This window comes from Streptomyces sp. NPDC018947 (genome assembly GCF_044390505.1).
Lineage (GTDB): Bacteria > Actinomycetota > Actinomycetes > Streptomycetales > Streptomycetaceae > Streptomyces.
Genome location: NZ_JBIRZD010000018.1, coordinates 1 through 182,671, shown reverse-complemented (window position 1 = coordinate 182,671; position 182,671 = coordinate 1). Strand labels below are relative to the sequence as shown.

155 protein-coding genes, 2 tRNA genes, 1 other RNA gene, 1 pseudogene and 1 riboswitch are annotated in these 182,671 nt (G+C 72.5%); of the genes and pseudogenes, 101 read left to right on the top strand and 58 right to left on the bottom strand.

Annotated elements, in window-relative coordinates; genetic code table 11:
* Positions 1–132: 132 nt before the first annotated feature.
* Genes ACH499_RS29680 through ACH499_RS29660 form a run of 5 tightly spaced genes read right to left on the bottom strand, consistent with a single transcriptional unit; the run spans position 133 to position 5,719 of the window.
* The gene (locus ACH499_RS29680) at positions 133–1,443 is read right to left on the bottom strand and encodes a DUF58 domain-containing protein (protein ID WP_399019598.1); all 1,311 of its coding nucleotides are present in this window, start codon (positions 1,441–1,443) and stop codon (positions 133–135) included.
* Positions 1,443–2,432, bottom strand: coding sequence for a MoxR family ATPase (locus ACH499_RS29675; RefSeq protein ID WP_356207170.1), 990 nt, complete (start codon positions 2,430–2,432; stop codon positions 1,443–1,445). The genes ACH499_RS29680 and ACH499_RS29675 overlap by 1 nt, the downstream gene beginning before the upstream one ends.
* Positions 2,432–3,646, bottom strand: coding sequence for a DUF4350 domain-containing protein (locus ACH499_RS29670; RefSeq protein ID WP_399019596.1), 1,215 nt, complete (start codon positions 3,644–3,646; stop codon positions 2,432–2,434). The genes ACH499_RS29675 and ACH499_RS29670 overlap by 1 nt, the downstream gene beginning before the upstream one ends.
* A complete protein-coding gene (locus ACH499_RS29665) occupies positions 3,643–4,401 on the bottom strand; it encodes a DUF4129 domain-containing protein (RefSeq protein ID WP_399019594.1) in 759 nt (252 codons plus the stop codon). Before ACH499_RS29665 ends, ACH499_RS29670 begins: the two co-directional genes overlap by 4 nt.
* A gap of 4 nt (positions 4,402–4,405) precedes the next feature.
* Positions 4,406–5,719 (bottom strand): glycerophosphoryl diester phosphodiesterase membrane domain-containing protein, encoded by a 1,314-nt coding sequence (locus ACH499_RS29660; protein WP_399019592.1) that lies wholly within the window; start codon positions 5,717–5,719, stop codon positions 4,406–4,408.
* A gap of 140 nt (positions 5,720–5,859) precedes the next feature.
* On the opposite strand from ACH499_RS29660, the gene mtnA reads away from it, so the two are divergent.
* The 7 genes from mtnA to ACH499_RS29625 all read left to right on the top strand — a co-directional run bounded on the left by mtnA (position 5,860) and on the right by ACH499_RS29625 (position 14,790).
* Positions 5,860–7,002, top strand: a complete 1,143-nt coding sequence (mtnA, locus tag ACH499_RS29655; protein ID WP_356207180.1) for an S-methyl-5-thioribose-1-phosphate isomerase — start codon at positions 5,860–5,862, stop codon at positions 7,000–7,002.
* Between the two features lie 205 nt (positions 7,003–7,207).
* Complete coding sequence (gene mtrA, locus ACH499_RS29650; RefSeq protein WP_003975799.1) at positions 7,208–7,897, top strand: two-component system response regulator MtrA; 690 nt, start codon at positions 7,208–7,210, stop codon at positions 7,895–7,897.
* A gap of 1 nt (position 7,898) precedes the next feature.
* Positions 7,899–9,962, top strand: a complete 2,064-nt coding sequence (gene mtrB, locus ACH499_RS29645) for an MtrAB system histidine kinase MtrB (protein ID WP_399019590.1) — start codon at positions 7,899–7,901, stop codon at positions 9,960–9,962.
* Positions 9,952–11,793: an LpqB family beta-propeller domain-containing protein gene (locus ACH499_RS29640; protein WP_399019588.1), complete on the top strand. Its 1,842-nt coding sequence runs from the start codon at positions 9,952–9,954 to the stop codon at positions 11,791–11,793. The genes mtrB and ACH499_RS29640 overlap by 11 nt, the downstream gene beginning before the upstream one ends.
* A 137-nt stretch (positions 11,794–11,930) precedes the next feature.
* The gene (locus tag ACH499_RS29635) at positions 11,931–12,812 is read left to right on the top strand and encodes a ComF family protein (RefSeq protein WP_399019586.1); all 882 of its coding nucleotides are present in this window, start codon (positions 11,931–11,933) and stop codon (positions 12,810–12,812) included.
* A 313-nt stretch (positions 12,813–13,125) separates the two neighbouring features.
* A complete protein-coding gene (gene hpf / locus ACH499_RS29630; protein WP_356207191.1) occupies positions 13,126–13,818 on the top strand; it encodes a ribosome hibernation-promoting factor, HPF/YfiA family in 693 nt (230 codons plus the stop codon).
* Positions 13,819–14,043: 225 nt separating this feature from the next.
* Positions 14,044–14,790 carry a response regulator transcription factor gene (locus ACH499_RS29625; RefSeq protein WP_356207194.1) on the top strand — a complete coding sequence of 249 codons (747 nt, stop codon included), beginning with the start codon at positions 14,044–14,046 and terminating at the stop codon, positions 14,788–14,790.
* 17 nt (positions 14,791–14,807) lie between these two features.
* On the opposite strand, the gene ACH499_RS29620 is transcribed toward ACH499_RS29625, so the two are convergent.
* Positions 14,808–15,965: a DNA glycosylase AlkZ-like family protein gene (locus ACH499_RS29620; protein ID WP_356207198.1), complete on the bottom strand. Its 1,158-nt coding sequence runs from the start codon at positions 15,963–15,965 to the stop codon at positions 14,808–14,810.
* A 93-nt stretch (positions 15,966–16,058) separates the two neighbouring features.
* Complete coding sequence (locus tag ACH499_RS29615) at positions 16,059–16,628, bottom strand: GNAT family N-acetyltransferase (protein WP_399019583.1); 570 nt, start codon at positions 16,626–16,628, stop codon at positions 16,059–16,061.
* Positions 16,629–16,903: 275 nt separating this feature from the next.
* On the opposite strand from ACH499_RS29615, the gene secA reads away from it, so the two are divergent.
* Positions 16,904–19,750: a preprotein translocase subunit SecA gene (gene secA, locus ACH499_RS29610; protein ID WP_356207203.1), complete on the top strand. Its 2,847-nt coding sequence runs from the start codon at positions 16,904–16,906 to the stop codon at positions 19,748–19,750.
* A gap of 76 nt (positions 19,751–19,826) precedes the next feature.
* Here secA and ACH499_RS29605 read toward each other — a convergent pair whose 3' ends face one another.
* Positions 19,827–20,645: an Rv3235 family protein gene (locus ACH499_RS29605; protein ID WP_399019580.1), complete on the bottom strand. Its 819-nt coding sequence runs from the start codon at positions 20,643–20,645 to the stop codon at positions 19,827–19,829.
* Positions 20,646–20,967: 322 nt separating this feature from the next.
* Between ACH499_RS29605 and ACH499_RS29600 the strand changes: the two genes are divergently transcribed.
* The 4 genes from ACH499_RS29600 (at position 20,968) to ACH499_RS29585 (ending at position 29,422) form a co-directional block, all read left to right on the top strand.
* Positions 20,968–21,483 carry a DUF6912 family protein gene (locus tag ACH499_RS29600; RefSeq protein WP_399019578.1) on the top strand — a complete coding sequence of 172 codons (516 nt, stop codon included), beginning with the start codon at positions 20,968–20,970 and terminating at the stop codon, positions 21,481–21,483.
* A 66-nt stretch (positions 21,484–21,549) separates the two neighbouring features.
* Positions 21,550–22,224 (top strand): HAD family hydrolase, encoded by a 675-nt coding sequence (locus ACH499_RS29595; protein WP_356196062.1) that lies wholly within the window; start codon positions 21,550–21,552, stop codon positions 22,222–22,224.
* A 610-nt stretch (positions 22,225–22,834) separates the two neighbouring features.
* Positions 22,835–27,778: an NAD-glutamate dehydrogenase gene (locus tag ACH499_RS29590; RefSeq protein WP_399019576.1), complete on the top strand. Its 4,944-nt coding sequence runs from the start codon at positions 22,835–22,837 to the stop codon at positions 27,776–27,778.
* Between the two features lie 174 nt (positions 27,779–27,952).
* Positions 27,953–29,422, top strand: coding sequence for a hypothetical protein (locus ACH499_RS29585; protein WP_399019604.1), 1,470 nt, complete (start codon positions 27,953–27,955; stop codon positions 29,420–29,422).
* A gap of 108 nt (positions 29,423–29,530) precedes the next feature.
* Here ACH499_RS29585 and ACH499_RS29580 read toward each other — a convergent pair whose 3' ends face one another.
* The 4 genes from ACH499_RS29580 to ACH499_RS29565 all read right to left on the bottom strand — a co-directional run bounded on the left by ACH499_RS29580 (position 29,531) and on the right by ACH499_RS29565 (position 35,330).
* On the bottom strand, positions 29,531–31,204 hold the full coding sequence (locus tag ACH499_RS29580) for a glycosyltransferase family 2 protein (RefSeq protein ID WP_399019574.1): 1,674 nt from the start codon (positions 31,202–31,204) through the stop codon (positions 29,531–29,533).
* A complete protein-coding gene (locus ACH499_RS29575) occupies positions 31,201–33,402 on the bottom strand; it encodes a CDP-glycerol glycerophosphotransferase family protein (RefSeq protein ID WP_399019572.1) in 2,202 nt (733 codons plus the stop codon). The genes ACH499_RS29580 and ACH499_RS29575 overlap by 4 nt, the downstream gene beginning before the upstream one ends.
* Positions 33,403–33,574: 172 nt before the next feature.
* Entirely contained in the window at positions 33,575–34,402 is an 828-nt protein-coding gene (locus ACH499_RS29570) for an ABC transporter ATP-binding protein (protein WP_356196068.1), read from the bottom strand.
* Positions 34,395–35,330 carry an ABC transporter permease gene (locus tag ACH499_RS29565; RefSeq protein ID WP_399019570.1) on the bottom strand — a complete coding sequence of 312 codons (936 nt, stop codon included), beginning with the start codon at positions 35,328–35,330 and terminating at the stop codon, positions 34,395–34,397. Before ACH499_RS29565 ends, ACH499_RS29570 begins: the two co-directional genes overlap by 8 nt.
* A 163-nt stretch (positions 35,331–35,493) precedes the next feature.
* On the opposite strand from ACH499_RS29565, the gene ACH499_RS29560 reads away from it, so the two are divergent.
* Complete coding sequence (locus tag ACH499_RS29560) at positions 35,494–36,126, top strand: TetR/AcrR family transcriptional regulator (RefSeq protein WP_399019568.1); 633 nt, start codon at positions 35,494–35,496, stop codon at positions 36,124–36,126.
* Positions 36,127–36,246: 120 nt separating this feature from the next.
* Here the strand turns inward: ACH499_RS29560 and galE are convergent, their stop codons facing one another.
* Both galE and ACH499_RS29550 read right to left on the bottom strand, forming a co-directional pair.
* The gene (gene galE, locus ACH499_RS29555; protein ID WP_399019566.1) at positions 36,247–37,224 is read right to left on the bottom strand and encodes a UDP-glucose 4-epimerase GalE; all 978 of its coding nucleotides are present in this window, start codon (positions 37,222–37,224) and stop codon (positions 36,247–36,249) included.
* Between the two features lie 95 nt (positions 37,225–37,319).
* Entirely contained in the window at positions 37,320–37,808 is a 489-nt protein-coding gene (locus ACH499_RS29550; RefSeq protein ID WP_399019564.1) for a MarR family winged helix-turn-helix transcriptional regulator, read from the bottom strand.
* Between the two features lie 101 nt (positions 37,809–37,909).
* Here ACH499_RS29550 and ACH499_RS29545 point away from each other — a divergent pair, with 101 nt between their 5' ends.
* Positions 37,910–38,323, top strand: a complete 414-nt coding sequence (locus tag ACH499_RS29545; RefSeq protein ID WP_356196075.1) for an organic hydroperoxide resistance protein — start codon at positions 37,910–37,912, stop codon at positions 38,321–38,323.
* 21 nt (positions 38,324–38,344) lie between these two features.
* Here ACH499_RS29545 and ACH499_RS29540 read toward each other — a convergent pair whose 3' ends face one another.
* The 9 genes from ACH499_RS29540 to ACH499_RS29500 form a co-directional block, all read right to left on the bottom strand.
* Positions 38,345–39,901 carry a hypothetical protein gene (locus tag ACH499_RS29540; protein ID WP_399019561.1) on the bottom strand — a complete coding sequence of 519 codons (1,557 nt, stop codon included), beginning with the start codon at positions 39,899–39,901 and terminating at the stop codon, positions 38,345–38,347.
* 119 nt (positions 39,902–40,020) lie between these two features.
* A complete protein-coding gene (locus ACH499_RS29535; RefSeq protein ID WP_399019559.1) occupies positions 40,021–41,298 on the bottom strand; it encodes a hypothetical protein in 1,278 nt (425 codons plus the stop codon).
* Positions 41,295–43,520, bottom strand: a complete 2,226-nt coding sequence (locus ACH499_RS29530) for a CDP-glycerol glycerophosphotransferase family protein (protein ID WP_399019557.1) — start codon at positions 43,518–43,520, stop codon at positions 41,295–41,297. The genes ACH499_RS29535 and ACH499_RS29530 overlap by 4 nt, the downstream gene beginning before the upstream one ends.
* A 7-nt stretch (positions 43,521–43,527) precedes the next feature.
* Complete coding sequence (locus tag ACH499_RS29525; protein ID WP_399019555.1) at positions 43,528–45,735, bottom strand: CDP-glycerol glycerophosphotransferase family protein; 2,208 nt, start codon at positions 45,733–45,735, stop codon at positions 43,528–43,530.
* Positions 45,736–45,893: 158 nt separating this feature from the next.
* Positions 45,894–46,964: a CDP-glycerol glycerophosphotransferase family protein gene (locus tag ACH499_RS29520; protein WP_399019553.1), complete on the bottom strand. Its 1,071-nt coding sequence runs from the start codon at positions 46,962–46,964 to the stop codon at positions 45,894–45,896.
* A 152-nt stretch (positions 46,965–47,116) separates the two neighbouring features.
* Positions 47,117–48,034: a carbohydrate ABC transporter permease gene (locus ACH499_RS29515; RefSeq protein WP_399019551.1), complete on the bottom strand. Its 918-nt coding sequence runs from the start codon at positions 48,032–48,034 to the stop codon at positions 47,117–47,119.
* The gene (locus tag ACH499_RS29510; RefSeq protein ID WP_399019548.1) at positions 48,031–49,377 is read right to left on the bottom strand and encodes a carbohydrate ABC transporter permease; all 1,347 of its coding nucleotides are present in this window, start codon (positions 49,375–49,377) and stop codon (positions 48,031–48,033) included. Before ACH499_RS29510 ends, ACH499_RS29515 begins: the two co-directional genes overlap by 4 nt.
* A gap of 4 nt (positions 49,378–49,381) precedes the next feature.
* The gene (locus ACH499_RS29505; RefSeq protein ID WP_399019546.1) at positions 49,382–50,776 is read right to left on the bottom strand and encodes an ABC transporter substrate-binding protein; all 1,395 of its coding nucleotides are present in this window, start codon (positions 50,774–50,776) and stop codon (positions 49,382–49,384) included.
* A 225-nt stretch (positions 50,777–51,001) separates the two neighbouring features.
* Entirely contained in the window at positions 51,002–54,514 is a 3,513-nt protein-coding gene (locus tag ACH499_RS29500; RefSeq protein WP_399019544.1) for an FHA domain-containing protein, read from the bottom strand.
* 430 nt (positions 54,515–54,944) lie between these two features.
* On the opposite strand from ACH499_RS29500, the gene ACH499_RS29495 reads away from it, so the two are divergent.
* From ACH499_RS29495 to ACH499_RS29480, 4 genes are all read left to right on the top strand, one after another.
* Positions 54,945–56,636: a serine/threonine-protein kinase gene (locus ACH499_RS29495; protein WP_399019542.1), complete on the top strand. Its 1,692-nt coding sequence runs from the start codon at positions 54,945–54,947 to the stop codon at positions 56,634–56,636.
* A gap of 130 nt (positions 56,637–56,766) precedes the next feature.
* The gene (locus ACH499_RS29490; protein WP_356196092.1) at positions 56,767–58,011 is read left to right on the top strand and encodes a serine/threonine-protein kinase; all 1,245 of its coding nucleotides are present in this window, start codon (positions 56,767–56,769) and stop codon (positions 58,009–58,011) included.
* 45 nt (positions 58,012–58,056) lie between these two features.
* Positions 58,057–59,163 carry a peptide chain release factor 2 gene (gene prfB, locus ACH499_RS29485; RefSeq protein ID WP_356196093.1) on the top strand — a complete coding sequence of 369 codons (1,107 nt, stop codon included), beginning with the start codon at positions 58,057–58,059 and terminating at the stop codon, positions 59,161–59,163.
* Between the two features lie 311 nt (positions 59,164–59,474).
* A complete protein-coding gene (locus ACH499_RS29480; protein WP_399019539.1) occupies positions 59,475–60,251 on the top strand; it encodes a hypothetical protein in 777 nt (258 codons plus the stop codon).
* Between the two features lie 82 nt (positions 60,252–60,333).
* Here ACH499_RS29480 and ACH499_RS29475 read toward each other — a convergent pair whose 3' ends face one another.
* Positions 60,334–60,525: a hypothetical protein gene (locus ACH499_RS29475; protein ID WP_356196095.1), complete on the bottom strand. Its 192-nt coding sequence runs from the start codon at positions 60,523–60,525 to the stop codon at positions 60,334–60,336.
* Between the two features lie 226 nt (positions 60,526–60,751).
* Here ACH499_RS29475 and ftsE point away from each other — a divergent pair, with 226 nt between their 5' ends.
* The 5 genes from ftsE (at position 60,752) to ssrA (ending at position 64,731) form a co-directional block, all read left to right on the top strand.
* A complete protein-coding gene (gene ftsE, locus ACH499_RS29470) occupies positions 60,752–61,441 on the top strand; it encodes a cell division ATP-binding protein FtsE (protein WP_225638029.1) in 690 nt (229 codons plus the stop codon).
* A gap of 46 nt (positions 61,442–61,487) precedes the next feature.
* Entirely contained in the window at positions 61,488–62,405 is a 918-nt protein-coding gene (gene ftsX / locus ACH499_RS29465; RefSeq protein ID WP_356196097.1) for a permease-like cell division protein FtsX, read from the top strand.
* 68 nt (positions 62,406–62,473) lie between these two features.
* Positions 62,474–63,646, top strand: coding sequence for a S41 family peptidase (locus ACH499_RS29460; RefSeq protein WP_399019536.1), 1,173 nt, complete (start codon positions 62,474–62,476; stop codon positions 63,644–63,646).
* Positions 63,647–63,724: 78 nt separating this feature from the next.
* A complete protein-coding gene (smpB, locus tag ACH499_RS29455; protein WP_356196099.1) occupies positions 63,725–64,204 on the top strand; it encodes an SsrA-binding protein SmpB in 480 nt (159 codons plus the stop codon).
* A 126-nt stretch (positions 64,205–64,330) separates the two neighbouring features.
* Positions 64,331–64,731, top strand: a transfer-messenger RNA (tmRNA) gene (gene ssrA / locus ACH499_RS29450).
* A 48-nt stretch (positions 64,732–64,779) separates the two neighbouring features.
* Here the strand turns inward: ssrA and ACH499_RS29445 are convergent.
* Positions 64,780–66,105, bottom strand: a complete 1,326-nt coding sequence (locus ACH499_RS29445; protein WP_399019534.1) for an MFS transporter — start codon at positions 66,103–66,105, stop codon at positions 64,780–64,782.
* A gap of 83 nt (positions 66,106–66,188) precedes the next feature.
* On the opposite strand from ACH499_RS29445, the gene ACH499_RS29440 reads away from it, so the two are divergent.
* The 13 genes from ACH499_RS29440 (at position 66,189) to ACH499_RS29380 (ending at position 83,315) form a co-directional block, all read left to right on the top strand.
* Positions 66,189–67,157, top strand: coding sequence for a LysR family transcriptional regulator (locus tag ACH499_RS29440; RefSeq protein ID WP_399019532.1), 969 nt, complete (start codon positions 66,189–66,191; stop codon positions 67,155–67,157).
* 202 nt (positions 67,158–67,359) lie between these two features.
* Positions 67,360–68,913 carry a hypothetical protein gene (locus tag ACH499_RS29435; protein ID WP_399019530.1) on the top strand — a complete coding sequence of 518 codons (1,554 nt, stop codon included), beginning with the start codon at positions 67,360–67,362 and terminating at the stop codon, positions 68,911–68,913.
* A complete protein-coding gene (locus ACH499_RS29430; protein ID WP_399019528.1) occupies positions 68,913–71,114 on the top strand; it encodes a glycosyltransferase in 2,202 nt (733 codons plus the stop codon). Before ACH499_RS29435 ends, ACH499_RS29430 begins: the two co-directional genes overlap by 1 nt.
* Positions 71,115–71,206: 92 nt before the next feature.
* On the top strand, positions 71,207–72,436 hold the full coding sequence (locus ACH499_RS29425) for an acyltransferase (RefSeq protein WP_399019526.1): 1,230 nt from the start codon (positions 71,207–71,209) through the stop codon (positions 72,434–72,436).
* Positions 72,437–72,518: 82 nt separating this feature from the next.
* On the top strand, positions 72,519–73,364 hold the full coding sequence (locus tag ACH499_RS29420; RefSeq protein ID WP_399019524.1) for a hypothetical protein: 846 nt from the start codon (positions 72,519–72,521) through the stop codon (positions 73,362–73,364).
* Between the two features lie 130 nt (positions 73,365–73,494).
* On the top strand, positions 73,495–74,865 hold the full coding sequence (locus tag ACH499_RS29415) for a nitrate/nitrite transporter (RefSeq protein ID WP_399019522.1): 1,371 nt from the start codon (positions 73,495–73,497) through the stop codon (positions 74,863–74,865).
* Positions 74,866–74,960: 95 nt separating this feature from the next.
* A complete protein-coding gene (locus ACH499_RS29410; RefSeq protein WP_399019520.1) occupies positions 74,961–76,112 on the top strand; it encodes a uroporphyrinogen-III synthase in 1,152 nt (383 codons plus the stop codon).
* A gap of 125 nt (positions 76,113–76,237) precedes the next feature.
* On the top strand, positions 76,238–76,846 hold the full coding sequence (locus tag ACH499_RS29405) for an ABATE domain-containing protein (RefSeq protein ID WP_356196112.1): 609 nt from the start codon (positions 76,238–76,240) through the stop codon (positions 76,844–76,846).
* A gap of 168 nt (positions 76,847–77,014) precedes the next feature.
* Positions 77,015–77,596, top strand: a complete 582-nt coding sequence (locus tag ACH499_RS29400) for a sigma-70 family RNA polymerase sigma factor (protein WP_399019518.1) — start codon at positions 77,015–77,017, stop codon at positions 77,594–77,596.
* A complete protein-coding gene (locus ACH499_RS29395; RefSeq protein ID WP_399019516.1) occupies positions 77,596–78,426 on the top strand; it encodes a zf-HC2 domain-containing protein in 831 nt (276 codons plus the stop codon). The genes ACH499_RS29400 and ACH499_RS29395 overlap by 1 nt, the downstream gene beginning before the upstream one ends.
* 114 nt (positions 78,427–78,540) lie before the next feature.
* On the top strand, positions 78,541–80,838 hold the full coding sequence (locus ACH499_RS29390) for a UvrD-helicase domain-containing protein (RefSeq protein ID WP_356196115.1): 2,298 nt from the start codon (positions 78,541–78,543) through the stop codon (positions 80,836–80,838).
* Between the two features lie 422 nt (positions 80,839–81,260).
* Positions 81,261–82,676 (top strand): NAD-dependent malic enzyme, encoded by a 1,416-nt coding sequence (locus tag ACH499_RS29385; protein ID WP_356196117.1) that lies wholly within the window; start codon positions 81,261–81,263, stop codon positions 82,674–82,676.
* A 357-nt stretch (positions 82,677–83,033) separates the two neighbouring features.
* Positions 83,034–83,315 carry an HU family DNA-binding protein gene (locus ACH499_RS29380; protein ID WP_003950507.1) on the top strand — a complete coding sequence of 94 codons (282 nt, stop codon included), beginning with the start codon at positions 83,034–83,036 and terminating at the stop codon, positions 83,313–83,315.
* 185 nt (positions 83,316–83,500) lie between these two features.
* Here the strand turns inward: ACH499_RS29380 and murA are convergent, their stop codons facing one another.
* Complete coding sequence (gene murA, locus ACH499_RS29375; protein ID WP_356196119.1) at positions 83,501–84,847, bottom strand: UDP-N-acetylglucosamine 1-carboxyvinyltransferase; 1,347 nt, start codon at positions 84,845–84,847, stop codon at positions 83,501–83,503.
* A gap of 233 nt (positions 84,848–85,080) precedes the next feature.
* Here murA and ACH499_RS29370 point away from each other — a divergent pair, with 233 nt between their 5' ends.
* From ACH499_RS29370 to ACH499_RS29325, 10 genes are all read left to right on the top strand, one after another.
* Positions 85,081–85,653, top strand: a complete 573-nt coding sequence (locus ACH499_RS29370; protein ID WP_356196120.1) for a YqgE/AlgH family protein — start codon at positions 85,081–85,083, stop codon at positions 85,651–85,653.
* 81 nt (positions 85,654–85,734) lie between these two features.
* Entirely contained in the window at positions 85,735–86,019 is a 285-nt protein-coding gene (locus tag ACH499_RS29365) for a DUF3039 domain-containing protein (RefSeq protein ID WP_188181815.1), read from the top strand.
* Positions 86,020–86,206: 187 nt separating this feature from the next.
* Complete coding sequence (locus ACH499_RS29360; RefSeq protein WP_356196122.1) at positions 86,207–87,505, top strand: extracellular solute-binding protein; 1,299 nt, start codon at positions 86,207–86,209, stop codon at positions 87,503–87,505.
* Entirely contained in the window at positions 87,502–88,464 is a 963-nt protein-coding gene (locus ACH499_RS29355; protein ID WP_399019511.1) for a carbohydrate ABC transporter permease, read from the top strand. The genes ACH499_RS29360 and ACH499_RS29355 overlap by 4 nt, the downstream gene beginning before the upstream one ends.
* Positions 88,461–89,318, top strand: a complete 858-nt coding sequence (locus ACH499_RS29350) for a carbohydrate ABC transporter permease (RefSeq protein ID WP_399019509.1) — start codon at positions 88,461–88,463, stop codon at positions 89,316–89,318. The genes ACH499_RS29355 and ACH499_RS29350 overlap by 4 nt, the downstream gene beginning before the upstream one ends.
* Before the next feature lies 1 nt (position 89,319).
* Entirely contained in the window at positions 89,320–90,945 is a 1,626-nt protein-coding gene (locus ACH499_RS29345; RefSeq protein ID WP_399019507.1) for a beta-N-acetylhexosaminidase, read from the top strand.
* 233 nt (positions 90,946–91,178) lie between these two features.
* Positions 91,179–92,072: an FAD binding domain-containing protein gene (locus ACH499_RS29340; RefSeq protein WP_356196128.1), complete on the top strand. Its 894-nt coding sequence runs from the start codon at positions 91,179–91,181 to the stop codon at positions 92,070–92,072.
* A complete protein-coding gene (locus tag ACH499_RS29335; protein ID WP_399019505.1) occupies positions 92,069–94,423 on the top strand; it encodes a 2Fe-2S iron-sulfur cluster-binding protein in 2,355 nt (784 codons plus the stop codon). The genes ACH499_RS29340 and ACH499_RS29335 overlap by 4 nt, the downstream gene beginning before the upstream one ends.
* Positions 94,420–96,732: a xanthine dehydrogenase family protein molybdopterin-binding subunit gene (locus tag ACH499_RS29330; protein ID WP_399019503.1), complete on the top strand. Its 2,313-nt coding sequence runs from the start codon at positions 94,420–94,422 to the stop codon at positions 96,730–96,732. Before ACH499_RS29335 ends, ACH499_RS29330 begins: the two co-directional genes overlap by 4 nt.
* A 137-nt stretch (positions 96,733–96,869) precedes the next feature.
* Positions 96,870–98,030: an SUKH-4 family immunity protein gene (locus ACH499_RS29325; RefSeq protein ID WP_399019501.1), complete on the top strand. Its 1,161-nt coding sequence runs from the start codon at positions 96,870–96,872 to the stop codon at positions 98,028–98,030.
* Between the two features lie 236 nt (positions 98,031–98,266).
* On the opposite strand, the gene ACH499_RS29320 is transcribed toward ACH499_RS29325, so the two are convergent.
* On the bottom strand, positions 98,267–99,034 hold the full coding sequence (locus tag ACH499_RS29320; protein ID WP_399019499.1) for an endonuclease domain-containing protein: 768 nt from the start codon (positions 99,032–99,034) through the stop codon (positions 98,267–98,269).
* 214 nt (positions 99,035–99,248) lie between these two features.
* On the opposite strand from ACH499_RS29320, the gene ACH499_RS29315 reads away from it, so the two are divergent.
* The 4 genes and pseudogenes from ACH499_RS29315 to ACH499_RS29300 all read left to right on the top strand — a co-directional run bounded on the left by ACH499_RS29315 (position 99,249) and on the right by ACH499_RS29300 (position 103,401).
* Entirely contained in the window at positions 99,249–100,139 is an 891-nt protein-coding gene (locus ACH499_RS29315; protein WP_399019497.1) for a hypothetical protein, read from the top strand.
* A 13-nt stretch (positions 100,140–100,152) separates the two neighbouring features.
* Complete coding sequence (locus ACH499_RS29310; protein WP_399019495.1) at positions 100,153–100,635, top strand: GntR family transcriptional regulator; 483 nt, start codon at positions 100,153–100,155, stop codon at positions 100,633–100,635.
* A pseudogene (locus ACH499_RS29305) lies at positions 100,631–101,620 on the top strand (tyrosine-type recombinase/integrase); the annotation flags it as partial. The gene ACH499_RS29310 and the pseudogene ACH499_RS29305, both read left to right, overlap by 5 nt.
* Before the next feature lie 17 nt (positions 101,621–101,637).
* Positions 101,638–103,401 (top strand): hypothetical protein, encoded by a 1,764-nt coding sequence (locus ACH499_RS29300; RefSeq protein WP_399019493.1) that lies wholly within the window; start codon positions 101,638–101,640, stop codon positions 103,399–103,401.
* A 176-nt stretch (positions 103,402–103,577) separates the two neighbouring features.
* On the opposite strand, the gene ACH499_RS29295 is transcribed toward ACH499_RS29300, so the two are convergent.
* Positions 103,578–103,649: transfer RNA gene (locus ACH499_RS29295), tRNA-Cys, on the bottom strand.
* A gap of 220 nt (positions 103,650–103,869) precedes the next feature.
* Between ACH499_RS29295 and ACH499_RS29290 the strand changes: the two genes are divergently transcribed.
* From ACH499_RS29290 to ACH499_RS29275, 4 genes are all read left to right on the top strand, one after another.
* Entirely contained in the window at positions 103,870–105,345 is a 1,476-nt protein-coding gene (locus ACH499_RS29290) for an MFS transporter (protein ID WP_356196135.1), read from the top strand.
* Between the two features lie 140 nt (positions 105,346–105,485).
* Positions 105,486–107,282 (top strand): DEAD/DEAH box helicase, encoded by a 1,797-nt coding sequence (locus ACH499_RS29285; protein ID WP_356196137.1) that lies wholly within the window; start codon positions 105,486–105,488, stop codon positions 107,280–107,282.
* A 302-nt stretch (positions 107,283–107,584) separates the two neighbouring features.
* Complete coding sequence (locus ACH499_RS29280; RefSeq protein ID WP_356196139.1) at positions 107,585–108,235, top strand: helix-turn-helix domain-containing protein; 651 nt, start codon at positions 107,585–107,587, stop codon at positions 108,233–108,235.
* Positions 108,236–108,291: 56 nt separating this feature from the next.
* Positions 108,292–109,083: a S16 family serine protease gene (locus ACH499_RS29275; protein ID WP_399019490.1), complete on the top strand. Its 792-nt coding sequence runs from the start codon at positions 108,292–108,294 to the stop codon at positions 109,081–109,083.
* An 8-nt stretch (positions 109,084–109,091) separates the two neighbouring features.
* Here the strand turns inward: ACH499_RS29275 and ACH499_RS29270 are convergent, their stop codons facing one another.
* The 5 genes from ACH499_RS29270 to ACH499_RS29250 are packed head-to-tail and all read right to left on the bottom strand — an operon-like array spanning position 109,092 to position 113,336.
* Positions 109,092–110,066 (bottom strand): glycine betaine ABC transporter substrate-binding protein, encoded by a 975-nt coding sequence (locus tag ACH499_RS29270; RefSeq protein ID WP_356196142.1) that lies wholly within the window; start codon positions 110,064–110,066, stop codon positions 109,092–109,094.
* Entirely contained in the window at positions 110,063–110,914 is an 852-nt protein-coding gene (locus ACH499_RS29265; protein ID WP_399019488.1) for an ABC transporter permease, read from the bottom strand. Before ACH499_RS29265 ends, ACH499_RS29270 begins: the two co-directional genes overlap by 4 nt.
* Positions 110,911–112,182 carry a betaine/proline/choline family ABC transporter ATP-binding protein gene (locus ACH499_RS29260; protein ID WP_399019486.1) on the bottom strand — a complete coding sequence of 424 codons (1,272 nt, stop codon included), beginning with the start codon at positions 112,180–112,182 and terminating at the stop codon, positions 110,911–110,913. Before ACH499_RS29260 ends, ACH499_RS29265 begins: the two co-directional genes overlap by 4 nt.
* Positions 112,175–112,822 (bottom strand): ABC transporter permease, encoded by a 648-nt coding sequence (locus ACH499_RS29255; protein WP_356196146.1) that lies wholly within the window; start codon positions 112,820–112,822, stop codon positions 112,175–112,177. The genes ACH499_RS29260 and ACH499_RS29255 overlap by 8 nt, the downstream gene beginning before the upstream one ends.
* 28 nt (positions 112,823–112,850) lie before the next feature.
* On the bottom strand, positions 112,851–113,336 hold the full coding sequence (locus ACH499_RS29250; protein ID WP_356196147.1) for an Lrp/AsnC family transcriptional regulator: 486 nt from the start codon (positions 113,334–113,336) through the stop codon (positions 112,851–112,853).
* Between the two features lie 122 nt (positions 113,337–113,458).
* On the opposite strand from ACH499_RS29250, the gene hppD reads away from it, so the two are divergent.
* Positions 113,459–114,604: a 4-hydroxyphenylpyruvate dioxygenase gene (hppD, locus tag ACH499_RS29245; protein WP_399019483.1), complete on the top strand. Its 1,146-nt coding sequence runs from the start codon at positions 113,459–113,461 to the stop codon at positions 114,602–114,604.
* Between the two features lie 61 nt (positions 114,605–114,665).
* Here hppD and ACH499_RS29240 read toward each other — a convergent pair whose 3' ends face one another.
* On the bottom strand, positions 114,666–116,087 hold the full coding sequence (locus ACH499_RS29240; protein WP_399019481.1) for a tetratricopeptide repeat protein: 1,422 nt from the start codon (positions 116,085–116,087) through the stop codon (positions 114,666–114,668).
* A gap of 92 nt (positions 116,088–116,179) precedes the next feature.
* On the opposite strand from ACH499_RS29240, the gene ACH499_RS29235 reads away from it, so the two are divergent.
* Positions 116,180–117,604: an FAD-binding oxidoreductase gene (locus ACH499_RS29235; RefSeq protein WP_399019479.1), complete on the top strand. Its 1,425-nt coding sequence runs from the start codon at positions 116,180–116,182 to the stop codon at positions 117,602–117,604.
* Positions 117,605–117,617: 13 nt separating this feature from the next.
* Here ACH499_RS29235 and ACH499_RS29230 read toward each other — a convergent pair whose 3' ends face one another.
* Positions 117,618–118,031 carry an SsgA family sporulation/cell division regulator gene (locus tag ACH499_RS29230; protein WP_356196155.1) on the bottom strand — a complete coding sequence of 138 codons (414 nt, stop codon included), beginning with the start codon at positions 118,029–118,031 and terminating at the stop codon, positions 117,618–117,620.
* A 274-nt stretch (positions 118,032–118,305) separates the two neighbouring features.
* On the opposite strand from ACH499_RS29230, the gene ACH499_RS29225 reads away from it, so the two are divergent.
* Both ACH499_RS29225 and ACH499_RS29220 read left to right on the top strand, forming a co-directional pair.
* Entirely contained in the window at positions 118,306–119,937 is a 1,632-nt protein-coding gene (locus ACH499_RS29225) for an RDD family protein (protein WP_399019477.1), read from the top strand.
* 69 nt (positions 119,938–120,006) lie between these two features.
* Positions 120,007–120,750: an RDD family protein gene (locus ACH499_RS29220; RefSeq protein WP_356196158.1), complete on the top strand. Its 744-nt coding sequence runs from the start codon at positions 120,007–120,009 to the stop codon at positions 120,748–120,750.
* A gap of 12 nt (positions 120,751–120,762) precedes the next feature.
* On the opposite strand, the gene ACH499_RS29215 is transcribed toward ACH499_RS29220, so the two are convergent.
* Entirely contained in the window at positions 120,763–121,041 is a 279-nt protein-coding gene (locus tag ACH499_RS29215) for a hypothetical protein (RefSeq protein ID WP_356196160.1), read from the bottom strand.
* Positions 121,042–121,445: 404 nt separating this feature from the next.
* Here ACH499_RS29215 and ACH499_RS29210 point away from each other — a divergent pair, with 404 nt between their 5' ends.
* Positions 121,446–123,791, top strand: coding sequence for an immune inhibitor A domain-containing protein (locus tag ACH499_RS29210; protein WP_399019474.1), 2,346 nt, complete (start codon positions 121,446–121,448; stop codon positions 123,789–123,791).
* A gap of 134 nt (positions 123,792–123,925) precedes the next feature.
* Complete coding sequence (locus ACH499_RS29205) at positions 123,926–124,252, top strand: hypothetical protein (protein WP_399019472.1); 327 nt, start codon at positions 123,926–123,928, stop codon at positions 124,250–124,252.
* A gap of 29 nt (positions 124,253–124,281) precedes the next feature.
* Here ACH499_RS29205 and ACH499_RS29200 read toward each other — a convergent pair whose 3' ends face one another.
* A complete protein-coding gene (locus ACH499_RS29200; RefSeq protein WP_356196166.1) occupies positions 124,282–124,869 on the bottom strand; it encodes a nicotinamidase in 588 nt (195 codons plus the stop codon).
* 94 nt (positions 124,870–124,963) lie between these two features.
* Positions 124,964–126,310, bottom strand: coding sequence for a nicotinate phosphoribosyltransferase (locus tag ACH499_RS29195; RefSeq protein WP_399019470.1), 1,347 nt, complete (start codon positions 126,308–126,310; stop codon positions 124,964–124,966).
* A gap of 169 nt (positions 126,311–126,479) precedes the next feature.
* Here ACH499_RS29195 and clpS point away from each other — a divergent pair, with 169 nt between their 5' ends.
* The 7 genes from clpS to ACH499_RS29160 all read left to right on the top strand — a co-directional run bounded on the left by clpS (position 126,480) and on the right by ACH499_RS29160 (position 131,320).
* Positions 126,480–126,797 (top strand): ATP-dependent Clp protease adapter ClpS, encoded by a 318-nt coding sequence (gene clpS, locus ACH499_RS29190; protein ID WP_043372525.1) that lies wholly within the window; start codon positions 126,480–126,482, stop codon positions 126,795–126,797.
* A gap of 38 nt (positions 126,798–126,835) precedes the next feature.
* The gene (locus ACH499_RS29185; protein ID WP_356196171.1) at positions 126,836–127,450 is read left to right on the top strand and encodes a DUF2017 domain-containing protein; all 615 of its coding nucleotides are present in this window, start codon (positions 126,836–126,838) and stop codon (positions 127,448–127,450) included.
* 352 nt (positions 127,451–127,802) lie between these two features.
* Entirely contained in the window at positions 127,803–129,230 is a 1,428-nt protein-coding gene (locus tag ACH499_RS29180; RefSeq protein ID WP_356196173.1) for an amino acid permease, read from the top strand.
* Between the two features lie 160 nt (positions 129,231–129,390).
* Positions 129,391–129,813, top strand: coding sequence for a Mov34/MPN/PAD-1 family protein (locus tag ACH499_RS29175; protein WP_399019467.1), 423 nt, complete (start codon positions 129,391–129,393; stop codon positions 129,811–129,813).
* A 79-nt stretch (positions 129,814–129,892) separates the two neighbouring features.
* Positions 129,893–129,988, top strand: a complete 96-nt coding sequence (locus tag ACH499_RS29170) for a putative leader peptide (RefSeq protein WP_310873142.1) — start codon at positions 129,893–129,895, stop codon at positions 129,986–129,988.
* A gap of 97 nt (positions 129,989–130,085) precedes the next feature.
* Positions 130,086–130,364 carry a MoaD/ThiS family protein gene (locus ACH499_RS29165; protein WP_356196179.1) on the top strand — a complete coding sequence of 93 codons (279 nt, stop codon included), beginning with the start codon at positions 130,086–130,088 and terminating at the stop codon, positions 130,362–130,364.
* Between the two features lie 5 nt (positions 130,365–130,369).
* Positions 130,370–131,320: a cysteine synthase gene (locus ACH499_RS29160; RefSeq protein WP_356196181.1), complete on the top strand. Its 951-nt coding sequence runs from the start codon at positions 130,370–130,372 to the stop codon at positions 131,318–131,320.
* A 4-nt stretch (positions 131,321–131,324) separates the two neighbouring features.
* Here the strand turns inward: ACH499_RS29160 and ACH499_RS29155 are convergent, their stop codons facing one another.
* Positions 131,325–131,774, bottom strand: a complete 450-nt coding sequence (locus ACH499_RS29155) for a type II toxin-antitoxin system PemK/MazF family toxin (protein WP_399019464.1) — start codon at positions 131,772–131,774, stop codon at positions 131,325–131,327.
* A 204-nt stretch (positions 131,775–131,978) separates the two neighbouring features.
* Between ACH499_RS29155 and ACH499_RS29150 the strand changes: the two genes are divergently transcribed.
* Complete coding sequence (locus tag ACH499_RS29150) at positions 131,979–132,731, top strand: MBL fold metallo-hydrolase (protein WP_399019462.1); 753 nt, start codon at positions 131,979–131,981, stop codon at positions 132,729–132,731.
* A 67-nt stretch (positions 132,732–132,798) separates the two neighbouring features.
* Here ACH499_RS29150 and ACH499_RS29145 read toward each other — a convergent pair whose 3' ends face one another.
* Both ACH499_RS29145 and ACH499_RS29140 read right to left on the bottom strand, forming a co-directional pair.
* Positions 132,799–134,049, bottom strand: a complete 1,251-nt coding sequence (locus ACH499_RS29145; protein WP_356196189.1) for a PTS transporter subunit EIIC — start codon at positions 134,047–134,049, stop codon at positions 132,799–132,801.
* Between the two features lie 238 nt (positions 134,050–134,287).
* A complete protein-coding gene (locus ACH499_RS29140) occupies positions 134,288–135,583 on the bottom strand; it encodes a PTS transporter subunit EIIC (RefSeq protein ID WP_399019460.1) in 1,296 nt (431 codons plus the stop codon).
* A 195-nt stretch (positions 135,584–135,778) separates the two neighbouring features.
* On the opposite strand from ACH499_RS29140, the gene ACH499_RS29135 reads away from it, so the two are divergent.
* From ACH499_RS29135 to rdgB, 4 genes are all read left to right on the top strand, one after another.
* Entirely contained in the window at positions 135,779–136,012 is a 234-nt protein-coding gene (locus ACH499_RS29135; RefSeq protein ID WP_356196196.1) for a PTS glucose/sucrose transporter subunit IIB, read from the top strand.
* Between the two features lie 120 nt (positions 136,013–136,132).
* The gene (rph, locus tag ACH499_RS29130; RefSeq protein WP_356196198.1) at positions 136,133–136,870 is read left to right on the top strand and encodes a ribonuclease PH; all 738 of its coding nucleotides are present in this window, start codon (positions 136,133–136,135) and stop codon (positions 136,868–136,870) included.
* Between the two features lie 152 nt (positions 136,871–137,022).
* Positions 137,023–137,430: a hypothetical protein gene (locus tag ACH499_RS29125; RefSeq protein WP_356196200.1), complete on the top strand. Its 408-nt coding sequence runs from the start codon at positions 137,023–137,025 to the stop codon at positions 137,428–137,430.
* Positions 137,431–137,473: 43 nt separating this feature from the next.
* Entirely contained in the window at positions 137,474–138,085 is a 612-nt protein-coding gene (gene rdgB, locus ACH499_RS29120) for an RdgB/HAM1 family non-canonical purine NTP pyrophosphatase (protein ID WP_356196201.1), read from the top strand.
* A 6-nt stretch (positions 138,086–138,091) separates the two neighbouring features.
* Here the strand turns inward: rdgB and ACH499_RS29115 are convergent.
* Positions 138,092–138,178 (bottom strand) — tRNA-Leu (locus tag ACH499_RS29115).
* 41 nt (positions 138,179–138,219) lie between these two features.
* Complete coding sequence (gene bcp, locus ACH499_RS29110) at positions 138,220–138,687, bottom strand: thioredoxin-dependent thiol peroxidase (RefSeq protein WP_356196204.1); 468 nt, start codon at positions 138,685–138,687, stop codon at positions 138,220–138,222.
* 93 nt (positions 138,688–138,780) lie between these two features.
* Between bcp and ACH499_RS29105 the strand changes: the two genes are divergently transcribed.
* From ACH499_RS29105 to ACH499_RS29095, 3 genes are all read left to right on the top strand, one after another.
* Positions 138,781–139,110 (top strand): DUF3618 domain-containing protein, encoded by a 330-nt coding sequence (locus ACH499_RS29105; RefSeq protein ID WP_356196206.1) that lies wholly within the window; start codon positions 138,781–138,783, stop codon positions 139,108–139,110.
* Positions 139,111–139,133: 23 nt separating this feature from the next.
* Complete coding sequence (locus tag ACH499_RS29100; protein WP_356196209.1) at positions 139,134–139,490, top strand: co-chaperone GroES; 357 nt, start codon at positions 139,134–139,136, stop codon at positions 139,488–139,490.
* A 45-nt stretch (positions 139,491–139,535) separates the two neighbouring features.
* A riboswitch (guanidine-III (ykkC-III) riboswitch) is annotated at positions 139,536–139,608 on the top strand.
* 32 nt (positions 139,609–139,640) lie between these two features.
* Positions 139,641–139,961 (top strand): multidrug efflux SMR transporter, encoded by a 321-nt coding sequence (locus ACH499_RS29095; RefSeq protein ID WP_239766353.1) that lies wholly within the window; start codon positions 139,641–139,643, stop codon positions 139,959–139,961.
* A 9-nt stretch (positions 139,962–139,970) separates the two neighbouring features.
* Here the strand turns inward: ACH499_RS29095 and ACH499_RS29090 are convergent, their stop codons facing one another.
* Entirely contained in the window at positions 139,971–142,337 is a 2,367-nt protein-coding gene (locus tag ACH499_RS29090) for a transglycosylase domain-containing protein (RefSeq protein WP_399019456.1), read from the bottom strand.
* Positions 142,338–142,580: 243 nt separating this feature from the next.
* On the opposite strand from ACH499_RS29090, the gene ACH499_RS29085 reads away from it, so the two are divergent.
* From ACH499_RS29085 to ACH499_RS29070, 4 genes are read left to right on the top strand one after another with little or no spacing between them, the layout of a single operon-like run.
* The gene (locus ACH499_RS29085; RefSeq protein WP_399019454.1) at positions 142,581–143,381 is read left to right on the top strand and encodes an ABC transporter permease; all 801 of its coding nucleotides are present in this window, start codon (positions 142,581–142,583) and stop codon (positions 143,379–143,381) included.
* On the top strand, positions 143,374–144,216 hold the full coding sequence (locus tag ACH499_RS29080; RefSeq protein WP_399019452.1) for an ABC transporter permease: 843 nt from the start codon (positions 143,374–143,376) through the stop codon (positions 144,214–144,216). Before ACH499_RS29085 ends, ACH499_RS29080 begins: the two co-directional genes overlap by 8 nt.
* Positions 144,217–144,221: 5 nt before the next feature.
* On the top strand, positions 144,222–145,208 hold the full coding sequence (locus tag ACH499_RS29075; protein ID WP_399019450.1) for an ATP-binding cassette domain-containing protein: 987 nt from the start codon (positions 144,222–144,224) through the stop codon (positions 145,206–145,208).
* Between the two features lie 33 nt (positions 145,209–145,241).
* Positions 145,242–146,072, top strand: a complete 831-nt coding sequence (locus tag ACH499_RS29070) for a DUF1707 domain-containing protein (RefSeq protein ID WP_356196218.1) — start codon at positions 145,242–145,244, stop codon at positions 146,070–146,072.
* 183 nt (positions 146,073–146,255) lie between these two features.
* Here ACH499_RS29070 and ACH499_RS29065 read toward each other — a convergent pair whose 3' ends face one another.
* The gene (locus tag ACH499_RS29065; RefSeq protein WP_399019448.1) at positions 146,256–147,626 is read right to left on the bottom strand and encodes an SGNH/GDSL hydrolase family protein; all 1,371 of its coding nucleotides are present in this window, start codon (positions 147,624–147,626) and stop codon (positions 146,256–146,258) included.
* Between the two features lie 196 nt (positions 147,627–147,822).
* Here ACH499_RS29065 and ACH499_RS29060 point away from each other — a divergent pair, with 196 nt between their 5' ends.
* The 3 genes from ACH499_RS29060 to ACH499_RS29050 all read left to right on the top strand — a co-directional run bounded on the left by ACH499_RS29060 (position 147,823) and on the right by ACH499_RS29050 (position 151,212).
* A complete protein-coding gene (locus ACH499_RS29060) occupies positions 147,823–149,187 on the top strand; it encodes a DUF445 domain-containing protein (protein WP_399019447.1) in 1,365 nt (454 codons plus the stop codon).
* A 96-nt stretch (positions 149,188–149,283) separates the two neighbouring features.
* Positions 149,284–150,807, top strand: a complete 1,524-nt coding sequence (locus ACH499_RS29055) for an MFS transporter (protein ID WP_399019444.1) — start codon at positions 149,284–149,286, stop codon at positions 150,805–150,807.
* Between the two features lie 45 nt (positions 150,808–150,852).
* The gene (locus tag ACH499_RS29050) at positions 150,853–151,212 is read left to right on the top strand and encodes a VOC family protein (RefSeq protein ID WP_356196228.1); all 360 of its coding nucleotides are present in this window, start codon (positions 150,853–150,855) and stop codon (positions 151,210–151,212) included.
* A 26-nt stretch (positions 151,213–151,238) separates the two neighbouring features.
* Here ACH499_RS29050 and ACH499_RS29045 read toward each other — a convergent pair whose 3' ends face one another.
* Positions 151,239–151,541 (bottom strand): hypothetical protein, encoded by a 303-nt coding sequence (locus tag ACH499_RS29045; protein WP_365592806.1) that lies wholly within the window; start codon positions 151,539–151,541, stop codon positions 151,239–151,241.
* Between the two features lie 208 nt (positions 151,542–151,749).
* Between ACH499_RS29045 and ACH499_RS29040 the strand changes: the two genes are divergently transcribed.
* The gene (locus ACH499_RS29040) at positions 151,750–152,223 is read left to right on the top strand and encodes a carboxymuconolactone decarboxylase family protein (protein ID WP_356196232.1); all 474 of its coding nucleotides are present in this window, start codon (positions 151,750–151,752) and stop codon (positions 152,221–152,223) included.
* A gap of 65 nt (positions 152,224–152,288) precedes the next feature.
* On the opposite strand, the gene ACH499_RS29035 is transcribed toward ACH499_RS29040, so the two are convergent.
* From ACH499_RS29035 to ACH499_RS29010, 6 genes are read right to left on the bottom strand one after another with little or no spacing between them, the layout of a single operon-like run.
* On the bottom strand, positions 152,289–153,512 hold the full coding sequence (locus tag ACH499_RS29035; RefSeq protein ID WP_399019441.1) for a cytochrome P450: 1,224 nt from the start codon (positions 153,510–153,512) through the stop codon (positions 152,289–152,291).
* A 10-nt stretch (positions 153,513–153,522) separates the two neighbouring features.
* The gene (locus tag ACH499_RS29030) at positions 153,523–154,743 is read right to left on the bottom strand and encodes a cytochrome P450 (protein ID WP_365592797.1); all 1,221 of its coding nucleotides are present in this window, start codon (positions 154,741–154,743) and stop codon (positions 153,523–153,525) included.
* A complete protein-coding gene (locus tag ACH499_RS29025) occupies positions 154,740–155,360 on the bottom strand; it encodes an ATP/GTP-binding protein (RefSeq protein WP_356196239.1) in 621 nt (206 codons plus the stop codon). The genes ACH499_RS29030 and ACH499_RS29025 overlap by 4 nt, the downstream gene beginning before the upstream one ends.
* On the bottom strand, positions 155,338–155,691 hold the full coding sequence (locus ACH499_RS29020) for a DUF742 domain-containing protein (protein ID WP_356196241.1): 354 nt from the start codon (positions 155,689–155,691) through the stop codon (positions 155,338–155,340). Before ACH499_RS29020 ends, ACH499_RS29025 begins: the two co-directional genes overlap by 23 nt.
* Complete coding sequence (locus ACH499_RS29015) at positions 155,688–156,110, bottom strand: roadblock/LC7 domain-containing protein (protein ID WP_356196243.1); 423 nt, start codon at positions 156,108–156,110, stop codon at positions 155,688–155,690. Before ACH499_RS29015 ends, ACH499_RS29020 begins: the two co-directional genes overlap by 4 nt.
* Positions 156,111–156,112: 2 nt before the next feature.
* Positions 156,113–157,690 (bottom strand): ATP-binding protein, encoded by a 1,578-nt coding sequence (locus tag ACH499_RS29010; protein WP_399019437.1) that lies wholly within the window; start codon positions 157,688–157,690, stop codon positions 156,113–156,115.
* A gap of 762 nt (positions 157,691–158,452) precedes the next feature.
* Between ACH499_RS29010 and ACH499_RS29005 the strand changes: the two genes are divergently transcribed.
* Entirely contained in the window at positions 158,453–158,896 is a 444-nt protein-coding gene (locus tag ACH499_RS29005) for a cytidine deaminase family protein (protein ID WP_399019602.1), read from the top strand.
* Positions 158,897–158,915: 19 nt separating this feature from the next.
* Here ACH499_RS29005 and ACH499_RS29000 read toward each other — a convergent pair whose 3' ends face one another.
* The 3 genes from ACH499_RS29000 to ACH499_RS28990 form a co-directional block, all read right to left on the bottom strand.
* Entirely contained in the window at positions 158,916–162,056 is a 3,141-nt protein-coding gene (locus ACH499_RS29000) for a DUF3427 domain-containing protein (RefSeq protein WP_399019436.1), read from the bottom strand.
* A gap of 101 nt (positions 162,057–162,157) precedes the next feature.
* Positions 162,158–163,174 (bottom strand): SEC-C metal-binding domain-containing protein, encoded by a 1,017-nt coding sequence (locus tag ACH499_RS28995; RefSeq protein WP_399019434.1) that lies wholly within the window; start codon positions 163,172–163,174, stop codon positions 162,158–162,160.
* A gap of 98 nt (positions 163,175–163,272) precedes the next feature.
* Positions 163,273–164,688 (bottom strand): MFS transporter, encoded by a 1,416-nt coding sequence (locus tag ACH499_RS28990; protein WP_399019432.1) that lies wholly within the window; start codon positions 164,686–164,688, stop codon positions 163,273–163,275.
* 137 nt (positions 164,689–164,825) lie between these two features.
* On the opposite strand from ACH499_RS28990, the gene ACH499_RS28985 reads away from it, so the two are divergent.
* The 4 genes from ACH499_RS28985 (at position 164,826) to ACH499_RS28970 (ending at position 167,602) form a co-directional block, all read left to right on the top strand.
* Positions 164,826–165,371, top strand: coding sequence for a helix-turn-helix domain-containing protein (locus ACH499_RS28985; protein ID WP_356196263.1), 546 nt, complete (start codon positions 164,826–164,828; stop codon positions 165,369–165,371).
* Between the two features lie 85 nt (positions 165,372–165,456).
* Positions 165,457–165,768 carry a DUF6412 domain-containing protein gene (locus tag ACH499_RS28980; protein WP_399019429.1) on the top strand — a complete coding sequence of 104 codons (312 nt, stop codon included), beginning with the start codon at positions 165,457–165,459 and terminating at the stop codon, positions 165,766–165,768.
* A 109-nt stretch (positions 165,769–165,877) separates the two neighbouring features.
* Positions 165,878–166,594: a YidC/Oxa1 family membrane protein insertase gene (locus ACH499_RS28975; protein WP_356196269.1), complete on the top strand. Its 717-nt coding sequence runs from the start codon at positions 165,878–165,880 to the stop codon at positions 166,592–166,594.
* Positions 166,595–166,744: 150 nt separating this feature from the next.
* A complete protein-coding gene (locus ACH499_RS28970; protein WP_356196271.1) occupies positions 166,745–167,602 on the top strand; it encodes a fumarylacetoacetate hydrolase family protein in 858 nt (285 codons plus the stop codon).
* Between the two features lie 78 nt (positions 167,603–167,680).
* Here the strand turns inward: ACH499_RS28970 and ACH499_RS28965 are convergent, their stop codons facing one another.
* The 3 genes from ACH499_RS28965 to ACH499_RS28955 form a co-directional block, all read right to left on the bottom strand.
* The gene (locus ACH499_RS28965) at positions 167,681–168,556 is read right to left on the bottom strand and encodes an LLM class F420-dependent oxidoreductase (RefSeq protein ID WP_399019426.1); all 876 of its coding nucleotides are present in this window, start codon (positions 168,554–168,556) and stop codon (positions 167,681–167,683) included.
* Positions 168,557–168,652: 96 nt separating this feature from the next.
* A complete protein-coding gene (locus ACH499_RS28960; protein WP_356196273.1) occupies positions 168,653–169,132 on the bottom strand; it encodes a heme-degrading domain-containing protein in 480 nt (159 codons plus the stop codon).
* On the bottom strand, positions 169,129–170,208 hold the full coding sequence (locus tag ACH499_RS28955; protein ID WP_399019424.1) for a Gfo/Idh/MocA family oxidoreductase: 1,080 nt from the start codon (positions 170,206–170,208) through the stop codon (positions 169,129–169,131). Before ACH499_RS28955 ends, ACH499_RS28960 begins: the two co-directional genes overlap by 4 nt.
* A 154-nt stretch (positions 170,209–170,362) precedes the next feature.
* Here ACH499_RS28955 and ACH499_RS28950 point away from each other — a divergent pair, with 154 nt between their 5' ends.
* From ACH499_RS28950 to ACH499_RS28890, 13 genes are all read left to right on the top strand, one after another.
* Positions 170,363–171,571: an ROK family protein gene (locus ACH499_RS28950; protein WP_399019600.1), complete on the top strand. Its 1,209-nt coding sequence runs from the start codon at positions 170,363–170,365 to the stop codon at positions 171,569–171,571.
* A gap of 215 nt (positions 171,572–171,786) precedes the next feature.
* Entirely contained in the window at positions 171,787–172,611 is an 825-nt protein-coding gene (locus tag ACH499_RS28945; RefSeq protein WP_399019422.1) for a hypothetical protein, read from the top strand.
* Between the two features lie 61 nt (positions 172,612–172,672).
* Positions 172,673–173,428: a GntR family transcriptional regulator gene (locus tag ACH499_RS28940; RefSeq protein WP_356196280.1), complete on the top strand. Its 756-nt coding sequence runs from the start codon at positions 172,673–172,675 to the stop codon at positions 173,426–173,428.
* Between the two features lie 152 nt (positions 173,429–173,580).
* Positions 173,581–174,705 carry a TIGR03364 family FAD-dependent oxidoreductase gene (locus ACH499_RS28935; protein ID WP_399019420.1) on the top strand — a complete coding sequence of 375 codons (1,125 nt, stop codon included), beginning with the start codon at positions 173,581–173,583 and terminating at the stop codon, positions 174,703–174,705.
* Positions 174,706–174,713: 8 nt separating this feature from the next.
* Positions 174,714–175,418: an HAD family hydrolase gene (locus tag ACH499_RS28930; protein WP_399019418.1), complete on the top strand. Its 705-nt coding sequence runs from the start codon at positions 174,714–174,716 to the stop codon at positions 175,416–175,418.
* On the top strand, positions 175,418–176,473 hold the full coding sequence (locus tag ACH499_RS28925) for an ABC transporter ATP-binding protein (RefSeq protein WP_399019416.1): 1,056 nt from the start codon (positions 175,418–175,420) through the stop codon (positions 176,471–176,473). Before ACH499_RS28930 ends, ACH499_RS28925 begins: the two co-directional genes overlap by 1 nt.
* The gene (locus tag ACH499_RS28920) at positions 176,466–177,347 is read left to right on the top strand and encodes a 2-aminoethylphosphonate ABC transporter permease subunit (RefSeq protein WP_356196287.1); all 882 of its coding nucleotides are present in this window, start codon (positions 176,466–176,468) and stop codon (positions 177,345–177,347) included. Before ACH499_RS28925 ends, ACH499_RS28920 begins: the two co-directional genes overlap by 8 nt.
* Positions 177,334–178,131 carry an ABC transporter permease subunit gene (locus ACH499_RS28915; protein ID WP_356196290.1) on the top strand — a complete coding sequence of 266 codons (798 nt, stop codon included), beginning with the start codon at positions 177,334–177,336 and terminating at the stop codon, positions 178,129–178,131. The genes ACH499_RS28920 and ACH499_RS28915 overlap by 14 nt, the downstream gene beginning before the upstream one ends.
* 69 nt (positions 178,132–178,200) lie before the next feature.
* On the top strand, positions 178,201–179,256 hold the full coding sequence (locus ACH499_RS28910) for a 2-aminoethylphosphonate ABC transporter substrate-binding protein (protein ID WP_356196293.1): 1,056 nt from the start codon (positions 178,201–178,203) through the stop codon (positions 179,254–179,256).
* 77 nt (positions 179,257–179,333) lie between these two features.
* The gene (locus tag ACH499_RS28905) at positions 179,334–180,113 is read left to right on the top strand and encodes an HAD-IIA family hydrolase (protein WP_356196295.1); all 780 of its coding nucleotides are present in this window, start codon (positions 179,334–179,336) and stop codon (positions 180,111–180,113) included.
* A gap of 103 nt (positions 180,114–180,216) precedes the next feature.
* The gene (locus ACH499_RS28900) at positions 180,217–180,783 is read left to right on the top strand and encodes a hypothetical protein (protein WP_356196297.1); all 567 of its coding nucleotides are present in this window, start codon (positions 180,217–180,219) and stop codon (positions 180,781–180,783) included.
* Positions 180,784–180,785: 2 nt separating this feature from the next.
* Entirely contained in the window at positions 180,786–181,475 is a 690-nt protein-coding gene (locus ACH499_RS28895) for a class F sortase (RefSeq protein ID WP_399019413.1), read from the top strand.
* Positions 181,476–181,553: 78 nt separating this feature from the next.
* On the top strand, positions 181,554–182,573 hold the full coding sequence (locus ACH499_RS28890) for a glycoside hydrolase family 6 protein (protein ID WP_399019411.1): 1,020 nt from the start codon (positions 181,554–181,556) through the stop codon (positions 182,571–182,573).
* Positions 182,574–182,671: the final 98 nt, after the last annotated feature.

Here is a 182,671-nt window from a genome sequence, read left to right as displayed (position 1 = left end):
AGGGGGGACCCTGTGGGAGAGTAGGACGCCGCCGAACAAATATTGAGGGAAAACCCCCGCATCGGAAGATGCGGGGGTTTTCTGCGTTCAGGGACTTTCGTGCGGCGGGGCGACATCATTGCGCCCCGCCATTCACAGACGTCCCGCTGCTTTCAGTTCGAGATAGGCGTCGGCCAGTGCCGGCGGCAGTTCTTCCGGTGTCGCGTCGACGACCGTCACACCGTGGCGGCGGAGCTGGTCCGCGGTGCGGCGGCGTTCCGCCTGGGCCTGCGCTGCCGCCGCGGCCTCGTAGACGCCCTCGGTGGTTCCGCGGGCTCGCGCCATGCGCGAGATATAAGGGTCCGCCACCGAGGCCACGAGGACCGTGTGCCGCTGAGTCAGCAGCGGAAGGACAGGGAGCAGGCCTTCCTCGACCGGTGCCGCGTCGAGCGTCGTGAACAACACGATGAGGGAACGCCGAGGTGCTGAACGGAGTGCCGTGGCCGCGAGACCGCGCCCGTCCGTTTCCAGGAGCTCCGGCTCCAGGTTCGCCATCCCGTTGACCAAGGCCGGCAGAAGGTCTCCCGCCGTTCTGCCCTGGACCAGGGCGCGTACCCGGCGGTCGTAGGCGAGGAGGTCGACGCGGTCGCCGGCGCGGGAGGCCAGGGCGGCCAGGAGCAGCGCGGCGTCCATCGACGCGTCGAGGCGCGGGGCGTCGCCCACGCGGCCCGCGGACGTCCGGCCGGTGTCGAGGACGAGCAGGATGTGCCGATCGCGTTCGGGACGCCAGGTGCGTACGGCCACGGACGACTGGCGGGCTGTCGCGCGCCAGTCGATGGAACGGGTGTCGTCACCGGGAACGTACTCGCGCAGGCTGTCGAACTCCGTGCCCTCTCCGCGGGTCAGCACGCTGGTCCGGCCGTCGAGTTCGCGCAGGCGCGACAGCTTGGACGGGAGGTGCTTGCGGCTGGTGAACGGGGGCAGGACGCGTACGGTCCAGGGCACCTGGTGCGTGCCCTGACGGGCGAAGAGGCCCAGCGGACCGTAGGAGCGGATGGTGACGCGGTCCGCCCGGCGGTCGCCGCGGCGAGTGGGCCGCAGGCGTGTCGTCACGCGGCGGCGCTCACCGGCCGGCACCGTCAGACGGTGCCGGGACGCCTCCGTCTCCGTTCCCCGCTGCCAACTGCTCGGAGGCCACGCGTCCCGCAGGTGTGCGCGGAGCGGCCGCCGGGACGGGTTGGTGACCGTCAGGGTGACGTCCGCGGTGTCGCCCAGGCGCGTGGAGGTGTCGCCGGAGCGGGACAGGAGCAGACGCCGCACCGGGGCGGCCAGGGCGAAGTCGCAGGCGCAGGCCGCCGCCAGCGGGGCGTTGACCGCGAGGATGCCCGTCCAGCTCGGCTCCCAGATGCCGACGGGGACGGAGCCCAGGGCCGCGATGAGCGCGGCGCGTCCGGTGAGTGCCATCAGCGCGGGACGGGGACGTGGGCGAGGATCGCGTTGATGACGGAGTCGGCGGTCACGCCCTCCATCTCGGCCTCCGGACGGAGCTGGACGCGATGGCGGAGGGTGGGAAGGGCGAGGGCCTTCACGTCGTCGGGGGTGACGTAGTCGCGGCCGGTCAGCCAGGCCCACGCACGTGACGTCGACAGCAGGGCCGTGGCGCCGCGCGGGGAGACGCCGAGGGTGAGGGACGGCGAGTCGCGGGTGGCCCGGCAGATGTCCACCACGTAGGCCGTGATCTCCGGGTGCACCGTCGTCCTGGCGACCTCGGCGCGGGCCGCTTCCAGGTCGGCGGCGCTCGCCACGGGGCGTACACCGGCGGCGCGCAGGTCGCGCGGGTCGAAGCCCGCGGCGTGGCGGGACAGGACGTCGATCTCGTCCTGGCGGGAGGGGAGCGGGACGGTGAGCTTGAGGAGGAAGCGGTCCAACTGGGCCTCGGGCAGGGGGTAGGTGCCCTCGTACTCGACCGGGTTCTGGGTGGCCGCGACCAGGAAGGGCTCGGGGAGCGGCCGCGGGGTGCCGTCGACCGTGACCTGGCGTTCCTCCATGGCCTCCAGGAGGGACGACTGGGTCTTCGGGGGCGTGCGGTTGATCTCGTCGGCGAGGAGCAGGTTGGTGAAGACGGGGCCGGGCTGGAAGGAGAACTCGGCGGTGCGGGCGTCGTAGACGAGGGAGCCGGTCACGTCGCTCGGCATCAGGTCGGGGGTGAACTGGACGCGCTTGGTGTCCAGCTCCGTGGCCGCGGCGAGGGAGCGGACGAGGAGGGTTTTGGCGACTCCGGGGACGCCTTCGAGGAGGACGTGGCCGCGGCACAGGAGCGCTACGACGAGGCCGGTGACGGCGGCGTCCTGGCCGACCACGGCCTTGGCGATCTCGGCGCGCAGGGCCTCCAGGGAGGCGCGGGCGTTGCCCGGGTCCCCGGTCCGCCCGGCGTTGTCAGTGGTCGGGTCCATCATGGACGGCGTACCTCTCTTTCGAGGGCGTCGAGGTGGTCGGCGAGGGCGATGAGTGCCGCGTCGTCGCCGGGCGGCGGGCCGAAGAGGAGGGCGTGCAGGGGCTGTCCGTCGCCGTGGAGGTGGGCGGAGAGCGCAGGGAGGAGGGCCTCGGGCGCGTGCGCCTGGGCGACGGGGACGCCTACGAGGGGGGCGAGGCGGGTGCGGGTGGCGGAGCGAAGAGCGGCGGCCGCGCGGTCACGGGCGTCGGCCTTGCGGTAGAGGCGGGCGCGGCCCTCGGTGGTCTCGGAGGCGCGGATCGCGACGGGGAGTGCCTCGGGCACCAGGGGGCCGAGCCGGCGTGCCCGCCACAGGGCGGCGAGCGCCGCGGCGACGAAGAGCTGGAGCGTGCCCCAGAGCCAGCCGGAGGGGAGCAGGTCGAAGAAGCCGCGTTCCTCGTCCGGGGCGACGGCGTCGTCGGACAGGGAGGGGAGGTACCAGACCAGGTGGGGGCGGGAGCCGAGGAGTTGCAGGGCGAGCGAGGCGTTGCCGTGCTCGCTGAGGCGGTTGTTGGCGAGGATGTCGGGCGAGCCGAGGACGATCGTGTCACCGGAGGCCGCTTCGCCGGGCGTTCGCGTGGCCTGCTCGGGGACGCGGAGCAGGGTGGCCAGGCGCCGGCTCGGGTAGCAGGCGTCGGCCCGCGGGTCGCTGCTGCTGTAGCGCAGGCCTCCCGTGTCGGCGTCGCCCGCGCGGAGGGCGGTGGGGAAGTCGCAGGCGGGGGACAGTGTCGAGTCGCGGCCGCGGACGGGGTCGACGGTGACGCCGGGGGCGAGTCGTTCCACGGAGGAGTCGCCGGGGGCCACGAGGACGGTGCGTCCGCCGGAGCCGGCGGTGGCGGCGCGCAGTTCGGTCTGCCGGCGCTCGGTCAGCAGGTCGGGGACGGCGACCAGGAGGGTGGTGTCCGGGCCGGTCGAGGCGCGGGCGTCGGCCAGGGTGGTGACCACGCGGGTGGACACGCCGTGGTCGGCGAGGAGTTCGGCGACGGCGCGGCTGCCGTAGGGGTCGGCGGAGCGCGGGTCGAGCGCGCCGTGCCGGGCGTCGGAGCGGACGACGGCGATCGCCACGGCGCCGGCGAGCAGCAGGACGAGCGCGAGGGCGATGCCTCGGGTGCGGGTCCACCACTGGCGGGCGGTGGGCGAGGCCGAGGTGGTGGGGAGCGTGGCCTCGGTGGTCATCCGGCGGCTCCCGGGCGGGTGTTCGGGGCGTGGGCGCCGGCCAGGTCCGGCTTGCCGCGTTCCAGGTCGCGGTCGAGGTCGGTCAGGCGCCGGTACGTCTGCTCGGTGCCGGGCCGGCCGCCGTATGCGACGTCGTCGAAGTCCCGGGCCGCGGCGCGCAGCCGGTCGCTGTGGGCGGGCAGGGCGCGGCCGGCCTCCGCGGCCGCCTCGTCGGCGGTGCGGCCGGGGCGGATGTCGAGGAGGGCGCGCTCCTCCAGGGAGCGGACGACGGCCCGCATGCGTTCCTGGACGGCCTGGTTCCAGTGGCCCTGGGCGGCGTGCGCCTCGGCGGCGGCGCGGTGGTCGGCGGCGCTGCGCGGGCGGTCGTCGAACAGGGCGGGTGCCGAGACCGGCCGGCGGCGCGGGGTGCCGAGGCGCCACCAGAGCGCGCCGAGCACCGCCACGACGGCCAGGACGATGACGATCAGGCCGAGCATCCCCCCGGGGGTCGCGGTGGAAGCGGCGCTGAACAGGTCGCCGATCCAGTTCCAGAGGGCGTCCAGGGCCCGCTGGAACCAGCCGGGGTCGTTCTCGTGGTACATGCCCTTGGTCAGCTCGCGCCGAGCCGCCTCCCGGGCGGGGTCGCGCGGGACCGTCACCGGCGGTTCGTCGCCGGAGTGCGCCAGGGACCTTGCGGAAACGTCGCCGACGCGCAGCGACGTCCGTACGGCGGCGCGTGGCAGCACCTCCGTGAGAACTCCCCCCGCCGGGCTCACCGCATCAGCCCCCCGGGACGGCGCCGGGGGCGCCGGGGTCCTGGAGGCCGGCGGCCCGGGCCAGTTCGAGGTCGAGGGCCTCGCGGCGGATGCGCTGGTCGATGTAGAGGAGCACCGTGACGCCCGCCGTGATCGGGAAGGTGATCATGGATCCGATCACCGCGCCGATGCCGCTGATGACGAGGAAGGCCCAGCCGAGGTCGCCGCTGCCCTGGAGGAAGCCGTTGACGCCGCCGCCGTCGACGGTGGTGGCGAGGAAGGCGAAGGGGAGCACGATGATCGACGCGACGACGTTGGCGATGACCGTCGCGAGGAGCTGGATGCCGAAGACGCGCCACCAGGAGCCGCGGACCAGCTTGGCGGAGCGGGCCATCGCCTTCTTGATGCCCTGCTTCTCCAGCATCAGCGCGGGGGAGGCCAGGGAGAAGCGGACCATGAGCCAGACGGCGACGACGCCGCCCGCCATGAACCCCAGGGCGGTCAGGGCGACGCCGGCCTCGCCGCCCACCGTCGCGGCGACGAGCAGACCGGGCACCATGCCGGCCACGAGGAGGGCGGCGACGATGAGGAGGAGCAGCACGATCAGGCCGAACAGCCTCACCGTCCGCGGGCGGGCGTCCCGCCAGGCCTCGCCCGTGGTCACCCGCCTGCCGAGCACGGCGCGGCTGGTGACGGTGGTCAGCAGGGCCGTGGCCAGGACGGTGCCGATCAGGGAGATCAGGAAGACGACGCCGGAGTTGATCGTGCTCTCGGTGAGCGCGTCGCCGAGTTCGCCGAGGGTGGCGTCGGGGTCGCTGAGGACGTCGGAGCCGGTGTTCTCCAGGACGAAGCCCCGGAGCAGCACGACGACGACCTCGGTGAAGATCGCGACCGTCAGCGAGATGCCGAGGACCGTGCGCCAGTGGGTGCGCATGGTGGAGACGGCGCCGTCGAGGATCTCGCCGACGCCGAGCGGGCGGAGCGGAATCACGCCGGGCTTGGCCGCGGGCGGGGGGCCTCCCCAGCCGCCGCCCCAGCCCCCGTGTCCGCCGGGGCGGCCGTAGCCGCCGCCTTGGCCGCCGTATCCGCCCGGGCCGCCTGGGGTGCCCGGGGGCGGGGCGCCCCAGCCGGTGCGGGGCGGTGGGGGAGACGGGGCCTGTCCGGGGGCGCCGGGCGTCGACCACTGGCCGGGGGGCGGCTGCTCCTTGGACCACTTCGTGCCGGGGCTCGCAGGTTCCGTGTCCGGCCGGTCCGCGGGCTGGTCGGGGCCGGACGTGCCGGGCTCCCGCCCGTCGGACGGGGCGGATCCGGGCGAGGTCCAGCCCGGAGTGTCGTTCATCGTCGCTCCTTCACGGTGCCCGTCCGCGTTCGCGGCGGCGGGTTGGCAGCCATCGTGCCATGGGGCGGGCTGCTGTGGACCGGGCGAGGTGGGGGCGGTGCCCCTTCAATGGTCCGCCGGAATGGGGGCAGACTGACCGCATGGCTGATCAGTACGCGCGAAGCGGCGAGGACAAGCGGCCGACCGGAATATCCGCCCTCCGCTGGGAGGAACCACCCGAGGGCCCGGTGCTGGTCCTCCTGGACCAGACGAGGCTGCCCTCCGAGGAGGTCGAGCTGGTCTGCACGGACCCGTCCGCGCTCGTGGACGCGATCCGCGCCCTGGCCGTGCGCGGTGCGCCGCTGCTCGGCATCGCCGGCGCCTACGGCGTCGCGCTCGCCGCCGTCCGCGGCTTCGACGTGGAGGAGGCCGCCGCCGCGCTGGCCGGGGCCCGCCCCACCGCGGTCAACCTCGCCTACGGCGTGCGCCGGGCGCAGGACGCCCACCGGGAGGCGCTGGCCGGGACCGGCGACGCCCGGCAGGCCGCCGCGGCGGCGCTGGCCGAGGCGCGGGCCCTGCACCGGGAGGACGCCGAGGCCAGCGTCCGCATGGCCGGGCACGGGCTGGCGCTGCTGGACGAGCTGCTGCCCGCCGGCGGGCACCGCGTCCTCACGCACTGCAATACGGGCTCGCTGGTGTCGGGCGGGGAGGGGACGGCGTTCGCGGTGGCGCTCGCCGCGCACCGGGCCGGACGGCTCAGGCGCCTGTGGGTGGACGAGACCCGTCCGCTGCTGCAGGGCGCCCGGCTGACGGCGTACGAGGCGGCACGCCACGACATGCCGTACACCCTGCTCACCGACAACGCGGCCGGCTCGCTCTTCGCGGCGGGCGAGGTGGACGCGGTGCTGATCGGTGCCGACCGGATCGCGGCCGACGGGTCGGTGGCGAACAAGGTGGGGAGCTATCCGCTCGCGGTGCTGGCGCGGTATCACCACGTGCCGTTCATCGTGGTGGCGCCGGTGACGACGGTGGACGAGGCCACGCCGGACGGGGCGTCCGTCGAGGTCGAGCAGCGCCCCGGCCACGAGGTGACCGAGGTGGCCGCTCCGCAGGCGCCGGTGACCGGAGCGGGCGGCGGGATCCCGGTCGCGCCGCTCGGGACGCAGGCGTACAACCCGGCCTTCGACGTGACGCCGCCCGAGCTGGTGACGGCGATCGTCACCGAGGAGGGTGTGGTCTCGCCGGTGACCGGCGAGGGTGTCGCCGAGCTGTGCGCCAGGAAGCGCCGGGCGGCGGCCGGCTGACCGGGTTCCCGGGACCGTTTCGGCGGCCGGTGTGCCGCGGGCGGGCGCCTAGCGCTGCGTAGTGCCGTGCGGACGCCCCGTGAGAGGGCGCCGGGGGCGGGGCTGGCGGTGGTGGAGCGGGGCAGACAGTGACCGCTCGGTACGACTATCGTCACAGGCCAGTGACCTCGCTCACCAGCACGTCTGCCGCCGTTACGAGAATGGGATGATGTCGTTTATGAAGGGACGAGTCCTTGTCGTCGACGACGACACCGCACTGGCCGAGATGCTCGGCATTGTGCTGCGTGGTGAGGGTTTTGAGCCGTCTTTCGTAGCCGACGGCGACAAGGCGCTGGCCGCCTTCCGTGAGACCAAGCCCGACCTGGTGCTGCTCGACCTCATGCTCCCCGGCCGGGACGGCATCGAGGTCTGCCGCCTGATCCGGGCGGAGTCCGGCGTACCGATCGTGATGCTGACGGCCAAGAGCGACACCGTGGACGTGGTCGTGGGCCTGGAGTCGGGCGCCGACGACTACATCGTGAAGCCGTTCAAGCCCAAGGAACTGGTGGCCCGCATCCGGGCGCGGCTGCGCAGGTCGGAGGAGCCGGCGCCGGAGCAGCTCGCCATAGGCGACCTGGTCATCGACGTGGCCGGGCACTCCGTGAAGCGGGACGGGCAGTCGATCGCGCTGACGCCGCTGGAGTTCGACCTGCTGGTCGCCCTGGCCCGCAAGCCGTGGCAGGTGTTCACGCGCGAGGTGCTCCTGGAGCAGGTCTGGGGCTACCGGCACGCGGCCGACACCCGGCTGGTCAACGTGCATGTGCAGCGGCTGCGCTCCAAGGTCGAGAAGGACCCGGAGAAGCCGGAGATCGTGGTGACCGTTCGTGGCGTCGGTTACAAGGCCGGACCGAGCTGACATGAGCAAGGACAGTGCCGCCACGGCGCCCGGCCGGTCCGGGGACCGCGCGGGGCGGCCTGTCGGCCACAGGCCCGCGCGCTCCCGCTGGGCCCGCCTGCTGGAAGGCGGGCTCCTCAACGGCGGGGTGCAGGGCAGCCCGGTGCTCCGTCTGTTCGTGCGCTGGGTGCGCCGGCCGCTGCTGCCCGTCATGCGGCTGTGGCGGCGCAACATCCAGCTCAAGATCGTCGTCACCACGCTGCTGATGTCGCTCGGCGTGGTGCTGCTGCTCGGCTTCGTCGTCATCGGACAGGTCCGCAACGGCCTGCTGGACGCCAAGGTGAAGGCGTCGCAGAGCCAGGCCACCGGAGGTTTCGCGGTGGCCAAGCAGAAGGCCGAGGAGACGGCGAGCACGAACGGCGACGAAGGCGCCTCCGTGGACGGCCGTCCGCCGCAGAACGTCATCCAGTGGATGAGCGATCTCGTGAAGTCCCTCTCCAGCGGCGGCCAGGGCGCCTTCGACGTGGTCACCCTCCCGATGGGCGGGGAAAGCGGCAGCGGGCGCGGTCCGCGCGCCTCCGGCCTGGTCAACTGGTCGGCCAGCGTCCCCGAGGAGCTTCGGGAGCGGATCGACGGCGACCCCGCGGCGGCCCAGAGCTACACGCGGATCGTCTACGACTCCGACCAGGCGTCCCAGCCGGGCCTGGTCATCGGCAAGCAGGTCAACGACCCCAACGGCGAGCCGTACCAGCTCTACTACCTCTTCCCGCTGACGCAGGAGGAGAAGTCGCTCAGCCTCGTCAAGGGCACGCTGGCGACCGCGGGGCTGTTCGTCGTCGTCCTCCTCGGGGCCATCGCCTGGCTGGTGGTGCGCCAGGTCGTCACCCCGGTGCGGATGGCCGCGAGCATCGCCGAGCGGCTGTCCGCCGGGCGGCTCCAGGAGCGGATGAAGGTCACCGGCGAGGACGACATCGCGCGGCTCGGCGAGGCCTTCAACAAGATGGCGCAGAACCTCCAGCTCAAGATCAGCCAGCTCGAGGACCTGTCGCGGATGCAGCGGCGGTTCGTCTCCGACGTCTCGCACGAGCTGCGCACCCCGCTGACGACCGTGCGGATGGCGGCCGACGTCATCCACGACGCGCGCGTGGACTTCGATCCGGTGACCGCGCGGTCGGCGGAACTGCTCGCGGACCAGCTCGACCGGTTCGAGACGCTGCTCGCGGACCTGCTGGAGATCAGCCGCTTCGACGCCGGCGCCGCGGCCCTGGAGGCCGAGCCGATAGACCTCCGCGAGGTCGTACGGCGGGTCGTCAGCGGGGCCGAGCCGCTCGCCGAGCGCAAGGGCACGCGGATTCGTGTCGTCGGCGACCAGCAGCCCGTCGTCGCCGAGGCGGACGCCCGGCGTGTCGAGCGGGTGCTGCGCAACCTCGTCGTCAACGCCGTCGAGCACGGGGAGGGCAAGGACGTCGTCGTCCGGCTCGCCGCGGCCGGCGGCGCGGTCGCCGTCGCGGTGCGCGACTACGGCGTCGGGCTCAAGCCCGGCGAGGCGACCCGCGTGTTCAGCCGCTTCTGGCGGGCCGACCCGGCACGCGCGCGCACCACCGGCGGTACCGGGCTCGGACTGTCCATCGCCCTGGAGGACGCGCGGCTGCACGGCGGCTGGTTGCAGGCCTGGGGCGAGCCGGGCGGCGGTTCGCAGTTCCGGCTGACGCTGCCGAGGACCGCGGACGAGCCGCTGAGGGGTTCGCCGATACCGCTGGAGCCGTCTGACTCGCGGCGCAATCGAGGGCTGAACGAGGCGGGGGAATCCGGCCGGCCGCAGGGCACCGGCAAGGCGGCCACGGTCCCGGCGCAGACGGCGTCGGGTCAGGCGTCGGCGGGGCCCGCGCGGGATCCGATACCGCGCCCGGCACCGACCGCCACCGCCGATCCCACGGCGCTGCCCGGCAACGGCGCGCGCGTGGTGCCGCGGCCCGTCTCGGGCGCCCGGAAACAGGACGGCGGGCCCGCGCCGGAGGCGGCCGGCCGCCCCGACGCCGGGCCGGAGGAACAGCGCAGGCAAGGGGAGGCATTTCGTGGGCGCTGACCGCGAGGGGAGCGGCCGGCGCACGCCGACGCGCGCGGTGACGTACGCGGTCTGCGGCGTCGTACTGCTGGCGGGGTGTGCGTCCATGCCCGACCGGGGGGATCTGCGCGGCGTGGAGTCCACGCCCCGGCAGGACCCGCAGGTGCGGGTGTTCGCCATGCCGCCGGCCGAGGACGCTTCGCCGTCGGAGATCGTGCAGGGCTTTCTGGAAGCGCTGACCAGCAACGATCCGCACTACGAGACGGCGCGCAAGTATCTGACGGGCGACGCGGCGAAGACCTGGCGGCCGGAGCGGTCCACGACGGTCCTCGCGGGCGGGCCCGGCACCGAGTCCGACCACTCGGCGAGCCGCGAGGACGCCAACGACTACTCGGTCACCCTGACCGGCACCCGTGTCGCCACCGTGGACGCGCAGCAGTCGTACGCGCCCGCTAGCGGCCGGTACCGCGAGCCGGTGCACCTGAGCCGGGACCCCAAGACCCGGCAGTGGCGCATCGACGTCCTGCCGCAGGGCGTCATCATGGGCAAGTCGGACTTCCAGCGCACCTACATGTCCGTCAACAAGTACTACTTCGCCTCCGACACGGTCCCGAAGACCGGGGCCGGTACGAGCGCGCAGCCGGCGGCCGTCGCCGATCCCGTCTATGTGCGGCGGCTCGTGGATCCGTTGACGCAGGTGGTCCGCTCGCTGATCAGCGGGCCGACGAGCCTGCTGGGGCCGGTGGTCAGGTCCGGCTTCCCGACCGGTACGGCGCTGGCGGACGGCACCGACTCGCTGGCGCCCGACGACCGGGACAAGCTGACCGTGCCGCTGAACGCCCGGGCCCGCGGGGTCGGTTCGGACAGGTGCGACGAGATGGCGGCCCAGCTCCTGTTCACCCTGCAGAGCCTCACTCCCGCGGTGGACGAGGTGGAGCTGACCTCGGGTGGCAAGAGGCTGTGCTCGCTCTCCGAGGAGCGGGCCGAGACGGTCGCGTGGCGCGGTTCGGCGCAGCGGCCCGACTACCTGTACTTCGTGGACGCCGAGCACCGGCTGGTGCGGATCGCCGCGGGCAGCAACGGCACCCGCCCCGAACCCGTGCCCGGCGCGCTGGGCGAGGGGACGACCGCGCTGAGGTCGGTGGCGGTCTCGCGCGACGAGCACAGCGCGGCCGGTATCGGCTTCGACTCCAAGTCGCTGTACGTGGGTTCGCTGGTGCCGGGCGGCTCGCTGGGGGAGCCCCTGCTGGTCAGCGCGGGCAAGACGGAGGCGGAGCGGCTGACGTCGCCGAGCTGGGACGCGCAGGGCGACCTGTGGATCGCCGACCGGAACCCGGCCGATCCCCGGCTGCTGCTGCTGAAGGACGGCGCGGGCGTGCCGGTGCCCGTGCGGATCCCGGGGCTGGACGGCCGGGTGCAGTCCGTGCGGGTCGCGGCCGACGGGGTGCGGATCGCGCTGGTCGTCGAGAAGGACGGCAAGCGGTCGCTGCTCATCGGGCGGGTCGAACGCGACGGGCGGGCCGAGGAGCGGCCCACGGTCACCGTCGTCGAACTGCGCTCGGCCACACCCGAGCTGGAGGAGGTCACGGCCATGTCCTGGGCCGGTGACAGCCGGCTGGTGGTGGTGGGGCGGGAGAGCGGGGGCGTCCAGCAGATCGGGTACGTCCAGGTCGACGGCTCCACACCGGAGGCGTCGGTGCCGGCCGCGCTGACCGGGGTGAAGGAGATCGCCGCGACCGAGGACGAGCGGCTGCCGCTGGTGGCGTACTCGGAGGACCTGATCGTGCGGCTGCCGTCGGGTATGCAGTGGCAGAAGGTGACGGAGGGGACGGCGCCGGTCTATCCGGGGTGAGGCGAGGGGCACGCCGGTACGCGCGTCACCCGTGCGGGTGATGCCGGTCGGCCCCGGCGCGGAGTTGTCCCCAGGGGGTGCCGGGGGGCTTTTCCACAGGCCTGGCGGGGCGGCGGGGGCGTCGGCACAGTGGGGCCATGCGCGGGTGGTGGCGGGACCTGACCGACCTGGTGCTGCCGGCGGACTGCGGAGGCTGCGGCAGGGCCCGCGCGGTGCTGTGCCCGCGGTGCCGTACGGCGCTGAGCGGGAGCCGGCCGCGCCGGGTGCGTCCGGACCCCGCGCCGCCCGGGCTGCCGGCCGTGCACGCGGCGGCACGGTACGCGGACGAGACGCGGGCCGTGCTGCTGGCGCACAAGGAACGCGGCGCGCTGGCCCTCGCCGGCCCGCTCGGCACGGCGCTCGCGGGTGCCGTACGGGCCGGGCTCCGCGAGGCGTGCTCGCCGGGCCGCGGTGACGTGCGGTCCCCGGGTGCGCGCGGGCCGGTGCTGCTGGTGCCGGTGCCGTCCGCGCGCCGGGCGGTGCGGGCGCGCGGGCACGACCCGGCACGGCGGATCGCCCTCGCGGCGGCCGGGGAGCTGCGGCGCCGCGGGACGCCGGCCCGGGTGCTCGCCGTACTGCGGCAGCGGCATCCGGTGGCGGACCAGTCGGGGCTGGACGCCCGGCAGCGGCGGGACAACCTCGCCGGTGCGCTGGCGGTGGCTCCGGGCGGGGCCCGGCTCCTCGGCGGCGGGCCGGTCGTGCTCGTCGACGACCTGATGACCACCGGGGCGTCGCTCGCGGAGGCGGCGCGTGCCCTGCGGGCGGCGGGCCGGGGCCCGGATGGGCTTGATCCGGGTGAGCGGACGTACAGGAAGACGAAATCGGCTGTGTATCCCCGCGCGGCTTGGGAAGGCAGAGAGGAACGGAAGACCGGGCCCGGAAAGACGGGCTCGAACGGAGGCGGTCACGTGAACCGTGAACTGATCTGCGCGGCGGTGGTCGCGGCCTCACCAGATGCTTTCGAAATAAACCGGAACTGATCGACTACTTGCCTCGTTGCAGGTATTGACAGGGTCAATTCACCGGAAGGGAGCTACATCGCGGGAGAGGGTGACGACATCCGTCCGCGCGAGATATGTTCGGTTGTGAGGCAAAGCCGCAGGCCACACCTCTCAATTCCTACTGCTGTGCTGCGGGTTTCACCGTCATCACCCGCACCGGTGGAGTGGAGAACTCGCTCGCGGGGGAGGAGGTGGAAGTCACCGAGTCCGAGGTTCCGGGATCAACCGGAACCTGGTGCAAAAGGGAGATGCTCCGCCACTGGAGCGGAGCGATCCGGGAACGGAGTTCTGCGTGGACATCGTCGTCAAGGGCCGCAAGACCGAGGTGCCCGAGCGGTTCCGGAAGCACGTGGCCGAGAAGCTGAAGCTGGAGAAGATCCAGAAGCTCGACGGCAAGGTGATCAGCCTCGACGTCGAGGTGTCCAAGGAGCCCAACCCCCGACAGGCCGACCGTTGCGACCGAGTGGAGATCACGCTCCGCTCCCGCGGGCCGGTGATCCGGGCGGAGGCAGCGGCGAGCGATCCGTACGCGGCGCTCGACCTGGCGGCGGAGAAGCTCGGTGCCCGGCTGCGCAAGCAGCACGACAAGCGCTTCTCGCGGCGCGGCGCGCGCCGGATCACTGCCGCCGAGGTCCCCAACCACGTCCCGGACGCGGCGACGCTCAACGGGAACGGCGTACCTGTCTCCACCGAGGAGCAGGGCGGTGTGCCCACCAAGAAGATCGGCTCGCTCGAGGTCCAGGGCGACGGACCCCTCGTCGTCCGCGAGAAGACCCACGTGGCGGCGCCGATGACCCTCGACCAGGCGCTCTATGAGATGGAGCTGGTCGGACACGACTTCTACCTGTTCGTCGACTCCGAGACGAAGGAACCCAGCGTCGTCTACCGGCGGCACGCCTACGACTACGGCGTGATCCACCTGACGACGGACACGATGGTCACCCAGGCGAACGCACCCGAGGCGGGCGATGCGCTCGGCGGCTGACGACGCCGGGTGACAGCGGAACCGGTGCCCCCGAGGGCGTGTGTGCGCCCCCGGGGGCACCGGTGTGCGACGGTGCGCGAGGCGTGCGACCCCCGCGCGTTCCGCTCTGTCACCTCTGTGTCGGCGGGGCATGGAATCATGGCGGCAACCACCCAACCGGTGGGTCGTTGCCTTGGGTTGGCGATGGCTCAGGACCACAGGCCACAGCCTTCAGGGGGAGGAACGATGGCGGACAGCTTCGGACCGATGCGGGGCGAGAGCGCCGGCGACGGCGTCGCCGGCATGGGCCCGGACGCGGGGTCTTCGCGCGAGGAGCCGATCAGGGTCCTGGTCGTCGACGACCACGCCCTGTTCCGCCGCGGCCTGGAGATCGTGCTCGCGGCCGAGGAGGACATCCAGGTCGTCGGAGAGGCCGGCGACGGCGCGGAGGCCGTGGAGAAGGCCGCCGATCTGCTGCCGGACATCATCCTCATGGACGTGCGGATGCCCAAGCGCGGCGGTATCGAGGCGTGCACCTCCATCAAGGAGGTGGCGCCCAGCGCGAAGATCATCATGCTGACGATCAGCGACGAGGAAGCGGACCTCTACGACGCGATCAAGGCGGGTGCGACCGGCTATCTCCTCAAGGAGATCTCCACGGACGAGGTGGCGACCGCCATCCGCGCGGTGGCCGACGGGCAGTCGCAGATCAGCCCCTCCATGGCGTCGAAACTCCTCACCGAGTTCAAGTCGATGATCCAGCGCACCGACGAACGCCGGCTCGTGCCCGCGCCGCGCCTCACGGACCGCGAGCTGGAGGTGCTCAAGCTCGTCGCCACGGGGATGAACAACCGGGACATCGCCAAGGAGCTGTTCATCTCCGAGAACACCGTGAAGAACCACGTGCGCAACATCCTGGAGAAGCTCCAGCTCCATTCCCGGATGGAGGCCGTGGTGTACGCGATGCGGGAGAAGATCCTCGAGATCCGCTGAGGCCGGGGCGCCGCGGATCAGGCCAGCAGGAGGGACAGCTCCCGGGCGAGCGGCTCGCGCAGTTCCGGCGCGTCCACCCGCTCCACCCGGACGTCCGTGCAGTCCACCCAGCTCGCCGCCTCCACCAGGGCCTGCGCCACCGCCGGTACGGCCTTGGGGCCGTCCAGGGTGACCTGCCTGGCGACCAGGGTGCGGCCCTCGCGTGCCGGGTCCACCCGCCCGACCAGCCGGCCGCCGGCGAGGACCGGCATGGTGAAGTACCCGTAGACCCGCTTCTGCTTGGGCACGTATGCCTCCAGGCGGTGGGTGAAGCCGAAGATCCGTTCCGTGCGCGCCCGTTCCCAGATGAGGGAGTCGAACGGGGAGAGCAGCGTGGTGCGGTGGCGGCCGCGCGGGGGTGTCTCCAGCGCCGCCGGGTCCGCCCAGGCCGGCCTGCCCCAGCCCGCCACCTTCACCGGGACCAGGCCCGAGTCGGCGATCACGGCGTCGACCTGCTCGCCCTTGAGGCGGTGGTAGTCCGCGATGTCCGCGCGGGTGCCGACGCCCAGGGACTGGCCGGCGAGCCGGACCAGGCGGCGCAGGCACTCGGTGTCGTCCAGGTCGTCGTGCAGCAGCGCGGACGGGACCGCTCGCTCGGCCAGGTCGTACACCCGCTTCCAGCCGCGGCGTTCGACGCAGACCACCTCGCCGTACATGAGCGCGCGTTCGACGGCGACCTTGGTGCCCGACCAGTCCCACCACTCGCTGGTCCGCTTCGCGCCGCCCAGGTCCGTCGCGGTGAGGGGGCCCTCGGCGCGGAGCTGCTTGACGACCTGGTCGTAGACACCGTCGGGGAGGTGGTGGTGCCAGTGCGGGCGGTTGCGGTAGGCGCGGCGGCGGAAGGCGAAGTGGGGCCACTCCTCGATGGGGAGGATGCAGGCGGCGTGCGACCAGTACTCGAAGGCGTGGGTGTCCTTCCAGTAGGCGTCCTCGACCGTCTTGCGGCCCACGGCGCCGAGGCGGGCGTACGGGATGAGCTCGTGGGAGCGGGCGAGGACCGAGATCGTGTCGAGTTGCACCGCGCCCAGGTGACGGAGGATGCCGCGGACGCCCGCGCGGCGGTCGGGGGCGCCCAGGAAGCCCTGGGCGCGGAGGGCGATGCGGCGGGCGTCGTCGGCGGAGAGCTCCGTGGTCATACGTCCGCACGATAGGGGGTGGGTCTGACAGTGGGGACCGGGGTGTGCGGGGTGGGGTGGGCGCTGCGGCGGCGCGCAGCCGTGGCGGTGCGGTCAGGGGCGGGCCGGGAGGTAGGGGGATGCCGCGGGGAGGGCAAGGTCCGAGGGGAGGAGGGAGGCGATCCAGCAGTCGCGGCGTACGCCCTTGTTGTCGACCGCGGAGCGCAGCGTGCCCTCCATGGCGAAGCCCGTGCGTTCGGCCACCGCTCGGGAGGCCGTGTTGCCGACCTCGGCGCGCCACTCCAGACGGTCGATCGCCCGCTCGGTGAAGGCCCAGCGGGCCACGGCGGCGACGGCCTCGGTGACGTAGCCGCGGCCGCGGTGCTCCCTGGTGCCCCAGAAACCGATCTCGCCGACGCCCGGGGAGACCCTCGTGACGCCGAGCATGCCCACCAGCTCACCGGACGGAAGGAAGAGACCGAAGGTGTACATCGAGTCGTTCGCCCAGCCGTCCGGGACCATCCGCTCGGTGAAGCCCCTCGCGTGCTCCCTGAGATAGGGAGAGGGGATCGTCGTCCAGCGCTGGATGTCCGGGTCCTGCGCGGCGGCGTACACGGCATCCGTGTCCTGCGGGCCGACCGTGCGCAGGACGAGGCGGTCGGTGGTGAGCGTCGCGGGTTCCATCGGCCGATTCTGCGCGGCCGCCCGCCGCGGACGCCATCCTTTTGCCGAGCGTGAACGGCCGGTCGCTTTCCGTACTATTGGCGGGCGGGGGCGGCACCATCCGCGGGCCTCGGACGTTGAACCCGGTGACAGCGACCGGAAGCGGGACGAAGGAGCCCGCGGTCCCCGTGACAGCAGGCCTCCCGGGGCAGCGGGGTCCTCGCATACGATGGCCGTTGCTCAGTCACATCGGAAACCGACCGTGCCAGGCCCGACCGGCAAGGAGACCACCCCCCGTGTCCGTCCTCTCGAAGATCATGCGTGCAGGCGAAGGCAAGATCCTGCGCAAGCTGCACCGCATCGCGGACCAGGTCAACTCCATCGAAGAGGACTTCGTCGACCTCTCCGACGCCGAGCTGCGCGCCCTCACCGACGAGTACAAGCAGCGCTATGCCGACGGTGAGAGCCTGGACGACCTGCTGCCCGAGGCGTTCGCCACCGTCCGCGAGGCCGCCAAGCGCGTCCTCGGCCAGCGCCACTACGACGTGCAGATCATGGGCGGTGCCGCCCTGCACCTCGGCTACGTGGCGGAGATGAAGACCGGCGAGGGCAAGACCCTCGTCGGCACGCTGCCCGCCTACCTCAACGCCCTCTCCGGCGAAGGCGTCCACATCGTCACGGTCAACGACTACCTGGCCGAGCGCGACTCCGAGATGATGGGCCGCGTCCACAAGTTCCTCGGGCTGAGCGTCGGCTGCATCCTCGCCAACCAGACGCCGGCCCAGCGCCGTGAGATGTACGCCTGCGACATCACCTACGGCACCAACAACGAGTTCGGCTTCGACTACCTGCGCGACAACATGGCGTGGTCCAAGGACGAGCTCGTCCAGCGCGGCCACAACTTCGCCATCGTCGACGAGGTCGACTCCATCCTCGTCGACGAGGCCCGTACGCCGCTGATCATCTCGGGTCCGGCCGACCAGGCCACCAAGTGGTACGGCGACTTCGCCAAGCTGGTCACGCGCCTGAAGCGGGGCGAGCCCGGCAACCCCCTCAAGGGCATCGAGGAGACCGGCGACTACGAGGTCGACGAGAAGAAGCGCACCGTCGCCATCCACGAGTCCGGCGTCAGCAAGGTCGAGGACTGGCTGGGCATCGACAACCTCTACGAGTCGGTGAACACCCCGCTGGTCGGCTACCTCAACAACGCCATCAAGGCCAAGGAGCTGTTCAAGCGCGACAAGGACTACGTCGTCATCGACGGCGAGGTCATGATCGTCGACGAGCACACCGGCCGTATCCTCGCCGGCCGCCGCTACAACGAGGGCATGCACCAGGCGATCGAGGCGAAGGAGGGGGTGGACATCAAGGACGAGAACCAGACCCTCGCCACGATCACCCTCCAGAACTTCTTCCGCCTCTACAAGCGCCACGACCACAACGGCAAGGAAATGCCCGGCCTGTCCGGCATGACCGGTACGGCGATGACCGAGGCCGCCGAGTTCCACCAGATCTACAAGCTCGGCGTGGTGCCCATCCCGACCAACCGGCCGATGGTCCGCAAGGACCAGTCGGACCTGATCTACCGCACCGAGGTCGCCAAGTTCGAGGCGGTCGTCGACGACATCGCGGAGAAGCACGAGAAGGGCCAGCCGATCCTCGTCGGCACCACCTCGGTCGAGAAGTCCGAGTACCTCTCGCAGCAGCTCAGCAAGCGCGGCATCCAGCACGAGGTGCTCAACGCCAAGCACCACGAGCGCGAGGCGTCGATCGTCGCCCAGGCGGGCCGCAAGGGCTCCGTCACCGTCGCCACGAACATGGCCGGCCGCGGTACGGACATCAAGCTCGGCGGCAACCCCGAGGACCTCGCCGAGGCGGAGCTGCGCCAGCGCGGCCTCGACCCCGAGGAGCACATCGAGGAGTGGGCCGCGGCCCTGCCCGCCGCCCTGGAGCGGGCCGAGCTGGCGGTCAAGGCGGAGAAGGAAGAGGTCGAGAAGCTCGGCGGCCTCTACGTGCTGGGCACCGAGCGCCACGAGTCGCGGCGCATCGACAACCAGCTCCGCGGTCGTTCCGGCCGCCAGGGCGACCCCGGCGAGTCCCGGTTCTACCTCTCCCTGGGCGACGACCTGATGCGCCTGTTCAAGGCCCAGATGGTCGAGCGCGTCATGTCGATGGCGAACGTCCCGGACGACGTGCCCATCGAGAACAAGATGGTCACCCGCGCCATCGCGTCCGCCCAGTCGCAGGTCGAGACCCAGAACTTCGAGACCCGCAAGAACGTCCTGAAGTACGACGAGGTCCTCAACCGGCAGCGCGAGGTCATCTACGGCGAGCGGCGCCGCGTCCTGGAGGGCGAGGACCTCCAGGAGCAGATCCAGCACTTCATGAACGACACGATCGACGCCTACGTCCAGGCCGAGACCGCCGAGGGCTTCCCCGAGGACTGGGACCTGGACCGGCTGTGGGGCGCCTTCAAGCAGCTCTACCCGGTGAAGGTCACCGTCGACGAGCTGGAGGAGGCCGCCGGCGACCGCGCGGGGCTGACCGCCGAGTTCATCGCGGAGTCCATCAAGGACGACATCCAGGAGCAGTACGAGGCGCGGGAGGCGCAGCTCGGCTCCGAGATCATGCGTGAGCTGGAGCGCCGGGTCGTGCTCTCGGTCCTGGACCGCAAGTGGCGCGAGCACCTCTACGAGATGGACTACCTCCAGGAGGGCATCGGCCTGCGCGCGATGGCCCAGAAGGACCCGCTGGTCGAGTACCAGCGCGAGGGCTTCGACATGTTCCAGGCCATGATGGAGGGCATCAAGGAGGAGTCCGTCGGCTACCTGTTCAACCTGGAGGTCCAGGTCGAGCAGCAGGTCGAGGAGGTCCCCGTCGAGGAGGCCGCGCCGTCGCTGGAGAAGGCCCCGCAGGACGCCGTGCCGGCGCAGGCGGGTGCCCGTCCCGAGATCCGCGCCAAGGGGCTCGACGCTCCGCAGCGCCGGGAACTGCACTTCTCCGCGCCGACGGTGGACGGTGAGGGCGGTGTCGTCGAGGGTGAGTTCACCACCGACGGCGAGCCCGCCCGGTCCGCGTCCGACGGTCTCACGCGCGCGGAGCGCCGCAAGCAGGCCAAGGGCGGCCGGCGCCGCAAGAAGTGACACGGCGGCGCCCTGGGGCGCCGTGGTGACGTGAAGGGCCGGGTGTCCCCCGCGGGGGACACCCGGCCCTTTTCTGTCAGTCGTCGTCCGCGCGGGGCGTGCGGCGGCCGCCCAGCTCCACCGCGGTGCACCGCCAGCGCAGGTCCCCGCCCCGCTCCAGCCGGAAGGCCATGGCCCGGAGCTGGTCGCCGGCGCCGATGCGGGCGAAGACCTCCAGGGCGCCCGGGCGCGGCTCGAAGTAGCCGAGGTCGCGGACGACGGGCAGTGTGCCTCGGGTGCGCAGCGGGCCGCGTTCGGCGAGGCGGGCCAGCTCGTCGTAGGCGCGGCCGGCGGTGTGCCGGAGCATGGAGTGGACGGGGCGCCTGCCGCTGAGCACGTCGAGGAGCAGCTCCGCGAAGTGGTCCGTGGGGCTGAGCTGCGGGACGGTGCGGCGAGGAGCCTGGGCGGGGACGACGGGGGTCGCGCGGGCGCCCGCGGGTGACGGGCCCGGGGTGGCGGGCTGGAGCGCCGTGGCCGTCGTGCGCGGGGGCGCGGGCGGCGTGGCGACACTGCGGGCGGCGGCAGCGGTCCGGTCGGGTGCCGGGGAGCGGGTGCCGGTCCTGCTCCGGCCGCCGGGGGCGGCCGTCGCCGGGCGGGTGTCGGCGGGCCTCGTACGGGCGCGCGGCGAGCGGCCCGGCGAGCCCGGGGGCCGTCCGCCGGGCGCCGCGGTACGCGCGCCGCTGCCGCCCGGCCTGCGGGGCGGTGCTCCGGCGGGGACGCGGGGGCCGGCTGCCGGGGCGGTGGTGCCGGTGCCGGCGGCCGGGGGGACGGTGGCGTCGGGCGCGGGGGCGTAGGGGATTCGGCGGGTCCTGGTCATGACCTTGCGCAGGGGTGGCACGGTCGGCGAGTGCTGCATGGGGTTCCCCGTTCGGTGACTCGGTGATACCGGTCGGTAACTTCGTGGTCGGGGATCTTGTACGGGGTCAGGGGCGGTGACGGCAAGGAGGGGGAGGGGCGCGTCGGGGTGCCCGGGAGGTTCACCTATCCGAGCGGTCGGGGCCAGGGGAACGCCGGGTACGGAGGGGGCGCACCGGGTGAGTTCCGGGGACGGAAGTGGACGCCCCGGCCACGTCCGGCGGGCGCCCGAAAGGGGACACCGCACGTATCCTGAAGGCCCGGTCGATCCCTTGATCGCCGATCGCCGTACACCGATTCCCCGACCACGAAAGCGGCCCGCCATGCGCGTCTACGTCCCCCTGACCCTCTCCGGGCTCGCCGAGGCGCACAGGACGCGGGAGCTGGGGACCGGGCCGCTCCTCGCGTACGCCGTGACGCCGGCGTTGCGCGAGTGGTGCGGCTCGGACGACATCGAGGAGCTGGAGTACGCCGCCCTGAGCCGGGCCGCGCTGGGCTCGCTGCGGCTGCTGGCGGCGGACGCCGCGGCCGCGCGGCGCCGGGTCGTGGTCGCTGCCGACGTGTCCGACGGCGCGGTCTCGGCCGGTTCCGACCGGGGGAGCGACCCGGCGGCGCTGGGTGAGGTGCGGGTGGCCGGGCCCCTGCCGCTGGGCAGGTCCGCCTCGGTGCACGTCGACGCCGCCGACGCGGAGGCGGACGTGGCCGCCGCGGCCGAGGCGCTCGCGGCGGCGGACCGCGGGGACGACGACGCGCAGTTCGCCGTGGACGGGGCCGAGGACCACGAGCTGCTCTGGTACGCGACGCAGGAGATCGCGGGCCTGGTCGGCGCCGGCGACTGACCTGCCCCCCGTCCCGGGTTCCGGGGGCCGTACGTGGTTGTCGGTGGGGCCGGGTAACGTCTCCGCATGGGGATGCACACAGGGGCGCACATCGTCTGGGACTGGAACGGCACGCTGTTCCACGACAACGACGCGATCGTCGGGGCGACGAACGCGGCCTTCGCCGAGCTGGGGATGAAGCCGATCACGCTGGAGCAGTACCGGGCGCTGTACTGCGTGCCGGTGCCGAAGTTCTACGAGCGGCTGATGGGGCGGCTGCCCACGGACGCCGAGTGGCAGCTCATGGACGGGGCCTTCCACCGGCACTACACCGAGCACCGGGTGCGGTGCGGACTGACCGAGGGCGCGGCGGAGCTGCTGTCCGGGTGGCGGTCGGCGGGGCGGAGCCAGTCGATCCTCAGCATGTACGGGCACGAGGAGCTCGTTCCGCTGGTCAGAGGGCTCGGCATCGAGGGCCACTTCCTCCGTGTCGACGGGCGGACGGGGCCGTCCGGGGGGAGCAAGGCGGAGCACATGGTGCGGCATCTCCAGGCGCTGGGGTCCGTGGTGGAGCCGGCCCGCACGGTGGTGATCGGGGACGCCGCGGACGACGCGGTGGCCGCGCGGCACGTGGGGGCGCGGGCGGTGCTGTACACAGGGGGGTCGCACAGCCGGGCCAGCCTGGAGGGGGTGGGCGTGCCGGTGGTGGACACGCTGGGGGAGGCCGTGGTGGAGGCGGAGAGGATGGCCGCGGCGGCCTGAGCGGTGCCCGGTCGCGTGGACGGCGTCATCCAGGACCCGGTTCGCGTGTGAGGTGCGTCGCTCGGCCGGGTGCTTCCGGGGTGCCGCTGCGCGCGCCTTCGCCGCCCCGGGGGCACCTCCAGGCCGTTCGGGCACGGGGGCGGGCACGGTCGCCCGCGGCCAGGTGGGGGTTACGGGGGAGTAGCTGTGCAGTATGTCCAAGTTCTGGGCGCAGATTTGTACACATGCGGCTCGTGACGGATGTACCGGCGGGAGCGATAGCCTTGTGGCGTGATCAGCGCGATAGCTCGCGGGGGCACCGGCGCTCCCGCCCAGCGCCCGGTTCGCACGGACAACCTCCGTGACCGGGCGGCGGTCGCTGGTCTTCACGGGCGGGACGGGGCATCCAAGGACCCCGGCAGGACGCCGCGCACTCCCCGGACGATGACCGCGAGAGCGACATCACACCCGGTCGGCGCGTCGACTTCGGCTGATATGCACCCGCTCCTCTCACCTTGCGGCATAGCGTCGGGACGAGACGGACACCCCGTGTCCCGACACCAGGCCGGAAGGCGGGAGACCGTACTTCCTTCTACGTCACGCAACGGCGCGCGACAGGAGCCAGAGGACAATGCAGACCAAGCTGGACGAAGCCAAGGCCGAGCTGCTCGAGAGGGCCGCCCGGGTAGCTGAGAACAGCCCTGTCGGGGAGAACCTTCCGACCGGGACGACGGACGAGGGCGCTCCGGACGGCTCTGGGACCCCGGATCACGCGTCCGTGTTCGCGTTCCTTCGTCGGTACTACCGGCACACCGCCCCGGAGGACCTGGCCGACCGTGACCCGGTCGACGTCTTCGGAGCCGCCGTCTCGCACTACCGACTGGCCGAGAACCGTCCGCAGGGCACCGCGAACGTGCGGGTCCACACCCCCACGGTGGAGGAGAACGGCTGGACGTGCAGCCACTCCGTCGTCGAGGTGGTCACGGACGACATGCCGTTCCTCGTCGACTCCGTGACCAACGAGCTGACCCGCCAGGGCCGCGGCATCCACGTCGTCGTCCACCCGCAGTTCGTGGTGCGCCGCGACGTCACCGGCAAGCTCGTCGAGGTCATGGCCGGCCCGCCCGGCGACGATCTCCCGCACGACGCGCACGTCGAGTCCTGGATCCACGTCGAGATCGACCGCGAGACCGACCGCGGCGACCTGAAGCAGATCACCGCCGATCTGCTGCGCATCCTGAACGACGTCCGCGAGACCGTCGAGGACTGGGGCAAGATGCGCGACGCCGCCGTCCGCATCGCCGAGGCCCTGCCCTCCGAGCCCGTCCCCGACGACCTGCCCCCGCGTGAGCTGGAAGAGGCCCGCGAGCTGCTGCACTGGCTGGCCGACGACCACTTCACCTTCCTCGGCTACCGCGAGTACGAGCTGCGCGGCGACGACTCCCTCGCCGCCGTCCCCGGCACCGGCCTCGGCATCCTGCGCTCCGACCCGCACCACGCGGCCGACGAGAGCCACCCCGTCAGCCCCTCCTTCGAGCGGCTGCCCGCCGACGCCCGCGCCAAGGCCCGCGAGCACCGCCTGCTGGTGCTGACCAAGGCCAACAGCCGGGCCACCGTGCACCGCCCGTCCTACCTGGACTACATCGGCGTCAAGAAGTTCGACGAGCAGGGCAACGTCGTCGGTGAGCGGCGCTTCCTCGGCCTGTTCTCGTCCGCCGCCTACACCGAGTCCGTCCGCCGCGTGCCGGTCATCCGGCGCAAGGTGGAGGAGGTGCTGGAGCGCGCCGGCTTCTCGCCCAACAGCCACGACGGCCGGGACCTGCTGCAGATCCTGGAGACGTACCCGCGCGACGAGCTGTTCCAGACCCCGCCCGACGAGCTGCGGGCCATCGTCACCTCCGTGCTCTACCTCCAGGAGCGGCGCCGGCTGCGGCTCTACCTGCGCCAGGACGAGTACGGCCGCTACTACTCGGCCCTCGTCTACCTCCCGCGCGACCGCTACACCACCGGCGTCCGGCTGCGGATCATCGACATCCTCAAGGAGGAGCTCGGCGGCACCAGCGTCGACTTCACGGCCTGGAACACCGAGTCGATCCTGTCCCGGCTGCACTTCGTGGTCCGCGTGCCGCAGGGCACCGAGCTGCCGCAGCTCTCCGACGCCGACAAGGAGCGCATCGAGGCGCGTCTCGTCGAGGCCGCCCGCTCCTGGGCCGACGGCTTCGCCGAGGCGCTGACCGCGGAGGTCGGCGAGGAGCGCTCCGCGGAGCTGATGCGCCGCTACGGAAGTGCCTTCCCCGAGGGCTACAAGGCCGACCACGGCCCGCGCTCCGCGGTCGCCGACCTCGGCCACCTGGAGCGGCTCGACGAGGAGCGCACCTTCGCGCTGAGCCTGTACGAGCCGGTCGGCGCGGCGCCCGAGGAACGCCGGTTCAAGATCTACCAGAAGGGCGGCTCGGTCTCGCTCTCGCAGGTTCTGCCGGTCCTCAGCCGCCTCGGCGTCGAGGTCACCGACGAGCGCCCGTACGAGCTGCGCTGCGCGGACCGCACGACGGCCTGGATCTACGACTTCGGTCTGCGCATGCCCAAGGCGGTCGCCGGCGAGCACCTCGCCGACGACGCCCGCGAGCGCTTCCAGGACGCCTTCGCGGCCACCTGGACCGGCAAGGCGGAGAACGACGGCTTCAACGCCCTCGTGCTCAGCGCCGGGCTGGACTGGCGGCAGGCCATGGTGCTGCGCGCGTACGCCAAGTACCTGCGGCAGGCCGGCTCCACTTTCAGCCAGGACTACATGGAGGACACCCTCCGCAACAACGTCCACACCACCCGCCTCCTCGTCTCCCTGTTCGAGGCGCGGATGTCCCCCGAGCGCCAGCACGCCGGGCGGGAGATCGTGGACGCCCTGCTGGAGGAGCTCGACGCGGCCCTCGACCAGGTGGCCTCGCTCGACGAGGACCGGATCCTGCGGTCCTTCCTCACCGTCATCAAGGCGACGCTGCGCACCAACTTCTTCCAGGAGGCGAGCGGCGGCAGGCCGCACGAGTACGTCTCCATGAAGTTCGACCCGCAGGCCATCCCCGACCTGCCCGCGCCGCGCCCGGCGTTCGAGATCTGGGTCTACTCGCCCCGCGTCGAGGGCGTGCACCTGCGCTTCGGCAAGGTCGCCCGCGGTGGTCTGCGCTGGTCGGACCGCCGGGAGGACTTCCGCACGGAGATCCTCGGCCTGGTCAAGGCGCAGATGGTGAAGAACACCGTCATCGTGCCGGTCGGCGCCAAGGGCGGCTTCGTCGCCAAGCAGCTCCCCGACCCGAACGTCGACCGCGACGCCTGGATGGCCGAGGGCATCGCCAGCTACCGGACCTTCATCTCCGCGCTGCTCGACATCACCGACAACATGGTCGCCGGCGAGGTCGTGCACCCGGAGGGCGTCGTCCGGCACGACGAGGACGACACGTACCTGGTCGTCGCCGCCGACAAGGGCACGGCCAAGTTCTCGGACATCGCCAACGAGGTCGCCGAGTCGTACAACTTCTGGCTGGGCGACGCCTTCGCCTCCGGCGGCTCGGCCGGCTACGACCACAAGGGCATGGGCATCACCGCCCGCGGCGCCTGGGAGTCCGTCAAGCGGCACTTCCGGGAGCTGGGCGTGGACACCCAGACCGAGGACTTCACCGTCGTCGGCATCGGTGACATGTCCGGTGACGTGTTCGGCAACGGCATGCTGCTCAGCGAGCACATCCGCCTGGTCGCCGCCTTCGACCACCGGCACATCTTCATCGACCCGACCCCGGACGCGGCCACCTCGTACGCCGAGCGCCGCCGCCTGTTCGAGCTGCCGCGCTCCTCGTGGGCCGACTACAACACCGAGCTGCTGTCGGCCGGCGGCGGCGTCTTCCCGCGCACGGCCAAGTCCATCCCGGTCAACGCGCACATCCGCGAGGCCCTCGGCATCGACCCCGGTGTCACCAAGACGACCCCGGCCGAGCTGATGAAGGCGATCCTCACGGCGCCGGTCGACCTGCTGTGGAACGGCGGCATCGGCACCTACGTCAAGGCGTCCACCGAGTCCAACGCCGACGTCGGCGACAAGGGCAACGACCCCATCCGCGTCGACGGCGGCGACCTGCGGGTCCAGGTCGTCGGCGAGGGCGGCAACCTGGGCCTGACCCAGCTCGGCCGGATCGAGTTCGCCCGCAACGGCGGCAAGATCAACACGGACGCCATCGACAACAGCGCGGGCGTGGACACCTCCGACCACGAGGTGAACATCAAGATCCTGCTGAACGGTCTCGTCAAGGACGGCGACATGACCGTGAAGCAGCGCAACAAGCTGCTCGCCGAGATGACCGACGAGGTCGGCGCCCTGGTCCTGCGCAACAACTACGCGCAGAACACGGCGATCGCCAACGCGCTGGCCCAGTCCAACGACATGCTCAACGCCCAGCAGCGCTTCATGCGCCACCTGGTGCGCGAAGGCAGCCTGGACCGGGCGCTGGAGTTCCTGCCCACCGACCGCCAGATCCGCGAACGCCTGAGCGCGGGCCAGGGCCTGTCCGGCCCGGAGACCGCCGTCCTGCTGGCGTACACGAAGATCACGGTCGCCGAGGAGCTGCTGCACACCTCGCTGCCCGACGACCCGTACCTGCGCGGTCTGCTGCACGCGTACTTCCCGACGGCGCTGCGCGAGCAGTTCCTCGACCAGATCGACAACCACCCGCTGCGCCGTGAGATCACGACGACGGTCCTGGTCAACGACACGGTCAACACGGGCGGTACGACGTATCTGCACCGGATGCGCGAGGAGACCGGCGCGTCGCTGGAAGAGGTCGTGCGGGCGCAGACCGCGGCCCGGGCGATCTTCCGCGCCTCCCCGGTCTGGGACGCGGTGGAGGCCCTGGACACCAAGGTCGAGGCCGCCGTCCAGACCCGGATCCGGCTGCACTCGCGCCGGCTCGTCGAGCGCGGCACCCGCTGGCTGCTCAACAACCGGCCGCAGCCGCTGCAGCTCGCCGAGACGGTGGACTTCTTCTCCGAGCGCGTCGAGCAGGTCTGGGCCCAGCTCCCGAAGCTGCTGCGCGGCGCGGACGCGGAGTGGTACCAGCACATCTACGACGAGCTGACCGCCGCGGGAGTGCCGGACGAGCCGGCCACGCGGGTGGCCGGGTTCTCCTCGGCCTTCCCGACGCTCGACATCGTGTCGGTGGCCGACCGCATGGGCAAGGAGCCGCTGGACGTCGCCGAGGTCTACTACGACCTCGCCGACCGGCTCGGCGTCACCCAGCTCATGGACCGCATCAGCGACCTGCCCCGCGCCGACCGCTGGCAGTCCATGGCCCGCGCGTCGATCCGCGAGGACCTGTACGCGGCGCACGCGGCGCTCACCGCAGACGTGCTCGCGGCGGGCAACGGGACCTCGACGCCGGAGCAGCGGTTCAAGGTGTGGGAGCAGAAGAACGCGGCCATCCTCGGCCGGGCCCGCGCCACGCTGGAGGAGATCAAGGGCTCGGACGCCTTCGACCTCGCCAACCTGTCCGTGGCGATGCGGACGATGCGGACGCTGCTGCGGACGCACTCGTGACGGCGTAGCCGTGCGAGGAACGGCGTAGTCGCGTACGTCGTGTGAGGCGCCCCGGGTCGTACGGACCCGGGGCGCCTTCATGTGCCCAGACGCCCACTCCATATGTCCGGCTTGCCGGGAAAGGGTGGATAAAGTGGCCGGGTGACTGGGTGCTCCGGGACGACACGTGCCGTACTGCCGCGGGCGGGGGCCGTCTCCGCGGTCGTGGCCGGGACGGTCGCCGCACTCGTCCTCCTGCTGCTGCTCCTGGTGGTCCTGCGGCTGCCGTGGACTGGGGACCTCGGGATGCACGCGGCCACCGTCGAACGCCTGCGGCACAGCCTCCTCCACCCCGGCAACCCGCTGGTCGACGCGGACACGCCGAGCCCGTACTACTCGCCGTGGACGGTGGTCCTCGGCTGTGTCGCGCGGGTGACAGGGCTGTCGGTCTTCGTGGTGCTGCGGCTCGGGGCGCTGGTGGGGCTCGGGCTGCTGGTGACGGGGGTGTGGCGGTACGTCAGGACGCTGAGCGCGCGTCCGGCCGCGCCCGCGCTCGCGCTGCTCGGCCTGGTGCTGCTGTGGGGCACGGCCCGGTTCGACTGGAGCGGCTTCCTCGGACTCGAGTCCCTGGCGCTGACCGTGTCGTACCCGAGCGTGTTCGCCCTCGGTCTCGCCTTCCACTTCTGGGCCTGGCTGGCGCGGGCGGTGCGGGGTGAGGGCGCCGGGTGGGGGATCTGGGCGGGGCTGGGGGTGCTGTGGGCGGTGATCCTGCTGTGCCACCAGTTCTCCGGGGTCGTCGCCTCGCTGGGGGCCCTCGCCACGGTGCTCGCCGCGCGGTGCGGGCGGGGCGTGTGGATGCGGCTGGGGGCCGGGGTCGCGGTGGGGGTGGTGGTGCTGTGGGCGTGGCCCTACTACGACTTCTTCGCGCTGTTCGGCGCCGGGGACGGACTGGAGTCGGTGCACCGGGCGCTGTACCGGGACCTGGCCGGGAGGTACTGGCTGGTGCTGCTCGGGGTGGCGGCGCTCGGGATGCGGTGGCGGCGCGACCGGCGGGACGTGCTCGTGCTGTTCTTCGCGCTGGGCGCGGTGGTGTTCGCGGCGGGCGGGCTGAGCGGGCACTGGTCGTGGGGGCGGGTGCTGCCGGCCGCGCTGATCCCCGCACAGGTGGCGGCCGCGCTGGAGGTGCTGGAGGCCGGGCGGCGGGGGGTGCGGGCGGGGTGGGCGTGCGCGCTGGGGGCGGCGCTGGTGGTGGGCGCGTGGGCGCAGGTGGGGGCCCTGGGATACGTGACCGGGCGGGGACCGCTGCCGGGGGTGGTCGCGGCGAAGTACCGGGAGCCGTGGGGCGGGTACCACTGGATCACGCGGTGGGTGCGGTACGGGGACGTGGTCATGGCGCGGGGGAGGGCGGCGCGGCAGATTCCGGCGTACGGGGCGTACACCGTGGCGCCCGGGTACCCCGACTTCTTCCTCGGGGACGAGGGGGAGCGGGTGGAGGCGGTGCGGGTGTACTTCGCGGAGGGGACGCGGGGGAGCGTGCGGCGGGGGATCGAGCGGGGGTTCGGGGTGCGGTGGGTGGTGGACCGGGGGGAGGCGCTTCGAGGGGAGGCGGGGTTGCGGGTGGTGGCTCGGGGGGGTGAGGGGGAGGTGCTGTATGCGGTGCGATGAGTGTGGGGTGCGGCGGGATCGGGCGCGTTGCTGTGGGGTCGGGGTGCGTGGGCCGGCGGCGGGCTGGGCGGGATGTGTTCTCGGGCGGGGGTGGTGAGCGGGTGAGGGTCAGTGGAGGATGGCGTGGGCCAGCTTCAGGGCGCGTTTCAGGCGGGGGGTGGCCAGGCGGTGGGCGGCGGGGGTGAGGACCGTGGCCGTGAGGCCGGTCGGGCGCCAGCGGAGCTGGAGGCGACCCGGGGCGTGGCCTTCCGGCTCGACGGTGACCTGGTGAGGGGTCGCGCCGGCGCGGTAGGGGACGCGGGCGGTGAGCGGCGGGAAGGACAGCGGGCCCAGGAGGATCCCGGTGTGGGCCTGGCCCTGGTGGCGCAGGCGCAGGACCGGGTGGCGTACGCCCTCGAAGCCGTGCAGGGGCAGCCGCGCCGTCGCCAGGTCGAGTCGGACCCGGCCCTCGAAGACGCCGGGGCGTACCGGCGAGAGGCGGAAGGGGACGGCGAGGCGGTGGCGGCCCGGGGAGACGAGCAGGGTGGCGCGCTGCGGGCCGACCGGAAGACGCAGCGCCGGATCGTAGGTGCGGACGGAGAGGTCGACCGCCGCGCCGGGACCCCGATCGACGGCGGTGATCTCGTGGCGCAGCAGGGCGCTGAAGAACGGGCGGGTGTCCATCTCCAGGTCCGTCAGGTCCAGTTCGCGCCGGGCCGTCTCGGAGTCGGGGACGCTCTCGCCCCAGTAGATGCGCCCGTCGGACGCATCCGGCGTGGTCGCCCGCGGCGCCACCCCGTGGCCGAGCCCGCGGGCGGCGTGGCACACCTCGGACAGGCGCCGGTCGCGGACCAGTTGGACCACGACCCGCTCGGCGCGCGGCAACCGGGCGCAGGCGTCGGGTGAGAGAGTGTCGAGGTACGGGACCATGATGTCCGCGAAGGACGACAGCCAGGACTCGTCCCGGTGGGGCAGGTCACCCGCGTACATCCTGAAGTCGTGCTTGAGGAACTTGAAGTCCTTGTCCTCGCGCAGCGCCTCGTGGCCGCTCTCGGCCAGGAAGGCGTCGATGAGCCGCTGGACGTGGACGCGGTCGCGGACGTTGTCCAGCCGGTGCCGCTGGTTGGAGATCGAGGCGGTGCGCGCGTCGGCGTACGGCTCGACGTACCAGGAGTAGACCGGCTCCGGGACGATGGTGAACGTCTTCGCCAGGCAGTAGGCCTGGGCGGAGAAGAGCTGGTCCTCGTAGTGGATGCCCTCGGGGAAGCGCAGCCCGTGGCGGTCGAGGAAGGCGCGGGCGTACATCTTGCTGGTCGCCAGGTGCTCGAAGAACAGGCGCGGGTCGGCCTCCACGCCGTCCAGGGTGCGGCGCTCGGCGACCAGGTGCGGCATCCAGGTGGAGCGGCGGCCGTTGTCGACGCGCACCCGGCGCACCGCGCCCATGGCGAAGTCGAGGTCGCGTTCGCGGTGGGCGGCGAGCAGCACCTCGACGGCCCGCTCGGGGAGTTCGTCGTCGCTGTCGACGAACATCAGGTACGGCGCCCGCGCGATCTCCAGGGCACGGTTGCGCGGGGCGCTGCAGCCGCCGCTGTTCTCGTCCAGCCGGAGGTACACGATCCGGGGGTCGCGCGCGGCCAGTTCCCGCGCCACCTCGGGCGTCGCGTCCGTCGAGTGGTCGTCGCTGATGATGATCTCGATGTCGCGGTGGGTCTGGCGGCGTACGGACTCGACGGCCCGCGGGAGGCGCGCGGCGTCGTTGTAGACGATGACCGTGACGCTGACGTCGGGTGTGCCGGTGCTCATGCGACCTCCTCCGGGCGCGGGGCCGGTGTCCGTTGCTCCAGGGGCAGGACCGGGGGCAGCGACCGTTCGTCCTCGCCGAGGAAGACCCGCCGTACGACGCGTTCGGCGGCGCGGCCGTCGTCGTACTCGCAGAACCGGCGCCGGAAGGCGGCCCGTGCCTTCGCCGCGCGCTCGTCGCGCCACGCGTCGGTGGTGAGGATCTCGGTGAGTTCCGCCTGGCTGCGGGCGACCGGGCCGGGTGCCTCGGCCATCAGGTCGAAGTAGACGCCGCGGGTGGTGCGGTACGTCTCCCAGTCGTCGGCGTGGATCACGATCGGCCGGTCGAGGTTGGCGTAGTCGAACATGATCGACGAGTAGTCCGTGACCAGCGCGTCGGCGGCCAGGCACAGGTCCTCGACCGGTTCGTAGGAGGAGACGTCGATGATGCGGCCGGTGCGGCGCAGGCCGGTCAGCGGGGAGGCGAAGTCCTCGTAGAAGTAGTGCGCGCGCACCAGCAGGATCGTTTCCTCGCCGAGCTGGTCGGCGAGCGAGGCGAGGTCCAGGCGCGGGGTCCAGCCGGCCTCGTAGTCGCGGTGCGTGGGCGCGTACAGGACGGCCCTGCGGCCCGGGGCGATGCCGAGCCGCTCCCGCACGGCGCGCACCTCGTCGGCGCCCGCGGTGTAGTAGACGTCGTTGCGCGGATAGCCGTGGTCGAGGGAGACGTGGCGCGAGGGGTACGCCCGCTGCCACATGCGTGTGGAGTGGCTGTTCGCGGAGACGCTGTAGTCCCACTTGTCGACGCGCGCGAGCAGTGCGGGGAAGTCCAGGCCCCGGGCGGCGGCGGGGTACGGCATCTGGTCCAGGCCCATGTGCTTGAGCGGGGTGCCGTGGTGGGTCTGGAGGTGGACGGTGCCGGGGCGTTTGACGACCGCGTCCGGGAAGTTGACGTTGTTGACGAGGTACTTCGCCCGCGCCAGCACCTCCCAGTAGCGGCGGGTGCCGGGGACGACGTGGTCGGTGCCGGGCGTCAGCAGGGCCGCGCCCGCGGCGGTGACCACCCACACCGGGTGGACGCTCGGGGCCAGTTCGGCGAGCTTGGCGGCGACGGCGGCCGGGTTGCAGGCGACACCCCGGTTCCAGTACGCCGAGAAGACGGCCAGGTGCGGATCGACCGGGCCGGTCAGGGCCGCGCGGTACTGGAGGGAGCGCACCCTCGTGCCGGCCCGGCGCCTGCCGTCGCGCACCGCCGACCGCACGGTGCGGCGCGCCCGGTTGGCGCCCTGGAGGGCCCGGTACCGGCGGTGGGCGTCGTCCTCCAGCAGCGACCGGCGTACGCCGTCCAGGCCCGCCGGGAGCCGGTACCCCTCGGGGCGGTGCTGCCGGACGGCCAGGGAGGCCCGGCGGAAGAACTCCCGCGCCACGTCCCGCGGCATCGCGTCCCGGGCGAAGGTGCGCAGGCAGTCGCGGACCATCAGGTCGTACAGGGCGGCGTGGACGGCCGGGCGCCCGGCCGCGAGGTCGAGCAGGCCGAGATGGCGGTCGATGCGTGCGTACCGCTCCTCGGGCGGCACGGGCGGAAGGCTCTCCGGGCGCAGCCGCCGGTCCTCGAACGCGGGGTGGGGCAGGCAGGCGACGTGGTCGGCGAGCAGCAGGGCGGCGTTCGCGGCGAACGGTTCGGCGTCGGTGGTGAGCAGACGCTCGTGCGCCCGCCAGAATCCGGCGCGCACGGCGCGGTTGCCGAGCAGCGGGGTGACTCGCAGCAGCGGGGCGCACGCGTCGAGGGCGACCGGGGCGCTGCCCGCGCGGGCGAGGCGGGGGCCGTCCGGGGAGGGCAGGCCGGAGGCCCGCCAGGTGCTGCGGACGTGGTCCAGCAGCAGGACGTCCACCGTGCCGGGGAGGGCCGCGGCGTGCTCGGCGACCGTACGCGGGGCACCGGCCGGCAGCCCGTCCTTGGCGTGGACGAAGTGCAGCCAGCGGCCCGTCGCCCGGGCCGCCCCCGCCGCACGGGCCGCCGCGTCGCCCGCGCCCTCGGGCAGGGGCACCACGGTGAACGCGGGGGCGTGCCGCTCGGCGGTCTCCCGCGCCCAGTCGCCGACGGCGGCGACGATCACCTCGACGCCGGTGAGGGGGTGGGAGTCCAGGGAGTCGAGCAGCGCGGGGAGGTGGTCCTGGACGTTGGGGCCGTGCACGATGACGCTGAGTTCGGGGATCTCGGGCATCGCGGGACTCCTTCGCCTACGTCACTCCCGGCGCTCCTGTCTCGACATAGTGGCACCAAAGCGGCAAAGGGGTTAACCCGAGCGGGCTGTGCGAGGGAGGGGACGTTCGGGAAGGGCGCCGCCCCGCACGCGTGAGAGGCCGTCCCCGCCCGGCGGCCTCGCGGCGTCACGCCTACCTCCGCGCCCCGGCGAACTTCTCGTACTCCCGCAGCACCTCGTCCGTGGGCCCGTCCAGACGCAGCTCGCCCCGCTCCAGCCACAGCACCCGGTCGCAGGTGTCGCGGATGGACTTGTTGCTGTGGCTGACCAGGAACACCGTGCCCGCGCGCCGGCGCAGTTCCCGGATGCGTTCCTCGGACCGCTTCTGGAACGTCTGGTCACCGGTGGCCAGCGCCTCGTCGACGAGGAGGACGTCGTGGTCCTTGGCGGCGGCGATGGAGAAGCGCAGCCGTGCCGCCATGCCGGAGGAGTACGTGCGCATCGGCAGGGTGATGAAGTCGCCCTTGTCGTTGATGCCGGAGAAGTCGACGATCTCCTGGTACCGCTCCTTGATCTGCGCACGGGACATGCCCATCGCCAGCCCGCCGAGGTGGACGTTGCGCTCGCCTGTCAGGTCGTTCATCAGCGCGGCGTTGACGCCGAGCAGGGAGGGCTGGCCGTCGGTGAAGATCCTGCCGTTCTCCACCGGGAGGAGGCCCGCGATCGCCTTGAGCAGGGTCGACTTGCCGGAGCCGTTGGTGCCGATCAGCCCGATGGCCTCGCCGCGGTACGCCGCGAAGGAGACGTTGCGCACCGCGTGCACCCGGCGCACGCCCGCCGCCTTCTCGGCCTTGCCGCGCCGCAGGATGCGGTTGAGGGCGGCGGTCGCGGAACCGCGTCCGGAGCCGGCGCCGTTCACCCGGTAGACGATGTCGACGCCGTCCACGACGACGGTGGGGACGCGCTCGTCCGCCCGCGCGGGGGCGGCGGCGTTCGCGGTGTTGCCCGTGTTGTCAGCCACGACCGTAGGTCTCCTCGGCCTTCCAGAAGTAGATGAAGCCGCCGATCCCGGCGAGCAGGGCCCAGCCGACGGCCATGGCCCACACGTGGTCGGGCAGCATGGCGCCGCCGAAGCTGTCGATCAGGGCGAAGCGCATCAGGTCGATGTAGACGGCGGCCGGATTGACCTGGAGCAGCGGGCCGACCCAGGACGGCATGCCGCTGCCGGGGCCGGTCATCTGGTGGATGCTGAACATCACGCCCGAGCCGTACATCCAGGTGCGCAGCAGGAACGGCATGAGCTGCGCCATGTCGGGGATCTTGGAGCCCACCCGGGCCATGATCATCGCCACGCCCGCGTTGAACACGAACTGCAACGCCAGGGCCGGGACGGCCAGGACCCAGGACGCGGTCGGCGGCACGCCGAAGGCCAGCAGGATGACGACCAGGGCGGCCATCGAGAACAGGAGCTGCTGGAGCTGCTGGAGGCAGAACGACACCGGCAGCGCCGCCCGCGGGAAGTGCAGGGCCCGTACGAGGCCCAGGTTGCCGGAGATCGCCCGGGTGCCCGCCATGATCGAGCTCTGCGTGAACGTCCACACGAAGACGCCGGTGACCAGGAACGGGACGTAGTCCTCCACGCCCCGCTTGGTGTTCATGAGCACGCCGAAGATGAAGTAGTACACCGCGGCGTTGAGCAGGGGCGTCATCACCTGCCAGAGCTGGCCCAGCTTCGCCTGGCTGTACTGCGCGGTGAGCTTGGCGGTGGCGAAGGCGCCGATGAAGTGCCGGCGCGCCCAGAGCCGGCGTACGTAGTCGGGCAGGGAGGGGCGGGCACCGCTGACCGAGAGGCCGTGGCGGGCGGCGAGGGCCGCGAGGTCGTGCTCGGCGGGGCCGGCGTCCGGGGTGAGGGCCGGTGTCGGGGGCGGTGTGTGGAGGACCTGGCTCACATCCGCTGCTTTCGCTCGGGGGAGGGGGGTGCCCGGCGTTCACCTGCGTGAGGGCGCACGTTCATTTACGTCGGGACGGGACCGTATCGTCGTGACGCGAGCGTAGGCCGTGGTGACGTCGGAACGCAACCGTTTCGTCGTGACGCCCCTATGCTTGGCTCGCATGACGACCGACGCCGCCGCCGACGAACCCCAGCCGCGCCCGCGCCGCCGCGCTCCCGCGGGGGCGGCCGTGCTCCGTGAGGACGTGACGGAGGCCATCCGGACGGCCGTCTTCGAGGAACTCGCGGCGGTCGGCTACGCGCGGATGTCCATCGAGGGGATCGCGCGGCGGGCGGGCGTCGGCAAGACGGCGGTGTACCGGCGGTGGCGCTCCAAGCTGCACCTGGTGCTGGACATCGTGTCCGCGCTCGCCGTGCAGGGACTGCCCGCGCCGGACACGGGGTCCCTGGAGGGGGACCTCCGGCTGCTGTACGAGGTGACGTCGCGGGCGCTGCGGCACCCCGTGGCCTCGCAGATCCTTCCCGACCTCCAGGCGGAGGCGGCGCGGAACCCCGAGATCGCCGAGGCATTGCAGAAGGCGTTGCGGGAGGGGCAGGACGGGGTGGCCAGCAGGATCCTGGCGGCGGCGGCGGAGCGCGGGGAGGTCCGGGCCGGGTTCGACGCGGAGCTGGCGCTGGATCTGGTGTCCGGGCCGTTGTACTGGCGGTCGGTGGTGATTCGCAGTCCGAAGCTGCCGAAGGGGTATCTGGGGGCGTTGGCCCGGGCCACTGCGGCGGGGCTCAGGGCGCTGTAGCCGGGGTGCGGGGGCGGGTGCTGCCCGCCCGATGTTGCCCCGGTGCCCGGCCTCCGTACGGGCGGGGCACCGGGGGAGGCGCGACTGCCCGCAGCCGCGCGGCCGCGGGCAGTGGGTCGGTTAGCGGGCTGCTTCCGGGTGGTGGTGGAGCCAGCCCGACCAGGCTGAGGTGATCATGTCCTGGACGTCGTACCTGGCCTTCCAGCCCAGTTCCGTGGCGGCCCGGTCGGCCGAGGCGACGACGCGGGCCGGGTCGCCGGGGCGGCGCGGGGTGACCGTCGGGGGCCGGTCGTAGCCGGTGAGGGCGTTGATGCGGTCGATCATCTCCCGGACGGAGACGCCCTCGCCCCTGCCGATGTTGAGGGTGAGGTCGCGCCCGGGCGACGCCGTCAGGGCGCGGGCCGCGGCCACGTGGGCCTCGGCCAGGTCCACCACGTGGATGTAGTCCCGCACGCAGGTGCCGTCCGGCGTCGCGTAGTCGTCGCCGAAGACGCGCGGCGCGGCGTCCTGGGTCAGCTTCTCGAAGACCATCGGGACGAGGTTGTACACGCCGGTGTCGGCCAGCTCGGGGGTCGCCGCGCCCGCCACGTTGAAGTAGCGCAGCGACGCCGTGGACAGTCCCGTGGCCCGCCCGGTCGCCCTGACCAGCCACTCGCCGGCCAGCTTGGTCTCCCCGTACGGCGACATGGGCGCGCACGGCGTGTCCTCGGTCACCAGGTCGACGTCGGGCATCCCGTACACCGCCGCGGAGGACGAGAAGACGAACGACGGGACGCCGGCCGCCGTGACCGCCTCCAGCAGGACGCGCAGCCCCTCGACGTTGTGCTGGTAGTAGTGCAGCGGCTCGTCCACCGACTCGCCGACCTGCTTCTTCGCCGCGAGGTGGACCACGCCGGTGATGCCGTGGTCGCCGAGGGCGCGTGCGACCCGCTCGCCGTCCAGGACCGAGCCCACCACCAGGGGCACCCCGTCGGGTACGCGTCCGGCGATCCCGGAGGACAGGTCGTCGTAGACCACGGTCCTCTCACCCGCCTCGGTCATCGCCCGTACGACGTGCGATCCGATGTATCCGGCGCCGCCGGTGATCAGCCAGGTCATTGCGGCCGTCCCCTCGTCTGTGGACCTCGATGGACCTCGGTGGGCCCTGGACGTCATCCTCCGTCATCGGGCCGCCGGACGGGTACCTCGGCCCGTCAGGGCGTCGGCGGGGCGGACCCCGGGGCGTACGCGTCCAGGGCGGCCGTGAGGCGGTCGAGGCGGGAGCGCAGGTCCTGGATCTCCGCGAGGTCCAGGCCGGTCGCCGCGGCGATCCGGCGCGGCACCTCGACGGCCCGCCCGCGCAGCGCGATGCCCTCCCGCGTCGGCCGCACCCGCACCGACCGCTCGTCGTGCGTGCTGCGTTCCCGGGCGACCAGGCCGGCCGCCTCCAGCCGCTTGAGCAGCGGCGACAGCGTGCCGGAGTCGAGCCGCAGATGCTCGCCGAGTCGCTTGACCGGCAGCTCCCCGTGCTCCCACAGCACCAGCATCACCAGGTACTGCGGGTAGGTGAGCCCCAGCTCCTTGAGCAGCACCCGGTACACGCCGCCGAAGGCGCGGGAGGCGGCGTTCAGGGAGAAGCAGATCTGCTGGTCGAGGCGGAGCCAGTCCGTCGCGGGCGGGGGCGGGGGCGCAGGCGTGCTCATGGGACCAGGGTAGCCGTGCGGGGCAGTGAGTTGTGCACAACTTAATTGCGTGCTCTACTTCTGTCGTCGGAACACCTCACCTCCACAGGGACGGGATCTTCATGGACGCGCTCTACACCGCCGCCGCCACCGCCACCCACGGCCGCGACGGGCGTGCCGTCAGCTCGGACGGCACGCTGGACCTGGCCCTCGGCATCCCCGTCGAGATGGGCGGCGACGGCCGGGGCACCAACCCCGAGCAGCTCTTCGCCGCCGGCTACGCGGCCTGCTTCGGGAGCGCGCTCGGCCTCGTCGGACGGCAGGCCAAGGTGGACGTCGCCGACGCCGCGGTGACCGCCGAGGTCGGCATCGGCAAGCAGGGCGAGGGCTTCGCGCTCGCCGTCACCCTCCGCGTCGAGCTGCCCGAGGGCGTGGACGAGGAGACCGGCCGCAAGCTGGTCGAGCAGGCCCACCAGGTCTGCCCCTACTCCAACGCCACCCGCGGCAACATCCCGGTCGAGCTGGTCGTCGAGTAGTCGGGCGGCCGCGGGCGCGGGTCACCCCGCGACCCGCGCCAGCACCTCCCCGGTGCGCTCGCTCCACGCCACCACCACCGCCTCCTCGGGCACCGGGTGCCAGCGCGTCAGCAGCAGCCAGCGGACGTGGTAGCGGCGCACGACGGCGGCGCGGACCGCGCTGGTCGAGCCGGGGGCGAGATACGCCTTCACGTCGGCCACGCGCCGTCCGCGCTCCCGCTCGTCCAGTGCCGGGTCGGGCCAGGCCGGCGCCACGAGGTTCGGTCCGTACCCGGCGATGGCGTGACCGGCCCAGTAGCCGTCGGTGATCACGACCTCGCCGGGGCCGATGTGCCGGGCCGCCCACGCGTACGTCGGCCAGTCGGGCGGCCGCTCGAAGCCGACCGGGTCCAGCGAGCGCGGAACCACCGCCCCCGCCTGCACCGTGAGGAACCCGAGCGCGGCCCCCGCGGTCGCCGCCGAGCCCAGCACCCGCCGCCACCGCCCCCACGGCCGGGGCGCCGCCAGCTCCACCGCCAGGGCGAACTGGAGCGGCACCAGCGTGAGCCCGAGGATCCTGCCGTAGGTGTAGTGGCCGCTGAACCAGCCGTACGCCACCACCGCGCAGTCCAGCGCGAACATCAGCACCAGCGGGTCCCGCGCCGAGCGGCGTGCGCGCAGCCACAGCGCCGGCAGCCCGAGCAGCGCCAGCCAGAACTGTCCCGGCAGGTCCAGGTACAGGATCCGGTGCATCCCGTCCACGCTCCTGTCGCCGGCCAGCGCGAACACGTCGAAGTACGGCCAGCAGGCCGCCGACGCCAGGGCCACCGCGCCCGTCAGCGCCCACCGGCCCGCGACCGCCCCGCGCCACCCGCGCTGCCACCCGGCCACCAGCGCCACCGCGCCCAGCACCGCCGCCACCGACGTGATCGGGTGGACCAGCAGGATCAGCCCGTACAGGGCACCGAGGGCGGCGTACCCGCCGAAGCCGCGCAGTCCGCTCGGGCCCACGTACCGCACCCGCAGCGCGTCCCGGGCCCGCGCGCCCGTCAGGGCCCAGGCCCAGAAGGTGAGCCCGATGGCGAAGGCCGACGGGTAGCCGAGGTTGCCGGTCATGGACAGCAGGCCGAGGTAGCCGCTCCACCACGCCCGCTCGGTGCCCCACAGCAGCGTCATCGCGCCCAGCGCCAGCACGGGTGCCCAGGGCCGCGGCGTCAGCACCCGCACGAAGCGGTTCAGGCCGGTCAGCAGCACCAGCAGGTTCACCGGCCCGGCGAGCCGCACCACCTCCCAGCCGCCCAGCCCCGCGAGCCGGGCGAACAGGCCCTGCGCCAGCGCGTACGGCGAGTAGTACGCGCTGCCGTCGCCCGGCAGGTCCGCCATCGGGTGCCGCGGACGCAGGAGGTCGGCCTTCAGGCGCTCCACCACCGCCGCGTGCTGACCGGCGTCGCAGCACAACGGCACCCGCCAGTACGCCAGCGACATCACCAGGAAGAACAGGAAGCCGGCGAGCTGGAACGGGGTGGGGCGCCAGGAGCGCCCGCCGCGCAGCGCCGTCGCGCCGCGCACGCTCCGCCGGACGAGGACGCCGGCGCTCACGGGACGATCGGGAAGTGGGACATTCGGGGCATTTGTCGTATGTTCCCGCCGACGTCAACGGCTTGACGTCGCTTCACCCCATCGGGTGAGCGCCGGGGTGTCCGTCCGGCGCGCGGGACTCAGCTCACCGCGCGAGCCCGGTCGGTGTGCCCCTGCGCGGGCAGCGCCACCCGGCCCCGCACCACCGGCTCCAGCAGCAGCGGAATGCCCACCACCGGCAGCAGCCAGGCCAGTACGATCAGCCGCTCGCCCCAGATGTTGATGTCCGGATGCCCGGCCTGGGTGAGGATCCCGGTGAACGCCGCCGCGACCAGGAAGGCACCCGTCGCGCCCCCGCGCCGCAGCGCGCCCCACGCCCCGGCGCCCAGCGCCGCGACGAACAGCGGCTGCCACGCCTGCCGGCGCAGCCACTCCACCCAGAAGTTGCCCTGCAACTGCAGGAACTCCGGCCACGGACGCTCCCGGTCGGGCCGCGCGAAGTGGTCGGTGAGCAGGTCCTGGAGGCTGTCGGACTCGGTCGGGTAGTGCAGCAGCCGCGCCAGCACCAGCGTGACGAGCACCCCGGCCGCACCCACCGCCGCCAGCGCCAGCACGTCCCGCCCCGGGGGCCGGCCCCGCCGGCGCCGCCGCAGCGCGATCGCCGCGCCCGCCGCCGCCAGGCACACCCCGAGGAACAGCGCCTGGGAGTGCTTGACGGTGAACAGCGCCAGCAGCGACCCGGCGACCAGGGCGAGCCCGGCCCGCCCGCGCCCCGCCCGCAGCACCAGCGCACAGCCCCACACCGCCGCCAGGGTCAGCGCCATCAGCAGCCCCTCGGTCATCGGGCGCATGGCCGTCGTCCCGCTCGGCAGCACGTAGTACAGCGCCTGACCGGTCAGCGCGAGCGGCACCGGCACGGACAGCGTGCGCAGGATCAGGAAGACGAGGACGCCGCCCGCGCAGGCGATGACCACGCTCGCCGCCCACAGCCCCCACGTCACCCCGAACGCGGCGATGAACGGCACCAGGACCACCGGATAGCCGGGCCGCGCCTCGAAGATCCGCATGAAGCGCTCCGGCATGTACGGCACGGTGTGCCCGCCGGTCTGCCCGGCCGCCAGCCGCGACTCCACCCGCTGCCACTCCCGCTCCCGGCACCCCTGCGCCACCCGTCGGGCCGGATCGGGCCGGTGGAAGCGGACCACGTGCACGCTCTGGTTCCGTCGGGCCACCGACGCCTGGCCCGCGCACACGTACTCGATGGTGGCCGCCGCCGTCCCGCGCTTGCTCTCGCCGCTCAGACTCAGCGCGTACGCCAGGTAGTTCTTGGTGTCGGGGGTGTCCCGGCCGGAGACGTTCGCCAGTTGGAGCACGGCGAACACCGCGGCCAGGAGCAGCACCCAGGTGCGCGGCCTCATGAGAACGACAGCAGGTCGCGGTCGGCCGCGGGGACGGCCCGGGCCGCCGGGACGGTGACCGCCGACGCCGGCATCGCCTCGCCCAGCATCAGCGTGCGGACCACCCGCTCGGCGGCCCGCCCGTCGTCGTACTCGCCGAACCGTGCCCGGAAGACCGACCGCAGCCGCGCCGACTCCTCGTCGCACCACGCCCCCGAGGTCAGCAGCCACGCCAGCTCCCGGTAGGAGCGCGACACATGGCCCGGCGCGTTCGCCGTGATGTCGAAGTAGGCGCCGCGGCTCGCCGTGTAGGCACCCCAGTCGTCGGCGTGGATCACGATCGGCCGGTCCAGGAGCGCGTAGTCGAACATCAGGGCGGAGTAGTCGGTGATCAGCAGGTCGGCGGCGAGCAGCAGGTCCTCGACGTGCGGTTCGTCCGTGGCGTCGACGACCACGCCCCGCCGGTGCAGCTCGGCGAGGCCCATGCCGCGTGCGTGACCCGTGGCGAGCGAGGGGTGCAGCCGGACCACCAGGGTGTGGCCCTCGCCGAGGTCGGCGGCGAGGCGGGCCGGGTCGATCCGCTCCACGTGCCCGCCCCGCCGGTAGTCGCGGCGTGTCGGCGCGTACAGCACCATCGTGTGGTCCTCGGGGACACCGAGCCGCTCGCGGACCCGGCGGCCGTGCTCGGGACCGGCGGTGACCAGCACGTCGTTGCGCGGACTGCCGGTCCGCGCGGACGTGAAGTGACACGGGTACGCCCGCTCCCACACCAGCTCCGAGTGCCGGTTGGCGACCAGGCTGTAGTCCCAGCGGTCGGCGCGGCGCAGCATCTGCGGCACGTCCAGCCCGTGCCGGGCGCCGGGCTTGCCCAGCAGGTCGACGCCCATGAACTTGAGCGGGGTGCCCTGGTGGGTGTGGATGTGCACGCTGCCGGGACGCTTGGCCACCGTGCCCGGCCAGTTGACGTTGTTGACGAAGAACGCGGCCCGCTCGGTCACCCGGCGGTAGGCCGCGCTGCCGAGGATCACGTGCTCCGTGTCCGGCGGCAGCAGCGCGGCGTCCTCCTCGTCGCGCACCACCCACACCCCGCGCAGATGCGGCGCGATCTCGCGGGCCTTGCGGTAGACCGCCGCGGGATCGCCGAGCACGCCCCGGTGGGAGAACGCCGAGTACACGGCGAGGTCCGTGTCCAGGGGGCGGCGGAGGTTCACCGCGGTGCGGACGCGGCCCAGGCGCCCGGCCGCCGCGCCGCCCGCCTGCCGGGTCCGCCGCACCAGCGCGCGCCCCGCCCGCTCCGACTGCCGCCGCAGCCGGTACGCCGTATGGCCCCGCTCCAGTACCCGCAGCTCAGGCGGGACCGGCGCGCCCGGCGGCCGGTGCGCGCGGAACATCTCGGCGGTGCGGCGGAAGAACTCGGCCTTGTCGGCCGGGGGCAGCCGGTCCGGCTTGGACAGGATGTCCAGGCAGTGCTCGCCCATCTTGGCGTGCAGGAAGGGCCGCCAGTGGGCCAGGTGCGGCCGGGCGTCGACGAACGCGAAGACCCGGGCGTACTGCTCGTGGATGTCGAAGTGCTTGCGGCTGGTGGTCGACAGGATGTTGCCGCTGCGCCGCTGCCGGTAGTTCAGGCAGATCCGGTCCAGCGTGGCGATCCGCTCCGCGCTGAACATCACCGGGAACGTCCAGGGCGTGTCCTCGTAGTAGCCCGGCGGGAAGGCGAAGCCCTCGCGCTCGGTGAAGCCGCGCCGGTAGACCTTGTTCCACACCACCATCAGCAGGTCGAGGATCTCCGGGCGTTCGGCCGCCGTGAACGTGCCCTCGCCCGCCTCCGCGAGGACGTGGGCGAGGGCGTTGCGCCGGGTGCCGCCCCACCAGTAGGTCCGGGCGTAGTCGAAGACCAGGACGTCCGGGTCCCCGGTCTCGTCGAGCCGGTCGGCCATCGCGCGCAGGGCGCCCGGGGTGAGGGTGTCGTCGCTGTCGAGGAAGAACAGGTAGTCGCCGGTGGCGTGCGGCATCCCGGCGTTGCGGGCCCGGCCGAGGCCCACGTTCTCCTCCAGGTGCAGCACGCGCATCCGCTCGTCGCGGGCCGCGTACTCGTCGAGGATCGCGCCGCAGCCGTCCGGCGAGCAGTCGTTCACCGCGACGACCTCGATGTCCCGGTAGGACTGGTCCAGCACCGAGTCGAGGCACTCGCGCAGGAAGCCCTGCACCTTGAAGCAGGGGATGATGACGCTGAAGCGGGGCACTGCGGGGTCAGCTCCTTACGAGGGTGGCGGCGGCGGGGGCCGGACGGCGCCGCGCGAGCGGGGTCACGGGCGCGATCGATTCCGGCGGTTCGCCGAGCAGCACCCGGCGCACCACGCGCTCGGCGGCCCGGCCGTCGTCGAACTCGCAGAACCGCTCCCGGAACGCGGCCCGCAGCGACGCCGACTCCGCGTCGGCGTACGAGCCGTCGGCGAAGACGCGGGCCAGCTCCTCGGGCGTGCGGGCCACCGGGCCGGGCGGCGCCGCCATCAGGTCGAAGCAGACGCCCCGGGTCTCCCGGTAGACGTCCCAGTCGTCGGCGTACACGACGATCGGCCGGTCGAGGTTGGCGTAGTCGAACATGATCGACGAGTAGTCGGTGACCAGCACGTCGGCGGCCAGGCAGACGTCCTCCGAGGAGCGGTGCCCGGTGACGTCGATGATCCGGCCGGACGCCCCGCGCCGCGTGCCCCGGTCGTAGAAGTAGTGGGCGCGCAGCAGCACCACCACGTCCTCGCCCACCGCCTCGCAGAACGCCTCCAGGTCCAGGCCGCCGGCGCCGAACCCGCTCTCGTGGTCGCGGTGCGTGGGCGCGTACAGGACGGCCGTCTTTCCCTCGGGGACTCCCAGTTCGTGCCGGACGCGGGCGACGTCGGCGGCGGTCGCCGTGTAGTAGACGTCGTTGCGCGGATAGCCGTACTCCAGGTGCTCGTAGGAGCCGGGGAAGGCGCGCTCCCACATCTGGGTGGAGTGGCGGTTCGAGGACAGGTTGTAGTCCCAGCGGTCCACGCGGCCCAGCAGCTTGGCGAAGCTGCCGGTGGCCGCCGCCACCACCGGGTACGTCGACTGGTCCACGCCCATGGTCTTCAGCGGGGTGCCGTGCTGCGTCTGGAGGTGCACGCTGCCGGGGCGCTTGACGACGCCCTCCGCGAAGTTGGCGTTGTTCACGAGGTACTTGGCGCGGGCCAGGACCTCCCAGTAACGCCGGCTGCCGATGACGGCGTGCTCGACGTCCTTCGGCACCATGTGCGCCTGATCGGGCTCGACCAGGAACACCCCGCGCAGACGCGGCGCGAGTTCGCGGGCCTTGGCGTGGATCGCGGCCGGGTTGCAGGCGTAACCGCGGCCCCAGTAGGCGCAGTACACGACGAGGTCCGGGTCCAGCGGGCGGCGCAGCGCGCGCCGGTAGCGCAGGCGGGTGGCGAGGCCGTGCGGGCGGGGCAGCCGGCCGAGGGTCCCGGACGCCGCGCGGCTGACGGCGCGCAGGGCCCGGAACGCCGCGTACGAGCCGGACGCCAGCAGCCGGTGCTGCACGCCGAGCCGGCCGCCCGGTGTCCGGAAGCCGGCGGGGCGGTGGCGCCGGTACAGGCGGCTCGCCCGGCGGAAGAAGGCACGCCGCTCGCGCGTCAGCCGCCGAGGATGCGCGGCCGTCTTCAGGACCAGGGCGAAGAGCTGCTCGAACAGCGGGCCGCGCCGCTCGGCCGGCAGCCCCCGCTCGGCGGCGTACGCGAGGGCGAGCTCGGTCTGGTCCAGCAGTTCGGCGTGGTGCTCGCCGGGCCGGTTCAGCCTGCTGCCCTGACGGCGCACCAGGTGCCGTACGACGACGGAGCGCAGCACCGTCATGCGATCGGCGTCCGCCGCGACCCGGGCGCCGAAGCCGATGTCCGTGTAGTGCCCGGCGGGGAACTCCAGCCGCCGGTCGGCGAGGAAGGCGCGGCGGTAGACCGCGCTCCAGGCGGGCAGCCGCACACCGGTCAGATGCGGGGCGCGGTCGGGGGAGAAGGCCCCGTTCGGCGCCTTCGCCAGCAGCGGGGCCGCCGGGTTGGCCGGCTCGCCCTCCCACCAGGGGACGCGCTCGTGCTCGAAGTACAGCACGTCGGCGCCGCCCGTCTCCGCCAGCCGCGCGTCCAGCGCCGCCAGCGCGCCCGGGACCAGTACGTCGTCCCCGTCGAGGAACAGCAGGTAGGCGCCGGTGGCGGCCCGCGCCCCGGTGTTGCGGGCCCCGGCCGGGCCGGCCGAGGGCGGCGAGTGGACGGGCGTCACCCGGGAGTCCCGTTCGGCGCGGGCGGCGGCGATGTCCGCGGCGGTGCAGTCCGGGGTGTCGCAGACCGGGATCAGCTCGAAGTCGCCGAAGGACTGGGCGAGGACCGAGTCCAGCGCCTGGGACAGCCGCCCTGCGACCCCATGGGACGGGACGATGATGCTGAAGCGGGGCATACTGCTCTTTCTGTTGTTGTCCTGGTCCAACGGGAGTCCTGCGCGGACCGGACCGCCCGGCGGCCCGGTCGTCCGGCCGGCCGCCAGGTCGGCGGCCGGGTCGGGGTGGGCCGCGACGAACTGCGGTGCATGCGCACTCCCCGTGGGACAAACGGTGGTCAGAGGCTCTCGGTGACGGTCCGGGGACCGGTCGGTCGCGGCACCGCGGCCAGCGGGGCGCGGGCGACGGCCGGGGACGGGCGTCCCTCCGCTCCGGCGGGGCCGGGCGACAGCGCGGGGGAGGGCGGCGCGGGACGCCGTGCGTCGAGCGGCACCACCGGCGGGAGGTCCGTCTCCGCGAGCACGACCCGGCGTACGACCCGCTCGGCGGCGCGGCCGTCGTCGTGCGGGCGGAACCGCTCGCGGAACGCGGCCCTGAGCAGGGTGGACCGGGGGCCCCGCCACTGCCCGCCGGTGAACAGGCCGATCAGCTCGTCCTCGTCGTACGCCACCGGGCCCGGCGCGAAGGCGCGCGCGGTGTCCACGGTGGTGAGAAGCCGGGCGGCACCGGCGCCGCGGGCGGCGGCCGGGCGCTCCTGGAGGTCGAGGCCCGCGTACCGCAGCGGCGTCCCGGGCTGCGTGCGGACCACCACCTGGCCCCGGCGCTCGACCAGCCCCGCGTCGAGCCCGCTCGCGTGCACCAGGTACCGGGAGCGGGCCAGTGCCGTCCAGTACGCGGCCGTGCCGGGGGTCAGGCGGCGCGTGCCGGGCGGGACCGTGTGGTGGTGCGCCGGGGCGGCCGCCCACGCCGTGCGGACGTGCGGGGCGAGGGTGCGGAACGCCTCCTCCAGCGTGCCCGGGTCGCCGCCGTACCCCCGGCCGCCCTCGGTGGCGAACAGGGCGCGGTCGGCGCGCACCGGGAGGCGGCGCTGGACGGCGTAGTGCAGCCGCAGAGCGGCGGTGCGCACCGTGCCCCGTGCCTTGGCCAGGCGCTTGCGGGTCCGGCGGAGCAGGGCCGACGCCAGCCGCAGGGCCTCCCAGGTGCGGCGCGGGCCCAGCCGGAGCAGGGCATGGCGCAGCCGGACGCCCGGCGGGACGGGGACGCCCGGGACGCTGCCGCGCCGGCGCTGCCGGTGGTGGACGCGGACCCGGTCCAGGTCCGGGCACGACCGGGACAGCACCGAGTCCGGGCACGCGGGCGGATACGCCTGAACCTTGTACGCGGGGACGATGACACTGAACCGGGGCACGGGACATCCATGGGTCGGCACGGGCGTTCTGCCCGGCAACGGCCGGTGGAGCGATCCGGTTACGGTCCCTGCGCCGTTCGGGGGAGCCCGTACGCGACGACCAGGGGCGGACCGCTGAACGGCCCGCCCCCGCAAGAGTGATGCCGCGGCGGCTACTTGACGGCGCCCGCCATCACACCGGAGACGAACTGCCGCTGGAACGCGAAGAACACGGCCAGCGGGATCACCATCGAGATGAACGCGCCCGGCGCCAGAACGTCGATGTTGTTGCCGAACTGGCGGACCTGCGTCTGGAGGGCGACCGTGATCGGCTGGCTCCCGGAGTCCGAGAAGATCAGCGCGACCAGCATGTCGTTCCACACCCACAGGAACTGGAAGATGCCGAGGCTCGCGATCGCGGGTCCGCCGAGCGGCATCACCACGCGGACGAACAGGCGCAGTTCACCGGCGCCGTCCAGCCGGGCGGCCTCCAGCAGCTCCCTCGGGATCTCCGCGAAGAAGTTCCGCAGCAGGAACACCGCGAACGGCAGCCCGAAGCCGACGTGGAACAGGACCACGCCGACGATCGAGCCGAACAGGCCGATCTTCCCGAACAGTTCGGCGATGGGGATGAGCGCCACCTGCACCGGCACGACCAGCAGCCCGACCACGGCCAGGAACCACCAGTCGCGGCCCGGGAACTCCATCCACGCGAACGCGTAGCCCGCGAGCGAGCCGATCACGACGACCAGGACCGTCGCCGGGACCGTGATGAGCGCGGTGTTGACGAGGGAGGAGGTGATGTCGCCGTTCCTCAGCAGCTCCTCGTAGCTCTGGAAGGTGAGCTGCGACGGCTTGGTGAACACCTCCCACCAGCCGCCAGCCGCCATGTCCTTCGGGGTGCGCAGCGAGGACAGCAGCAGACCGATGGTCGGGACCAGCCAGAACAGGCCCACGACGATCAGGAACACCCGTACCAGACCGCCGCTGACGTACTCGGCGAGCCGGGAACCCAGCGACGGCTTCGCCTTCGCCGCGGCCCTGGAGGGCCCGGCGGCCGCCCCGGTCACAGAACCGGCCTCCGCGGTCATCGCCGCACCTCCCGCCGCAGCCGCCGTACGTTGAACCACATCACCGGGATGACCAGCAGCAGCAGGAACACCGCGATGGCGCTGGCGATGCCCGGCTGGTCCGAGGCGAACCCCTTGCGGTACAGCTCCAGGGCGAGCACGTTCGCGTCGTCCTGGGAGGAACCGGGGGCGATGATGAACACCAGGTCGAAGACCTTCAGCACGTTGATCATCAGGGTGACGACGACGACCGCGAGGACCGGCGCGAGCAGCGGGACCGTCACCCGCCGGAAGACCTGCCACTCGTTGGCGCCGTCCACCCGGGCCGCCTCCAGCAGTTCCCGGGGCACACCCGCGAGACCGGCCGCGATCAGCACCATCGCGAAGCCCGCCCACATCCACACGTACGACCCGATGACGGCCGGCGTCACCAGTGAGGGACCGAGCCAGTCCAGGCCGTTGTACGGCTCCTTGAAGTTGTCGGCGGGCAGTCTGAGCAGCGCCCCGTCGGCCTCGGCGGGCAGCGAGAACGTGCCGTCGCCGGCCGCCTTCGTCGACGCGACGACCTCGCCGTCCTTGACCGCCTCGATCCTCATCCCGGCATAGCCCAGCTCGGCGGCGTCGACGCCGTTGAGCTTCCCGACGCCCTTGCCGCGCGTGAAGTCCTGCCAGGCGGTGCCCGTGATCCTCCCGTCCTCGGGCTCCGCGACCACCGCCTTCTTCGCGCCGTCGGGCATGTGGCCGGGGGCCACACCGACGAGCGGGAGCGTGACCACCCGGCCCGCGGACACCGGCTCCCTGGTGACGAACGCGCCCCCGCCGGCCGCCACGAGCGGTGACTCGCGGCCCGGGTGCGCCTTCGGGAACGCCGACGACTCGGCGAACGTGTCGTGCACCCCGACCCATACCGCGTTGGCGACGCCCTTCTCCGGCGCCTGGTCGTACACCAGGCGGAAGATGATCCCGGCGGCCAGCATGGAGATCGCCATCGGCATGAAGACGACGAGCTTGAACGCCGTTCCCCAGCGCACCCGTTCGGTCAGGACCGCGAAGATCAGGCCGAGCGCGGTGGCGACCGTCGGCGCGAACACCACCCAGATGACGTTGTTCTTCAGGGCGGTGCGGATGCCCTCGTCGGTGAACAGCGCCTCGTAGTTGTCGAATCCGGCGAAGCCGTCGCCGGACTGGTCGTAGAAGCTGCGGACCAGGGAGTACCCGATCGGGTAGACCACGAGCGCGCCGAGCAGCACCAGGGCGGGCAGCAGGAAGAGGGCCGCCACGGTCCTGCGCGTGCCGGTCACGCTCTTGCGCGACATGGGGGCGGCAGGCGCCGGAGAGGCCCCTGCCGCCGTGGCCGGCTTCATCGCGTCAGTCCCCGTAGGCGGCGGCCGCGTCCGCCTCCAGCTTCGCCTGCGTGCCCGCGACGTCCTTCGGGTTCTTCAGGAAGTCCTGGAGCACCTTCCACTCGCCCTTGCCCGGCGTGCCGCCGAACGCCTGCGGGGCCTGGTCCGACATGTCGAAGCGGAAGTCGTCGCCGGCCGCGATCAGGGCCTCGGCGATCTTCTTCTGCACCTCGTTCGGGTACGCCGACGTGTCCAGGTTCTTGTTCGGCGACAGGTAGCCGCCCAGCTTCGCGTGGATCGCCGCCGCGTCCGGGGAGGCCAGCCAGGTGGCCAGCGCCTGCGCCGCCTTCGAGTCCTCGAGGATCACGGCCGCGTCGCCGCCGGAGACCACCGGCGCGGTGTCACCGACCGCCGGGAACGGGAACACCTTCGCGTCGGTGCCGACCTCCGCCTCCGTCTCACCGATGTTGACCTGCACGAAGTCGCCCTCGTAGACCATGCCGGCCTTGGGCTGGTCGCCGCCGGTGAAGGTCTGCGTCACCGAGGCCGGGAACTCGGTCTGCAGCGCGCCGGTCGCGCCGCCCGCCACGTAGTCCTTCTTGCCCCAGATCTCCGCGAGCGTGGTCAGGGCGTCCTTCACGGACGGGTCCGTCCACTTGATCTCGTGCTTGGCGAGCTGGTCGTACTTCTCCGGGCCGGCCTGGGAGAGGTAGACGTTCTCGAACCAGTCGGTGAGGGTCCAGCCTTCCGCGCCGCCGACGGAGAACGGCGTGACGCCCGAGTCGTAGACCGTCTGGGCGGTGGTGAGCAGCTCGTCCCAGGTCTTGGGCTCGGCCGCGCCCGCGTTCTCGAAGACCTGCGCGTTGTACCAGATCAGGGACTTGTTGGCGGCCTTGTAGTAGACGCCGTACTGCTTGCCGCCGACCTTGCCGATGTCCTGCCAGCCCTGCGAGTAGTTCTCCGTGAGCTGCTTGGTGGCCTCGGCGCCCAGCGGCTTGGCCCAGCCCTTGTCGACCGCCTGCTTGATGGCGCCGGGCTGCGGGAGCATCGCCACGTCCGGCGGGGCGCCGCCCGCGATCTTCGAGCCGAGGAAGTTGATGATCGGGTCCTGCGCGGGCACGAAGGTGACCTTGGCGCCCGTGCGCTTCTCGAACTCGGCGAGGACCTGCTTGAAGTTCTTCTGCTCGGCGCCGGTCCAGACGGCGGCGACCTCCAGGCTCTCGCCGTCCAGCTTGGGGAGCACGAGGGAGGAGGGCTTCTTGCTGGCGCCCCCGCCGTCGTCCTTGCCGCCGCCGTCGTTGTCGTCGTCGCCGCCGCACGCCGTGAGCGAGAGCGCGAGGGCTCCCGCGGCCAGGGCGGCGGCTGCCCTGGTGGTCCTCGTGACGGTTCCGCGTGTCCGGATGGTGCTGCTCGTGCGCATCACTGCCCCGTTCTTCGTTCATCGTCGAACGCCTGGCGCTGTCCCGTGCGCTCTGGTGTACGCCAGGGGGGTGGCAGCGGCAAGAGCGCACCCGTCCCCAACCTCCCGATCGTGACCCCGTCGTGACTCGTCGGAGCCAACGGGCGTCGCAGAGTGGGCAGTTAGGTCGCTGAGCCGCAGACGCAGGGCGACTCGGGGCGCACCGGCAGGGGCGACGCCCCCGCCTCACAGAAGCGAGGGCACCTCCGCCGCGGAGACCTCCCGCGCCGCCCGCTCCAGCGCACTGGCCAGCAAGGCCAGATCGGTGGGCCCGTTGCCCAACTCCCGCACCGGACGCCGAGCGGGCGGATCCCCCATCCGATGCCACTCCACCGGCACGACGGTCGGCCGCAGTGTCGCCGTGCGCGGAATGCGCCCCGTCACCCGCCCCCCTTGGAAGGCCACGCCGCGCCCGTCGGCCCACTCCAGCCGCCCCCGCCCGGGCAGCGGCTCCTCCGGCCCCGCCACCGGCGCGTCGAGCGTGACGCGCAACGCGGCCCGCCGCGCCGGCTCGGTCTGCGCCGTGCGGCCGCCGGGACCCGCGGCGGCCACGAGGTGCACCCCCAGCCGCTCGCCCTCGCGCGCCACCGCCTCCAGCGCCCGCATCACCGACCCCGCCGCCGGCCGCCCCGGCGACCCGAGCGGGGGAGTGACGAGCGCGTCCAGATCGTCCACGACGACCACCAGACGGGGCAGCGGCGGCACCGCCCCCGCCCGGCGCCGGACCGCCCCCGGCCGCAGCCGCAGCGTGGAACTGGGCGGTGACTCCACGTCCCCGGCCCCCGGTATCGCCCCGGACCCGGCCGTGCGCTGCCCGACCATGCGGCCCGACACCTCCCGCCCGGTGTGCCACTCGGCGAAGTCCGACCGCCCGAGCAGCTCGGCCCGCCGCTTGAGCTCGGCGCTCAGCGACTGGGCGAACTCCCGCATCAGCACGGGGTCGTTGGCGGTGAGATGCGTGGTGACGTGCGGTACGTCGGTGCAGACGCGTAGTCCCTCGCCGTGCCCGTTGCCCGCGCCCACGCTGTCCCGGCCGTCCATCAGCACGATGCCGAGCCGGTCGGGACGCTCGGCGGAGGCGAGCGAGGCGACGAGCGCCCGCAGCAGCTCGGTCCGGCCGCTGCCGGGCGGCCCCTCGATCAGCAGGTGCGGCCCCTCGGCCGCGAGGTCCACCGCGACCGGGCCGCGCGGCCCCGCGCCCAGCACGGCGTGCGCCCGCCCGCCGAGGGACTCCGCGTCGTCGGCCGCGTCCGCCCAACGGGCCATCAGGGACGCCGGGGTGGCCCGGGCGAGCCCCAACTCGTCGAGCAGCCGGGCCGCCTGGGGCAGCGGCGCCGACACGCGCGTGAGGCGCTCGCCGGCCCCGCCGTCGGTGCGCAGCGGTGCCAGGGCCCGTGCGAAGCGCTCCGCCCAGGCAAGGGAGACCGCGTCCACCGTGCCGAGGGTGCCGTGGCCGACCGGGCCGCTCGGGGACGACCCGGTGCGGGCGACGCGCAGCAGCCGCAGGGCCGTCGCCACGTCACCGCTGAGCAGCGCGACGGCACCGCACTCGCGGAAGACCGGGGACACCGCGCAGGCCGCCTCGTACGTCCGTGTCACCGGCGAGGTGGGAGAGGCGGCGGGGGTCTCGGCGAGGCACACGACGTGGATGCCGGCCCGCGGCCCCTCCAGCGCCAGCCGCGCGATCGCCTCGCGCACCGGGGCGTCGCCCGGGTCGCCGTCCACGAGGACGACGGTGTACGGCCCCGCGAAGCCGGTGGCCGGGCCGGAGCCGTCGTCCGCCCGCGCCCACGAGGGGCGCCGGGAACCGTCCTGGCCGCCGGGGCCTTCCGTGCCGCCCGGGGGCATGTCCTGGGCCGGGGCCGTCGGCTGGGCAGGGACGGCGGGGGCGCGGGCCCCGTGCCGGGCGTCCGTCACCTGGTCGTCCAGACGGCGCAGGAGTTCCTGGGCGCGGGCCGCGGCCTGGTCGCGGTCGTGGGCGAGCAGCAGGCGGCAGTCCTGGCCGTGGCCCGGGCGCACGTGCGGCAGCCAGCCCAGCCAGGACCACTCGGCGGTCCGCTCCGCGAGCGGGCGGGAACCGTCCGCGCTGATCAGCACGATCTCCAGCACGTCGGGGGAGTGCAGCGCGGCGAGCTGGGCCAGCACGGCGCGGGCCAGCCCGGCGAGCCGCGTCCGCGGGCCCGCCAGCCCGAGCGCGCCGACCTCGCGCAGCCCGGCGGTCACCGGGACGGCGGGCAGCGGCGCGTCACCGCCGGGCGCCACCCGGTCGGCCGTACCGAGCCGCACGGCGAGCACCTCGGGGTGCCCCGGCCCGCGCTCCCACAGCCGCGGCCCCGGTCCGAGCGCCGTCAGCAGCAGCGCGGCCGAGTCGGGCCAGGTCTCCGGCGCGGGGGAGGATCCGGTCACCGGTGCCTCCGGCGCGGGACCGGCGGCCTCCTCGCCGTACGCGTACGCGTCGCCCGCGGCGGCGTCCTGCGCACCGCGCCCGCCGGCCAGCCGCCGCGCCCACGCGCCTATCCCGCCGCGCCTGCGCACACCCTGCGGCACGTCGGTCCCGCGCAGCGGCGTGCCCTTGCGCCCGGAGCCGCCGTTTGCGCCGGACGCTCCCCCGTACGCACCGGCCGCGCCCGGCCCGTACGCCTCCGCCGCGTCGGCCCCTCCGGTACCGCCCGCCCCCGTCCCGTCGGCCCCGTGACGGATCTGCGGTCGCGCCCCGAAGGCGTCTCCGTGCCCCCGGCCCGCGGCCGAGGCCCCCGCGGGACCCGCCCCGGAACCGGAACCCGCCGCATGCGTGCCGTTCACCCCGCCCGGCGCCGCCGGGAACCCTCCGGGGGCCAGCTCCCCGTACCCCGCGCGCGTCGGGCCCCCGGGTGTGCCCGGGTGTACGCCGTGACTCTCGATGCGGGGTGCGGTGCCCTGGCCGGGAACCTGGGCCAGGTGCGCGGGCGCCGTGCCGTGGGCCGCCGTGCCGTGGGCGTGGTGCGTGCGCTCGGCGGGACCGTCCGCGCCGTCGGACGCGCGCGCGTGGGACACCCGGTCGGGGCCGGGCACGCGCACGTACCCCTCCCCGTCCGGTGTCGTCGCCACCCGGGCCGTGGCCGCCGGGACCAGCCGCAGCGCCGACTCGCCGATCCGCAGCAGCGCCCCCGGCGCGAAGCGGACCGGGCGGTCGCCGACGCGGGTGCCGTCCAGGGTGGTGCCGTTGGTGGAGCCGAGGTCGGCGACCGAGACGCGGCCGTCGGCGGCCACGGTCACCGCGCAGTGCATCCGGGAGACGTCCGGGTCGTCGAGCGCCACATCGGCGTCGGCGGACCGGCCGAGCCGGATCTGCCCGCCGTGCAGCAGGTGGACGCCGCCCGCGTCGGGGCCGGCGACGACATGGAGCTGGGCCGGGACGTCGGCGGGCTCGGTGTGCGGGTCGGGCTCGCCGGGGGCGCCGAGGCAGAGCACGGCGCCGTCGATCAGCGGGGGCTCGCCGAGGGTGCTGCGCTGGGCGTCGAGCCGCTGTGCGCCGGCGTACAGCACGGTCTGGCCGGAACCCTGCGCGTCACCGCCGGGGACCGCCGAGGCCAGCGCGGAGGCGACCGCGGCCAGCGCCGTGCCGGCCGGTGCCGTCACCAGCACGTCGCAGCTCGCGGCGTGGCCCACCGCCCCGGCGGGGGAGCCCAGCGGGTCTACGACGGTCAGCCGGATCTGCATCGCCGTCAGCGGTCCCTTCGCGCGGGCGCCCGCGATCGCTTGGGACGAAGCCTAGCTCCGCGGTCCCCCACCGCGGACTTCCCCCACCGCCACACGAGCACGTCGGCCAGTACTGCACGCATCCTCGCACCTGCCACCGACAACGCGCCCGCCCCCCGCCATCAAATGATCTTGATTGGTCGGCTCTGCCCGCAAAAGTGCCTGACGGATGGCCTGCCGATGATCCAAGAGTGACCGGTTGAGATCGGTCACGTCCGGGTCCGGCAACCAAGGGACCGGGTCGAGCGTCTTTCCTTCGAACATGAGCCGGAAGCGGAACGTAAGACGCACCGGCGGACCAATGGGAACCACAGGGCGAGGACAGCCCGGGCCGTAGGGCGCGGCACTACAGTGGGTCGGAACAGTCGGCAAGCAACAGGGAGCGCATGACGTGCGGCCGGTAGGCAGCAAGTACCTCCTCGAGGAACCCCTCGGCCGCGGCGCCACGGGCACCGTCTGGCGTGCCCGCCAGCGCGAGACCGCGGGTGCCGAGGCGGCCGTGGCCGGGCAGCCCGGCGAGACCGTCGCGATCAAGGTCCTCAAGGAGGAGCTCGCGAACGACGCCGACGTCGTGATGCGCTTCCTGCGGGAGCGCTCCGTCCTGCTCCGGCTGACCCACCCCAACATCGTCCGGGTCCGCGACCTGGTCGTCGAGGGCGATCTGCTGGCGCTGGTCATGGACCTCGTCGACGGCCCCGACCTCCACCGCCACCTGCGGGAGAACGGCCCCTTCACCCCCGTCGCCGCGGCGCTGCTCACGGCCCAGATCGCCGACGCGCTCGCCGCCAGCCACGCCGACGGCGTCGTCCACCGCGACCTGAAGCCGGCCAACGTGCTGCTGAAGCAGGACGGCGACCGGATGCACCCGATGCTCACCGACTTCGGCATCGCCCGGCTGGCCGACTCGCCCGGTCTCACCCGCACCCACGAGTTCGTCGGCACGCCCGCGTACGTCGCGCCGGAGTCCGCCGAGGGCCGCCCGCAGACCTCCGCCGTCGACGTCTACGGCGCCGGCATCCTGCTGTACGAGCTGGTCACCGGGCGTCCGCCGTTCGCCGGCGGCTCCGCCCTCGAGGTCCTGCACCAGCACCTGAGCGCCGAGCCGCGCCGCCCCTCCACCGTCCCCGACCCGCTGTGGACGGTCATCGAGCGCTGCCTGCGCAAGAACCCCGACGAGCGCCCCGGCGCCGAGAACCTCGCGCGCGGCCTGCGCGTCGTCGCCGAGGGCATCGGCGTGCACGCGAGCAGCGCGCAGATCGGCGCCGCCGAGAACGTCGGCGCGCTCCTCGTCCCCGACCCCGCCCCCGCCCGGGTGCCCGGCGAACCGGGCGCGGCCGACCCGACCCAGGTCCTGCCGCAGAACCCGAACGGCGCCTACGACCCGAGCGCAGCGACCAGCGTCCTGCCGCAGACCGGCAACGCCCCGGGCGCCGCCGACCCCACCGCCGTGCTCCCGAGCCGCGGCGCCGCCGACCCGACCGCCGTCATGCCGCCGGTGCCCCCGGGGCAGCCCGGACAGGGACAGGGCGGGCAGCCCGGCGGACCCGACGACCCGCACCCCTGGCAGAACCAGCTCCGCGCCGCCCGCGACCGCAACGAGCAGACGCAGGTCCAGTACCTCGACCCGAACGAGGACCCGCTGCGCCGCCGCCCCCAGCGTCAGGTCGCCCGCCCGCAGCAGCCGCCGCAGCACCGGCAGCCCCAGCAGCCGCCGCAGGGCTACGGCTACCCGCAGCAGCCCCAGCCGCAGCGCTACGCCACCCCGCAGCCGCAGCAGCCCCAGCAGCCGCAGCCACAGCGGTACGCCCCGCCGCCCCCGCCGGAGCCGCAGCGGCCCCGCCGCGAGCCCCGGCCGCCGCGCCCGCGCAGTGCCAATCCCATGCGCATTCCCGGCCTCGGCTGCCTCAAGGGGTGCCTGGTCACCCTGGTCGTGTTCTTCGTGGCCGGCTGGCTGATCTGGGAGCTGAGCCCGCTCCAGGACTGGATCGGCACCGGCAAGGGCTACTGGGACCAGCTCACCGACTGGTTCGGCACCGTGACCGGATGGATCGGGGATCTGGGCGGGAGCTCGGGCGGCACCTGAGCCGCCGGCGCGCCGCGCTGCCCCGACTCTGGGGATTTGTCGACAACCGACGGGTGATTTGCGCCTCCGCCGTGAAGGTCGGCTCCGCGGACGCGTAGTTTTAGCGCAACACGCGTCGGTAGGAGCAGTCTTGGCACGGAAGATCGGCAGCCGGTACACCGCCCACCAGATCCTCGGGCGGGGCAGCGCCGGCACGGTGTGGCTGGGCGAGGGGCCCGAGGGCCCCGTCGCGATCAAGCTGCTGCGCGAGGACCTGGCGTCCGACCAGGAACTCGTCTCACGCTTCGTGCAGGAGCGCACCGCCCTGCTCGGCCTGGAGCACCCGCACGTCGTCTCCGTGCGCGACCTCGTCGTCGACGGCAACGACCTCGCCCTGGTGATGGACCTGGTCCGCGGCACCGACCTGCGCACCCGCCTGGACCGGGAGCGGCGCCTCGCGCCCGAGGCCGCGGTGGCCATCGCCGCCGACGTCGCCGACGGCCTGGCCGCCGCGCACGCCGCCGGGGTCGTGCACCGCGACGTCAAGCCCGAGAACGTGCTGCTGGACATGCAGGGCCCGCTCGGCCCCGGCGGCTCGCACCCGGCGCTGCTGACGGACTTCGGTGTGGCCAAACTCATCGACACCCCCCGGCGCACCCGCGCCACGAAGATCATCGGCACGCCCGACTACCTGGCCCCGGAGATCGTCGAGGGACTGCCGCCGCGCGCCTCGGTCGACATCTACGCCCTGGCCACGGTCCTGTACGAGCTGCTCGCCGGCTTCACCCCGTTCGGCGGCGGTCACCCCGGTGCCGTCCTGCGCCGGCACGTCACCGAGACCGTCGTCCCGCTCCCCGGCATCCCCGACGAGCTGTGGCAGCTCCTCGTGCAGTGCCTGGCCAAGGCGCCGGCCTCGCGGCTGCGCGCCTCCGAGCTGGGTGCCCGGCTGCGCGAGCTGCTGCCGATGCTGGCCGGGATGGGCCCGCTCGACGTGGACGAGCCCGACGCGGACCAGGAGGAGGACGCGCCCGAGGAGGCCGCCGCGTCGCCCGCGCCCGCCGGGGAGCCGGTCCGGCGCCGGGGAGCGGTGCCCCTGGTGCCGGGCGCGAAGCCGGCCGACTCCAACCGGGACACGCACACCTCGATGCGCGTACCGGCCCCCGACGAGCTGGCCGGCGGGGCCCGCGGCACCGCCCGCGCCCCGCGCGCCGCCGGTGCCCCCCGGCCCGGTTCGGCCCGCAACCGCGCCACGGCACGTCGCCGCCGGCTCGCACTGGGCGCGGGCACCCTGGTCCTGGTCGCGGCGGTCGGCGCCGGTACCTGGCTGGCCATGGGCGGTGACGAGGGCGACCCGGCCCCGCAGGACACCCGGAACTCGGCCCCGGCCTCCCCGTGAGGCCACCCGGCGTGGACCGCCCGGCGGAGCCGTTACGCTGGATGCGTGGCAGTCGTCGATGTATCCGAAGAGCTGAAGTCCCTCTCCTCGACCATGGAGTCGATCGAGGCCGTCCTGGACCTCGACAGGCTGAGGGCAGACATCGCCGTGCTCGAGGAGCAGGCGGCCGCGCCCTCCCTGTGGGACGACCCGGAGGCGGCGCAGAAGATCACCAGCAAGCTCTCGCACCTCCAGGCCGAGGTCAGGAAGGCCGAGGCCCTGCGCGGCCGGATCGACGATCTCGGCGTGCTCTTCGAGATGGCCGAGGAGGAGGACGACCCGGACACCCGTGCCGAGGCCGAGTCCGAGCTCGCGGCCGTGAAGAAGGCGCTGGACGAGATGGAGGTCCGCACGCTGCTCTCGGGCGAGTACGACGCGCGTGAGGCGCTCGTCAACATCCGCGCCGAGGCCGGCGGTGTGGACGCCGCCGACTTTGCCGAGAAGCTCCAGCGCATGTACCTGCGGTGGGCCGAGCAGCACGGCTACAAGACCGAGATCTACGAGACGTCGTACGCGGAGGAGGCCGGCATCAAGTCGACGACCTTCGCCGTGCAGGTGCCGTACGCCTACGGCACCCTCTCCGTCGAGCAGGGCACGCACCGCCTGGTGCGCATCTCGCCCTTCGACAACCAGGGCCGCCGCCAGACGTCCTTCGCGGGCGTCGAGGTGCTGCCCGTGGTCGAGCAGACCGACCACATCGACATCGACGAGTCCGAGCTGCGGGTGGACGTGTACCGGTCCTCCGGCCCCGGCGGCCAGGGCGTCAACACCACCGACTCGGCGGTGCGCCTGACCCACATCCCCACCGGCATCGTCGTCTCCTGCCAGAACGAGCGCTCCCAGATCCAGAACAAGGCCACGGCGATGAACGTCCTCCAGGCCAAGCTGCTGGAGCGGCGCCGCCAGGAGGAGCAGGCCAAGATGGACGCCCTCAAGGGCGACGGCGGCAACTCGTGGGGCAACCAGATGCGTTCCTACGTGCTGCACCCGTACCAGATGGTCAAGGACCTGCGCACCGAGCACGAAGTGGGCAACCCCGAGTCGGTGTTCAACGGCGAGATCGACGGCTTCCTCGAGGCCGGAATTCGCTGGCGCAAGCAGCGGGAGAAGTAGCGCGAAGCGTTCGCACCGCTTTGTCGACAAGGCAACTGCCGCCTCACGGGCGGCAGTTGCCTTTTCTTCGTCGGCGATGTCCGGGTTCCGCATCACACTCACACCCATTGTGTCCGGCATACGTCCCGTACCAGGACATCGCGTACGCAATGACCTTGACGTTGCTTTGAACATTGGGAATGGTGAGGCTCGGCATGCGTATTTCTGGGGCGCATGTGAACCGGGGGGTCTCAGCACGGCTTGCTGCCTCCGTCGATCACGGCCCCACGCGCGGCCCTCACTGACTATCGGCTACTGGGGGTAGCAAGTACATGACGAAGAAGACGCGCATCCGTGTCGCACGCATCGCGGCCGGCGCCGTGATCGCGGCCGGCGCCTCGCTGACCGCCGCGGGTGCGGCCTCGGCGTTCGAGATCAACATCGGCATCACCGCCGAGGGCGACGACCCGGGTTGCGAGGTCGGCACCGGTCCTGAGTGCAGCACCGAGGAGCCGGAGAACCCCGGTGGGGAGAACCCCGGTGGGGAGAACCCTGGCGGCGAGAACCCCGGCGGTGAAAACCCCGGTGGCGAGAACCCGGGCGGCGAGAACCCCGGCGGTGAAAACCCCGGCGGCGAGAACCCCGGTGGGGAGAACCCCGGTGGGGAGAACCCTGGCGGCGAGAACCCCGGCGGTGAAAACCCCGGCGGCGAGAACCCCGGTGGGGAGAACCCCGGTGGGGAGAACCCTGGCGGCGAGAACCCCGGTGGGGAGAACCCTGGCGGTGGCAACCCCGGCGGTGAGACCCCCGGTGGTGGCAACCCCGGCGGTGAAGGCCCGGCCGGGGGCGGCTCCGACGGCGGTACTGACGTGAACGGTGGCGGCTCCGGCCCCTCCGCCCAGGACCAGGGCTCCTCGGCCCTGACCGACACCGGCGAGCAGGTCCCGGCTTCCGACACCACCGCCCAGGGCAGTGGTGAGGAGCTCGCCGAGACCGGTGCCGCGGAGATGACCTTCCTGGTCATCGGTGCCGCCACCATGATCGCCGGTGGCGTCGGCTTCCGCGTCCTGCCGCGCGTCATGGCCGGCCGCGGCGGCGCCGTCGCCTGACGGTAGGCGTACACCCACGCACCGCACGCACAGAGGCCCGGAGCGCATCCCGCTCCGGGCCCCTGTCGTGTCTGTGCGGGCTCTACACCGTCTGGTGGGCCAGCAGGGCCACCGCCGCCACCAGGACCGCCAGCAGGGCGATCAGCGTCATCGGGTTCAGACCCGCGAAGAAGCTCTCCTGCTGCAGTCGCTCGCGGTTCGCACGGCACACCGGGCACCGGCCCTCGCTCACGGGCGCCGCGCAGTTCGCGCACACCAACCGGTCGTACGTCATGCGCCTCGCCCTCCTTGCAACCGGTTCCACCAGCACAACGCCCACGGAGCCGTGAACGTTCCCCTTCCACTGTGCCAGGTTCCGGGAGGCCCCGCGCGCGGTCACCGACGGGCCCCGCGCGGGACAAAACGCGCAACTACCGCGCAACCCCGACCGGTGACTGCGGTGCGCTCCCCGCTTCGCGTATGGTCACGCTCATCTACCCCCGGCGACCCGTGGTGCATCCGTGATCCGATTCGACAACGTCTCCAAGGTCTACCCCAAGCAGAACCACCCAGCCCTCAGGGATGTCTCCCTGGAGGTCGAGAAGGGTGAGTTCGTCTTCCTCGTGGGGTCCTCCGGCTCCGGAAAGTCCACCTTCCTGCGGCTGATCCTCCGCGAGGAGCGGTGCAGCCACGGACAGGTGCACGTTCTGGGCAAGGACCTCGCGCGCCTGTCCAACTGGAAGGTGCCGCAGATGCGGCGCCAGCTCGGGACGGTCTTCCAGGACTTCCGCCTGCTGCCGAACAAGACGGTCGGCGAGAACGTCGCCTTCGCCCAGGAGGTGATCGGCAAGTCCCGCGGCGAGATCCGCAAGTCCGTGCCGCAGGTGCTCGACCTCGTCGGGCTCGGCGGCAAGGAGGACCGCAGGCCCGGCGAGCTGTCCGGCGGTGAGCAGCAGCGCGTCGCCATCGCGCGCGCCTTCGTCAACCGGCCCAAGCTGCTGATCGCCGACGAGCCCACCGGCAACCTCGACCCGCAGACCTCCGTCGGCATCATGAAGCTGCTCGACCGCATCAACCGGACGGGCACCACCGTGATCATGGCCACGCACGACCAGAACATCGTGGACCAGATGCGCAAGCGCGTCATCGAGCTGGAGAAGGGCCGCCTCGTCCGCGACCAGGCGCGCGGCGTCTACGGCTACCAGCACTGAGACCGCAGACCGCACCGGCTTCCACGGAAAGGCCCAACCACACGCCATGCGCGCCCAGTTCGTGCTCTCGGAGATCGGCGTCGGTCTCCGCCGCAACCTGACCATGACCTTCGCGGTCATCGTCTCCGTCGCCCTGTCCCTGGCCCTGTTCGGCGGCTCGCTCCTGATGAGCGACCAGGTCACCACCATGAAGGGCTACTGGTACGACAAGGTCAACGTCACGGTCTACCTCTGCAACAAGAGCGACGCCAAGTCCGACCCCGCCTGCGCCAAGGGCGCGGTGACCGAGGACCAGAAGAAGCAGATCCTGGCCGACCTGGACGAGATGAACGTCGTCGAGAAGGTGACGTACGAGTCGCAGGACGAGGCGTACAAGCACTACAAGGAGCAGTTCGGCGACTCGCCGCTGGCCGGCTCGCTCACGCCGGACCAGATGCAGGAGTCGTACCGCGTCAAGCTGAAGGACCCGGAGAAGTACCAGGTCATCGCGACCGCCTTCAAGGGCCGGGACGGCGTGCAGGACGTGGCGGACCAGCGCGGCACCCTGGACAACCTCTTCGAGCTGCTCAACGGCATGAACTGGGCCGCGCGCGCGGTGATGGCGCTGATGCTGCTGGTGGCGCTGATGCTGATCGTCAACACGGTGCGCGTCTCGGCGTTCAGTCGTCGGCGTGAGACCGGCATCATGCGACTGGTCGGCGCATCGGGCTTCTACATCCAGGCGCCGTTCATCATGGAGGCGGCGGTCGCCGGTCTCATCGGCGGTGCGGTCGCCTGCGGCTTCCTGATCACCGCGCGGTACTTCATCATCGACCACGGACTGGCCCTGTCCGAGAAACTGGCACTCATCGACTTCATCGGCTGGGACGCGCTGCTGACGAAGCTGCCGCTCATCCTCGCCACCAGTCTGCTGATGCCCGCGCTGGCCGCGTTCTTCGCGCTGCGCAAGTACCTGAAGGTGTGACACATGCCAAGAGGGCCGAACGGTCGAGCGACCGTTCGGCCCTCTCGCGTTGTCCTAGACTCACCGGCATGTCAGGTCGTGACCTGTTCTGTCAGCCCCGCCGCGCACGCCACGGGGCGGCCCTGACCTTGGTGTTCACGGGGGTGCTCGTCGCCGGGGCGGCCACCGGCTCGCTCCCCGGCACCGCCCCCAAGACCCCGCCCGACACGGCCCGTTCGGCCGCCCCCGCCGCGCACCAGGAGGACGTGGCCCGCGCGGCGGCCGAGGCGCTGGCCGACGGCAAGTCCCCGGTGGAGGCCGCCGAACGCGCCGTCAGCCGCAGCGGGGACCGCTGGGGCGCCGTCTACTCCCGCGGCGAGTACGAGGAGTTGGAGGAGGCGCTCGACGGCCGCTACACCGGCGTCGGTCTCTCCGCGCGCCGCGGACGCGACGGCCGGATCGAGGTGACCCGGGTGCGCTCGGGGTCTCCCGCCGCCGACGCCGGGATCCGCGAGGGCGACCGGCTGCGCAGCGTCGACGGCGAGGAGGTCGACGGGCGCCCGGTCACCGAGGTCGTCGCCAAGCTGCGCGGCGACACCGAGGAGGACCCCGCCGGCCGCTCCGTACGCCTCGGCCTGGAGCGCGGCACGCGTGTGTGGACCGAGACCGTCCGCCGGGCCACGCTGACCACGGAACCCGTGACCGTCCGCACGCTCACCGACGGCGTCACCGTCATCGCGGTCACCTCCTTCACCAAGGGCGCCGGCGAGCGGGTGCGCACCGCCGTGGACGGCCTGCCGGACGGCGCCGGGGTCGTCCTGGACCTGCGCGGCAACTCCGGAGGTCTGGTCGCCGAGGCCGTCACCGCCGCCTCCGCCTTCCTCGACGGCGGCCTGGTCGCCACGTACGACGTCGACGGCGATCAGCGCGCGCTGCACGCCGAGCGCGGCGGGGACACCGCCAGGCCCCTGGTCGCGCTCGTCGACGGCGGCACCATGAGCGCGGCCGAACTGCTCACCGGGGCCCTCCAGGACCGGGGACGGGCGGTCGTCCTGGGCTCCCGCACCTTCGGCAAGGGCTCGGTGCAGATGCCGAGCCGGCTCCCCGGCGGCTCGGTCGCCGAGCTGACCGTCGGCCACTACCGCACCCCCTCCGGCCGCGGCGTCGACGGCACCGGCATCACCCCGGACCTGGAGGTCGACCCGGTGGGCCCGGCCGCCCTGGAACGGGCACGGACGGTCCTGCGCGGACTGGGACGGTAGCCGGCCGCCCCCGCCTCGCCGCCCCGCGGAAAACGGCTGTCCCCGAACCCCCCGCGTAGTGCCAAAATGGGCTGCACTATGGCTAAGGAAAAAGGGCGCAAGCTGATCGCGCAGAACAAGAAGGCGCGGCACGACTACCAGATCCTCGACACCTACGAGGCCGGTCTGGTCCTCACCGGGACCGAGGTGAAGTCGCTGCGCCAGGGCCGGGCGTCGCTGGTCGACGGCTTCGTGCAGCTCGACGGGCACGAGGCGTGGCTGCACAACGTGCACGTGCCGGAGTACAGCCAGGGCACCTGGACCAACCACAGCGCCCGCCGCAAGCGGAAGCTGCTGCTGCACCGCGTGGAGATCGACAAGCTGGAGTCGAAGTCCCAGGAGACCGGGCACACCATCGTGCCCCTCGCGCTGTACTTCAAGGACGGCCGCGCCAAGGTCGAGATCGCCCTCGCTCGCGGCAAGAAGGAGTACGACAAGCGCCAGACCCTGCGCGAGAAGCAGGACCGGCGCGAGGCGGAGCGGACCATGTCGGCGATCCGCCGCAAGCAGCGGGCCTGAGGCCGCACGGCGTGCCGGGAATACGCTGGCACCGGTACGCGTTGGTCACGTACGATGGCATCCGCACCTCACAGCGGGTGCGGCCTCCTCGGAGGGACCTCTTCGGAGGGTTTGAAAAATCAACATGGGGATGATCGGTTTCGACAGCGGCTGTCGAAGCAGGGGAAGCGTGTCGAGGAAGCGGCCATGATCTCGTAAACCACAGGCCGAAAAAAATAATCGCCAACTCCAAGCGCGATTCCTCCCAGCAGGCCTTCGCCCTCGCTGCCTGATCTCAGGTAGCGAAGCGAGCCTCCTACTAAAGGGAGTGTCAGCCCGGGGATGTTCCCGACCCGGATCCTGGCATCAGCTAGGGGACTAAACCTCGATCCCGGTCACGGGGTGAAGAGGGAAACCACACAGTGACTGAGCCCGTCGGAGACTTGTCCGCGTGATCTCCGGGGCCGAGAAAATCGCAGCGGACTGCACACGGAGAAGCCCTGGTTCCGCACCGTTGGACGCGGGTTCGATTCCCGCCATCTCCACAATTCCCATGTGGGCGAAGGCCCCGCCGCTCCAGCGCGGCGGGGCCTTCGTCATGCCCGTACGCCCGCCGTGCGGGGCGGCGGCAGCAGGGCCAGGAGCAGGGCCACCGCGGCGGCGGTGACCGGTACGCCGTAGCCCGCCGTGGGCGACACGTGCTCCACCGTCCAGCCGCCGGCCGCGCTGCCGCCCGCGATACCGCCGAGCAGGCCGGTCACCGCGAGGGTCATGCCCTCGTTCAGGCGGCCCTCCGGGGTGCGGTGCTGGACCAGCGTCATCGTCGTGACCATGGTCGGGGCCGTGGCCATCCCGGCGGCCAGCAGGGTGAGCGCCAGCAGCGGCAGCGAGCCGGTGAGGGACGCGGCGAGCAGCGGCAGCGTCAGCAGCGCCGTCATCGCGGCCACGCACCACGGCAGCCGGTGCCCGGCCGGCCCGGCCGGCTTCAGCGCCCCGTACAGCAGGCCCGCCGCGCAGGAACCGGCCGCCTGGAGGGCCAGCACCACACCGGCCGCCGAACCGTGCCCACGCGCGTCCGCGAACGCGATCGTGACGACCTCCATCGCGCCGAACACCGCGCCCGTCGCGAGGCACACCGCCAGCAGCGCGGGGATGCCGGGCGCGCGCAGCGGCGCCTTGGCGGCGGGGCGCGGCCGGGCCGGCGGCTCCGTCGCGCGCTGGGCGGCGAACAGCAGCATCCCGGTCACCAGCAGCACCACGCCGACCAGCGTGCCCGCCTCCGGGAACAGCGCCGTGCACAGGAACGCCGCGAGGACCGGCCCGAGCATGAAGCACAGCTCGTCGGTGGCCTGCTCGAAGGAGTTCGCCGTGTGCAGCGCGTCGGCGTCACCCTTCAGCAGATGCGCCCAGCGGGCCCGGGCCATGCCGCCGGTGTTCGGTGTCGTGGCGGTGGCGGCGTACGCGGCGAACAGGGTCCAGTCCGGGGCGCCGGTGCGCACGGACAGCACCAGGGCGAGCGAGCCGAGCGCGGCGAACAGCGTCGCCGGAACCGCGATCCGGGCCTGGCCGTGCCGGTCCACCAGCCGCGCGGTCCACGGCGCGACCAGCGCGGTCGCCGCCAGCCCCGTCGCGGTGACGGCGCCGGCGAGGGCGTACGAGCCGCGGGTGCCGGCGATCATCACGATCGCGCTGACGCTGAACATGCCCATAGGCAGCCGGGCGATGAGGTTCCCGAGGGTGAACGCCCGGGCGCCGGGCACGGAGAGCAGACGCCGGTACGGTCCGGGCGGGCGGCGCCGGGCGGGTGGTGGACCCGGGGTGCGCGGACCGCGGGTGCGGGGGCGGAAGTCGGCGACGACCAGGGCGTCGGCGGTGACGGTGGGCAGGGGGAACGCGTGGCGCTCGAAGGTCGGTTGCGGCATGCACCCACCGTCGCCCGCGGCCGATCAAGGGGTCCAACACCTTCTCCGTACGAATTCACGCACTCCTGTTGTAAGTTCGCCTGATGCCCGCCCCCGCCCACCTCGATCCCCGGCTGCTGCGCGCCTTCGTCACCGTCGCCGAGGAGCTGCACTTCACCCGCGCCGCGACCCGTCTGTTCGTCGCCCAGCAGGCACTCAGCCGCGACGTGCGGCGCCTGGAACGCGAGCTGGGCGCCGAGCTGTTCGTCCGCACCACCCGGCAGGTGACGCTGACGGCCGACGGCGAGCGGCTGCTGCCGTACGCCCGCCGCGTGCTCCAGGCGCAGGACGAGCTGCTCGCCGCCGCCGGGCAGGCCCGCCCGCTGCTGGTGGACCTGAACTCACCCGGACTGATCACCGGGCGCCTGGTCCTGGAGCGGGCCCGCCTGCTCGCGCCCGAGCTGGAACTCATGGCCCGCTACGAGAGCGGGCTGACCGGCGCCGCGGCCGAACTGCTCGCGGGCCGGCTCGACGCCTCCTTCGGCCGGTTCGCGGGCCTGCCCCCGGCGCTACGGGCCGGGCTCGGCCACCAGCCCGTCCGTTACGAGCCCATGGCGGTGGTGCTGCGCGAGGACCACCCGCTGGCCCTGCTGCCCGAGGTGCCGCTCGCGGCCCTGGCCGGCGAGACCGTGTACGCCGGGGCCGGCAACCCGCGGACCCCGGAGTGGACCGACCTCGCGCATCGCCTGTTCGAGGGACGCGGCATCCATGTGGCTTCACCCGTTCCGCTGGCTGTCGGGGACGAGGAGTTTCAACGGATCATGGACAAGACCGGCAATCCGATCCTCGCGGTGGTGAGCTTTCCGGCCATGGGGTCGACCGTGGTGCGTCCGCTCGTCGATCCCGTCCCGCTCTCGCCGGTTTCCCTGGTCTGGCGAAAGGGGCTGGTGCATCCGGCTTTCGACGCCCTGCGCCGGGCCGCTGTCCAGGTCGCGGCCGAAGGGGGCTGGCTCGACCGCCCCGCCGGAGGATGGATTCCGGCCAGTGACGTTGCTGTGATGTCCGTCCATTGACGGACACGCGGCAACCACGCATCCTCCGCGTGCGCTACATTCTTGGCCTGAGCACGGTGTGGTACAGGGGGCGCTCGAACCTGGTGGGGGCGGGTTCGGCCGACGAGTGCTCGGAGTCGTACGCGCACCCGGAACTGTCCCTGGGGGGAAGTGCGCGCGCGTGAATAATTGGCAAAAAGACGCCCAACCGGAGTGGCCCGACGTGTCCGGTTCCCGTGAGCCGCAGCCCCAGCCCCGGCAGGACGCCACCCAGGTGCTGCCCACCGCCGGTTTCCCGAGTGGCGGGGACGCCCCGGTGACCGGGCCGGAGACAGGACGGCCGAGCGGGCCGGCGGGGCCCGACTGGTTCGGGGAGTTTCCGGGTGCTGCGGCGACGTCGGGTGCCCCGGGCGCCTACGGCCCCGACGCCGCCCGCCCCGATGTCCCCCGCTCCGATGTCCCCCGCTCCGACACGGGCGCCGAGACCGCGGTCCTGCCGTCCCTGGGCGGGCCGGGCCGCGGTGACGTCTTCGGTGCCCCTTCGGCTCCCGGCGGCACGAACCCGCGCCGGGCGCCCCGGCCCGACGCCTCCCGGCCCGGCGTTCCCCTCGGCGGCCGGCCCCAGCCCCACGCCCACCGTCCCGACGCCCCCCTGCCCGGTGGCTCCCTCGGCGGCTGGCCCCAGCCCGACGCCCCCCGGCCCGGCGGCCCCCAGCCCCACGGCCCGCGGACCGGCGGTCCCCGGCCCGGCGGCCCGCGTCCGGGACACGCGTCCGGCCTCGGCACCGACCGCACCGACGTCCTCCCGTCGGCGGCCCCGACCCGCGCCTTCCCCACGCCCGCGTCCGGTCCCGGCACCGACCGCACCGACGTCCTCCCGCCGGCGGCCCCGACCCGCGCCTTCCCCACGCCCGGTCCCGGCAACGCCGCCCCGCGCGACCCCTGGCACGAGACGCCGGGCGTGCTCGACGCGGACGCGCCCGCCCCCGTCACCGGCGGCGTCGACCACACCCACGACCCGCACGAGGTCACCGTCCAGCTCGACGCCGTCCAGCTCGGCGACGGAGTGCTCCGCCGGGTCGGCGGGAGCGGCGGGAAGCACGCCGCCGCCGACGTCTCCGACGGACCGGTGTTCGTCGACGAGTCGGGCCGCCGCAGCCGCCGCTTCCGCCGCATAGGCATAGCCCTCGGCGTGGCCTGCTCCGTCTACGCCGTCGTCATCGTCTCCACGCTCCTGTCGGGCAACTCCGACGCCCCCTGGATACCCGTGCCGGACCAGGAACAGGGCCAGCCGGCCGGCCAGGTCGAGCCCTCCCCGCTGATCCCGCAGTCCCCGCATCCCTCCGCCTCCGGCGGCACCCCGCGGACCGACCCCTCCGCCGGTGCCGACGTGACGCAGGCCCCCGGCGCCGGCGCCGGCGGGCCCGGCACCTCCGCCACCGCCGAACAGCCGGGCGGCAGCGCCGGACCCGGGCCGTCCGCGACGACGCGGAAGCCGGCCGGCGGCGCCGCCGGCCCGGACCCGACCGTGACCTCCCAGCAGCCGCCCTCCGCCTCCAAGGCCCCCACGACCCCGACGGGCGGCGACCCCGCGGCCGGACCCTCCCAGCCGGCCGGCGGCACCCCCACGGGCACCGGTCCGGGCGGCGGCACCACCCCCGACGGTGCCGGTGCCCCGGCCCCGATGTCCGCCGGTTCCACCCCCGTGCCGGCCGGCGCCGACGAACCGGGCGCCACCACCACGCACCCTTACCTGTCCCCGGAGTACTCCCTCTGATGGCCTCCCGCACCCGCCGTCACGGCGCCGCGCGCGGCGCACGGGACGGCGCCCGGCGCCCCCGTGTGCCCCTGCGCCTGCTGCTGCCGCTGCTCGTCCTCGTCGCCCTGGTGGCGATGCTCATGCTGCGCGGATACGTGCACAGCGAGATCCTCGCCGACCACCGCGTCCAGCCGCCCGCCCCCACCGACCAGGTCCCCAAGGAGATCCTGGAGGGCGGCCCGGTCATCGACACCCGGGGCGGGCGGACCGACAGCCTGAGCGTGCCCGACCACCGCCTCGTCCTCACCTTCGACGACGGCCCGGACCCGACCTGGACGCCGAGGGTGCTGGACGTGCTGAAGAAGCACGACGCCCACGCGGTCTTCTTCGTCACCGGCACCATGGCCTCCCGCTACCCCGACCTCGTCGAGCGCATGGTCGACGAGGGCCACGAGGTGGGCCTGCACACCTTCAACCACCCCGACCTCTCCTACCAGTCCGAGAAGCGCATCGACTGGGAGCTGTCGCAGAACCAGCTCGCGATCACGGGCGCCGCCGGTGTCCGCACCTCGCTCTTCCGGCCGCCCTACTCCTCCTTCGCCGACGCGATGGACAACAAGTCCTGGCCGGTCACCCAGTACATGGGCGCCCGCGGCTACATCACCGTCGTCAACAACACCGACAGCGAGGACTGGAAGAAGCCCGGAGTCGACGAGATCATCCGCCGTGCCACGCCGCAGGGCGGCAAGGGCGCCATCGTCCTGATGCACGACTCCGGCGGCGACCGCGGGCAGACCGTGCAGGCGCTGGACAGGTTCCTGCCCGACCTGAAGGCCAAGGGCTACCGGTTCGACAACCTCACCGAGGCCCTGAACGCGCCGAGCGCCATGAGCCCGGTGACCGGCGTCGAGCTGTGGAAGGGCAAGGCGTGGGTGTTCCTGGTCCAGGCCTCGGAGAAGCTCACCGACGGCCTGGTGGTGGGCCTCGCGGTCATCGGCACCCTGGTCATCGGCCGCTTCGCGCTGATGCTGCTGCTGTCCGGCGCCCACGCCCGCCGGGTCCGGCGCAAGGACTTCCGCTGGGGACCGCCGGTCACCGAACCGGTGACGGTGCTGGTCCCCGCGTACAACGAGGCCAAGTGCATCGAGAACACCGTGCGTTCGCTGATGGCCAGCGACCACCCGATCGAGGTCGTCGTCATCGACGACGGCTCCAGTGACGGCACGGCCCGCATCGTGGAGGCCATGGGCCTGCCCAACGTGCGGGTCATCCGCCAGCTCAACGCGGGCAAGCCCGCCGCGCTCAACCGGGGTCTGGCGAACGCCCGTTACGACATCGTCGTCATGATGGACGGCGACACCGTCTTCGAGCCGTCCACCGTCCGCGAGCTCGTCCAGCCCTTCGGCGACCCGAAGGTCGGTGCCGTCGCGGGCAACGCGAAGGTCGGCAACAAGGACAGCCTCATCGGCGCCTGGCAGCACATCGAGTACGTGATGGGCTTCAACCTGGACCGCCGCATGTACGACGTCCTGGGCTGCATGCCGACCATCCCGGGCGCCGTCGGCGCGTTCCGCCGCTCGGCGCTGGAGCCGTTCGGCGGCATGAGCGACGACACCCTCGCCGAGGACACGGACGTCACCATGGCGCTGCACCGCGCCGGCTGGCGCGTCGTCTACGCCGAGAACGCCCGCGCCTGGACCGAGGCCCCCGAGTCCGTGCAGCAACTGTGGTCCCAGCGCTACCGCTGGTCGTACGGCACGATGCAGGCCATCTGGAAGCACCGCCGCGCCGTCATCGAGAAGGGCCCCTCGGGCCGCTTCGGCCGCGTCGGCCTGCCGTTCGTCTCCCTGTTCATGGTCCTGGCCCCCCTCCTGGCCCCGCTGATCGACGTCTTCCTGCTGTACGGCCTCGTGTTCGGGCCGACGGAGAAGACGATCGTGGCGTGGCTGGGGGTGCTCGCCATCCAGGCGGTGTGCGCGGCCTACGCGTTCGTCCTCGACCGTGAGCGGCTGACACCGCTCATCTCCCTGCCGCTCCAGCAGATCGTCTACCGCCAGGTCATGTACGTGGTCCTGCTCCAGTCCTGGATCACCGCGCTCACCGGCGGCCGGCTGCGCTGGCAGAAGCTGCGGCGCACGGGCGGGGTGTCCGCGCCGCCCGGAGACCCGGGCATCCCCGCGCAGCGGTCCCACGCCGTGAACGGGAGGCCGGTCGGATGACCACGCCGCCCTTCGACCCGGCGCGGCCGTTCCCCGGACCGGCCGCCACCCCCACGGCCCCCGGGCCCGCACCGACCCAGAGAGTCCCGCACATGACCGCCCCTCCGCTGCCGCCCGTCGGCGCCGAGTCCGACCGACCGGTGTTCCCCCAGCAGAAGCAGGCCCGGCGGGCCCCCGTGCGCGACCGCTACTTCGACCTGCTGCGGGCCGTCGCCCTGTTCCGGGTGGTCCTCTACCACCTGATGGGCTGGGCCTGGCTGCCGGTGGTCTTCCCGTCCATGGGCGTGATGTTCGCCCTCGCGGGCAACCTCATGGCCCGCTCCCTCAAGCGCCCCGCCGTACAGGTCGTACGGAGCCGGATGAGGCGCCTGCTGCCGCCGCTGTGGCTGCTGGGCGTGGTCGGCGTGACGGGGATGCTGCTCCAGGGCTGGGGGCCGAACGACGACGGGCACCCGGGGTGGTGGTGGATCCACCTCGCCTTCTGGGTCCTGCCGCTGAGCGACCCGCCGTTCGCGGAGGGACTGCCGGGCATCCACGGCATCCTGGGCGACAACTGGGCCTCGGACCTCGCCGGCCCGCTGTGGTACATCCGCGCCTACCTCTGGTACGTCCTGCTCTCCCCGTTCCTGCTGCGTGCCCTGCGCGCCCTGCCGTGGGTGACGATCCTGGCGCCGCTGGCGCTCTCTGCGGCCCTCGAGTTCGGCTACCTCGACCTGCCCGGCGAGCGCTTCCCGTCGGCGCTCACGGACTTCAGCACCTTCGGCGCCTGCTGGGTGCTGGGCATGGCCCACCAGGAAGGTGTCCTCCAGCGGCTCCCGCGGTACGTCGTGCCCTCGGTGGCCCCGCTGATCGCCGCGCTGGGCCTCTGGTACGCCGTGGAGCAGGGCTTCAGGACCGGCTACGACCTGGACTCCATCCCCTTCGCCCAGGCCGTCTGGTCCTTCGCGACCGTGCTGCTGCTCCTGCACGTGAGCCCGTCGTGGTCCGAGTGGCCCCGCCCGCTGCGCCGCTTCGACCGGCTGGTCACCCTGCTCAACTCGCGTGCGGTGACGATCTACCTGTGGCACAACATCTGCATCCTCGTCGCCGCCACGCTGTGGGACCGGCTGTGGGGCTTCGAGACGCTGTACGAGAACGTCCCCTGGCTGCTGGAAAGTCCGTGGCCGGTGCTCGCCCTCGCCTGGGTCCTCATCGGCAGCTGTGTCGTCTGGTTCGGCTGGATGGAGGACGTGGCGGCCAAGCGCAAGCCGCAGCTCTGGCCGGACGGCTCGAAGAGGCCCGAGCGCAAGCAGCCCGGGAGCCGCGCCGGACAGCGGGGCTGACGGGTGTCGCGCACGCGTGCGAGACTGCCCCGGTTGCGGACGTGAACAGGGTGGCGCGAGCCGGCCCCGGGGAGCAGGTGGGATGAGCAAGCGGCAGACGCGGAAGATGCTGCGGCTGATGTCGAGCGGGGAGCCGGTCGAGCTCACCAGCGCGATGGCGTCCGTGAAGAAGCTCGCCCGACTGGCCTTCGTCGCCCAGCAGTTCGGGTACGAGTACGCGGACGTCCGCCAGGGCGGCGGGAACAACAGCAGCCTCAGGATGCTGATCGTGCCCGACCCGAACCCGCAGGCGCGGGCACGGGCGGCGCAGAACTGGGCCCAGTACCCGAACGCCGGTGACGGCGTCTCGCTGCCCCCGCTCGTGCCGGACGCCGTCGAACTCCTCAAGGCCCGCATCAACTTCGACCTCACCGGCAAGAGCGCCGAGAAGCGGATGGGCTACGGCGCCCTCGGCGCCACCATCGGCTGCGCGTTCATCGGTTTCCGTCTCGGGGGGCGGTCCTCGGACTTCGTCATGGCCGGGATCATCTGGCTGCTCCTCATGGTGGTGCTGGGCGTCGGCCTCGTCGTCACCCGCAAGCGCAACGCGAGGTTCGCCGCCCGGCTCCGGGCCGCGGGCTTCCAGCCGGTGACGGACGAGACGGGCCGGATCCGCCACCTCCCCCCGGGGGCCCAGCTCCCCGGCCACGGCAACCCCTTCGGCGCCCCCGCGTCCCCGTACGGTGCCCCGGCACCCGGCGCCCCGGTGCCGCCCGCCGCCTACGGCCACCCCGCCCCGGGCCCGTACGCCCCGCCCCAGTCCGTCCCCGGCCCGTACGCCCCGCACCCGCCCCGGCCCGCCCACGGCCACCCCCAGCAGCCGTACCCGCCCCAGCAGCCCTACCCCCAGCAGAACCCCCACTGGCAGCCCCGGCCTCCGCAGGGCTGACCCGGGCCTCTCACCCCGCCGTCCCGCGGGGTGAGCGCGACGTTCCCTCCCGGTCATCCGCAGCCCCACCGGCGTGAAACGCGGCCTCCCTAGCGTCGGTGCCGTCCGGCAGCGGAGTGTGGGAGGCGTCATGGCAGTGACCCGTGGTGGGCGTTGGATCGCGTACTGGGACCCCGAGGACGAGGGGTTCTGGAAACGGACGGGGGAGCGGGTCGCGCGGCGGAACCTGTTCTTCTCCGTGCTCTGCGAGCACATCGGGTTCTCGGTGTGGACGCTGTGGTCCGTGCTGGTGCTCTTCATGGGGCCCGAGTACGGGCTGACGCCGGCCGACAAGTTCCTGCTGACGTCCGTGGTGACGCTGGTCGGGGCGGTCGTGCGCGTGCCCTACACCTTCGCCGTCGCGGTGTTCGGCGGGCGGAACTGGACGGTGATCTCCGCCGGGCTGCTGCTCGTGCCGGCCGTCGCCGCCTTCGCGGTCATGGAGCCGGGCACGTCCTTCTCGACGTTCCTCCTGGTCGGGTTGCTGGCGGGCATCGGCGGTGGCAACTTCGCCTCCTCCATGACCAACATCAACGCCTTCTTCCCGCTGAGGCGCAAGGGCTGGGCGCTCGGCCTGAACGCTGGGGGCGGGAACATCGGCGTACCGGTGATCCAGCTCGCCGCGCTCGCGGTCATCGGGGCGGGCGGCGGGCCGAGGGTGCTGCTCGGCGTCTACATCCCGCTGATCCTCGTCGCCGCCGTGCTCGCCGCCCGCTTCATGGACAACCTGGCCTCCGTGAAGAACGACACCGGCGCCGCCAAGGAGGCCGCCCGCGACCCCCACACCTGGATCATGTCGGTGCTCTACATCGGCACGTTCGGCTCGTTCATCGGCTACAGCTTCGCCTTCGGGCAGGTGCTCCAGACCCAGTTCGGGCGCACCCCGCTCCAGGCCGCGTACCTCACCTTCGTCGGCCCGCTGCTCGGTTCCCTGGTCCGTCCGCTCGGCGGCAGGCTCGCCGACCGCCACGGCGGCGCGCGGATCACGCTGGTCAACTTCGCCGCCATGGCCGCCGCCACCGCCGTCCTCGTCGCGGCCGGCACGACGAGGACGCTCGCGCTGTTCGTCGCCGCGTTCGTCGTGCTGTTCGCGCTCAGCGGGCTCGGCAACGGGTCGACGTTCAAGATGATCCCCGGCATCTTCCAGGACAAGGCGCTCGCCCTGGGGCTGACCGGTGATCAGGCCGTGGCGTACGGGCGGCGGCTGTCCGGTGCCTCCATGGGGCTGATCGGCGCCGTGGGCGCGCTCGGCGGCGTCGCCATCAACCTCGCCTTCCGGCAGTCCTTCCTCTCCTTCGGCTCCGGCACCGGCGCCTTCTGCGCGTTCCTCGCCTGCTACGCCGTGTGCTTCGCCGTCACCTGGGCGGTGTACCTGCGGGGGCCGGCCGCACGGGCCGCGGGCGGCGGCGAGCGGCCGGCCGCCGCCGAGGACGGGCCCCGGCCCGGTTACGCCGAGGTGTGACGTAACACTGGTGACACGAGGCGGAACCGAGCCCGACACGTGCCGTTGACAGGCTCGGGCGCCGCACAGGCACGACGACGACCGGGACGAGAACGATGGACGACGAACAGCGGCAGCCGGACCCCGGGCCCCTCGCCGGATTCACCGTCGGCGTGACCGCCGCGCGCCGGGCCGACGAACTGGGCGCGCTGCTCGGGCGGCGCGGCGCGGCCGTGCTGCACGCCCCGGCGCTGCGGATCGTGCCCCTCGCCGACGACAGCGAACTGCTGGCCGCGACCCGGCGGTTGATCGACCGGGCACCGGACGTGGTGGTGGCCACCACCGCGATCGGCTTCCGGGGCTGGGTCGAGGCCGCCGACGGCTGGGGCCTCGGCGACGCCCTGCTGGAACGCCTGCGCACGGTGGAACTGCTCGCCCGCGGCCCCAAGGTCAAGGGCGCCGTCCGGGCGGCCGGGCTCACGGAGCGGTGGTCGCCGGAGTCCGAGTCCATGGCCGAGGTGCTGGACCGGCTGCTCGCCGAGGGCGTCGACGGCCGCCGGATCGCCGTACAGCTCCACGGCGAGCCGCTTCCGGGGTTCGTGGAGGCGCTGCGCGAGGCCGGCGCCGAGGTCGTGGGCGTGCCCGTCTACCGGTGGCTGCCCCCGAAGGACCTGGGGCCCGTCGACCGGCTGCTGGACGCCGTCGTCGCGCACGGTGTGGACGCCGTGACGTTCACCAGCGCGCCCGCAGCCGCCTCCCTGCTGAACCGCGCCGAGGATCGCGGCCTCATGCCCGGGCTGCTCGCCGCCCTCGGCCACGACGTCGTGGCCGCGTGCGTCGGCCCGATCACCGCGGTGCCGCTGGAGGCGCACGGCGTCGTCACGGTCCAGCCGGAACGCTTCCGGCTCGGCCCCCTCGTACAACTGCTGTGCCGGGAACTGCCGGCCCGGGCCCGGGTGCTGCCGGTCGCCGGGCACCGGATGGAGATCCGGGGGCATGCGGTGCTGGTCGACGGGGAGCCGAGAGCCGTACCGCCCGCCGGTATGGCCCTGCTGCGGGCGCTGTCCCGGTGGCCCGGCCGGGTCGTGCCGCGCGCCGATCTGCTGCGGGCGCTGCCGGGTGCCGGACGCGACGAGCACGCCGTGGAGACCGCGATGGCCCGCCTGCGCACGGCCCTCGGTACGCCGAAGCTGATCCAGACGGTGGTGAAACGCGGCTACCGGCTGGCCCTGGACCCGGCCACCGAGGGCAAGTACGCGGACGACTGACCCCGCCCTCGCGGTACGGGGGGTTCCGGGCGCGGCGGAGGGCGGGCACTGTAGAGGGAGCTGTCCACCCGCTCTCTTCCCCCCTCGGCCCGTTCCCCGGGCAACTCCTAGGCGGTGACAGGAACATGGCACTGGGTACGGCGACAGACCCGTACGAACTGCGGTTCGACACCGGACGGGCCTGTCTGGACCTCCTCGCCACCACCCACCCCGTCGAACGGCTCGACTCCGTCGCCGCGCTGCGCGCCTGGATCTCCGGCTCCGGACTCGTCCCGCCGGGCACCCCGCTGGCCCACGCGGACGCCTCGTGGCTCGCCGCCTTCCGCGAACTGCGCTGGCAGACCGCCCGCCTGGTGCGCGCCCGCGCCCTGCGCGCCACCGGCCCGCCCCCCGGCACCGGGCGGTACGACCTCGCGCTCGCCCGCGTCAACGACCTCGCCCGCGCCGCGCCCCCGGCCCCGCGTGCCGTGCGCGGGGAGGACGGTGCACTGGTACGGGAGCTGACGGCGCCGCCGGAGTGCGCGGAGCTGACCGGCGCGCTCGCCCGGGACGCCGTGGACCTGCTCACCGACCCCGTCGCCCGGGCGAGCCTGCGCCAGTGCGAGGGCGACAACTGCCCCATCGTGTACGTCGACACCTCCCGGGGCCGCCGCAGGCGCTGGTGCTCCAGCGAGATCTGCGGCAACCGCGAACGCGTGGCCCGGCACCGCCGCCGCGCGGCCCTCGCCCGCTGAGAAGGCCCCCGGCGGCTGTCCCGGCGCCACCCGCGACCGCCCGCCCGCCTCCCGCCCGGACCCGCCTCCCGCCCCCGGGCGGAAGCACGGGCCGCGTTGAACGCCCCGCACCCCCCGTCCGTACCGGATGGGCGAGCGACCGACTGGGGGAAACCCCGGACTTCGGAGGTGGGCGTGCGCAAGGATTCCGCCGTGGCCGGTGAACGTGGCGCGAGGGCCCGGCATCGCACGTCCCCGTCCCGGGAACCCGACGAGGAGCTGATGCGCGCCCTGTACCGGGAGCACGCAGGCCCCTTGCTGACGTACGTGCTGCGGCTGGTCGCAGGGGACCGGCAGCGCGCGGAGGACGTCGTCCAGGAGACGCTCATCCGTGCCTGGAAGAACGCCGGTCGGCTCAGCCGTGCGACCGGATCGCTGCGCCCCTGGCTGGTGACGGTCGCCCGGCGCATCGTCATCGACGGCCACCGCAGCCGGCAGGCCCGGCCGCAGGAGGTCGATCCGTCGCCGCTGGAGGTCATCCCCGCGGAGGACGAGATCGACAAGGCGCTGTGGCTGATGACCCTGTCCGACGCGCTCGACGACCTCACCCCGGCCCACCGGGAGGTTCTCGTCGAGACCTACTTCAAAGGGCGTACCGTCACCGAGGCGGCGCGGACACTGGGCATACCCAGCGGCACCGTCCGCTCCCGGGTGTTCTACGCCCTGCGGTCGATGAAGCTGGCACTGGAGGAGCGGGGGGTGACGGCGTGATGAGCGGACACGGGGGCTGCCGGGGGTTCGGCGCGGGCGACGCGGATGGCTCGGACCCCGTGCAGGGACCGCCGGTGCCGGGCGGCCACGAGGCCGTCGGCGCCTATGCCCTCGGGATCCTCGACGACGCCGAGGCCACCGCCTTCGAGGCACATCTCGCCGGCTGCGAGTGGTGCGCCCGCCAACTCGACGAGCTGGCCGGCATGGAGCCCGTGATGGCCGCTCTCGCGGACCTGCCCGGCGCGGGCACACCCGCGGTCGCGCAGTCCCTGTCGGCCCGGCCCGGCCCGCGCCTGGCGGACAGGCTCGTCGGCGAGGTCGCCGAGCGCCGCGCCCGCACACGCCGCCGCAACCTCTACCTGGTGGGCACCGCCGCCGCGCTGATCATCGGCGGCCCCTTCGCCGCGGTGGCGACGACCGGCGGCGACGACGGCGGCCGCACCACCGAGGCCCGGCGGCCCGGCGGCCCCGCCGCCTCCGCCTTCGCCGCCATGCCCGACCGGGTCACCGCGACCGACCCGGCCACCGGGGTCGGCGCCACCGTCGCCCTGGAGGGGAGGGCCTGGGGCACCGACGCCGTCCTGGAGCTCACGAACGTCGAGGGGCCCGAGAAGTGCTCCCTGATCGCCGTAGGCAGGAACGGCGAGCGCCAGACGCTCAGCACCTGGTCCGTCCCCGGCCGCGGCTACGGCCTCGCGGGCGCTGCCGCCGACGACAAGGCCAAGGAGCCGCTCTACGTGCACGGCGGCACCGCCCTCGCCCCCGACGAGATCGACCACTTCGAGGTCATGACCTTCGACGGCGAGCGCCTGGTGGAGGTGGACCGGTAGGCCCGCCCGGCGGATCCGGCCCGGACGCGCGCGGCCCCGCCGGGCCCGCCCGTGGCCTCACGGCCCCCGTTCGCGTACGGTTGACGGCTGCCCAGCACGTCAGAAGGGGGCCCGGTGGCCGCACAGGCACAACAGGATTCGGCGGTCGACACGGTGCACGACTCCGTACGCGACCGAGAGATCCGCGGGGAACAGGCACATCTGGACCGGGTGTACCGCCGCCTGGAGGAGAAGATCCACGAAGCCGAGTTCCTCATGCGGGACGCCGCGCGGCGCGGCCAGGTCGGCACCCCCGGCGCACTCGCCGAGCGCGACGCCCAGGTCTTCCGGGCCGGCATCCACCTCAACCGCCTGAACAACGAGTTCGAGGACTTCCTCTTCGGCCGTATCGACCTGCTCCTCGGCAAGGACGGAAAGAAGGGCCCGGACGGCGCCTACACCGCCGTGGAGCCCGCCGAGGGCGCCGTGCGCCCCGACGACACCGCCGACATCGCCGAGACCCTGCACATCGGCCGCATCGGCGTCCTCGACGAGGACTACGCGCCGCTGGTCATCGACTGGCGGGCGCCCGCCGCCGCGCCGTTCTACCGCTCCACGCCGGTCGACCCGGGCCGGGTCGTGCGCCGCCGGGTCATCCGCTCCAAGGGACGGCGCGTCCTCGGTGTCGAGGACGACCTGATGCGCCCCGAGATCACGGCCCGCCTGGACGGCGAGAAGCTGGCCGTCATCGGCGACGGCGCCCTGATGGCCGCCCTCGGACAGGCCCGCACCCACACCATGCGGGACATCGTCGCCTCCATCCAGGCCGAGCAGGACCTCGTCATCCGCGCCCCCGCCGCCTCCGTGACCTACGTCGAGGGCGGCCCCGGCACCGGCAAGACCGCCGTCGCCCTGCACCGGGCGGCGTACCTGCTCTACCAGGACCGGCGCCGGTACGCGGGCGGCATCCTGATCGTCTCGCCGACCCCGCTGCTCGTGGCGTACACCGAGGGCGTGCTGCCCTCCCTCGGCGAGGAGGGGCAGGTCGCCATCCGCGCGATCGGCTCGCTGGTCGACGGTGCCGAGGCCACCCTCCACGACTCCCCGGCCACCGCCCGCGCCAAGGGCTCCTCGCGCATGCTCAAGGTGCTGCGCAAGGCCGCGCGGGGCGCCCTGGAGCCGGAGGGCTCACCGACCCTGCTGCGGGTCGTCGCCTTCGGCCGCCGCCTCGAACTGGACGCCGGGGAGCTGGCCGCCGTGCGCCGCACCGTCCTCGGCGGCACGGCGCCCGTCAACCTGCTGCGCCCCCGTGCCCGACGGCTGCTCCTGGACGCCCTGTGGGACAAGTCCGGCGCCGCCGCCCGCCACACCGACCCCGAGCTCGCCGCCGAACTGCGCTCCTCCTTCGACGACGACGTCACCTCCGAGGACTCCTTCATCGCCTTCCTGGACGCCTGGTGGCCCGAGCTGACGCCGGGCGCGGTGCTGGCGGCCATGGCGGACGAGCGGCGCCTCGGCCGGTGGGCCCGGCGCGTCCTCAACCCGGGCGAGGTGCGCAAGGTGGCCCGCTCGCTGCGCCGGGAGGGCCACTCCGTGCACGACATCGCCCTGCTCGACGAGTTGCAGGCCGTCCTCGGCACCCCCGCCCGCCCCCGCAGACGGCGCGAGCTGGACCCGCTGGACCAGCTCACCGGCCTGGAGGAGCTGATGCCGCAGCGCGAGGAGACCCAGCGGGAGCGCGCCGAGCGGCTGGCGCAGGAGCGCACCGAGTACGCGCACGTCATCGTGGACGAGGCCCAGGACCTCACGCCCATGCAGTGGCGCATGGTCGGCCGCCGCGGCCGGCACGCCACGTGGACCGTGGTCGGCGATCCGGCGCAGTCGTCCTGGTCCGACCCCGACGACGCGGCGGCGGCCCGTGACGAGGCCCTGGGCAGCCGCCCCCGGCGCCGTTTCGAGCTGACCGTGAACTACCGCAACCCGGCGGAGATCGCCGAACTGGCGTCCAAGGTGCTCGCCCTGGCGATGCCGGGCAAGCAGTCGCCCGCGGCCGTCCGCTCGACCGGCGTCGAGCCGCGCTTCGCCGTCGCCGGGGACTCCCTGGGCGGCACCGTCCGCGCGGAGGCGGCCCGGCTGCTGGACCTCGTCGACGGCACCGTCGGCGTCGTCGTCGCCATGAACCGCCGCGAGGAGGCCCGGCGCTGGCTCGACGGGCTCGGTGACCGGGTGGTGGCGCTCGGCAGCCTGGAGGCCAAGGGCCTGGAGTACGACGCGACCGTCGTCGTCTCACCGGCCGAGATCGCGGACGAGTCGCCCGCCGGGCTGCGTGTGCTCTACGTCGCCCTGACCCGGGCCACCCAGCAGCTCACGATCGTCTCCGGGGAGAAGGACGAGCCGGACGCGTCCGGGGTGCCGGACCTGCTGCGCGACTGAGGGCCCGGGGGCCCGCGGACGTACGAGAGGCCCGCGCCGTCGTCCGGCGCGGGCCTCTCGCGATGTTCAAGTGGCACCGACCCGCCATGCTCGCCTCGCGGCAAGTGGTCGCTCGTAGCGACGAAGGTTGGGCCCGGGGGCTTGGATCGAGCCGGTGCCACGTCCACGGTAACAAACGATCCACGCAAGACAATTCCCGTCACGCGAGTTCCTTCCCCGGCCGGTCCCCGCCGCGGGCGGCCTCTTCCGCCGGCGCCTGACTTCTCGTATGGTGGAAGTCGTTTTCCGAAAGTGTCCTTCCGTCGGCAGTGCCCGGCGCGAACTAAAAGTTCGCAATCCGGGGCGGCTACCACGTACTCGGTGGTAGGTGCGACGATCGGACGGCACAACACGCGACACGGTGAAAGCAGAGGAAGTCGGCCATGGCAACGGCGCCCAGCGTCTCCTACTCGATGACCATCAGGTTGGAGGTGCCCGCGAGCGGAACCGCCGTCTCGCAGCTCACCACCGCCGTCGAGTCCTCCGGCGGCTCGGTGACCGGCCTCGACGTCACCGCGTCCGGCCACGAGAAGCTCCGGATCGACGTCACCATCGCGGCCTCCTCCACCGCCCACGCCGACGAGATCGTCGAGCAGCTCCGCGGCATCGAGGGCGTCACCCTGGGCAAGGTCTCCGACCGTACGTTCCTGATGCACCTCGGCGGCAAGATCGAGATGGCGTCGAAGCACCCCATCCGCAACCGTGACGACCTCTCCATGGTCTACACCCCGGGTGTGGCCCGCGTGTGCATGGCGATCGCCGAGAACCCCGAGGACGCCCGCCGCCTGACCATCAAGCGCAACTCCGTTGCGGTCGTGACGGACGGTTCCGCGGTGCTGGGCCTCGGCAACATCGGCCCGAAGGCCGCGCTGCCGGTCATGGAGGGCAAGGCGGCCCTGTTCAAGCGGTTCGCCGGCATCGACGCCTGGCCGATCTGCCTGGACACCCAGGACACCGACGCGATCGTCGAGATCGTCAAGGCCATCGCCCCGGGCTTCGCCGGCATCAACCTGGAGGACATCTCCGCGCCGCGCTGCTTCGAGATCGAGGCCCGGCTGCGCGAGGCCCTGGACATCCCCGTCTTCCACGACGACCAGCACGGCACCGCGATCGTCGTCCTCGCCGCCCTCACCAACGCCCTGCGCGTCGTGGACAAGCCGATAGAGAACGTGCGCGTCGTCATGTCCGGCGCCGGCGCGGCCGGCACGGCCATCCTCAAGCTGCTGCTCGCCGCGGGCGTGAAGAACGCCGTCGTCGCCGACATCCACGGTGTCGTCCACGCCGGCCGCGCGGACCTGGTCGACGCCGCTCCGGGTTCGGCGCTGCGCTGGATCGCCGACAACACCAACCCCGAGGGCCTGACCGGCACGCTGAAGGAGGCGGTGCACGGCGCCGACGTCTTCATCGGCGTCTCCGCCCCCAACGTCCTGGACGGCGAGGACGTGGCCGCCATGGCCGACGGCGCGATCGTGTTCGCGCTCGCGAACCCCGACCCCGAGGTGGACCCGGCGGTCGCCCGCCAGACCGCGGCGGTCGTGGCCACCGGCCGCTCCGACTTCCCGAACCAGATCAACAACGTGCTGGTCTTCCCGGGCGTCTTCCGCGGCCTGCTGGACGCCCAGTCCCGCACGGTCAACACCGAGATGATGCTCGCCGCCGCGCAGGCCCTCGCCGACGTGGTCACCGAGGACGAGCTGAACCCGAACTACATCGTCCCGAGCGTCTTCAACGACAAGGTCGCCGGCGCCGTCGCGGGCGCGGTGCGGGACGCGGCGAAGGCCGCCGGGGTGGCCTCGTAGGGCCCCCGCGGACGGGCACGGCGGCTCGTCCCGGGGCTGTGAGGATCGCCACGGCGGGCCGCCGCCCCGGCGCGTCGCGGGACGACGGGCCGAGAAGCGCCCTCTAGGGTGGCGCGCAGGCTTCGGCCCCCCGCTTCGTGTGACTCCCAAGGGTGTTCTCACGACTCCAAGGGGGTGCCGGATTGGCATTACCGCCGCAGGTGCAGGCAGGATGCCTCTCTGGGCGCGAGGGTCCGTCGACGGACCCGGGTGAGGGAACTGTCCGAGGGCCCTGGCAGCATCGGCTTTCGCTGTGCCTGACACGCGGCTCCGCCGCGTGGCACGCCTCAACGGCAAGAAGAACACGGGAGTAACAACATGAACCGCAGTGAGCTGGTGGCCGCGCTGGCCGACCGCGCCGAGGTGACCCGCAAGGACGCCGACGCCGTGCTGGCCGCGTTCGCCGAGGTTGTCGGCGACATCGTCTCCAAGGGCGACGAGAAGGTCACCATCCCCGGCTTCCTGACCTTCGAGCGCACCCACCGTGCCGCTCGCACCGCCCGCAACCCGCAGACCGGCGAGCCGATCCAGATCCCGGCCGGCTACAGCGTGAAGGTCTCCGCGGGCTCCAAGCTCAAGGAAGCCGCCAAGGGCAAGTAAGCGCTCCGCTCAGAGCGCCGGGGACTGCGCGGACCGTCCGGCCGGCCCGCGGGCCGTGCGCGGCGGCGGGCCGGCCGTGGCCGGTAGCGCAGTTCCCCGCGCCCCTTCGGGGGTGCTCGAGTCAACGCCGATGGGGCGGTCACCCGAGTCCGGGTGACCGCCCCATCGGCGTGTTCGCGCCTCGCTCAGCCGAGCGCCTTGCCCGGCAGCTCGACCTTCGCGCCGAGCTCCACGAGCTTCTCCATGAAGTTCTCGTAGCCCCGGTTGATCAGGTCGATGCCGTGCACCCGGGAGGTGCCCTGGGCCGCGAGGGCGGCGATCAGGTACGAGAAGCCGCCGCGCAGGTCGGGGATGACCAAGTCGGCGCCCTCCAGCCTGGTCGGTCCGGAGACGACCGCCGAGTGCAGGAAATTGCGCTGGCCGAAGCGGCAGTCGGAGCCGCCGAGGCACTCGCGGTAGAGCTGGATGTGGGCGCCCATCTGGTTGAGCGCGGAGGTGAAGCCGAGACGGGACTCGTAGACCGTCTCGTGGACGATGGACAGGCCCGTGGCCTGCGTCAGGGCGACCACCAGGGGCTGCTGCCAGTCGGTCTGGAAGCCGGGGTGCACGTCCGTCTCCAGGGCGATGGACTTGAGCTGTCCCCCCGGGTGCCAGAAGCGGATGCCCTCGTCGTCGATCTCGAAGGCGCCGCCCACCTTCCGGAAGGTGTTCAGGAACGTCATCATCGAGCGCTGCTGGGCGCCGCGGACGTAGATGTTCCCTTCGGTCGCCAGCGCCGCGGAAGCCCAGGAGGCGGCCTCCAGGCGGTCCGAGAGGGCGCGGTGGGTGTAGCCGCCGAGCTGGTCCACACCGGTGATGCGGATCGTCCGGTCGGTGTCCATGGCGATGATCGCGCCCATTTTCTGCAGGACGCAGATCAGGTCCTCGATCTCCGGCTCGACGGCCGCGTTGGACAGCTCCGTGACGCCCTCGGCGAGCACGGCGGTCAGCAGCACCTGCTCGGTCGCGCCGACGGAGGGGTAGGGCAGCCGGATCTTCGTGCCGCGCAGCCGCTGCGGGGCCTCCAGGTACTGGCCGTCCGCCCGCTTCTCGATCTTCGCGCCGAACTGGCGCAGCACGTCGAAGTGGAAGTCGATGGGCCGGCCGCCGATGTCGCAGCCGCCCAGGCCCGGGATGAAGGCGTGCCCGAGGCGGTGCAGCAGCGGGCCGCAGAACAGGATCGGAATGCGCGACGAGCCCGCGTGGGCATCGATGTCAGCGACGTTCGCGCTCTCCACGTGGGTCGGGTCGAGGAGCAGCTCGCCGGGCTCGTCGCCCGGGCGGACCGTGACCCCGTGGAGCTGGAGCAGTCCTCGCACGACCCGCACGTCGCGGATGTCCGGCACGTTGCGCAGCCGGCTCGGCGCACTGCCCAGCAGGGCGGCGACCATGGCCTTCGGCACGAGGTTCTTCGCACCGCGGACCCGGATCTCGCCCTCGAGCGGGGTTCCGCCGTGGACAAGCAGTACGTCATCAGTGCCGTTGACGGTCATGAATCTCGCGTTCCGTTGGGTGGGTCAGGGGCCGAAGGGAAAGGGTAGTCGCCCCGCACCCCCCTTCTGTAAGCCCGAGTGCCGTCAGGGGATGTCATAGGTTCGTCACAACACGCCCCGTCTCCCCGCGCGCACACCGGGTCACCGTTCGGGGGCGCGTACCGGGGCCGGGTTCACCCCCGTGCCCCCGATTGCCTCCCCATCGGAGGGGAACATGCGGGATCATGTCTGGCATGACCGAGGTGTCCTCGCTCACAGGGCGGCTGCTCGTGGCAACGCCCGCCCTGGCGGACCCGAACTTCGAGCGTGCGGTGGTGCTCCTTCTCGACCACGACGAGGAGGGCTCCCTCGGTGTCGTCCTCAACCGTCCCACGCCGGTCGACGTGGGCGACATCCTGGAGGGCTGGGCGGATCTCGCCGGCGAGCCCGGCGTCGTCTTCCAGGGCGGCCCGGTCTCGCTGGACTCGGCCCTCGGCGTCGCGGTGGTCCCCGGCGGCGCGTCCGGGGAGGCGGCCCCGCTGGGCTGGCGCCGGGTGCACGGCGCGATCGGCCTGGTCGACCTGGAGGCCCCGCCGGAGCTGCTGGCGCCCGCCGTGGGCGCCCTGCGGATCTTCGCCGGGTACGCGGGCTGGGGCCCCGGCCAGCTCGAGGACGAGCTGACGGAGGGCGCCTGGTACGTGGTGGAGTCCGAGCCGGGCGACGTCTCCTGCCCGGCCCCCGAGAGACTGTGGCGCGAGGTGCTGCGCCGCCAGCGCAGCGAACTGGCGATGGTGGCGACGTATCCGGACGACGCCTCGCTGAACTGATCCGCGGGGCCCGCGCGGCCGGTGCGCGAGGGGGCCGGTCCGTGTGAGCTCGAATACCCCGGCTTTCAGTACCCTTGCTGCATGAGCACTCTCGAGCCCGAGCGCGGGACTGGTACGGGGACCCTCGTAGAGCCGACGCCACAGGTGTCCCACGGCGACGGCGACCACGAGCGCTTCGCCCATTACGTCCAGAAGGACAAGATCATGGCGAGCGCCCTCGACGGCACCCCCGTCGTGGCGCTGTGCGGCAAGGTCTGGGTGCCGGGCCGCGACCCGAAGAAGTACCCCGTGTGCCCCATGTGCAAGGAGATCTACGAGTCCATGGGTGCCGGCGGCGACCAGGGCAAGGGCGGCGACAAGAAGTAGCGTCCCCCTACCGCTGAACTTCCGAAGGCCCCCGGAGCGTGCCCGCGCGCGCTCCGGGGGCCTTCGCGTGTCACGAAGTGGTTGAGACCTCTTGTGGACATGTTCATGTACTCCATAACCTCCTGGGTGTTGTGCAGAGCGAAACCATCGTTGCGCATGTTGCAACGCACGTCCGGAGGATCACTCCATGAAGCTCTCCCCCCGACTGGCCGTGCTCGTCGCGGCCACCGCTGTCGTCACCGCGGCCTGCGCGCCCCAGACGTCCGACAACTCCTCCTCCGGCAAGGACGAGAAGAGCGGCACCCTGCGGGTCTGGCTCTTCCAGGAGGTCAACAACAAGCCCAAGGAACAGGTCGTCGACCAGGTCCTCGCCGACTTCCGGAAGGCCCACGAGGACACGAAGGTCTCCGTGGAGTACATCCCCGTCGAGACCCGCGCCCAGCGCATCAAGGCGGCCTTCAACGACCCGAAGAGCGCCCCCGACCTCATCGAGTACGGCAACACCGACACCGCCGGCTATGTGAAGGACGGCGGACTCGCCGACGTCACGGCGGAGTTCAACGCCTGGGACGAGGCCAAGGACGCCGACCCGACCGCCCGGCAGTCGGTCACCGTGGACGGCAAGGTCTACGGCGTCCCGTACTTCGTCGGCGTGCGCGCGCTGTACTACCGCACCGACGTCTTCAAGGAGCTGAACCTCGAACCGCCGAGGACGCTGGACGAGTTGGCGTCCACCGCGAAGACCGTCCGCGCGGCCAGGCCCGACCTGTACGGCATCGCCGTCGGTGGCGCCTACACCTACGGCGCGATGCCCTTCATCTGGGCCAACGGCGGTGAACTCGCCACCGGCAAGGGCGGTTCGTACGCCTCGGCGATCGACAGCGCGGCCGCCCGCAAGGGCGTCAAGGCGTACACGTCCCTCTTCGGTGACGACAACTGCCCGGCCGCCAAGTGCGCGGGCATGGGCGGCAACGACACCGTCACCGCCTTCGCCTCCGGCAAGGCCGCCATGGCGATCGGCGGCGACTTCAGCCACCAGGCCGTGGAGGCCGGACAGGTCAAGGGCAAGTACGCGGTCGTGCCGCTGCCCGGTGTGAAGCCCGGCTCCATCGCCCCGGCCTTCGCGGGCGGCAACAACCTGGGCGTCCTCAAGAGCACCTCGCACCGCACCCTCGCCGTCGACCTGGCGAAGCGGCTCGCGTCCAAGAAGGCCCAGGGCGAGCTGTTCGACGCGATGGGCTTCCTGCCGACCTTCGCGGACGTGCGGCAGCAGGCGGCGGCCAAGGAGCCGTTCGTGAAGCCGTTCGTCGACACCCTCGCCGCGGGCACCGAGTTCGTGCCGGCCTCGCCCGCGTGGGCGACCATCGACGCGTCGCTGGTGCTGCCGACCATGTTCCAGGAGGTGGTCAGCGGCAAGAAGGACGTGGACACCGCCACCGGCGACGCGGCCCGGAGGATGAACGAGGCGTTTGGCTCCGCCGGATGAGTGCGACGTCCTCCGGCACGGCGGGGACGGTGCGCAAGCGGGTGCGCGGCGGCAGCCGCAGCTCCAGCACCGCCCCGCGCTCCTTCGGGCGCCCCGGCACCCCCTGGCTCTACCTCGCCCCGGCTCTCGTCGTCATCGGCGGTCTGCTCGTCTACCCCGTCTACCAGCTCGGGCTGATCTCGTTCCTGGAGTACACCCAGGCGCAGGTCAGCGGCGGGGAGCCGACGACCTTCCGGGGTCTCGGCAACTACGCGGAACTCTTCGGCGACAGCGAGTTCTGGCGGGTGCTGCTCGCCACCGTCGTGTTCGCGGCCGCCTGCGTCGTCTCCACGCTGGCCGTCGGCTGCGCGCTCGCGGTGCTGCTCACCCGGGTGCGCGCCCTGCCGCGGCTCGCGCTGATGCTGGCCGCGCTGGGCGCGTGGGCGACCCCGGCGATCACGGGTTCGACGGTGTGGCTGCTGCTGTTCGACCCGGACTTCGGGCCGGTCAACCGCGTCCTGCAGCTGGGCGACCACTCGTGGACGTACGGGCGCTACAGCGCCTTCCTGCTCGTCCTGCTCGAAGTGGTCTGGTGCTCCTTCCCGTTCGTCATGGTCACCGTCTACGCCGGCATCCGCGCCGTCCCCGCCGAGGTGCTGGAGGCCGCGGCGCTGGACGGTGCCTCGCAGTGGCGCATCTGGCGCTCGGTGCTGGCGCCGATGCTCCGGCCGATCCTGGTGGTCGTCACCATCCAGTCGGTCATCTGGGACTTCAAGGTCTTCACCCAGATCTACGTCATGACCAACGGCGGCGGCATCGCCGGCCAGAACCTCGTCCTCAACGTCTACGCCTACCAGAAGGCGTTCGCGTCCTCGGAGTACAGCCTCGGCTCGGCGATCGGTGTCGTCATGCTGCTGATCCTGCTCGCCGTGACGCTGGTCTACCTGCGGCTGCTGCGTCGCCAGGGGGAGGAACTGTGAGTCTTCCGCTGCGTCTTCCGCGTGCGCGGGTGCGCCGTCCGTGGCGGCTGGCGGCCGAGGCGTCGGCGCTGCTGATCGCGGCCCTGGTGGCCTTCCCGCTGTACTGGATGGTGCTGAGCGCCTTCAAACCGGCCGGGGAGATCGAGTCGTCCGAGCCCCGGCCGTGGACGCTCTCCCCCTCGCTGGACTCCTTCCGGCGGGTCTTCGAACAGCAGGAATTCGGCCGTTACTTCCTCAACAGCCTGCTGGTGGCGGGCGCCGTCGTGATCGCCTCCGCGCTGATCGCGTTCCTCGCGGCGACGGCGGTGACGCGATTCCGGTTCCGTTTCCGGACCACCCTGCTGATCATGTTCCTGGTGGCCCAGATGGTGCCGGTGGAAGCGCTCACCATCCCGCTGTTCTTCCTCATGCGGGACTTCGGCCAGTTGAACACGCTGGGTTCGCTGATCCTGCCCCACATCGCCTTCTCGCTGCCGTTCGCGATCTGGATGCTGCGGGGCTTCGTGAAAGCCGTCCCGGAGGCCCTGGAAGAGGCCGCCTACATCGACGGGGCGAGCAGGACGCGCTTTCTGTGGCAGATCCTTTTCCCGCTGGTCTTCCCGGGGCTGGTGGCCACCAGCGTCTTTTCGTTCATCTCCACCTGGAACGACTTCCTGTTCGCCAAGTCGTTCATCATCAGCGACACCTCCCAGTCGACGCTGCCGATGGCGCTGCTGGTCTTCTACAAGCCGGACGACCCCGACTGGGGCGGGGTGATGGCGGCCTCCACGGTGATGACGATTCCGGTTCTGGTCTTCTTCGTACTCGTGCAACGACGACTCGTCTCCGGCCTCGGCGGAGCGGTGAAGGACTGACATGACCGATACGGAACTGATCCCCGCCCCCCGCGCCGTCGAGGGCCCACCGGGGCCCGGCGCCGTCCTCGGCCGGGACACCACCCTGTGGGCCGCTCCCGGCACGGAGACCACGGAACGCTGGCTGCGCGGCGCGCTCGGCGCGGCCCTCGGGCTGCCCCTGCGGCCGGGGCCGCGGGACGGTGCCGGCGTACGGCTGCTGCTGGACGACGCGCTGGCGCCCGAGGCGTACCGGCTCGACGTGAGCGCCGACGCGGGCGTCGAGATCCGCGGCGGCGACGCGGCGGGCGTCTTCTGGGGCGCCCAGACCCTGCGGCAGCTCCTCGGCCCCGACGCCTTCCGCCGGGCCCCCGTACGGCCGGACACCGTCCTCACGGTCGCGCCCCGGGTCGTCGAGGACGCGCCCCGGTTCCGCTGGCGCGGTCTGATGCTGGACGTCGCCCGGCACTTCATGCCCAAGGACGGGGTCCTGCGCTACCTGGACCTGATGGCTGCCCACAAACTCAACGTCCTGCACTTCCACCTGACCGACGACCAGGGCTGGCGCGTCGAGATCGAGCGCTATCCGGAACTCACCCGGACCGGTTCCTGGCGGGCCCGCACCAAATACGGCCACCGGGCCTCGCCGCTGTGGGAGGACAAGCCGCACGGCGGCCACTACACCCGGGACGACATCCGCGAGATCGTGGCCTACGCCGCCGAACGGCACATCACCGTGGTCCCCGAGATCGACATACCCGGGCATTCGCAGGCCGCCATCGCCGCGTATCCGGAACTCGGCAACACCGACGTCGTCGACACCGCCGCCCTCACCGTCTGGGACACCTGGGGCGTCAGCGAGAACGTCCTCGCGCCCACGGACGCCACCCTGCGTTTCTACGAGGGCGTGTTCGAGGAACTCCTGGAACTCTTCCCCTCCGAGTTCATCCATGTCGGCGGCGACGAATGCCCGAAGGCCCAGTGGCGGAGTTCCCCGGCCGCGCAGGCGCGCATCAGGGAACTCGGACTGGCCGACGAGGACGAACTCCAGTCCTGGTTCATCAAGCACTTCGACCGGTGGCTGACCGCCCGCGGTCGCAGGCTCATCGGCTGGGACGAGATCCTGGAGGGCGGACTCGCCGAGGGCGCGGCGGTGTCGTCCTGGCGCGGCTACGCCGGCGGGGTCGCCGCCGCGCGCGCCGGGCACGACGTGGTGATGTGCCCGGAGCAGCAGGTGTACCTGGACCACCGGCAGGACGCGGGCGAGGACGAGCCCGTGCCGATCGGCTTCGTGCGCACCCTGGAGGACGTGTACCGCTTCGAGCCGGTTCCGTCCGGGCTGACGCGCGAGGAGGCCGCGCACGTGCTCGGCACCCAGGCGAACGTGTGGACCGAGGTGATGGAGAACCAGGCCCGCGTGGACTACCAGGTCTTCCCGAGGCTCGCCGCCTTCGCCGAGGTCGCCTGGAGCGCCCTGCCCGCCCCGGACGCACGGGACTTCACCGGCTTCGAGTGCCGCATGGCCGCCCACTACCGGCGCCTCGACGCCCTGGGCGTCGGCTACCGGCCGCCCGCCGGCCCGCTGCCCTGGCAGCGTCGGCCCGGCGTGCTCGGCCGTCCCCTCGACGGGCCGCCGCCGAACAAGTAGGAGCAAATCCCCTGAACGCCGCGCAACGTGGCAACTCGTCGCACACCACGGTCAACGGGAATCCCGTGCGAAAGCGGACCGCCCCGTCGACGTCACGGGGTGAACGCCGCCTGGCGGACCCCCGCGTCCGGACCCTGCGAAGATGTGCCAGAGTTGCCACGTCCGCCCTGTCAGGTCGTACCGTACGGCAGCACGGGCGGGACCAGGTGGGACAGCGGGAAGGGGCAGTCGGTTTGACCACGCACGCACCGCAGGCGGCGCAGGCCGTCACGCTGCCCACGACACTGGACGAGGCCGTGGCGGCGCTCGCGGCCATGCCCGCCGCCGTGCCGGTGGCGGGCGGGACCGACCTGATGGCCGCCGTCAACTCCGGTCAGCTCAGGCCCGCGGCGCTGGTCGGCCTCGGCCGCATCAGCGAGATCCGCGGCTGGCAGTACCAGGACGGCCACGCCCTGCTCGGCGCCGGACTCACCCACGCCCGCATGGGCCGCCCCGACTTCGCCGCCCTCATCCCGGCGCTCGCCGCCGCCGCCCGCGCCGCGGGCCCGCCGCAGATCCGCAACGCGGGCACCCTGGGCGGCAACATCGCCTCCGCCGCCCCCACCGGGGACGCGCTGCCCGTGCTGGCCGCGCTGGAGGCCACGCTGATCATCGCGGGCCCGGGCGGGGCCCGCCGGGAGATGCCGGTCTCCCACCTGCTGGCCGGCATGGAGATGCTCCGCGCGGGCGAACTCATCGGCTACGTGCGCGTGCCGCTGCTGCACGCGCCGCAGGTCTTCCTGAAGGCGACCGGGCGGACCGGGCCGGGCCGGGCGATGGCGTCCGTGTCCCTGGTCCTCGACCCCGCCCGGCGCGGCGTGCGGTGCGCGGTCGGTGCCATCGCGCCGATGCCGCTGCGCCCGCTGGAGGCCGAGCAGTGGGTGGCCTCGCTGATCGACTGGGACAACGGCCGCGCGATCGTCCCGGAGGCGCTGCACGCCTTCGGCGAGTACGTCGCCGCCGCCTGCATCCCCGACGCGGCCCCGGCGGAGGACGGCTCCGTGCCGCAACTCCCGCCCGCCGTACTGCACCTGCGGCGCACCGTCGCCGCGCTGGCCCGACGAGCACTGGGGAGGGCGCTGTCGTGACCGACGACCAGCACGGAGAGGGTGCGCCCCAGGGCGGCGGCCGCTGGGACCCGCTGCCCCAGGGCGACTACGACGACGGCGCCACCGCCTTCGTGAAGCTCCCCGAGGGTGCCATCGACGCGCTGATGGCCTCGGCCGACAGCCCGCTCGCCGCGCCCGGGCACGGCTACGTGCCGCCGCAGATAACGGTCGCGCCGGCCACGACCGCCGGGACCGACCCGGCGGCCACCGGCAACTGGCCGGCACCGGCCGCTCCCGTGGACGGCACGCAGTGGCACGTCCCGGACGCCGGACAGCAGCAGCACCCCGCCGCCGGGGAGCACACCGGGTACGCGCGGCAGGACCCGTACGGCGGGGCCACGGGGTACGAGGCGGACGCCGGGCAGGACGATCCCTACGCGTACGACCCCGGTGCCACGGCGCAGTGGGACTACTCCGGCGCCGCTCCCGCTCCGGCGGGGCACGACGTGACCGGGCAGTGGTCCATCCCCGTCGCCGACGGCGACCTGCCGGACGAGTCGGGGGAGTTCACCACCTCGTCGCTGGCCGAGCAGTGGGGCGGCACCGCCCCGGCCACCCTGCCCGGCGGCGCCCCGGCCCCCTGGGCGACCCAGCCGTGGGCCCAGCCCTCCGTCCCCGCGGACGAGACCGTCGAGGACCGGCAGGGGCAGTCCGGGGCCGTGACGTCCGAGGGCTTCGAGCCGACCGCGGAGCCGACGGCCCCCGACGGGCCGGCGGCCTCCGGCGTGCCGGCGCCGCCCGCCGGTGCCGTGCCCGCCGAGGAGCCGGTCTCCCACGAGGGGCCGGACGCCCCCGCCGGGCATGTGTCCCCGGCCGGGCGGGACGCCTCCACCGGCGCTGTGCCCTCCGGCGGGGCGGCGCCCACTGCCGGGCACGTGCCGGCCGCCGGACCGGTGTCCTACGGGGGGCCGGACGCTCCCGCCGGGCAGATGCCCTCGGCGGCGGCCGACGTCCCCGCCGAGTCGGTCCCTCCCGCCGGACACCCGGCGTCCGCGTCGTCCTCCGGCCCCGAGGCCGTGCCTCCTTCCGGACCCGAGGCGTCCACCGGGGCCGAGTCGGCTGCCGGTCCCGCGTCCGCCACCGGACCCGTGCCTCCCGCCGGACCGGTCGTTTCCGCCGGGCACGAGGTGGCCGGACCCGAGTCCTCCGCCGGACCGGCGGCCCCTGCCGGCCCCGCGTCCGCTTCCGACCACGCGCCCTCCGCCGAACATGCGGCCGGTGCCCGCCCGGAGGCGCCCGCCGCCGCGGCACCCCCCGTGCGGTCGGCCGGTGAACCGGCGGCCGGCGAGGCGGACGAGGCCGAGGAGACCCCTGAGGGCGCCGCTGAGCCCGCCGCGGCACCCGCCGGGGAACGGCGGACGGAGCCCGGTGCGGAGGCCGCGCAGGAGCCGCGCACGGACGCGGACCCGGACGAACCCCGGGGCCCCGACTCCGCACCGGCGCCCGAGCCGGACCCCGCACCGCACCCGGCCCCGGCGACCGGGGACGAAGCCGGGCCGAAGACCCCGGCGGACGCCGCTCCCGAGGAGCCGGCACCCGCGGACGCCGCCCCGCAGGACACCGCCCCCGCCGAGGCCGCCCCCGCGGGCCCGCAGGACGAGCACCCCCTCGCCTCCTACGTGCTCCGCGTCAACGGCGCCGACCGCCCCGTCACCGACGCGTGGATCGGCGAGTCCCTGCTCTACGTGCTGCGCGAGCGCCTCGGCCTCGCGGGCGCCAAGGACGGCTGCTCCCAGGGCGAGTGCGGGGCCTGCAACGTCCAGGTCGACGGACGGCTCGTCGCCTCCTGCCTGGTCCCGGCCGTCACCGCCGCCGGCAGCGAGGTGCGCACGGTGGAGGGCCTGGCCGTGGACGGGCAGCCGTCGGACGTGCAGCGGGCCCTCGCCCGGTGCGGCGCGGTGCAGTGCGGCTTCTGCGTGCCCGGCATGGCGATGACCGTGCACAACCTCCTGGAGGGCAACCCGGCGCCCACCGAACTGGAGGCCCGGCAGGCCCTGTGCGGCAACCTGTGCCGCTGCTCCGGCTACCGGGGCGTCCTGGAGGCCGTCCAGGAGGTCGTCGCCGAGCGCGAGGCGCACGCCGCCGCCGACGCGGCCGAGGCGGAGACCGACGAGCCCCGGATCCCGCACCAGGCGGGCCCGGGCGCCGGAGGAGTCGGCCCGTCGGCGTTCGCGTCGTCCGGGCCGCCCGGCACACCGGACGCCCCCGCACCCCAGGAGCAGCAGCGCTACGGCGACCACCCCTACGGCGACCCGTCCTACGGTGACGAGCCGTACGACGACCAGCCCTACGGCGATCGGTCCCACGGCCAGGACGGAGGCCACGCGTGAGCAACGAAGCCGCGACCGCAGAGGCCGCGGGCACGACGGAGGCGCTCCCCGCGCCCGAGCCGATCCCGCACGGCCTCGGCGCGTCCCTGCCCCCCGCCGACGCCCGCGCCAAGACCGAGGGCACCTTCCCGTACGCGGCCGACCTGTGGGCCGAGGGCCTGCTGTGGGCCGCCGTCCTGCGCTCGCCGCACCCGCACGCGCGCATCGTCTCCATCGACACCAGCCACGCGCGCGAGATGCCCGGCGTCCGCGCGGTCGTCACCCACGAGGACGTGCCCGGCACCCCCCTGCACGGGCGCGGCCGGGCCGACCGCCCGGTGTTCGCCTCCGACGTCGTACGCCACCACGGGGAGCCCATCGCGGCCGTCGCCGCCGACCACCCGGACACCGCGCGGATGGCCGCCGCCGCGGTCATCGTCGAGTACGAGGTGCTCGACCCGGTGACCGACCCCGAGCAGGCCTTCGAGGCCGAGCCGCTGCACCCCGACGGCAATCTGATCCGGCACATCCCGCTGCGCCACGGCGACCCGGAGGCGGCCGGCGAGATCGTCGTCGAGGGCCTCTACCGCATCGGCCGCCAGGACCCGGCCCCCATCGGCGCCGAGGCCGGCCTCGCCGTCCCGCGTCCCGACGGGGGAGTGGAGCTGTACCTGGCCTCCACCGACCCGCACGGCGACCGCGACGCGGCCGCCGCCTGCTACGGGCTCGAACCCGAACGCGTCAAGATCGTCGTCACCGGCGTGCCCGGCGCCACCGCCGACCGCGAGGACCAGGGCTTCCAACTCCCGCTCGGCCTGCTGGCGCTGAGGACCGGCTGCCCGGTGAAACTGACCGCCACGCGCGAGGAGTCCTTCCTCGGCCACGCCCACCGCCACCCCACCCTGCTGCGCTACCGCCACCACGCGGACGCCGAGGGCCGGGTCGTCAAGGTCGAGGCGCAGATCCTCCTCGACGCGGGCGCCTACGCGGACACCTCCTCCGACGCGCTGGCCGCCGCGGTGGCGTTCGCCTGCGGCCCGTACGTCGTCCCGAACGCCTTCATCGAGGGCTGGGCCGTACGCACCAACAACCCGCCCTCCGGCCATGTGCGCGGCGAGGGCGCCATGCAGGTGTGCGCCGCGTACGAGGCGCAGATGGACAAGATCGCCAAGAAGCTGGGCCTCGACCCGGCCGAGGTGCGGCTGCGCAACGTGCTGGCCACCGGTGACGTGCTGCCGACCGGCCAGACCGTCACCTGCCCGGCCCCGGTCGCCGAACTCCTCCAGGCCGTACGGGACTTCCCGCTGCCCGCCCTGCCCAAGGACACCCCCGAGGACGAGTGGCTGCTGCCCGGCGGCCCCGAGGGCGCGGGTGAACCGGGCGCGGTGCGGCGGGGCGTGGGCTACGGCATCGGCATGGTGCACATGCTCGGCGCGGAGGGCGCGGACGAGGTCTCCACGGCCACCGTGAAGGTCCAGGACGGCGTGGCGACGGTGCTGTGCGCGGCCGTCGAGACCGGGCAGGGCTTCACCACGCTGGCCCGGCAGATCGTGCAGGAGACGCTCGGCGTGGACGAGGTGCACGTGGCGCCCGTCGACACCGACCAGCCCCCGGCCGGCGCGGGCTGCCGGGGCCGCCACACCTGGGTGTCGGGCGGCGCGGTGGAACGGGCGGCCAAGATGGTCCGCACCCAGCTCCTCCAGCCCCTCGCGCACCAGTTCGGGATGTCGACGGAGCTGCTGCAGATCGCCGACGGCAAGATCACCTCGTACGACGGCGTGCTGTCGACCACGGTCGCCGAGGCGCTGGACGGCAAGGAACTGTGGGCCACCGCCCAGTGCCGTCCGCACCCGACCGAGCCGCTGGACGAGGCGGGCCAGGGCGACGCCTTCGTCGGCATGTCCTTCTGCGCGATCCGCGCGGTGGTCGACGTCGACGTCGAGATCGGCTCCGTACGGGTCGTGGAGCTGGCCGTCGCGCAGGACGTGGGCCGCGTGCTCAACCCGGCCCAGCTCGCCGCCCGGATCGAGGCCGGTGTCACGCAGGGCGTCGGCATCGCGCTGACGGAGAACCTGCGCACGCCGCGCGGGCTGATCCGCCACCCCGACCTGACCGGCTACGCCCTCCCGACCGCGCTGGACGCCCCCGACATCCGGATCGTGAAGCTCGTCGAGGAACGCGACGTGGTCGCGCCCTTCGGCGCCAAGGCGGTCAGCGCGGTGCCGGTGGTGGCCTCCCCGGCGGCCGTCGCCTCCGCCGTGCGCGCCGCCACGGGCCGCCCGGTCAACCGCCTCCCGATCCGGCCCCAGGCCGCGGTGGTGACCGCCTGAGCCCTTCGCGGGCGGGCGTTGTCAGTGGCGGGCCTTAGTGTCGTGGGCAGTGGGGACGGCCGCCGAAGTCGCGTTCCGAGTACGGACGTACGGCTGCCGCGCCCCGGCCAGGACGGCACGTCACACGCGGGGGAACGATGAGCATCACGGTGACCGAGGACCGGCTCGACCCCCGGGTCACGCACGGCCCCACGCGCCGCCGGCCGACCGGCCCGGGACTGCCGGACACGAGCGGTGCGCCGAGCCGCGCGGCGCTGGAGCGGTTGGGGCTGGTGCGGGTCGCGGACGCCACGGGCGACCCGGAGGGCCGGCTCGCCCACGAGCTGCGCGACCAGCGCGTCATCGGCCGGCTGCGGTCCTACGGCGGCGAGACGACCGACGTGCTCCTGCTGGACGGCGGGACGGGGGAGATCCCGACGACGTACTTCCTCAACGACCGCCCCGACCCGATGGACCGCGAACCGCTCGCGCCCTCGCTGCGCACGCTGGTCGACTTCGCCGCGGCGGTGGACGAACTGGCGGCGCTTCGCGGCCGGTTCGCCTCCTGCGCGGACCGGTACGGCCCGCAGGCGGCCGCGGAGGCGTCCCGGCGGTTGCTCGCGGTGTTCGAGGAGGGCGCGGAGGGCGAGGAGCCGGCGTCCCTGTGGAAGATGGCGGCCCTGATCCGGCCGCTGGCCCTGGTGGCCGGGCCGGGCAGCCGCTCCGGTCTGACCCTCGACCTCCCTCCCCGGCTCCTGGACGACGAGTTCGGCGCGCAGGAGATCGTCCGCTTCGAGGAGGTCGACTTCCCGGCCGCGCTCACGCACGAGCCGACCCTGCGTTTCCTGCGCGAGGTGGGCCTGCCGGAGGACGGCCCGTGGTTCTTCTCCCTGGACACGGAGGTGCCGCTGCCGACGCTGGAGGAGTACACGGCGGACGACCCCGGCGCCGCGCCCGGTCCGGCCGGCGCGGAACGGCTGGTCCGCCTCGGCCACCTCCTGGAGGACACCAGCCTGGTCGTGGACGGCACCACCGGCGCGGTCCTGTGCTGGAGCGAGCCGGACGGCGCCCTGCGCCCGCTCAGCACCGACCTGTCCACGCTGGCCTTCACCCTCTGGCTCGTCCACCGGGAGCGGGCCCTCGACGCGGAGCACGCCCTGTCCGACGCGTACGAGCGACTGACCGACACGATGACCCGCGCCCTGGCCGCCGTGGACCCCCTCGCCCGCGACCCGGCCCCCGGCACGCCGACGGACGACGGCCTGCGCTACTGGCCGGGCGTGTTCGAGGACTACGCGGGCGCGGAACTGTGCGCGTAGCGGGCGGTACGTGGAGGCCGTGACGGGATTCGAACCCGTGTCACTCGCTTTGCAGGTTTGTCGGTGCTGGTCGGGGTGGGATCCATACGGGTTCGCATGCGTGCACTGCCGTACGGACGCTGTGCTCGTTGAGGCAGCGCGAACGGGTCCGGACGGCGACGGACGACTACGAACGAGACGGAAATTGAGACGGAGTCCAGAGCCGTCACCAACCACTCTGACCAGCCTTGGATGTGCTACGCGCTGCACTGTCTACGTGTGTTGGAGTGCTCGGGGCACCAGCGGTAGTAGCTGTCGTCGAAGTTGCGGCTGTGTGTTGCCCGGCCGTGCTGAGGCCGCCACCCTTGCCAGTAACGGGTGTTGCAACGGTTGCACAGCGGCGCGCGCACGAAGCCATGCGTGTGGCAGTGATCCCACACGGCTGCCCTCACGGTCATGCAGCTTGCGCACATGAACTGTGCGGCGGCGGGCCAGTCCCGTCGGCTGGCGCGATCCACGCGGTAGCGTTCACCCGCGAGCTTGCCTTCATACACCACAGCATCGGCGTCGCTGCCCCTCGGTCCGTAGACAACCGCGGTGCGAGTGAACTCGCCTCGGTCGGCCACCACCGCGTCTCCGACGCGCTCGAACCAACCGGCAGCATCCTGTCCATGGTGCGCCCCGAGGCACGAGCACTGGCATTCAACGCCCGTCGCTTCCAGACATGCCCTGGTGCACTGCGACAGCCTCGACATGTCCCGCCAGAGCACGATGAACCCGTACCGGTCGATGGCCGCCGTCACCAGCCGCACGAGACTGCTCCGTGGCAGCTTCCATCGGTCGTCGTCTAACTCCGGGGAACGGATGCCCACCGTTTCGTGCAGCCAGCGGCGGTTGCCTTTGCGGGGCGGGATCTTGGCGATGACCTGCCCGTCCACGGGGAGCCACACCATCGCCACTGGCCCGATCCCGGGTGCCCTGACTCCACGTCCATCGACTATGCGAACCGGCAACTCGTCCGTCATGATCCCACGGTGGCAGGCAGACCGGCAGTCAGGGAACCCCGCCTCTCAGAGTGTCCACGCTGGTCAGGGATTGACAAGGCCAGGACAAGGTGACATCACGAGCGACCAGATAGCACCGCGCGAACGGTCGCAGGAAGTGGTTGCCGCTGGCTGCGACCTGCCTGTTTCTCTCGAACGCCCATCCCGACACAACCCATTTGCCTATGATCTGGTTATGGCTGACCGTAATTTTCCTACACCCAGCAGCGATGATGTGATTGCCGCACTGGAGCGAACTGGATTCTTGCTTGAACAGCGCGTGGCGCAAGAAGTGCGCGCCGCAGGCTTCTACGCTCAAACGGGGCGTGCGTTCAAAGATCCAGAGGAAGGCAAATCGAGAGAGGTTGACGTCTCCGCTTTCAAAATGCTTTTTCAGAACGAACGAGGGAACATCTCGCTCGGGGTGAAACTGCTGATTGAATGCAAAAAATCGACCGGCCCCTACGTTGTGTTGGGGAGGAACCTTAGCGTCAAGGAACGCAATTTCCCCCCTCATGCTCACACGATGCCCATCAGTACTGTGCGCTGGGAAGAAGGGAGGGAGGGTAACCGCATATCCTACCGGAGTCGGAGTCTATGGGAATGGCTCGGGCTGCACGAGCTTCCTTACAGTCCGAGTCTCGATGAAAGAAGGGGGGTGCAACTGGTCAGGATGAACTTGAAAAATAAGGAGTGGCAAGCGGATAATTCTTCCATTTTCGATTCGCTGACACTTCCTTTGATGAAGGCCGTAGAGGCATTCAGGCCCTCTCGTGACAGGTCGTCAGTTGTCCCCGGCTTCGCGCATATGGATTTGTGCTTCCCTCTCGTGGTGACCAGCGGTGATGTCTTCTACGTGGATGTGGAAGCCGAGGTCCCCGCGGCTGAGCAGGTGGAATGGGTTTCAGTTGAGCGTGATATCGACACGGAGAGTGTTAAGGGCAATTTCTCGATGGATGTTGTGAGTCACGGCGCTCTCGATGGCTACTTGAATAGAGTCCTAGGATTTGCTGAGGAGGTAAGGAAGATCGTAAGTGCGGACCCGCAAGCTCTTGTAACCCGCGAGGTTCCGCCGCCCCCGCAATGAGCTGGTCCTCATAGTGCAGCGTGTCAGGTATGGGAAGCTTGACTCGGATGTTGACGGGCGCATCGTGGTCAGGGAGGGTCAAGTGCCGCAGGGCAGTCCGCGGGGCACGTACCTAGAGGTCTCGGAAGCTCTCCACGAGAGAATCAGGACGGGCGAGATCACTGAGGCACTGCCGTCTCAGTCGGCACTCGTGAGTGAGTACGGCGTGAGTCGCAGCACCATCGAGCGGGCGCTTGCGGCACTCAAGGCTGAGGGCCTGATCGAATCCGTGCAGGGTGCTGGATGGTTCGTGGCTGGGACCGGCGATCGCCGGCCGTTGGTCGAGCGGGTAACCGATCTGTTGCGCGGCGAGGGGGTGAAGGTCGGCGACCGCTTCCCCACCGAGAGGGAGCTGTGCGAGCGGTTCGGCGCGTCCCGGACTGCCGTGCGCTCCGCCATCGCGCAGATGGAAGGCCAAGGGCTGATCGGCAAGGGGGCAGGGCGAGGGCGGGATTGAGAACGTTGCCCCCCTCACGGTCAACGACAACACGATGGTGGGCTACGGCGTCGCCGTGCGAAAGCACCTCATCCCCGGGTTGGGCGCCCACCGGCTCGACAAGCTCAAGCCCGAGCACATCGAGGCGTTCTACGCGAAGATGCAGGCCAACGGCAGCAAGCCCCCGACCGCCCACCAGGTGCACCGCACCTTCCGTACAGCCCTCAACGAGGCCGTACGACGCGGCCATCTCGGCAAGAATCCGGTCCTGCTGGCCAAAGCCCCCAAGACGGGCGAGTACGAGGTGGAGCCCTACAGCGACCAAGAGGTACAGCGGTTACTGAAGGCCGCAGCGCAGCACCGTAACTCCGCACGCTGGGCCGTCGCTCTCGCCCTCGGACTGCGTCAAGGAGAGGTGCTGGCACTGAAATGGGAAGACGTGGACCTCGACGGTGGGTACCTCGTAGTCCGCCGCAGCCGCCACCGGCCGCAGTACGCCCACGGGTGCGCGGAGCCCTGCGGACGCAAGGCGGCTGGGTACTGCCCGCAGAGGAGACGCACCAACCCGGAGATCTCCACCACTAAGTCGCGCGCCGGCCGCCGCGCAGTCGGCCTCCCAGAACAGCTCGTGGACCTACTCCGTGCCCATCTCAACGCGCAGGAAGCGGAGCGGCAGGCGGCTGGCAAACGATGGGAGGAGAACGGCCTGGTGTTCCCGGACGAATGCGGGCGAAGCCCCTCTCACCGCAAGGACTGGGCCCAGTGGAAGGCGCTCCTGACAGAGGCGAAGGTCCGTGATGGTCGCCTGCACGACGCACGGCACACGGCTGCCACGGTCCTTCTCATCCTTGGGGTTCCGGAGCGGGCAGTCATGGGACTCATGGGGTGGTCGACGACCGCGATGGCCGCGAGGTACCAGCACATGGTTGATGCAGTCAGGGCAGACGTGGCGGAGCAAGTAGGCGGCCTCATCTGGGCCCCCGCCGAAGGCCGTAAGACGGAGTAAACCCAGGATATGAAGGGGTGAGCCGCAGCACGGCTCACCCCTTCATCTGGGCGCGCGGAAAGCCGTTCTCTGCTGTCGCGCTACGTCGGCGGGAGGACCTGTCCATCTTCTCTGGTTGCGCTTTGGATGAGGCAAATCTGTTGCCTTTGGTGTGCGCAACGACGTACAGTACGGCAATGGATTTGCGGCAAGAGGATGTCCATCGGCGCTTTACTAGCCTCGAACAGGGTGCGTGGACCACTGTCTACGAGGGCTGGCACAACGATGATGGTAATGGCGGTATCTACTGCGCCTTTGCTCCGGTGTCCAAGCGAGAGCGCGTGCTCAGTGGGCCTTCGTGGGATATCCACAAGGATGACTTCCGTCCGGGTTTTTCTCAACACTGGGAAAACGGCAAGTGCGTGACAACGTACTTCCCGAGTAGCGTCCAAGATGACTTTGAGCCGTTGATTCTTTGCCGCGACTACCACGGCATCATTCCCTCTTCGCTTGAGCTGACCGAACACTTCCGTCTGTACCACAATCTCTACTGGGACGAGTTGACGTCTCAGTTCATGCAGCCACACGATGACGGCACCTCCTCCGTAGCGGCGAAGATAACCGAGAACAAGGTAGAGGTTCGGACTAAGCTGCTCAGGCAGTTCCAGGCAGCCCGACAGCTGGACTTTGTTCTCTACATTGACTCGGTGCGCTTTGGTGCGAAGGATGAATCGGTTCCGGAGGAGGTCGAGTGGGTGACTGATGCCCTCCGGGCCGAACGTTACTCCGGCGATCGAATATCGGGCCGCCCTTTCACACGCTACCTCGGCGCACGGGTAGTTCCATCCCCACCTATCGAGAAAAGTGGGATCTGGCCTTTCGAGGAAGAGGATACTTACTTCCCTGATTTCATTATCGGGGTAGATTCTGACGGGGACGAGGTTCGTTACACCTGCAACCCTGACGCGTTGGCAAACTACTTTGGAGCTAACCCGGAAGCTCCCCACTATCTCACGCCAGTCTTCTTTCGCCGAGAAGTCTTGCAGAAGTACTACGAGAAGTCAGAGCTGTATACCGTCTCGGACGGCTACCTGAGCTGTGCTTCTCTTTGGAGCGTGCGCATCGATAACAGCGCCGGCGAGCACGTTGTAGTCTTTCTCGGTGACCTGGGGCGCGATCTGCCTCGCCAGGAGCGAGATTACTGGCGCAGCTTCAATGTTGCGGCGGATGGCAGACCCAGTGAAACCCTAATCCGTCGAGCGTTCCTTGGGCAGCCTGCTAACCCGACGGCAGAAGACCTCCTGGTCCGCTCTAATTACATCATGTTTGGGCGGGCCTGGAACGAGCGCTATGGTTGGGATCTCTTCCGAAAGCCGGAGGAAGCAGATGCCGGACTATTGCAGCGTCTGCGGTTGCCGCTGAATGACTCGCAAGCAGAGTTTGAATCAAGTATCCGAACCATGACTCAACTTTTCGTTGACGCCATCAACGAAAAAATGATGCAGGCGCAACTGCCGAATAAGATTGAGAACGAGAAGGGGATCTCAAAGCTTGAGCGGTGGCTGAAGCTGCGGGGGTACCAGCATGCGCAGCGGGACATTCAGTTCCTACGCAATCTGCAGGAGGTGCGGTCAAGGGTCACCGCGCACCGTAAGGGCAAGGACTATGAGAAGACGCTCACGAAGGTCTTCGGTGATCTCCGCGGACCTGCAGCAGCGCGAACACTCTTCACCTCCGCCCTCGCTATGCTGACCGGCCTCAGTGAATGGCTTGCTGCAGAGGGCGCAGACCAGGAGCCGTGAGCGCCGCCGGCTACCGGGCTCGGCTCCCTCGCAGTTGCGACTTAGGGGCAGGTTGAGGCCGGGCGCTCTGGACAGTGCTGTCCTATCCGAACTGAGACGGGAACTGAGACGGCCGAACGACGGGGCGGCCCCCCATCTGGGGGGCCGCCCCGTCGTTTGCCTGGTCAAGGCACTTGAGGCCGTGACGGGATTCGAACCCGTGTCACTCGCTTTGCAGGCGAGCCCCTGAACCACTCGGGCACACGGCCGTGTTCCGGACTTCCGCGGTGTCCGTGCCGAACTCGGTGACTCGACCGTAGGACGGCGCGGGGGAGTTGCTCAAGGAAAGGGGAGGGGCCGCAATGCGACTGCCACACGCCGTTCACGAACCGGGCGCGGAGGCGCGGCGCGGTCGTACGACCAAGGTCCCGGTCCCGGACCGCCTCCCGACAGGGGTCAAAGGCGGTCGCGGCCCTTACTCTGGCGACCATGACCGTCCCTGACCCGCGCGACACCGACGTCGCCGACCCCGCAGGCCCCGGCAGCCCCGCCGAGTTCGCCGCCCCCGCCGACACCGTGCTGAGCCGCGCCTACCGGGCGCTCAGCATCGGCATCGTCTCCGTCGTCGTGCTGATCGCCTTCGAGGCGACGGCGGTCGGCACGGCGATGCCGGTGGCGGCACGGGAGCTGGACGGGGTGTCGCTGTACGCCTTCGCGTTCTCGGGGTACTTCACGACCAGCCTGTTCGGCATGGTGCTCTCCGGGCAGTGGTCCGACCGGCGGGGCCCGCTGGCGCCGCTGACCAGCGGGATCGCCGCCTTCGCCGCCGGACTGGTGCTGTCGGGGACGGCCGGGGCGATGTGGCTGTTCATCCTCGGGCGGGCCGTGCAGGGACTCGGCGGCGGACTCGTCATCGTCGCGCTGTACGTCGTCGTCGGCCGGGCCTACCCCGAGCGGCTGCGGCCCGCGATCATGGCGGCGTTCGCGGCGGGTTGGGTCGTGCCGTCCGTCGTGGGACCGCTGGCCTCCGGCGCCGTCACCGAGCACCTGGGCTGGCGGTGGGTGTTCGTCGGCATCCCGGTGCTCGTGGTCTTCCCGCTGGCGCTCGCGCTGCCGCAGATACGCAGCCGGGCGGCCGGCCCGGTGGGCGGAGCGGACACGCAGGAGGCGCCGGCCTCCTTCGACCGGCGCCGCATCCGCCTCGCCCTCGGCATCTCCCTGGGCGCGGGCCTGCTCCAGTACGCCGCCCAGGACCTGCGCTGGACCTCGCTCGTCCCCGGCCTCGCGGGGCTCGCGCTGCTCGTCCCGGCCGTCCTCGGACTGCTCCCGCGCGGCACCTACCGGGCGGCGCGCGGCCTGCCCTCCGTCGTCCTGCTGCGCGGCGTCGCCGCCGGGTCCTTCATCGCCGCCGAGTCCTTCGTGCCGCTGATGCTGGTCACCCAGCGCGGCCTCAGCCCGACCCTGGCCGGGCTCTCCCTGGCGGCGGGCGGCGCGACCTGGGCCGCGGGCTCCTGGCTGCAGTCCCGGCCGCGCATGGAGCCGCACCGGGACCGGCTGATGACGCTGGGCATGGTGCTCGTCGCCGCGGCCATCGCCACCGCCCCGAGCGTGCTGATCGACGCGGTGCCCGCCTGGACGGTCGCCGTCGCCTGGGGCTTCGGCTGCCTCGGCATGGGTCTGGTGATCTCCTCCACCAGCGTGCTCCTGCTCCAGCTCTCCGCCCCGGAGGAGGCCGGTACCAACTCCGCCGCCCTCCAGATCTCCGACGGCCTGTCCAACGTGATCCTGCTGGCCGCCGGCGGCGCCGCCTTCGCGGCCCTCGGCGGCGGCACGGTGACCCACGCGGCGACCGGGACGACCGGCTCGCACCCGGCCGCGTTCGCGGCGGTCTTCCTGCCGATGGCGGGGGTGGCCCTGGTGGGGGCGTGGGTGACGACGCGGCTGCGCGAACGCGGGACGGGGTGAACCGCCGGGCGCCCGCGGCGGCTGTGACGTCGGTCCCACCGGGGGGTGACCCGGCCGGGCGGGCGCCGTGATCGCGGCGGCCCGCCGGTAGGGTGGCCCGGTTGTCATACGTGGCCGTCGTTCTACCCCCTTCGGAGACCGTGACTACCACCGCCAGCTCCAGCACCTCGCACCACCTGTCCCCCGCCTTCCCCGGCCGGGCCCCCTGGGGCACCGCCAGCAAGCTGCGGGCCTGGCAGCAGGGGGCGATGGAGAAGTACCTCCAGGAGCAGCCCCGGGACTTCCTGGCGGTCGCCACCCCGGGCGCCGGCAAGACCACCTTCGCCCTGACCCTGGCGTCCTGGCTGCTGCACCACCACGTCGTGCAGCAGGTGACCGTCGTCGCGCCGACCGAGCACCTGAAGAAGCAGTGGGCGGAGGCGGCGGCCCGCATAGGCATCAAGCTGGACCCCGAGTACAGCGCGGGCCCGCTCAGCCGGGAGTACCACGGCATCGCCATCACCTACGCCGGCGTCGGCGTGCGCCCCATGCTGCACCGCAACCGCGTCGAGCAGCGCAAGACCCTCGTCATCCTCGACGAGATCCACCACGCCGGTGACTCCAAGTCCTGGGGCGAGGCCTGCCTCGAGGCCTTCGAGCCGGCCACCCGGCGCCTCGCGCTGACCGGTACGCCGTTCCGGTCGGACACCAACCCGATCCCCTTCGTGACGTACGAGGAGGGCGACGACGGCATCCGGCGCTCCGCCGCCGACTACACCTACGGCTACGGCTCCGCCCTCGCCGACGGCGTCGTCCGCCCCGTCATCTTCATGAGCTACAGCGGCAACATGCGCTGGCGCACCAAGGCCGGCGACGAGATCGCCGCCCGGCTCGGCGAGCCCATGACCAAGGACGCCGTCAGCCAGGCCTGGCGCACCGCGCTGGACCCGCGCGGCGAGTGGATGCCCGCCGTGCTGCGCGCCGCCGACCAGCGGCTCACCGAGGTCAGGAAGGCCATCCCGGACGCCGGCGCCCTCGTCATCGCCGCCGACCAGGACTCCGCCCGCGCCTACGCCAAGCTGATCCGCGAGATCACCGGCGACAAGGCCACCGTCGTGCTCTCCGACGACGCCGGCGCCTCCAAGAACATCGACACGTTCAGCCAGGGCACCGACCGCTGGATGGTCGCCGTCCGCATGGTGTCCGAGGGCGTCGACGTGCCCCGCCTCGCCGTGGGCGTGTACGCCACGACGATCTCCACGCCGCTGTTCTTCGCCCAGGCCGTCGGCCGCTTCGTGCGTTCGCGGCGCCGCGGCGAGACCGCCTCCGTCTTCCTGCCGACCGTTCCCGACCTGCTCACCTTCGCCAACGAGATGGAGCGTGAGCGCGACCACGTCCTCGACAAGCCCAGGAAGGAGGGCGAGGAGGACCCCTACGCCGAGTCCGAGAAGGAGATGGACGAGGCGAACCGGCAGCAGGACGAGGACACCGGCGAGCAGGACATGCTGCCCTTCGAGGCGCTGGAGTCCGACGCCGTCTTCGACCGGGTCATGTACAACGGCGCCGAGTTCGGGATGCAGGCCCACCCGGGCAGCGAGGAGGAGCAGGACTACCTCGGCATCCCCGGGCTGCTGGAGCCCGACCAGGTGCAGCTCCTGCTCCAGAAGCGGCAGGCGCGGCAGATCGCGCACAGCCGCAAGAAGCCCGACGACGAGGCCGACCTGCTCGAACTGCCCGCCGAGCGGCGCCCGGTGGTCTCCCACAAGGAGCTGATGGAGCTGCGCCGTCAGCTCAACACCATGGTCGGCGCCTACGTCCACCAGAGCGGCAAACCGCACGGCGTCATCCACACCGAGCTGCGCCGCGTCTGCGGCGGCCCGCCCAGCGCCGAGGCGACCGCCGGTCAGCTGCGCCAGCGCATCGCCAAGGTGCAGGAGTGGGCGACGCGGATGAAGTGACCGGCGGGGCACGGGAGTCGAGGGCCCGTGGCTGTACGTACTGGGACAAACACCGTCAGTTCCCTCCGGTTACTGACCGGATTCTGGACGGAGACTTCCGCTGAGCGGACTGGCTCGCTACTGTCCCGCTACGCACACGCCCCGTGGCAGCGCCGCCGCGGAGCGCAGCCGTGAAGCGACTGGGCCGGGCACACGGCCGGGCCGTCAGCCGATCGGCGGCCTCTGAAGCGCGTCACTGACGGGACTCGGTGACGCACTCGCCGCGAGGGGGCCGCCGACCTCACCACTAAGGAGTGGGCGTCGTGACCGCGGAGACCTCTCAGACGCTCGACAGAGGACTGCGTGTCCTCAAGCTGCTGGCCGATACGGACCACGGGCTGACCGTCACCGAGCTTTCCCACCGACTGGGCGTCAACCGGACCGTCGTGTACCGGCTGCTCGCCACGCTGGAACAGCATGCGCTGGTACGCCGTGACCTGGGCGGCCGCGCCCGGGTCGGGCTGGGGGTGCTGGGGCTGGGGCGCCAGGTGCACCCGCTGGTGCGCGAGGCGGCGATGCCGGCGCTGCGGTCACTGGCCGAGGACATAGGGGCGACGGCCCACCTGACGCTGGTCGACGGGGCGGAGGCGCTGGCCGTGGCCGTGGTCGAGCCGACGTGGACGGACTACCACGTGGCCTACCGGGCCGGATTCCGGCATCCGCTGGAGCGGGGTGCCGCGGGGAAGGCGATCCTGTCGGCCCGGCAGCAGGTGGCGGCGGCCGGGCCGGGGCCCGGGTACACGCTGACGCACGGCGAGCTGGAGGCGGGGGCCTGCGGGGCGGCGGCGCCGTTGCTCGGTGTGACGGGGGTGGAGGGCAGCGTGGGTGTGGTGATGCTGGCGGACGTGGTGCCGGAGCGGGTGGGGGCGCGGGTGATGGAGGCGGCTCGGGAGGTGGCGGAGGCGTTGCGGTGAGGTCGGCCCGCGGGTGCGCGGGTCGGGGGCAGTGGTGGGCGCGTTAGATTGTGCGGGTGCTTTCTCGCCTCACGCGTTCCCAGGCCCTCGCCGTCTGCGCGGTGCCGGTCGTGGCTCTGCTCGCCACCGCCGCGTTCGCGCCGCTGCCGTTCTCCGTGGCGCAGCCCGGCCTGACGGCGAACGTGCTGGGGGAGAACCGGGGCACCCAGGTGATCACGATCTCGGGCGCCCCGACCCGGAAGACCGAGGGGCAGCTCCGGATGACGACGATCGAGGCGACCGGCCCGGACACGCGCGTCTCGCTCGGCGACGTCGTCGACGGCTGGTTCGACACCGACCGGGCGGTCATGCCGCGCGACGCGGTCTACCCGAGCGGCGACGGCGTCAAGGAGATCGAGAAGTACAACGAGGAGCAGATGAAGCAGTCCCAGGACGCGGCGACCGCTGCCGCCCTGGACTACCTGGACCTCGATCCGTCCGACGTCCACGTCACCCTGAAGCTGGCCGACGTCGGCGGGCCCAGCGCCGGACTGCTGTTCTCCCTCGGCATCGTCGACAAGCTGGACGGCGACGGCAGCGGGGGCGACCTCACCGGCGGCCGGATCGTCGCGGGCACCGGCACCATCGGCGCGGGCGGCAAGGTCGGCGCCGTCGGCGGGGTGCCGCTGAAGACGCAGGCCGCGCGGCGCGACGGTGCCACCGTCTTCCTGGTGCCGAAGGCGGAGTGCTCGGACGCGCGGGCCGAGCTGCCGAAGGGCCTGCGGCTGATCCCGGTGACCACCTTGGACGGCGCGGTCGACGCGCTGCGGGCCCTGAACACGGGCAAGGGCGAGGTCCCCGCCTGCTGAGCGCCGGCTCAGCCCTTCTTCACGAAGCCCTTCTCCTCCATCCAGTCCAGCGCCACCTGGTGCGGGTCCTGCCCGTCGACGTCGACCTTCGCGTTCAGCGTCTGGGCGACGTCGTTGTTCAGCGCCCTGGTGACGGGGTCGAGGACGGAGGCGATCGCCGGCCACTTCTTCAGGGTGTCGGTCCTGATCATGGGCGCCGCGTTGTAGTTCGGGAAGAACTTCCTGTCGTCCCGCATCACCACCAGGTTCATGGACTTGATCCGCCCGTCGGTGGTGAACACCTCCCCGTAGGTGCAGGCGCCCTTGGCCGTCTGGGTGTAGATGATCCCGGTGTCCATCTGGGTGATGTTCTTCGCCGGGATGTTCATCCCGTACGCCTTCTCCATGCCCGGCAGCCCGTCCGCGCGGTTGGCGAACTCGCCCTCCACGCACAGCGTCACCGCGGCCGGGTCGGACCTGGCCAGCTCGGCCACCTGGGACAGCGTCGTCGTGTGGTACTTGCGGTAGTTGGCCTGGTTCATGGCGAGGGCGTAGGTGTTGTTCAGCGTCGAGGGCGGCAGCCAGGTGATGCCCTTCTTCGCGTCCGCCTCCCGCACCGCCTGCCACTGCTGCTGCGGGTCGGGGATCGGCTTGCTGTTGCCCTGGTACGTGATCCAGGCGGTGCCCGTGTACTCGTACGTGCCGTCCGCGTCGCCGTTCTCCACCGCCGCGCGGGTGCCCACGGAGCCCTGGATGCCGGTGCGGTCGAGCACCTCCGCGCCGGCGGCCTCGAAGGCGATGCCCATGATCGCCCCGAGGACGAGCTGCTCGGTGAACTCCTTCGAGGTGACGGTCAGATCGGCGCCCTTCAGCGGCAGGCCCCTGCCGATGGTGCCGGGCTTCACGTCGTCGGCCATCGGGGAGCCGCTGGTCAGACCGCAGCCGGCGGCGGCCACCAGCACCGCGGCCGCCAGGAGCGCCGCCGGGCCCGTACGGCGTCTCATGTCCCCACCTCCAGACCGCGCGGGCGCATCACCAGCTCGGCGAGGGAGGCGAGCCAGTCCACCAGCAGGGCGAGGGCGACCGTGAGGACCGAGCCGAGCACCAGCACCGGCATCCGCTGGCTGGTGATGCCGGTGGTGATCAGCACGCCCAGCCCGCCGCCCCCGCCGAACGTCGCCAGCGTCGCCGTACCGACGTTCAGCACCAGGGCCGTGCGCACCCCGGCCAGGATCAGCGGGACGGCCAGCGGGAGTTCGACGCGGGTGAGCACGCCCATCGGGGACATGCCGATGCCGCGGGCCGCCTCCAGCAGCGTCGGGTCGTTGGCGCGCAGGCCCGCGATGGTGTTGGAGAGCACCGGCAGGACGGCGTAGACGATGATGCCGATCAGGGCGGCCCGGCGTCCGATGCCCAGCCAGATCACCAGCAGGGCGAGCAGGCCGATCGCCGGGGTGGCCTGGCCCATGTTGGCGAACGCCATCGCCACCGGCGTGGCCCTGCGGAACATCCGGCGGGTGAGCAGGATGCCCAGCGGGATCGCGATGATCAGCACGAAGAACGTGGAGATCACGGTCAGTTGGACGTGCTGCCACAGCGCCTTGGTGACCTGGCCGTGGGACAGGGCGTTGGTGCTCAGCGCGTCCAGGTCGGCCTGCCGGAACCACAGCCAGGTCGCCAGCAGCACCGCGATCAGGACCACGGGCAGGACGGTCAGCTTCTGCCAGGACACCCGCGGGGCCGGCACGGCCGGGGACGGCGGGCGCGGTTCCCGCTCCTCCTCGCCCTCGTCCTCCGGGGCGAACCCGCCGGACTCGTTCCCGCCGGAGCGGGAGCCGGGGAAGGCGCTCACACCGGGCCCCCGTCCCCCTCGAAGCCCTCCTGCTCGGCGTGGGTCCGCTCGGCCCGGGCCTCCTCCAGGTCGTGCTGGTGCTCCAGCGCGTCCAGCCGGTCCTCCTCCAGCAGCTCGTGCACCGAGTTCATCAGCGTCTCCATGTCCACGACGCCCGTGTACTCGCCGCGCCGCCCGGTGACCGCGACCCGCCCCGCGTTGTCGGTCAGCACCGCCTCCAGCGCGTCCCGCAGCGTCGCGTCCCGGGTCACCGTGTCGCTCACCAGCGTCCCGGCCCGGGCCAGCGACCCCTTGGCCCGCATCAGATCGCCGCGCCTGAGCCACTTGTAGGGCCGCCCGCGCCGGTCCAGCATCAGGATCTCGTTGGTGCCGGCCGCGCGCAGCCGGTTGAAGATGTGCTGGAGCGGGTCCTCCACGGTCACCGTCGGATAGTCGGTGATCTCCACGTCCCGTACGCGGGTGAGGTTCAGCCGCTTCAGCGCCGCCCCCGCGCCAACGAAACCGGAGACGAAGTCGTCGGCCGGGTTGGTGAGGATGGCCTCCGGGGTGTCGAACTGGGCGATGTGGGACCGCTCGCGCAGCACCGCGATCCGGTCGCCCAGCTTGATCGCCTCGTCGAAGTCGTGGGTGACGAACACGATCGTCTTGTGCAGCTCGTGCTGCAGCCGGATCAGCTCGTCCTGGAGGTGGTCGCGCGTGATCGGGTCGACCGCGCCGAACGGCTCGTCCATCAGCAGCACCGGCGGATCCGCCGCCAGCGCCCGCGCCACCCCGACCCGCTGCTGCTGGCCGCCAGAGAGCTGGCGCGGATAGCGGCCGTGGAACTCGCCGGGCTCGAGCCCGACCAGGTCGAGCAGTTCCTCCACCCGGGAGCGGATCCGGGCCTTGGACCAGCCGATCATCCTCGGCACCAGCGCGATGTTCTGGGCGACGGTCATGTGCGGGAAGAGCCCGGCCGACTGGATGGCGTACCCGATCTTGCGGCGCAGTTTCACCGGGTCCATGTCGGTGACGTCCTCGCCGCCGATGCGGATGCGGCCGCCGCTCGGCTCGATCAGCCGGTTGATCATCTTCAGCGTCGTGGACTTCCCGCATCCCGACGGACCGACCAGGATGACCGTCTCGCCGGCCTTGATCTCCATCGTCACGTTGTCGACGGCCGGCTGGGCGCTGCCGGGATAGCGCTTGGTGAGGGACTCCAGCTCGATGGCCGCCCCGGTGCCGGTGCCACCGGTCCCGGCGGCCGTCTCGCCCACGGTCTCAGACACGGATCCCCCTGGGAATGGTCAGCCGTCCGAGCAGGACGTACGCGGCGTCGAACAGCAGCGCCAGGACGATGATCCCGAGCGTGCCCGAGAGCACCTGGTTGAGCGCGTTCTTGCTGCCCAGCGAGGCGATCCCGCGGAAGATCTCGTTGCCGAGGCCCGGGCCGGAGGCGTACGCGGCGATCGCGGCGATGCCCATGAGCATCTGCGTGGAGACCCGGATGCCGGTGAGGATCGGCGGCCAGGCCAGCGGCAGCTCCACCCGCAGCAGCCGGGCCGCCCGCGACATCCCGATGCCCGTGGCCGCGTCCACCAGTGCCGGGTCCACCCCGCGCAGCCCCACGATCGCGTTGCGCACGATGGGCAGCAGCCCGTACAGGGTCAGCGCGGTCACCGTCGGCGGCACGCCCAGCCCCACGATGGGGATGAGCAGACCGATCATGGCCAGCGACGGGATGGTGAGGATGGTGGAGGTCGTCGTGGTCGCCAGGCTCCCCGCCCAGTCGCTGCGGTAGGTGACCACACCGATCAGCACCCCGAGCAGCGTCGCCACGACCATGCACTGGAAGACGGCGCTGGCGTGCTGGTAGGCGTCGGTGAGGAGCTGCTGATGGCGGTTGGCGACGAACTCCCAGAAGTTCACGTCCGCTCACCTCCGGGATCGGGCACTCTCACTCACGGCGTCGTTCGCGGTCCTCGGCCGCCTGCTCCACCAGCGGGATGATCCGCAGCGGAACGGGGTTCTCCATCACGATCGCCGTGGCGGCCCGGACGATGCCATCAAAACCGACAACCCGGTCGATCACCCGTTGGAGATCGGCGTTCGAGCGCGCCACCAGGCGGCACAGCATGTCCCCCGTACCGGTGGTGGTGTGCAGCTCCAGCACCTCCGGCACGGTCGCCAAGTGCGCCCGGACATCGGGCCCTTGACCCTGGCGGATCTCCAGCGTGGCGAACGCCGTGACCGGGTAGCCGAGCGCCGCCGGGTCCACCTCCGGGCCGAAGCCGCGGATGACTCCGTTCGACTGAAGCCGGTCCAGCCGAGCCTGCACGGTGCCCCGCGCCACCCCCAGCCGCCGGGACATCTCCAGCACCCCGATCCTCGGCTCCCGCGCCAGCAGACCGATGATCCGTCCGTCCAGACGATCGATCGCCACGGCACCCTCCCCGCTGGTCATCCTGTACAGATCGCCCGCCCCCACCGGCGTAGCGCTGGGCAGGTTGCCCAGTGAAGACGCAAACTATTGCGCACCTTGCGGACGCGGGAGACCCTGCGGCTATGACGCAGACCACACACCACACTCCCGACACCGCCCGGCAGGCCGACCCCTTCCCGGTCAAGGGAATGGACGCGGTCGTCTTCGCCGTGGGCAACGCCAAGCAGGCGGCGCACTACTACTCGACCGCCTTCGGCATGCGGCTGGTCGCCTACTCCGGACCGGAGAACGGCAGCCGCGAGACCGCCAGCTACGTCCTGGAGAACGGCTCCGCCCGCTTCGTGTTCACCTCCGTGATCAAGCCGGCCACCGACTGGGGCCGCTTCCTCGCCCAGCACGTGGCCGAGCACGGCGACGGCGTCGTCGACCTCGCCATCGAGGTCCCGGACGCGCGCGCCGCGTACGCCTACGCCGTCGAGCACGGCGCCCGTTCGGTCGCCGAGCCGTACGAGGTCAAGGACGAGCACGGCACCGTCGTCCTCGCCGCCATCGCCACCTACGGCGAGACCCGGCACACGCTGGTCGAGCGCTCCGGCTACGACGGCCCCTACCTGCCCGGCTTCGCCGTCGCCGCGCCGATCGTCGAGCCGCCCGCGCAGCGCACCTTCCAGGCCGTCGACCACTGCGTCGGCAACGTCGAACTCGGCCGCATGAACGAGTGGGTCGCGTTCTACAACAAGGTCATGGGCTTCACGAACATGAAGGAGTTCGTGGGCGACGACATCGCCACCGAGTACAGCGCGCTGATGTCGAAGGTCGTGGCCGACGGCACGCTCAAGGTCAAGTTCCCGATCAACGAGCCCGCGGTCGCCAAGAAGAAGTCGCAGATCGACGAGTACCTGGAGTTCTACGGCGGCGCCGGCGTCCAGCACATCGCGCTGAACACCAACGACATCGTGCAGACCGTGCGCACGATGAAGGCGGCCGGCGTCGAGTTCCTGGACACCCCCGACTCGTACTACGACACCCTCGGCGAGTGGGCCGGCGAGACCCGCGTCCCCGTGGAGACGCTGCGCGAGCTGAAGATCCTCGTGGACCGGGACGAGGACGGCTATCTGCTGCAGATCTTCACCAAGCCGGTCCAGGACCGTCCGACCGTCTTCTTCGAGATGATCGAGCGCCACGGCTCCATGGGCTTCGGCAAGGGCAACTTCAAGGCCCTGTTCGAGGCCATCGAGCGCGAGCAGGCCAAGCGCGGCAACCTCTGACGGCCACGGCCGACGGGTCACGCCCTGACGGGTCACGGCCCGACGACCACGGCCGGGACGGTCACCGCGCGGGCGGGTCCTCCACCGAGGGCTCGCCCAGCTCCGCCAGCGCCCGCCGCGCCTCGGGCGCCCTGAGCGGCGAGAAGTACGGGTCGATCACCAGCGCCTCCCGGAGGTGGCGCCGCGCGGGCCCGTACCGCTCCAGCGCCCGCTCGATCATCCCGCGGTGGAAGGCGTACGGCGCGCTGCGCACCCCTCCGCCCTGCTCACCGTCCGTGGCGATGGTGGCGAACCGCAGCGCCTCCTCGTGCTCCCCGGTCCGGTACAGCGCCCAGCCCAGCGCGTCGGCCACCGCGACGGAGGGCTGGCGCTGCCACTCGGCCCGCAGCCGCCGCACCGCCGCCGACGCGGACCCGTGGTCCGCCTCGAAGCGGCCCAGCACCAGTTCCTCGTCCGCGCCGGCCGCCTGCGCGCCGCGCACCCGCTCCCGCAGCAGGTCGTACTGCACCCGCGCCGCCTGCCCCAGCCCCAGCGACTCGTACAGCTCGCCCAGCTCCAGCGCGTACTCGGGGTACGGCTGCTTGGCCAGCGCCGCCTGGTAGGCGGCCAGCGCCTGCGTGGTGCGGCCCTGCGCCGCCAGCGCCCTGGCCTCCCCGGCCTGTGCGGCCCGCTGGTCCGGGTCGGTGCGCAGCGCCTCCTGGAAGTGCCGCAGCGCCACCTCGCGGTCCCCGCGCTCGAGCGCCAGCCGCCCGGCCTGCTCCAGATACGCCGCCCGCTCGGCGGGCGCGTCGGCGGCCGCCACCGCGTCGGAGAGCTGCGCCGCCGCGTCCTCCCGCCAGCCCCGGTCCCGGTAGACGGCCGCCGCCCGCGCCTTCACGGCCGGCAGCCCCGGCCGCAGGCGCTGCAAGGTGTCCAGGGACCGGCCGACGGCCCCGTGGTCGCCGAGCCCGGTGTACGCGTCGATCAGCACCGCGTGCACCGTCCACCGCTTCGGCGCCGCCTTCCGCGCGCTCTCGCCCCACTTCCGGGCCGCCGGGAAGTCCCGCCGCTGGACCGCCAGAGCCGCCAGCGACTCCAGCGCCCGCGCATCGTTCGGCGACCCCACCCTCAGCGACGTGCGCAGCGCCCGCTCGGCCTTCGGCCAGTTCGCGGCGTCCGCCGTCCGCCGCCCCTGCTCCACGTAGGAGGCACCGAGCACCGCCCACGACGGCCCGTCCAGCGGATGCGCCCGCACATGGCGCTCCCGCTCCCCGATCAGGGCCGCCAGGTCCGGCAGGGCCGCCGGCTTGCCGCCGGTCACCGCGCCGCGCGCCAGAGCCGCCGGTCCCGGCGCGGGCGGGGGAGCGGAGCCCCGCTCCCAGGGCGCCGGCACCAGCACCAGCACCCCGCCGAGGACCGCGCACCCGGCGGCGGAGGCGATCAGCACCCGGCGCGTACGCCGCCCGCGCGGGACGGGCGGGACGCTCGACGTCTCGTTGTCCATGGCGCTCACTGTGCGTCAATATGACGATCACACCCGTGCAGCCGAAGGGTGCCGTCCGCGGGGTTCACACCGATGGCCCCGGGTGCGACGCTGTGATCATGAGCCGTATCGAAGCGCCTCGCGACGAAGACGACGCAGCCACGGCGGTCACCGGCACCCTCGTCGACCGGCTGCTGGCCGGCCTGCCCGCCGAGGCCGTCCTCACCGACGCCGACGTCACGGCCTCCTACGCCCACGACATGGCGAGCTTCTGCCCGGCCGGCGCCCCCGCCGTGGTCGTGCTGCCGCGCACCGTGGAGGAGGTCCAGCACGTGATGCGCACCGCCACCGCGCTGCGCGTCCCCGTCGTCCCGCAGGGCGCCCGCACCGGTCTGTCCGGCGGGGCCAACGCGACCGACGGCTGCGTCGTGCTGTCCCTGACCAAGATGGACCGCATCCTCGAGATCAGCCCGGTCGACCGCGTCGCCGTCGTGGAACCGGGCGTCGTCAACGCCACCCTCTCGCGGGCGGTGAACGAGCACGGCCTCTACTACCCGCCGGACCCGTCCAGCTGGGAGACGTGCACGATCGGCGGCAACATCGGCACCGCCTCCGGCGGCCTGTGCTGCGTCAAGTACGGGGTGACCGCCGAGTACGTCCTCGGACTGGACGTCGTCCTCGCCGACGGCCGCCTGATGTCCACCGGCCGCCGCACCGCCAAGGGCGTCGCCGGGTACGACCTGACCCGCCTGTTCGTCGGCTCCGAGGGCTCCCTCGGCATCGTCGTACGGGCCGTGCTCGCGCTGCGGCCCAAGCCGCCCGAGCAGCTCGTGCTGGCCGCCGAGTTCGCCTCCGCGTCCGCCGCCTGCGACGCGGTCTGCCGGATCATGGAGGGCGGGCACGTGCCGTCCCTCCTCGAACTGATGGACCGTACGACCGTCAAGGCGGTCAACGACCTCGCCCGCATGGGACTGCCGGAGACCACCGAGGCCCTGCTCCTCGCCGCCTTCGACACCGCCGACCCGGCCGCCGACCTCGCCGCCGTCGGCGCGCTGTGCGAGGCCGCCGGGGCCACGCAGGTCGTCCCCGCCGACGACGCGGCCGAGTCCGAACTGCTCCTCCAGGCACGGCGTCTGTCGCTCACCGCGCTGGAGGCGGTCAAGGGCACGACGATGATCGACGACGTGTGCGTGCCCCGCTCCCGGCTCGGGGACATGCTGGAGGGCGTCGAGCGCATCGCCGACAAGTACCGCCTCACCATCGGCGTCTGCGCGCACGCCGGTGACGGCAACACCCACCCCACGGTCTGCTTCGACGCCGCCGACCCCGACGAGTCCCGGCGCGCCCGCGAGTCCTTCGACGAGATCATGGCCCTCGGCCTGGAACTCGGCGGCACCATCACCGGCGAGCACGGCGTGGGCGTCCTGAAGAAGGAATGGCTGGCGCGCGAGATCGGCCCGGTGGGCCTGGAGATGCAGCGGGCCGTCAAACAGGTCTTCGACCCGCTGGGCATCCTCAACCCCGGCAAGCTGTTCTGACCCCTCGTCCGTACTATCGGGCGAGCAGCTCGGCCAGGCCGTCGTCCAGGGCGAGCCGGTCGGCCTCCGTCCCCGGCGGCACGGCCAGCAGCGTCCGCTCCAGCCAGGCCGACACCTGTGCCGTCGGCGCCTCCAGCAGGGCCTCGCCGTCGGGGCTGCTGAGGGCCATGAGCACGACGCTGCGAGCGCCGGACTTCGACGGCCACACCCGCACGTCGCCCTGCCCGCAGGGCCGGAACACGCCCTCCACCAGCAGCCCGCGGGCGAAGGTCCAGTCCACGGGGTGGCCGGAGTCGATGTGGAAGGTGATGTGCACGGCGTAGGGGTCGTCGACGAGGTAGGTGAGTCTCGCCGGGACCGGGACGCTGTGGTCGGGGGCCAGGACGAGCCTCAGCTCCAGCTCGCGCTCCACGACGGTGGTGTCCATGACGGTGGTGTCCTCTCTCGTACGGTCCGCGCGGGCCGTTCTCACCGGGCCCGCACGAGGGAGAGGGGCGTCGGCCGTGAGCATTACGCGGGTTCGCGGAACTTCTTTCCGGGATCCGTCCCCGGCAACGCGGGGGGCTCTCGCGGCGTGAAGCTCCGTACACCGGCGTGCCCGGAAAGGGGCGCGTACGGCGGGACCGGCCCTGCGAGTTGCGCCCGTCTGATAGATGTGGAGGCCCCCAAATCAACCCCCGAGCAGATACGGGACGACGGACATGAGCGCCCCAACCCCGGCCCCCGGTGACGACAGGCCCCGCGAAGGGTATTACCCGGACCCGTCCATTCCTGGATACGTCCGGTACTGGAACGGTGCCTCCTGGGTGGCCGGTACCAGCCGGCCGGCGCCCAAGGACGGCGAACCGCTCGCCCCGCCGCCCGGCGTGCGGCCCGCCGTGCGGACGCCCGCGGCCTCCGTGGAGGAGACCGGGCCGCACTTCTTCGACGAGGACCCGGTCGGGGAACCGCCCGCGGGCCCCGCGTCCCGGCAGGAGGCCGCCCCGGCCTGGGGCACCGAACCGGCACGTGTCACCTGGCCCGACGCCCAGGGGCAGGGCCAGGACCCCAGGGTGCCCCACCCGAGTGCCTCCGGCGGCGCCGCGGCCGCCCAGTCCCCCGGCCCGCACGCCGGTACGGCCTCCGCCCCGGCCGCGCCGGGCGGCACGGACCCGGCGCGCGCGGCCTCCGCAACGGGCGCTCCCGCCGCCGCGTCCGGCACGGACCCGGCGCACGGGGGCTCCCCGGGCGGGCAGACCGCTCCCCACGGACCCGTCTCCTCCCCGGCGGCCGCCGCACCCGCCGCCCCGGGCCACGCCGGTACGGCGTCCGCCCAGCCCGCGTCCGGCGGATCGGACCCGGCGCACGGGAGACCCCCGGCCGGGCAGGGCCCCGCCGCCTCCGCGGACGCCGGCGGGGGAGCCGGCAGCACCTTCGTCTTCCGTCGTCCGACGGCCGCCGACGGGCCCGCCGACGAGGGCACCATGACCTTCCGCGCGGTCCCCCCGCGCGCCTCCGGCGCCGGGAAGGCCACCCCCGCCCGGACCGCTCCCGCCGCCGCTCCGACGGCCCCGTCCGGCCCGCAGCAGGCGGCCGCCCCGGAGGGCGCCGCCGTCCCCCACCAGGCCGCCGCCCCCCAGCCCGCCGCGGCCGTTCCCCACCAGGCCGCCGCCCCGCAGCCCCTGCCCGCCGCGGCCGTGCCCCCGCAGCAGGCCGTGCCCGCCCCCGTCGCCGCCGGGCCCGGCGGTGGCCAGGCATCCTGGGCACAGCAGGTGCACCGGCTCGCCGGGAGCGGCGCGGACGAGCAGCCCGTCGCGCCCTGGAAGCCGCCCGTCGACGACGTGTTCCAGGCCGCCGCCCGGCGCCAGGCCGCGGCCCGCCCCGCCGGGCTCGGCAAGCGGCTGGCCGCCCGGCTCATCGACACCGTCGTCCTCGCGGCCGTCACCGCCGTGGCCGCCGTCCCCCTCGGCACCCGGGCCCTCGACCACGTCAACGACAAGATCGACCAGGCCAAGCTCTCCGGCGAGACCGTCACCGTCTGGCTCATCGACGGCACGACGGGCACCTGCCTGGGCATCGTGCTGGCCGTCCTGCTGCTCTTCGGCGTCGTCTACGAGGCCCTGCCCACCGCCAAGTGGGGCCGCACCCTCGGCAAGAAGCTGCTCGGCCTGGAAGTGCGGGACATCGAGGCGCACGAGCCGCCGTCCTTCGGCGCCGCGCTGCGCCGCTGGCTCGTCTACAGCGTCCCCGGCCTCCTGGCCGTCGGGATCCTGGGCGTCGCGTGGTGCCTGTTCGACCGTCCGTGGCACCAGTGCTGGCACGACAAGGCGGCCCGGACGTTCGTGGCGGGCTGACGCCCCGTCCGTACTCCGGACGGCCGCTCGCCGGATGCGCCGTCGGGGGGTTCGCGGTCGACTCGGGCCATGAGCAGCGAACCGCCCCACGGCTCCGGCGGGCAGCCGCCGGAGGACGACCCGTTCAGGAAGCGTCCCCCGACCCCCGGCCAGGGCCCGGACCCGGGCCAGGGCGCGGGCGGCACGGGCTCGCCGTACGACAACCCGCCCCCGTACGGAGGCGGTCAGCCCCCGCCGCCCGGCAGCGGCGAACCCCCGCCCTACGGCGGAGGCGGCGGAGGTCCCTACGGCGGTGGCGGAGGCGGCGGTCCGTACGGCGGTGACCCGTTCGGCGGCGGTTCCTACCCCACCGACCCGCTGGCCGGCATGCCCCCACTCGCCGACAGCGGGCGGCGCACCCTCGCGCGCATCATCGACATGATCCTCGTGGGCATCGTGGTCTGGCTGCTGAGCTGGGCGTTCAACGTCCAGGAGTACCAGGTCAACGGCGACAACGCCTCCGTCGGCAAGTCCTTCGGGCAGTCCGTGATCGCCGCCGTGCTCTACATCGCCTACGACACCTACATGATCAACCGCACCGGCCAGACCCTCGGCAAGAAGTGGCTCGGCATGCGGGTGGCCAACCTCGACGACGGCGCCACGCCCTCGGTGCAGACCTCGCTGATCCGCGCCCTGGTGCTGTGGATCCCGTTCGCGTTCTGCTGCGCCTGCGTGTGGACGATCATCGCGGGTGGCTGGAGCTTCTTCGACAAGCCCTACAAGCAGGGCCTGCACGACAAGGCGGCCAAGACCGTGGTGGTCAGCACCCGTTGAGTGCGCCGGGGATCAGGCGGCGCGGTCCCGCACCGCCCGGCCGGCCCCCGCGGAGACCCGGGAGGCGGTCGGTACGGGCTCCTCGGCCGCGGCGGGCCGCACGGCCGGCGCCGGGCGCGTCCTCGGCGACGGGGCCGTCATGGAGACCAGCAGCCCGAGGGCGAGCGCGGCGACGGCGACGACCGCCACTCCCGGACCCGAACTCGTCTGCGACAGCAGCAGCATGGCGAGTGTCGAGAAGATCACGGTGCACGAACCGTAGGCGAACTGGGTGGCAGTCGGACGGGGCATGGCCATCGTGTCCTCGGAAGGCGATCTGGGGGTGATACCGGCGGTCGGCCTGGCTTTCCGCCGGCTTCCGGGCGTTCCACCAAGCGACTCTAACGGGCTGTGTGCCCTGGTGGAACAAACAGTAAGCGTGACCTAACCGACAGGGCAGGTGCACGGGGGGCGCACGGATTCATGGCCCCGGACACGGACCCCGTGCAAGGCGCCCGCCGGACGGCACGGGGCGTCCGCAAAGCGAACGGCCGCTCCGCATAGTGCACTTGTTCTGCTCAAGTCAAGGTCTGTCTTTTCGCGTGAACCTCTAGTCAAATGTCGTCACTTGACTACACGCGTTGATCACGTGTGCGCGGACCTTGCCATGTCCTTGTCCCCCCTTCCGCGCGCGTGAACGCGGGGGAGGAAATCAAGTGACCAGTAGATCCTGGACGTTCAGAGCCGCGGCTACGGCCGTCGCGCTCGCCGCGGCGGGCGCCACCCTGTCCGCCGCCACCGTGGCGTACGCGGACTCGCCCGCCCGCCCGGCCGCCGCGGAGGGGAACGACCCGCACCCGGCCAAGGGCATGAAGTCCCACGACCTGGACGGCCCGCTCAGCAAGACCCAGGAGGCCCAGCGCGAGGAGGCGCTGAAGCAGGTCATCGCCGGCCGGGCCTCGGTGCAGAACAAGGACGGCTCGAAGGTCGTCGAGCTGAAGAGCCGCAAGGGCGACAGCAAGTACGTCGAGCTGGGCCGCGAGAAGACCGACAAGATCTTCACGATCCTCGTCGAGTTCGGCGACCGGATCGACAGCCGCTACGGCGGCACCCCGGGTCCGCTGCACAACCAGATCGCCGAGCCGGACCGCGCGGAGGACAACTCCACCGCCTGGCAGGCCGACTACAGCCAGAAGCACTACGAGGACCTGTACTTCGGCACGGGCGCGGGCGTCAACTCGCTCAAGACGTACTACGAGAAGCAGTCCTCCGGCCGCTACTCGGTCGACGGCGAGGTCTCCGACTGGGTCAAGGTCCCGTACAACGAGGCCCGTTACGGCTCCAACAAGTGCAGCCCCGACAACTGCGCCTGGTTCGCGGTGCAGGACGGCGTCACCGCCTGGGTCGAGCAGCAGAAGGCGGCCGGCCGCACCGACGCCGAGATCAAGGCCGACCTCGCCGAGTACGACCAGTGGGACCGCTACGACTTCGACGGCGACGGCGACTTCAACGAGCCCGATGGCTACATCGACCACTTCCAGATCGTGCACGCCGGCGAGGACGAGTCCGCCGGTGGCGGCGCGCAGGGCGAGGACGCGATCTGGGCCCACCGCTGGTACGCCTTCGGCACCGACGCCGGCGCCACCGGCCCGGCCGACAACAAGCTGGGCGGTACCCAGATCGGCTCCACCGGCATCTGGGTCGGCGACTACACCATCCAGCCGGAGAACGGCGGACTCGGCGTCTTCGCCCACGAGTACGGCCACGACCTCGGTCTGCCGGACCTCTACGACACCGCCGGCGGCGACAACTCCACCGGCTTCTGGACGCTGATGTCCTCCGGTTCCTGGCTCGGCACCGGCCGCAACGAGATCGGTGACCTGCCGGGCGACATGAACGCCTGGGACAAGCTGCAGCTCGGCTGGCTGAACTACGACGTCGCCAAGGCCGGCGTCAACTCCTGGCACAAGCTGGGCCTGGCGGAGTACAACACCAAGCACAAGCAGGGCCTGGTCGTCCAGCTTCCCGAGAAGGCGGTCACCACCGAGATCGTCGCTCCCGCCGAGGGCAAGACCCAGTGGTGGAGCGGCAGCGGCAACGACCTGAAGAACACGCTGACCCGCAGCGTCGACCTCACCGGCAAGTCCGCGGCCTCCCTCTCTCTCGACGCCTGGTACGAGATCGAGGCCGACTACGACTTCCTCTACGCCGAGGTGTCCACCGACGGCGGCGCCAACTGGACCGCCCTCGACGGCACGTTCGACGGCCGGCCGATCGCGCGTGACGGCAGCGACAAGCCGGCTCTGAGCGGCACGGTCGACGCGTACGGCAAGCTCGTGTACCCGCTCGACGCCTACGCCGGGAAGAAGATCGACCTGCGCTTCCGCTACCAGACCGACGGCGGCCTGGCCATGAAGGGCTTCACCGCCGACCGGATCACGGTCACGGCCGACGGCACGGCGCTCTTCTCCGACAACGCCGAGACCGCGGACGCCGCGTGGGCCGCCAAGGGCTTCACCCGCCAGGGCGCCTCGTTCACCAAGAACTACGCGCAGTACTACATCGCCGAGAACCGGCAGTACGTGTCGTACGACAAGACGCTGAAGACCGGCCCGTACAACTTCGGCTTCGCGTCGCGTCCGGACTGGGTGGAGCACTACCCGTACCAGAACGGCCTGCTGATCTGGAAGTGGGACACCTCCCAGGCGGACAACAACACCAGCCAGCACCCGGGCACCGGTCTCGTCCTGCCGATCGACTCGCACCCGACCGCGCTGCGCTGGTCCGACGGCACCCTCATGCGCAACCGCATGCAGTCCTACGACTCGACGTTCAGCACGTTCCGCACCGACGGCATCACGCTGCACAAGGCGGACGTCCCGACCAGGATCAGCTCGTCGAAGGGCGTGTCGGTCTTCAACGACCACACCAGCGACTACTACGACGAGTCGAACCCGACCGGCGGCGTCCGGGTCACTGACACCAACACGAAGATCAAGATCACCAAGGAGGCCCGCGACGGCTCGACGATCGAGCTCGAGGTCGGCCGCGCGGTGAAGTAAATCCTGTTTTCGCAGGTCAGAGCGTGATCGGCGGCGACCCCCTGGCGGGTCGCCGCCGATCCGTGTTTAGGTGCGTCCTGTGACTCTCTTATTGACACCGGCACCCGCACCGACCGACACGGGGGTATGACCGCATGGCCGCAGGAGGCTTCTGCAAGCTGCCGAACGGCACGGTGGTGGTGGCACTGAACCTGCCCAGCCCCGCCGTCGCCGGGGGCAGCGTGCGCGTACTCGTCCACGCCCGCAACCGGGCCCGCGCCCTGACCAGGCTGCGCAACCTCGGGCTGCGTGCCGTCTACCTGCGGGGCAACGCGGCCCCGCCCACGCCGGACGAGGTCACGGCCGTCCTGCACCACCCCGACGGCCTGATATGGCGCACGGCCCCCGTCGGCGGGGACCTCGTCCAGGAGCTGTGGCGCCCGATCCGGGCCCTGCTCGGCCGCCCGGCGGCACAGACCTAGGGCTCGCGGCGCCCCGAGGACCCCCCCGCCTACTGGACGACCGGCTTGCCCGACAGCTCCACGCCCGCCTCCCGCAGCTCCTCCAGCGCCCGCTCGGTGCTCTCCGGGGCCACTCCCGCGGTCAGGTCGAGGAGCACCTGCGTGCGGAAGCCCTCGCGGGCCGCGTCCAGGGCGGTGGCCCGCACGCAGTGGTCCGTGGCGATGCCGACGACGTCGACCTCGTCGATCTGCCGGGCGCGCAGCCAGTCGGCGAGCGTCGTGCCGTTCTCGTCGGCGCCCTCGAAGCCGCTGTAGGCCGCCGAGTACGCGCCCTTGTCGAAGACGGCGTCGATCGCCCCGGAGGCGACGGCGGGGGCGAAGTTCGGATGGAAGCCCACTCCCTCCGTGCCGGCGACGCAGTGCGCCGGCCAGGAGTGGACGAAGTCGGGGTTGTCGGCGAAATGCCCGCCCGGCGCTATGTGGTGGTCACGGGTGGCCACGACGTGGCGGTAGCCGGCGGGCGCCTGCCCGATCAGCTCGGTGATGGCGGCGGCCACGTCGGCACCGCCGGTCACCGCGAGGCTGCCCCCCTCGCAGAAGTCGTTCTGCACGTCTACGACGATCAAGGCGCGGCGCATGGTCGGTGTCCTTCGACTGGGTCGACTGGGGATCGGTGGGGACGGGGGGACGAGAGAGGGGCGGGCGGTGCGGACCTTTCGCCGCGCACCAGCTTTAGCTACCCGAGCCTCCGTGCAGGTACTCCGTCGGAATGACGGGTTCCCCACGGGAGAGCTGGGTCGCGGACAGGGGCAGGTTGGCGCGGGCGGCGGCGTGCCGGTCCCGGGCGACGTCCAGGGGCTCGCGGGCGACGACCTCGCCGCCCTTGACCAGTTCGACCAGGAGCTGCCGGCCGGCCAGTTCGGCGGGGACCGGGCCGGTGCCGACGACCTCGGCCTCGGCGTACCCGTGGGCGTCCAGCCGGCGCGCGGCCCACTTGCGGCCGCCGATCGAGGTCTTGCCGCCGCTGGACTTCTTGGCCACCGGAACGAGCGGCGCCCCGGCGTCGGCGGACTCGGCGCGGGCGACCAGCTTGTACACCATGGAGGCCGTCGGGTGCCCGGAACCGGTGACGAGCTGGGTGCCGACGCCGTAGGCGTCCACGGGCGCCGCCGCCAGCGAGGCGATGGCGTACTCGTCCAGGTCGGAGGTCACGACGATCTTGGTCGCCGTGGCGCCCAGCTCGTCGAGCTGCTGGCGCACCCGGTGTGCGACCAGCAGCAGGTCGCCGGAGTCGATGCGCACGGCGCCCAGCTCGGGCCCGGCCACCTCCACGGCCGTACGGACGGCCTCGGCGACGTCGTAGGTGTCCACGAGCAGCGTGGTGCCCCGGCCCAGGGCGTCGACCTGGGCGCGGAAGGCGTCGCGCTCGGTGTCGTGCACCAGCGTGAAGGCGTGCGCGGAGGTGCCGACGGTGGGGATGTTGTAGCGGAAGCCGGCGGCCAGGTCGGAGGTGGTGGCGAAGCCGCCGACGTAGGCGGCGCGCGCCGCGGCCACCGCGGCCAGCTCGTGGGTGCGGCGGGCGCCCATCTCGATCAGCGGCCGGTCACCGGCGGCGGAGGCCATGCGGGAGGCGGCGGCGGCGATCGCCGAGTCGTGGTTGAGGATGGAGAGGATCACCGTCTCCAGCAGCACGCACTCGCCGAAGGTCCCCTCGACCCGCATGACCGGCGAGCCGGGGAAGTACACCTCGCCCTCGGGGTAGCCCCAGATGTCGCCGCCGAAGCGGTAGTCGGCGAGCCAGTCCAGGGTGTCCGCGTCGACGATGTCCTTCTCCCGCAGGAAGCGCAGGACGCCCGCGTCGAAACGGAAGTTCTCCACCGCGTCCAGCACCCGCCCGGTGCCCGCCATGACGCCGTAGCGGCGCCCGTCCGGGAGCCGGCGCGTGAAGACCTCGAAGACGCTCCGCCGTCCGGCCGTGCCGGCCTTGAGCGCGGCACGGAGCATGGTCAGCTCGTACTGGTCCGTGAAGAGCGCCGTAGAGGGAACGTCCACCGGCAGCCCAAGGTCCGCTACGTCCACCGAACTCTCCTAGATATGACTCTCCGGGCCTCCCCGGGCAGGCCCGGGGCTCCGGGGCCGTCCCCCGGGATGACCGCGATCGTACCCCCATTTCGTCAGTCTGACGATTTCCGGTTGCGTGGTGTGGCCCACAGGCCCGTTTGTGCGAGTGCCCCCCTCTGGTGGCAGCATGGGCCATGTGACGGCAGCCGCACCCATGGAGATCGAGAAGACCGAGTCGGCGGAGGAGGTCTTCGCCGTACCCGAGCCCGACGTGCCCTGGGTGACGATCGTCCACAACGACCCCGTGAACCTCATGAGCTACGTGACCTACGTCTTCCAGTCGTACTTCGGCTACTCGAAGGACAAGGCCACCAAGCTCATGCTGGACGTGCACCACAAGGGCCGTGCGGTCGTCTCCAGCGGCAGTCGCGAGGAGATGGAACGGGACGTGCAGGCCATGCACGGGTACGGCCTGTGGGCCACCCTCCAGCAGGACCGGAAATGACCGACCCCCGCCCGCAGGACGGAAGCTGAATCGCCTTCATGCCCGGACAATTCGAACCGCTCCCCGGCGGCGGCGCGGCCGTCGCCCTCGACGACGTCGAGATCTCCATCATCCGCTCGCTCGCCGTCCAGCTCCTCGAGCTGATCGGCCCCGGCCCCGCCGAGGACGCCTCCGGCGACCCCCTGGCCGAGCTGTTCGCCGAGGGCCCCAGCGAGCCGCCCTCCGACCCGGTGCTGCGCCGTCTGTTCCCGGACGCCTACGGCGACCCGGAGGCCGCCCCGCAGGCCAAGGAGGCCGAGGAGCAGCGGGCGTACTCCGCGGAGTTCCGGCGCTACACCGAGAACGACCTGCGTGCCGGCAAGCGCGAGAACGCGCTCGCGGTGATCCGCGCCCTGGACGCCCTCGCGTCGGCGTCGGCCTCGGCGGGCGAGGAGGGGGCGGTGCTGAAGCTGTCGCCGGACGAGTCCCGGCAGTGGCTCGGCGCCCTGAACGACCTGCGCCTCGCCATCGGCTCCCGGCTGGAGATCGCCGACGAGGACGACACCGATCTGCTGTACCGGCTGCCCGACGAGGACCCGCGCAAGCCGATGGTGATGGCGTACCTGTGGCTCGGCGGGCTCCAGGAGACGCTCGTCACGACCCTTATGCCCTGACACGTCCCGATCGGCGAGGACTGCGAGTCCGCTCAGCGGAGACTCAAATCCGGATAACGATCGCGTCAAACCCGCGCCCTTCTTTGCACCCCCCGGGTGCCCTTTGTCCCTTTTTGCCTGTGTGACACGTCACATTCGTCCTCTGTGATCAGTGCGGCGGCCGTGGTACATCTTCACGACCGCCCGGCGAACACCACCCGAATGTTCGGCCGGGTGCGCCACCGAGCCGGCGGACCGCCGGCCAGGCACGAGCGGGACGTGAGGCCCGCTCAGCTCCATCATCCGGGGGGATCGAGACCCGATCCGCGGCCGACGAAAGGCCCGGGTCGGCATGGAGAAAGGCGCACCACTCATGACCTCTGCGCAGGTCGACACGGACAAGGCCCCCGAAGAGGGGTACGAGCGCGGGCTCGGCAGCCGTCAGGTCCAGATGATCGCCATCGGCGGCGCCATCGGCGTCGGCCTCTTCCTGGGAGCCGGGGCCAACATCGCCAAGGCCGGCCCCAGCATCATCCTCATGTACGCCCTCGCCGGCGTCGTCATCTTCTTCATCATGCGGGCGCTCGGCGAACTCCTGCTCTACCGACCCGTCTCGGGCTCCTTCGCCGAGTACTCGCGCGAGTTCCTCGGCCCCTTCTTCGGCTACTTCACGGGCTGGACGTACTGGCTGATGTGGGTGGTCACCGGCATGGCGGAGCTGACCGCCGCCGCCATCTACATCCACTACTGGTTCCCGGAGATCCCGCAGTGGGTCTCCGCCCTGGTCTTCCTGGTCCTCCTGTTCGCGGCCAACCTGATCTCGGTGAAGCTCTTCGGCGAGATCGAGTTCTGGTTCTCGATGGTCAAGGTCACCGCCATCATCGGCATGATCGTGATCGGCGTCGGCGTGCTCACCCTCGGCTTCAGCCAGGCCGGCGACACCGCGTCCGTCTCCAACCTGTGGGCCTTCGACGGCTTCTTCCCCAAGGGCATCGGCTCCTCCCTGATGACCCTCCAGGGCGTCATGTTCGCCTACCTCGCCGTCGAGCTGGTCGGCGTCACCGCCGGTGAGTCCGAGAACCCGGAGAAGACCCTCCCCAAGGCGATCAACACCCTGCCCTGGCGCATCGCGCTGTTCTACGTCGGCGCCCTCACCGTCATCCTGGCCGTGGTGAAGTGGACCGAGTTCGCCGAGGGCGTCAGCCCCTTCGTGGAGGCCTTCGCGGTCATCGGCATCCCGGCCGGCGCCGGCATCGTCAACTTCGTCGTGCTGACCGCCGCCCTGTCCTCCTGCAACTCCGGCATGTACTCCACGGGCCGCATGCTGCGCACCCTCGCGGACAACGGCGAGGCGCCCAAGGTCTTCAGCCGGCTGTCGTCGACCAAGACCCCGGCGTTCGGCATCACCGTCTCGGTCGTCTTCATGGGCATCGGCGTGGTTTTGAACTACATCGTCCCGGAGAAGGCCTTCGGCTACGTCACCTCCGTCGCCACCGCGGCCGGCATCTGGACCTGGCTGATGATCCTCGTCAGTCACGTCCTGTACCGCCGCCGGGTCGTCGCGGGCCGCCTGCCCGCCTCCTCCTTCCCGGCCCCGGGCGGCTCGGTGTTCTCCTACGTGGCCATCGCCTTCCTGCTCTTCGTCACCTGCCTGATCGCCTACGACGCCGACTCCCGGATCTGTCTGTACGTGATGGCGGGCTGGGCCGCCGCCCTCGGCGTCGGCTGGTTCGTGCTCAAGTCCCGCAACCCGGAGATCACCGAGCGGCCCGGCGAGCCGGAGTTCGAGAAGATCGGCTGACCGCCACCCCGCCGACCAGCGCCTTCGCGCGCACCCCGGACGTCCGGCCGCACGGGCCGCTCGTGGCGCCCCGACCCGGCCGCCGTTCAGGATGTCCGGCATATGGGCCGATCCGTACCACCCACCGGTACGGATCGGCCCTTCTGCTTATGCTGGCCGCATGCTGACCCTCACCCAGGCCCTGTACGACCAGATCGTCGCCCACGCGCGCGAGGACCACCCCGACGAGGCGTGCGGCGTGGTGGCCGGCCCCGTCGGCGCCGGCCGTCCGGAGCGGTTCATCCCGATGCTCAACGCCGCCCGCTCGCCCACCTTCTACGAGTTCGACTCGCAGGACCTGCTCAAGCTCTACCGCGAGATGGACGACCGCGACGAGGAGCCGGTGATCATCTACCACTCCCACACGGCCACCGAGGCCTACCCCTCCCGCACCGACATCACCTACGCCAACGAGCCCGGCGCCCACTACGTCCTCGTCTCCACCGCGGACACCGACGGCACCGGTGACTTCCAGTTCCGCTCGTTCCGGATCCTGGAAGGCGAGGTCACGGAGGAGGAGGTCAAGGTGGTGGATTCGTACTGATCTCACCCCTCGGATGATTCACGTCCGCACGATGAGATCACACTCCGGAAGCCGGACCGGGAATCGATACGATGAGCCCATGGTTCTTCTCGACGTGAGCGAAAAGGCGCCGGGCACACTGCTCGTGGCGCGGCTGCACGTCGACCTGTGCAGGCTGAACAGCGCCATCTGTTGATCTTCCGCTGCCGCCGTACGGCCGTGAGCCGCGGCGGGTCGCCGCGTGCCGCCGCGCGCACCGAACCCACGACACCTTCCGACAGGAGCCCTCAGCCATGGCCATCGAGGTCCGCATCCCGACCATCCTCCGCCAGTACACCGACGGTCAGAAGGCGGTGGAGGGCAACGGGGACACCCTCACCGAGCTCTTCGCCGACCTCGAGACCCGGCACGCGGGCATCCAGGCCCGCATCGTGGACGGTGACCAGCTCCGCCGCTTCGTCAACGTCTACCTGAACGACGAGGACGTCCGCTTCCTCGACGGCATCAACACCAAGCTCGCCGACGGCGACAGCATCACGATCCTGCCGGCCGTCGCCGGCGGTATGGCCTGATCGGGATGCGGTACGACTCCCCGCTGGCCGCGGTGGGCAACACCCCCCTGGTGCGCCTGCCGCGGCTGTCGCCGTCCGAGGACGTCCGCATCTGGGCCAAGCTGGAGGACCGCAATCCGACCGGCTCGATCAAGGACCGCCCCGCCCTGTTCATGATCGAGCAGGCGGAGAAGGACGGCCGCCTCACCCCGGGCTGCACCATCCTCGAGCCGACCAGCGGCAACACCGGCATCTCGCTCGCCATGGCGGCCAGGCTCAAGGGCTACCGCATCGTGTGCGTGATGCCCGAGAACACCTCGCAGGAGCGCCGGGACCTGCTCGCCATGTGGGGCGCGGAGATCATCTCCTCCCCGGCCGCGGGCGGCTCCAACACCGCCGTACGGGTCGCCAAGGAACTCTCCGCCGAGCATCCCGACTGGGTGATGCTCTACCAGTACGGCAACCCGGACAACGCCGGCGCCCACTACGCGACGACCGGCCCCGAGGTGCTCGCCGACCTGCCCTCGATCACGCACTTCGTGGCCGGACTCGGCACCACCGGCACCCTCATGGGCGTCGGCCGCTACCTGCGCGAGCACAAGCCGGACGTGCAGATCGTCGCCGCCGAACCGCGCTACGACGACCTGGTCTACGGCCTGCGCAACCTCGACGAGGGGTTCGTCCCCGAACTGTACGACGCCTCCGTGCTCACCACCCGCTTCTCGGTGGGCTCGGCCGACGCGGTCACCCGCACCCGCGAACTCCTGCAGCAGGAGGGCATCTTCGCGGGCGTCTCCACCGGCGCCGCCCTGCACGCCGCCATCGGCGTGGGCAGGAAGGCGGTCAAGGCGGGGCAGAGCGCGGACATCGTGTTCGTCGTCGCCGACGGCGGCTGGAAGTACCTGTCCACCGGCGTCTACACCGCGGCCACCACCGAGGAGGCCATCGAGACCCTGCACGGCCAGCTCTGGGCCTGACGCCTCACCGGGCGAGGTGGCGCACCTGGTCCCACAGGGCCGGGTCCACCTCGCCCACCCGGCGGCGGAAGTCGCCCACCGGCACCTGGCGCAGCTCGTCCGTCTCCAGGAAGCTCTTCCGGCCCCGCCCGTCCCCGACCGCACCCGGCGGCAGCGGGATCACGCCGGCCCGCCCCTCCCGGTACCGGCTGGTGATCTTGGCGACCAGCACCCGCCGGCCGCGCACCGCGATCACCAGGCACGGCCGGTCCTTCGCCCCCGCCGTGTCCTCGTAGGGCACGTTCGCCCACCAGATCTCCGCCGGCCGCGGCCGCGCCGCCCGGCCCCGCGGACCCCGGGGCCGCCCCGGCGGACGCCGGGTGCCCGCGGGCCGCCGCCCCCGGCCGTCGGCGACCGCGACGACGAGGGCGAGGAGCACCACCGCCGCGAGCGCGAGCCACCAGGACGTGTCCATACCGACGACGTTACCGGCGCGCGCCCGCACCGCGCGCCCCCTCCACGGCCCCGGGCGCCCCACGTCCAGCCGAACCGGTGACACCACAGGTGAGTTCGCCCACAACGGCCCCTGGCGGAGGAGCGACCCGGAGTTTTGCGCCTTACGCTCGACGCACCGCACGACCCCCGTCTCTCCACATCCGCCAGCGGAGGTTTCTGCTTCATGAAGCTCACCGTCGTCGGCTGCTCGGGGTCGTTCCCGTCCGCGGAATCGGCCTGCTCGAGCTACCTCGTCGAGGCCGACGGCTTCCGGCTGCTCCTCGATCTGGGCAACGGCGCCCTGGGCGAGCTGCAGCGCCACTGCGGTCTCTACGACCTCGACGCGATCTTCCTCAGCCATCTGCACGCCGACCACTGCATCGACATGTGCGCCTACTTCGTGGCGCGCTACTACCGGTACGACGGCGGCCGCTGCGGCCCCCTGCCCGTCTACGGACCCGAGGGCACCGAGCACCGGCTCACCACCGCCTACGCCGACACCCCCACCGCGTCGTCCATGAGCGAGGTCTTCGACTTCCACACGGTCAAGCCGTCCACCTTCGAGGTCGGCCCGTTCACCCTGCACACCGAGCGCGTCGCCCACCCCGTGGAGGCCTACGGCGTCCGCGTCGAGCACCGCGGCCGGTCGCTGACGTACTCCGGCGACACCGGCGTCACCCCCGTGCTGGACGAACTCGCCCGCGACACCGACCTGTTCCTGTGCGAGGCCGCCTTCACGCACGGCAAGGAGGACATCCCCGACCTGCACCTCAACGGCCGCGAAGCGGGACAGAGCGCGAGCCGGGCCGGCGCCCGCCGCCTGGTCCTCACCCACATCCCGCCGTGGACCGACCCGCAGGTCAACCTGGCCGACGCCCGCGCGGTCTACGACGGACCGGTGGACGTGGCGACGCCCGGCGCGGTGTACGAGATCTGACCCCGGACGCGACGAAGGCCCCGAAGCCGTGGACGGCTTCGGGGCCTTCGTCACGCGTGGCGGGGCCTCACGCCTTGGTGAGGTCCTCGACCTCCTCCTCGGGCTCGCGGCCCGGGGTCGGCAGGTTGAACTTGATGATGGCGAAGCGGAACGTCACGTAGTAGATCGCCGCGAACACCAGGCCGATCGGGACGATCAGCCACGGCTTGGTCGCCAGGTGCCAGTTGAGGGCGTAGTCGATGAAGCCCGCCGAGAAGTTGAAGCCGGCGTGCACGCCCAGACCCCACGTCACCGCCATGGAGACCGCGGTGAGCACCGCGTGCAGCACGTACAGGACCGGCGCGATGAACATGAACGAGAACTCGATCGGCTCGGTCACACCGGTGACGAACGAGGTCGCGGCGAGCGAGATCATCATGCCGAGGACGACCTTGCGGCGCTCGGGGCGGGCGCAGTGCGCGATGGCGATCGCGGCGGCCGGCAGACCGAACATCATGATCGGGAAGAAGCCGGCCTGGAAGATGCCGGCGGAGGGGTCACCGGCCAGGAAGCGGGTGATGTCGCCGTGCACGACCTCACCGGAGGCGTCCTTGAAGTCGCCGAGCTGGAACCAGGCCACGGTGTTGACGAACTGGTGCATGCCGATCGGGATGAGCCCGCGGTTCACCGCGCCGAACAGGGCCGCGCCGCCCGCGCCCAGGCCCGTCATCCACTCGCCGAAGTTCGAGATGCCCTCACCGATGGGCTCCCAGACCAGGCCGAAGAAGACACCCACGACGATGCCGACGAACGCCATGATGATCGGCACCAGGCGGCGGCCGTTGAAGAAGCCGAGCCAGTCCACCAGCTTCTTGCGGTGGTAGCGCTGCCACAGCACGGCGGAGAGCAGACCCATGATGATGCCGCCGAGCACACCCGGGTCGTTGTAGGTCGCGGCGACGTCCTCGCCCTGCTTGACCACCGCCTCGGTGACCGGGAACGCCTCCAGGACCTTGCTGTAGACGAGGAAGCCGACCACGGCCGCCAGCGCCGTCGAGCCGTCCGCCTTCTTGGCGAAACCGATCGCCACGCCTATGCAGAACAGCAGCGGGAGCGAGCCGGTCAGGGCGCCGCCCGCGTTGTTGAACACGGCGGCGACCTTGTCCCAGCCCAGGCCGTCCTTGCCGAAGATGTCGTCCTGGCCGAGCCGGACCATGATGCCCGCCGCCGGCAGTACGGCGATCGGGAGCTGCAGGCTGCGGCCGACCTTCTGCAGGCCCTGGAAAAGGCCCTGTCCCCGCTTCTTTGCGGGGGCCGCCGTTGCGGTGGCGGTGCTCATACGTCCTCCATCGGGTGATGGTCTACACCACTGAGTGGTGTAGACCTGTTGTAGCACGATGAAGGCCGCGTAAGGAACCCGCGATTCCGCGACTGCGCCACTACGCGCGGTGCCGATGCCGAGCTGTCGGATCAGCCCCAGGTCAGCCCTTGTGAGGGCGTACCGAAGGCCCCCGGAATCCCTCGGTCCGGAGGCCTTCGTCAAAGGGTACGCGTGCGCGGGAGGCGCTGGGTGTGCCCTACACCTTGGTGACGTCCTCGACCTCCTCCTCCGGCTCCCGCCCCGGGGTCTTCAGATCGAACTTCGTGATCGCAAACCGGAAAACGACGTAGTACACCACGGCGAACCCCAGGCCGATCGGAATGATCAGCCACGGCTTGGTCGCCAGGTTCCAGTTGATGACGTAGTCGATCAGTCCCGCGGAGAAGCTGAACCCGTCGTGCACGCCCAGCGCCCACGTCACCGCCATCGACACCCCCGTCAGCACCGCGTGCACCGCGTACAGCGCCGGCGCGATGAAGAGGAACGAGTACTCCAGCGGCTCGGTGATGCCCGTCACGAACGACGTCAGCGCCACCGAGAGCATCAGGCCGCCGACCTCCTTGCGGCGGTGCGGTTTGGCGCAGTGCGTGATGGCCAGCGCCGCCGCCGGCAGCGCGAACATCATGATCGGGAAGAACCCCGACGTGAACTGGCCCGCGTCCGGGTCGCCCGCGAGGAACATGTTGATGTCCCCGTGCACCACCGTGCCGTCCGGCTTGGTGAAGCTGCCGAACTGGAACCACATCGGCACGTTCAGGAACTGGTGCAGCCCGATCACCAGCAGCGCCCGGTTGGCCAGCCCGAACACGCCCGCGCCCCAGGCGCCGATCCCGTTCAGCCAGTCGCTGAAGCTCTCCAGCGCGTCGCCGATCGGCGGCCACACCCACAGGCACAGCGCCGCGAACACGATCGCCACGAACGCCATGATGATCGGCACCAGTCGCCGGCCGTTGAAGAACCCGAGCCAGTCCACCAGCTTCGTGCGGTGGAACCGCTGCCAGAAGTACGCCGACAGCAGCCCCATCACGATGCCGCCGAACACCCCCGGATTCTGGAAGACGAACGCCGTCACCGTGCCCGACCCGTCGGTCACCTGGCAGCCGACCTGCGGGACCGCCTTCGACCCCTCCGGGCAGTCCTCCGGGAACTGGCGCAGCACATTGAAGTAGACGAGGAACCCGGCGACCGCCGCCAGGGCCGTCGAGCCGTCCGCCTTCTTGGCCATCCCGATGGCCACGCCCACGCAGAACAGCAGCGGAAGCCCCAGCGAACCGTCCAGCAGCGCACCGCCGGCGCCCGTCATCACCTTCGAGACGTTCGTCCAGCCCAGACCGTCGTCCCCGAACACGTCCGGCTGGCCGAGGCGGTTGAGGATGCCCGCCGCGGGCAGGACCGCGATGGGGAGCTGGAGACTGCGCCCCATCTTCTGAAGCCCCTGGAACCACGCGTTCCAGCGGGCGCGGGCGGGACCGACCGCACTGTCGGCACTCATCCGGTCTCCCTCCGGTTCGCCGGGAAGTCCCTCGGGCGCGAGGCGGTTTGGCGGCCGTCCCTCCGGTGGTGTAGACCAGTTGGGGGACGTCCGCTGTCGTGACGCCATCATTCGGTACACACCGCATGACCGCTCGCGTAGCTGGGCCAACTGTGCGTTACTGCGACAAAGCGGTTCGGATCAGGGAGAAGGAACATGGCCAGCAAGGCTGAGAAGATCGTCGCCGGCCTCGGCGGCATCGACAACATCGACGAGATCGAAGGCTGCATCACCCGCCTCCGTACCGAGGTCAACGACCCCGCCCTGGTCGACGACGCCGCCCTCAAGGCCGCCGGCGCCCACGGAGTCGTGAAGATGGGCACCGCCATCCAGGTCGTCATCGGCACCGACGCCGACCCGATCGCCGCGGAGATCGAAGACATGATGTGAGCCCCGGTCCGCACCGGCTCACCCCGGTCCGCACCGGTCCACCCGGCAAGAGGCCCTCTCCGCTGAGGCTTTTCCACAGCGGGGAAGGCCTCTTCCGCATGGGCCGCTAGGCTCACCCGCATGTCACGAATCGACGGCCGCACCCCTCAACAGCTCCGCCCTGTCACCATCGAACGCGGCTGGAGCAAGCACGCCGAAGGCTCCGTCCTCGTCTCCTTCGGCGACACGAAGGTCCTCTGCACCGCCTCCGTCACCGAAGGCGTCCCCCGCTGGCGCAAGGGCAGCGGGGAAGGCTGGGTCACGGCCGAGTACGCCATGCTGCCCCGCGCCACCAACACCCGCGGCGACCGCGAGTCCGTCAAGGGCCGCATCGGCGGCCGCACCCACGAGATCAGCCGCCTCATCGGCCGCTCCCTGCGCGCCGTGATCGACTACAAGGCGCTCGGCGAGAACACCATCGTCCTGGACTGCGACGTCCTCCAGGCCGACGGCGGCACCCGCACCGCCGCCATCACCGGCGCCTACGTCGCCCTGGCCGACGCCGTCGCGTGGGCCCAGGGCAAGAAGCTGATCAAGCCGGGCCGCAAGCCCCTCACCGGCACCGTCTCCGCCGTCTCCGTCGGCATCGTCGCCGGCACCCCGCTCCTCGACCTGCGCTACGAGGAGGACGTCCGCGCCGACACCGACATGAACGTCGTCTGCACCGGCGACGGCCGCTTCGTCGAGGTCCAGGGCACCGCCGAGGCCGAGCCCTTCGCCCGCGAGGAGCTCAACACCCTGCTCGACCTCGCCGCCGCCGGCTGCGCCGAACTCACCGAGCTCCAGCGCGGGGCGCTGGCCGCCGTCGTCGAAAAGTAAAGCGGACGCCAAGAAAAAGGACGCCCGGCGCGCAACTCGACCGCCCGCCGCGGCGTCTTCGGCAGTACGGGCGTACGGCTTCATCGCCGTACGCCCGGCGCAGCACCGCACACGGGCCGCCCGGCCCTGTCACAAGGGGAGGACCGAGACCCATGGCCGCGACCCGACGCAGCCGCCGTCGCCGCACCGCCTTCGCCGCCGCAGCCGTGGCGACCGCCGTTCTGACCGTGGGCCTGACCACCGGCTGCGATGCCGTCGACAAGGCCCTCGACTGCGTGCAGACCGCCGACGCCATCGCCGACAGCGTCACCGAGCTCCAGCAGGCCGTGGAGAACGCGTCCAACGACCCGACGCAGCTCGAGGAGTCCCTCGACTCCATAGACAAGAACCTCACCGAGATCGGCGACCAGACCGACGACGCGGACGTCGGCAAGGCCGTGGACGACCTCGGCAAGGCGGTCGACGACATCCGCGCGTCGGTGGAGAAGGGCGACACCGCCCCCGACCTCAGCCCCGTCACCGACGCGGCCGGGGAACTGACGAAGGTCTGCACGCCGTAGGGGACGTGAGGGGCGGGGCGGGGGGTCCGGAATACTGGGCCCCATGACCCGCCTGATCCTCGCCACCCGCAACGCCGGAAAGATCACCGAGCTGAGGGCCATCCTGGCCGAAGCCGGGCTGCCCCACGACCTCGTCGGCGCGGACGCCTACCCGGAGATCCCCGACGTCAAGGAGACCGGCGTCACCTTCGCCGAGAACGCCCTGCTGAAGGCCCACGCCCTCGCGCGGGCGACCGGCCTGCCCGCCGTCGCCGACGACTCCGGACTCTGCGTCGACGTGATGAACGGCGCCCCCGGCATCTTCTCCGCCCGCTGGGCCGGCACCCACGGCGACGACCGGGCCAACCTGGACCTCCTGCTCGCCCAGCTCGGCGACATCGCCGAGGAGCACCGCGGCGCCCACTTCGCCTGCGCCGCGGCCCTCGCCCTGCCCGACGGCACGGAGCGCGTGGTCGAGGGGCAACTGCGGGGCACCCTGCGTCACGAACCCTCGGGCACGGGCGGTTTCGGCTACGACCCGATCCTCCAGCCGGACGGTGAGACGCGCACCTGCGCGGAACTGTCCCCGGCCGAGAAGAACGCGATCAGCCACCGGGGCAAGGCCTTCCGCGCCCTGGTGCCGGTGATCCGGGAACTGCTGGACCGTACGTCCTGAAGATGCTGGTGCGGCCGGAGGGACTCGAACCCTCACGGGAGTTACCCCACTGGGACCTAAACCCAGCGTGACTGCCAATTCCACCACGGCCGCGGGAGTTGCTGCCCGGTCATGCTACTGGCCGGGCAGCCCCGTCAGATCCCCAGATCCTTGATGATCTTGGCCACGTGGCCCGTCGCGCGGACGTTGTAGAGGGCGCGCTCGACCTTGCCCTGCTCGTCGACGACGATCGTGGAGCGGATGACGCCCATGTAGGTCCTGCCGTAGTTCTTCTTCTCGCCGAAGGCGCCGTAGGCGTCCAGGACCTTCTTGTCCGGGTCGGCGAGGAGGGTGACCTTCAGGGACTCCGCGTCGCGGAACTTGGCGAGCTTCTCCGGCTTGTCGGGGGAGATGCCGATCACGTCGTAACCGGCGCCGGCCAGCAGCTCCAGGTTGTCCGTGAAGTCGCAGGCCTGCTTCGTGCAGCCCGGGGTAAGCGCCGCGGGGTAGAAGTAGACGATGACCTTGCGGCCCTTGTGGTCGGCCAGGGACACCTCGTTGCCGTCGGCGTCCGGAAGGGTGAAGGCGGGGGCCGGGTCCCCCGGCTGCAGTCGCTCGCTCATCGATCCAGCGTAACCGGGGGTCCTGACAGTGCGGCGCGAGCCGGAGCTGACAGACTGTCCGCAACAGCGTCATAAGACTTCGGAGGCCGTACGGTGGCGGACACGTCGGACATCAGAACCCCGGCGCAGATCGAGGCGGACATCAAGCGCCGCCGCGAGGTGCTGGCCGAGACGCTCGACGAGATCGGGGTGCGGGTGCATCCCAAGACGATCATGGGCGATGCGAAGGCCAAGGTCGCTTCCAGCGTCGATCACACACTCGGACGGGCGTACGTCGGGGTCAATCGTGTGGTCAGCGATGTGAAGTCGCAGTTCGTGGACGAGACGGGCACACCGCGGATGGAGCGCGTCCTGCCCGTCGCCCTCGTGGTCGTCGGGGTCGTGGGGCTGCTCGCTCTCGGTACCCGGCGGCGCAAGGACTGAGCCGGGGCAGGTAGGTTCGGGGCGTGAGCGCCAAGAGAAACGAGCACAGTTCCCCGGACGACAAGCTGCCCATCCGGATGCTGCACGACCGCGTACTCGTGCGGCAGGACACCAGTGAGGGCGAGCGGCGTTCCGGCGGCGGCATCCTGATCCCCGCCACGGCGGCGGTCGGCCGGCGGCTGGCCTGGGCCGAGGTCGTCGCCGTGGGGCAGAACGTACGGACCGTCGAGCCGGGCGACCGGGTGCTGTACGACCCGGAGGACCGGGCGGAGGTCGAGGTGCGGGGCACCGCGTACGTGCTCATGCGCGAGCGTGATCTGCACGCCGTGGCCGCGGACCGGTTCGAGGGCTCGGAGGACTCGACCGGGCTGTACCTCTAGAACAGCGCCGCGAAGGGGCTGGTGACCAAGGTCACCAGCCCCTTCGTGCTGCCTTTGCTACCTTGGAGGCATCCCGACGAGACGCGCCGTACCGGGTTGAAGGAAAAGACGACGCACCCCGTTCAGTTCGCTTCACGGAGGTGCCTCGTCATGGCGTGGGTTCTGCTCGTCGTCGCCGGTCTGCTGGAGGTCGGCTGGTCGATCGGTATGAAGTACACCGACGGCTTCACACGGCTCGTGCCCAGTCTGTTCACCGGTGCCGGCATCGTCGCCAGCATGGTGCTGCTGTCGTACGCGGCCCGGACGCTGCCCATCGGCACCGCCTACGGCGTGTGGGTGGGGATCGGCGCGGCCGGTGCGGCGGTGCTCGGCATGGTGGTGCTCGGTGAGCCGGCGACCGCCGCCCGGATCTTCTTCATCTGTCTGCTGCTGGTCGCCGTGGTGGGGCTGAAGGCGACCTCGGGTCACTGACCCGGCGGCTCAGCCGCTGCGCGGGGTGGTGGGGAAGCCGCCGACGGCCCCCGAGGTCTCGGTCTCGCCCCCGCCCGCCCCGGTGGAGTCGCCGCTCTCGCCGCCGGTGTCGCCGTTGCCCCCGTCCCCGCCTCCGTCGCCGCCCCCCGTGGGGCCGGGCTCGGTGGTGGGGCCGCCGATGGTGGGGCCGCCGCCGGTCGACGGGGCGTCCGTCTCGCCGCCGCCCGGCTCCGTGCTGGGGCCGCCGACCGCGCCCGGCGTCTCGGTGGCGCCGTCCTCGCCGCCGGTGCTGTCCTCGTCGCCGGTGCCGCCGTCGGACTCGTCGCCCGTGCCGGTGTCGTCGGAGGCGTCGGCGGTGGGCGGCGCGGTGACGTCGGCGCCCGCCTGGAGCTGGAGGTCGAAGTCCGTGACCGGCTCGCCCTCCAGGGCGTCGCGGGTGTACTGGGCCCAGATCTCCGCGGGCGCGCCGCCGCCGTTGATGCGGTCGAGGCCCATCACGCCGTACAGCGACTTGTGGGCGGCCGTGACCGGGTCCTGGCCCATGACGGCGACGACGGTGGCCAGGTCGGGGGTGTAGCCCGCGAACCAGGCGGCCGTGTCCTCCTCGGCGGTGCCGGTCTTGCCGGCGGCCGGGCGGCCCGCGGCCTGCGCGGCCGTGGCGGTGCCGTTCTGGACGACGCTGCGCAGCACGGACGTGGTGGTGTCGGCGGCCTCGCGGCTGACGGCCTGGCGTTCGCGCCGCTCGGGCAGCTCCACCTCGTGCTTGCCGTCCTTCGTGACCTTCTCGACCAGCGTGTACGTGCCGTGCCGCCCGTGGTTGGCGAGCGTGGCATAGGCCTCGGCCATGTCCAGCGGGCTGGCGGTGGCCGTACCGAGGGCGATGGCGGGCCCCTCCGGCATCTCGGGGGTGTCGGCGGGCAGGCCGAGGTCGATCGCGGTCTGCTTGACCTTGTCGCCGCCGACGTCCACGGCCATCTGCGCGTACACGGCGTTCACGGACTTGTCGGTGGCCTCGCGGACGGTGATGTTCCCGTAGTCGCGGTGGTCCTCGTTCTCCGGGGCGTAGCGCCCGGTCCAACCCTGGACGGGGCGTTCACTGGTGCCGTCGTAGACCGTGTTGGGGTTGATCATGCGGCCGTCCTGCGCGGTGGAGTGGTTCTCCACGGCCGCGGTGAAGACGAACGGCTTGAAGGTGGAGCCCACCTGGAAGTCGCGGCGGGTGGCGTTGGGCGTGTACTGCTTGACGTAGTCGATGCCGTTGTACATCGCCACGACCTTGCCGGTCTTCGGGTCGATGGAGGCGCCGCCGGCGCGGACGTAGGTGTCGACCTTTCGGTCCTTGTCCAGCTCGGACATCAGCTTGTCGTCCACGGCCTCGACGAAGGCGTCCTGCTTGTCCTTCTGGAGCGTGGTGGTGATGCGGTAGCCGCCGCGGCCGAGCTCCTCCTCGTCGACGATCTCGTTCTCGATCAGGTAGTCCCTGACGATGTTGACGATGTAGCCGCGCTGCCCGGACATGCTGGTGGAGACGGTGGTCTTCTTGGGCACGGGGAACTCCAGCCCGGCGCGCTCGCTCTCGCCGAGCCAGTTCTTCTTGACCATGCCGTCCAGCACGTAGTTCCAGCGCGCCTCGGCGGCGGCCCTGTTCTCCGGGTGGGCGACGACGTCGTACTGGCTCGGCGCGTTCAGCAGCGAGGCGAGGTAGGCGCCCTGAGCGGCGGTGAGGCGCGTGGCGTCGATGCCGTAGTAGGCCTGGGCGGCGGCCTGGATGCCGTAGGCGCCGCGGCCGAAGAAGCTGGTGTTGAGGTAGCCCTCGAGGATCTCGTCCTTGCTCTTCTCCCGGTCGAGCTTGATCGAGATGAAGAACTCCTTCACCTTGCGGGTGACGGTCTGCTCCTGCGCCAGGTAGTAGTTCTTGACGTACTGCTGGGTGATGGTGGAGCCGGACTGCTTGCCCTTGCCGGTGGCGGTGTTCCAGCCGGCCCGGACCATCGCCATGGGGTCGATGGCGGACTCGGTGTAGAAGTCCCGGTCCTCGGCGGCGAGGACGGCGTGCTGGGCGTCCTTGGAGATCCGGGCGAGACCGACGTTCTCCCGGTTGACCTCGCCGTCGCGGGCGAGGACGCTGCCGTCGGCGTAGAGGTAGACGTTGCTCTGCTTGGTGGCGAGGGCGTTGGCCGACGGGATGTGCACCAGTGAGTAGCCGAGGAAGAATCCGCCCACCAGCAGCATGACGCCGATGACGAAGGCACCCAGCACCATCCGCCAGGTGGGGATCAGCCGGCGCCATCCGGTGCGCCTGGGCCTCTTCGGCTTCTTCGGCGTCGCCGTTCCCGGTTCCGAGCCCTCGTCAGGCTGCTGCGGCTCGTCGCTCATCTCGTGCACGGACTCCTGTTTCGCGTCGTACGGTCTTGTCTCGTACGGCCTTGTGCGCTTCTGCGCCCTCTGGTGAAGACTCTCGCATCGCCCGTTCCGTTCCCGCTTCCCGGCACACCCGTGAAAAACCGGGTGCCGCCGTCCGGAGGCCGGACGGTGCCCGGTTAATTCCGTGGCGTGGCCCGTCGCCGTCGCACTAGGCTCCTGCGCTTTGCTGCCGGGCGGAGGAGGAGGGCTGTGGGCATGGGCTCGGGACGGTTGTACGCGGCCGTCGCGAAGGGGGGATTCAGACGTTACGCGACCTATCGCGCGGCCACTGCCGCCGGGGTGTTCACCAACACGGTCTTCGGGCTGATTTTGGTCTACACCTACCTGGCCCTGTGGGACGAGAAACCGCAGCTCGGAGGGTACGACCAGGCGCAGGCGGTCACGTTCGTGTGGCTGGGGCAGGCTCTGCTGGCCGCCCTGGCGATCGGTGGCGGCGGCTTCGAGGACGAGCTGATGGAGCGCATCCGTACGGGTGACGTCGCCGTCGACCTGTACCGTCCGGCCGACCTCCAGCTCTGGTGGCTGGCGGCGGACGCGGGGCGGGCGCTGTTCCAGCTCGTGGGGCGCGGGGTGGTGCCGTTCGCCTTCGGGGCGCTGTTCTTCCCGGTGGCGCTGCCGCGCGAGGCGTCCACGTGGGCGGCGTTCCTGGTGGCGGTGGCGCTGGCCATGGCGGTGAGCTTCGCGCTGCGCTATCTGGTGGCGCTGTCGGCGTTCTGGCTGATGGACGGCACGGGCGTGACGCAGATGGCGTGGCTCGCGGGGTTCTTCTGCTCGGGGATGCTGCTGCCGCTGAACGTGTTCCCGGGGGCGCTCGGCGAGGTGGTGCGGATGCTGCCGTGGTCGTCGCTGCTCCAGGGGCCGGCGGACGTGCTGCTGGGCGAGGCGGATCCGCTGGGGGTCTTCGTGTTCCAGGCCGGGTGGGCGGCGGCGCTGCTGGCGCTGGGGCGGCTGGCGCAGTCGGCGGCGACACGGCGGGTGGTGGTGCAGGGTGGCTGAGACGGCGCGCGCGACAGGGCGGCGCGGGCGGATCGCCGAGGGGGTGCGGGCCTACGGGCTGATCGCGGGCATGTGGATCCGGTCGACGATGGCCTACCGGGTCTCCTTCGCGCTGACGACGTTCGGGAACTTCGCCACGACCGCGCTGGACTTCGTGGCGATCCTGCTGATGTTCTCCCGCGTGGACGCGCTCGGCGGCTACACGCTGCCCGAGGTGGCGTTCCTGTACGGACTGTCCGCGGTGTCCTTCGGTCTGGCGGACCTGGCGATCGGCTCGATGGACCGGCTGGGCCGGCGGGTGCGGGACGGCACGCTGGACACGCTGCTGGTGCGCCCGGTGCCGGTGCTGGCGCAGGTGGCGGCGGACCGGTTCGGGCTGCGCCGGCTGGGCCGGGTGGTGCAGGGGCTGCTGGTGCTGGGCTACGCGCTCGCCGTGCTCGACGTCGACTGGACGGCGGGGCGGCTGCTGCTGATGCCGCTGATGCTGCTCAGCGGGGCGGCGATCTTCTGCGCGGTGTTCGTGGCGGCGGCGGCGTTCCAGTTCGTGGCGCAGGACGCCTCGGAGGTCGCCAACGCCTTCACCTACGGCGGTACGACGATGCTCCAGTACCCGCCGACCGTGTTCGCGCGGGAGCTGGTGCGCGGGGTGACGTTCCTCGTGCCGCTGGCCTTCGTCAACTGGCTGCCGGCGAGCCATGTGCTGGGGCGGCCGTATCCGCTGGAGCTGCCCGGGTGGGTGGCGTTCACGCCGCCGCTGGTGGCCGCGGCCTGCTGCGCGCTCGCGGGGCTGGCGTGGCGGGCGGGGCTTCGTTCGTACCGGAGTACAGGGAGTTAGCGCGGATGGACATGACCGTGGGGTCCGGGGCGGGCTTCATCGAGCTGGACGGCGTGGAGAAGGTCTTCGACGTGCGCCGCAGGACGGGCTTCCTGAAGCGGGAGCGGCGGCAGGTGCGGGCGGTGGACGGGCTGTCGTTCACCGTGGCGCGCGGCGAGATGGTCGGCTACATCGGTCCGAACGGCGCCGGGAAGTCGACGACGATCAAGATGCTGACCGGGATCCTCACGCCGAGCGGCGGCCGGCTGCGGGTCGCGGGCATCGACCCGTCGCGGGAGCGGACCCGGCTGGCGCACCGCATCGGGGTGGTGTTCGGGCAGCGCACCACGCTCTGGTGGGACCTGCCGCTGATCGACTCCTACCGGCTGATGCACCGCATGTACCGGATCCCGGACGCGCGGTACCGGGCGAACCTGGAGCGCTGCGTCGAACTCCTCCAGCTCGAGGAGCTGTTGGACGTGCCGGTGCGGCAGCTCTCGCTGGGGCAGCGGATGCGCGGCGACATCGCGGCGGCGCTGCTGCACGACCCGGACGTGCTCTACCTGGACGAGCCGACGATCGGGCTGGACGTGGTGTCCAAGGCCAAGGTGCGGGGCTTCCTGCGGGAGTTGAACGCGGAGCGCGGCACCACGGTGCTGCTGACCACGCACGACCTCCAGGACATCGAGCAGCTCTGCTCCCGGGTGATGGTGATCGACCACGGGCGGCTGATGTACGACGGTCCGCAGGCCGGCCTGCACGAGGCGGGGGAGAGCGAACGGACCCTGGTGGTGGACCTGGAGCGCGAGTCGCCGCCGATCGAGGTGCCGGAACCGGCGCGGGTGGTACGGGTGGAGGGCCCGCGGCAGTGGCTGGCGTTCCCGGCCTCGGCGTCGGCCGCGGGGCTGGTGGCCCAGGTCGCGGCCCGGTATCCGCTGGTGGACCTGTCGGTGCGGGAGCCGGACATCGAGACGGTGATCGCCAAGATGTATGCGGAACGGGCGAGCGCGTAGTGTCCCGAGCGGTGACCTCGTAGGCTTCTGTCCATGACCGACGACGCCCCGGACCTCCGTGCTTCCGACGCCGACCGTGAACGAGTCGCCGAGGTCCTGCGGGACGCCCTCGCCGAAGGGCGCCTGGACATGGCCGAGTTCGAGGAGCGGCTGGACGCCACCTACAAGGCGCGCACGTACCGCGAGCTGGCGCCGATCACCAGGGACCTGCCGGTCGGGGAGGGCGGCGCGGCGCCGGCCCCCCGGGTGTCGATGACCAAGGAACCCGCGCGCAGCGGGCAGTGGGCGGACCGGATCACCGGCGGCGAGGGGTCGTCGACGTGGGCGGTCGCCGTGATGTCCGGGTTTCAGCGCAAGGGGCGGTGGACGGCGCCGCGGCGGTTCAACTGCTTCGCGCTGTGGGGCGGCGGTGAGATCGATCTGCGCGAGGCGAACTTCGCCGACGACGAGGTCGTCGTCAACTGCGTCGCGATCATGGGCGGGATGAACGTGGTCGTGCCGCCGGGGGTCGAGGTGGTCGTGCGCGGCGTCGGGATCATGGGCGGCTTCGACCAGCGTGAGGAGGGCGCCCCCGCCGAGCCGGGCGCCCCGCGCGTAGTCGTCACCGGGTTCGCCCTGTGGGGCGGGGTCGGGGTGGAGCGCAAGCTGCCGCGGGCGGAGCGGCAGCGGCTGAAGGAGCAGCGCCGACAGGAGAAGCTGGACCGCAGGGCGGCCCGGAAGGAACTGCACTCGTCGTTCCGGGCCGACGTGGAGGAGGCGCATCGGGCGATGCTGGAGGGGCATCGGGATCTGATGCGGGAGCGGCGGGACGAGGTCCGGGAGGAGCGCAGGGAGCGGCGGGAGCGGAGGCGGGGCGAGGACTGAGCGGGCGGCGTCGCCCGGTGCCCGGCGTGGGCGCGGGGCGCGGGCGTGGGTCGCGCGGCCCGGTGCTACTCGGTACGGCCGCCCCGGGGGCACCTCCCGGGCCGTTGAGGCACTGGGGGAGGCACGACTGCCCGCAGCGGCCGCGGACGACCTCCCGCAGCGGCCGCGGACGGCTGACCTCGGCTAGGACGGCACTCCGGTGCGCTGGTGGGTGGTGAGGGCCGTCAGGTCCAGGGCTGCGGCCATCCGGGCGTAACCCCTGTCGCTGGGGTGGAGGTGGTCGCCGCTGTCGTACTCGGCGCGCAGGCGGCGGGGGTCGTACCGGTCGCGCAGGGCCTTGTCGAAGTCGACGACCTCGTCGAAGACGTGCCCCTCGCGGATCTCCTCGTTGACCTGCTGCCGCATCGTCTCCCGGGCGTCGGTGTAGCCGCCGTAGCCGCCGAACGGCGTGATCGTCGCGCCGACGACCTTCAGTCCGCGGGCGTGTGCCATGTCGACCAGGGTGCGCAGACCCTCGACGATCCGGTCCCGGTCGGCGAGCTCCGGACTGTGCAGGACGTCGTTGACGCCGATGGCGACGACGACCACCTTGACGTCGGTGCGGCCCAGCACGTCGCGGGAGAACCGGGACAGCGTGCTCGCGTTGGCGGCGGGCCGGCCGGGACCGCTGGTCAGCAGCCGGTTCCCGCTGATGCCCTGGTTGACGACGCTGTAGCGGGGCACGTTCCGGCCGCCGGCCGCCGCCGTGCGCAGCCGCTCGGCGAGGAAGTCGGGCCAGCGGTGGTCGGCGTTCATCGTGGCACCGGCACCGTCGGTGATCGAGTCGCCGAGCGCCACGATCGTTCCCACCGCCTCGTGGCTGAGCACGTCCAGCGCGGTCACGTACCGCCAGTACGGGGTCGTGCCGGTGTACGCGGTGGCGGAGACGTCCTCGGTGCGGTCGCCGTCGGCCACGTAGCTGATCTGCCGGGCGTGCGGGTGGTAGGTCACCGGGCCGGACGGCACGGGCGAGTAGCTGGTGATCAGGACGTTCCCGCCGCGGGGGACGGCGATGCGGGCGACGTCGCTCGTCACCTGGCCGCCCGCCGGGACGACGACCCCGGGGCTGCCGGCGAAGGTGAGCCTGCGCATGGTGCCGGGCTCCGCGGCGGCGCCGTCGTCGTCGGCGGCCAGGGCGACGGACGCGTGGGTGACGGTCAGCGGCGAGCGGCCGTAGAGGTTGGACAGGGTGACGCGGGCGCCGGTGCCCGAGGCGCTGGTGTGCACGACGTTGCGTACCGAGCGGCCGGCCATGCCCCGCTCGGCGGTGCCCGGCTCCGGCCCCGCGGGCGAGGTGGACCAGGCGCCGACCCAGGTGCCGGTGGAGGCGGGAGCGGCGTCGTTGTGCGGGAGCCGGCCGCTGGTGAGCGGTGTGCCGTCCCGGGTGCCGTCGTCGAGGCCCACGGTGGCGTATATGGCGGCGGAGACCGCCACGATCAGGGCGACCACGGCGGCCAGCAGGGCTCGGTGCTTGCGGGGAGGCGCCCCCACGCCTCCGTCATGACCCTCGGTCATGCTGTGCTGTTCTCCTCGAAAGAAGGGAGCCCCGAGGGCTCCGTTCCGATGTGTCCATGATGAGGCATGGGCGGTGGTGGCGCGGCCGGGCCCGGCTCCGCCCCTTCGGAACGGACGCCGGGAACTTGTGATCCGTTCCGGGAGTCGGTCAGGAAGGGACAATGTGTGCGGGACGGAACGGCGAACGGTGGAGTGGATGGAACGCACGAGGACACAACGCCCGGACCCTTCCGCGGGTACCGGGCGGGACGCGAGTACGGGCGAGGACCCGGCCGGCGTCCGCCCCGGCGCCCGGGCGATGACGGCGTTCAGCCCCGCCGACGAGGAGAAGCGGCGCGGCGTGCGCCGCATGAAACTCACCGCGACCGCGCTGCTGCTGTTCGTCGCCGTGGTCTACGTGCTGGCCGAGTGGGCCTCCCACCGCGGCGCGGGTGCCTGGGCCGGGTATGTCTCCGCCGCCGCCGAGGCCGGCATGGTCGGCGCGCTCGCCGACTGGTTCGCGGTCACCGCCCTGTTCCGCCACCCCCTGGGGCTGCCCATCCCGCACACCGCGATCATCCCGAAGAAGAAGGACCAGCTCGGCGTCTCCCTGGGCGAGTTCGTGGGCGAGAACTTCCTCTCCGAGGACGTCGTACGCGGACGGCTGCGCGCCGTCGGCATCGGCAGCCGCCTCGGCACCTGGCTGGCCGTGCCCGAGCACGCCGACCGGGTCACGGCCGAGCTGTCCGCCGCCCTGCGCGGCGCCCTCACCGTGCTGCGGGACTCCGACGTGCAGGCGGTCGTCGGCGAGGCCATCACCCGGCGTGCCGACGCCCAGGAGATCGCCCCCGGCATCGGCAAGATGCTGGACAGGGTCGTCGCCGACGGAGGGCACCGGCGGGTCGTCGACCTGATCGTCTCCCGCGCCCACGACTGGCTGGTGCTGCACGGGGACTCGGTGATGGACGCCGTGCAGGGAGGGGCGCCCGGCTGGACGCCCCGGTTCGTGGACCGCAAGGTCGGCGAGCGCGTCTACAAGGAACTGCTGCGCTTCGTCACCGAGATGCGCGACATGCCCGCCCACCCGGCGCGCGGCGCCCTGGACCGCTTCCTCACGGACTTCGCCTCCGACCTCCAGTCCGACACCGAGACCCGGGCACGCGTGGAGCGGCTGAAGACCGAGGTGCTGGGCCGCGGCGAGGTCCAGGACCTGATCGCGTCCGCCTGGACGGCCGTACGGTCCATGATCGTCTCGGCGGCGGAGGACGAGCGCAGCGAGCTGCGGCTGAGGGTGCGGGCCTCGCTGCTGTCGCTGGGCGCCCGGATGGCCTCCGATCCCAAGGTGCAGGGCAAGGTCGACACCTGGGTCGAGGGCGCCGCGGTGTACGTGGTGACCACCTACCGGCGCGAGATCACCTCCCTGATCACCGACACGGTGGCGAGCTGGGACGCCGAGCACACCACGAAGAAGATCGAGGCGAACATCGGCCGTGACCTGCAGTTCATCCGCATCAACGGCACGGTGGTCGGCTCTCTCGCCGGGCTGCTGATCTACACGGTCTCCCGCATTCTGGGGGCGTAGCCCCGCGAGCGGCCCGGCTTGTCCTCTCCGGTCGCGGGCACACGGGAGTCGGCCGTACGGCACGGCCGCCCACGGTCCTCAACGGAGAGGGAGCCCATGACAGCATCGCCGACGCCGGACCCCGTGCCCGCCTCCGCGGGAACCGTCACCACCGCCGTCCCGGCCCGCCTGGACCGCCTGCCCTGGTCGCGCTGGCACTGGATGATCGTGATCGGGCTCGGCACCGTCTGGATCCTGGACGGTCTTGAGGTCACCATCGTCGGCAACGTGGCCGGCCGGATCGCCGAGGACGGCAGCGGGCTGGACATCAGCTCCGCCCAGATCACCGGCCTGGCCGCCGCCCTGTACGTGGCGGGTGCCTGCTCGGGCGCCCTGTTCTTCGGCTGGCTGACCGACCGCCACGGCCGCAAGAAGCTGTTCATGGTGACGCTGGTCGTGTATCTGGCGGCGACCGCGCTGACCGCCGTGTCCTTCGAGACCTGGTGGTTCTTCCTGTTCCGGTTCCTCACCGGTTTCGGCATCGGCGGCGAGTACGCGGCGATCAACTCGGCGATCGACGAGCTGATCCCCTCCCGTTACCGGGGCCGGGTCGACCTGATCATCAACGGCAGCTACTGGCTCGGCGCGATCGGCGGCTCGCTGCTGTCCATCGTCATGCTGGACACGGACATCTTCCCCAAGGACCTGGGCTGGCGGCTCAGCTTCGCCCTCGGGGTGGTCCTCGGCCTGGTCATCCTGCTGGTGCGCCGGCACGTCCCGGAGAGTCCGCGCTGGCAGTTCATCCACGGCCACGGCGGCGACGCCGACCGGCTCGTCACCTCCGTCGAGAAGGAGATCGAGTGGGAGAAGGGCGAGCGGCTGCCCGAGCCGGCCGGTGAGATCACCATCCACCAGCGCAAGAGCATCGGCTTCGGCCTGATCGCGAAGACCGTCTTCCGCACGTACCCGCGCCGCGCCGTCCTCGGCCTGTCGCTCTTCATCGGCCAGGCGTTCCTCTACAACGCCATCACCTTCGGCTTCGGCAGCATCCTCATCACCTTCTTCGACGTGCCGACCGGCCACACCGGCTACTACTTCGCCGTCATCGCCGCGGGCAACTTCCTCGGCCCGCTGCTGCTCGGCAAGCTCTTCGACACGGTCGGCCGCCGGATCATGATCTCCGGTACGTATCTGCTCTCGGGCGTGCTGCTGTTCGGCACGGCATGGCTGTTCGACCGCGGTTCGCTGACGGCCACGACGATGACGGCCTGCTGGTGCGTGGTGCTGTTCTTCGCCTCCGCGGGCGCCTCCAGCGCGTATCTGACCGTCTCCGAGGTCTTCCCGATGGAGACCCGCGCCATGGCCATCGCCTTCTTCTACGCCCTCGGCACCGCCGCCGGCGGCATCAGCGGCCCGCTGCTCTTCGCCGACCTCACGGAGTCCGGCGTGGTCGGCGACACGGTGCTCGCCTTCCGGATCGGCGCCGGTCTGATGTGCGCGGCCGGGCTCGTGGCGGTGTTCCTCGCGGTGAAGGCGGAACGCCGCTCCCTGGAGGAGATCGCCGAGCCGCTGTCGACCGCGGGGGCCGGCGCGAGGACGGCGTCGAAGGAAACGCCGGGCACGGGCACGGCGACCGCGTAGAGTCCGGACCGACCCTCCCGACCGGCCGACCGTCAGGAGCCGCCGATGACCATTCGCAGGATCGTCCCCAACATCCACACCGGCTCCGGGGAGCACCTGGACGACAACCGCGACTTCTACGGCCTGCTGGGCTTCGAGGAGGTCATGGACATGGGCTGGGTGAGCACCCTCGGCTCACCGTCCAACCCGACCGCCCAGATCCAGTTCTTCACCGAGGAACGCACCGGCCCGGTCGTCCCCGAACTGAGCGTGGAGGTCGAGGACGTCGACGCCGTGTACGCCCGGCTCGTCGCCTCGGGCGCGGAGATCGTGCGCGAGCCGCGCGACGAGGAGTGGGGCGTACGGCGCTTCTTCGTCCGGGACCCGGGCGGCCGCGTGGTGAACGTGCTGACGCACCTGGCGTAGCACCGGGCCCGGTGGCCGCCCGGCGGTCAGCCGCGCCGGTCGGCGACCGCCCAGGAGGCCAGCGCGACGGCGCCGGCGACACCGAACACGGAGGGCCAGGCGCCCACCTTCCTGGCCAGCGGGTGCGACCCGGCGAAGGCGGCGACGTACGCGGCCGTCAGCGCGCCCGCGGCCTTCCCGCCGGCCCGCGCCCGCCACTGCCGCGCGGCCGCGGTCCCGGCCACGGCGAGCACGGCCCCGCCGAGCTGCCGCTTCCCGGTCCAGCGGGCCACGCCGTATCCGCCGACGAGACCTCCCGCCGCGACCACCGCGCTGGGAACCTTCGCCATGCCTGCCTCCTGCCGCCTGTTCTGCTCCGGTTTCTCCGACCGAGGCTAGTCCCCGGACGGACCGGTCCACGCACCGGCAGGGGGTGTGACGCAGGCCATACGGGTGCCGGCGGGCGTGGCTGTCACACCGCACCCGGGCGATCCGTCGTAGCAGTGAAACCGAGAACGCGAACGGCCGACGGCCGGTGAACAACGACGGAGAACCACCATGGACGCTCGTCTCAACCTTTTCGGCAACCCGGTCGCGGGCAAGGTCCTGCGGCACATCAACTCGGCGGGCAAGGTCCTGACGGACTCGGCGCTGCCCGCCGCCACCCAGGAACTGGTGAAGATCCGCGCCAGCCAGATCAACGGCTGCGGGTTCTGCCTCGACATGCACACCAAGGACGCCGCGAAGGCGGGCGAGACCGCCCTGCGCCTCAACCTGGTCGCCGCCTGGCGGGAGGCCACCGTCTTCACCGACGCCGAACGCGCCGCGCTGGAGCTGACCGAGCAGGGCACCCGCCTCGCCGACGGCGCCGGCGGCGTCACCGACGAGGCGTGGGCGAACGCGGCCCGGCACTACGACGAGGACCAGCTCGCGGCGCTGGTCGGACTCATCGCCGTGATCAACACGTACAACCGGCTGAACGTCCTCACCCGGCAGCCGGCCGGCGACTACGAGCCGGGCATGTTCGGCTGAGGCCAGCACCACGCGCGACGGCACGCCCCGGGCGGGACGTGCCGTCGTGCCGTGCCCGGCCGTGCTCAGCCGTGCAGGAGGACCGGGAGCCGCTGGTGGCCGTTGCTGATCAGCGACGGCACGGACGGCAGATCGGCCGCCGGGTCGGCGAGGCGGATGTCCGGGAAGCGGTCGAAGAGGCTTTCGAGCGCGAGGGCGACCTCCATGCGGGCCAGCGGCGCGCCCAGGCAGAAGTGGACGCCGTGGCCGAACGCCAGGTGGTCCTTGACCGTACGCGTGGCGTCGAACGTGTCGGCGTCCTCGTGCCAGTCGGGGTGCCGGTTGGCGGCGGCGTACGACGCGAGGATGGCCTCGCCGCGGGCGATGGTCTGCCCGTCGGGCAGCGGGATGTCCGTGACCGCGAACCGCAGCGGCAGGTGCTTGACCGCCGGTTCGTGACGCAGCGTCTCCTCGACCACGTCCTCCCAGCCGACGGCCCCCTTGCGCACCAGTTCGAGCTGGTCGGGGCGGGTCAGCAGGGTGTGGACGGCCTGGTCGATGACGTTGACGGTGGTCTCGTAGCCCGCGCTGATCATCAGCAGCAGGGTGTCGCGCAGCTCCTCGGGGCTGAGCTGCGAGCCGTCGTGCTCGTCGTCCCGGGCGGCGATCAGCAGGGACGTCATGTCGTCGCCGGGGGTGGCGCGCTTCTCGGCGATGAGCTGGTCCAGGCACTCGTACAGCCGGACCGTGTTGGTCTGCGCCTCGTCCTGGCTCAGGGTGGTGTCGAAGACCCCGTCCACCAGGTCGCGGAAGCCCTCCCGGCGGCTCTCGGGCACGCCCATCAGATGGCCGATCACGGCGATGGGCAGCGGGTAGGCCAGCTCCTGGCGCAGATCGACCGGCTCGCCCGCGGGCAGCCCGGCCAGGCGGTCGACGAGAGCGGTCACCATGTCCTGGACGGCCGGCCGCATGGTGGCTATGCGGCGCGAACTGAACGCGGGCGCCACCAGCCGGCGCAGCTTGCGGTGGTTGGCGCCGTACGCGGTGAACATGTTCTCCACCGCCACCCACAGGGCGAGCGGCCAGGTGCCGACGACCTGCCCGAAGGCGGGCCAATGCGCCTTCGCGTCCTTGGACACGTCCGGGCTGGTCAGGAGCTGCTTGAGCAGCGCGGGGTCGGAGACCGACCAGGCCTCCACACCGAGGACGTCCACCCGGGTCGCCGGACCGCGGGAGCGCAGGGCCAGGTGCTCGGCGTGGTGGTCGGCACCGGCGGGGTCGAGGACGAGCGGAGCGAGCGTATCGGCCATGGCGAACTCCTTAGTGGACGGCGGGAAAGGTGACGGGGAGGGATTCCAGAGCGCGGTGGAACGGGCCCGGGCGCCAGGTCAGTTCGGCCGCGGGCACGGCGAGGTCCGTCTCCGGCAGGGCGTCGAGGAGGTGGGTGACCGCGGTCTCGGCGATCAGGTAGGCGTGCGAGCGGGCCGGGCAGGTGTGCGGGCCGATGCTCCACGCCAGATGCGCGCGGTTGCCCGTGTGACGGCCCTCGGGCAGCCCGTCGGTGAGCACCGGGTCGTTGTTGGCGGCCGCCAGGGAGATCACGACCGGCTGGTCGGCCGGCAGGAGCACCCCGTCCACGTCGATGGGGTAACGGGGGTACGAGATGCAGTAGTTCGCCATGGGCGGGTCGGTGTAGAGGACGGCGTCGAGCGCGTCGCGCACCGTGGACAGCCCGGCGTGCAGATCGGCGGAGAACTCCTCGTCGGTGAGGATCTTCAGGACGGTGTTGCTGATCAGGTTCGTCAGCGGCTCGATCCCGGCACCGTAGAGCGTGACGAGCTGGTGCCCCATCTCCTCGTCGTTCAGCTGGGCGGGGTGGCCGATCAGCCGGGACGTGATGTCGTCGCCGGGATGACTGCGGCGCAGCAGCACCAGGTCGGTGACGGCCTGGCCGAGGATCCGGTTGGCCTCCTCGGCGTCCGTCGTGTCGAAGATCCTCGCCATGCCGTCGGCGATGCGCCGGCCGATCTCGTCCGGGCAGCCCAGCAGCGCGCTCAGTACCCGGAAGGCGATGGGGAACGAGTACTGGGTGAGCAGGTCGGCCCTGCCCAGCGCGCGGAAGTCGTCGATCGCGGCGGAGGCCACCTTCTCGACGAGGGCCCGCAGCCCGTGCTGGTCGACACCGCCGATCGCGGCGGTGTTCGCGGCCCGGTAGCGGGCGTGCTCGGCGCCCCCGGACCGCAGCGCGTTGGGCCGCCACTCCATCATCGGCCGGACCGGGCAGGACTTCGGGATCCCCTGCTCCCAGGCCCGCGGATCGGCGGGGAAGTGCAGCGGGTCGTTGAGGATGCGGCGCGCCTGGTAGTAGCCGATCACCAGGGTCGCCGGGACCCCGGGCGCCAGGTCGACGGGGACGAGGGGGCCGTGCGTGCGCCGCATCCACCGGTAGGAGCCGTGCGGGTCGGCGGCGAACTCCGGGGAGTACAGCGGGAACCGGCCCGACGGACTCGTCGGCGCGGGCGCTGCGGAGGGCATCGTCATCGGGGGGACTCCAGGACGGCGGCCGAGCGGTGCTCGGTCAGGTACTCGGTGAGCGTGATCAGGGCGTGCAGGGACGACGTGCGGTCGCGGGCGTCACAGGTCGTCAGCGGGGTGTACGGGTCCAGGGCCAGGGCCTCGCGCAGCTCCGCCTCGGGGTAACCCGGCGCGCCCGGGAAGGTGTTGATGGCGACGGCGTACGGTATGCCCCCGCTGTCCAGCAGACCGAGCGCGTCGTGGGAGGCGTCGAGGTCGCGGGTGTCGGCCAGCACGAGGCAGCCGAGCGCGCCCTCGGCCAGGTCCTCCCACAGCGGCTGGAAGCGGGCCTGCCCCGGCAGCCCGAACAGGTACAGGGCGAGGCTTCCGCCGGCCATGTGGATACGGCCGAAATCCATCGCCACGGTGGTCGTCGTCTTGTGCGGGGTGCCCCGCAGGTCGTCGACGCCGGCGCTGGCCTGCGTGATGGGTTCCTCCATCCGCAGGGGCTTCACCTCCGACACACTGCCGATGAGCGTCGTCTTGCCGACGCCGAAGCCCCCCGCGACCACGATCTTGGCCGACCGCGTCACCGTGGCCGGGACGTAGGTGACGGGCGGGTCAGACCAGGGAGCGCAGTCCACGCAGTACCTCCAGCAGCAGGTCGGATTCGGGCTGATGGTCGCTCGCGGCGACCGGGCTGGTCAGGTGGCCGGAGTCCATCAGCGAGGAGACGAGGATGCGCACCGTGGACGGCGGCAGCTCCAGCGCGGCGGCGATGTCGGCGACGGCCAGGCCGCCCACCGCGCCGGTGAACAGACGCATCACCCGGCGGGCGTCCGGGCCCAGGGAGTCCGTGGGCCCGGTCGCCGCGATGAGCACGCTCTCCAGCCGCACGTCGTCACGGGCGCGGATCTTGCCGCCGGTGCGGACGTAGGGCCTGACCATGTCGGGGTCACGCCGCGGCCCCGTCATACCGGTGAGCCGCCTTCCGCGACGGGCACGCGCTCCGCGGTGCCCAGCTCGTGCCCCACCCGGGTGGCGAGCCGGACCATGTGGTGGGAGATCAGCCCGACGTCGGCGTCCGGCCCGGTCGTGCACACCGACAGCATGGTGTTGCGGGCGGCGGTGGTCGTCAGGCCGATGCAGCCGACCGACTCGATCAGCAACTGCCGCATGCCCTGGCCGCCGGTGAACTCGTCCCACGCCTTGCCCGCGGCCCGCAGCGCCGCCGTCAGCGCGGCGAACTTCTCCCCGTCCTCCTGGCCGATGGTCTCGGTCCGCGCCTTCAGCAGGCCGTCGCTGCTCATCAGCACGGCGTAGCGGACGCCTTCGACGGTGCCGAGTTCCTGGTCGAGCAGCCAGCCCAGGCTGTTGGTGTGTGTGTCTCGCACGATCAGTGTCCTTCTTCGTGTGCGGCGTCGTGTCCGGTGCCGGGTGCCGTCCGGTACGCCGCGTCGTGTTCTGCGGGGGTAGGGGAGGGGTCGTCCAGTCGGCCGCGGCGGGTGCCCTCGGCCCAGGCCGCGGCGATGGCGGGACGGCCGGGCCCGGCGGCGGCGGGGGGCGGGGTGGTGCGGCGCTGCGCGGCGAGGGCCGGGTTGCGCCGGCGGACGGTCAGGCCGCTGGCGGTGGTGGCGGGCGGCGTCCGACCCGCCGCGGGGGTGGCGGGGGGTGCCTGCGGGGCCTGGTGGGCGGTGGCGGCGGGCACGGCCGTGGGGGCGGCCGCGGGTGCCGGTTCGGCCGCGGGGACGGCCGGTGCCGCGGGGACGGCCTCGTGGGCGCCCGACGGCAGTGGTGCGGCCGCGGGGGCCGGCGGCACGGCGGGCGGTTCGGTGCGGGCCGCGGGGACCGAGGGCACGGAGGCGACGGCGGGGCCGCCCGACTCCGGGGTGATGAGCAGGTTCTTCGGCAGCACGATCATCGCCCTGGTGCCCTGGTAGATGTTGGGCGCGGTCAGCTCGACGCGGAAGCCGTAGTTCTCCGCCAGCAGGGACGCCACGCGCAGCCCCGTCTGGGGGTGGGCACCCAGGCGGGTGATGTCGTCGCGCTGCTCGCCGGACATCACGTCGCCGGCCCACAGCAGACGCTCGTCGTCCATGCGCAGTCCGGCGTCGTCCACGATCAGGAAGCACGCGTGGTGGCCCTGTTCGAGGGAGACGTGGACGCTGGCGGCGGGCGGGGAGTAGCGCAGCGCGTTGTCCAGCAGCACCGCGAGGGCGTGCACGACCGCCTCCACCGCGCGCCCCTCGACCGAGATGGAGCCCATCTCGGGGTGCTTGATCCGCTCGTACCCCTCGATACGGCCCATCGCCGCCCGCACGATGTCCGTCATCGCGGTGGCCGGCCAGCGCCTCGAGAGCTTGTCCCCGGCCAGCACGGCGTACCCGGAGGCGGTGAGCAGCATCTGCTGGGCGAGGTGGTCGATCTCCACCAGCGTCGCGTACGCCTCGTCGGAGATGTGCCGCCGCACGCCCTGGCTGACCGCGCGGCCGAGCCGGGCCGCCCGTGCCACCACGTTGTTGGCGAAGCCGCGCACCGCGGCCCGGGCCACGCCCACGGACTCGTGCCGGGCCTGCGCGATCTGCCGCTCGGCGTCCTGCCGGAGCTGCTCGACGGACTGGGCCGCCGCCGCGCGTTCCCGGGCCCGTACGTCCTCCACCGCCGCGGCCACGGCGCCGGGGAGCGTGCGCAGCCGCTCGGCGAGGGGGGTGCCCTCCAGGTTCGGCGGCACCATGAGCGTGGCCCGGGCGCCGTCACCGTCCTGGGCGGCGCCGACCGCCGCGGGGATCACGGTGGCCGTGAGGTGGCCCACGCACTGTTCGGCCGCGAGGAGTTGCAGGGTGAGCCGGTCGGCGTGCCGGCGCAGCAGCTCGGCCTCACGCCGGGCCTGGTCGCGTTTGCGCCGGAAGTACCAGGCGGCCCCGGCTCCGGCCAGCGTCAGCAACACGGCGCCGGTCAATACCAGTTCAGTCATCAGGTCCTCACGGATCGGGAAGCCGTCGGTGTGGGGGTGCGGGCCGGTGCCGGCCGGGGCTGTGAGCGGCCGGGGCCGCGGGGGCCGCCGGGGTGCGGGCCGAGGGGCCGGCGCGGTGGGCGCCGGGAGTCCCGCACGGGGCGGAGGCGGGCGATGCCGGACCGGGGGCGTACGTCCTCGCGGGGACGTGTGGCTCGCCCGGACCGTGCGCTCGGTGCCCGCCGGCGGCCGGGGGCCTCAACAAGCCAGAAAGCGCCGGCGTCTTATGGACCGGGACAAAGGGACGCGCGGACGGCCCTCGCTGTCCTCCCGCGGCACCACCCGGTGCAACGCCCCCGTCACGCTGCCACGTGCCGAGGAGTCATCGAAGCTCACGGCGGTGAGGGTGCGCGACATGGATCTCCAGGGAACGAGCGAGGGCCTGCACGAGCGGTGGGTCGACGGCGGGGACGGGCTCGCGGCAGCGCGGGGCCGTTTTCGCAGGTCCCGAACCACCACGTGCTCCATGGGCGTTCGGCACGGACCATACCGCTTACGCTCACGGGTTGTGGCAGGTCAGTGACTACTCGGCCCGGACACCGGAAGTATGAGGCGAAAAATACGCGGTTGACGACCAACTGGCTTTGGCCGAAAAGGGGTTGGATTCCGGCTCGGCGTCCTGATAGCCCGACGGCCGGAGGCGGTCGCACTGAGGGAAGTTCTGTGCCCCTTTCCTTGCAAGACACGACGTTTTACGACCACTCGATGACAAAGGCGGAGAAGATGCCCCTGCAGACCCACCCCGTCGACCACGAACTGATCCGCGCCGCCGCCGAGGTCGCCCGCACCCGCTGCCGGGGCGACAACCACACCATGGCGGCCGCTGCCCGCACCGAGGACGGCCGGATCGTCACCGCGGTCAACGCCTACCACTTCACCGGAGGCCCCTGCGCCGAACTCGTCCTCATCGGCACGGCGGCCGCCCAGGGCGCGTACGCGCTGGACACCATCGTCGCGGTGGGCGACCGCGACCGAGGGGTCGTCCCCCCGTGCGGCCGCTGCCGTCAGGTCCTGTTCGACTACTTCCCCACCGTCAAGGTCATCGTCGGCCCGACCGCCCACCCCCGCACAGTCCCGATCACCGACCTCCTGCCGGAGACGTATGTCTGGGCCGACCATCAGCTGGAGGCGGGGGTGGGAGAAGGGAGTCCTGAGTCGCGTGGGTGAATTGTCTCGGTGAGTGCCGTCAGCTCGCCTGCACCGCCGAGTACGTCCACACGTCGGCCGGGAGTTGGTGTTCCAGGCGCCAGGTGATCGCCATGGGCTTGCTGCCGGTGTGGCTCTGATAGGTCGCCGGACCGAGCAGCATCCAGGGCTGGGACTTGCCTATGTCGGTGTTCTTGTAGCGCCGCAGGAAGAGCAGGACGTGGCTCCCGCGCTGTGCGTGCTGCTGATAGCGCACGCCTGTACGGGAGTCGGCGGCAACCGCGTTCTGCGACTCCCAGTGGTAGAGGTGGGGGCTCAGCGCGTAGTCCTTGTACCGCACCGTCGGTGAGAAGTCCTTCTCGTTCTTCTCCTGAGTGATGAGCAGTGCGTCCGTCTGGAGTTCCTCGACCCACTGCACGCCCTGTGCGAACGACCGGGGCATCTGGCCGCCGAAGCGGGCGACGCCGAGGGCGGCGAGAATCTCGGAGCGGTTGTAGGAACTGTGCACCTTGAGCGGGAGGTGAGCGAGCGCCCCGGTCAGCGGGATGGGGAAGTGGTCGGCCTGCTCGATGACGTAGGACAGCAACTGCCGCAGCTCGTCACGGACTGCCCGCTGGGCGCGCAGCGACTCCAGCCCTTCCTCATAGCTGGTGAACCCACCGGCGTTGTCCCAGAGGTTGAAGAACAGCATTCGGGCGTACGCCTGGTCGGTGGGCCCCAGCGCGCTGTACGGCGGGACGTCGTCTTCGAGGAGGCGCAGATACGTCCGTGCGCGTTCTGGGTCGTCCACGTGGAGGAATGCGTGGGCCCGCTTGAGGAGCGCCGCCTCCTCCTGCGGCGCTGAGCCATCGAGCAGACCGGCTCGCCGGAGCACGGTAGTCCAGGAGTTGCCGCTCTTGTACAACTCCTTGATCTCTCGACGACTCTCCCGAAGGTAGTCGGCGAGGCGCGGAGTGCTGTACTGCTTGACCTCCTTCACCAGTGTCTTCACAGTGGCGCCGAGCTGGGTCCTGATGTTGTCGAGGACGAGGTCCTTCGACTTGCCCTCCAGGATGATCTGGCAGCCGGACGGTAGCTGGGGGAATCCCCGCTCGATGTGTTCGACGAGTCGGTTCCGCGAAAGATTGGTCAGGGCGCGGAACTGCTCCTCGAATCGGAACTCCGCACGGTGCTGCCCGATGAAGTCGAGGACGGTGAGCACCGGCTTGGTTTCGGTGCGACGCAGACCCCGCCCCAGTTGCTGAAGGAAGACCGTGGCGCTGTTGGTGGGGCGCAGCAGGAGAAGGGTGTCGACGTCGGGGATGTCGAGCCCTTCGTTGAACAGGTCGACCGAGAAGATCACCTGGAGCTTTCCGTCCCGCAAGTCCGTCAGCGCCTGGGCGCGTACGTCCGCCGGTGAGTCGCTGTCGAGCGCCACCGCCTGGAAGTTGGCCTTGCGGAAGAAATCCGCCATGTAGTGCGCGTGCGCCTTGGTGACACAGAAGCCGAGGGCCCGCATGGAGCCGGGGTCGGAGACCTTGTCCTTGATCTGCTTCACCACGATTCGGGCCCGCGCAGCATTGCCCGTAAAGACGTTTCCGAGTTCCTGGTCGGCGTAGGAGCCCTTCTGCCAGCCGAGATTGGTCAGATCCGTGCCGTCCGGGAGGCCGAAGTAGTGGAACGGACACAATAGGTCGTTCTCCAGGGCCTCCCAGAGCCTCATCTCGGCAGCGATGCGCCCTTCGAAGAATGCGTCCTGCACATTGCACCCGTCCATCCGTTCCGGAGTGGCGGTCAGGCCCAACAGTTCCTTCGGGGTGAAGTGGTCGATGACCCTCCGGTAGGTGGAGGCCGTGGCGTGGTGGAACTCGTCGATGACGATGACGTCGAAGTGGTCCGGGGCGAGTTGTTCCAGTCGCTGCACATTGAGGGACTGCACGCTGGCGAAGACGTGGTTCCACTCGCGTGGATCCGCGCCGCCGTGCAGGAGTTCTCCGAACGAGGCGTCGTCCAGCACCTCACGATAGGTGCGCAAGGACTGCTTGAGGATCTCCTTGCGATGCGCCACGAACAGCAGCCGCGGCCGATCACCGGTCCACTTCTTGCACAGACCGCGGTAGTCGAGCGCGGCCATCACGGTCTTACCGGTCCCTGTTGCCGCGACGAGCAGATTGCGGTGCCGCCCGCGGATCTCGCGCTCGACGGTCAACCGCTCGAGCATGTCCCGCTGGTGCGGGAAGGGGCGGACTTGGAGACCGGAGAGGTTGATCTTCAGGTCGGTGGATTTCGTAGACCCGCTCGCCTGGGCGAGTGCTCCGTCGAGGCGCTCGGCGTGGAGATCGGGGTCGTACGTCTCGAAGGCCGTGTCGTTCCAGTACGTGTCGAACGTCGCCTCGAACTTGTCGAGCACTGCCGGCGTGGCCACCGACGACAGGCGTACGTTCCACTCCAGGCCGTCGAGGAGCGCGGCCCGGGACAGGTTCGAGCTGCCGACGTACGCCGTGTCGAAACCCGTCTTGCGGCGGAAGAGCCAGGCTTTGGCGTGCAGCCGCGTCGAGCGGATCTCGTAGTTGACCTTGACGGTGGCCCCGAAGTCACGTACGAGCCGGTCGAGCGCGTGACGGTCGGTGGCACCCATGTAGGTGGTGGTGATGACCCGGATCGGTACGCCCCGCTCCTTGGCGGCGCGCAGCGAATCCTCCAGGACACGAATTCCGTACCACTTCACGAACGCGCACAGCAGGTCGACGCGGTCTGCCGTGGCCAGCTCGGCTCTCAGTTCCGAGCCCAGACTGAGGTCCTCGGGTGAGTTGGTGAGCAGTGACGTTTCCGAGAGCGGTGTGAGCGGGCGGATGGCGTAGGCGCCTGGGGCTTCCTGCTCGGCGAGGGCCAGCAGTTGCCGAGGCCCCTCCACGATGACGCCGGCCGAGCCGGCGCCACCCGCATGCGCGGGCAGGGACTCCAGGATGCGGTTGGCGAAGGGGACTTGCTGGTCGAGTGGGAGCTGGGCGAGGTGTCGGGCCACCATCTCCCCGACGTGTCGGGCCAGCACATGAGGCGAGGACTCCGCGCTGACCTCCGCGTCGATGGCCTTCCAGCCCATCGCTTCGAGCTGCGTCAGCTCGTCACGCACGTTCTCCGTGATCAGCTTTTCGTAGACCCCTGAGATCGGCTGCGCGAGCTCCCCTGTGTCCCCCACCAAGACCCCCTCGTACAACTGGCGATGTGGGTCAGTTCTAACAGGGGCCACTGACAGTCAGGTCACCGACCACACCAGGCGGTCACAAGGGGATACGCGCCCCGTCACGCCCCGCTTCCATGGCACTCCCCGTAAACCCGCCCCGACCCGCACCAGCACCCCGCCCCCCGCTGCGGAGGCCACGCCACCGCGCGGCCCCGGGCCGCCAGGGTCGTCGCGTACTGGGGGAGCAGGGTCGGGTCGGACGGGGTCGTGCCCTCCGAGGCCGCGAAGGCCTCGTAGGAGGGCACCGTTCCCTGGACGACGCCCAGGTTCGGTGTGCCGGAGGCGGCCAGTTCGCGCAGGGCCGCTTCTATCGTGGTCAGGTGCTCCTCGTAGGAGGGGTACTCCGCGGACAGCGGCGGGTACGCCTCGAGGAGTTCCGTCAGTTCGCCGGCCGGCCAGTGGAGCATGGCCACGGGGAAGGGGCGGGACAGGGCCTCGCGGTAGGCGCCCAGCTCGGCGCGCAGGCGGGAGATCTCCGCGCGGAGGTCGGCCGGGTCGTCCGAGCCGAGGGACCAGACGCGTTTCGGGTCGTGCAGCTCGTCCAGCGAGACCGGCATCGAGTGGAGGGTGTCCGCGAGGCGGTCCCAGTCGTCGTGGGGCGCGCCCAGCATCCTCCGCACCCGGTGACGCCCGTACAGGAGGGGATGCGTGGCGTACGGGGGTTCGGCCACGTCCGTCAGGAGCAGGCGGGCGCCCTCCGTGAACGTCTCCTGGGCCGCCTCCAGCTCGTCGTGGGCCTCCAGGGCCTCGGCCACGATCACCCAGGGGGCCGCATCGCGGGGGGCCGTCGTGCGGACGCCCTCGATGATCGCCCTGGCCTCCGCCTCGTGGCCGTACTCCCACAGGTTCGACGCCTTGAGGGCGCGGACCAGGGACGGGTTCTCCAGCCCGACCGGTGAGGACAGCAGGCGGTCGTAGAGCTTGGTCGCGGAGGGGCGGTCGCCGGAGAGTTCCAGGTGGGCCGCGGCGCGCACCAGGAGGGCCTCGGCGTCCTCCGGGTACAGGGCCGCGGTCCGCTCCAGGCGGGCGGCTTCCGCGGCGTGGTCGACGTTTTCGGCTGGCGTGTCGGGGCGCATGGGGGACACGGTACTGCCGCCGGGTGACGAAGGTGAGGGGCCGGGAGGGCCCTGCCCGCGTGCCGGGACCCGGAAGCCTTACCGGTTTCCCGGCGGCCTCAGCCCCGCTCCCGCACCACCCCCACCAGCACCGCCGCCACCGCCGCCAGCCCCGCCGACATCCACAGGGCCGTGTCCGCGCCCCTCCCCGCGTCGTCCGCCGACGTGGCGACCGCGATGGTCAGGGCGACGCCCGCGCACGAGCCGATGTAGCGGAACGTCTGCTGCGCCCCCGACCCCATCGCCGCCCGCGCCGCCGGTACCGACTCCACGGCGAGCAGCGGCAGCGCGGCGTTCAGCAGGCCGCTGCCCACTCCGCCCAGGACCAGGCCCGGCAGCAGACGGGTCCAGGAACCGGCGCCGACCGCGCCGAGCATCGTCAGGGCGCCCGCCGCGTGCAGGGCGAAGCCGACGGTGAGCTGGTGGCGGGGCGGGACGCGGTGGGCGATGCGGCGGGCCTGGAGGGCGACGGCGAAGGACAGGCCGGACCACAGCAGGAACAGCCACGCCGTGTCCATCGGGGAGAGCCCGAGCCGCTGCTGGAGCAGTGCCGGAAGGAAACTGAACAGTCCGATCACCGCCAGGCCCGTGAACAGGCCGCCCGCGGACGACGCCAGGAAGGGCGCCCGGCGCAGCAGGGACAGGTCGATCATCGGCGTGGCCGCGCGGCGCTCCAACACGGCGAACAGGGCGCCCAGCAGCACGGTCGCCGCCAGCAGCAGGCCCACCGGCGTCCGCAGCCAGCCGTCCCGGCCCAGCGTCACCGCCGCCACCAGCGCGACCAGCGCGAGTCCGAAGGTCACCGCCCCGGCGAGGTCCGGCCGGCCGCCCCGCGGTGAGCGCGACTCCGTCAGGGCGCGCGCTCCGAGGCCCGCGACGACCAGCGTGGCGGCGCCGAGGACGACGTACGACAGCCGCCAGTCGGGGATCGCGCCGGCGAGGAGGGGGCCCACCGCGATGCCGCCGCTGACGAAGGCGCCCCACACGCCGGTCGCGCGCAGCCGTCCGGCCGGGGTCGGGAACGCGTGGACCAGCAGGCCCAGGCTGCTGGCCAGCAGGGCCGCGCTCGCCGCGCCCTGCGCGACGCGGGCCAGGGTGAACAGCCACGTCGTGGTGGCGAAGGCGCCCAGGACGGTGGTGACGCCGAGCGCCAGGGTGCCGGAGACGAAGATCCGGCGGCGCCCGTAGTCGTCGGCCAGGGAGCCCGCCACCAGGAGCAGCGCGGCCAGGCCCAGCGGGGTGCCGTTGAGCAGCCACGCCTGCGCGGACAGCGGGGTGTGCAGGTCGGCGGCGGTCTCGGGGAGCGTGACCATCGGCGCGGTGTACGTCATCAGGGCCATGGCGGTCGCGGCGCTCGTGAGGCCGAGGGCGAGGCCGGGGCGGTCCCTGCCGTGTCCGGTGCCTTCACGGGCACCGGGGCCGGTGTCGGCGTCCGCGCCGGTGCCGATGGGGGAGTCCGTGCCGATGTCGGTCATGTCCGTCCGCTCTCCCGGTCCAGGTCGAGCCCGGGGCAAGGATGAGTTCGGTGACTGAACTGACCCCGGGCAGGGACAACCTAGCATTTACGGTTCGATGAATGAACCTACTGGCGGACAGTGGCTACAGTGGGTCCATGGCACTGGGCAAGGACTACGCGACGCAGGAATGCGCGATCGCCCGCGCGCTGGAGGTCGTCGGCGAGCGCTGGACGCTGCTCGTGATCCGCGACGCGCTCTACGGCGTCCGGCGCTACAACGACTTCCTCGTCCACCTCGGCATCCCGCGCGCCGTCCTCGCCAACCGCCTCCAGACGCTCACCGCCGAGGGCATCCTGGAGAAGCGCCGGTACCAGGAGTCGCCGCCGCGGGACGAGTACGTCGTCACCGACCGCGGCATCGCCCTGTGGCCGGCCCTGCGCGCGCTCGGCCTCTGGGGCCGCGAGTACCTCGGCGGCCGGCCGCTGCGCACCTTCTGGCACGCCGACTGCGGCACCGAGCTGGGCCCGTACGGCGAATGCCCCGCCTGCGGCAGGGCCGTGGCCGTCCGGGACGTCCAGATGAGGCCGGGCCCCGGACTCGACCCGCACCCCGCGGACCCGGTCAGCAGGGCGCTGCTCGAGCCCCGGCGGCTCCTCCAGCCGATCGGCACCGACCGGCCCGCCGAGCCGGACCCCGCCTGACCGCACCGGCCCGCACCCCCCTGTGGGCACCCCGAGGGGTCCTGTATAACTGGGGCCGAAGCGCGTACGAGAGGAGGAGCCGTTCATGACCCGGAACAGGGCCGTGCCGCGCCCCCTCCTCGTGCTGCTGCTCGTCCTCCTGCCCGTCGCCCTCGTCGACGTCGGCAGCCTCTCCGCCACCGTCGCGCTCGTCGCGACCGCCGCGGCCGGCTCCGCCCTCGCCGTCTGCGCCCTGATCACCGCGCGCTGCGTGCCCGCCGTGCCGCCCACCCGGGTGCGTACGGCCATCAGGGACCGGGACCGCCGCACGGCCTTCCTGCCGCAACGCGACCCCGACGCCGCCGGACGCCGCCGGCCCCGGGCACCCGGATCCGCCCTCCCGGCGACCACCGCGTAGGGCATCCCCGCACCTCGTCAGGCCCATGCACCCGCGCGGGTCGTCATGCCGCACACCTTGATCACCCGATCGTTCCGGCACGACGAGACCCCCGGAGGGCTCCTCACCCATGTCCGTTTTCGCCAGCCTGGTCGAGCACCTGGCCGACCTGCTCCAGCCGCTGTTCGGCGCCTCGGCCGCGGCCGCCGCCATCGTCCTGTTCACCGCTCTCGTACGACTGCTCGTCCATCCCCTGTCCCGGGCCGCCGCCCGCGGGCAGAAGGCGCGCGCCGAACTCCAGCCGAGGATCGCCGAGCTGCGGCGCAAGCACGCGAAGAACCCCGAGCGGCTCCAGCGGGCCGTACGGGAACTGCACTCCGAGGAGAAGGTGTCGCCGCTGTCGGGCTGCCTGCCGAGCCTGTGCCAGATGCCCGCGTTCTTCCTGCTCTACCACCTCTTCTCGAGCGGCACGATCGGCGGCGAGGCCAACTCCCTGCTCTCCCACCGGCTGTTCGACGCGCCGCTCGGCGGGCGGTGGGCCGACGCGCTCGCGGACGGCGGACTCCTCGGCGGCGCCGGGCTCGTGTACGCGGGACTGTTCGCCCTCGTCGCCTGCGTCGCCGCCTTCGGCTACCGGCTGACCCGGCGGACGATGGCGGACCGGCCGCTGCTGCCGGCGGGCGACGGGGACCAGCAGGTGCCGGGGATGGGCGCCCTCACCAAGGTCATGCCGTTCATGTCCTTCTTCACGCTCGTCACCGTGGCCGTCGTACCGCTGGCCGCCGCCCTCTACATCGTCACCAGCACCACCTGGAGCGCCGTCGAGCGGGCCGCCCTGTACCACTGAACCCCGCCCGCGCCCCGGTCCAGTACGTGAACGGGGTCTTGCGGACTGGAACGCGACCTTGGACGATCGAACAGTCCTCCGAGGGCTGCGTGCTGCCGCAACCAGGTCGCACCTCATCGGGCGGGCGCCCGCGACAGAGGGAGTTGGGGAATGAAGTTGCTGCGAGTCGGTACGGCGGGGTCGGAGCGGCCCGCGCTGCTCGACACCGACGGGACACTGCGTGACCTGTCGGGCGTGGTGACGGACATCGACGGCGCGCTGCTCGCCGACGACGAGGCGCTCGCCCGGGTACGGGCCGCCGCCGCGTCCGGTGAGCTGCCGGCCCTGGACGCCGCCGGGCTGCGCGTCGGGCCGCCCGTGGGGCGCATCGGCAAGGTCGTGTGCATCGGGCTGAACTACTTCGACCACGCCCGCGAGACGGGGGCAGAGCCGCCCGCCGAGCCCGTCGTCTTCCTCAAGGCGCCGGACACCGTGGTCGGGCCGGACGACACCGTGCTCGTGCCGCGCGGCTCCGTGAAGACCGACTGGGAGGTGGAGCTGGCGGTCGTGATCGGGCGTACGGCCCGGTACCTGGCGTCTGCCGAGGAGGGGCTGGCGTGCGTCGCCGGGTACGCGGTCGCGCACGACGTGTCCGAGCGGGAGTTCCAGATCGAGCGGGGCGGGACCTGGGACAAGGGGAAGAACTGCGAGACGTTCAACCCGCTGGGGCCGTGGCTGGTGACCGCCGACGAGGTGCCCGACCCGCAGCGGCTGCCGCTGCGGCTGTGGGTGAACGGCGAGCTGAAACAGGACGGGACGACCGCCGAGCAGATCTTCCCGGTGGGCGAGGTCGTGCGGTACGTCAGCCAGTTCATGGTGCTGCGCCCCGGTGACGTCATCAACACCGGGACGCCGGCGGGCGTGGCCATGGGGCAGCCCGAGCCCAAGCCGTATCTGCGGGCGGGGGACGTCGTGGAGCTGGAGATCGAGGGACTGGGGCGCCAGCGGCAGCAGCTCAAGGACGCCTGAGGGGGGCGGGGCGCGGGTGGGCCGTCGCCGCCCGCGCCCGTACGGCGGTGCCGTCCGCGCCCGCGAGGGACGTGGCCCTCAGGCCAGCAGCGCGGCGAGCCGCCGCCAGCCCTCCCTCGGCAGGGTGCCCGCCGGGGCGTCCTCCACCACCTGGAGGGCCACGTGGTCCGCGCCCGCGTCGTGGAAGGCGGCGATGCGCTCGCGGACGGTGTCCTCGTCGCCCCACGCGAAGACGGCGTCGATCAGGCGGTCGCTGCCGCCTCCGGTGACGTCGTCCTCGGTGAAGCCGAGGCTGAGGAAGTTCCTGGTGTAGTTCGGCAGTTCCAGGTACCGGGCGAGGAAGGCGCGGGCCGTCGCGCGGGCGCGGAACGGGTCGGTGTCCAGGACCACCTTGAACTCCGGGGCCAGCAGCGGGCCTTCGCCGAGCCTCTCGCGGGCCCGCGCGGTGTGCTCCGGCGTGACCAGGTACGGGATCGCGCCCGCCGCCCGGTCCCGGGCCAGCTCCAGCATCCGGGGCCCGAGCGCCGCCAGCACCCGGTGACCGGGCCGCATCCCGGCGCGGTCCAGCTCGTCGAGGTAGCCGGTCATCTTCGCGTACGGCCGGCCGTACCCCGCGACGCGCGGACCGTGGCTCACTCCGAGGCCGAGCACGAAACGGCCGGGGTGGGCCACTTCCAGCTCGGCGAAGGAGGCCGCCGCGGCGGAGGCCTCGTGCTCCCAGACGCTCTGGATGCTGGTGCCGACGACGACACGCGAACTCGCCGCGACCAGCGGGGCCGCGTCCCGGGCGGAGCTGTTGCCGCCCAGCCACACGGCGCCGAACCCGAGCCGCTCCAGCTCGGCGACGGCATCGGCGCGTTCGGCGGCGCCCGCCGGGGCGTCGGCCCGCAGTTGCGCGCTCCAGACGCCGTACCGTCCGACCGATTCCTTCAGTGCTGCCGTCGCGTCGTTCATCGGTTCCGATCCCTCCGTGGGCACGTGGTCGTCCGGCGTATGCCGCGTGCCAACGAGAGGGACCGGGCGATCATTCCCCGGGCGGGCCCGTCCGGGCTATTCGCCGAGGAACCGCTCCAGCGCCTCCACGACCAGCAGGTGGTCCTGGATCTGCGGCAGCCCCGACACGGTCACCGCGCCGACCACACCCACGCCCTCCACGGTGACCGGGAAGGAACCGCCGTGCGCCGCGTACGTGTCCGGGTCGAGCCGCGAGGACTCCTCGAAGGTCGTGCCCTTGGCCCGGAACCGCGCGCCGACCAGGTACGACGCCGATCCGTACCGTTCCACGACCCGGCGCTTGCGGGCGATCCAGGCGTCGTTGTCCGGGGTCGAGCCGGGCAGGGCGGCGTGGAAGAGCTGCTGGCCCGCACGGTGGATGTCGACGGCGAGCGGCGCCTCGCGCTCCCTGGCCAGCTCGACCAGCAGGGAGCCGAGCGCCCACGCGTCGTCGTTCGTGAACCGGCGGAAGACCAGGCGGCGTTCCTGCTCCTCCAGCTCCTCCACCGTCGGGGCGGGGATCTGTTCGCGCGTCACAGGGACACCACCACCGCGTCGCGGGCGGAACGTCGGGCCGCCTCCAGGACGTCGAGGGCGGCGGCCGCCTCCCGTGCGCCGACCGGGTTCGGGCCGTCGCCCCGCAGCGCCTCGACGACCGCCGCGTAGTAGGCGGGGTAGTCGCCCGCCACGGTGGCCTCCACGCGTCCGCCGCCGGTCAGCGGGGACTCCCCGGAGCCCACGCGGCCCCAGAGCGACTCGTCCTCCTCGCCCCAGCCGGCACCCGGCCGCTTGCCCTCGCGCAGCGCGGCCTCCTGCGGGTCCAGGCCGTACTTGACGTAGCCGGCCTGTGAGCCGAGGACCTGGAAACGGGGGCCGAGCTGGGCGGCGGTGGAGGAGACGTACAGGTGGGAGCGGACGCCGTTCGCGTGCGTCAGGGCGATGAACGTGTCGTCGTCCGCCTCGGCGCCCGCGCGCCGCACGACCGACTCGGCGTACACCTGCGTGACGGGGCCGAACAGGACGAGCGCCTGGTCGACGACGTGGCTGCCGAGGTCGTACAGCAGCCCGCCGATCTCGGCCGGGTCGCCGGACTCGCGCCAGCCGCCCTTGGGCTTGGGCCGCCAGCGCTCGAAGCGTGACTCGAAGCGCCAGACGTCGCCGAGGGCGCCCTCGTCCAGCAGCTTGCGGAGGGTGAGGAAGTCGTTGTCCCAGCGGCGGTTCTGGAAGACGGAGAGCAGCAGGCCGCGCTCCTCGGCCAGCGCGGCCAGCTCGCGTGCCTCGGCCGCCGTGCCCGCGACCGGCTTGTCCACCACGACCGGCAGGCCGGCCCGCAGGGCCCGCGCGGCGAGCGGGACGTGCGTCTTGTTGGGGGACGCGACGACGATCAGGTCCAGGTCGGCGGCCCGGTCGAACAGCTCGTCCGCACGGGCGACGGTCCGTACGTCCGGGTACGCGTCGCGGGCCTGCCGCTGCCGGTCGGGGTTCGAGGTGACGACCGTGTCCAGGGCCAGGCCCTCGGTGGCGGCGATCAGGGGGGCGTGGAAGACGGAGCCCGCGAGGCCGTAGCCGACGAGGCCGACGCGCAGAGGGGTGCCGGGGGGAGTACCAGTCATGCGTCCACTTTCGCAACGCGGTTGCCAAAGTGCAAGCGCGGGGGACAATGGGGGTGTGAACAGGGAGAACGGCGAGGGTGCGGGGCGGGGTGCCGCCGAGGGCACGCGCGGTGCCGAGGGTGGGGCGCGCGGTGGCGGGCGCGGGGTGGCGGCCGTGGGCGCCGGCCTGCTCGGGTCGCGCAGCCGCAACACCGCCCTGGCCCTCGACCTGCTGCGCACCGCTGGGGCGGAGGGCATCAGCCGGCTCGAACTCGCCGAGCGCACCGGGCTCACCCCGCAGGCGGTCAGCAAGATCACCGCGCGGCTGCGGGCGGTGGGCCTCGCCGCGGAAGCCGGGCGCCGCGCCTCCACGGGAGGCAAACCGCGCACGGTGCTGAGGCTGGTGCCGGGGGCCGGGCACGCGGTGGGCGTGCACCTGGACCGGGACGAGCTGCGGGCGGTGCTGGTCGACCTGGAGGGGGCGGTCCTGGGGGAGCGGCGGACTCCGCTGGACCTGGGCGCGGGCGCGCCGACGGTGCTGGAGGGCGTGGCGCGGGCGGCCGGCGAACTGGCGGCCGACGTCCTGGGAGCGCCGGCCGGGGACCTCGCCGGCGCCCCGGCCCTCCTCGGCCTCGGTGTCGCCCTGCCGGGCCCCCTCGACCACGTCCGGGGCGTACTGCACCGGGTCACCGGCTTCCCGGAATGGGACGGCTTCCCCCTGCGGGACGCCCTGGCGCGGCGGCTCGGCGTGCCGGTCGTCGTCGACAAGGACACCAACGCGGCGGCCCTGGGGCTCGCGGTGGCGGGCGTGTGCGCGGGCGAGGAGGCGCCGGCACCGGGGCCGGGCGCGGCCGGAGGGGTCGGGTCGTCCGGCGCGGTCGGGGTCGGCCCGGCGGGCGGGCGTCCGGACGGCGGCGGGTCCTTCGCCTACCTGCACCTCGGTACCGGACTCGGCGCCGGACTCGTGATCGGGGGCGCCGTGCACCGGGGGGCGCGGACCGGGGCGGGGGAGTTCGGGCATCAGGTCGTCCAGCTCGACGGTCCGCCGTGCACCTGCGGCGGGCGCGGCTGCGTCGAGGCGCTGTGCCTGGCCGCCGTCACCCGGGGCGACCTCGCCGAGGCGGCCCGCGTACTGGGCACGGGCGCCGCGAACCTCGCCGGGCTGCTCGACATCGACCTGGTCCTGCTCGGCGGCCGTACCGTCGCCGCCGCGCCCGAGGCGTTCGTCGCCGGGGTCGGCGCCGTCCTCGACGCGCGGGCCCGCCGCGAGGGCGGCCACGAGAGCGCCGTACCGGTGCGCATCGCGCCCGGCGCCGCCCACGGGGTCGCCCGGGGCGCGGCCCAACTGCTCCTGGCCCCGCTGTTCGGCCGCGACGACGCCTGAACCCGGGCCGGGGGCCTGTCGGGGCGGACCCGTCTTTGTATGGGGAGCTGCTCCGGGGGCCTGTCGGGTCGGCCCGGGTCGGACCCGCCGGGCCAGCGCCTGGCCCGGTCGGGGTGTGTCCGGCCGCCGGACGGGCGGACCGGTGCCGCCGTTCGAGGGGCGGGACCCGAACGGCGGTGCCGGTGGGGGGTGTTCTCCGGCACGCTCATGTGTTTATGCGACTGTTCACGCCCGCGTCCCCCTGCCTGGTGGCGGCAGCCGCCCTCCTGGCGGCCGCCGCGCAGAGCGCCGCCGCGCCCCCGGCCCCCGCCGACCCGCGGGCCCCGCTGCCCGCCTGCACGGCGTCCGAGGACCACACCTTCCCGCTCACCACCCGCCTCCACGGCGGCCCCAGCGGCTACGAGCCCGGCGGGGGCTACGGCACCTGGTACCTGGACCTCACCAACACCACGTCCCGCACCTGCGAGGCCGTCCATCCGGTCGTCGTCCTCGTCGACGACCGTCGGGCCCTGAAGCCCGAGCAGGCCCGCCTGGAGTTCTCCGACGGCGCGCGCACCCGGGCCGTCACCTTCGAGGCCACCGACCGGGACGAACTGATCGGCGCCTTCGGCGAGGACGGCGAGGACGGCGAGCAGGGCGGCGCGGCCTTCCCCGGTTTCACCGTCGGCCCCGGCAGGACCCTCACCGTGAAGGTCCGGCTCGCCCTGACCTCGGACGCCGTGGCGAACCACGTCACCGCCAACGCCGCCGTCGTGCAGCGCCGCGGCGGCGACGGCGAGTGGATCGGCCAGTCGAACGACTACCGCTTCCGCGTCGGGGCCCCCGGCGCGGCGTCCCCGGACGAGTCGGCCGCCGCGCGGAACGCCGACCCCGTCACCCCCTCCGTCGCCTCCACCCCCGACGGCCGGGGCGCCGGCTTCCCGTTCGCCGACGAGCTGGCCGGCACCGGCACGGGCCGCGTGGACGCCGCCCTGGCTACCGCCGCCCTGCTCCTGGCCGCCGGCGCCGCGGCCGTGTTCCTCACCCGCGGACGCCGCTGACCCCCGCACCGCCCCCGGAGGCCCCGGCACCTCCCGCACCCGCGTCTGCGACGATCCCTGCGTGGACTACCCGAACGACCAGGCCCCCGGCGCCCCCGTCCGCTCCGGGATCCCCGAGCACGGCCGCGTGCCCAAGTACTACGCCGTCAAGGCACGGATCGACCGCCTCGTGAGCGAGCTGGGCGAGGGCGGCGTCATCCCCACCGAGCGGGACCTCTCCGAGCGGTACGGCGTCGCCCGCGAGACGGTCCGCCAGGCCCTGCGCGAGCTGGTGCTGGAGGGCAAGCTGCGTCGGCGGGGCCGCGGCACGGTCGTCGCCGGCCCCAAGCTCGCCCAGCCGCTGTCGCTGGCCAGCTACACCGAGGGCGTCCGGCGCCAGGGCCGTACCCCCGGCCGCGCGCTCGTCACCCTCGACCGCTTCCCCTGCCCCGCCCCGCTCGCCGCCGAGACCGGCCTGACCCGCGGGGAGCCCGTCTGGCACCTGGAGCGCGTGCTGCTCGCGGACGACGAGCGGGTCGGCCTGGAGAGCACGTACGTCTCCGTGGCCCGCGTCCCGGACCTGGACACCGCCTTCGACCCGGACTCGTCCTTCTACGCCCATCTCGCCCGGGAGGGCATCGCGTTCGGCGACGCCGACGAACGGATCGAGACCGTGCTCGCCACCCCGCGCGAGGCCCTCCTCATCGGCACCCCGCCGGCCCTGCCGATGCTGCTCATCCACCGCGTCTCCCGTGACACCGAGGGCCTCCCCCTGGAGCGGGTGCGGACCCTGTACCGGGGCGACCGGTTCTCGTTCACGACCCACCTCCAGGGCTGAGAAGCACCCGAAACATCCCTTTCAGGAACCCTTTGCCCCACCTGTCAATATCACGAAAAGGTAACGGGTCTAGCCCAAACGTGATGCCCGGTTCACGCTCTCGTTGTCAGCCGGATCCCTCCGGTTCCCCGACGCAGAGGAGCGTTGCGGTCGTGAGAGTGATAGTCGTCGGAGCCGGCGTGGTGGGCACCATGCACGCCTGGCACGCAGTGGAACGCGGCCACGAGGTCGTACAGATCGAGCGCGAGAGCGAGGCGCGCGGCGCCTCGCTGCGCAACTTCGGCCAGATCTGGGTCAGCGGCCGGGCGGGCGGCGAGGAGCTGGAGACCGCCCTGCGGGCCCGGGAGCTGTGGGAGGGGATCGGCGCCCGCGTACCTGCCCTCGGTTTCCGCCCCAACGGCTCCCTGACCCCGCTGCGTGGAGACCTGGAACGCGCCGTCGCCGAGGCCGCCGTCTCCCGCCCGGACGCCGCCGCCCGCGGGCACCAGCTCCTCGGCCCCGAGGAGGCGCGCGCCCTGAACCCGGCCCTGCGCGGCCGGTTCGACGCCGCCCTGTACTGCGAGCGGGACGCCGCCGTCGAGCCGCGCACCGCCCAGGTCGCGCTGCGCGCCGAACTGCTCAGGTCCCCGGAGTACACGTTCCTGCCCGGCCGCGAGGTCCGCGAGGTCGTCGGCGAGAGTGCCGTCCGCGACGACCACGGCGACCTCCACAGCGGCGACGTCGTCGTCCTGTGCACCGGAGCCTGGCTCGGCGGCCTGGTCCGCGAACTGGCCGGGCCCGGCCTGCCCGTGCGCCGGGTCCGCCTCCAGATGATGCAGACCGACCCGCTGGGCGAACCGCTGACCACCTCGGTCGCCGACGCCGACAGCTTCCGCTACTACCCGGCGTACGGCTCGCCCGCCCTCGACGAGCTGAACGCCCGGCAGCCGCAGCCGGCCACCGCCGCCGAGCACCGCATGCAGCTCCTGATGGTGCAGCGCGCCGACGGCGGACTGACCATCGGCGACACCCACGAGTACGAGCACCCCTTCGCCTTCGACACCGACGAGGAGCCCTACGAGCACCTCACCGGCGTCGTCGAGTCCTTCCTCGGCCGCCCGCTGCCGAGGATCCGCCGCCGCTGGGCCGGCGTGTACGCGCAGTGCACGGACACGAGCCGTGTCGTGCACCGCCAGCAGGTCCGGGACGGCGTCTGGCTGGTCACCGGGCCCGGCGGGCGCGGCATGACCTGCTCACCCGCGATCGCCGAGACCACCGCGAACGAACTGGGCTGGTGACAACAGACATGAACCCCACCCCCGCACCCGACGGCGTCCGCCTCGTCGTCCTCGACATGGCCGGCACCACCGTCGCCGACGGCGGCCTCGTCGAGCGCGCCTTCGACACCGCCGCCCGCGAACTGGGCGTCGAGCCCGGCACCCCCGACCACGCCGCCAAGCTCGACTACGTCCGCGCCACCATGGGCGAGTCCAAGATCTCCGTCTTCCGGCACCTGTTCGGCGACGAGGAGCGCGCCCGGCGTGCCAACACCGCGTTCGAGCAGGCGTACGGCGCACTCGTCGACGGCGGCCTGATCGCCCCCGTCCCCGGCGCCCGGGAGGCCGTCGAGGAACTCGCCGCCGACGGCCGCACCGTGGTCCTGACCACCGGTTTCGCCCGCGTCACCCAGGACGCGATTCTCGACGCGCTCGGCTGGCGCGACCTGGTGCCGCTCACCCTGTGCCCGGCCGACGCCGGGGGCCGCGGACGCCCGTACCCCGACATGGTGCTGACGGCGTTCCTGCGCACGTGGGCCGCGGACGCCCTGCAGCAGGTCGCCGTCGTCGGCGACACCTCGTACGACGTGCTCAGCGGCGTACGCGCCGGTGCGGGCCTGGTCGCCGGGGTGCGCACCGGGGCCCACGGCGACGACGCCTTCCGCGCGGCCGGCGCCCACCACGTCCTCGACTCCGTCGCCGGCCTGCCCGCCCTCCTGCGGGGAGCGGGCTGATGGCCGACAGCGGCATCCGCTTCGACGCGGTGACCGTCGCCTACGACGGCAACGTCGTGCTCGACGCCCTCGACCTCACCGTGGAACCCGGCGAGGTCATGGCCCTCCTCGGGCCGTCCGGATCCGGCAAGACCACCGCGCTGCGGGCGGTCGCCGGGTTCGTACGGCCCGCCTCGGGACGGGTGTTCCTCGGCGGCCGCGACGTCACCGGCCTGCCCCCGCACCGGCGCGGCATCGGCATGGTCGTCCAGCAGTACGCCCTCTTCCCGCACATGCGGGTCGAGGACAACGTGGCCTTCGGGCTCCGTGCCCGCAAGGCGCCCCGCGCCGGCATCCGCGAACGGGTCGCCGAGGCCCTGGAGATGACCGGCATGGGCGCCTACGCCCGCCGCTACCCGCGCGAGCTGTCCGGCGGCCAGCAGCAGCGCGTCGCCATCGCCCGCGCCCTCGCCGTACGGCCCGGCGTCCTGCTCCTGGACGAACCGCTCTCCGCGCTCGACGCCCGGCTGCGCTCCGGCATGCTCGCCGAACTGGCCCGGCTGCACCGCGAACTGCCCGACGTGTCGATCCTCTACGTCACCCACGACCAGATGGAGGCGCTGACCCTCGCCGACCGGATCGCGGTGATGGACCGCGCCCGCCTCCGGGCCTGCGGGACCCCGCGCGAGCTGTACCGTGCGCCGGCCGACGAGTTCACGGCGTCCTTCGTGGGCAACGCGAACCTGCTGCCGGTGACGGTGGCGGCCGCCGGAGCGGTCCTCGGGGACGCGGAGATCGAGGTCGACACGGCGGACGCCGTGCCGGGCGCCTCGGCCACCCTCTGCGTACGGCCGCACCTCGTCGGCCTCGGCGACGGGCCCAACCGGCTCACCGGGACCGTGGAGGAGATCCAGTGGCGGGGGGCCACCCACCGGCTGTACGTCGACGTCGCGGGCCACCGGGTGATGGCCGACGTGCGCGAGCTGAAGTCGCCGCCCGTGCACGGGGAGCCCGTGCACCTGCACTTCGCGTCCGAGGACGCGGTGCTGCTGCCCGCCGGGGTGGACCATGGCTGAGGCCGTCGCCGAGCCGCGGGCCGTCGCGGGCCCGGCGCGCGGTACCGCGCGCCCCCACGCGGCGCGGCTGCTGTGGGCCCTTCCTCCCGTCGCCCTGCTCGCCGTCTTCTTCCTCTACCCCCTCACCCTCGTCGTCCAGCAGTCCTTTCGGCCGGACACCGGAGGCACCTCCCTGCGGCCGTACGCCGACGTCTTCGCCTCGGAGGCGTTCCGCGAGGCGCTGTGGACCACCGTGTGGCTCGCGGTCGCCGCCACCGCCGGCTGCCTGGTGCTCGGCTTCGTGCTCGCGCTGGTCATCGCCTTCGTGCCGTTCCCCGGCGCCCGCGCCGTCTCCCGCTTCGTCGACGTCTTCCTGTCCTTCCCGTCGTTCCTGATCACGCTCGCCCTGCTGTTCGTCTACGGCACGGTCGGCATGGCCAACGGCGCGTGGACCGGCGTCACCGGCGCCGCGGAGGGCCCGTTCCAGTTCCTGAACACGCCCTGGGGCGTGCTGCTCGCGGAGATCACGTACTTCACGCCGTTCGTGATGCGCCCACTGCTCGCCGCGTTCTCGCAGCTCGACACCGCCCAGCTCGAGGCGGCCGGATCGCTCGGGGCGCGGGCGCCGCGGATCGTGCGGCGGATCATCCTGCCCGAGGCGCTGCCCGCGCTCGCCTCCGGCGGCAGCCTCGTCCTCGTCCTGTGCCTCAACGAGTTCGGCATCGTCCTGTTCACCGGCGCCAAGGGCGTCACGACCCTGCCGATGCTCGTCTACGGCAAGGCCATCCTGGAGTCCGACTACCCGGGTGCCTGCGTCGTCGCCGTCGTCAACGTCCTGATCTCCGTGGGCCTGTACGGCCTCTACCGGGTGGTGAGCCGCCGTGCTGGTGCATAGCCGACGGGCCAGGTGGGCCGTGTGGGCGGTGTTCCTCGTCCTGTTCCTGCCCCTGTTCGCCCTGCCGCTCCTCGTCGTCCTCGGCGCCTCCTTCGCCACCCACTGGTCGGGCGTCCTGCCCTCGGACCTCACCACCGCCAACTACCGCGCCGCCACCCACGGCGAGGCCCTGCGCGCCCTCACGACGAGTCTGGTCACCGCCGTCACCGCGAGCCTGCTCGCGCTGGCCGCCGGCACCTGGGCCGCGCTCGCGGGCGCGGCGCTGGGGAAGCGGCACCGCAAGGTGCTGGACGCCCTGTTCGTGCTGCCGGTGGCCGTGCCCTCGGTCGTCGTCGGCCTCGCGGTCCTGGTGGCCTTCTCCCAGCCGCCGATGGCGCTCAACGGCACGCGCTGGATCGTGATCGTCGCCCACACCGTCCTGGTCACCGCCTTCGCCCACCAGTCCGTGTCCGCCGCGATCACCCGCCTCGACCCGGCGTACGAGCAGGCCGCCGCGTGTCTCGGCGCCTCCCCGGCGTACGTCCTGTGGCGGGTCAGGCTGCCGCTGCTGCTGCCGTCCCTGACCGCCGCCGCAGGGCTCTGCTTCGCCCTGTCCATGGGCGAACTGAGCGCCACGATGATGCTCTACCCGCCGGACTGGACCCCGCTGCCCGTGCTGATCCACGCCTCCACCGACCGCGGCGCCCTGTTCACCGGCTCGGCGATCGCCGTGGTCCTGATGACCGCCACGCTCCTGGTGCTGCTCGCCGTCTCCCGGATCCGCACCAGAGCCTCCTACCGGTAAGACCTGCAAGTCCGACAGGGCCGGTAAGGCCCGCACCCATCCCTCCCCGCGCAAGGAGTCCCTCTCGCCATGCCCAGGAACACCCGCAAGCCGCTCGCCGCCGCCCTCTGCCTCCTCGCCCTCCCGCTGGCCGCCTGCTCCGGCACCTCCTCCGCCTCCGACGAGAACGTCGTCACCGTCTACAGCGCCGACGGCCTCAAGGGCGAGAAGGGCGACGGCTGGTACGACCGGGTCTTCGCGGACTTCGAGAAGGAGACCGGCATCAAGGTCGAGTACGTCGAGGGCGGCTCCGGCGAGATGGTGCAGCGCGCCGCCCGCGAGAAGCGCAACCCGCAGGCCGACGTCCTCGTCACCCTGCCGCCCTTCATCCAGCAGGCCGACACCAAGGGCCTGCTGCAGAAGTACGCCCCCGAGGGCGCCGACCGGGTCGACGGCGCCGACAAGGCCGCGAACGGCACCTGGACCGCCGTCGTCAACAACTACTTCGGCTTCGTCCACAACAAGAAGGAGCTGAAGCAGCCCCCCGCCACCTGGGAGGACCTGCTCGACGACACCTACGAGAACAAGCTCCAGTACTCGACCCCCGGTGTCGCCGGCGACGGCACCGCCGTCCTCATCAAGGCCATGCACGACTTCGGCGGCGAGAAGCCGGCCATGGAGTACCTCGGCAGGCTCCAGAAGAACAACGTCGGCCCCTCCGCCTCCACCGGCAAGCTCGCGCCCAAGGTCGACAAGGGCGAACTGCTCGTCGCCAACGGGGACGTCCAGATGAACTACGCCCAGTCCAAGACCATGCCGAACCTCGGCATCTGGTTCCCGGCCCGCGAGGGCGGCAGGCCCACCACCTTCGCCCTGCCCTACGCGGCCGGCCTCGTCACCGACGCCCCGCACGGCGACAACGGGCGCAAGCTCCTCGACTACATGCTGAGCCTGAAGGCGCAGCGGCAGGTCAGCGAGATCGGCGGCGGCTTCGCGGCCCGCGGGGACGTCGGGGCCACCGACGCCGACGCCGTCGCGCTGACCCGGCTGATGGACGGCGTCGAGGTCTTCGAGCCCGACTGGAACGACATCGAGAAGAACCTCACCTCGTACGTCGACGCGTGGAAGCGCGCCACCGGAAGCTGAGACGGGCGTTCCGCCAAGATCCCGCTCTGTTTAGGCTGGGGCACACGCAGGACCGCGTACGGCAGGAGATCCCGCACATGGCAGACCGCAAGCCCATCGAATCGTGGCTCACCGACATGGACGGGGTGCTCATCCACGAGGGCGTACCGATCCCCGGCGCCGACGCCTTCATCAAGAAGCTGCGCGAGTCCGGCAAGCCCTTCCTCGTACTGACCAACAACTCGATCTACACCCCGCGCGACCTGCACGCCCGGCTGCGCCGCATGGGGCTGGAGGTGCCCGTCGAGGCCATCTGGACCTCGGCGCTGGCCACCGCCAAGTTCCTCGACGACCAGCGGCCGTGCGGCTCGGCGTACGTGATCGGCGAGGCCGGCCTGACCACGGCCCTGCACGACATCGGCTACATCCTCACCGACCACGACCCCGACTACGTGGTCCTCGGCGAGACCCGCACCTACTCCTTCGAGGCCATGACGAAGGCGGTCCGGCTGATCAACGCCGGGGCCCGGTTCATCTGCACCAACCCCGACGAGACCGGCCCCTCCACCGAGGGCCCGCTCCCGGCGACCGGCGCCGTGGCCGCGCTGATCACCAAGGCCACCGGCAAGCAGCCCTACTTCGCGGGCAAACCCAACCCGCTGATGATGCGCACGGGGCTCAACGCGATCGGCGCCCACTCCGAGTCCAGCGCGATGATCGGCGACCGCATGGACACCGACGTGCTGGCCGGCATGGAGGCCGGGATGCAGACCTTCCTGGTGCTCACCGGCCTCACCCGGCCCGAGCAGGTCGAGGACTTCCCGTACCGCCCGTCCCAGGTGGTCGACTCGATCGCGGACCTCGTCGAACGGATCTGAAACCCGTACGACCCCCGCCTTACCCGTTCGGAGCAGCGACGCCCCCGTACCGGATGCGGGGGCGGTCCCCGCGGGGGAGCCTCCAGGTGACTGGAGGTACACGATGGGCTCACTGAAGGTAACTCTCTGTGCCGCGGCCGCGCTGGCCGCGGCGGCGGCACCGTTCGCACCGGCGGCCCACGCGGCGGACGGAGGCGGCGTCTCCGTGACTCCGTCCACCCCGGTGCCCGGTGCCGACGTCACCCTGCGCGTGCCGGGCTGCGCCGAGAAGACGGCCGTCGCCGTCTCGGCGGCGTTCGAGACCGACGTACGGCTCTCCCTGGCCGAGAAGGACGGCGTCCTCGTCGGATCCAGCCGGGTCCGCACCTCGGTGGAGGCCGGCGTCTACGCCGTGCAGGTCACCTGCGGCAGGAACGCCCGCGAGGGCACCATCACCGTGCACGAGCGCCCCGGCCCGGCCGACCGGCCGTCGGCGCCCGCCTCACCGGTCGCCCCGGTCCACGCGGGCGGCGGCGGAAGCGCCGAGCTGGCCGTGTCCACCGCCGACGACGGGGCGCGGGCCGAGCCCCCGGGCACCGCGCACACCGTGACCGGCCTCGTGCTCGCCGGGATCGCCGCCGTCGCCGTGGCGCTGCGCGGGGTGCGCAGCCGGAGTCGCAGGACGGACTGACCATGTCCGACCAGGACCGACCCCAGGAGCAGGACCACGAACGCGTCTCCGGCCCCGGCCGCCTGGTGAGCGGCATCGCCTGGGTGGTGCTGCTCCTCGGGCTGTGGCTGTGGGGCCGCGAGGCCACCGACGTGCGGGAAGGGATATCGGGTCCGGCCACCGGCGACATGGCGGCGGCCGGACGCCCTCCCGACATACCGCTGCCGCCCGCCCACGCCCCTCTCGGCGACGCCCTGCCCGAGCGGCTCGACGTCCCGGAACTCGGCATCCGGGCCCCGGTGACGGCCCGCGGCCTCGACGCGGAGGGAGCCATCGAGCCGCCCTCCTTCGACCAGGCCGACACCGTCGGCTGGTACGCGGCCGGCGTCACACCGGGGGAGGCCGGGACCGCCCTGATGGTGGGACACGTGGACACCGAGACCCGGCCCGCCGTCTTCTACAAGCTCAGCACCCTGGAACCCGGCCAGACGGTCCGGGTGGTCCGCGAGGACGCCGAGGTCGCCGAGTTCACCGTCGACGACGTCCAGGTCCTCGAACGCGACGGTTTCGACGCCCGGCAGGCCTACGGACCGCGCGACACCGGCCGCGCCGAGCTGCGGCTGATCACCTGCGGCGGCACCTTCGACCACGCCAGCAACAGCTACACGGCCAACGTCGTGGTCTCGGCGTACCTCACCGGCACCGGCCCCTGACCCCGTCCGCGGAGCGTCGTCGGTGCCCGGGCCGTATGTCAGGATTGAGCCTCCGAACAGTGCGCCCAGGGGGGTTGGATGTACGGCAGCAGGGGGGCCGGAGGGACGTCCGTGAAGCGGGCGTCCGCGGCGGTGCTGGGGGCGGCGCTGCTGATCGCCGGATGCTCGTCGTCCGGGGACGGGGACGGCAAGGGCGCGGGGGCAGGGATCACCCAGCGGCCCGCGGAGACCGTCCCGTTCTGGGTCAACCCGGACGGCAGGGCGGCCGAGGAGCTGGTGTCCCTGGAGAAGGCCGGGAAGAAGGACCAGGCCGACCGGATCCGGGAGATAGCCCAGCAGCCGACCGCCGAGTGGATCAGCCCGGAGAACCCGGAGGAGCAGGCCCGCGGCCTCACCGAGGCCGCCGACGAGGCCGGACGCACCGCGCTGCTCGTCCTCTACAACATCCCGCACCGCGACTGCGGCCAGTACTCCCGGGGCGGAGCGGCCGACGGCGACGCCTACCGCGCCTTCGTCGACGGCGTGGCCAAGGGAATCGGCGACCGCTCCGCCACCGTCGTCCTGGAGCCGGACGCGGTGCTCCACCTCGTCGACGGCTGCACCCCGCGGGAGTTCCACGAGGAGCGCTACGACCTCCTCCGGGGAGCCGTCGCCAAGCTCACCGCGCTGAAGAACACCAAGGTCTACCTGGACGCGGGCAACGCCGGCTGGGGGCACCCCGACCAGATCTTCGAGCCGCTGGAGCGGGCCGGTGTCGGCCGGGCCGACGGCTTCGCGGTCAACGTCTCGAACTTCTACTCCACCGAGGAGTCCATCGCCTACGGCAAGCAGCTCTCCGCCAAGGTGGGCGGCAAGCACTTCGTCGTCGACACCAGCCGCAACGGCAACGGCCCCTACACGGAGGGCGCCCCCGACGAACGCTGGTGCAACCCTCCGGGCAGGGCCCTCGGCGAACCCCCCACCGTCAAGACGGCCGACCCCCTGGTGGACGCCTACCTGTGGATCAAACGCCCGGGCGAATCGGACGGCGAATGCAAGGGCGGCCCCAAGGCGGGCGACTGGTGGCCGGAGTACGCCCTGAAACTGACGGAGGGCTAGGCTGTTTCGTTTGGATCACCGGGCGGACCAGAGGAAGATGCCCGCGATGTGGAGTCCGGCCAGGTAGATGGTGGCGGTCTTCTCGTAGCGGGTGGCGA

Excerpts from the sequence above, each read along its gene's own strand:
- hppD (WP_399019483.1), top strand. The coding sequence starts at position 113,459 with ATGACGCAGACCACACACCACACTCCCGACACCGCCCGGCAGGCCGAC.
- ACH499_RS28980 (WP_399019429.1), top strand. The coding sequence starts at position 165,457 with ATGACCCGGAACAGGGCCGTGCCGCGCCCCCTCCTCGTGCTGCTGCTC.
- ACH499_RS29150 (WP_399019462.1), top strand. The coding sequence starts at position 131,979 with ATGAAGCTCACCGTCGTCGGCTGCTCGGGGTCGTTCCCGTCCGCGGAA.
- ACH499_RS29075 (WP_399019450.1), top strand. The coding sequence starts at position 144,222 with ATGGACATGACCGTGGGGTCCGGGGCGGGCTTCATCGAGCTGGACGGC.
- ACH499_RS29095 (WP_239766353.1), top strand. The coding sequence starts at position 139,641 with ATGGCGTGGGTTCTGCTCGTCGTCGCCGGTCTGCTGGAGGTCGGCTGG.
- ACH499_RS28925 (WP_399019416.1), top strand. The coding sequence starts at position 175,418 with ATGGCCGACAGCGGCATCCGCTTCGACGCGGTGACCGTCGCCTACGAC.
- ACH499_RS29545 (WP_356196075.1), top strand. The coding sequence starts at position 37,910 with ATGGACGCGCTCTACACCGCCGCCGCCACCGCCACCCACGGCCGCGAC.
- ACH499_RS29560 (WP_399019568.1), top strand. The coding sequence starts at position 35,494 with ATGACGACCGACGCCGCCGCCGACGAACCCCAGCCGCGCCCGCGCCGC.
- ACH499_RS29510 (WP_399019548.1), bottom strand. The coding sequence starts at position 49,377 with ATGAAGCCGGCCACGGCGGCAGGGGCCTCTCCGGCGCCTGCCGCCCCC.
- ACH499_RS29345 (WP_399019507.1), top strand. The coding sequence starts at position 89,320 with ATGACCGATACGGAACTGATCCCCGCCCCCCGCGCCGTCGAGGGCCCA.
- ACH499_RS29420 (WP_399019524.1), top strand. The coding sequence starts at position 72,519 with ATGAGCAAGCGGCAGACGCGGAAGATGCTGCGGCTGATGTCGAGCGGG.
- ACH499_RS29205 (WP_399019472.1), top strand. The coding sequence starts at position 123,926 with ATGGCCGCAGGAGGCTTCTGCAAGCTGCCGAACGGCACGGTGGTGGTG.
- ACH499_RS29535 (WP_399019559.1), bottom strand. The coding sequence starts at position 41,298 with ATGAGGCCGCGCACCTGGGTGCTGCTCCTGGCCGCGGTGTTCGCCGTG.
- ACH499_RS29145 (WP_356196189.1), bottom strand. The coding sequence starts at position 134,049 with ATGAGCACCGCCACCGCAACGGCGGCCCCCGCAAAGAAGCGGGGACAG.
- ACH499_RS29590 (WP_399019576.1), top strand. The coding sequence starts at position 22,835 with ATGCAGACCAAGCTGGACGAAGCCAAGGCCGAGCTGCTCGAGAGGGCC.
- ACH499_RS29005 (WP_399019602.1), top strand. The coding sequence starts at position 158,453 with ATGCCCCTGCAGACCCACCCCGTCGACCACGAACTGATCCGCGCCGCC.
- ACH499_RS29660 (WP_399019592.1), bottom strand. The coding sequence starts at position 5,719 with ATGAACGACACTCCGGGCTGGACCTCGCCCGGATCCGCCCCGTCCGAC.
- ACH499_RS28975 (WP_356196269.1), top strand. The coding sequence starts at position 165,878 with ATGTCCGTTTTCGCCAGCCTGGTCGAGCACCTGGCCGACCTGCTCCAG.
- mtnA (WP_356207180.1), top strand. The coding sequence starts at position 5,860 with ATGGCTGATCAGTACGCGCGAAGCGGCGAGGACAAGCGGCCGACCGGA.
- ACH499_RS29175 (WP_399019467.1), top strand. The coding sequence starts at position 129,391 with ATGCTGACCCTCACCCAGGCCCTGTACGACCAGATCGTCGCCCACGCG.
- ACH499_RS29035 (WP_399019441.1), bottom strand. The coding sequence starts at position 153,512 with ATGGCCGATACGCTCGCTCCGCTCGTCCTCGACCCCGCCGGTGCCGAC.
- ACH499_RS29165 (WP_356196179.1), top strand. The coding sequence starts at position 130,086 with ATGGCCATCGAGGTCCGCATCCCGACCATCCTCCGCCAGTACACCGAC.
- ACH499_RS29380 (WP_003950507.1), top strand. The coding sequence starts at position 83,034 with ATGAACCGCAGTGAGCTGGTGGCCGCGCTGGCCGACCGCGCCGAGGTG.
- ACH499_RS29505 (WP_399019546.1), bottom strand. The coding sequence starts at position 50,776 with ATGCGCACGAGCAGCACCATCCGGACACGCGGAACCGTCACGAGGACC.
- ACH499_RS29480 (WP_399019539.1), top strand. The coding sequence starts at position 59,475 with ATGACGAAGAAGACGCGCATCCGTGTCGCACGCATCGCGGCCGGCGCC.
- rdgB (WP_356196201.1), top strand. The coding sequence starts at position 137,474 with ATGACCCGCCTGATCCTCGCCACCCGCAACGCCGGAAAGATCACCGAG.
- ACH499_RS29290 (WP_356196135.1), top strand. The coding sequence starts at position 103,870 with ATGACCGTCCCTGACCCGCGCGACACCGACGTCGCCGACCCCGCAGGC.
- smpB (WP_356196099.1), top strand. The coding sequence starts at position 63,725 with ATGGCTAAGGAAAAAGGGCGCAAGCTGATCGCGCAGAACAAGAAGGCG.
- ACH499_RS29620 (WP_356207198.1), bottom strand. The coding sequence starts at position 15,965 with ATGACCACGGAGCTCTCCGCCGACGACGCCCGCCGCATCGCCCTCCGC.
- clpS (WP_043372525.1), top strand. The coding sequence starts at position 126,480 with ATGGGCCATGTGACGGCAGCCGCACCCATGGAGATCGAGAAGACCGAG.
- galE (WP_399019566.1), bottom strand. The coding sequence starts at position 37,224 with ATGACCTGGCTGATCACCGGCGGCGCCGGATACATCGGATCGCACGTC.
- ACH499_RS29635 (WP_399019586.1), top strand. The coding sequence starts at position 11,931 with ATGCGCGGGTGGTGGCGGGACCTGACCGACCTGGTGCTGCCGGCGGAC.
- ACH499_RS29230 (WP_356196155.1), bottom strand. The coding sequence starts at position 118,031 with ATGGACACCACCGTCGTGGAGCGCGAGCTGGAGCTGAGGCTCGTCCTG.
- ftsX (WP_356196097.1), top strand. The coding sequence starts at position 61,488 with ATGCGCGCCCAGTTCGTGCTCTCGGAGATCGGCGTCGGTCTCCGCCGC.
- ACH499_RS29155 (WP_399019464.1), bottom strand. The coding sequence starts at position 131,774 with ATGGACACGTCCTGGTGGCTCGCGCTCGCGGCGGTGGTGCTCCTCGCC.
- ACH499_RS29215 (WP_356196160.1), bottom strand. The coding sequence starts at position 121,041 with ATGCCCCGTCCGACTGCCACCCAGTTCGCCTACGGTTCGTGCACCGTG.
- ACH499_RS29060 (WP_399019447.1), top strand. The coding sequence starts at position 147,823 with ATGGAACGCACGAGGACACAACGCCCGGACCCTTCCGCGGGTACCGGG.
- ACH499_RS29055 (WP_399019444.1), top strand. The coding sequence starts at position 149,284 with ATGACAGCATCGCCGACGCCGGACCCCGTGCCCGCCTCCGCGGGAACC.
- ACH499_RS29160 (WP_356196181.1), top strand. The coding sequence starts at position 130,370 with ATGCGGTACGACTCCCCGCTGGCCGCGGTGGGCAACACCCCCCTGGTG.
- ACH499_RS29550 (WP_399019564.1), bottom strand. The coding sequence starts at position 37,808 with ATGAGCACGCCTGCGCCCCCGCCCCCGCCCGCGACGGACTGGCTCCGC.
- ACH499_RS29460 (WP_399019536.1), top strand. The coding sequence starts at position 62,474 with ATGTCAGGTCGTGACCTGTTCTGTCAGCCCCGCCGCGCACGCCACGGG.
- ACH499_RS29135 (WP_356196196.1), top strand. The coding sequence starts at position 135,779 with ATGGCCAGCAAGGCTGAGAAGATCGTCGCCGGCCTCGGCGGCATCGAC.
- ACH499_RS29270 (WP_356196142.1), bottom strand. The coding sequence starts at position 110,066 with ATGAGACGCCGTACGGGCCCGGCGGCGCTCCTGGCGGCCGCGGTGCTG.
- mtrB (WP_399019590.1), top strand. The coding sequence starts at position 7,899 with ATGAGCAAGGACAGTGCCGCCACGGCGCCCGGCCGGTCCGGGGACCGC.
- ACH499_RS29240 (WP_399019481.1), bottom strand. The coding sequence starts at position 116,087 with ATGGACAACGAGACGTCGAGCGTCCCGCCCGTCCCGCGCGGGCGGCGT.
- ACH499_RS28970 (WP_356196271.1), top strand. The coding sequence starts at position 166,745 with ATGAAGTTGCTGCGAGTCGGTACGGCGGGGTCGGAGCGGCCCGCGCTG.
- ACH499_RS29185 (WP_356196171.1), top strand. The coding sequence starts at position 126,836 with ATGCCCGGACAATTCGAACCGCTCCCCGGCGGCGGCGCGGCCGTCGCC.
- ACH499_RS28930 (WP_399019418.1), top strand. The coding sequence starts at position 174,714 with ATGAACCCCACCCCCGCACCCGACGGCGTCCGCCTCGTCGTCCTCGAC.
- ACH499_RS28910 (WP_356196293.1), top strand. The coding sequence starts at position 178,201 with ATGCCCAGGAACACCCGCAAGCCGCTCGCCGCCGCCCTCTGCCTCCTC.
- ACH499_RS29090 (WP_399019456.1), bottom strand. The coding sequence starts at position 142,337 with ATGAGCGACGAGCCGCAGCAGCCTGACGAGGGCTCGGAACCGGGAACG.
- ACH499_RS29395 (WP_399019516.1), top strand. The coding sequence starts at position 77,596 with ATGAGCGGACACGGGGGCTGCCGGGGGTTCGGCGCGGGCGACGCGGAT.
- ACH499_RS29315 (WP_399019497.1), top strand. The coding sequence starts at position 99,249 with ATGGCTGACCGTAATTTTCCTACACCCAGCAGCGATGATGTGATTGCC.
- ACH499_RS29445 (WP_399019534.1), bottom strand. The coding sequence starts at position 66,105 with ATGCCGCAACCGACCTTCGAGCGCCACGCGTTCCCCCTGCCCACCGTC.
- ACH499_RS28890 (WP_399019411.1), top strand. The coding sequence starts at position 181,554 with ATGTACGGCAGCAGGGGGGCCGGAGGGACGTCCGTGAAGCGGGCGTCC.
- ACH499_RS29070 (WP_356196218.1), top strand. The coding sequence starts at position 145,242 with ATGACCGACGACGCCCCGGACCTCCGTGCTTCCGACGCCGACCGTGAA.
- ACH499_RS29500 (WP_399019544.1), bottom strand. The coding sequence starts at position 54,514 with ATGCAGATCCGGCTGACCGTCGTAGACCCGCTGGGCTCCCCCGCCGGG.
- ACH499_RS29475 (WP_356196095.1), bottom strand. The coding sequence starts at position 60,525 with ATGACGTACGACCGGTTGGTGTGCGCGAACTGCGCGGCGCCCGTGAGC.
- ACH499_RS28990 (WP_399019432.1), bottom strand. The coding sequence starts at position 164,688 with ATGACCGACATCGGCACGGACTCCCCCATCGGCACCGGCGCGGACGCC.
- ACH499_RS29615 (WP_399019583.1), bottom strand. The coding sequence starts at position 16,628 with ATGGAACCCGCGACGCTCACCACCGACCGCCTCGTCCTGCGCACGGTC.
- ACH499_RS29200 (WP_356196166.1), bottom strand. The coding sequence starts at position 124,869 with ATGCGCCGCGCCTTGATCGTCGTAGACGTGCAGAACGACTTCTGCGAG.
- ACH499_RS29045 (WP_365592806.1), bottom strand. The coding sequence starts at position 151,541 with ATGGCGAAGGTTCCCAGCGCGGTGGTCGCGGCGGGAGGTCTCGTCGGC.
- ACH499_RS29020 (WP_356196241.1), bottom strand. The coding sequence starts at position 155,691 with ATGACGGGGCCGCGGCGTGACCCCGACATGGTCAGGCCCTACGTCCGC.
- ACH499_RS29405 (WP_356196112.1), top strand. The coding sequence starts at position 76,238 with ATGGCACTGGGTACGGCGACAGACCCGTACGAACTGCGGTTCGACACC.
- ACH499_RS29170 (WP_310873142.1), top strand. The coding sequence starts at position 129,893 with ATGGTTCTTCTCGACGTGAGCGAAAAGGCGCCGGGCACACTGCTCGTG.
- ACH499_RS29360 (WP_356196122.1), top strand. The coding sequence starts at position 86,207 with ATGAAGCTCTCCCCCCGACTGGCCGTGCTCGTCGCGGCCACCGCTGTC.
- ACH499_RS29415 (WP_399019522.1), top strand. The coding sequence starts at position 73,495 with ATGGCAGTGACCCGTGGTGGGCGTTGGATCGCGTACTGGGACCCCGAG.
- ACH499_RS29410 (WP_399019520.1), top strand. The coding sequence starts at position 74,961 with ATGGACGACGAACAGCGGCAGCCGGACCCCGGGCCCCTCGCCGGATTC.
- ACH499_RS29525 (WP_399019555.1), bottom strand. The coding sequence starts at position 45,735 with ATGCCCCGCTTCAGCATCATCGTCCCGTCCCATGGGGTCGCAGGGCGG.
- ACH499_RS29575 (WP_399019572.1), bottom strand. The coding sequence starts at position 33,402 with ATGCCCGAGATCCCCGAACTCAGCGTCATCGTGCACGGCCCCAACGTC.
- ACH499_RS28905 (WP_356196295.1), top strand. The coding sequence starts at position 179,334 with ATGGCAGACCGCAAGCCCATCGAATCGTGGCTCACCGACATGGACGGG.
- ACH499_RS29515 (WP_399019551.1), bottom strand. The coding sequence starts at position 48,034 with ATGACCGCGGAGGCCGGTTCTGTGACCGGGGCGGCCGCCGGGCCCTCC.
- ACH499_RS28955 (WP_399019424.1), bottom strand. The coding sequence starts at position 170,208 with ATGACTGGTACTCCCCCCGGCACCCCTCTGCGCGTCGGCCTCGTCGGC.
- ACH499_RS29430 (WP_399019528.1), top strand. The coding sequence starts at position 68,913 with ATGGCCTCCCGCACCCGCCGTCACGGCGCCGCGCGCGGCGCACGGGAC.
- ACH499_RS29220 (WP_356196158.1), top strand. The coding sequence starts at position 120,007 with ATGAGCAGCGAACCGCCCCACGGCTCCGGCGGGCAGCCGCCGGAGGAC.
- rph (WP_356196198.1), top strand. The coding sequence starts at position 136,133 with ATGTCACGAATCGACGGCCGCACCCCTCAACAGCTCCGCCCTGTCACC.
- ACH499_RS29180 (WP_356196173.1), top strand. The coding sequence starts at position 127,803 with ATGACCTCTGCGCAGGTCGACACGGACAAGGCCCCCGAAGAGGGGTAC.
- ACH499_RS29670 (WP_399019596.1), bottom strand. The coding sequence starts at position 3,646 with ATGACCACCGAGGCCACGCTCCCCACCACCTCGGCCTCGCCCACCGCC.
- ACH499_RS28945 (WP_399019422.1), top strand. The coding sequence starts at position 171,787 with ATGCGACTGTTCACGCCCGCGTCCCCCTGCCTGGTGGCGGCAGCCGCC.
- ACH499_RS28895 (WP_399019413.1), top strand. The coding sequence starts at position 180,786 with ATGTCCGACCAGGACCGACCCCAGGAGCAGGACCACGAACGCGTCTCC.
- ACH499_RS29605 (WP_399019580.1), bottom strand. The coding sequence starts at position 20,645 with ATGCAGCACTCGCCGACCGTGCCACCCCTGCGCAAGGTCATGACCAGG.
- ACH499_RS29140 (WP_399019460.1), bottom strand. The coding sequence starts at position 135,583 with ATGAGTGCCGACAGTGCGGTCGGTCCCGCCCGCGCCCGCTGGAACGCG.
- ACH499_RS29010 (WP_399019437.1), bottom strand. The coding sequence starts at position 157,690 with ATGACTGAACTGGTATTGACCGGCGCCGTGTTGCTGACGCTGGCCGGA.
- ACH499_RS29125 (WP_356196200.1), top strand. The coding sequence starts at position 137,023 with ATGGCCGCGACCCGACGCAGCCGCCGTCGCCGCACCGCCTTCGCCGCC.
- ACH499_RS29030 (WP_365592797.1), bottom strand. The coding sequence starts at position 154,743 with ATGACGATGCCCTCCGCAGCGCCCGCGCCGACGAGTCCGTCGGGCCGG.
- ACH499_RS28920 (WP_356196287.1), top strand. The coding sequence starts at position 176,466 with ATGGCTGAGGCCGTCGCCGAGCCGCGGGCCGTCGCGGGCCCGGCGCGC.
- murA (WP_356196119.1), bottom strand. The coding sequence starts at position 84,847 with ATGACCGTCAACGGCACTGATGACGTACTGCTTGTCCACGGCGGAACC.
- ACH499_RS29680 (WP_399019598.1), bottom strand. The coding sequence starts at position 1,443 with ATGGCACTCACCGGACGCGCCGCGCTCATCGCGGCCCTGGGCTCCGTC.
- ACH499_RS29050 (WP_356196228.1), top strand. The coding sequence starts at position 150,853 with ATGACCATTCGCAGGATCGTCCCCAACATCCACACCGGCTCCGGGGAG.
- ACH499_RS28985 (WP_356196263.1), top strand. The coding sequence starts at position 164,826 with ATGGCACTGGGCAAGGACTACGCGACGCAGGAATGCGCGATCGCCCGC.
- ACH499_RS29040 (WP_356196232.1), top strand. The coding sequence starts at position 151,750 with ATGGACGCTCGTCTCAACCTTTTCGGCAACCCGGTCGCGGGCAAGGTC.
- ACH499_RS28965 (WP_399019426.1), bottom strand. The coding sequence starts at position 168,556 with ATGAACGACGCGACGGCAGCACTGAAGGAATCGGTCGGACGGTACGGC.
- ACH499_RS29600 (WP_399019578.1), top strand. The coding sequence starts at position 20,968 with ATGCGCGTCTACGTCCCCCTGACCCTCTCCGGGCTCGCCGAGGCGCAC.
- ACH499_RS28995 (WP_399019434.1), bottom strand. The coding sequence starts at position 163,174 with ATGCGCCCCGACACGCCAGCCGAAAACGTCGACCACGCCGCGGAAGCC.
- ACH499_RS29370 (WP_356196120.1), top strand. The coding sequence starts at position 85,081 with ATGACCGAGGTGTCCTCGCTCACAGGGCGGCTGCTCGTGGCAACGCCC.
- ACH499_RS29425 (WP_399019526.1), top strand. The coding sequence starts at position 71,207 with ATGACCGCCCCTCCGCTGCCGCCCGTCGGCGCCGAGTCCGACCGACCG.
- ACH499_RS29065 (WP_399019448.1), bottom strand. The coding sequence starts at position 147,626 with ATGACCGAGGGTCATGACGGAGGCGTGGGGGCGCCTCCCCGCAAGCAC.
- ACH499_RS29385 (WP_356196117.1), top strand. The coding sequence starts at position 81,261 with ATGGCAACGGCGCCCAGCGTCTCCTACTCGATGACCATCAGGTTGGAG.
- ACH499_RS29325 (WP_399019501.1), top strand. The coding sequence starts at position 96,870 with ATGAGCATCACGGTGACCGAGGACCGGCTCGACCCCCGGGTCACGCAC.
- ACH499_RS29625 (WP_356207194.1), top strand. The coding sequence starts at position 14,044 with ATGGCGGACAGCTTCGGACCGATGCGGGGCGAGAGCGCCGGCGACGGC.
- ACH499_RS29320 (WP_399019499.1), bottom strand. The coding sequence starts at position 99,034 with ATGACGGACGAGTTGCCGGTTCGCATAGTCGATGGACGTGGAGTCAGG.
- ACH499_RS29355 (WP_399019511.1), top strand. The coding sequence starts at position 87,502 with ATGAGTGCGACGTCCTCCGGCACGGCGGGGACGGTGCGCAAGCGGGTG.
- ACH499_RS29085 (WP_399019454.1), top strand. The coding sequence starts at position 142,581 with ATGGGCTCGGGACGGTTGTACGCGGCCGTCGCGAAGGGGGGATTCAGA.
- ACH499_RS29675 (WP_356207170.1), bottom strand. The coding sequence starts at position 2,432 with ATGGACCCGACCACTGACAACGCCGGGCGGACCGGGGACCCGGGCAAC.
- ACH499_RS29580 (WP_399019574.1), bottom strand. The coding sequence starts at position 31,204 with ATGAGCACCGGCACACCCGACGTCAGCGTCACGGTCATCGTCTACAAC.
- mtrA (WP_003975799.1), top strand. The coding sequence starts at position 7,208 with ATGATGTCGTTTATGAAGGGACGAGTCCTTGTCGTCGACGACGACACC.
- ACH499_RS29365 (WP_188181815.1), top strand. The coding sequence starts at position 85,735 with ATGAGCACTCTCGAGCCCGAGCGCGGGACTGGTACGGGGACCCTCGTA.
- ACH499_RS28900 (WP_356196297.1), top strand. The coding sequence starts at position 180,217 with ATGGGCTCACTGAAGGTAACTCTCTGTGCCGCGGCCGCGCTGGCCGCG.
- ACH499_RS29225 (WP_399019477.1), top strand. The coding sequence starts at position 118,306 with ATGAGCGCCCCAACCCCGGCCCCCGGTGACGACAGGCCCCGCGAAGGG.
- bcp (WP_356196204.1), bottom strand. The coding sequence starts at position 138,687 with ATGAGCGAGCGACTGCAGCCGGGGGACCCGGCCCCCGCCTTCACCCTT.
- ACH499_RS29440 (WP_399019532.1), top strand. The coding sequence starts at position 66,189 with ATGCCCGCCCCCGCCCACCTCGATCCCCGGCTGCTGCGCGCCTTCGTC.
- ACH499_RS29595 (WP_356196062.1), top strand. The coding sequence starts at position 21,550 with ATGGGGATGCACACAGGGGCGCACATCGTCTGGGACTGGAACGGCACG.